Annotated in this window: 210 protein-coding genes, 3 tRNA genes, 2 pseudogenes and 1 riboswitch (2 of these 216 running past the window's edge); of the genes and pseudogenes, 115 read left to right on the top strand and 100 right to left on the bottom strand. The window is 64.3% G+C overall.

Features of this window, described 5'->3' with window-relative positions:
* The 4 genes from G566_RS0102560 to G566_RS0102545 form a co-directional block, all read left to right on the top strand.
* A protein-coding gene (locus G566_RS0102560; protein WP_022679118.1) for a hypothetical protein crosses the window boundary here: on the top strand, positions 1-782 show its 3' portion. The gene continues 454 nt to the left of window position 1, outside the view; 782 of the gene's 1236 nt are visible here — the last part of the coding sequence; its start codon lies off the left edge, out of view; it ends in the stop codon at positions 780-782.
* Positions 783-899: 117 nt separating this feature from the next.
* Positions 900-2393, top strand: coding sequence for an IMP dehydrogenase (gene guaB, locus G566_RS0102555; RefSeq protein ID WP_029131161.1), 1494 nt, complete (start codon positions 900-902; stop codon positions 2391-2393).
* Positions 2390-3535, top strand: a complete 1146-nt coding sequence (locus G566_RS0102550; RefSeq protein WP_022679116.1) for an RsmB/NOP family class I SAM-dependent RNA methyltransferase — start codon at positions 2390-2392, stop codon at positions 3533-3535. Before guaB ends, G566_RS0102550 begins: the two co-directional genes overlap by 4 nt.
* A 26-nt stretch (positions 3536-3561) precedes the next feature.
* A complete protein-coding gene (locus G566_RS0102545; protein WP_022679115.1) occupies positions 3562-4047 on the top strand; it encodes a tetratricopeptide repeat protein in 486 nt (161 codons plus the stop codon).
* Between the two features lie 10 nt (positions 4048-4057).
* Here G566_RS0102545 and G566_RS0102540 read toward each other — a convergent pair whose 3' ends face one another.
* The 5 genes from G566_RS0102540 to G566_RS0102515 all read right to left on the bottom strand — a co-directional run bounded on the left by G566_RS0102540 (position 4058) and on the right by G566_RS0102515 (position 10043).
* Complete coding sequence (locus G566_RS0102540; protein WP_022679114.1) at positions 4058-4411, bottom strand: glyoxalase superfamily protein; 354 nt, start codon at positions 4409-4411, stop codon at positions 4058-4060.
* 8 nt (positions 4412-4419) lie between these two features.
* Entirely contained in the window at positions 4420-5244 is an 825-nt protein-coding gene (rsmA, locus tag G566_RS0102535) for a 16S rRNA (adenine(1518)-N(6)/adenine(1519)-N(6))-dimethyltransferase RsmA (RefSeq protein WP_022679113.1), read from the bottom strand.
* A gap of 3 nt (positions 5245-5247) precedes the next feature.
* On the bottom strand, positions 5248-6246 hold the full coding sequence (pdxA, locus tag G566_RS0102530) for a 4-hydroxythreonine-4-phosphate dehydrogenase PdxA (RefSeq protein ID WP_022679112.1): 999 nt from the start codon (positions 6244-6246) through the stop codon (positions 5248-5250).
* Positions 6246-7592 carry a peptidylprolyl isomerase gene (locus G566_RS0102525; RefSeq protein ID WP_022679111.1) on the bottom strand — a complete coding sequence of 449 codons (1347 nt, stop codon included), beginning with the start codon at positions 7590-7592 and terminating at the stop codon, positions 6246-6248. The genes pdxA and G566_RS0102525 overlap by 1 nt, the downstream gene beginning before the upstream one ends.
* 132 nt (positions 7593-7724) lie before the next feature.
* Positions 7725-10043: an LPS-assembly protein LptD gene (locus tag G566_RS0102515; protein ID WP_169522743.1), complete on the bottom strand. Its 2319-nt coding sequence runs from the start codon at positions 10041-10043 to the stop codon at positions 7725-7727.
* 102 nt (positions 10044-10145) lie between these two features.
* On the opposite strand from G566_RS0102515, the gene G566_RS0102510 reads away from it, so the two are divergent.
* Both G566_RS0102510 and ndk read left to right on the top strand, forming a co-directional pair.
* Complete coding sequence (locus G566_RS0102510) at positions 10146-11621, top strand: leucyl aminopeptidase (protein WP_022679108.1); 1476 nt, start codon at positions 10146-10148, stop codon at positions 11619-11621.
* Between the two features lie 87 nt (positions 11622-11708).
* Positions 11709-12131: a nucleoside-diphosphate kinase gene (gene ndk, locus G566_RS0102505; RefSeq protein WP_022679107.1), complete on the top strand. Its 423-nt coding sequence runs from the start codon at positions 11709-11711 to the stop codon at positions 12129-12131.
* 57 nt (positions 12132-12188) lie between these two features.
* On the opposite strand, the gene G566_RS13290 is transcribed toward ndk, so the two are convergent.
* From G566_RS13290 to purM, 3 genes are read right to left on the bottom strand one after another with little or no spacing between them, the layout of a single operon-like run.
* Positions 12189-12677: a GNAT family N-acetyltransferase gene (locus G566_RS13290; RefSeq protein ID WP_022679106.1), complete on the bottom strand. Its 489-nt coding sequence runs from the start codon at positions 12675-12677 to the stop codon at positions 12189-12191.
* Positions 12678-12681: 4 nt separating this feature from the next.
* Positions 12682-13620 (bottom strand): phosphoribosylglycinamide formyltransferase, encoded by a 939-nt coding sequence (gene purN, locus G566_RS0102495; RefSeq protein ID WP_022679105.1) that lies wholly within the window; start codon positions 13618-13620, stop codon positions 12682-12684.
* Complete coding sequence (gene purM, locus G566_RS0102490) at positions 13613-14713, bottom strand: phosphoribosylformylglycinamidine cyclo-ligase (RefSeq protein ID WP_040605364.1); 1101 nt, start codon at positions 14711-14713, stop codon at positions 13613-13615. Before purM ends, purN begins: the two co-directional genes overlap by 8 nt.
* An 82-nt stretch (positions 14714-14795) precedes the next feature.
* Here purM and G566_RS0102485 point away from each other — a divergent pair, with 82 nt between their 5' ends.
* From G566_RS0102485 to G566_RS0102470, 4 genes are read left to right on the top strand one after another with little or no spacing between them, the layout of a single operon-like run.
* A complete protein-coding gene (locus tag G566_RS0102485; RefSeq protein ID WP_022679103.1) occupies positions 14796-16025 on the top strand; it encodes a hypothetical protein in 1230 nt (409 codons plus the stop codon).
* A complete protein-coding gene (locus G566_RS0102480; RefSeq protein ID WP_022679102.1) occupies positions 16022-16633 on the top strand; it encodes an HdaA/DnaA family protein in 612 nt (203 codons plus the stop codon). The genes G566_RS0102485 and G566_RS0102480 overlap by 4 nt, the downstream gene beginning before the upstream one ends.
* Positions 16634-16683: 50 nt before the next feature.
* Positions 16684-18870 (top strand): RNA degradosome polyphosphate kinase, encoded by a 2187-nt coding sequence (locus G566_RS0102475; protein WP_022679101.1) that lies wholly within the window; start codon positions 16684-16686, stop codon positions 18868-18870.
* Complete coding sequence (locus G566_RS0102470) at positions 18863-20395, top strand: Ppx/GppA family phosphatase (RefSeq protein ID WP_336433245.1); 1533 nt, start codon at positions 18863-18865, stop codon at positions 20393-20395. Before G566_RS0102475 ends, G566_RS0102470 begins: the two co-directional genes overlap by 8 nt.
* On the opposite strand, the gene rnd is transcribed toward G566_RS0102470, so the two are convergent.
* Positions 20392-21561 (bottom strand): ribonuclease D, encoded by a 1170-nt coding sequence (rnd, locus tag G566_RS0102465; RefSeq protein ID WP_022679099.1) that lies wholly within the window; start codon positions 21559-21561, stop codon positions 20392-20394. The two genes, G566_RS0102470 and rnd, sit on opposite strands and share 4 nt — an antisense overlap.
* Positions 21562-21652: 91 nt before the next feature.
* On the opposite strand from rnd, the gene aspS reads away from it, so the two are divergent.
* Positions 21653-23434: an aspartate--tRNA ligase gene (gene aspS, locus G566_RS0102460; RefSeq protein WP_022679098.1), complete on the top strand. Its 1782-nt coding sequence runs from the start codon at positions 21653-21655 to the stop codon at positions 23432-23434.
* A gap of 43 nt (positions 23435-23477) precedes the next feature.
* The gene (locus G566_RS0102455) at positions 23478-24266 is read left to right on the top strand and encodes a polyphosphate kinase 2 family protein (protein ID WP_022679097.1); all 789 of its coding nucleotides are present in this window, start codon (positions 23478-23480) and stop codon (positions 24264-24266) included.
* Here G566_RS0102455 and G566_RS0102450 read toward each other — a convergent pair.
* Positions 24263-26302 carry a lytic transglycosylase domain-containing protein gene (locus tag G566_RS0102450; RefSeq protein WP_022679096.1) on the bottom strand — a complete coding sequence of 680 codons (2040 nt, stop codon included), beginning with the start codon at positions 26300-26302 and terminating at the stop codon, positions 24263-24265. The two genes, G566_RS0102455 and G566_RS0102450, sit on opposite strands and share 4 nt — an antisense overlap.
* A gap of 35 nt (positions 26303-26337) precedes the next feature.
* Between G566_RS0102450 and dapA the strand changes: the two genes are divergently transcribed.
* The 5 genes from dapA to recA all read left to right on the top strand — a co-directional run bounded on the left by dapA (position 26338) and on the right by recA (position 31126).
* A complete protein-coding gene (gene dapA / locus G566_RS0102445; protein ID WP_022679095.1) occupies positions 26338-27222 on the top strand; it encodes a 4-hydroxy-tetrahydrodipicolinate synthase in 885 nt (294 codons plus the stop codon).
* Complete coding sequence (gene smpB, locus G566_RS0102440) at positions 27222-27704, top strand: SsrA-binding protein SmpB (protein WP_022679094.1); 483 nt, start codon at positions 27222-27224, stop codon at positions 27702-27704. Before dapA ends, smpB begins: the two co-directional genes overlap by 1 nt.
* A 5-nt stretch (positions 27705-27709) precedes the next feature.
* A complete protein-coding gene (locus tag G566_RS0102435) occupies positions 27710-28357 on the top strand; it encodes a sulfite oxidase-like oxidoreductase (RefSeq protein WP_022679093.1) in 648 nt (215 codons plus the stop codon).
* Positions 28358-28388: 31 nt separating this feature from the next.
* The gene (locus G566_RS13285; protein ID WP_022679092.1) at positions 28389-29942 is read left to right on the top strand and encodes an ATP-binding protein; all 1554 of its coding nucleotides are present in this window, start codon (positions 28389-28391) and stop codon (positions 29940-29942) included.
* A gap of 110 nt (positions 29943-30052) precedes the next feature.
* Positions 30053-31126 carry a recombinase RecA gene (gene recA, locus G566_RS0102425; RefSeq protein WP_029131158.1) on the top strand — a complete coding sequence of 358 codons (1074 nt, stop codon included), beginning with the start codon at positions 30053-30055 and terminating at the stop codon, positions 31124-31126.
* Positions 31127-31196: 70 nt separating this feature from the next.
* Here the strand turns inward: recA and G566_RS0102420 are convergent, their stop codons facing one another.
* A complete protein-coding gene (locus G566_RS0102420) occupies positions 31197-32108 on the bottom strand; it encodes a hypothetical protein (protein WP_156874401.1) in 912 nt (303 codons plus the stop codon).
* 106 nt (positions 32109-32214) lie between these two features.
* Between G566_RS0102420 and G566_RS0102415 the strand changes: the two genes are divergently transcribed.
* From G566_RS0102415 to G566_RS15885, 3 genes and pseudogenes are all read left to right on the top strand, one after another.
* Complete coding sequence (locus G566_RS0102415; RefSeq protein ID WP_022679089.1) at positions 32215-33048, top strand: class I SAM-dependent methyltransferase; 834 nt, start codon at positions 32215-32217, stop codon at positions 33046-33048.
* Positions 33049-33106: 58 nt separating this feature from the next.
* Entirely contained in the window at positions 33107-35752 is a 2646-nt protein-coding gene (gene alaS, locus G566_RS0102410) for an alanine--tRNA ligase (protein ID WP_022679088.1), read from the top strand.
* A gap of 83 nt (positions 35753-35835) precedes the next feature.
* Positions 35836-36393, top strand: a pseudogene (locus tag G566_RS15885) (SLC13 family permease).
* Here the strand turns inward: G566_RS15885 and G566_RS0102400 are convergent.
* Both G566_RS0102400 and G566_RS0102395 read right to left on the bottom strand, forming a co-directional pair.
* Positions 36315-37538 carry an NADP-dependent isocitrate dehydrogenase gene (locus tag G566_RS0102400; protein ID WP_022679086.1) on the bottom strand — a complete coding sequence of 408 codons (1224 nt, stop codon included), beginning with the start codon at positions 37536-37538 and terminating at the stop codon, positions 36315-36317. The pseudogene G566_RS15885 and the gene G566_RS0102400 sit on opposite strands and share 79 nt — an antisense overlap.
* Before the next feature lie 86 nt (positions 37539-37624).
* Complete coding sequence (locus G566_RS0102395) at positions 37625-38161, bottom strand: LOG family protein (protein WP_022679085.1); 537 nt, start codon at positions 38159-38161, stop codon at positions 37625-37627.
* 83 nt (positions 38162-38244) lie between these two features.
* Between G566_RS0102395 and G566_RS0102390 the strand changes: the two genes are divergently transcribed.
* The 4 genes from G566_RS0102390 (at position 38245) to G566_RS14610 (ending at position 43045) form a co-directional block, all read left to right on the top strand.
* A complete protein-coding gene (locus G566_RS0102390; RefSeq protein ID WP_022679084.1) occupies positions 38245-39114 on the top strand; it encodes a phosphatidylserine decarboxylase in 870 nt (289 codons plus the stop codon).
* 27 nt (positions 39115-39141) lie between these two features.
* Positions 39142-39966 (top strand): CDP-alcohol phosphatidyltransferase family protein, encoded by an 825-nt coding sequence (locus tag G566_RS0102385; protein ID WP_022679083.1) that lies wholly within the window; start codon positions 39142-39144, stop codon positions 39964-39966.
* A 293-nt stretch (positions 39967-40259) separates the two neighbouring features.
* Positions 40260-41879, top strand: coding sequence for a long-chain-fatty-acid--CoA ligase (locus G566_RS0102380; RefSeq protein WP_022679082.1), 1620 nt, complete (start codon positions 40260-40262; stop codon positions 41877-41879).
* Between the two features lie 53 nt (positions 41880-41932).
* Positions 41933-43045: a patatin-like phospholipase family protein gene (locus G566_RS14610; RefSeq protein WP_022679081.1), complete on the top strand. Its 1113-nt coding sequence runs from the start codon at positions 41933-41935 to the stop codon at positions 43043-43045.
* A 27-nt stretch (positions 43046-43072) separates the two neighbouring features.
* On the opposite strand, the gene G566_RS0102370 is transcribed toward G566_RS14610, so the two are convergent.
* The 4 genes from G566_RS0102370 to moaB form a co-directional block, all read right to left on the bottom strand.
* The gene (locus G566_RS0102370; protein ID WP_022679080.1) at positions 43073-44158 is read right to left on the bottom strand and encodes a PA0069 family radical SAM protein; all 1086 of its coding nucleotides are present in this window, start codon (positions 44156-44158) and stop codon (positions 43073-43075) included.
* Positions 44136-44585: a DUF3224 domain-containing protein gene (locus G566_RS0102365; RefSeq protein ID WP_243442392.1), complete on the bottom strand. Its 450-nt coding sequence runs from the start codon at positions 44583-44585 to the stop codon at positions 44136-44138. Before G566_RS0102365 ends, G566_RS0102370 begins: the two co-directional genes overlap by 23 nt.
* A 71-nt stretch (positions 44586-44656) precedes the next feature.
* Complete coding sequence (locus G566_RS0102360) at positions 44657-45109, bottom strand: hypothetical protein (RefSeq protein WP_022679078.1); 453 nt, start codon at positions 45107-45109, stop codon at positions 44657-44659.
* Positions 45110-45112: 3 nt separating this feature from the next.
* A complete protein-coding gene (moaB, locus tag G566_RS0102355) occupies positions 45113-45640 on the bottom strand; it encodes a molybdenum cofactor biosynthesis protein B (protein WP_022679077.1) in 528 nt (175 codons plus the stop codon).
* Positions 45641-45720: 80 nt separating this feature from the next.
* On the opposite strand from moaB, the gene G566_RS0102350 reads away from it, so the two are divergent.
* Positions 45721-46089, top strand: a complete 369-nt coding sequence (locus G566_RS0102350; RefSeq protein ID WP_156874400.1) for a VOC family protein — start codon at positions 45721-45723, stop codon at positions 46087-46089.
* Between the two features lie 2 nt (positions 46090-46091).
* On the opposite strand, the gene G566_RS13275 is transcribed toward G566_RS0102350, so the two are convergent.
* Together G566_RS13275 and G566_RS0102340 are read right to left on the bottom strand one after the other, a co-directional pair.
* Positions 46092-47987 (bottom strand): lytic transglycosylase domain-containing protein, encoded by a 1896-nt coding sequence (locus G566_RS13275; protein ID WP_022679075.1) that lies wholly within the window; start codon positions 47985-47987, stop codon positions 46092-46094.
* Positions 47984-48721: a uracil-DNA glycosylase family protein gene (locus G566_RS0102340; RefSeq protein WP_022679074.1), complete on the bottom strand. Its 738-nt coding sequence runs from the start codon at positions 48719-48721 to the stop codon at positions 47984-47986. Before G566_RS0102340 ends, G566_RS13275 begins: the two co-directional genes overlap by 4 nt.
* Before the next feature lie 117 nt (positions 48722-48838).
* Between G566_RS0102340 and G566_RS0102335 the strand changes: the two genes are divergently transcribed.
* The 6 genes from G566_RS0102335 to ilvD all read left to right on the top strand — a co-directional run bounded on the left by G566_RS0102335 (position 48839) and on the right by ilvD (position 56534).
* Entirely contained in the window at positions 48839-50488 is a 1650-nt protein-coding gene (locus G566_RS0102335; RefSeq protein WP_029131154.1) for an electron transfer flavoprotein-ubiquinone oxidoreductase, read from the top strand.
* A gap of 261 nt (positions 50489-50749) precedes the next feature.
* Positions 50750-52423, top strand: a complete 1674-nt coding sequence (locus tag G566_RS14605) for a tetratricopeptide repeat protein (protein WP_022679072.1) — start codon at positions 50750-50752, stop codon at positions 52421-52423.
* A gap of 45 nt (positions 52424-52468) precedes the next feature.
* A complete protein-coding gene (locus tag G566_RS0102325) occupies positions 52469-53287 on the top strand; it encodes a 4-(cytidine 5'-diphospho)-2-C-methyl-D-erythritol kinase (RefSeq protein ID WP_022679071.1) in 819 nt (272 codons plus the stop codon).
* A gap of 310 nt (positions 53288-53597) precedes the next feature.
* A complete protein-coding gene (locus G566_RS0102320) occupies positions 53598-53876 on the top strand; it encodes a hypothetical protein (RefSeq protein WP_022679070.1) in 279 nt (92 codons plus the stop codon).
* A gap of 94 nt (positions 53877-53970) precedes the next feature.
* Positions 53971-54687 carry an N-formylglutamate amidohydrolase gene (locus tag G566_RS0102315; protein WP_022679069.1) on the top strand — a complete coding sequence of 239 codons (717 nt, stop codon included), beginning with the start codon at positions 53971-53973 and terminating at the stop codon, positions 54685-54687.
* Between the two features lie 128 nt (positions 54688-54815).
* Positions 54816-56534, top strand: a complete 1719-nt coding sequence (ilvD, locus tag G566_RS0102310; protein ID WP_022679068.1) for a dihydroxy-acid dehydratase — start codon at positions 54816-54818, stop codon at positions 56532-56534.
* Here ilvD and G566_RS0102305 read toward each other — a convergent pair.
* Positions 56531-57022 carry a GNAT family N-acetyltransferase gene (locus G566_RS0102305; RefSeq protein WP_022679067.1) on the bottom strand — a complete coding sequence of 164 codons (492 nt, stop codon included), beginning with the start codon at positions 57020-57022 and terminating at the stop codon, positions 56531-56533. The genes ilvD and G566_RS0102305 overlap by 4 nt on opposite strands.
* A gap of 43 nt (positions 57023-57065) precedes the next feature.
* On the opposite strand from G566_RS0102305, the gene G566_RS0102300 reads away from it, so the two are divergent.
* Positions 57066-58448 (top strand): bifunctional ADP-dependent NAD(P)H-hydrate dehydratase/NAD(P)H-hydrate epimerase, encoded by a 1383-nt coding sequence (locus tag G566_RS0102300; RefSeq protein ID WP_022679066.1) that lies wholly within the window; start codon positions 57066-57068, stop codon positions 58446-58448.
* Positions 58445-59659, top strand: a complete 1215-nt coding sequence (locus G566_RS0102295; protein ID WP_022679065.1) for a class I SAM-dependent RNA methyltransferase — start codon at positions 58445-58447, stop codon at positions 59657-59659. The genes G566_RS0102300 and G566_RS0102295 overlap by 4 nt, the downstream gene beginning before the upstream one ends.
* On the opposite strand, the gene G566_RS0102290 is transcribed toward G566_RS0102295, so the two are convergent.
* The 3 genes from G566_RS0102290 to G566_RS13265 all read right to left on the bottom strand — a co-directional run bounded on the left by G566_RS0102290 (position 59650) and on the right by G566_RS13265 (position 62599).
* A complete protein-coding gene (locus tag G566_RS0102290) occupies positions 59650-60096 on the bottom strand; it encodes an MAPEG family protein (protein ID WP_022679064.1) in 447 nt (148 codons plus the stop codon). The two genes, G566_RS0102295 and G566_RS0102290, sit on opposite strands and share 10 nt — an antisense overlap.
* A gap of 90 nt (positions 60097-60186) precedes the next feature.
* Positions 60187-61281, bottom strand: a complete 1095-nt coding sequence (locus G566_RS0102285) for a 1,9-bis(guanidino)-5-aza-nonane synthase (RefSeq protein WP_022679063.1) — start codon at positions 61279-61281, stop codon at positions 60187-60189.
* A gap of 115 nt (positions 61282-61396) precedes the next feature.
* Positions 61397-62599 carry a type III PLP-dependent enzyme gene (locus G566_RS13265; protein ID WP_040605298.1) on the bottom strand — a complete coding sequence of 401 codons (1203 nt, stop codon included), beginning with the start codon at positions 62597-62599 and terminating at the stop codon, positions 61397-61399.
* 284 nt (positions 62600-62883) lie between these two features.
* On the opposite strand from G566_RS13265, the gene G566_RS0102275 reads away from it, so the two are divergent.
* Positions 62884-63858 carry a threonine ammonia-lyase gene (locus tag G566_RS0102275; RefSeq protein WP_022679061.1) on the top strand — a complete coding sequence of 325 codons (975 nt, stop codon included), beginning with the start codon at positions 62884-62886 and terminating at the stop codon, positions 63856-63858.
* Here G566_RS0102275 and G566_RS0102270 read toward each other — a convergent pair.
* From G566_RS0102270 to glpD, 3 genes and pseudogenes are all read right to left on the bottom strand, one after another.
* Positions 63855-64592 carry a DUF2189 domain-containing protein gene (locus tag G566_RS0102270; protein WP_243442390.1) on the bottom strand — a complete coding sequence of 246 codons (738 nt, stop codon included), beginning with the start codon at positions 64590-64592 and terminating at the stop codon, positions 63855-63857. The two genes, G566_RS0102275 and G566_RS0102270, sit on opposite strands and share 4 nt — an antisense overlap.
* Positions 64593-64821: 229 nt before the next feature.
* Positions 64822-64917: pseudogene (locus tag G566_RS15905) on the bottom strand (PEPxxWA-CTERM sorting domain-containing protein); the annotation flags it as partial.
* 805 nt (positions 64918-65722) lie between these two features.
* On the bottom strand, positions 65723-67258 hold the full coding sequence (gene glpD / locus G566_RS13255) for a glycerol-3-phosphate dehydrogenase (protein ID WP_022679058.1): 1536 nt from the start codon (positions 67256-67258) through the stop codon (positions 65723-65725).
* A 42-nt stretch (positions 67259-67300) separates the two neighbouring features.
* Here glpD and glpK point away from each other — a divergent pair, with 42 nt between their 5' ends.
* The 4 genes from glpK to G566_RS0102240 all read left to right on the top strand — a co-directional run bounded on the left by glpK (position 67301) and on the right by G566_RS0102240 (position 71607).
* Positions 67301-68776, top strand: a complete 1476-nt coding sequence (glpK, locus tag G566_RS0102255) for a glycerol kinase GlpK (RefSeq protein ID WP_022679057.1) — start codon at positions 67301-67303, stop codon at positions 68774-68776.
* Entirely contained in the window at positions 68773-68952 is a 180-nt protein-coding gene (locus G566_RS0102250; protein ID WP_022679056.1) for a hypothetical protein, read from the top strand. Before glpK ends, G566_RS0102250 begins: the two co-directional genes overlap by 4 nt.
* 172 nt (positions 68953-69124) lie before the next feature.
* Entirely contained in the window at positions 69125-69376 is a 252-nt protein-coding gene (locus tag G566_RS0102245) for a hypothetical protein (RefSeq protein ID WP_040605297.1), read from the top strand.
* Positions 69377-69474: 98 nt separating this feature from the next.
* A complete protein-coding gene (locus tag G566_RS0102240; RefSeq protein ID WP_022679054.1) occupies positions 69475-71607 on the top strand; it encodes a PQQ-dependent dehydrogenase, methanol/ethanol family in 2133 nt (710 codons plus the stop codon).
* 31 nt (positions 71608-71638) lie between these two features.
* Here G566_RS0102240 and G566_RS0102235 read toward each other — a convergent pair whose 3' ends face one another.
* The 3 genes from G566_RS0102235 to G566_RS13250 all read right to left on the bottom strand — a co-directional run bounded on the left by G566_RS0102235 (position 71639) and on the right by G566_RS13250 (position 74498).
* Positions 71639-72814, bottom strand: coding sequence for a vWA domain-containing protein (locus tag G566_RS0102235; RefSeq protein ID WP_022679053.1), 1176 nt, complete (start codon positions 72812-72814; stop codon positions 71639-71641).
* Positions 72815-72903: 89 nt separating this feature from the next.
* The gene (locus tag G566_RS0102230) at positions 72904-73548 is read right to left on the bottom strand and encodes a glutathione S-transferase family protein (protein ID WP_022679052.1); all 645 of its coding nucleotides are present in this window, start codon (positions 73546-73548) and stop codon (positions 72904-72906) included.
* On the bottom strand, positions 73545-74498 hold the full coding sequence (locus G566_RS13250) for an SDR family NAD(P)-dependent oxidoreductase (protein ID WP_022679051.1): 954 nt from the start codon (positions 74496-74498) through the stop codon (positions 73545-73547). The genes G566_RS0102230 and G566_RS13250 overlap by 4 nt, the downstream gene beginning before the upstream one ends.
* A 30-nt stretch (positions 74499-74528) precedes the next feature.
* Here G566_RS13250 and G566_RS0102220 point away from each other — a divergent pair, with 30 nt between their 5' ends.
* The 3 genes from G566_RS0102220 (at position 74529) to G566_RS0102210 (ending at position 77950) form a co-directional block, all read left to right on the top strand.
* Positions 74529-75260 (top strand): SDR family NAD(P)-dependent oxidoreductase, encoded by a 732-nt coding sequence (locus G566_RS0102220; protein ID WP_040605296.1) that lies wholly within the window; start codon positions 74529-74531, stop codon positions 75258-75260.
* Positions 75257-75988, top strand: a complete 732-nt coding sequence (locus tag G566_RS0102215; RefSeq protein WP_022679049.1) for an SDR family NAD(P)-dependent oxidoreductase — start codon at positions 75257-75259, stop codon at positions 75986-75988. Before G566_RS0102220 ends, G566_RS0102215 begins: the two co-directional genes overlap by 4 nt.
* A gap of 78 nt (positions 75989-76066) precedes the next feature.
* On the top strand, positions 76067-77950 hold the full coding sequence (locus G566_RS0102210; protein WP_022679048.1) for an amidase: 1884 nt from the start codon (positions 76067-76069) through the stop codon (positions 77948-77950).
* Between the two features lie 9 nt (positions 77951-77959).
* Here G566_RS0102210 and G566_RS0102205 read toward each other — a convergent pair whose 3' ends face one another.
* The 6 genes from G566_RS0102205 to G566_RS0102180 form a co-directional block, all read right to left on the bottom strand.
* The gene (locus G566_RS0102205) at positions 77960-78805 is read right to left on the bottom strand and encodes an AAA family ATPase (RefSeq protein WP_022679047.1); all 846 of its coding nucleotides are present in this window, start codon (positions 78803-78805) and stop codon (positions 77960-77962) included.
* 82 nt (positions 78806-78887) lie between these two features.
* A complete protein-coding gene (locus tag G566_RS0102200) occupies positions 78888-79583 on the bottom strand; it encodes a hypothetical protein (protein ID WP_156874399.1) in 696 nt (231 codons plus the stop codon).
* A 149-nt stretch (positions 79584-79732) separates the two neighbouring features.
* Positions 79733-81343 carry a tetratricopeptide repeat protein gene (locus tag G566_RS13245; RefSeq protein WP_156874398.1) on the bottom strand — a complete coding sequence of 537 codons (1611 nt, stop codon included), beginning with the start codon at positions 81341-81343 and terminating at the stop codon, positions 79733-79735.
* A gap of 67 nt (positions 81344-81410) precedes the next feature.
* Entirely contained in the window at positions 81411-83423 is a 2013-nt protein-coding gene (rpoD, locus tag G566_RS0102190) for an RNA polymerase sigma factor RpoD (protein ID WP_022679044.1), read from the bottom strand.
* Positions 83424-83553: 130 nt separating this feature from the next.
* The gene (gene dnaG, locus G566_RS0102185; protein WP_029131150.1) at positions 83554-85389 is read right to left on the bottom strand and encodes a DNA primase; all 1836 of its coding nucleotides are present in this window, start codon (positions 85387-85389) and stop codon (positions 83554-83556) included.
* Complete coding sequence (locus G566_RS0102180; RefSeq protein WP_022679042.1) at positions 85386-85838, bottom strand: GatB/YqeY domain-containing protein; 453 nt, start codon at positions 85836-85838, stop codon at positions 85386-85388. Before G566_RS0102180 ends, dnaG begins: the two co-directional genes overlap by 4 nt.
* Positions 85839-85976: 138 nt before the next feature.
* Between G566_RS0102180 and carA the strand changes: the two genes are divergently transcribed.
* From carA to G566_RS13240, 4 genes are all read left to right on the top strand, one after another.
* A complete protein-coding gene (gene carA / locus G566_RS0102175) occupies positions 85977-87155 on the top strand; it encodes a glutamine-hydrolyzing carbamoyl-phosphate synthase small subunit (RefSeq protein WP_022679041.1) in 1179 nt (392 codons plus the stop codon).
* Entirely contained in the window at positions 87155-90397 is a 3243-nt protein-coding gene (gene carB / locus G566_RS0102170; protein WP_022679040.1) for a carbamoyl-phosphate synthase large subunit, read from the top strand. The genes carA and carB overlap by 1 nt, the downstream gene beginning before the upstream one ends.
* 95 nt (positions 90398-90492) lie before the next feature.
* Positions 90493-90972 (top strand): transcription elongation factor GreA, encoded by a 480-nt coding sequence (gene greA, locus G566_RS0102165; protein WP_022679039.1) that lies wholly within the window; start codon positions 90493-90495, stop codon positions 90970-90972.
* Between the two features lie 22 nt (positions 90973-90994).
* Positions 90995-91606: a rhomboid family intramembrane serine protease gene (locus G566_RS13240; protein ID WP_022679038.1), complete on the top strand. Its 612-nt coding sequence runs from the start codon at positions 90995-90997 to the stop codon at positions 91604-91606.
* Here G566_RS13240 and G566_RS0102155 read toward each other — a convergent pair.
* Positions 91603-92097 carry an Lrp/AsnC family transcriptional regulator gene (locus G566_RS0102155; RefSeq protein ID WP_051135901.1) on the bottom strand — a complete coding sequence of 165 codons (495 nt, stop codon included), beginning with the start codon at positions 92095-92097 and terminating at the stop codon, positions 91603-91605. The genes G566_RS13240 and G566_RS0102155 overlap by 4 nt on opposite strands.
* Before the next feature lie 178 nt (positions 92098-92275).
* Here G566_RS0102155 and trxB point away from each other — a divergent pair, with 178 nt between their 5' ends.
* The 4 genes from trxB (at position 92276) to G566_RS0102130 (ending at position 95724) form a co-directional block, all read left to right on the top strand.
* On the top strand, positions 92276-93208 hold the full coding sequence (trxB, locus tag G566_RS0102150; RefSeq protein WP_022679036.1) for a thioredoxin-disulfide reductase: 933 nt from the start codon (positions 92276-92278) through the stop codon (positions 93206-93208).
* 15 nt (positions 93209-93223) lie between these two features.
* Complete coding sequence (locus G566_RS0102145) at positions 93224-94135, top strand: LysR family transcriptional regulator (RefSeq protein WP_022679035.1); 912 nt, start codon at positions 93224-93226, stop codon at positions 94133-94135.
* A 439-nt stretch (positions 94136-94574) separates the two neighbouring features.
* A tRNA-Ile gene (locus G566_RS0102135) sits at positions 94575-94650 on the top strand.
* Between the two features lie 42 nt (positions 94651-94692).
* On the top strand, positions 94693-95724 hold the full coding sequence (locus tag G566_RS0102130) for a putative bifunctional lysylphosphatidylglycerol flippase/synthetase (RefSeq protein ID WP_022679033.1): 1032 nt from the start codon (positions 94693-94695) through the stop codon (positions 95722-95724).
* Here the strand turns inward: G566_RS0102130 and G566_RS0102125 are convergent.
* The 4 genes from G566_RS0102125 to G566_RS0102110 all read right to left on the bottom strand — a co-directional run bounded on the left by G566_RS0102125 (position 95669) and on the right by G566_RS0102110 (position 99466).
* Positions 95669-96328, bottom strand: a complete 660-nt coding sequence (locus tag G566_RS0102125; RefSeq protein ID WP_051135916.1) for an MOSC domain-containing protein — start codon at positions 96326-96328, stop codon at positions 95669-95671. The genes G566_RS0102130 and G566_RS0102125 overlap by 56 nt on opposite strands.
* A 189-nt stretch (positions 96329-96517) precedes the next feature.
* A complete protein-coding gene (locus G566_RS0102120; protein ID WP_022679031.1) occupies positions 96518-98074 on the bottom strand; it encodes an OFA family MFS transporter in 1557 nt (518 codons plus the stop codon).
* A gap of 58 nt (positions 98075-98132) precedes the next feature.
* Positions 98133-98915, bottom strand: coding sequence for an enoyl-CoA hydratase-related protein (locus G566_RS0102115; protein ID WP_022679030.1), 783 nt, complete (start codon positions 98913-98915; stop codon positions 98133-98135).
* 71 nt (positions 98916-98986) lie between these two features.
* Positions 98987-99466 (bottom strand): DUF2314 domain-containing protein, encoded by a 480-nt coding sequence (locus G566_RS0102110; RefSeq protein WP_022679029.1) that lies wholly within the window; start codon positions 99464-99466, stop codon positions 98987-98989.
* 467 nt (positions 99467-99933) lie between these two features.
* On the opposite strand from G566_RS0102110, the gene proS reads away from it, so the two are divergent.
* From proS to G566_RS0102095, 3 genes are read left to right on the top strand one after another with little or no spacing between them, the layout of a single operon-like run.
* On the top strand, positions 99934-101244 hold the full coding sequence (proS, locus tag G566_RS0102105) for a proline--tRNA ligase (RefSeq protein WP_022679028.1): 1311 nt from the start codon (positions 99934-99936) through the stop codon (positions 101242-101244).
* 17 nt (positions 101245-101261) lie between these two features.
* Positions 101262-102488, top strand: coding sequence for a lipoprotein-releasing ABC transporter permease subunit (locus G566_RS0102100; RefSeq protein WP_022679027.1), 1227 nt, complete (start codon positions 101262-101264; stop codon positions 102486-102488).
* The gene (locus tag G566_RS0102095) at positions 102481-103179 is read left to right on the top strand and encodes an ABC transporter ATP-binding protein (RefSeq protein WP_022679026.1); all 699 of its coding nucleotides are present in this window, start codon (positions 102481-102483) and stop codon (positions 103177-103179) included. Before G566_RS0102100 ends, G566_RS0102095 begins: the two co-directional genes overlap by 8 nt.
* 69 nt (positions 103180-103248) lie before the next feature.
* Here G566_RS0102095 and G566_RS0102090 read toward each other — a convergent pair whose 3' ends face one another.
* A complete protein-coding gene (locus G566_RS0102090; RefSeq protein ID WP_022679025.1) occupies positions 103249-104031 on the bottom strand; it encodes a 3-hydroxybutyrate dehydrogenase in 783 nt (260 codons plus the stop codon).
* A gap of 268 nt (positions 104032-104299) precedes the next feature.
* Between G566_RS0102090 and G566_RS0102085 the strand changes: the two genes are divergently transcribed.
* The 20 genes from G566_RS0102085 to G566_RS14595 all read left to right on the top strand — a co-directional run bounded on the left by G566_RS0102085 (position 104300) and on the right by G566_RS14595 (position 125913).
* On the top strand, positions 104300-105298 hold the full coding sequence (locus G566_RS0102085; RefSeq protein WP_243442389.1) for a patatin-like phospholipase family protein: 999 nt from the start codon (positions 104300-104302) through the stop codon (positions 105296-105298).
* A gap of 24 nt (positions 105299-105322) precedes the next feature.
* A complete protein-coding gene (locus G566_RS0102080) occupies positions 105323-106078 on the top strand; it encodes an acetoacetate decarboxylase (RefSeq protein ID WP_022679023.1) in 756 nt (251 codons plus the stop codon).
* Positions 106079-106091: 13 nt separating this feature from the next.
* Positions 106092-106829: an acetoacetate decarboxylase gene (locus G566_RS0102075; protein WP_022679022.1), complete on the top strand. Its 738-nt coding sequence runs from the start codon at positions 106092-106094 to the stop codon at positions 106827-106829.
* Positions 106830-106953: 124 nt separating this feature from the next.
* Positions 106954-110469, top strand: a complete 3516-nt coding sequence (gene dnaE / locus G566_RS0102070) for a DNA polymerase III subunit alpha (RefSeq protein ID WP_022679021.1) — start codon at positions 106954-106956, stop codon at positions 110467-110469.
* Between the two features lie 212 nt (positions 110470-110681).
* Complete coding sequence (locus G566_RS0102065; protein ID WP_022679020.1) at positions 110682-112025, top strand: cytochrome P450; 1344 nt, start codon at positions 110682-110684, stop codon at positions 112023-112025.
* Positions 112026-112037: 12 nt separating this feature from the next.
* Positions 112038-112358 carry a 2Fe-2S iron-sulfur cluster-binding protein gene (locus G566_RS0102060; protein ID WP_022679019.1) on the top strand — a complete coding sequence of 107 codons (321 nt, stop codon included), beginning with the start codon at positions 112038-112040 and terminating at the stop codon, positions 112356-112358.
* Between the two features lie 128 nt (positions 112359-112486).
* Positions 112487-112996, top strand: a complete 510-nt coding sequence (locus G566_RS0102055; protein WP_022679018.1) for a DUF1993 family protein — start codon at positions 112487-112489, stop codon at positions 112994-112996.
* 77 nt (positions 112997-113073) lie between these two features.
* Positions 113074-114240, top strand: a complete 1167-nt coding sequence (locus G566_RS0102050; protein WP_022679017.1) for a PQQ-dependent sugar dehydrogenase — start codon at positions 113074-113076, stop codon at positions 114238-114240.
* Between the two features lie 144 nt (positions 114241-114384).
* Complete coding sequence (gene rpsB, locus G566_RS0102045; protein WP_029131147.1) at positions 114385-115233, top strand: 30S ribosomal protein S2; 849 nt, start codon at positions 114385-114387, stop codon at positions 115231-115233.
* 117 nt (positions 115234-115350) lie between these two features.
* Positions 115351-116277 carry a translation elongation factor Ts gene (gene tsf / locus G566_RS0102040; protein ID WP_029131146.1) on the top strand — a complete coding sequence of 309 codons (927 nt, stop codon included), beginning with the start codon at positions 115351-115353 and terminating at the stop codon, positions 116275-116277.
* 172 nt (positions 116278-116449) lie between these two features.
* Complete coding sequence (gene pyrH, locus G566_RS0102035) at positions 116450-117172, top strand: UMP kinase (protein ID WP_022679014.1); 723 nt, start codon at positions 116450-116452, stop codon at positions 117170-117172.
* Positions 117165-117734, top strand: a complete 570-nt coding sequence (gene frr / locus G566_RS0102030; protein WP_022679013.1) for a ribosome recycling factor — start codon at positions 117165-117167, stop codon at positions 117732-117734. The genes pyrH and frr overlap by 8 nt, the downstream gene beginning before the upstream one ends.
* Positions 117731-118465: an isoprenyl transferase gene (locus G566_RS0102025; RefSeq protein WP_029131145.1), complete on the top strand. Its 735-nt coding sequence runs from the start codon at positions 117731-117733 to the stop codon at positions 118463-118465. The genes frr and G566_RS0102025 overlap by 4 nt, the downstream gene beginning before the upstream one ends.
* A 2-nt stretch (positions 118466-118467) precedes the next feature.
* The gene (locus G566_RS0102020) at positions 118468-119283 is read left to right on the top strand and encodes a phosphatidate cytidylyltransferase (protein WP_022679011.1); all 816 of its coding nucleotides are present in this window, start codon (positions 118468-118470) and stop codon (positions 119281-119283) included.
* Positions 119280-120440: a 1-deoxy-D-xylulose-5-phosphate reductoisomerase gene (locus G566_RS0102015; protein WP_022679010.1), complete on the top strand. Its 1161-nt coding sequence runs from the start codon at positions 119280-119282 to the stop codon at positions 120438-120440. Before G566_RS0102020 ends, G566_RS0102015 begins: the two co-directional genes overlap by 4 nt.
* Positions 120437-121585 carry an RIP metalloprotease RseP gene (rseP, locus tag G566_RS0102010; protein WP_022679009.1) on the top strand — a complete coding sequence of 383 codons (1149 nt, stop codon included), beginning with the start codon at positions 120437-120439 and terminating at the stop codon, positions 121583-121585. Before G566_RS0102015 ends, rseP begins: the two co-directional genes overlap by 4 nt.
* A gap of 92 nt (positions 121586-121677) precedes the next feature.
* Positions 121678-124296 carry an outer membrane protein assembly factor BamA gene (gene bamA, locus G566_RS0102005; protein WP_022679008.1) on the top strand — a complete coding sequence of 873 codons (2619 nt, stop codon included), beginning with the start codon at positions 121678-121680 and terminating at the stop codon, positions 124294-124296.
* On the top strand, positions 124296-124913 hold the full coding sequence (locus G566_RS13235) for an OmpH/Skp family outer membrane protein (protein ID WP_022679007.1): 618 nt from the start codon (positions 124296-124298) through the stop codon (positions 124911-124913). The genes bamA and G566_RS13235 overlap by 1 nt, the downstream gene beginning before the upstream one ends.
* On the top strand, positions 124913-125395 hold the full coding sequence (gene fabZ / locus G566_RS0101995; RefSeq protein ID WP_022679006.1) for a 3-hydroxyacyl-ACP dehydratase FabZ: 483 nt from the start codon (positions 124913-124915) through the stop codon (positions 125393-125395). The genes G566_RS13235 and fabZ overlap by 1 nt, the downstream gene beginning before the upstream one ends.
* 47 nt (positions 125396-125442) lie before the next feature.
* Positions 125443-125913 carry a hypothetical protein gene (locus tag G566_RS14595; RefSeq protein WP_022679005.1) on the top strand — a complete coding sequence of 157 codons (471 nt, stop codon included), beginning with the start codon at positions 125443-125445 and terminating at the stop codon, positions 125911-125913.
* Here the strand turns inward: G566_RS14595 and G566_RS0101985 are convergent.
* From G566_RS0101985 to G566_RS0101970, 4 genes are read right to left on the bottom strand one after another with little or no spacing between them, the layout of a single operon-like run.
* Complete coding sequence (locus tag G566_RS0101985; RefSeq protein WP_156874397.1) at positions 125882-126793, bottom strand: DMT family transporter; 912 nt, start codon at positions 126791-126793, stop codon at positions 125882-125884. The genes G566_RS14595 and G566_RS0101985 overlap by 32 nt on opposite strands.
* 32 nt (positions 126794-126825) lie before the next feature.
* Positions 126826-128052, bottom strand: coding sequence for a glutamate carboxypeptidase (locus G566_RS0101980; protein WP_022679003.1), 1227 nt, complete (start codon positions 128050-128052; stop codon positions 126826-126828).
* 43 nt (positions 128053-128095) lie between these two features.
* The gene (gene mobA, locus G566_RS0101975) at positions 128096-128608 is read right to left on the bottom strand and encodes a molybdenum cofactor guanylyltransferase (protein WP_029131143.1); all 513 of its coding nucleotides are present in this window, start codon (positions 128606-128608) and stop codon (positions 128096-128098) included.
* Positions 128605-129768 (bottom strand): isovaleryl-CoA dehydrogenase, encoded by a 1164-nt coding sequence (locus G566_RS0101970; RefSeq protein ID WP_022679001.1) that lies wholly within the window; start codon positions 129766-129768, stop codon positions 128605-128607. Before G566_RS0101970 ends, mobA begins: the two co-directional genes overlap by 4 nt.
* A gap of 116 nt (positions 129769-129884) precedes the next feature.
* On the opposite strand from G566_RS0101970, the gene G566_RS0101965 reads away from it, so the two are divergent.
* Genes G566_RS0101965 through G566_RS0101955 form a run of 3 tightly spaced genes read left to right on the top strand, consistent with a single transcriptional unit; the run spans position 129885 to position 131082 of the window.
* On the top strand, positions 129885-130157 hold the full coding sequence (locus G566_RS0101965) for a helix-turn-helix transcriptional regulator (protein ID WP_022679000.1): 273 nt from the start codon (positions 129885-129887) through the stop codon (positions 130155-130157).
* Complete coding sequence (locus tag G566_RS0101960) at positions 130157-130609, top strand: hypothetical protein (protein ID WP_029131142.1); 453 nt, start codon at positions 130157-130159, stop codon at positions 130607-130609. Before G566_RS0101965 ends, G566_RS0101960 begins: the two co-directional genes overlap by 1 nt.
* 2 nt (positions 130610-130611) lie before the next feature.
* Positions 130612-131082 carry a hypothetical protein gene (locus tag G566_RS0101955; protein WP_156874396.1) on the top strand — a complete coding sequence of 157 codons (471 nt, stop codon included), beginning with the start codon at positions 130612-130614 and terminating at the stop codon, positions 131080-131082.
* A gap of 59 nt (positions 131083-131141) precedes the next feature.
* Here G566_RS0101955 and G566_RS0101950 read toward each other — a convergent pair whose 3' ends face one another.
* The 8 genes from G566_RS0101950 to G566_RS0101915 all read right to left on the bottom strand — a co-directional run bounded on the left by G566_RS0101950 (position 131142) and on the right by G566_RS0101915 (position 140353).
* Entirely contained in the window at positions 131142-133163 is a 2022-nt protein-coding gene (locus G566_RS0101950; RefSeq protein ID WP_336433244.1) for an acetyl/propionyl/methylcrotonyl-CoA carboxylase subunit alpha, read from the bottom strand.
* A complete protein-coding gene (locus G566_RS14590) occupies positions 133106-133570 on the bottom strand; it encodes a Cif family virulence factor (RefSeq protein WP_156874395.1) in 465 nt (154 codons plus the stop codon). The genes G566_RS0101950 and G566_RS14590 overlap by 58 nt, the downstream gene beginning before the upstream one ends.
* Entirely contained in the window at positions 133555-134340 is a 786-nt protein-coding gene (locus tag G566_RS0101940; protein WP_022678995.1) for an enoyl-CoA hydratase-related protein, read from the bottom strand. The genes G566_RS14590 and G566_RS0101940 overlap by 16 nt, the downstream gene beginning before the upstream one ends.
* Complete coding sequence (locus G566_RS0101935) at positions 134340-135860, bottom strand: carboxyl transferase domain-containing protein (RefSeq protein ID WP_243442387.1); 1521 nt, start codon at positions 135858-135860, stop codon at positions 134340-134342. The genes G566_RS0101940 and G566_RS0101935 overlap by 1 nt, the downstream gene beginning before the upstream one ends.
* Before the next feature lie 86 nt (positions 135861-135946).
* Positions 135947-136648 carry an ABC transporter ATP-binding protein gene (locus tag G566_RS13220; protein ID WP_022678993.1) on the bottom strand — a complete coding sequence of 234 codons (702 nt, stop codon included), beginning with the start codon at positions 136646-136648 and terminating at the stop codon, positions 135947-135949.
* Entirely contained in the window at positions 136648-137586 is a 939-nt protein-coding gene (locus tag G566_RS13215) for a FecCD family ABC transporter permease (protein ID WP_022678992.1), read from the bottom strand. Before G566_RS13215 ends, G566_RS13220 begins: the two co-directional genes overlap by 1 nt.
* Complete coding sequence (locus G566_RS14585; protein WP_156874394.1) at positions 137583-138308, bottom strand: substrate-binding domain-containing protein; 726 nt, start codon at positions 138306-138308, stop codon at positions 137583-137585. The genes G566_RS13215 and G566_RS14585 overlap by 4 nt, the downstream gene beginning before the upstream one ends.
* 137 nt (positions 138309-138445) lie before the next feature.
* Positions 138446-140353, bottom strand: a complete 1908-nt coding sequence (locus G566_RS0101915; RefSeq protein WP_022678990.1) for a TonB-dependent receptor plug domain-containing protein — start codon at positions 140351-140353, stop codon at positions 138446-138448.
* 146 nt (positions 140354-140499) lie between these two features.
* Positions 140500-140703: riboswitch (cobalamin riboswitch) on the bottom strand.
* Between the two features lie 89 nt (positions 140704-140792).
* On the opposite strand from G566_RS0101915, the gene rpmE reads away from it, so the two are divergent.
* Positions 140793-141023, top strand: coding sequence for a 50S ribosomal protein L31 (gene rpmE, locus G566_RS0101910; RefSeq protein ID WP_029131139.1), 231 nt, complete (start codon positions 140793-140795; stop codon positions 141021-141023).
* Positions 141024-141080: 57 nt separating this feature from the next.
* Here rpmE and G566_RS0101905 read toward each other — a convergent pair whose 3' ends face one another.
* The 7 genes from G566_RS0101905 to G566_RS0101875 all read right to left on the bottom strand — a co-directional run bounded on the left by G566_RS0101905 (position 141081) and on the right by G566_RS0101875 (position 145555).
* Positions 141081-142646, bottom strand: a complete 1566-nt coding sequence (locus G566_RS0101905) for an AMP-binding protein (RefSeq protein WP_022678988.1) — start codon at positions 142644-142646, stop codon at positions 141081-141083.
* A 79-nt stretch (positions 142647-142725) separates the two neighbouring features.
* Positions 142726-142938 carry a DUF4170 domain-containing protein gene (locus tag G566_RS0101900; RefSeq protein WP_022678987.1) on the bottom strand — a complete coding sequence of 71 codons (213 nt, stop codon included), beginning with the start codon at positions 142936-142938 and terminating at the stop codon, positions 142726-142728.
* A 25-nt stretch (positions 142939-142963) separates the two neighbouring features.
* On the bottom strand, positions 142964-143545 hold the full coding sequence (locus G566_RS13205; protein ID WP_022678986.1) for a gamma carbonic anhydrase family protein: 582 nt from the start codon (positions 143543-143545) through the stop codon (positions 142964-142966).
* A gap of 13 nt (positions 143546-143558) precedes the next feature.
* Positions 143559-144194 (bottom strand): MlaC/ttg2D family ABC transporter substrate-binding protein, encoded by a 636-nt coding sequence (locus tag G566_RS0101890; protein WP_022678985.1) that lies wholly within the window; start codon positions 144192-144194, stop codon positions 143559-143561.
* Between the two features lie 37 nt (positions 144195-144231).
* Positions 144232-144729, bottom strand: a complete 498-nt coding sequence (locus G566_RS0101885) for a hypothetical protein (RefSeq protein ID WP_022678984.1) — start codon at positions 144727-144729, stop codon at positions 144232-144234.
* Positions 144726-145142: a phage holin family protein gene (locus G566_RS0101880; RefSeq protein WP_022678983.1), complete on the bottom strand. Its 417-nt coding sequence runs from the start codon at positions 145140-145142 to the stop codon at positions 144726-144728. The genes G566_RS0101885 and G566_RS0101880 overlap by 4 nt, the downstream gene beginning before the upstream one ends.
* Positions 145142-145555: a hypothetical protein gene (locus G566_RS0101875; RefSeq protein WP_022678982.1), complete on the bottom strand. Its 414-nt coding sequence runs from the start codon at positions 145553-145555 to the stop codon at positions 145142-145144. Before G566_RS0101875 ends, G566_RS0101880 begins: the two co-directional genes overlap by 1 nt.
* A gap of 114 nt (positions 145556-145669) precedes the next feature.
* On the opposite strand from G566_RS0101875, the gene eno reads away from it, so the two are divergent.
* The 4 genes from eno (at position 145670) to prfB (ending at position 151905) form a co-directional block, all read left to right on the top strand.
* Positions 145670-146944: a phosphopyruvate hydratase gene (eno, locus tag G566_RS0101870; RefSeq protein WP_022678981.1), complete on the top strand. Its 1275-nt coding sequence runs from the start codon at positions 145670-145672 to the stop codon at positions 146942-146944.
* A 38-nt stretch (positions 146945-146982) separates the two neighbouring features.
* A complete protein-coding gene (locus G566_RS13200; RefSeq protein ID WP_022678980.1) occupies positions 146983-148275 on the top strand; it encodes an N-acetylmuramoyl-L-alanine amidase in 1293 nt (430 codons plus the stop codon).
* Between the two features lie 37 nt (positions 148276-148312).
* Entirely contained in the window at positions 148313-150709 is a 2397-nt protein-coding gene (locus G566_RS0101860) for a penicillin-binding protein 1A (protein ID WP_022678979.1), read from the top strand.
* 67 nt (positions 150710-150776) lie between these two features.
* A protein-coding gene (prfB, locus tag G566_RS0101855; protein ID WP_156874392.1) for a peptide chain release factor 2 occupies positions 150777-151905 on the top strand; the annotation gives its coding sequence in 2 pieces (ribosomal slippage) (positions 150777-150845 and positions 150847-151905; 1128 coding nt in all).
* Here the strand turns inward: prfB and metC are convergent.
* Both metC and sseA read right to left on the bottom strand, forming a co-directional pair.
* Positions 151902-153104 (bottom strand): cystathionine beta-lyase, encoded by a 1203-nt coding sequence (gene metC, locus G566_RS0101850; protein WP_051135898.1) that lies wholly within the window; start codon positions 153102-153104, stop codon positions 151902-151904. The genes prfB and metC overlap by 4 nt on opposite strands.
* A 7-nt stretch (positions 153105-153111) precedes the next feature.
* Positions 153112-153951 carry a 3-mercaptopyruvate sulfurtransferase gene (sseA, locus tag G566_RS0101845; RefSeq protein WP_022678976.1) on the bottom strand — a complete coding sequence of 280 codons (840 nt, stop codon included), beginning with the start codon at positions 153949-153951 and terminating at the stop codon, positions 153112-153114.
* A gap of 124 nt (positions 153952-154075) precedes the next feature.
* On the opposite strand from sseA, the gene queF reads away from it, so the two are divergent.
* Both queF and G566_RS0101835 read left to right on the top strand, forming a co-directional pair.
* The gene (queF, locus tag G566_RS0101840) at positions 154076-154522 is read left to right on the top strand and encodes a preQ(1) synthase (RefSeq protein WP_207789904.1); all 447 of its coding nucleotides are present in this window, start codon (positions 154076-154078) and stop codon (positions 154520-154522) included.
* 20 nt (positions 154523-154542) lie between these two features.
* On the top strand, positions 154543-156264 hold the full coding sequence (locus G566_RS0101835; RefSeq protein ID WP_022678974.1) for a DUF885 domain-containing protein: 1722 nt from the start codon (positions 154543-154545) through the stop codon (positions 156262-156264).
* Between the two features lie 4 nt (positions 156265-156268).
* Here G566_RS0101835 and queE read toward each other — a convergent pair whose 3' ends face one another.
* The 7 genes from queE to G566_RS15560 all read right to left on the bottom strand — a co-directional run bounded on the left by queE (position 156269) and on the right by G566_RS15560 (position 161451).
* Entirely contained in the window at positions 156269-156901 is a 633-nt protein-coding gene (gene queE / locus G566_RS0101830) for a 7-carboxy-7-deazaguanine synthase (RefSeq protein ID WP_022678973.1), read from the bottom strand.
* On the bottom strand, positions 156898-157563 hold the full coding sequence (queC, locus tag G566_RS0101825; protein WP_022678972.1) for a 7-cyano-7-deazaguanine synthase QueC: 666 nt from the start codon (positions 157561-157563) through the stop codon (positions 156898-156900). The genes queE and queC overlap by 4 nt, the downstream gene beginning before the upstream one ends.
* On the bottom strand, positions 157560-158450 hold the full coding sequence (gene hslO, locus G566_RS0101820) for an Hsp33 family molecular chaperone HslO (protein ID WP_022678971.1): 891 nt from the start codon (positions 158448-158450) through the stop codon (positions 157560-157562). The genes queC and hslO overlap by 4 nt, the downstream gene beginning before the upstream one ends.
* Complete coding sequence (argF, locus tag G566_RS0101815; protein ID WP_022678970.1) at positions 158450-159376, bottom strand: ornithine carbamoyltransferase; 927 nt, start codon at positions 159374-159376, stop codon at positions 158450-158452. The genes hslO and argF overlap by 1 nt, the downstream gene beginning before the upstream one ends.
* A 78-nt stretch (positions 159377-159454) precedes the next feature.
* A complete protein-coding gene (locus tag G566_RS0101810; protein ID WP_022678969.1) occupies positions 159455-160642 on the bottom strand; it encodes an aspartate aminotransferase family protein in 1188 nt (395 codons plus the stop codon).
* A gap of 120 nt (positions 160643-160762) precedes the next feature.
* On the bottom strand, positions 160763-161236 hold the full coding sequence (locus tag G566_RS0101805) for a TonB-dependent receptor (RefSeq protein ID WP_022678968.1): 474 nt from the start codon (positions 161234-161236) through the stop codon (positions 160763-160765).
* On the bottom strand, positions 161227-161451 hold the full coding sequence (locus G566_RS15560) for a hypothetical protein (protein ID WP_022678967.1): 225 nt from the start codon (positions 161449-161451) through the stop codon (positions 161227-161229). The genes G566_RS0101805 and G566_RS15560 overlap by 10 nt, the downstream gene beginning before the upstream one ends.
* On the opposite strand from G566_RS15560, the gene G566_RS0101795 reads away from it, so the two are divergent.
* Complete coding sequence (locus tag G566_RS0101795; RefSeq protein ID WP_022678966.1) at positions 161450-161923, top strand: YbaK/EbsC family protein; 474 nt, start codon at positions 161450-161452, stop codon at positions 161921-161923. The genes G566_RS15560 and G566_RS0101795 overlap by 2 nt on opposite strands.
* Here the strand turns inward: G566_RS0101795 and G566_RS13195 are convergent.
* From G566_RS13195 to G566_RS0101765, 6 genes are all read right to left on the bottom strand, one after another.
* The gene (locus tag G566_RS13195; RefSeq protein ID WP_022678965.1) at positions 161857-163224 is read right to left on the bottom strand and encodes an ABC1 kinase family protein; all 1368 of its coding nucleotides are present in this window, start codon (positions 163222-163224) and stop codon (positions 161857-161859) included. The genes G566_RS0101795 and G566_RS13195 overlap by 67 nt on opposite strands.
* 107 nt (positions 163225-163331) lie before the next feature.
* Positions 163332-163407, bottom strand: a tRNA-Glu gene (locus G566_RS0101785).
* 67 nt (positions 163408-163474) lie between these two features.
* Positions 163475-165241 (bottom strand): single-stranded-DNA-specific exonuclease RecJ, encoded by a 1767-nt coding sequence (gene recJ / locus G566_RS0101780; RefSeq protein ID WP_029131136.1) that lies wholly within the window; start codon positions 165239-165241, stop codon positions 163475-163477.
* A 45-nt stretch (positions 165242-165286) separates the two neighbouring features.
* On the bottom strand, positions 165287-166282 hold the full coding sequence (glpX, locus tag G566_RS0101775) for a class II fructose-bisphosphatase (protein ID WP_022678963.1): 996 nt from the start codon (positions 166280-166282) through the stop codon (positions 165287-165289).
* A 94-nt stretch (positions 166283-166376) separates the two neighbouring features.
* Complete coding sequence (locus G566_RS0101770) at positions 166377-167669, bottom strand: homoserine dehydrogenase (protein ID WP_022678962.1); 1293 nt, start codon at positions 167667-167669, stop codon at positions 166377-166379.
* Between the two features lie 3 nt (positions 167670-167672).
* Positions 167673-168884 (bottom strand): LL-diaminopimelate aminotransferase, encoded by a 1212-nt coding sequence (locus G566_RS0101765; protein WP_022678961.1) that lies wholly within the window; start codon positions 168882-168884, stop codon positions 167673-167675.
* A gap of 313 nt (positions 168885-169197) precedes the next feature.
* On the opposite strand from G566_RS0101765, the gene G566_RS0101760 reads away from it, so the two are divergent.
* The 3 genes from G566_RS0101760 to G566_RS0101750 all read left to right on the top strand — a co-directional run bounded on the left by G566_RS0101760 (position 169198) and on the right by G566_RS0101750 (position 172055).
* Entirely contained in the window at positions 169198-170979 is a 1782-nt protein-coding gene (locus G566_RS0101760; protein WP_022678960.1) for a PHA/PHB synthase family protein, read from the top strand.
* Between the two features lie 127 nt (positions 170980-171106).
* Complete coding sequence (locus G566_RS0101755; RefSeq protein WP_022678959.1) at positions 171107-171496, top strand: thiol-disulfide oxidoreductase DCC family protein; 390 nt, start codon at positions 171107-171109, stop codon at positions 171494-171496.
* Positions 171497-171584: 88 nt separating this feature from the next.
* Entirely contained in the window at positions 171585-172055 is a 471-nt protein-coding gene (locus G566_RS0101750) for a TspO/MBR family protein (protein ID WP_336433243.1), read from the top strand.
* A 15-nt stretch (positions 172056-172070) separates the two neighbouring features.
* On the opposite strand, the gene G566_RS0101745 is transcribed toward G566_RS0101750, so the two are convergent.
* Together G566_RS0101745 and G566_RS0101740 are read right to left on the bottom strand one after the other, a co-directional pair.
* The gene (locus tag G566_RS0101745) at positions 172071-173546 is read right to left on the bottom strand and encodes a flavin-containing monooxygenase (protein WP_022678957.1); all 1476 of its coding nucleotides are present in this window, start codon (positions 173544-173546) and stop codon (positions 172071-172073) included.
* 104 nt (positions 173547-173650) lie between these two features.
* On the bottom strand, positions 173651-174205 hold the full coding sequence (locus G566_RS0101740) for a GcrA family cell cycle regulator (protein WP_022678956.1): 555 nt from the start codon (positions 174203-174205) through the stop codon (positions 173651-173653).
* Between the two features lie 71 nt (positions 174206-174276).
* On the opposite strand from G566_RS0101740, the gene G566_RS0101735 reads away from it, so the two are divergent.
* The 5 genes from G566_RS0101735 to G566_RS0101715 all read left to right on the top strand — a co-directional run bounded on the left by G566_RS0101735 (position 174277) and on the right by G566_RS0101715 (position 180475).
* Positions 174277-175107, top strand: coding sequence for an ABC transporter permease (locus G566_RS0101735; RefSeq protein WP_022678955.1), 831 nt, complete (start codon positions 174277-174279; stop codon positions 175105-175107).
* Positions 175108-175228: 121 nt separating this feature from the next.
* Positions 175229-176446, top strand: a complete 1218-nt coding sequence (locus tag G566_RS0101730) for an efflux RND transporter periplasmic adaptor subunit (protein WP_022678954.1) — start codon at positions 175229-175231, stop codon at positions 176444-176446.
* Positions 176446-179562: an efflux RND transporter permease subunit gene (locus tag G566_RS0101725; RefSeq protein ID WP_022678953.1), complete on the top strand. Its 3117-nt coding sequence runs from the start codon at positions 176446-176448 to the stop codon at positions 179560-179562. Before G566_RS0101730 ends, G566_RS0101725 begins: the two co-directional genes overlap by 1 nt.
* A gap of 71 nt (positions 179563-179633) precedes the next feature.
* Positions 179634-180041, top strand: coding sequence for a nuclear transport factor 2 family protein (locus G566_RS0101720; protein WP_022678952.1), 408 nt, complete (start codon positions 179634-179636; stop codon positions 180039-180041).
* Between the two features lie 65 nt (positions 180042-180106).
* Positions 180107-180475 (top strand): hypothetical protein, encoded by a 369-nt coding sequence (locus tag G566_RS0101715; RefSeq protein WP_156874390.1) that lies wholly within the window; start codon positions 180107-180109, stop codon positions 180473-180475.
* On the opposite strand, the gene G566_RS0101710 is transcribed toward G566_RS0101715, so the two are convergent.
* From G566_RS0101710 to G566_RS0101645, 13 genes are all read right to left on the bottom strand, one after another.
* Positions 180472-181260, bottom strand: coding sequence for an enoyl-CoA hydratase/isomerase family protein (locus tag G566_RS0101710; protein WP_022678950.1), 789 nt, complete (start codon positions 181258-181260; stop codon positions 180472-180474). The two genes, G566_RS0101715 and G566_RS0101710, sit on opposite strands and share 4 nt — an antisense overlap.
* Positions 181261-181265: 5 nt before the next feature.
* Positions 181266-182039 carry an SDR family NAD(P)-dependent oxidoreductase gene (locus G566_RS0101705; protein WP_029131133.1) on the bottom strand — a complete coding sequence of 258 codons (774 nt, stop codon included), beginning with the start codon at positions 182037-182039 and terminating at the stop codon, positions 181266-181268.
* 167 nt (positions 182040-182206) lie between these two features.
* Positions 182207-184963, bottom strand: coding sequence for a S8 family serine peptidase (locus tag G566_RS15555; RefSeq protein ID WP_084706721.1), 2757 nt, complete (start codon positions 184961-184963; stop codon positions 182207-182209).
* Between the two features lie 405 nt (positions 184964-185368).
* Positions 185369-186745, bottom strand: coding sequence for a class II 3-deoxy-7-phosphoheptulonate synthase (locus tag G566_RS0101695; protein ID WP_029131132.1), 1377 nt, complete (start codon positions 186743-186745; stop codon positions 185369-185371).
* 39 nt (positions 186746-186784) lie between these two features.
* The gene (gene gorA, locus G566_RS0101690) at positions 186785-188125 is read right to left on the bottom strand and encodes a glutathione-disulfide reductase (protein WP_029131131.1); all 1341 of its coding nucleotides are present in this window, start codon (positions 188123-188125) and stop codon (positions 186785-186787) included.
* A 67-nt stretch (positions 188126-188192) separates the two neighbouring features.
* Positions 188193-188672: a GNAT family N-acetyltransferase gene (locus G566_RS0101685; RefSeq protein WP_022678945.1), complete on the bottom strand. Its 480-nt coding sequence runs from the start codon at positions 188670-188672 to the stop codon at positions 188193-188195.
* Entirely contained in the window at positions 188669-189466 is a 798-nt protein-coding gene (locus G566_RS15550; RefSeq protein ID WP_051135897.1) for a DUF1294 domain-containing protein, read from the bottom strand. The genes G566_RS0101685 and G566_RS15550 overlap by 4 nt, the downstream gene beginning before the upstream one ends.
* A gap of 40 nt (positions 189467-189506) precedes the next feature.
* Positions 189507-190358 carry a thermonuclease family protein gene (locus G566_RS13180; RefSeq protein WP_022678944.1) on the bottom strand — a complete coding sequence of 284 codons (852 nt, stop codon included), beginning with the start codon at positions 190356-190358 and terminating at the stop codon, positions 189507-189509.
* 472 nt (positions 190359-190830) lie between these two features.
* The gene (locus tag G566_RS0101665) at positions 190831-192120 is read right to left on the bottom strand and encodes an adenylosuccinate synthase (protein WP_022678943.1); all 1290 of its coding nucleotides are present in this window, start codon (positions 192118-192120) and stop codon (positions 190831-190833) included.
* A 14-nt stretch (positions 192121-192134) separates the two neighbouring features.
* Complete coding sequence (locus G566_RS0101660) at positions 192135-192836, bottom strand: SDR family NAD(P)-dependent oxidoreductase (protein ID WP_022678942.1); 702 nt, start codon at positions 192834-192836, stop codon at positions 192135-192137.
* Positions 192837-192844: 8 nt separating this feature from the next.
* On the bottom strand, positions 192845-193381 hold the full coding sequence (locus G566_RS13175; protein WP_022678941.1) for an AAA family ATPase: 537 nt from the start codon (positions 193379-193381) through the stop codon (positions 192845-192847).
* 3 nt (positions 193382-193384) lie between these two features.
* Entirely contained in the window at positions 193385-193939 is a 555-nt protein-coding gene (gene pnuC / locus G566_RS0101650) for a nicotinamide riboside transporter PnuC (protein ID WP_022678940.1), read from the bottom strand.
* A gap of 101 nt (positions 193940-194040) precedes the next feature.
* The gene (locus G566_RS0101645) at positions 194041-196557 is read right to left on the bottom strand and encodes a TonB-dependent receptor (protein WP_022678939.1); all 2517 of its coding nucleotides are present in this window, start codon (positions 196555-196557) and stop codon (positions 194041-194043) included.
* A 218-nt stretch (positions 196558-196775) separates the two neighbouring features.
* Here G566_RS0101645 and G566_RS13170 point away from each other — a divergent pair, with 218 nt between their 5' ends.
* From G566_RS13170 to G566_RS0101630, 3 genes are read left to right on the top strand one after another with little or no spacing between them, the layout of a single operon-like run.
* Positions 196776-197294, top strand: a complete 519-nt coding sequence (locus G566_RS13170; RefSeq protein WP_029131129.1) for a GNAT family N-acetyltransferase — start codon at positions 196776-196778, stop codon at positions 197292-197294.
* Positions 197294-198286 (top strand): phosphotransferase family protein, encoded by a 993-nt coding sequence (locus G566_RS0101635; RefSeq protein ID WP_051135896.1) that lies wholly within the window; start codon positions 197294-197296, stop codon positions 198284-198286. The genes G566_RS13170 and G566_RS0101635 overlap by 1 nt, the downstream gene beginning before the upstream one ends.
* Positions 198286-198657, top strand: a complete 372-nt coding sequence (locus G566_RS0101630; protein WP_022678937.1) for a DUF6285 domain-containing protein — start codon at positions 198286-198288, stop codon at positions 198655-198657. The genes G566_RS0101635 and G566_RS0101630 overlap by 1 nt, the downstream gene beginning before the upstream one ends.
* Here the strand turns inward: G566_RS0101630 and G566_RS0101625 are convergent.
* The 3 genes from G566_RS0101625 to G566_RS0101615 are packed head-to-tail and all read right to left on the bottom strand — an operon-like array spanning position 198626 to position 201311.
* On the bottom strand, positions 198626-199570 hold the full coding sequence (locus tag G566_RS0101625; protein ID WP_243442386.1) for a proline iminopeptidase-family hydrolase: 945 nt from the start codon (positions 199568-199570) through the stop codon (positions 198626-198628). The two genes, G566_RS0101630 and G566_RS0101625, sit on opposite strands and share 32 nt — an antisense overlap.
* A gap of 53 nt (positions 199571-199623) precedes the next feature.
* Positions 199624-200073 carry a cupin domain-containing protein gene (locus tag G566_RS0101620; RefSeq protein ID WP_022678935.1) on the bottom strand — a complete coding sequence of 150 codons (450 nt, stop codon included), beginning with the start codon at positions 200071-200073 and terminating at the stop codon, positions 199624-199626.
* The gene (locus tag G566_RS0101615) at positions 200073-201311 is read right to left on the bottom strand and encodes a cytochrome P450 (protein ID WP_029131126.1); all 1239 of its coding nucleotides are present in this window, start codon (positions 201309-201311) and stop codon (positions 200073-200075) included. The genes G566_RS0101620 and G566_RS0101615 overlap by 1 nt, the downstream gene beginning before the upstream one ends.
* Before the next feature lie 87 nt (positions 201312-201398).
* On the opposite strand from G566_RS0101615, the gene G566_RS13165 reads away from it, so the two are divergent.
* The 16 genes from G566_RS13165 to G566_RS0101535 all read left to right on the top strand — a co-directional run bounded on the left by G566_RS13165 (position 201399) and on the right by G566_RS0101535 (position 217834).
* Entirely contained in the window at positions 201399-201836 is a 438-nt protein-coding gene (locus G566_RS13165; protein ID WP_156874389.1) for a DUF1330 domain-containing protein, read from the top strand.
* Between the two features lie 121 nt (positions 201837-201957).
* Entirely contained in the window at positions 201958-202368 is a 411-nt protein-coding gene (sdhC, locus tag G566_RS0101605; protein WP_022678932.1) for a succinate dehydrogenase, cytochrome b556 subunit, read from the top strand.
* A 2-nt stretch (positions 202369-202370) separates the two neighbouring features.
* Complete coding sequence (gene sdhD / locus G566_RS0101600) at positions 202371-202754, top strand: succinate dehydrogenase, hydrophobic membrane anchor protein (protein ID WP_022678931.1); 384 nt, start codon at positions 202371-202373, stop codon at positions 202752-202754.
* Between the two features lie 12 nt (positions 202755-202766).
* Entirely contained in the window at positions 202767-204554 is a 1788-nt protein-coding gene (gene sdhA / locus G566_RS0101595) for a succinate dehydrogenase flavoprotein subunit (RefSeq protein WP_029131124.1), read from the top strand.
* Between the two features lie 15 nt (positions 204555-204569).
* The gene (locus G566_RS0101590; protein ID WP_022678929.1) at positions 204570-205355 is read left to right on the top strand and encodes a succinate dehydrogenase iron-sulfur subunit; all 786 of its coding nucleotides are present in this window, start codon (positions 204570-204572) and stop codon (positions 205353-205355) included.
* A gap of 19 nt (positions 205356-205374) precedes the next feature.
* Positions 205375-206043, top strand: a complete 669-nt coding sequence (locus G566_RS13160) for an amidase family protein (RefSeq protein ID WP_022678928.1) — start codon at positions 205375-205377, stop codon at positions 206041-206043.
* An 11-nt stretch (positions 206044-206054) separates the two neighbouring features.
* Entirely contained in the window at positions 206055-206540 is a 486-nt protein-coding gene (locus G566_RS13155) for a PaaI family thioesterase (RefSeq protein WP_022678927.1), read from the top strand.
* Positions 206533-207645 (top strand): cell division protein ZapE, encoded by a 1113-nt coding sequence (gene zapE / locus G566_RS0101575; protein WP_022678926.1) that lies wholly within the window; start codon positions 206533-206535, stop codon positions 207643-207645. The genes G566_RS13155 and zapE overlap by 8 nt, the downstream gene beginning before the upstream one ends.
* Before the next feature lie 110 nt (positions 207646-207755).
* Entirely contained in the window at positions 207756-208718 is a 963-nt protein-coding gene (gene mdh, locus G566_RS0101570; RefSeq protein WP_022678925.1) for a malate dehydrogenase, read from the top strand.
* A 39-nt stretch (positions 208719-208757) separates the two neighbouring features.
* A complete protein-coding gene (sucC, locus tag G566_RS0101565; protein ID WP_022678924.1) occupies positions 208758-209957 on the top strand; it encodes an ADP-forming succinate--CoA ligase subunit beta in 1200 nt (399 codons plus the stop codon).
* Positions 209957-210841 (top strand): succinate--CoA ligase subunit alpha, encoded by an 885-nt coding sequence (gene sucD, locus G566_RS0101560; protein WP_022678923.1) that lies wholly within the window; start codon positions 209957-209959, stop codon positions 210839-210841. The genes sucC and sucD overlap by 1 nt, the downstream gene beginning before the upstream one ends.
* A 130-nt stretch (positions 210842-210971) precedes the next feature.
* Entirely contained in the window at positions 210972-213782 is a 2811-nt protein-coding gene (locus G566_RS0101555; RefSeq protein ID WP_022678922.1) for a 2-oxoglutarate dehydrogenase E1 component, read from the top strand.
* A gap of 13 nt (positions 213783-213795) precedes the next feature.
* On the top strand, positions 213796-215043 hold the full coding sequence (gene odhB, locus G566_RS0101550; protein ID WP_022678921.1) for a 2-oxoglutarate dehydrogenase complex dihydrolipoyllysine-residue succinyltransferase: 1248 nt from the start codon (positions 213796-213798) through the stop codon (positions 215041-215043).
* A 17-nt stretch (positions 215044-215060) separates the two neighbouring features.
* Positions 215061-216458 (top strand): dihydrolipoyl dehydrogenase, encoded by a 1398-nt coding sequence (lpdA, locus tag G566_RS0101545; protein WP_022678920.1) that lies wholly within the window; start codon positions 215061-215063, stop codon positions 216456-216458.
* 96 nt (positions 216459-216554) lie between these two features.
* Complete coding sequence (locus tag G566_RS0101540) at positions 216555-217205, top strand: PepSY domain-containing protein (RefSeq protein WP_022678919.1); 651 nt, start codon at positions 216555-216557, stop codon at positions 217203-217205.
* Positions 217205-217834, top strand: a complete 630-nt coding sequence (locus tag G566_RS0101535) for a trimeric intracellular cation channel family protein (RefSeq protein WP_022678918.1) — start codon at positions 217205-217207, stop codon at positions 217832-217834. Before G566_RS0101540 ends, G566_RS0101535 begins: the two co-directional genes overlap by 1 nt.
* Here the strand turns inward: G566_RS0101535 and sppA are convergent.
* The 3 genes from sppA to G566_RS0101520 all read right to left on the bottom strand — a co-directional run bounded on the left by sppA (position 217819) and on the right by G566_RS0101520 (position 221019).
* The gene (gene sppA / locus G566_RS0101530) at positions 217819-219705 is read right to left on the bottom strand and encodes a signal peptide peptidase SppA (protein ID WP_022678917.1); all 1887 of its coding nucleotides are present in this window, start codon (positions 219703-219705) and stop codon (positions 217819-217821) included. The two genes, G566_RS0101535 and sppA, sit on opposite strands and share 16 nt — an antisense overlap.
* 98 nt (positions 219706-219803) lie before the next feature.
* A complete protein-coding gene (locus G566_RS0101525; protein WP_022678916.1) occupies positions 219804-220055 on the bottom strand; it encodes a hypothetical protein in 252 nt (83 codons plus the stop codon).
* 127 nt (positions 220056-220182) lie between these two features.
* Positions 220183-221019, bottom strand: coding sequence for a DUF815 domain-containing protein (locus G566_RS0101520; RefSeq protein WP_022678915.1), 837 nt, complete (start codon positions 221017-221019; stop codon positions 220183-220185).
* 98 nt (positions 221020-221117) lie between these two features.
* Here G566_RS0101520 and yajC point away from each other — a divergent pair, with 98 nt between their 5' ends.
* The 3 genes from yajC to secF are packed head-to-tail and all read left to right on the top strand — an operon-like array spanning position 221118 to position 224038.
* Positions 221118-221480, top strand: coding sequence for a preprotein translocase subunit YajC (gene yajC / locus G566_RS0101515; protein WP_022678914.1), 363 nt, complete (start codon positions 221118-221120; stop codon positions 221478-221480).
* A 4-nt stretch (positions 221481-221484) separates the two neighbouring features.
* Entirely contained in the window at positions 221485-223080 is a 1596-nt protein-coding gene (gene secD / locus G566_RS0101510) for a protein translocase subunit SecD (RefSeq protein WP_022678913.1), read from the top strand.
* A 10-nt stretch (positions 223081-223090) separates the two neighbouring features.
* Positions 223091-224038, top strand: a complete 948-nt coding sequence (gene secF / locus G566_RS0101505) for a protein translocase subunit SecF (protein WP_022678912.1) — start codon at positions 223091-223093, stop codon at positions 224036-224038.
* A 189-nt stretch (positions 224039-224227) separates the two neighbouring features.
* Here secF and G566_RS0101495 read toward each other — a convergent pair whose 3' ends face one another.
* From G566_RS0101495 to G566_RS15900, 4 genes are all read right to left on the bottom strand, one after another.
* Positions 224228-225190: an NAD(P)H-dependent flavin oxidoreductase gene (locus G566_RS0101495; protein ID WP_022678910.1), complete on the bottom strand. Its 963-nt coding sequence runs from the start codon at positions 225188-225190 to the stop codon at positions 224228-224230.
* A gap of 97 nt (positions 225191-225287) precedes the next feature.
* Positions 225288-225364, bottom strand: a tRNA-Met gene (locus G566_RS0101490).
* Positions 225365-225509: 145 nt separating this feature from the next.
* On the bottom strand, positions 225510-226313 hold the full coding sequence (locus G566_RS0101485; protein ID WP_029131122.1) for a DUF481 domain-containing protein: 804 nt from the start codon (positions 226311-226313) through the stop codon (positions 225510-225512).
* A gap of 62 nt (positions 226314-226375) precedes the next feature.
* On the bottom strand, positions 226376-226693 hold the full coding sequence (locus G566_RS15900) for a DUF481 domain-containing protein (RefSeq protein WP_084706718.1): 318 nt from the start codon (positions 226691-226693) through the stop codon (positions 226376-226378).
* 111 nt (positions 226694-226804) lie between these two features.
* Here G566_RS15900 and G566_RS0101475 point away from each other — a divergent pair, with 111 nt between their 5' ends.
* Positions 226805-227731: an isopenicillin N synthase family dioxygenase gene (locus tag G566_RS0101475; protein WP_022678908.1), complete on the top strand. Its 927-nt coding sequence runs from the start codon at positions 226805-226807 to the stop codon at positions 227729-227731.
* Positions 227732-227770: 39 nt separating this feature from the next.
* A protein-coding gene (locus tag G566_RS0101470) for an alkaline phosphatase (RefSeq protein ID WP_051135895.1) crosses the window boundary here: on the top strand, positions 227771-228921 show its 5' portion. The gene runs 346 nt beyond the window's last position; only the first 1151 of its 1497 coding nucleotides appear in the window; its start codon is at positions 227771-227773; the stop codon falls past the right edge of the window.

Here is a 228921-nt window from a genome sequence, read left to right as displayed (position 1 = left end):
ACGATGTGGACATGCTGGTGCAGGCCGCCAGCGTGAACGCCGCACTGAACAGCAAGCCGCGCGTGGTGGAACTGCTGAGCAAGGCCATCGATCTGCGCGAAGCCGCCGGCCAGAAGGGTGACCGCAGCTGGTATGAATTCCGCGCCCAATCGGTGATCGACGGCAAGATGGAAGCGCAGATCATGCCGGCGCTGCTGGGCTGGGTGAAGGCCTTCCCGGAGCCCAAGAGCTATAATCTGTCGATCGAGCTGGTAAAGCAGCGCGCCGGCAACATGGACAACAACATGCTGCTTGATTGGGGCCGCCTGATGTGGGCTGCCGGCGCCATGACCACCGGCAACAATTATCTGGAATATGCCGATGCCGCCATCGAACGCGGCATGCCCAACGAAGCCGACATGGTGTTGAAGGAAGCCATCACCAAGAAGCTGATCGATCCGGGCAAGCAGAATGTCGGTGAAATCGTGCGCCTCGCAGCGTCGAAGAACACCGAGACCAAGGCGGCGCTGCCCGGCCTGGAAAAGGAAGCCGGAACCAACCCGCGTATCGGGCTGGTGGTTGCCGACACGCTGGCCAATCTGGGCCAGCATGAAAAGGCTGTTGGTTTCTATCAGAAGCTGGTTGGCAATGCGGCCGTGGATCAGGACACGGTCAATCTGCGAATGGGCGCGGCCATGTTGAAGATGGGCAACAAGGACGGCGCCAAGGCCGCCTTTGCCGCCGTCAAGGCTGGTCCGCGCGCCCTGATCGCGCAATTCTATGGTGTGCTGGCCGGCGCCTGAGCCGGTCTGCCTGCATCTGAATGAGGGGAGCGCGCTGTGGCAACGCAGCGCGCTCTTTTCATGGGCGGCCTTCACCCCTATGGAAGCCAACCGCCGCAGCCACAGGAGTCGCCCATCATGTCATCCCGGATCAAGGAACCCCGCCTGGGCCTGACCTTCGATGATGTGCTGCTGGTGCCGGCCGCATCCGCCGTGTTGCCCAGCATGGCCGATACTTCGACACGGGTGACCAAGGGCATAAGGCTCAACATCCCGGTGCTTTCCGCCGCGATGGACACGGTGACTGAAGCCGACATGGCGATCACCATGGCGCAGCTGGGTGGCATCGGCGTGCTGCACCGCAATCTCACCGTGGAAGAACAGGCGCTGGCCGTGCGCCAGGTGAAGCGCTTTGAAAGCGGTATGGTGGTCAACCCGATCACGCTGACACCCGATCAGACGCTGGCTGATGCCCGCGCGCTGATGGCCAGCCACGGCGTTTCGGGCTTTCCGGTGGTGGAGAAAGTCGGCCCCGGTGGCGCCCCCGGCCGTCTTGTCGGCATCGTCACCAACCGCGATCTGCGCTTTGCTGAAAATGACGCGCAGCCGATCGCCGAGCTGATGACGAAGGAAAATCTCGTCACCGTGCGCCCCGGTGTGACCGAATCCGAATGCCGCCGCCTGCTGCACAACCGCCGCATCGAGAAACTGATCGTGGTGGATGATGATGGCCACTGCATCGGCCTGATCACCATGAAGGATATCGTGCGCGCGGTTAACCACCCTAACGCCACCAAGGATGAAGCCGGCCGCTTGCGCGTTGCCGCTGCCACCACCGTAGGCGATACCGGGTTCGAACGCACCGAGGCGCTGTTGGATGCCGAGTGCGATCTGATTATCGTTGATACCGCCCACGGCCACAGCGACCGCGTTGCCGAAGCGGTGGCGCGCATCAAGAAGCACAGCAATAGCGCCCAGGTGATTGCCGGCAACGTGGCGACCGCTGCTGCCGCCATGGCCCTGATCGATGCCGGTGCTGATGGCATCAAGGTGGGCATCGGGCCAGGTTCGATCTGCACCACGCGCGTTGTCGCCGGCGTGGGCGTGCCGCAATTGACCGCGGTGATGGACACCGCCGAAGCCGCCTGGAAACTGGGCATTCCGGTGATCGCGGATGGCGGCCTGCGCACCAGTGGCGACGTCGCCAAGGCGCTCGCCGCCGGCGCCAGCGCGGTGATGGTGGGCAGCCTGCTCGCCGGTACCGAGGAAGCGCCGGGCGAGACCTTCCTGTGGCAGGGCCGCACCTACAAGAGCTATCGCGGCATGGGCAGCGTGGGCGCCATGGCGCGCGGCAGTGCGGATCGTTATTTCCAGCAGGACATCAAGGATCAGCTGAAGCTGGTGCCGGAAGGCATTGAAGGCCAGGTGCCCTACAAGGGCCCGGCAAGCAATGTCTTGCACCAGCTGGTGGGCGGCGTGAAGGCGGCGATGGGCTACACCGGCTCTGCCACGCTGGAACAGTTCCGGGAGCGGGCGGAGTTCATCCGCATCACCAATGCCGGCCTGAAGGAAAGCCACGTGCACGACGTGACCATTACGCGCGAAGCCCCCAACTATCCGACAGGCGGATGATCCCCGCCGCACGGCTTCAGGCCGCCATCGAGATATTGGATCAGGTGATCACCGCCGCGCGCGATGGCGGGGCCGCAGCCGACACGATCATCCAGCGTTATTTTTCCACCCGGCGTTATGCGGGATCGAAGGATCGGCGCGCGGTGCGCGATCTGGTGTTCGCCGTCATCCGTTCACTGGGTGAGCGCCCGGTTTCCGGCCGCGCCGCGGTGATCGGCCATGCCCGCGCCCATGATCCCGAGTTGCTGGCGTTGTTTGGCGCGTCCGGCCATGCGCCGCCGGCACTGGTCCATGGTGAACCGGCTGCTACGCCTGGCCTGGCCCCATCCTGGCTGGAGCGCATGTTGATCGATCGGTTTGGCGATGATGCGGAACGGCAGGTGACGGCGCTGCTGGACCGGGCGCCGCTGGATGTGCGGGTGAACGCGATGCGGGCCAATCGCGATGCGGTGCTGGCCAATCATCCCGATTGGGAATTGCTGCCGAACACCGCGCACGGCGTGCGGTTGCCATCGGGCACCAACGTCGAAGCGCTGCCGGAATTTGGCGAAGGCCTCATCGAAGTGCAGGACGCCGGCAGCCAGATCGCGGCCGCCACGCTGGCGGCGCGGGCGGGCGAAACGGTGGTGGACCTGTGCGCCGGCGCGGGCGGCAAGACACTGGCGCTGGCGGCCGATATGGCCGGAGAAGGTCGGCTGATCGCCTGTGATACCGATCGCGCCCGGCTGAGCCAATTGTCGCCGCGGGCAACACGGGCCGGCGCGGCGGTGGAAACACGGCTGCTCAATCCCGGCGGCGAAGCGCAGGCGCTGGCTGATCTGATGGGCAGTTGTGATGCCGTGCTGATCGATGCACCCTGTTCGGGCAGCGGCACCTGGCGGCGCAATCCCGAAAGCCGCTGGCGGCTGAATCCGGCGCGACTGGAACGGCTGGTGGCGACGCAGGCCATGCTGATCGAACTGGCCACCTTGCTCCTCAAGCCCGGCGGGCGGATTGTCTATATCGTCTGTTCGCTGCTGCCAGCCGAGGGCGAAGCGCAGTTGGCCGCCACACCGAACTTGGGACCTTGGCAGAGCCGGGTGCTCACCCCGGCCGATGATGGGTGCGACGGCTTTTTCATCGCGCAGTCATCCCGGCTTTGATAGAAGTAGCGTCAGGGAGACATTTGATGCGTTTCACGTTCCTGCTGCCGCTGGCCCTGCTTACCACCGCCGCTGTGGCCGCGCCAGGCCGCGATGATCAATTGAAGCCGGTTTCGCTGCAGATGGCTGCCGCTGGCCATGCTGCGCTGGCTGCCGGCAAACCGCAGGACGCCATAGACAGTTTCGAAGCCGCGCTGGCCAGTGATCCGCGCAATGTCGGGGCGTTTGCCGGCATTGCCGCCGCCTATGAAAAGCTGGGCCTGCCCGGCAAGGCGGTAAAATATTATCGCGACGCGTTGGCGCTGAACCCGTCGGATATTGCCGCCCTGGAAGGCCAGGGCCGGGCGCTGGTGGCGCGCGGCGCGACGGCGCGGGCGCAGATCAACCTCGCCCGCATCAAGGCGCTGTGCAAGGCCGATTGCGGTGCCGCGACACGTCTGGAGGGCGTGATCGCCAAGGCCAGCGCGCAGGCCAGTGTGGCGCCGGTGAAGAGCAAGACCACGCAGGAGTGAGCCGGCCGGTCTAGTCTGCTTCGCCGATATCGATGCGGTTACCATCCGGATCGGCCAGCACGAAGGCGCGCATGCCATAATCCTTGTCGGCGATGGTCTTGATGATCGGAACTGCGTGCGCAACGCAATGAGCATGCAATGCATCAACGCCGGTGACGTTTAGATGGGCCACATTGAATTCCGGGCCACGCCAGCCCGGGGCGAGCAACAGGTGGAGTTCGGCAGCATCGCGTTCGAGGATGGTGAACTGTACCGGGTCGCCATTCTGCCAGACCACGGCAAAACCCAGCAGATCCTGATAGAATTCCACGGCGCGCGCCATGTCTGTCACGCCGATGCTGGCGGCCATCCGGCCAAAGCGCACCGCCGCCTTCAGCCCAGCCGCGCCGCAGCGTTGGCAAACGCCTCTACCGGCACGGTTTCGGCCCGGGCTTCGGGCTTGATGCCTTCGGCTTCCATCGCTTCCAGTGCGCCGGGCAGGCCTTTCAGGCTGGCGCGCAGCATCTTGCGGCGCTGGCCGAAGGCTGCGGCCGTCAGTGCGGCAAGGCGGGCCGGGGTGGCGGTGCTCAGCGGTGTCGTGGGCACGAGGTGGACTACCGCGCTTTCCACTTTGGGCGCGGGCACGAAGGCGCGGGCCGGCAGGGTGAGGGCGATCTTCGGCGTGGAGCGCCACTGTGCCAGCACAGCGAGCCGGCCATAGGCATCATCACCTGGGCTCGCGATGATGCGCTGGGCGACTTCCTTCTGGAACATCAGCGTGAGGCTGGCCCACCATGGTGGCCATTGTGGGCTTTCCAGCCAGCCGGTGAACAGGGCTGTGCCGATATTGTAGGGCAGGTTGGCCACAATATGGGCGCCGTCCCCGGCCAGCGCGCGCGGATCGACGGCCATGGCATCGCCGCCGATCACGGTAAGGCGGCCATCGGCGGCGGCGGCAAGTTCGGCCAGCGCGGGCAGGGCCCGGTCATCACGCTCAACCGCAAACACCTGCGCACCGGTGCGCAGCAGGGCGCGGGTAAGGCCGCCGGGGCCGGGGCCGACTTCGTAGACGCGTGACTCTGGCCCGAGTCCGGGAATGCGGGCGATGCGATCGAGCAGATTGGTATCGGTGAGGAAATTCTGGCCAAGCGATTTCTTGGCATTGAGCCCGTGCCGGGCAATGACCTCGCGCAGCGGCGGCAGGGTGGGCAAAGCCATGGCTCAGCCGGCGGCGCGGCGGGCGGCGCATTCACCGGCCATGCGGATGGCGGCGATCATGGCGCTGGGGGTGGCCAGCCCCTTGCCGGCGATATCGAAGGCGGTGCCATGATCGGGCGAGGTGCGCACGATCGGCAGGCCAAGCGTGACGTTGACACCATCATCGAAATGCAGCGCCTTCAACGGGATCAGCGCCTGATCATGATACATGCACAGCGCCACGTCGTAACGGGCGCGGGCGGACGGGTGGAACATCGTATCGGCGGGCAGGGGCCCGATCACGTCGATACCCTCGGCGCGCAGGGCCTCGATGGCCGGGCGGATGATCTCCACCTCCTCGCGGCCCAGCGTGCCCTGTTCGCCGGCATGCGGGTTGAGGCCGGCGATGGCCAGGCGCGGGTTTTCGATGCCGTAATAGCGGATCAGCGCCCGGGCGGTGATGCGGGCGCGAGTGATGATCAGATCGGCGGTGACCAGTCGGGGCACCTCGGCCAGCGGCACGTGCACGGTGAGCGGAACGGTCCGCAGGCTGGGCCCGGCCAGCATCATCACCGCATTGGCCGGCGCGATGCCGCAGCGTTCGGCAATAAATTCGGTCTGTCCCGGGTAGGTGAAGCCGATGGCGAACAATTGCGCCTTTGAGACCGGCCCGGTGACCAGCGCCGATGCCATGCCCTGGCGGGTGATGCCGGCGGCCAGTTCCAGGCTGTCGAGCGCGCAGCGGGCGCCGGCCAGATTGGGTTCGCCGGGCACAATCTCGCCGGGATCATCAACCTGAATCAGTGGCAGCGCGCCATCGAAGGCAGCGGCCGCGGAGGCCGGATCAGACAGCACGGCAATCGGCCCATCCCACACGGCGCGGATCGAACGTGCGTCACCAATGGCAAGGAATGGCGGCAGCCCGGCGGCGACCCGTTGTTCCCAGGCGCCGGCGATAATTTCCGGGCCAATGCCGGCCGGATCGCCGATCGAAACGGCCAATGGCGCCGGGATTGGTGCCATCAACGATAGTCGACGATAGCGTCGCGCCGCAGATCGCGCAGGTAACGGCGGGCGCGCATGTTCACGCGCTCATCGTTCATCTGGGCGTAGATTTCCTCGAAATTGGGTGCCTTGGCCTGCACCTGGCTGTCGTCGCGCCCGCACAGCACCAACACGCGCAGGCCTTCTTCGGCCGAACCGAAGGCCGGGGTGGCTTCGCCGATCGACATGCGGCCCAAAATGGCCTGCAACTGCGCCGGCAGATCCTTCATGCGCACCGCATCGTTGACAGCGACTTCGCCGCCCACCTTCTGCGCCAGCGCCTCGACACCGCCACAACCGCCCATGTTCTGGCTGAGCCTGCCGATTTCCTCCACCTTGGCGCGGGCCTGGGCTTCAGTGGTATCGGCCTTCAACGGGATGGTGAGCTGTTTCAGGCTGAGCTGCGCCATCAACGGATCGGCAGCCAGCACCTGGCGCTTTTCGATCAGCGCCATGATGGCGACACCGCCCGTTACCGGGATGGCATCGGTGACCTGGCCCGGCTCCAGCGCTGCCACGACGGTCGAAACGGCGCTGTTCAGCTGCTCGCCGCGCACCCAGCCCAGATCGCCGCCAAGGCCGGCCGAGGAGGCTTCGGAAAATTGGCGGGCATAGGCGACGAAGCTCGCCCCGCCGCGCACCTGGCCAACGATGCGCGAGGCATCCTGCATCACCGCATCAAGCGTTTCCGGCGTGGCCGACAGGAAGATTTCGCCAACATGAAATTCGTCTTTGCCCTTGGCGGCGTTCAGCTTGTCGATCACCTGCTGGACTTCATCGTCACCGACATTGACCATCGGTTCGACCTTGCGGCGCAGCACCCGGCTCCACGCCATTTCGGCGCGGATCTGGGCCTTCAGGCTGTTTGACGAAGAGCTGTTGCCTTTCAGGTAGATTTCGAACTGTGCCGGCGTGCGCTTGAAATTCTGGGCAATGCGCTCGAACGAACGGGTGACTTCCGCTTCATTGATGCGGATGTCGTTTTCGGCGGCTTCCTGAAGTTGCAGTTTTTCATCGATCAGGTTGCGGATGATCTGCAGGCGCAGGCGCTGCTTTTCTTCATCAGCAACGCGGCCGCCATTGGCTGCCAGCACCAGACCGAGGCGCTGATCGATATCCGTGTCGGTGATCACATCGCCATTGACGATGGCCTGGGCCTTGCGCAGCGTCGGGTCGACATCGCCCAAGACCACCATTTCGGGCAGATCATTGGCTGAAAACGTGCGGGGCGCGGCCTGGGCCAGCAGGCTGGCGTTGCCCGCGGGCACCACCATGGCCCCAGCCACGGCAAACCCCAGCAGTCCGTTCAGAAATTTGACCTTCATTCACATGCTCCGAAGCGCCGCAGCGCAACCCCGAGCTTTGCCCTTAGCGCAAGGGCAGCGATCGGGGAAAGCGCTTGTTTGGGCCAGACCGGGCCGCAATGGCGACCGCCGCCTGAACGGCCGCTGAAAACATCATTGACCCAGCGTCTTGAAGGCGATGCTGATCTGGAAATTGTTGCCGGGGCGGAAATCGCGGTCACCCACATAATCGCGGCGCCAGCCGATGCCGAAGCGGAAACATTCATCCTCATACTGGATGCCAACCAGGTGGCGGATACCGCGGAAGCCATCACCATTGGCCAACGGGTTTTCCGCCTTGGTGGTGAGATCGATGATGGCATTGCCGAACAGCGCCCAATAACGCGCGATGGCAACGCGCCCGGCGATGCGCAATTCCTGCCGGTCTTCCAGATCTTCCAGCGTGACGTTGCGGTTGAGCCGGATATACGCCGCCGACACATAGGAACGCCGGCCGCCGAGCGTGAGATCGATTTCATTGCGGCGAACAGCGAAATTATCCTTGTCGAGCCGAAAGCGGTGGGTCAGTTCCACCAGCCGGCCGATCTTCAGGCTGGTGCGGCCCACCACGTCGGAGACGCGGCCGCGAAAGCCGGTGCCATCGGCAAATTCGCTGCCATCACCGTTCAAGCGCAGCGACTGGCCGATTTCGGCGCGCAGCTGCCAGCCGGGCCGATCAAGTGTATATTCGGCGCCATAGGTGAGGCGGCTGCCGCTTTCAACGCGATCAAGGCCCGGCGTGCGGTTCAGATCGAACAGCGACACATCTTCCAGTTCAAAGGCGCGGGCATCTTCGTTGGCAAAGCCATTGTTGGCGATGCGCGGCGCCGCCACCAGTTGCACCCGCGGGCTGATCACCTGCTCGCCGCCAAAGGCCGGGCCGGCAAACGGCCAACTGACATCAACCGCCGCCAGCGCCACAGCGCGCCCGCGCCAGCCATCACGGCCGGCATATTCGGGGAAGGTGGCGAGTTCTGAATTGCGCACATCATAAAGATCACCGCGTACCAGGCCGGTGAAGCCGATGCGCTGACCCATCTGCGTGTAGAAGTTGCGATCCCAGCGGCCCCAGCTGACGGCGCGGAACATGTCTTGCCCACTGTTGCGGGTGAGCAGCAGCGAATTGGCGCCCAGCCGCACCTTGCCGCCGGCCACATTCCAATCGGGCCGCCAGTCATAATCGATCAACGGCAGCGCGAGCGGGATCTCGCCGCCGCGATCGGTGGCGCGCAGGCCCTGGAAATACCAGGCTGAAATCGACAGCCAGCTTTCATCGGTGACGCGTTCCAGCACATAGGATGATCGCAGCGTATCATCGAAACCCAGGCCATAACGGCGGTTGAACGTGTCGTCCGTCGTCAGGCGAACCGAGAACACTGATCGCCATTTACTGTCGTGCTGCAACCGGCCCTTCACGCCCAGATAGCCGCGGAAGCGTTCGCCCTGGTCCACTTCCGTCACGCCATCGGCAGCCAGATCAAAGCGGCGCGAGAAAGTGAACATGCCATCGACCTGGATTGGGCCGTCCTTCAGCAGCCGCCGCGCCTGAAAGGCCAGCGCCGGATTGGTGGCGGTATAAAGCCAGGGGGTGATGGTGAAATCCTGATCCGGCCCGGTGGCGAAGTGGATCGGCGCCGAAACGCCCAGGCCCAGCTGCCGCTGGATTTCGACTGCCGGCACCAGCACTCCGCCGGCGCGCGGGGAACCACCATCAGGATGCGACAGTGTAGGCAGGAACAGCACCGGCACCGGCACGCCGAACATTTCCAGGCTGGCATTCTTATAGGAGATACGGTGGCGATTTTCGTCATAGACGATGCGCACCGCCTTGATCTTCCACACCGGCGCCTGCGGGCAGCCTTCGCTGTCCACCACGGCGCAGGGGGAATAGACGGCGCGATCCATCGTGTAACGGCGGTCGCTGCGCGTGGCGGCCTTTGCTCCCAGCCGGCCGCCGTCGTTCAGCACCAGCAGCATGTTGGCGATGGCGCCATCCTTCAGGCTGTCGGAAAGCGTAATGCGGTCACCCAGCGCCTGGTTGCCGGACGGATCGGTGATCTGCACATTGCCGATGGCCACCACCTCGCCGGCCTTGCTGTCTGACCCGCGGGCATATTCCACGCGATCGGCCAGCAGCGCATAGCCATCGCGCGACACCTTCACCCGGCCGCTGGCAACCACCAGCTGGCGTTCTTCATCATAACTCAGCTGATCGGCTTCGAAATCCACCACATCGCCGGGTGCCGGCAGGTTGGCGCGGCGTGGCGGTGCATCAGGATCGCGGTTGACTGGATCCTTGTTGCCCAACAAGGCCGGAGACATGCGCTGGGCCAACGCCGGGGCCGGCAGCAGCGCAAGGCCAGCTGTCGCCAGCAGCAGGCTGGCGCGCACGGCAGGCCAGCAGGGGGCGGGCAGGGTGGTGGAAGCGGGCACATCCGGTCGATAGCCGGGCCATGCCGGGCCTGCAACCATCTGCTTGGCGAAGGCGTGAGGCGCGCCTAATCAGAACGCCTGTTCGAATCGAAAGGGATTTTCATGCTCGCCATTTCCTATCTGGCTAATGTGGCCGAACCGGTCGCTGCGCTCGTGGTGTTTGCCGGCCCGGATGGCGCGCTCAGCGCCGGGGCCAAGGCGGCCGATGCCGCCGCGAAGGGGGCGGTGCAGTCGGCGGTCAAGGCCGCGCGATTTGAGGGCGGGGTGGGTGAAATTGTCGAGTTGCTGGCCCCCGCCGGCCTTTCGCATGGCCGCCTGCTGCTGGTGGGCACTGGCCCCACCGACAAGATCGATGCCGGCGTCGCTGAACGCATCGGCGGTGCCATCGCCGCCCGCCTGCTGCTGAGCGGCGAGACGACGGTGAGCGTGGACGTTGCCGGCGTGCTGGATGGCGATCTGGCGGCGAACCTGGCCCACGGCGCGGTCCTGCGCTCGTGGCGCTTTGATCAATACCGTACCACGCAGAAGGACAAGCAGAAGCCGACACTGACCAGCCTGGCCATCGTGGGCGCCGGCGAGGTGACGGCGCACGATCGGCTGATGGCGATTGCCGGCGGCGTGGCGCGCACGCGCACGCTCGTCACGCTGCCGCCGAACGTGCTGTATCCGGAAAGCTTCGTCGAAAGCGCCCGTGATCTGGCCGCGCTGGGCGTTGAACTGACCATTCTTGATGATGCCGACATGAAGAAGCACGGCATGGGCGCACTGCTTGGCGTGGCGCAGGGTTCGGTGCGCCCGGCGCGCATCCTCGCCATGCGCTGGAATGGCACTGGCCGTGATGACGTGAAGCCGGTGTGCCTGGTTGGCAAGGGCGTCACCTTCGATACCGGCGGCATCAGCCTGAAGCCGCCGGCGGGCATGGAAGACATGAAGTGGGACATGGGTGGCGCAGGCGCCGTCACCGGCGCGATGCACGCGATTGCGGCGCGCAAGTCCAAGGCGCACGTGGTCGGCGTGGTTGGCCTGGTGGAGAATATGCCCGACGGCAACGCCCAGCGCCCCGGCGACGTGGTGACCACCATGAACGGCCAGACCGTTGAAGTGATCAACACCGATGCCGAAGGCCGGCTGGTGCTGTGCGATGCGATCTGGTGGGCGCAGGAAACCTTCGGGCCAGAAGTGGTGGTCGATCTCGCCACGCTCACCGGCGCGATCATCATCAGCCTGGGCAACGAACATGCCGGCATGTTCTGCAACGATGATGGCCTGGCCAAGCAGTTGAAGATGGCGGGCAATGAAGTGGGCGAGAAACTGTGGCGGATGCCGATCGGTGAGGCTTACGACAAGCTGATCGACAGCGACATTGCCGACATCAAGAACGTTGGCCCGCGCGAAGGCGGCTCGATCACCGCGGCGCAGTTCATCGGCCGCTTCATCAAGCCCGGCGTGAAGTGGGCGCACCTGGATGTGGCCGGCACCGTGTGGGCCAACAAGCCCGGCGCGCTGTTCGACAAGGGCGCCACCGGGTACGGCGTGCGCCTGCTCGATCGCTTCGTGGCGGACAATTTCGAAGGCTGAGCCACGCGCTCACGGCTTGCAATCAGGGGGCGCGGCCTGTAGGGGGCCGCGCATCCTCCATCCCGCACTGCAACACAGGAATTTTCCATGGCGATCACCCGCACCTTTTCGATCATCAAGCCCGATGCCACCCGTCGCAACATCACCGGCAAGGTGAACGCGATGATCGAAGGCGCTGGCCTGCGCATCGTGGCGCAAAAGCGCCTGCACCTGACCCAGGCCCAGGCCGAAGGCTTCTACGCCGTCCACCGCGAGCGCGGCTTCTTCGGTGAACTGGTCGCCTTCATGATCAGTGGCCCGGTCGTCGTTCAGGTGCTGGAAGGCGAAGACGCCGTTCCGGCTTATCGCGCCGTCATGGGCGCCACCAACCCGGCCAACGCCGACGCCGGCACCATCCGCAAGGAACTGGCCGAATCGATCGAAGCCAACACCGTGCACGGTTCGGACAGCGACGAAAACGCCGCGATCGAGATCGCCTATTTCTTCGCGCAGACGGAAATCGTCGGTTAAGCCTTAGTGCTCGACCGAATTGGAAGGGGCCGCGGCAATCGCCGGGGCCCCTTTTTTTCAGCCTGGCCAGTTGCTAGTTGGCCTTGAAAGGTAACGCACCAGCTTGGTGCCACCCGGCAGGGCGGCCCGGCCAACCTCTGCAAAGCCCAGGCGTTCGTGAAAGGCATCGGAGGCCGGGTTGGGCGGGTCGCTATTCACTTCGCAGCCAATCATCGGCACGCCCTCTGCCGCCGCTCTGCGAAACAGTTCGTCGTACAGCGTGCGGGCCACGCCCCGGCCACGGGCTGCGGCGGAAACGATCACGCGGTCGATATAAACGAAGCGCGTAAGCCGCGCCTTGAACCACTGAAAATTGATGCCTGGGTGATCGCTGGTGTCGTCCAGTGCAATCAGAAAACCATCCTGCCCGTCGGTGCCGGCAAGACCGAGGTGCCAACTACTAGCCAGCAGCTGTTGCAGCGTTGCCGGCATCAGCGGCGAGGTTTCGGTTTCGTGGGCGGCGTTGAGCGCCAACAGATTGGCCGTTACGGCGGGCGTGATGGTCATCGCTTCAGAACGGCAGCATCGCCAGACGCTTGGGTGCGCACAGTCGCCACGCCGCGCTCAGCATGGCCTCGATCATTGCCCAGTCCGGCCCATCGGTGAGCACGACGCCGACCCAGCCGGCGGGGCCGAAATATTTGGGGCGGAAGAAGCGATCCGGGTCCTGCTCGATCAGCATGGCGGCTTCGTCAAGGCCGGAGACTTTCAGCAGCAGCGCGGTGATGCCGTCGCCGTGGTGGTTGTCGCTGAAATAGGCGAAAAACTTGCCGCCCTCGACGAAGAAGCCGGGAGAGCCGTGGGAGAGTTTCTCGGCCGCCGCCGGCAGGTTCAGCGCCAGGCCGCGCACGCGGGTGAGCAGGGCTTCGGGGCGCTGGTCTGCCGACACGAAATCGGCGAGCACGCGCGGGTAGAGCTGGTGTTCGGCATATTGCACCCGCACGGCGAGGCTGTCGGGCGTATCGCCGGGCAGCACCTTGATGCGGGCCTGGCCCAATATGGGCCCGTCATCCAGTTCGGGGGTGACGATATGGATGGTGCAGCCGGTCTCGGCCTCGCCCGCGGCCAGCACGGCTTCGTGGGTGTGCAGGCCCTTGTGCTTGGGCAGCAGCGACGGGTGGATGTTGAGGCAGCGGCCCTGCCAGTGGGTGACGAATTCGGCGGACAGTAGCCGCATGTAACCGGCGAGCGCGATGTGGGTGACACCGGCCTGTTCCAGTTCGCGGGTGATAATTGCATCGAACTCGGCGCGTTTCAGGCCCTTGTGGCTGTGGGCGAAGGTGGGGACGCCTTCCGCTGCCGCCAGCGCAAGCCCGGCAGCATCGGGATCATTGCTGCCAACGACGACGATCTCATAGGGGCAGTCATAAAGCCGGCTGGCATAGAGCAGCGCGGCCATATTGCTGCCGCGCCCGGAGATCAGGACGCCAACGCGCGCCTTCTCAGGCATCGTGGCTGGCCGTCCAGGCGGCCGCTTCGCCCCATTGGCCGGGCGCGCCGTGGATTTCGCAGCCCTTCTGGCCGGCGATGATTTCGCCGATCACGCTGGCCTGTTCGCCGGCGTCGATCAGCGCGGCGATCACGGCGTCGGCCTCGGTGCGGTCCACCACAAGCACCATGCCGGTGCCGCAGTTGAACGTGCGCGCCATTTCAGCCGCTGCAACACCGCCTTGCTCACGCAGCCAGTCAAACAGCGGCGGCAGCGTGGGGGCGGCGACCAGCGCACGCGAACCGGCCGGCAGCACGCGCGGGATATTCTCGAGGAAGCCACCGCCGGTGATATGGGCCAGCGCCTTGATGCGACCAGCGCGGATCAATGGCAGCAGCGGCTTCACATATATGCGGGTGGGTTCAAGCAGGGCTTCGGCCAAGGTGCGGCTGGGATCGAAGGGGGCAGGGGCGTTCAGATCGGCACCCGAACGCTCAAGGATACGGCGGATGAGGGAATAGCCATTGCTGTGCGCGCCCGACGAAGCGACGCCAACGATAAGCTGGCCCGGCGCAACGCCATCGCCGGTGAGTTGCTCGCCGCGCTCGACCGCGCCGACGGAGAAGCCCGCGAGATCATAATCGCCGGCCGTATACATGCCGGGCATTTCCGCTGTCTCGCCACCGATCAGGGCGCAGCCGGCTTGTTTACAGCCATCGGCGATGCCGGCGACAACGCGGGCCGCAACGCCATTCTCCAGCTTGCCGGTGGCGAAATAATCCAGGAAAAACAGCGGTTCAGCGCCCTGCACGATGAGATCGTTCACGCACATGGCGACCAGATCGATTCCCACCGTGTCGTGGCGGCCGGTATCGATGGCCAGCTTCAGCTTGGTGCCCACACCATCATTGGCGGCGACCAGCAGCGGGTCTTTATAGCCGGCGGCCTTGGGATCGAAAAAGCCGCCAAAGCCGCCCAGTTCGGCATCTGCACCCGGCCTTGCGGTGGCGCGGGCCAGCGGGGCAATCATCTTCACCAGCGCGTTGCCAGCAGCGATATCCACGCCGGCATCAGCATAGGTAAGAGGGGGGGTGAGGGGGCGTTTTTCGCTCATGCGCGCCGCCATAGCGCCAGATGCAGCCAAGCGCCAGCATCCGCGCTTGGCAATCGGGGCGGTGCGGCCCTAAACAGCATGCGTGAAGCGCATCCTTGCCCTTGTAGCCGGCGCTGGCCTGATCGCAGCGATTGCCGTGGCCCAGCAGGCCAGCCGCAAGGCCGAACGCCCGGCGTCTGATCCATCAGGCGGGGCGGGCAGCGCCTATGCCGTGGGCGGCATTGATGTGGATGTGACGGCGAAAACCGTTGACGACGCCCGCCGCGCCGCGTGGACGCAAGCGATGCGCAAGGCCTGGCCGATCCTGTGGGCGCGGCTGGCAAACCAGCCCGAAGCCGAAGCGCCGCGGCTTTCGGATGGGCAGATCGATGGCATGGTGGCCGGCATCGAAAGCCAGGGCGAACAGTTTTCCGCCACGCGTTATATCGCCCGGCTGGGCGTGGTGTTCGATCGCAGCCGGGCCGCCGATTATGTGGGCGGTGTGGCCAGTCTGCAATCGCCGCCGATGCTGCTGCTGCCCTTGCTGGTGGATGGCGGCGCCGCGCAGGTAACGCAGTCGCGCACGGCCTGGCGCGATGCCTGGGGGCGCTGGCAGGGCAATGTCACGCCGATCGATTATGTGCTGCCCGGCGGCACCGCGGCCGACAATCTTTGGCTGAGCGCAGCGCAGGTGCGGCGCACCGATCCGGCCGGCTGGCGCAGCATCATCACCCGCTTTGATACGGTCGATGTGCTGGTGGCCGAAGCCCGGCTGACAAGGACCTATCCCGGTGGCCCGATCCGGGCGCTGTACATCGCGCGCCACGGCGCGGCTGGCACCGAATTGGGCCGGCTGGCACTGAAGGTGGGCAGCGAGGCTGGGCTGGCCCGACTGCTGGATGAAGGGGTGAAGGGCATCGATGCGCTGTATGCGCAGGCGTTGCGTGATGGTCGCTTGCGCGCCGATCCCGATCTGGCGGTGGACGTGGGAGCGATCATTGCGGCCGATGTGCAGATTGGCACGCCGCCGCCTGATTCGACCCCGGTGCTGATTGCCGCCATCACGCCGGACAATGCCAGCCTGGCAGCAACGGAACGCCTGTTGCGCGGCATTGCCGGCGATGTGTTGATGGCCCAGGTGGCGGTGGGTGGCACCAGCCGCATCGAAGTCGCGATGCCCGGCGGCGAAGCGGCCTTGCGCACGGCACTGGCTGCCCGTGGTTGGGGGCTGGAGCGGCAGGGCGCCGATCTCGTGCTCCGCCGGCTGCCGGCACCGCCGGCTGCTGCGCCAAAGCCACCGGCGGCGCCGGCTGCTACCTATCCTGCGCCATGACGCAGGCGCCCGAACCGGCGTTGCCGCTGGCCTGGCCGGCTGATCTCAGCCCGGACCGTCTTGCGATCACCGAAGCCAATCGCGCGGCGGCGGCCTGGCTGGCAGCGCCCGGCCTGTGGCCGGTGCCAGTGACGTTGGTTGTTGGCCCGGCCGGCAGCGGCAAGACCCATCTGGCGCGCTGGTTCTCTGCCCATCACCGGGCCAGCGTGATCGAAGGCGCCGAGGCCGAAGACCCGGAACGCCTGTTTCACGCATGGAACGCCGCCAGCCGCGAGACGCCGCTGTTGCTCACCAGCCCGCTGGCCCCGCGTGACTGGGGCCACGGCCTGCCCGATCTCGCCAGCCGGCTGGCCGCCACGCCGCTGGTGCGGTTGGGGGAACCGGATGATGAACTGCTGGCCGCCGTACTGGCCAAGCTGTTTGCCGAACGCGGGATAAAGGTGGGCGATGATCTGATCCGCTGGTTGGTGGTGCGCATCGAACGCAGCCTGGTGACGGCGCAGGCCGTGGTCGACGCGCTTGATGCCGCCGCGCTGGCCCGCCGGCGCGCCATCACCATCCCGTTGGCCCGCGAAGTGGTGGACGGGCAGGGCGAATTCGGGTTTTAGAACCCCTGTCCCTCTACCCAAAAGGCGCGTTGCGGGCTAAGGCTGTGGCCATGCCCACATCTGCTCCCAACCCGCTTGTTGCACCCGCCATTCCGGCCAGCGAGCGCTATTTCAACCGCGAGCTGTCGTGGCTGTCGTTCAACGAACGGGTGCTCGCCGAAGCCATGAACCGCACGCACCCGTTGCTGGAACGGCTTCGTTTTCTGTCGATTTCAGGCAACAACCTCGATGAGTTTTTCATGGTGCGCGTCGCCGGCCTGCGCGGCCAGGTGCAGGCCAGTATCGAAACGGTGAGCGCGGAGGGCATGACACCGGCGCAACAGCTGGTCGCCATTGCCGAACAGGCCGATCACCTGATGGAAGAACAGCAGCGGGTGTGGAGCCTGCTGACCAAGGAGCTGGCGCGCACCGATTTTCACGTCATCACCGCTGGCAAGCTCACCAAGGCGGAGCGGGACTGGCTGCAGACGCATTTCCTCGATCAGATTTTCCCGGTGCTCACCCCGCAGGCGATCGATCCGGCGCACCCGTTCCCGTTCATCCCCAACAAGGGCTTTTCGCTGATCCTGGAACTGCGCCGCCAGTCCGACGATGAACTGCTGCGCGCGCTGTTGATGCTGCCGGCGATGCTGCCGCGCTTCATCCGGCTGCCGGGCAAATCGGTGCGCTGGATCAGCCTGGAAAACACCATCCGGGCGTTCTTTGATCAATTGTTCCCCGGCTATGATCTGGTTGGCGATGGCGCTTTCCGGGTGATCCGCGATTCCGATATCGAAGTGGAAGAAGAAGCCGAAGATCTGGTGCGCTTTTACCAGACCGCGCTGAAGCGCCGCCGCCGCGGCGAGGTGATCCATCTCACCATGGAAGAAAACGCCCCGCCCGGCCTGCTGATGCTGGTGAAGAGCCAGTTGGGCGTCGATGATCGCGACACCATCCTGGTTTCGGGCGTGCTGGGCATCAACGATCTGGCGCTGCTGGTGGATGAAGACCGGCCAGATCTGAAGTTCGAACCGCACACGCCGCGCTTTCCGGAGCGCATCCGTGAACATGGCGGTGATTGCTTTGCAGCCATCCGCAGCAAGGATTTGGTGGTTCATCACCCCTATGAGAGCTTTGAAGTGGTGTTGGCCTTCCTGCGCCAGGCTGCGGCCGATCCCGATGTGATCGCCATCAAGCAGACGCTGTATCGCGCCGGCAAGAACAGCCCCATCGTGCGCGCCCTGATCGATGCCGCCGAAGCCGGCAAATCGGTGACAGCGGTGGTCGAACTGAAGGCCCGTTTTGACGAGGAGCAGAATATTCGCTGGGCCAGCGAATTGGAACGCGCCGGCGTGCAGGTTGTATATGGTTTTGTGGAATGGAAAACGCACGCCAAGCTGAGCATGGTGGTCCGGCGCGAAGGGGCGGCGATCCGCACCTATGTGCATTTCGGCACCGGCAATTATCACCCGATCACGGCGCGCATCTATACCGATCTGTCGTTCTTTACCGCTGATCCGCTGCTGGCGCGCGATGCGGCCCAGGTGATGAACTATATCACCGGTTACGTGCAGCCGACCAAGCTGGAGAAGCTGGCGATGGCGCCACTGGCCATGCGCAGCCGGCTTTATGGCCTGATCGACGAGGAAATTGCCCACGCCAAGCAGGGCCGACCGGCCGCCATCTGGGTGAAGCTGAACAGCCTGGTGGATGCCGGCATCATCGAGAAACTCTATGAAGCCAGCGCGGCGGGCGTGGAGATTGATCTGATCGTGCGCGGCATCTGCTGCCTGAAACCGGGCGTGCCAGGGCTTTCGGACAATATCCGGGTGAAATCGGTCATCGGCCGTTTCCTTGAACACAGCCGCATCTGCGTGTTCAGCGGCGGCCACGAACTGCCCAGCCGCCATGCCCGCGTGTTCATCTCCTCGGCCGACTGGATGCCGCGCAACCTTGATCGCCGCGTGGAGATCATGGTGCCGATCGAGAACCCGACCGTGCACGCCCAGGTGCTGAACCAGGTGATGCTGGCCAATCTGAAGGACAACCAGCAGAGTTGGGAACTGTCGGCTGACGGCCGCTACACCCGCGTGGTGGACGACCGTGAAGAACCGTTCAACCTGCACCGCTATTTCATGACCAACCCCTCGCTGTCGGGGCGCGGCCAGATGAAGGATGCGAAAGCCGTGCCGGTGCTGATGCTGCCGGATGAGGAAGAGGACCTGAGCGAGCAGAGCGATGCCGCCGGGCTTGCCTGAACCCGTGCTCAACCTGGCGCGCAAGGTTGGGCTAAGCCCGGTGCCGGCACCTGCTGGTGATGACCGCTGCGCCATCATCGACATCGGCAGTAATTCGATCCGGCTTGTCGTCTACCACGGTCGCACCCGCATGCCGGAAACGATGTTCAACGAGAAAGTCATGGCCGGGCTGGGTCGTGGGATCGCGGCCAATGGCCGGCTGAGCGACAACGCCATGAATGTGGCCGTGGCCGGACTTCACCGCTTTGCCGCGCTGGTGCGGGCGATGGGCGTCATGAACGTGCGAACCGTCGCCACCGCCGCAGTGCGCGAGGCGAAGAATGGGCAGGCGTTCATCAATCGGGTCGCTGCCGAATGCGGTCTGGCAATCGAGGTGATCGATGGCGAGGCCGAAGCGCGCGGCGCCGCAATGGGCCTGGTTTCGGGCATTCCCTTTGCCGATGGCGTGGTGGGTGATCTGGGCGGCGGCAGCCTGGAATTGATCCGCGTGTCGGGCGGCGAGATGGGCAACCGCATATCGTTGCCGATCGGTGCGCTGCGGCTGGATGCAGTGCGCAAGCGCGATCGCCGTGCGCTGGGGCCGTTCATCGCCAAGGCGCTCGACAAGGTGGAATGGTCGGGCGAAGGCAAGGGCAAGCCGTTCTACATGGTGGGCGGATCCTGGCGGGCGCTGGCGCAGATCCACATCTGGATGACGGGCCATCCGCTGCCCATCGTCCACCAGTATGAAATGCCGGCAACAGCGCCGGGCAAATTGTTTCGCAGCCTGTCGCACACCGAACTCGCCACGCTGAAGGCGGTGCCGCACCTGTCCACCTCGCGGCTGCCATCATTGCCCGGTGCGGCGATGCTGCTGGCGGCAGTGGTGAAGAAACTGGGCTCGTCCAGCGTCATCGCCTCGGGCTTCGGCCTGCGCGAAGGGTTGCTGTATGACGATCTGTCGCCGCAGGATCAGGCGCTTGATCCACTGATCACCGCCGCCCGCGCGGAAGGCGCCCGCCAGGGCCGCTTTGCCGAACATGGCGACATGCTGTTCGACTGGATGGACCCGCTGTTTGCGGATGAGCCATCCGGGGACCGCCGGCTGCGGCTGGCGGCGTGCCTGCTGTCTGACATCGCGTGGCGCGCCCACCCGGATTTCCGCCCGGAACGCGGCGTGGACGTGGCGCTGCACGGCAATTGGGTGGCTGTGACGGCCGCCGAACGGGCCGCGCTGGCATGTGCCCTGCATTATTGCTTTGGCGGCGATCCGGAAGCGCCGGTGATGTCGACCTTGATTGCGCTGGCTCCGGTGCCGCTGCTGGTGCGCGCCCGCGCCTGGGGCCTGGCGCTGCGGCTCGGTCAGCGCCTGACCGGTGGCACTGCCGTGGGCCTGGCTGCAAGCCGCCTGGAGCGCCATGGCGACACGCTGGTGCTGCGGTTGGGCCAGTCCCACGCTGATCTGGCGGGTGGTGATGCCGTGCAGCGCCGGCTGAAACTGCTGGGCGGCGCGTTGAACCTGACGCCGCGGCTGGAATACGCTTAATCGCCGCTCAGCTGGCTCATCTTGAGCTTGCCATCCGTCACGGCAAAACCCAGCCGGCCTTCAACCAGCGCCAATGCATCGGCGCCGAAAATATCGTGCCGCCAGCCCTGCAGCACATCCAGCCCATTGCGCTGGCCGGCGGCGAGCAGTTCCAGATCATCGGCGCGCACGATCAGTCGCGGCGCGACGCCGGCTTCCTTGGCGCGGATCTTCAGCAGCAGCTTGAGCAGATCGGCGATCAGCGCGCCTTCGGATGACAGGCCGGGCCGCTGCGGCTCGCGCGCCGGCATTTCGTCGGCTTCCAGTGGTGGCGCATCTTCCACCGCTGCCATCAAGCGGGCACCGATGGCATTGCCGCCCCACGCCGCCGAAAGCCCGCGCACCTTGGCCAGATCGGCTTGGCTGCGGGGCGGGGAGGAAGCAAGATCGGCCAGCGTTTCGTCTTTGACGATGCGACCGCGCGGCACATCCTTGTCTTGCGCTTCCAGTTCGCGCCAGCGCGCCAGCGCCTTCAGCCGGCCCAGCACATCGGCCTTGCGGCTGGGCAGCCGCAGCCGCAGCCAGGCGCGTTCCGGATCGTTGGCATAGGTGGCGGGATCAGACGCGCGCGCCATTTCATCGTCCAGCCACTCGCCGCGGCCGGTACGGCGCAACTTGTCCACCATCCGGGGGAACAGCTGGGCAAGATGAGTGACATCACCGATGGCATAATCGATCTGGCGATCGTTCAGCGGCCGGCGCGCCCAATCGGTGAAGCGGGCGCCCTTATCCACCTGGATATTGGCATAGGCCGCCACCAGGTTGGTGTAACCAATCTGTTCGCCCAGCCCCAGCGCCATCGCGGCGATCTGCGTATCGAACAGCGGCTGCGGCGTCTTGCCGGTGAGATTGTAGATGATTTCCAGATCCTGCCCGCCGGCGTGGAACACCTTCAGCACCGGTTCTTCCACCAGCAGCTTCAACAATGGCGCCAGATCGAGATCGGGGCTCTTCGGATCGATGGCGGCGGCTTCGTTCGGGCAGGCGACCTGCACCAGGCACAGATCGGGGTAATAGGTGCTCTCGCGCATGAACTCGGTATCAACCGCGACGAAATCAGCGGTAGCCCAGCGGGCGCAAAGTTGTTCGAGAGTCGCGGTGTCCGTCACCAGCGGATGAATCAGCATGGGGCCCGTTACTCCAATCTCGCCGCTTGACAAAGCGGTGAATGACGTGTGCTAGCCGCCCTTCAAAACAAAGTTGCCGGAACACGGAAAAATGCACGTTTATCGCACCCACAACTGCGCCGCCCTGCGCGCCGCCGATGCCGGCCAGACGGTCAAACTGTCGGGCTGGGTCCACCGCAAGCGCGATCATGGCGGCGTGCTGTTCATCGATCTGCGCGATCACCATGGCCTCACCCAGATCGTCGCCGGCCCGTCGTCGCCGGCGTTCCCGGTGCTCGACCGCATCCGGGTGGAATCGGTGGTCACCATCGTTGGTGATGTCGTGCTGCGCGAAGGCGGCGCTATCAACAGCCGGCTGCCCACCGGCGAAGTGGAAGTGCGCGCCAAGGATATCACCATCCAGTCCACCGCCGATGAACTGCCGATGCCGGTTGCCGGTGAGGCCGAATATCCCGAAGATATTCGCCTGAAGTATCGCTTCCTCGATCTGCGTCGCGACCGCTTGCATCAGAACATCATGCTGCGCAGCAATGTGATTTCGTCGCTGCGCCGCCGCATGATCGATCAGGGGTTCATGGAATTCCAGACGCCGATCCTCACCGCCAGCAGCCCGGAAGGCGCGCGCGATTATCTGGTGCCCAGCCGCGTCCACCCCGGCAAATTCTATGCGCTGCCGCAGGCGCCGCAGATGTTCAAGCAGCTGCTGATGGTGGCCGGCTTCGATCGTTATTTCCAGATCGCGCCGTGCTTCCGCGATGAAGACGCGCGGGCTGATCGCAGCCCGGGTGAATTCTACCAGCTCGATTTCGAGATGAGCTTTGTCACCCAGGAAGATGTGTTCGCCGCGATCGAACCCGTGCTGGCCGGGGTGTTTGAAGAGTTCTCCGGCTTCGGCGGCCGTGAGCCGTGGGCGGTCACCAAGGGCGCGTTCCCGCGCATTCCCTATGCGGAATCGATGCTGAAGTATGGCAACGACAAGCCCGACCTGCGCAACCCGATCGTCATCAGCGATGTTGGCAGCCATTTTGTCGGTTCGGGCTTTGGCCTGTTCGCCAAGATGGTGGAGAGCGGCAATGTCGTGCGCGCCATTCCGGCGCCCGGCACGGCCGAAAAGAGCCGCAAGTTCTTCGACGACATGAACGAATGGGCGCGCAGCGAAGGCTATGCCGGTCTCGGCTATGTCACCCGCAAGGGCGGTGAGTTCGGCGGCCCCATCGCCAAGAACCATGGCGAGGAAGGCATGCTGGCGCTCTATGAGGCGCTCGGCCTTGGCCCGGATGACGGCTGTTTCTTCGCCGCCGGCAAGGAAGCCCAGGCGGCCAGGCTGGCCGGGCTCGCCCGTACCCGCATCGGCACCGAACTGGGCCTGATCGAGCAGAACGCCTACAAATTCTGCTGGATCGTCGATTTCCCGATGTTCGAGTACGATGAAGACGCCAAGAAGATCGACTTCAGCCACAACCCGTTCTCGATGCCGCAGGGCGAACTGGAAGCGCTGGAGACCCAGGACCCGCTGACCATCAAGGCGTATCAGTACGACATCGTCTGCAATGGCGTCGAACTGTCGTCGGGCGCCATCCGCAACCACCGTCCGGACATCATGTACAAGGCGTTCGAAATCGCCGGCTATACCCAGGAACAGGTGGACGCGAACTTCTCCGGCATGATCAACGCCTTCAAGTTTGGCGCGCCGCCGCACGGCGGCTCGGCACCGGGCGTGGATCGCATGGTGATGCTGATCGCCGATGAACCGAACATCCGCGAGGTCATCGTTTTCCCGATGACGCAGAAGGCCGAAGACCTGATGATGAACGCGCCGGCGCCGGTGACGCTGAAACAGCTGCGCGAACTGCATATCCGCATCGTCGACTAAGCGGGGCTTGCCTCCATGCCGGCGGGCTGCCAGCCTGCCGGCCATGAGCCCGTACAATCTCGCCGATTTCGAAGTCGATCATGATCTGCCGCGCGGTGATTATGAAACGCAACTCGAAGCCCTGCAGCATCGGCTGGAGCTGATCCAGGCCGCCTATATCATGCAGGGCCTCAAGGGCATCGTGGCCATCGAAGGCTGGGATGCGTCGGGCAAGGGCGGGCTGGTGACGCGGATGAACGCGACGCTCGATCCGCGCTTCTGCAAGGTCTGGTCGATCGCGGCGCCCACGCGTGAGGAAGCGGCGCGCCATTATCTGTGGCGGTTCTGGCAGCGCCTGCCCGGCAATCGCGAGATCGCCGTGTTCGATCGCACCTGGTACGGCCGGGTGCTGGTGGAGCGGGTCGATGGCTTCACGCCGGAGCCGCGTTGGCGGGATGCCTTCAAGGAAATCAACGATTTCGAGGCGCTGCTGCTCGCCGATGGCGTGCGGCTGGTGAAGATTTTCCTGCACACCACGCAGGCAGAGCAGGACAAGCGGCTGGAAGAACGCATCAGGACGCCATGGAAACGCTGGAAAACCGGCACGGATGATTACCACAACCGGTCTCAGCGGGCGGCCTATGTTGAGGCCTATGAAGACATGTTCCGCTTATGCTCGCCGCCGTCCGCGCCCTGGCATGTGGTGGCGGCCAACGACAAGAAATGGGCGCGGGTGCGCAGCCTGGAACTGATCTGCGAGGCGCTGGGCGCCGGCGTGGACCTCAGCTGGCCGGCGCCGGACGCTGAACTGGTGAAGATTGCCGAGAAAGCACTGGGGAAGAAGCTGGATTAACCCGGGTTGTCCTTGCCCAGCCATTCGCTCAGCCGGTTGGGGCCTTTCGTGACCGCCCGGTCGGGATAAAGCGTTTCATAGACCACAGCATTTTCCAGCACGCGCTGCACATAGTTGCGGGTTTCCGAAAACGGGATGCTCTCGATCCAATCGAGGATGTCGCCGTTCCTGGGGTCGCCGTTCTGCGCAATGAAGCGCCGCACATTGCCCGGCCCGGCGTTATAGGCCGCCACTGCCAGCGGGGCGGAGCCACCGTAACTCGCCCGCAGCCGCTCGATGAAGCCGCTGCCAAGCGTGACATTCCACACCGGGTCCTGCGTCAGCCGGCTGGCCGGACTGGCGGGCAGGCCCATCTTCTGGGCCTGTTCGGCAGCCGTCGCCGGCACCAGCTGCATCAGGCCGAGCGCGTTGGCGCTGGAGCGTGCAGTGCGATCGAACTGGCTTTCCTGGCGCGTAATGGCGTGGATGATGGTGAAGCGTGAAGCCAGGTTTTCAGGCAGCGGCAGCACCGGGAAGGCGGCGGAAATCAGCGCCAGCTCCGCCGTGCCGCGTGCGGCCTTACCGGCGTGCACCACGGCATCGGGGCGGTTCAATGGCCCGGCCAGTCCTGCCACCAGCGCGGCGCGCTGCGGGGTTTCGGCGGTATCGGCGAGTTGCTTCAGAAATGTGGTTTGCCGGCCGCGATCGATGTCGGCCAGTGCAAACACGGCGCGCACACGGCCTTCGGCGCGGAAATTGCCGGCGGTCACTGCATCAAGAACGGGAAGCGGGCGATTGGCCAGCGACAGCGGCTGGCCCAGGCGTTCTGCGGCCAATTGCCCATAGAAATAATCCGGATGGCGGGCGGCGGCGGCGAAATACTGCCGGGCTTGTTCCCGCTGGCCGGCGGAGTCAGCGGCGCGGCCGGCCCAGTAATCGCCGCGCGCCTGGCTGATCGGCGTCTGCGCCACGGCGCGGGCATTGCGGAAATGGGTGAGCGCTTGCGCCGGCTGGTTCAGGCGGCGCAGGGCGAGCCAGCCGGCCAGCCATTCCGCATCAAGCAGCGCCGAGCGTTCCGCCACCGGCCGCGTCGCCATGCGCGCGGAATCCAACCCGTGCCCTGCGAGCACGGCGCGAGCGCTTGTCGGATTGCCGGCGCGCCACAAGGCACGGCCGATATCGAGCCGCGCCTTCAACCAGCTTTCCTGCCCGATGGTGAGCAGCCCACCGGCAATGCGCTGCGTCGCCGGTCCGGACAACAATGTATGACCTTCGGCGGCGCGGCCCTGGCGGATCAGCCATTGCGCTTCGTCCAGCACCAGGCCGGCTTCACGGCGCAGGCGATCCGGCACCACGGCCATGCGGGAAGCCACATCAGGCGCATTGCGTTTCAAGGCGATGCGAGCCAGCGCCCAAAGGCGGGTATCGGTATCGACGCGGGCCAACATGCGCCCCGCCGGCGTGATGCGATCGGCCCACAACAGCCGGTCCATGCGGCTGGCATGATCGTCCGGGCGCAGCCGATCGCCGAATTTCGCCAGCAGACGGGCCTCCTGGACGTCATCCAGCCCGGCGGAATCCCAGGCGTCGCGCGCCCAGGTGGCGGCCGTGCCTGACTGTCCGCTGGCGACCAGTGCTTCGGCGTAGCGCCATTTACCCTCGGCCGTGAGCGGAGCCACGCGCGCAAAATGGCGCACGATCTGATCGGCCGGCGTGTCGTCGCCTATGCTGCGTTCGGCCAGCCGACGGATGGTGGTGGATGCCGGCCAATCGGCATGGCCGGCCAGGAAGGCGGCATAGTCGCTGAAACTTGCCTTGTAGGCTTCGCGGCGCAGGCGGTCCCATGTCACCACCTCTTCCAGCACCGGCACCGCCTGTGCGCCGGACAGCGGCGCACCTGAAAGCTGGTTGAAGCGCCCGCTTTCATTGTCGGCCAGCCGCGCCTGATAGCGCGCGATGGTGGCGGCATCGGGCGTTTGCGCCGCGACGGGGGCGGCCAATACCACCGATATGCTGGACAGGGCGGCCCACCCGCTTCTATTGCGCTCACTATACATGCCGCCCGTGATAAGGTGCGGCAGAGGAACAGGCAATGAATGGACGTCCCTTCACAGGATCAATGCCGGCGCTGGTCACCCCGTTCAAAAATGGCGCGGTGGATCTGGATGGCTTTGCCGCGCATGTGGAATGGCAGATCGCCGAAGGCAGCCATGGTCTGGTGCCTGTAGGCACCACGGGCGAATCCCCCACGCTGGCTCATGATGAACATTATGCGGTGATCACCGCCTGCGTGGAGGTGGCGGCCAAGCGCGTGCCGGTGATCGCTGGCTGTGGAAGCAACGACACCCGCACGGCGCTGGCGCATCTGGCGCATGCGGAAAAAGTCGGCGCCGATGCCGCGTTGATCGTCGTGCCCTATTACAACAAGCCGAGCCAGGCTGGCCTGATCGCGCATTTTACCGCGTTGCATGATGCGACGTCGTTGCCGATCATCATCTACAACATCCCCGGCCGCAGCGTCGCCGACATGTCGGTGGAGACGATGGCCGCGCTGGCGAAGCTGCCGCGGATTATCGGTGTGAAGGATGCCACCGGCAACATCGCCCGCGTGGCGCAGCAACGGTTGGCGTGCGGCACTGATTTCATCCAGCTTTCCGGCAATGATGACATGGCCGTGGGCTTCAACGCGCAGGGCGGGGTGGGGGCGATTTCCGTGACCGCCAACGTGGCGCCCAAGCTGTGCGCGCAGATGCAGGAAGCGACGCTGCGTGGCGATTATGCCGCTGCGCTTGCCATCAATGATCGGCTGCAGCCACTGCACGCGGCGCTGTTCAGCGATGCCTCGCCCGGCCCGACCAAATATGCGCTCAACCGGCTTGGCCGCATGGGCGTTGAAGTGCGCCTGCCGATCGCCGAGCCTTCGGATACTGCCAAGGCTGCGGTTGACGCCGCTCTCGCCCGCGCTGGCTTGGTGTGATGGCAAGACCGAAGCCTACCGTTGGCGTGAAAGTGAAGACCGTTGCCGAGAACCGGCGCGCGCGTTTCGAATATTATATCGAGGACGTGGTGGAAGCCGGCATCATGCTGACCGGCACCGAGGTGAAGTCGCTGCGCAAGGGCCAGGCCAGCATCGCTGAAAGCTTTGCTGAGGTGCGCGATGGCCAGATGTGGCTGATCAATGCGACCATTCAGGAGTTCAGCCACGGCAATATCTTCAATCACGAGCCCAAGCGTCAGCGCAAATTGCTGTTGCATGCACGCCAGATCGAAAAGATGCACACGGCGGTCAGCCGCCAGGGCATGACGCTGGTGCCGCTCGTGATTTATTTTAATGATCGTGGCCGCGCCAAGATCGAGATCGCGCTGGGCAAGGGCAAGCAGCTCCATGACAAGCGCGAAACGTCGAAAGAGCGCGACTGGCAGCGCGACAAGGCGCGGCTGATGCGGGACAAGGGCTGACGCTCATGGCCGATGGCATCCGGAGCAAGCTTGTCGCCATCAAGCAGGCCTGGGCGCAAAGCCGCCGCCTGCTCACCGGCACCAGCGATCCCGATCACGCCAATCGCCTGCCGCCCGGCCAGCGCCTTGTCACCAACTGGCCGGTGCTCGATCTGGGGGTAAAGCCCGATATTGCCAAGGCCGATTGGCGGCTGACAGTCGATGGCGCCGTGGCCAACCCGATCACTTGGGACTGGGCCGCCTATCAGGCGCAGCCGCAGATCGAGGATGTGTCGGACATCCATTGCGTTACCCAATGGTCGCGCTTCGACAATCGCTGGACGGGCGTCGCCACCAGCCATCTGCTCAGCGTGGTGCAGCCGTTGCCGCAGGCCAATGTGGTGGTGCTGCACGGGGCCGATGGCTATACGACCAACATCATGTTGGAGCGTCTCGCGGGCGATGATTGCCTGATCGCCCACGCCCATGATGGTGTGCCGCTGTCCCGCGAACACGGTGGGCCGGTGCGGGCGATCATCCCACGCTGGTATTTCTGGAAATCCGCCAAATGGCTTACCCGCATCGAAGTGCTGGCCGTGGACAAACCCGGCTTCTGGGAGGTACGAGGGTATCACAACGAGGGCGATCCCTGGACGGAGCAGCGTTATAACTGAACCAACCGCCCCTGCAGCCGTGAACGACTGGATGCACTTCCAGCCCGTTCAAGCCGCCTGGCCAGCGCCCTATGCCGAAGGGCTGGCCGGCCCGTGGATCGGCACGCTGTTGATGAACCTGCCGATTGCGCTGGCGCTGCTCGATTCCTCGGGCCGCATCGTCACCGGCAATGATGCCATGCAGGCCACGGCAGGCACCGGCTGGCGCCCCGGCATGCGCCCGGAAGCGATGGTGGTGGGCGACAATGCCGGTATGTTGTCGCGCGCGGTTGCCGATGTGTTGGCCGGTGGTGAGCCGCATGTCCTGCGCCTTGCATTGGCCGAGCACCCCGATGAAGTGCGCGATATCAACGTGATGTCCACCCCGCCGGGCTTTGGTGCCTCGGCTCTGGTGGTGATGCGCGATATTCGCGAACAGATGCGGCTGGAAGCCCAGGTTGCCGCCGTTACGCGGCTGCAGGCGGTTGGCCAACTTGCCGGCGGGGTGGCGCATGATTTCAACAATCTGCTCACGGCCATCCTGGGCCATGCCGAACAATTGCTGGAACGCTTTCCCGATCCCGGCGCCGAACATGATGCGGTTGTGGAAATTTTACACAACGGCAAGCGCGGCGCCAATCTGGTGGCGCAGTTGCTGGCCTTTGCCCGCCAGCAACCGCAGAACCGGCAATTGCTGTGTGTGCGTGAACTGGTGCAGGGGCTGCGGCCGCTGCTAACCAAATTGCTTGGCCCAGCCATCGAGTTGGATATTGTCGCGCCGCCGGGGCTGTTCTTCGTGCGGGCCGATCCTGGACAACTGGAACAAGTGATCGTCAATCTGGCGGTCAACGCCCGCGATGCCATGGAAGGCAATGGCCGGCTGGTGATCAGCATTGCCGATATCCTGCGCCGCGATGTGGCCGGGCTGGGCCATGCCATGATGCCGGCCATCGATTTCGTTTCCATCGATGTTTCCGATACCGGCAGCGGCATTCCGCCTGAGATCGCGGCCAAGATTTTCGAACCGTTCTTCACCACCAAGCCGGTGGGGCAGGGCACTGGCCTTGGCCTGTCCACCGTTTATGGCATCATGAAGCAGTCGGACGGCTATATCTTTGCAAAGCCCGGACCAGGTGGGCGCGGCACCACCTTCTCGCTCTATCTGCCAGGCCGGCCGCAGCCAGCCAAGGTTGCGCCGGGGCAGGTGGTGGCCGACGTGGCACCCGAACCGGTTGCCGCCGGCCGCCGCGTGCTGCTGGTGGAAGATGAACCATCGGTGCGGGCGGTGTTCGCCCGTGGCCTGGAACGCAAAGGCTGCGTGGTGACCACAGCAGGCGATGCCATGGTGGCGCTGGCCATCCTGCGCGACGGGCAGACCTTCGACGTGCTGGTTTCCGATGTGATGATGCCCGGGATCGACGGCGTTGAGCTGGCCTTCGAAGCCGCGCGCATGTGGCCGGAGATGGGCATCGTGCTGATGTCGGGCTATGCCGAACTGCCGCGCCATCGCGAAGCCGATGCGCGCGGAATTCGCTTTCTGGCCAAGCCCTTTGCGCTGGCCGAGCTGGTTGCAGCGATCGCTACCGCACAACCGTTGAAGGGCTGATCGGACGAATATTTCCGCCTTCCGTTCTCTTCTTGTTCTCCCGGAACAATTGGTGTACATCAAAAGCCGTTGACGAATTTGGATCGCGGCTTCAGGGAAGGGATCGGGTCATGGCATCTGCTCTAAAAGTGGTGGAATCGGGAATGGATCGGCAAAAAGCACTCGAAGCGGCCCTGGCCCAGATTGACCGTGCGTTCGGCAAGGGCTCGGTGATGAAACTGGGCCAGCGCGACGCGATGGAGGTGGAGGCGATCTCCACCGGTTCGCTCGGCCTTGATATCGCGCTCGGCATCGGCGGCTTGCCGCGCGGCCGTGTCGTGGAAATCTATGGCCCGGAAAGCTCGGGCAAGACGACGCTGGCGCTGCATGCCATTGCTGAAGCGCAGAAGAATGGCGGCACCGCGGCCTTTGTCGATGCCGAACATGCGCTCGATCCGGTCTATGCCAAGAAGCTCGGTGTCAATATCGACGAACTGATCGTCTCGCAGCCCGATACTGGTGAACAGGCGCTGGAGATCGTCGACACGCTGGTGCGTTCCAACGCCATCGATGTGCTGGTGATCGATTCGGTTGCTGCGCTGGTGCCGCGTGCGGAAATCGAAGGTGAAATGGGGGACAGTCATGTCGGCCTGCAGGCCCGCCTGATGAGCCAGAGCTTGCGCAAGCTCACCGGTTCGATCAGCCGCTCTCGCTGCCTCGTCATCTTCATCAACCAGCTGCGCATGAAGATTGGCGTGATGTACGGCAACCCGGAGACCACGACGGGCGGCAATGCGCTGAAATTCTATGCCTCCGTCCGTCTCGACATCCGCCGCACCGGCCAGATCAAGGACCGCGACGATATCGTGGGCAATACCACCAAGGTGAAGGTGGTGAAGAACAAGGTGGCGCCGCCCTTCAAGCAGGTCGAATTCGACATCATGTATGGCGAGGGCATCTCCAAGATCGGCGAGATTCTCGATCTGGGCGTCAAGGCTGGTGTGATTGAAAAGTCCGGCGCCTGGTTCAGCCATGACAGCATTCGCATCGGTCAGGGCCGTGAGAACGCCAAGAAATATCTGAAAGAAAACCCGGAAACCACGGCCAAGATCGAGAAGATCATCCGTGACAACGCGGCCGGTATTTCCGAGGCGCTGCTGGTTGGTCCTTCGGCTGACGACGACGCCGGCGACGACGAGATGTAAGGTTTGGGCTCGGTTCCCAGAAAGAAGGGGTGGCCAGTCAAATGGCCGCCCCTTTTTCGTTATTGGCCGGTCATTGCGGCGGCGTGGCCTTGATCTTTGCAAGCTCAGCGGCGGCATCTGCCATGCGGCCCGCCATGTCTCCTCGCTGACGCCAGCCCTCAACCGTTGCAGGGCTGCCGTACATGGCCTCGATGAAACGCTCGTCCTGATCGGTCAGCCCGTTAAAGCGCGGTGCACCGGGATCGAACAGCGCCATGATGCTCCCTTCTGGCCGTTCGCGGGCATTCATCCGCAACCGCGACAACGCCACCAGCGCGACATAATCGGTGAGCGCCGCCATCGACACCGCGCCGATGCGATCAATGTCCACCACGATCACGGCTCCGGTGATCCCCACACGTGATGGCAAGTCCAGCCGCGAGGCACGGGCATTATTGTTGTAGGTGATCTCGCCTGGCAGTCCGTTGGCGCTGGCGCCCAGTCCCAGCGGGCCGGGGCTGAACGGCTTTCCATCAGCGCTTTCCGGCGCCGTGAAATGCCACCAGCGCACCGGCAGTGTCGGCGAATTCAGCAATGCTCGTTCCGGCCCGGGCAGCGCATCGAGAGCACCACTCTGCCGGCGGTTCACCGTCTTCACGAGGGTGCGCGCATCGCGGGTGAAGACCACGGCGACATTGGGATCACAATCTCCACCCGCCAGCTTCAACCCGACATGACGGGCCACATCGGCAATTCGGCTGGTGAAGAGTTGGCCCACCTTGCCATCGACACCCAGCGCGACAGGGCACAGCGGCGTGAACCAGCGGGCATTCTGGCCGTTCCGCGTGTCGGCCAGCGCTTTGCGCATGAATTTCGTCGCCTGGGCCCGCAGTGCGCCGCGGCTCAGCCGTTCGGCCGTAACGGTCATGGTGTCGGCCGGCGCGTGCTGGGCCAGTGCGGCGCTGGCCGACATGATCGAGAGAAGGCAGAGAAGTGCACGCATGACGCAACGCTAATCTGCGGCGGCATCCCGTCAAGCGCGGCCGATTGACCGCAAGCGCATCTGTCGCCACATCCGAATCACCACAGCAAGCAGGGGCCTCTCCGCCATGAGCAATGCCGAACAGATTGATTATTGGAACGGCAAGGTTGGGGACATCTGGGTGCAGATGCAGGAGCGCATGGACTTGGCGCTCACCCCTGTCACTGCCGCCCTGCTGGCCGCCGCCAGCCCGCAGCCCGGCGAGATGGTGCTCGATATCGGCTGCGGCGCCGGCGAGACCACGCTGGCGGTGGATGCCGTGGTGGGGGAGGGCGGCCATGCCATTGGCCTCGACATATCCGAGCCGTTGCTGGCCCGGGCCCGCACACGTGCCGAAGCCTTGCTTTCCGAAGCAGAGTTCATTGCCGCCGATGCGTCGGTCTGGGCGGATGAAAGCGGCTTCGATCTCATCCTGTCGCGTTTTGGCGTGATGTTCTTTGCCGATCCACAGGCCGCCTTCACCCATCTCCACGGCCTGGCCGCACCCGGCGGCCGCCTGGTGTTTGCCTGCTGGCAGCCCGCCGCGCGCAACCTGTGGGCAACACTGCCGATGACGGCGCTGGCCGATCTGCTCCCCGCCCAGCCGCCGGCCGATCCCCATGCGCCCGGCCCGTTCGCCTTCGCCGATGCCGCACGGGTGGCGACCATGCTGGAAGCCGCAGGCTGGCAGGATCTGGCTTTCCACAGCCTGCCCTTTGCCATGCTGGTTGGCGGCGGTGGTGATCCGATTGGCGATGCGGTGTCGTTCAACCTGAAAATCGGCCCGGCGGCACGCGTGGTGCGCGATGCCGGCATCGGCGAAGTTGCAAAGCCGCGTCTGGCAGCCGCGCTGCAGCCGTTTCTGGACGACGGCCTGGTCGAGCTGCCCGGCGCTGTCTGGGTGGTTACAGCTCGCGCCTGAGTGAAGCCGTGGATGCTGGCCTTTACGATGGCCGCGTCGGGCGTTAAGCGCTCATCCCATGATCTCGTCGAACGACATACGCCGCAGCTTCCTCGATCACTTTGCCAAGGCAGGCCATATGGTCGTGCCGTCGGCGCCGCTTGTGCCGCAAAATGATCCGACGCTGATGTTCGTCAACGCCGGCATGGTGCCGTTCAAGAATGTCTTCACCGGCCTCGAAACGCGCCCCTACACGCAGGCCGCCAGCAGCCAGAAATGCGTGCGCGCCGGCGGCAAGCACAATGATCTGGACAATGTGGGTTACACCGCCCGCCACCACACCTTCTTTGAAATGCTGGGCAATTTCTCGTTCGGCGATTATTTCAAGGAACAGGCAATCACCCTGGCCTGGGATCTGCTGACCCGCGAATGGGGCCTGGACAAGAACCGCCTGTGCGTCACCGTCTATCACACCGACGATGAAGCCGCCGCCTTGTGGAAGAAGATCGCCGGCCTTTCCGATGACAAGATCATCCGCATCGCCACCAACGACAATTTCTGGTCGATGGGCGATACCGGCCCGTGCGGTCCTTGCTCGGAAATCTTCTACGATCATGGCGATCATATTCCCGGTGGCCCGCCCGGCAGCCCGGATGAGGATGGCGATCGCTTCGTCGAGATCTGGAACCTGGTATTCATGCAGTATGAGCAGGTCGATCGCGACACGCGCCTGAACCTGCCGCGCCCCAGCATCGATACCGGCATGGGCTTGGAACGCATCGCCGCCGTGCTGCAGGGCGTGCACGACAATTATGATACCGATACGTTCAAGACGCTGATCGCCGCCAGCGAGGACAAGGTGGGCAAGGCGCTGACCGCCGAAGCTCGCGCCTCGCACCGGGTCATTGCCGATCATTTGCGCTCGTCGGGCTTCCTGGTGGCCGATGGCGTGCTGCCGGCCAATGAAGGCCGCGGCTATGTGTTGCGTCGTATCATGCGCCGCGCCATGCGCCACGCGCACCTGTTGGGCGCCAAGGATCCGTTGATGCACCAGCTGGTGCCGGCCCTGATGGCGACCATGGGCCAAGCCTTCCCGGAGCTCGGCCGCGCCCAGGCGCTGATCGAGGAAACGCTGAAGCTGGAAGAAACCCGTTTCCGCCAGACGCTGGAGCGCGGGCTGGGCCTGCTGGAGGACGCGACCGCCAAGCTGACGACGGGCGGCACGCTGCCCGGCGACGTTGCCTTCAAGCTTTATGACACGTTCGGTTTCCCTTATGACCTTACCGAAGATGCGCTGCGCGCCCGCGGCATCGCGGTCGATCGCGCCGGTTTCGATGCGGCGATGGCGGAGCAGCGCCGCCTCGCACGTGCCGCCTGGAGCGGTTCCGGCGAAGCCAAGGACGCCGCGGTGTGGTTCGACATTGTCGAGGCCGAGGGCGTCAGCGAATTCACCGGCTATTCCAGCCTGACCGGCGAAGCCAAGGTGGTTGCCCTGGTGAAGGACGGCAAGCAGATCGACAGCGCCAACGCCGGCGACAAGATCGTCGTCGTCACCAATCAGACGCCCTTCTATGCCGAAAGCGGCGGCCAGGCCGGCGACGGTGGCAGCATCAGCTGGGGCGACGGCCTGTCGTCGCGTGTGGCCGATACCCGCAAGGCGCTGGGCAAGCTGCATCTGCATGACGTCACGCTCACCGTCGGTCCGCTTGCCGTGGGCGACGTGGTGAAGCTGGACGTGGATGCCCCCCAGCGCGGTGCCCATCGCCGCGCTCACAGCGCCACCCACTTGCTGCACGCCGCGCTGCGTCGCCGGCTCGGCACGCACGTCTCGCAGAAGGGCAGCTATGTTGGCGAAGATTATCTGCGCTTCGACTTCTCGCACCAGAAGGCGATGACGCCGGCCGAACTGGCGCAGGTGGAAGCCGATGTGAACGCCCAGATCCTGGGCAATCGCCCGGTTTCGACCAAGCTGATGACGCCAGACGCCGCCATCGAAGCCGGCGCCATGGCGCTGTTCGGCGAGAAATATGGCGAGGAAGTGCGCGTCCTTTCGATGGGGGCCGATGACGGCGGCGACACTTATTCGGTGGAACTGTGCGGTGGCACCCACGCCGAAGCGCTGGGCGATATCGGCCTCCTGAAGATCACTAGTGAAAGCGCGGTTGCCAGCGGTGTGCGCCGCATTGAAGGCAAGACCGGCATCGCCGCGCGCGAATGGCTGAACGAGCGCGAGGCGCTGTTGCTGGAAGCCGCCGCCGCCATCAAGGCGCGGCCCGAAGAAGTGCCGGCGCGGCTCGCCACACTCATCGATGAGCGCAAGCGACTTGAGCGCGAACTGGCTGATGCCAAGAAAGCGTTGGCTCTCGCCGGCCCCGCTGGCGCCAAGGCCGGCCCCGAAATGGTCAATGGCATCGCCTTCCAGGGTCAGGTGCTGGATGGCCTTGAAGCCAAGGCCCTGCGCGGCTTGGTGGATGAAGCCAAGCAGGCGCTGGGCAGCGGCATCGTTGCCATCGTGGCGGTGAACGACGGCCGCGCCAGCGTGGCCGTGGGCGTGACCGACGATCTGGTGGGCACACGTTCGGCGGTGGATCTGGTGCGGGTTGCAGCTGCAGCGCTGGGCGGCCAGGGCGGCGGCGGCCGGCCCGACATGGCCCAGGCTGGCGGCCCGGATGCAGACAAGGCGGCGGACGCGATTGCCGCCGTAAAGGCCGCGCTCGCGGGGTGATGGTCGCAGCGGTGGGGCGCTTGGCCCTGCCGCCACCGCCTTGAAATTGCACTGGTGCGCCGAACCGGCCTAGGCTCCGTGCCGTGTCCGATGGCGCTCTTATCCTGCTGATCTTTGGCGCCGGCCTTGTCGGTTTTGCCAGTGAACGCATCCGCCACGATCTGGTGGCGCCGCTGATGCTGGCGGCCAGCGTGTTGCTGGGGCTGGTGCCGGCCGCCGAAGCCTTCGCCGGCTTGGGCGATCCGGCGGTGATCACGGTGGCAGCCGTGATGGTGCTCAGCGCGGCCGTGTCGCGTTCGGGCATGCTGGAACGCTTGTTGTGACCGCTGCAGCCGTTGCTGAGCCGGGAAGCCGGCATTGGCATCGTCTACGCGCTGCTCACCGGGGCGGCATCGAGTGTGATGAACAATGTCGGCGCGCTGGCGCTGCTGCTGCCGGCCGCATTGGGCAGTTGCCGGGCAGCGCACGTGTCGCCCAGTCGGGTGCTGATGCCGATGGCCTTTGCCTCGCTGTTGGGCGGGCTGGGCAGGGGAGGGCAAGTGCGGCTTGGAGGCCCCAGTCGTTACAAACCTTTGACGATGGCGGCATCGAGATTCGCGCGAACGGCTTCGAAGAATTTCTCCGTGGTCATCCAGGCCTGATCGGGGCCGATCAGCAGCGCCAGATCCTTGGTCATCGCACCCGATTCCACGGTTTCGACGCAGACGCGCTCCAGCGTTTCGGCGAATTTCGTCACCATCGGCGTGCCATCCAGTTTGCCGCGATGCTTCAGGCCGCCGGTCCAGGCAAAGATGCTGGCGATCGGGTTTGTGCTGGTCGGCTTGCCTTCCTGGTGCATGCGATAGTGGCGGGTCACGGTGCCGTGCGCGGCTTCGGCTTCCACCGTCTTGCCATCGGGGGTGAGCAGGATGCTGGTCATCAGGCCGAGGCTGCCATAACCCTGCGCCACCATGTCCGACTGCACGTCGCCGTCGTAATTCTTGCAGGCCCAGATGAACTTGCCCGACCATTTCAGGGCGGAGGCGACCAGATCGTCGATCAGGCGATGTTCGTAAACGATGCCAGCCTTGCGGTACTGGGCCTTGAAATCATTGGTATAAACTTCTTCGAACAGATCCTTGAAGCGGCCATCATAGGCCTTCAGGATGGTGTTCTTCGTCGAAAGATAGACCGGCCAGCCGCGATCGAGGCCATAGTTCAGGCAGGCGCGGGCGAAATCGCGGATGCTGTCGTCGAGGTTGTACATGCCCATGGCGACGCCCGACGACGGGAATTCGAATACCTCTTCCTCGATCACGCTCGAACCATCCTGCGCTTCCCAGCGCATGGTCAGCTTGCCGGGGCCGGGCACCTTGAAATCGGTGGCGCGATACTGGTCACCAAAGGCATGGCGGCCGATGACGATGGGATCGGTCCAGCCCGGCACGAGGCGCGGCACGGACTTGATGACGATGGGTTCGCGGAACACCACGCCGCCCAGGATGTTGCGGATGGTGCCGTTGGGCGATTTCCACATCCGCTTCAGTCCGAATTCCTTCACGCGGGCTTCGTCGGGCGTGATGGTGGCGCATTTCACACCAACGCCGAACTCCTTGATCGCATTGGCGGAATCAACCGTGATCTTGTCGTTGCTATCATCCCGGCTTTCCATGCCGAGGTCGTAATATTTCAGATCAATGTCGAGATAGGGCAGAATCAGCTGCTCGCGGATCCATTGCCAGATGATGCGGGTCATCTCGTCGCCGTCGAGCTCGACAACGGGGTTTTCGACCTTGATCTTCGGCATCTTGTACTTCCTGCGTTGCTGCGACGGTTTGTAGCAGTCGTTCTAGGGGGTGGCGGGCGGGCCGGTCAATGGTGTCAGCCGCTGTTTTACCCAAGCTTTTCCGACAGGGCCGCCAGATTTTCCAGCGGTTCGGCAAGCGCAGCCAAATGCGGCGGGCCAAAGCCGGCGGCACTGATATGGGCGAGCAACGCCGTAAGCGGATCCCAATAGCCGTTGCCGCCCAGCAGCCAGATCGGCTTGTCGTGAATGCCCAGTTCCCGCCAGGTCAGGCTTTCGAAGAACTCGTCGAGGGTGCCGATGCTGCCGGGCAAGGCGATGATGGCATCGGAAAGCCGGTGCATCAGCGCCTTGCGCTCGTGCAGCGTCTCCACAACGTGCAGTTCATCAAGCCCGTCCTGGGCGATTTCGGTGGTCATCAACAGGCGCGGGATGATGCCGATCACGCGGCCGCCACCTTCCTTGCAGGCCCGCGCCGCCACGCCCATCAGCCCGACGCGGCCGCCGCCGTAGACAAGTGTGACGCCGTGTTCGGCACAGAGCCGGCCAAGGCCCGCAGCCAGTTCGGCATGGGCAGGATCATGGCCGGGGCGGGAACCACAGAACAGCAGCAGGGATTGGATCATCGCCGCCCTGTGACGCATCGACGGGCGGTGCGCAATGCGCGATCAATTGCCAAGCGGCGTATGACGGGGCTAAAGCAGCAAGCATGACCGATCCTGACAAGAAACTGACGCTTGAAGAGCTTGAGGCCGAGCTGAACGCGTTGAAGGTACCGCCGGACGCGGAACCGCAACTGCCGTCTGCGCAACAGCAGCAGACTTTGGCACCACCGCCCGAGGTCCCGGCCGGGCCACTGCCGCTGGTGCCGGGTGAGAGCGCCAAGTATCGCCTGCCCGACATGCACCCAGAAGGCCGCAAATTCCTGGCAATCGCGCTGGCCGCTGTGCTGTTCAGCGGGCTGGTGCTGGAATGGACTGCGCTCAGCTTCGTGCTGCTTGGCATTGCGATCTGGGTGGCGGCCTTCTTCCGCGATCCGGTGCGGGTGACGCCGATTGGCGAGAATTTGATCGTGTCGCCGGCCGATGGCCTGGTGAGCCTGATTACCAACGTCGAGGTGCCGCGCCAGTTGCTGGGTGAAGGCGGCCTGGGCGAGGGCCTGGTGACGCGCGTGACCGTGTTCATGAACGTTTTCGATGTGCACGTGAACCGCGCGCCGATCGCGGGGCGGCTGACGCGCATCGTTTATGTGCCAGGCAAGTTCCTCAACGCCGATCTCGACAAGGCGAGTGAAGAGAATGAGCGGCAGTATTTCGTAATGGAAGATGCCAGCGGCGTGCGTGTCGCCTTCACCCAGATTGCCGGCCTGGTGGCGCGGCGGATCATGAAGTGGGTGGATGTGGGCCAGGCGCTGAAGGTGGGTGAGCGCTTTGGCCTGATCCGTTTTGGCAGCCGGGTCGATGTATTCCTGCCGGCCGGTTATGTGCCCGCCGTTGCGGTGGGCCAGCGGGCCATCGCCGGGGAAACCGTTCTGGCGGTGAAGGGTGCGCCCCTCATGCAGAGCGCGCAGGCGCAATGACGCGGCCTGCCTGCTGATGCACAATCGATGATCGACCGCGAACCACCTCGCCGCCGCGGCATTCCGTTGCGCGCTGTCGTGCCCAATGCGGTGACCGTGCTGGCCTTGTGTTGCGGGCTCACCGGGGTGCGTTTTGCCATTGGCGGGGAATGGGAAAAGGCCGTGGTCGCGGTTCTGCTGGCTGGCGTGCTTGATGGTATCGATGGCCGCATCGCGCGCTTGTTGAAGGGCAGCAGCCGCTTTGGTGCCGAACTGGATTCGCTGTCAGACGTGACGGCCTTTGGCGTGGCGCCGACGCTGATCCTGTATCTGTGGGCCTTGCAGCATCTGCCGGGACGACTGGGTTGGGTGATCGCATTGGCCAATGCCATTGCCTGTGCACTGCGGTTGGCCCGGTTCAATGCCCAGATCGATGCCGATGACCAGCCGCACAAGAAACTCGGCTATCTGACCGGGATACCGGCACCGGCAGCTGCGGGCCTGACACTGGCGCCACTGTATGTGCACTTCTGGTTGGCGCCATCAGCGCTTGATGATCTTGCGGTGCGCGCGGGCGTGGTTGCCGCCACCTCGCTCACCGTGGCGTTCCTGATGGTGTCAAACCTGCCAAGCTATGGCTGGGGGTCGCTGCGCCTGCGGCCGTCGTGGCGCTTGCCGGCGTTGGCGGCCATCGGCTTGCTGGCCGGCGCGTTGTTCACCAATCCGTGGCCAACACTCGCTATCATCACCATCGTTTATGCCGTATCGATCCCGATGGCGATCAACTCCTATGCCCGGGTCAAGGCCCGGACTGGGCGGACGATCGACGACCGCACCAACAGTGCCGACGACGGCATCCAGCCGCCGCCTTGAACCGGTTGCCCGCGCAGGGCATCGACCAACGCCAGGCGGGCGTCACCCAGCATGAGGCCAACCAGGGCCCAGGCGGCCACACAGGCCAGCAACATCAACAGCATCGTCATCATCTTATCCCCTTGCCAGCGACGAATCGCCAGAATGTTCCTTATCTGTTCCGCACCTTATGTTCCTGTAATGTTCTTTCCGTCAAGCCCCCTTTTCGCGCTTCGACGGCGGGGCTATGAACTATTGGCAAGGTGCCGCGGTCAGAAAGGCGCGCTGCATGAGAAAATTTGGGGAGGACGCGCATGTTGGGAACGATGCAGGATTGGCCGCTGCTGGTGAGCAAGCTGATCGATCACGCGGCGATTTATCATGGTCAGCGCGAGATCGTGTCGCTGAGCTGCGAAGGGGCCAAGCATCGCACCAACTGGGCCACTGTGCGCGGCCGCGCCAAGCAGGTGGCGGGCGCGCTGCGGCGGTTGGGCATGCAGCCCGGCGATCGCATCGCCACGCTGGCTTGGAACACCTGGCGCCATGTCGAAAGCTGGTATGGCATTTCCGGCATGGGCGGCGTTGCCCACACCATCAACCCGCGCCTGTTTGAAGAGCAGATCATCTACATCGCCAACCACGCTGAAGACCGGGTGCTGTTTTTCGATCTGACGTTTGTGAAGCTGGTTGAGAAACTGGCGCCAAGTCTTTCCACGATCGAGCATTTCGTGCTGCTTACGGATCGTGCCCACATGCCGGAATCCAGCCTGAACCTGCTCTGTTATGAGGATCTGCTGGCGGCCGAGAGCGTGGATGCGCCGTGGACCGACGTGCCGGAAAATGCGCCGGCGGGCCTGTGCTACACCAGCGGTACCACCGGCAATCCCAAGGGCGTGCAATACAGCCACCGTTCCAACGTGCTGCACGCCATGGCCGCCTGTGCCACCGATGTGTTTGCCATGGGTGCCCGCACCGTCGTTCTGCCGATTGCGCCGATGTATCACGCTAATGCCTGGTCCATCCCCTACACGGCGGCTGCGGCCGGCGCGAAGCTGGTGATGGGCGGCCCCAATTTCGATCCGCCAACGCTGCACAAGCTGATTGTGGAGGAAGAGGTGGATCTGGCGCTGGCCGTGCCGACCATCTGGCTGGGCATGATGCAGCACCTGGAAAAAACCGGTGAGACGATGGGCAAGCTGAACCGCACCGCCATTGGTGGTTCAGCTGTGCCGCGCGCCATGATCGAGGCCTATGACAAGCTCGGCGTGCGCGTCTTGCAGCTGTGGGGTATGACAGAAATGTCCCCGCTCGGCACTGTGGGTACGGGCGTTCCAGAAACGGATACAATGCCTTACGCCGATGAACTCAATGTTCGTATAAAGCAGGGCCGTGGGCTGTTCGGTGTCGAAATGAAGATCGTTGACGACGATGGCCAGGAATTGCCGCGAGACGGTGTGGCTTTCGGCCGCCTGCTGGTGCGGGGCCCGTGGATTGTGGGCAGCTATTTCAAGGGCGATGGCGCCAGCGCGTTCGAAGACGGATGGTTCGACACGGGCGATGTCGCCACGCTCGATCCGCTTGGCTACATGCAGATCGTCGATCGCGCCAAGGATGTGATCAAGTCCGGCGGTGAATGGGTCTCGTCCATCGATCTGGAAAATGTGGCTGTCGGTGCGCCGGGCGTGGCGGAAGCCTGCGTGATCGGTGTGCATCACCCCAAATGGGATGAGCGCCCGCTGCTGCTGGTGGTGCCGAAGGAGGGCGCGGCGGTGACCAAGGAGAGCGTGCTGGCCTATCTGGACGGCCGTATCGCCAAGTGGTGGACGCCCGATGATGTGTTGATCGTCCCCAGCCTGCCGCACACCGCCACGGGGAAGCTGCTGAAAGTGGCCCTGCGCGAACAATACAAGGACTATAAGCTGCCGACAGCGTAAGCGGGGTCATTCCCGGGCGCAGAGTTGCGCCGCGAACCACAGGGGCCCCCGTCATGAGACCTGCATTTCCAGTGTTGTGTAGTCTGTTGCTGCTGGCAGGCTGCGCCACACGGCCGACAGCACCAGCCTTCGAGGCACCAATGCTGGCCCGCACGGCGATCGTTTCGGCAGCCGATGCCGATGGCACACCGCTGGGTGATCCGCCGCCGTTGCGCCAGGTGGGCAAGCGCAATGATGTCCTGCTGCTTTCGGGCGGCGGATCTGTGGGGGCATTTGGCGCCGGTGTGCTGGTGGGCTGGAGTAAATCCGGCACTAGCCCGCAGTTCGACGTGGTGACCGGCATTTCAACCGGAGCGCTGATGGCCACTCTGGCCTTTCTGGGGCCAAAGCATGATGCCGATCTTGCCCGCGCCTATACGGAAATCACCGCTAAGGACGTGATGAAGCGCCGCGGCATCATCGGCTTTGCAAAGAAGGCTTCGGTGTATGATCGCGGGCCGCTGGAGCGGATGATCGAGACGATCGTGACCGAGCAGATGATGGATGAGGTCGCAGCTGAACATCGCAAGGGCCGGCGGCTGTACGTGGGCACCACCAATCTCGACAACGGCGTGGCCACGGTTTGGGACATGGGCCGCATCGCCAGTTCAACCGAGCCAAACCGGGTCCAGCTCTATCGCCGCGTTTTGGCGGCATCGGCGGCAATCCCGGGCGTGTTCGCGCCGGTGTACATCAGCCAGACCGATGGGCCGCCGACGATGCATGTCGACGGCGGCATCAAGCAGGCCGTGCTGTTCCGCAGCTACATGATCGATCCGCGCGGTGCCAATGAACATGTCTGGACGATTGTGAATGGCCACGTCAGCCTGGTTGGCAACACGGCGCTCAGCGGCACCAACAGCGGCAGCATCATCGGCCGCAGTGTTCTCGAGATGTTGCGATCGATTGCCTATCGTTCCATCGAGAGGGTTTACACCATGGCCCGCAACGCCCGCGCCGAATATCACCTGGCCTATCTGCCGGATGACGAGGAGGAACCGAGCCCGATCAGCTTTGAACCCGCTGCCTTGCGGCGGCTGTTCGAGGCAGGGCGCGCGATTGGTGCCAAGGGCCAATGGCAGGCGGAGCCGCCGCGGCTTGAGCGCTACCAGAAGATGGCGCGATAAGGGTGGAGTGCCCTGATTGGCGCTGCTTCACGGGAAAAGGCTGAACTGATCACCGGGTGTCTGGAACCGGGTGCAATCCAGTTGAATCCGTTCCCGGCTCAGCCCGTGGTTGGTGCAGGCCTTCCCGAAACGCTGGCGCATCAGGTCGGCATAGGGGCCTTGCGCCTGGAAGCGGGCGAAGAAGCGGGGATCATTGTCCTTTCCGCCGCGCATGGAGGTGATGTGGTGCATGACGCGGGCGGCGCGGTCGGGGAAATGTGTCGCCAGCCAGTCGCGGAACAGCGGCGCGACTTCGTGGGGCAAGCGCACGGGGATGGAGTAAGCGCCAACTGCGCCGGCTTCGGCAGCAGCGGCGACGATGGCTTCGATCTCGTGATCGTTTATCGCCGGGATCATCGGCGAGAGTGAGACGTATACGGGCACGCCGGCTTGGCTGAGCGCGCGGATGGCGGCGAGGCGGCGTGGAGGTGTGGCGGCGCGTGGTTCCATGCACCGGGCGAGGTGGGGATCGAGGGTGGTGACGCTGATCATCACCGCGGCGAGGCTGCGGGTCGCCATGGCGGTAAGGATATCGAGGTCGCGGCACACCCGGTCTGACTTGGTGGTGATGGTGACGGGGTGACGGCAGTCATTCAATATTTCAAGGATTTGCCGGGTGATCTTCCAGTCGCGCTCGATGGGCTGATAGGGATCGGTGTTGGTGCCGAGCGCGATGGGCTGGCATTCGTAGCCGCGTTTGCCCAGTTCGGCCTTCAGCAGCGCTGGCGCGTCCGGCTTGGCGAACAGCCGGCTTTCGAAATCCAGGCCGGGCGACAGATCGTGAAAGGCGTGTGTGGGGCGGGCGAAACAATAAACGCAGCCATGCTCACAGCCGCGATAGGCGTTGATCGAGCGGTCAAACGGCACATCGGGGGATTGGTTGCGGGTGATGATGCTGCGCGGGCGTTCCACCGTTACCGTCGTGCGCAAGGGCGGCGGTGCGTCGTCAACCGTTGCGGCCATGTCCAGCCAGTCACCATCGGCTTCGCGAGCGGCGAGGCCAAAGCGGGCGGGCGTGGCGTTCCCGGTCGCGCCGCGCCCGCGCACCGCCTCAGGGTGCGGCGGGGAGGCCATAGCTGAGCGTGTAGAAATGCTCCCGGCCGGCGATGCGGATGGTCATGCGGCCGCTGATGCCTGCCAATGCCCCTGTGCCGGAGCCAGGCACGATGACCACATTGAGCTGCTGACCGCCGGCATCCATCGTCCCATTGTGCTGCAGCGCAAAGCCACCGCTGCGGCCAGCCAGCGTGCCCTCCACCAACTCCATCGCGACATAGCCGGCGATGCCCTTGGCCGGATCGCCTGCGCTCATCATCACGCCAGTGCTGGTGCCGGCCAGATCACCGTTGAAGCGCTTCTCCAGCCGGTGCTGCGCGACACCGCCGGGCGCTGCGGGCAAGGCGGTGAGCGTCACGCTTAACTGGCCGCTGGCTTCGGCGCCGGCAGCCGGGTTGCCTACAGTGAAGCTGGCCATCATCAGACATGCTCCGATCAGTTTCATCACCCGACTCTCCATCGGATGTGAACGTATCAGGAACATGGCGCGTGCACCAGCGGGATTGATGACCTGTTTCAGGCGGCGACCTGGCCCAGTGCCAGGGCTTCGCGAGTCAAGACTTCGGTGCGCAGGGCGCGGGCATCGGCCAGCGCGTTGTGGGGCATGGCGCTCATGCTGGCAGTGTCGAAGCCGGGCAAGTTGATCAGATCAAAGCGCACGTGCGGGACCATGCGGCGGCCTTTGAACACCAGCAAGCCAGCGGCGTGGGCGATATCCTCTGGCCAGTCGGCGACCAGCACGGGCTCGGCATCGGTCGCAAGATAGGCGGCAAGCGCGGCCACCACGTCGGCGCGGCTCTGGGCCGGGGCGCCCAGCTTGGGCATCACATGTTCCGCCACCCAGCGCAGCGGGCGGTGGCAGGGCAGCACGGCATAGAAATCGCCGAGACCCTCGCCTTCCGGCACCAGCGCGATGGCGATGAGCGGGCCATCGAAGCCGTTGAATTCGCAATCGAGGAAATAGCGCACGGTTCAGCGTTCCCGCAGACGGGGCAAAAGCTCGACGAAGTTGCACGGCCGGTGGCGGGCATCCAATTGGCTGGCCAATATGCCGTCCCACCCGTCCTTCACGGCGCCGGTGGAGCCGGGCAGGCAGAAGATATAGGTGCCGCGGGCGAGGCCAGCACAGGCGCGGGACTGGATTGTGGAGGTGCCGATGCTCTGGAAGCTGAGCCAGCGGAACAGCTCGCCAAAGCCGGGAATCATCTTTTCCGCAACCTGATCAAGCGCTTCAGGGGTCACGTCGCGGCCGGTCACGCCGGTGCCGCCAGTGGTGATGATGACGTCGATGGCCGGGTCATCAATCCACGCGTTCAGGTGCGCCACCAGTAGCGACACCTCGTCCTTCACGATGGCGCGGGCGGCAAGAACATGGCCAGCAGCGGTGAGCCGCGCCACCAGCGTGTCGCCCGATGTGTCGGTGGCGGCCTCGCGCGTGTCGCTCACCGTCAGGGCGGCGATATGCAGAGGCACGAAGGAAATCGACTCATCAATGGGCATGAATGACGCTAAACTGTTCCTTGCCGGTTTGTCATGGTGGATGAACACCGAGGGGAAGGATTGGGACAATGGCGCGGGTGATGGCGATGATCTGCGTGAGCGACCGCGAACGGGCGCGCGGCTTTTACCGTGATGTGCTGGGGCCGGTGCTGGGCATTGGTGCGCCGGGGATTGACCATTTTGGCGATCAATTCCCGTGCGGCGATGGGTTCATCCGGCTGACCGCGTTACCGGATTTCACGCCCGGTCCCCATCCTGTGCTGGGCTGGCAGGTGGATGATGTCGGCGCCGCCGTGGCCGGGCTGGTGGCGAAGGGCGCCCGAATGCTGATCTATCCTGGCTTTGGCCAGGACGAAGCGGGCATCTGGAATTCGCCCGATGGCGGCGCCCGCATCGCCTGGTTCAACGACAGTGAGGGCAATCTGCTGAGCCTGACAGAGCAGCGCTGAGCCTATTTCCCGCCGGCCACTGCGCGATCGTCGCTGGGCCAGGCTTCGGGGGTGAAGCTGCCGGGTTCGGGGCGCGGCCGGATGGGCAGCGGATCGCGTTTTACTGCCATTTCGCCGCCGATGCCGGGCAGGCGTGGCCACAGGCCTTGCGCGATGGCGTCCATCGAAGCCGGCGAATGGCCGTCGCGCAATTCGTACATCCACAGGTTCCTGAGCACGATTTCGACATAGTGCCGGGTTTCGCGATAGGGGATGGATTCGATGAACAGCAGCGGATCGCCCTGATCATCCAGCGTGCGGTTCCAGGTCTGCACCGAACCCGGCCCGGCGTTGTAGGCGGCGATCACCTTGGGCAGCAGCCCACCGGTAAGCCCCATGCGGCCCAGCACTTCCAGATAGGTCTGCCCCAGTTCGAAATTATAGGCCGGGTCTGCCATGTCGCCCACCACGCTTGCGGCGTCGGGGGTTTCCTTCAGGATGCGGCGGTTCACCAGGTCGCGGGTGTCGGGCATCAACTGCATCAGGCCCTTGGCACCGGTGCGGCTGGTGGCGGTGGTGATGAAGGCTGATTCCTGCAGGGCGTGGGCAAAGGCCAGGCTGCGCGGCACCCGCCAGCCGCGGAACGGCACCCAATCCGGCGCGGGATAGCGGGCCGACAGCGGCGCTTCCAGGCCCAGCGGTGGCTTGGTGGCGAGGCTGTACTGCGTGGCCGGCAGATCGAGGCGTGCCGCCAGCCGCAGGATCGCCGGATAGGCATCAGCGGGCGCGGTGGCGGCGAGGTGGCGGAGTTCGCGGTCGGCCAGGCCCAATTGGCCTATTTCCACCAGCGCAGCGGCACGACGGGCGCCGGCCACATCTTTCAGGTAATTCCAGTCTGCCGTGATGAAATCGGGCTCTCGCCAATCCAGACCCTGATCCACACCCAGCGAGCGGCGGGCGAGCAGGCCATAGAAGCTGGCGACCGAGGTGGCGGCTTGGGTGAGCCGAGCCTTGCGGTTGGCGTCATTGCCGGCCAAGCCCCAACTGCGGCCGGCCCAGAAGGCAGCAGCGGCGCGGGTATCGTCGCGGCCCATTTTCACCAGATCAAAGGCTTCGGCGGCATCGCGCCAGCGGCCCAACCGGAAGGCAGCCAATCCGGCGCTCCACGCCCCGTCTGACGCGCCTTGGCCCAAGCCCGCGGCGGCTTCGAGGCCCATGCGCCAGGCGGCGAGATCGTCGCCCATGCGATAATGATTCCAGGCGATGCGGGCGGCGAGATCGGCGCGGGCGAAAGGCGACAGCGCCGGGGCCTGTGCCAGCCACAGCCGCTCCGCCTCGTCATTGCGATCGGCGGCGAGCAGCGGCTTCAGCCGGGCCGAAAGCTCACCATCGGCGGGTGCGGATTCAGTCCGAAAGCCAGTGCTACTGGCGGTACGGAACGGCCGGGCTTCCGGTAGAAGCGGCAGCGGCGCACTGTCGCCGCCGGGCAGGGCATCGGCCAGCCGGGCAATCTTTGGCGACAGCGGCAGATCGGGATTGGCCGTGAGCCAGGTGACAAGGTCAGCCCGCGTGACTTTTCCGGTGCCGCGCGCGACGATCAGGGCCGCGCGGGCGGTTTCGCTGAGCAGGCCGGCGGGCAGGGCGATGAGCGATTTTTCCGCCGCGGTGAAGCGGCCGGCATCGAGATCAAGGAAGATCTGGCGGAAGGCGGCGCGTTCTTCCTCGGTCAGCTGCGGCGGCACCATGCGTTGACGCGGGGTGATGCCGGTGCGCAGGCCGGTTACTGTCTGCATCGGTTGCGCGGCGGGAGGCAGTGTCGTGAGCGGCGGCGGTGTTGGCGGCATCAGCGCCGGCGGCACGGTGATGGCGGCGGCCGGGCCAGCCAGAACCAGGGCAATCAGAGCCGTCGCGCGCCTCATCCGATTGCGGCCCGAAACAGTTTCAGATGTTCAAACGCCTGGCGCTTCAATTCCTTGTTGCCGCCCATGGCACGCGGGTGGATCGACGGCAGCAGTTGCGCGCCGCGCCAATCGAACCAGCGCCCGCGGCTGCTGCCCAACCGGGCCTGCGTGCCAGCCAGATCGGCGGCGACCTGGCCCAGTGCCAGCACGTGCGTGGGCGAAGCCAGTTCGGCCAGCCGCTCCACCACCGGCGAGAAACGGGCCAGCGCGCTGGCGGTGGGCTCGCCATCGCCCGGCGTTGGCCAGGGCAGGCGACTGACCAGCGCGGCCCGGTTCCAATCAAGATCGATGGCGGCCAACATGCGATCGATGGTCTCACGGTGGCTGGGATCTGTGTCTGGCCGGTCGATCAGCACCCAGATGCGTGTTTCCAGCGCACCTTGAAACAACAGTGGTGGCCGCGTGCGGGCATCGGGAAAGCGGCCAAGCAGGGCAAGCAGTGCCGGCACATCGGCACAGGAGCGCGCCGGGTGATCGGCGGCCGGGGCCGGCGCGGGCGCCGCCATGCGCGGTGCAGCGGCTGGTGCGGGCGCCGGTTCGGGCCTGGGCGTTGCCTTTGGCTGCGGCGCATCGAGCCAGCGGCGCGGCTGTTCTGCAATCGCCACATCGGCCCCGGCGCTCACCAGAAAGGCCAGCGCAGCGGCAGGATCGGCAGCAACAGGGATGGCAAAGGCGTCTGGGGTAAGCGTCACAAGCGACCAAAAGCATCAGTGTGCCCCGTCTGGTCAAGCCTTTGCTGTGCCGCTATCTGGTGAATGATGGCAAGGCTGCGCCAGCCTGATGCGGCGCCGCGAGGATGGGGAAAGCACGTGAGCGAACGGGAATCGATGCCCTATGATCTGGTGATCGTGGGCGGTGGGCCAGCTGGCCTTTCCGCGGCGATCCGGGCCAAGCAGGAAGCACAGCGGCTGGGTGTCGAGCTTTCGGTGTGCATCCTGGAAAAGGGCAGCGAAATCGGCGCGCATATCCTGTCGGGTGCAGTGGTTGATCCCCGCGCGCTGGACGAGCTGCTGCCCGAGTGGCGCACCATGGATTCGCCGCTGACCGTGCCGGTGACGGAGAACCATCACTGGGTGCTGACGGAAACCAAGAAATATGAATTCCCGCACGCGCTGTTGCCGCCGTTCATGCAGAACAAGGGCTGTTATACCGTCAGCCTCGGCAATCTCACCCGCTGGCTCGCCACCCAGGCCGAAGCGGTTGGCGTGGAAATTTTCCCCGGCTTTGCCGCGGCCGAAGTGCTGTTCAACGATGATGGCAGTGTGAAGGGCGTCGCCACCGGCGACATGGGCATCGCCAAGGATGGTTCCAAGAAAGACAGCTGGACGCCCGGCCTGGAAATCCACGCCAAGTACACCTTCTTCGCCGAAGGCGCGCGCGGGCATCTTTCCAAGCAGATCATCAGCCGGTTCGATCTGCGCAAGAACAGCCAGCCGCAGATTTACGGCATCGGCCTGAAGGAGTTGTGGGACATCCCGGCCGAAAAGCATGTGCCGGGTCGGGTGATCCACAGCCAGGGCTGGCCGCTGAGCGATGCCAATGGCGGCGGCTTCCTCTATCACCAAGCCAATGGCCAGGTGGCCTTGGGCTTCTCGGTGTGGCTCAACTATGACAACCCGCACCTGTCGCCGTTCGAGGAATTCCAGCGCTGGAAAACCCACCCGGCGATCCGCGAAATTCTGGAAGGCGGCCGCCGCGTTTCCTATGGCGCACGCGCCATCAATGATGGTGGCTTGCAGGCGGTGCCGAAACTGGCCTTCCCTGGCGGCGCCTTGATTGGTTGCGCTGCAGGCTTCCTGAACGTGCCGCGCATCAAGGGCAGCCACACGGCGATGAAGAGCGGCATGATGGCCGCTGAATGCGCCGTCGCGGCCATCGCCGCCCAGCGCGGTTGGGACGAACTGAAGGATTATGACGCCGCTTACAAGAAGAGCTGGGTGCATGAAGAACTGAAGATCGTCCGCAACGTGCTGCCGGCGGTGGAAAAGTTCGGCAATGTGGTGGGCACCGCCATGGGCGGCGTGATGATGTGGATGGAGTATCTGGGCTATGAGCTGCCGTTCACCTTCAAGCTCAGCCCCGACAACACCCATATGCGCCGCAAGGATGACGCGCCGAAAATCGTCTATCCCAAGCCGGATGGCGTGATCAGTTTCGACCGTCTCTCCAGCGTGTTTCTTTCGAACACCAACCACGAGGAAGACCAACCCTGCCACCTGACGCTGAAGGATGACTCGGTGCCGGTCGAGGTCAATCTCGCGCTCTATGACGAGCCGGCGCAGCGTTATTGCCCAGCCGGCGTGTATGAGATTGTTGGCGTCGAAGAGAACGCGCCGCGGCTGCAGATCAACGCGCAGAACTGCGTGCATTGCAAGACGTGCGATATCAAGGACATGACGCAGAATATCAATTGGGTCGTGCCAGAGGGCGGTGGGGGCCCGAACTATCCGAATATGTGACGCAGCGCGGCCAGTGACCATTGCGCAGCGATGGACACGGGCTCGCGCAAGTGTCCGGACGGCGAGCGAAAAGGGCGGCCCAACAGGCCGCCCTTTTTGACTCGTCCGACGGCGTGGCTCCGCCACGCTCTTCCTTCCTTTTTCCCTATCCCCAGAAGCGGACTCGGCGGCTCTGCCGCCGGCCGCACCCAGCAGCACTCATCCCCCCGCGACTCTCACCCCCCTCGACATTCCTCCCACACCCCGCCATCTTCACCACACATGCGCACCCGCCTCACCATCGCTGCCCTGCTCGCGCTCTCTGCCACGACAGCCCAAGCCGCCAAGCCGGCAGCCCCCAGCGATTCCGCGCTGCACGCCTATGTCATTGGCCGCTACGCCGTGCTGGATAACGAGGTCGGGCTGGCCGCCCGGTTGATGGAGGAGGCGCGTGCCGCCGATCCGGCTGCGGCCAGCATCAAGCGCCGCAGCTGGGAACTAGCGCTGGCCAACGGCGATCAGGCGCGGGCGTTCCAATTGGCGCGCAGCCTGGCCGCCGATGGCGCCAGCGATCCCGATGTGATCATGACGCGCATTGCTGAAGCCGTGATCCGCAAGGATTGGGCGTTGGCCGCATCCTTGCGCCAGAAACTGGGCGGGCAAGGCTGGCCGATTGTCGTTGGGCCGGTGGTCGACGCCTGGGTGGCGCAGGCCCGTGGCGATGCCGGGGCAGCGCTCAATCTGCTCGATCCGCAGCGTCACCAAGGCTTCCTGCGCGCCTATATCGCCGAACAACGCGCCCATCTGCTGGCCAGCCTGGGCCGCTGGGATGAAGCGGCCACCGCCTATCGCCAGGCCCGCTCCGGCGGCGGCCCGGCTTTGCTGTTCCTGCGGCAAGGTCAGGCCGATGCACTGGTGATGGCCGGCCGCAAGGACGAGGCATTGGCCGTGCTCTACCCGGGCGATCGGCCGACGGCAGTGGCACGTGAACGGCTGCAGGCCGGCCAGCGGCTGGGCCCCCTGGTGGCCGAACCCCGGCAGGCGCTGGCGTGGACGGCGGCGCGGCTTGCGATTGATCTGGCGCGGGAACGTTCCGAGCCGATGGCGTTGAATTTCGCCCGGCTGGCCAGTTTCCTGGCGCCTGAATTGCCGATCACCTGGCTGACCGTGGGCGACATGCTGGGTAAGTCCGATCAGACGCAGCCGGCGCTGGCCGCGCTGGACAAGGTGCCTGCCGGGCTTGGTCTGGAAGAAGCTGTGCGCGCCCGCCGCGCCGAAGTACTTGAAGCCGCTGGCCAATCTACCGCGGCCGGGCAGTTGCTGCAACGCGCCGCCGAGGCGCCGGAGGCATCGGCCGATGATTGGGGCGGGCTGGCCGGCTGGCACAGCAGAGCCAGTCGCTTTGCCGAAGCCGCCAGCGCCTACGGCATGGCAATTGATCGTTTTGGCAGGGGGTTGGGCGCTTCGGCGTGGAACCTGTACTATCTGCGCGGCATGATGCGCGATCGCGCCGGCGATTGGCCGGGCGCGCAGTCCGATTTTCGCGCCGCGCTGGCGCTGTTCCCTGATGAACCGGGAGTGCTGAATTATCTCGGCTATGGCCTGCTCGAACGCGGTGGCGCGCCGGTCGAAGCACGCGCCCTGATCGAAAAGGCTGCCCAGTTGCGCCCCGGTGATGGCGGCATCATCGATTCCCTGGGTTGGGTGCAATTGCAGACGGGCGAGGTGGACAAGGCGGTGGCCACGCTGGAACGTGCCATCAGCCTTGAACCACAGGATCCTACCATTATCAGTCACTTGGGCGATGCGCTGTGGCAGCAGGGCCGCCGAATCGAAGCGCGCTTCCGCTGGCGCCAGGCACTGGCGCTGGAAGCCTCGGCGGAGGACAAGCGCAAGCTGCAGGCCCGGCTGGACTATGGCCTTGATGCGGCGCCAGCGATGCTTGCTCAGAAATAGAAGCACTTGCGCCGCTTGCCGGCCCGCGCCACAGCGTGCCTCGCGATGCTGACCGAACATGCCCCGGCCAAGATCAATCTGGCGCTGCACCTGCGGCGGCGGCGGCCCGATGGCTATCATGATCTGGAGAGCATCTTCGCCTTCACCGATTTCGGCGACACGCTCCACGCCGCACCGGCGGAAACGCTCACGCTCACGCTTTCGGGTCCAACGGCTGCCGCGGCGGGTCCGGATGCTGACAATCTGGTGCTGCGCGCTGGCTGGGCGCTGGCGGCGGCTGCCGGAATGGTGCCGGGCGCTGCCGTCACCCTGGAGAAGCGGATTCCGGTTGCGGCCGGTCTCGGTGGCGGCTCGGCGGATGCGGCCGCCGCGCTGCGGTTGCTGAACCGGCTGTGGGGTCTCAACTGGCCACTCGACCGGCTGGCGACATTGGCCGAGCCTTTGGGCGCCGATGTGCCGGTTTGCGTGTACAGCCAGATGCGCTTTGGTGCGGGCAAGGGGGAGGCGCTTTCGGCCTGGCCCCACGATCCGGCCGGCACGCCCGTTTTGCTGGTCAATCCACGTGTGGCGGTTGCGACCGGGCCGGTGTTCGCCGGCTGGGACCAGCGCGATCTCGGCCCCATCGATCCCGCCCTGCCGCTTGATCGGCTGCGCAACGACATGACCGCGGCGGCCATTGCCCTGCAGCCGGTGATCGCCGATGTGCTGGCGGCACTGGAGCGGGCAGGGGGAACGAGCCTTGTGCGGATGAGCGGCTCCGGCGCCACCTGCCTGGCGCTCTATCCCGATCTGGCGGCGCGCGATCGGGCGGTGACGGCGCTTGCCGATAGCGACTGGTGGCTCTGCCCCACGCACATCATCTGATTCGGGAACCGCAGTCCCGAGTCGCGCTCTAATGGCCACGCAATTTCCTGGTTGCAGCGCCACATTCTGGCTACGTCATTCATGCAACTAATTGATATTGCTATGCCGCACCGCGACATTCTGACCAACGCTCAAAATAGCTGTTGACGGTCTTCTGAGCCGCACTTAGAACGCCCTCAGTTGATTTGAGCAGCGCTCAGCCTCCGCTCAACTCCCCCCCCCTCGGTCGGGGGCGGCGTTGCTCAAATCAATCGGAATTCATGTCACGTCACGCGGACCCAGATCCTGGCGCCGCAACAGGAGAAGACCCATGTTGAACCGCATCATCGCTCTGGCCATCACTGCCGCTGCCGTGGCCGCCACCCCCGTCGCCGCTGCCGCTCCGGTCAGCTGCAAGGTGACCCCGGCCCAGATCCGCACCCTGGCCGAAGCCAAGGGCGGCGAAGACGCCACCAAGGCCCTGAAGCTGGTTTCGACCGGTGAAGCCCTGTGCGCCGCCGACGCCAAGTTCGAAGCCGGCAAGAAGTTCGCCGCCGCCGCCAAGCTGCTCGGCACCGAGCTGGCCGCCCTGCCGGCTATTGGCCAGTAATTATCGGTTTCATCCTCCCAAGGATGCCCCCTAAGGCCCGGTGGTTCGCCACCGGGCCTTTTTTCCGTGCGGCAAGGGGGCTATGCCGGCAGCAATGAGCCTGCCCGAAATCCTGCCCGGCACCGCCGATCTGCTGCTGATCGCCGATCACGCGTCGGCCGCTGTGCCGCCCGGCATTGATCTGGGCATCCCGCTCGCGCTGCTCAATGATCATATCGCGGTGGATATCGGCACCGATGCGCTCACCCGCCGTCTGGCCCGCGCGCTGTCTGCCCCGGCCATCATCGCCACCGTCTCGCGCCTGGTGGTCGATCTGAACCGCGATCCTGCCGAACTGGGCGCCGTGCCGGCCAGCAGCGACGGCCACCTGATCCCAGGCAACTGGAACCTGGCGCAAGAAGAACGCGACCTGCGGGTGGAGGCCATCCACGCCCCCTATCACGCCGCCATCGCCCACCAGATCGCCGCCACCCGCCCGGCCCTGATCATCTCCGTCCACAGCTTCACGCCGCAGCTCGCCACCCGCGCAGAAGAGCAGCGCCCGTGGCCGATCGGCATCCTCTACAATCAAGACGATCGCGCGGCCCGGCTGGGCCTTGTCGCCTTGGCCAGCCGTGGCCTGCACGTGGGCGACAACCAGCCCTATTCCGGCCGCGACCTCAACTACACCATGGACCGTCACGCCGAAGCAGCGCGTATTCCCTATCTCGGCATCGAAGTGCGCAATGACGGGTTACTCACAAAGGAAGGCGTGGCGCGCTGGACGCACATATTGGCGGACTGCATCGCAAATGTGCGGCGGGGGCTGTAGGAAGAAAAGACGAGCCTCCGGTAGGCAGGGACGGGTCCCTGCCTACCGGAGGCACGCTTTGATACTCCACCCTTGACCCCATCGCCCCTCTGCGCCAAGGCAAGATTGTTAGCCAAAGAGGCCCTAAAATGACAAGATTCGACAAGTCCAAGCTGCCCAGCCGTCATGTTTCGGTGGGGCCGGAGCGGGCGCCGCATCGCAGTTATTATTACGCCATGGGGCTGACCGAGGAGGAAATCGGGCGGCCGTTCGTGGGGATTGCCTCTGCGGGGAATGACTCGGCACCGTGCAACACCACACTGGATGCGCAGGCGGATGCGGCGCGGATTGGGGTGAACGAGGCGGGCGGGATGCCGCGGCGGTTCAACACCATCACCGTCACGGACGGGATCGCCATGGGGCACCAGGGCATGAAGGCGTCGCTGGTTTCCCGCGATTGCATTGCCGACAGTGTCGAGCTTTCGATGCGCGGCCATTGTTATGATGCGCTGATCGGCTTTGCCGGGTGCGACAAGAGCCTGCCGGGCATGATGATGGCGATGCTGCGGCTGAATGTGCCGAGCATCTTTGTTTATGGTGGGTCGATCCTGCCCGGCCGTTTTGAAGACAAGGACGTGACCGTGGTGGACGTGTTCGAGGCGGTGGGCGGCTTTGCGGCCGGCAACTGCCCGATTGCCCGGCTGACGGCGCTGGAGAAGGTGGCGTGCCCCGGCCATGGTGCGTGCGGCGGGCAATATACCGCCAACACCATGGCCTGTGTGGGCGAAGCCATTGGGCTTTCGCTGCCCAACAGCAACATGGCGCCGGCGCCCTATGGCAGCCGCGCCGACATCGCGATTGCGGCGGGCAAGCAGATCATGACTCTGCTGGAGCGCAACATCCGCCCGCGCGATATCTGCACGCGCGAAGCGTTCGAGAATGCGGCGCGGATCGTGGCCGCCACAGGCGGTTCCACCAACGGCGCGCTGCACTTGCCGGCCATGGCCAACGAGTGTGGCGTGAAGTTTGATCTGTTCGACATGGCCGAGATTTTCAAGACGACGCCGTACATTGCCGATCTGAAGCCCGGCGGCAAATATGTGGCGAAGGACATGTATGACGCGGGCGGCGTGTACATGGTGTTGAAAACGCTGTTCGATGCCGGCTTCATCCATGGCGACTGCATGACGGTGAGCGGCAAGACGCTGGCCGAGAATATTGACGAGATCAGCTGGAACCCGAACCAGAAGGTGATTTACGAGGTTTCGAACCCGATCACGCCCACCGGCGGTGTTGTGGGCCTGAAGGGCAGCCTGGCCCCTGATGGTGCCATCGTGAAGGTGGCGGGGATGAAGACGCTGCAGTTCCGTGGCCCGGCCCGCGTGTTTGACAGCGAGGAGGCCTGCTTTGCCGTCGTCGAGCAGCGCGGGATCGTGCCCGGCTGCGTGATCGTGATCCGCTATGAAGGCCCCAAGGGTGGGCCGGGCATGCGCGAGATGCTGTCCACGACGGCGGCGCTCTATGGCCAGGGCATGGGCGAGCAGGTGGCGTTGATCACCGATGGCCGGTTCTCGGGCGCGACGCGCGGGTTCTGCATCGGGCATGTGGGGCCGGAAGCGGCCGAAGGCGGGCCGATCGCGCTGATCGAGGATGGTGACATGATCAGCATCGATGCGGAGGCCGGCACCATCGAGCTGGAGGTGGACGCTGCTGTGCTGGACGCGCGGCGGGCCAACTGGGTTCCACGCGCCACCGATTACCAATCAGGCGCGATCTGGAAATTCGCGCAGACGGTGGGCCCGGCGCGGCTGGGGGCGGTGACGCATCCTGGCGCGCATGGGGAAACCCACGTGTTTGCGGATATCTAAAGCGCGAAGCGTTTGCGGATGCGGTCCACCGGCGTGCCGTCTTTCAGCGGCACGGCCGGCACGATTTCGTGATCAATGAAACCCATGCGGCTGTAGAAGGTGAGGCCGCCGGTGTTGTCGCCGCGGATGGTGGCGTTGATGGCGGTGAGGCCGATTTCGCGGGCGCGTGCCGTGGTGGCATCGAGCAGCGCGGAGCCGACGCCCGATTGCGTGCCGCCGACACGGGTGAAGGTGGCGATGTCCCCAATGTGCGCTGGCAGGAAGGGTTGCGTGCCCAGCGTCTGAAAGCCGAGCAGGCAGCCATCGGCCTCTGCCACGAAGCAGCAATGCACCGTGGGGCCGATCAGATAAGCCTCCCGCAACCTCTCGGGCGTGAACGGCGTTTCGAACGCAGTGGTGCCGCCGCGCGCGATGATGGCGTTCAGCAGTTCGGCCAGTTCGGCGGCATCTTCGGCGCGGACGGCGCGGATGTGGAGAGGTACGGTCATCACCGGCCTTGTGCCGACGCGCGTGCTTTGTGACAAGGCGCGCATGTTGAAACCCGATTCTGGCCCCACCATCGTTTCTGCCGCTGCCATGCGGGCCGCTGAAGCTGCTGCCATCGCGGCCGGCACCTCCGCGCTTACCCTGATGGAACGGGCGGCGGCAGGCGCGGCGCGGGCGATCATGGCGTTCGCGCCGGCTCGGCACGCCACCGTGCTGTGCGGGCCGGGCAATAATGGCGGCGATGGCTATGGCATTGCCTGCCGGCTGGACGAAGCCGGCGTGGCGGTCACGGTGGCCGCCGATGCGCCGCCCACGTCCGAGCCAGCAGCGACCATGGCGCGGCGCTGGACAGGCCCCGTGGTGCCGCTGAGCGAGGCGCCGGCCGCGCCGTTGATCGTGGATGCACTGCTCGGCACTGGCCTTACCCGACCGCTGCCGGAAAGCGCCCAGGCGGCGCTGGATCGTTTGCAGGGTGTCGGGCGCGTGGTGGCCATCGACATCGTCTCGGGGTTGGACGCGGATACCGGCAAGGCGCTGGGCCGGGTGCTGCCGGCGGAGCTGACGCTGAGTTTTGGAGCCGCCAAGCCCGGGCACGTGTTGGGCGAAGGCGCCTTCGTCACCGGCCGGCTGGCGGTGGTGGATATCGGCATTGCCATCGAAAGCCCGCTGGCTTTCACGGCGCGGCCGCAGTTGCTGGGGCCGGGGCGCGAGGCACACAAATATGCGCGCGGCTGGGTGATGGTGGTGGAAGGCACGCCCGGCCATGGTGGCGCGTCGGGTCTGGCCGGCTTGGCGGCGCTGCGCACGGGCGCGGGGCTGGTGACGCTGGCCGGAGAGGGCGGCCCAATGCCGGCGCTGGCGCTGATGCGGCGCAATGATGACGAGGCCGCTGCGCTGCTGACCGACAAGCGGCTGGGCGCGGTGGTGATCGGCCCGGGCATGGAGGCGGATGCACGGGCGCGTGGCTGGCTGAAGCGGCTGAGCTGGGCCGGCAAGTCACTTGTGATCGATGCGGGCGCCCTGCGCCTGCTGCCGCGCGGGCCGATTGGCGCGCCCGCCGTGCTTACCCCGCACGAAGGCGAGTTCACGCAGCTGTTTGGCCCGGTGGGGGAAGACCGGTTGGGTGCAGTGCAGGCGGCGGCGCGCACCAGTGATGCGGTGGTGCTATTGAAGGGCGCCGCCACCATCATCGCGGCACCGGATGGCCGCACGGCGATCAACGCCCATGCCAGCCCGTTTCTGGCCACGGCCGGTTCGGGCGATGTGCTGGCCGGGATGATCGCTGCACTGATCGCGCAGGGGCTGCCGCTGTTCGAAGCAGCGCAGGCGGCGGCCTGGTTGCATGGCGAGGCCGGTTTGCGGCTGGGGCCAGGCGGCATATCCGATGATCTTGTGGCCAGCCTGCCGGCCGTGCTGGCCGCGTTATGAGCGGCGTTGCCAGTTCTTGGCGCCCCATCGTGCGGCTGGCGGCGCGGGGGGATGGCGTCAGCGATGATGGCCGCTTCGTGCCGCTGGCGGCAGTAGGCGACAGCGTGGATTTCAGCAGCAATCCGCCGCGCATCATTGCCGGCCCGCACCACGCGGCCCCGGCTTGCGCCCATTATCCGGATTGTGGCGGCTGCCAGATGCAGCACATGGATGAAGCGGCTTATCGGGATTTCGTGATCGACCGGTTGAGCCGGGTGTTGGCGCTGCCGGCCGATGTGCGGCCCATTGCGCTGTCCCCACCGCGCAGCCGGCGCCGCGCGAGCCTGAAGGCGCTGAAGCGCAGCGGGAAGCTGGTGCTGGGCTTTCACAGCGAAGGCACACACGCGCTGGTTGATATCGCCGATTGCCCGGTGCTGGCGCCGGAATTGATGGCGCTGCTGGGCCCGCTCAGGGTTCTGCTGCGGGCGCGGTTGAGGGACGGGCAGGGGGCGGGAATCGCGCTCACGCTGTCGGATGCCGGGGTGGATGTGCTGCTCGCCAATGTGTCGGCCGAAGGGCTGGCGGCGATCGAGGCGCTGACAAATTTTGCCGACAAACATGATCTGGCGCGGTTGAGCGTGGAAGGGCCCGGCGGCATCGACACACTGGTGGAGCGGCGGCAACCGGTGCTCAACATGGGCGGCGTCGCTGTGCCATTGCCGGTGGCACCGTTCCTGCAGGCAACGCGCGAGGGCGAGGCGGCGCTGGTGGCGGCAGTGCTGGAGTCCGTCGGCGGGGCAGCACGGGTGGCCGATCTGTTCTGCGGGCTCGGCACATTCGCCCTGCCGCTTTCGCAAAAGGCGGCTGTGCTGGCCGTCGATGCGGCCGGGCCGGCCGTGATGGCGCTGGGCGCGACCGCCCGCAGTGCTGGCCGCCGGGTGGAGGTGCAGCACCGTGACCTGTTCCGCCGGCCGCTGGTGGACAAGGAACTGGCCGGGCTGAATGCGGTCGTGTTCGATCCGCCACGCGCCGGGGCCGAAGCGCAGGCCAAGGCGCTGGCCGCATCACCGGTGCCGGTGATCGTCGCGGTATCCTGCAATCCCAACAGCTTCGGCCGCGATGCGAAGATTTTGGTGGAAAGCGGCTATCGCCTCACCACGCTGTGGCCAGTGGCGCAGTTCCGCTGGTCATCGCATGTCGAACTGGTGGCGCGCTTCGAACGTCAGGCCTGAGCGCTGGCGATGCTGAGGGCCAGCAGGACCAGGCCAAGCAGGCAGAGCGACGCCAGCGCGAACACCAGGAAGCGCACGACGACCCGGTTCGACAGGATCTGCACGAGGCTGTGAACGATCCGCAGGCCGGCATAACCCCAGGCCAGGTTCACGGCCAGGCTGCCGCCTTCACCCATCACCGCCAGCGCCAGCGCGGTTGCGTAGAAGATCGTCGGCTGTTCCATCAGATGATTGTAATTGTCGGCCACCCAGCTGGCGCGGTGCTCGCCGGCAGCGACCAGATCATCTCGCAGACTCTTGCCGGTGGCGCCCACCATCTTGGTACCATCGATGCCCGCGCGGCCCATGGCCGGGATGCGCGTGGCGTACATCCAGATCCACACGATCATCGTCCAGCCGGCCAGCACCAGCATCGGCAGCAAGATTGCCTTGTTCATATGAAAAACCCTCCCCGTTTGTGGCGGGGAGGGTTCTTAGGTTTTCAAGCCGATGTCAAACGGAGAGGGTTACCCCTCAGCACTTCGCCGTCAGGCGAACAGCTTGCCCCACGCGCGCTTGGCGCGGACCTTCCAATGGCCGCGGTGATAGGCGTCGCTGGCGAGCAGCGGCATCACGCTGCCGGCTTCGGCGAACACCATCTGTTCGATGCCGGTGTTGACCTTGCCCCACGAGGCCGCTTCCTGCAGCGTCGAGGACGAGCAGGCGCCATCGCGCACGTCGGCCACGGTGATCTGCACGGCATATTTGTGCACTTCCACATCGTGGTGGCCGAGGATCTCGGCGCAGACCACGGTGTCCTGAATGAAGTTCTTCGGCACGCCGCCGCCGATCATTAACAGGCCGGTGGTGCCGGCCTTGATCTTGATGTCGGTCAGTTCGCGGAAATCGGCGATGGCATCCAGCATCATATAGGGCTGGCCGGCCTTGGCGCGATCAACCTGGTGCTTCACCAGGCCGAAACCGGCGCTGCTGTCGACGAAGGCCGGGCAGAAGATCGGCACGTCATGCTCATAGGCGAGCTTGACGAGGCTGTTCTCCTTCTTGCCATGCTCGGACAGATACTTGCCCATCTCCCGAATGAAGGCGCGGCTGGAATAACCGCGCGGTTCCAGCGTGTTGGCGATCTCGTAGATGGTGTGATCGCAATCCTGCAGGGCTTCTTCATCGATATAGGTATCGTAGATGCGATCGATCAGCAGCGAGCGCAGCGTGTCGTCATCCGGCACTTCCAGGGCCTGATAATGCTTGTGGCCAAGGCCTTCGAAGAAATCCATGTCAACGATGGAGGCGCCGGTGGCGACGATGCCATCGATCATGTTGTTGCGCAGCAGATCGGCATAGAGATCCATGCAGCCGCCGGCGCTGGTCGAACCGGCGATCACTAGGAAGATGGTGCAATCGGGATCGGCCAGCATCTGGTTGTAGATGGCGGTGGCGCGGGCCAGATCGCGGCTGGTGAAGCTCATCTTGGCCATGCCGTCGATGATCGGGCGGGCGTCAAAGCTCTTGATGTCGATATGTTCGACGAGCGTCGACAGCAGCTCGGCCTTGCGCTGGCGCTCGGCGGGGGTGAGCTCGGTAACGACGGCGTTTAGAGGGTTGGGGTTCAATGTATCGGTCATGGATTGCTCCCGTGTTCAGACGATGGCCCGGCGCGTGAGCGCCGCCCGCGGCCGGGGGAGTCCGGCGCCGAGCGGGGAAAGCGGCCCCCGCCGGCAAAAGCGGGGGCCTGAAGACTTACTTCGAGCGCAGCTGGATAATCTTGTCCGGCGACTCTTCCGTGACAGCATAGAGCGTGTCCATCGGTTCGTCCGACACGATCACCGTTTCGCCGGCAGTGAAGCCGTTGAAGCCGGTGCGCATGGCGGAACCATAGGCGCCGAGCATGCCGATCTCGATATAGTCACCGGCCGCGATATCGGCGGGCAGGGCGAACGGCCCGCGCATGTAATCCATGTCGTCGCAGGTCGGGCCCCAGAAGCTGAACTCCATGTCGCGCGCCCGGCTGACGGTGTCGCGCACCAGTTCGACCGGGAAACGCCAATCGATATGCGCGGCATCGAACAGGGCACCATAGGCACCATCGTTGATGTACAGCACATCGCCCTTGCGGGCTTCGACGCGGACCAGCACCGAGCTGTACTCGGCGCACAGCGCGCGGCCCGGCTCGCACCATAGTTCGGCCGAATAGGAAATCGGCAGGGCTTCGAAGGCGCGGTGGATCACTTCGAAATAGGCTTCAAGCCGGCCCGGCTCCATGCCCGGATAGATGGACGGGAAACCGCCGCCAACATCGACGATATCGACGGTGACGCCGGCGCCAACGATGGCGGCACGCACCTGCGCCATGGCATCGCCATAGGCCTGCGGGCTCATCGCCTGGCTGCCGACGTGGAAGCAGATGCCCAGCGCATCGGCCACCTGGCGGGCGGCCATCAGCACGGGGGCGGCTTCATCGGCATGCACGCCGAATTTCGACGCCAGGCTGAGTTTGGAGTGCGAGGAGGAGACGCGCAGCCGCACGCACAGCGTGAGGTCGGTCGCGGCTACGCCGTCCTTCGACGTGGCGGCCACGATCTTGTCCAGCTCGTCGATGCTGTCAAGGCTGAATACCCGCACGCCATGGCTGTGATAGGCTTCGGCAATGGCCTCCGGCGGCTTGATCGGGTGCATGAAGCACAGGACCGCATTGGGCGCCACTTCGCGCACCAGGCGCACTTCGGCGATGGAGGCGACATCATAATGCGTCAGCCCCGCATCCCACAGGGTGCGGATCAGATCAGCGGAAGGGTTGGCCTTGACCGCATACATCGACGTGCCCGGAAACATCGACAAGAAGAACCGGGCCGCGCGGCGAGCGGCATGAGGGCGGACAAGGGTAACGGGCTGCGTTGGACGCAGGAGCCGCGCTACCGACAGCGCTTCGTTTTGCTTGAGCAACTCAAGGGACCTCCGGGTGGGCAAAGTATGTCGCTGCTGCGCGCTTGACCGGTTGGCCCCCGAAAGGGCCGCCCGGGCGATCGCCGGCATTGACACCAAAGCTGCCTTGCGGTGGAAGTCCCATGGGGCAGCGGCGCGCTACCTATGGTTTAACCCCCCCCGTGTAAAGAAGATTTTTGTTACAATGCGCCGCTGAAGAAAAAGCGGGTTTTTGCTTTGGCTTTCAATAGGTTGCCTTGGGGCTTCCCAGCCTTGTGACATTTTTGTGAAAGGGCGTTTTTTCAATGACTTCCCCGGTTGTCCATGCAGATGTCCTGGCTGCGGCAAAACGCCTTGGCACCTGGCCGGTGCGCACCCCGCTTTTGAACAATCCGACGCTGGATGCGCTCTGCGGTGGCCGCGTGTGGTTCAAGCCTGAGAATCTGCAGCACACCGGCAGCTTCAAGTTCCGCGGCGCGATGAATCGCCTGCTGGCGATCCCGCCCGAAGGCCGGCGCGGCGGCGTGGTGGCCTATTCCTCGGGCAACCATGCGCAGGGCGTCGCGCGGGCGGCAAAGCTGCTGGGCATGCCGGCGGTGATCGTGATGCCATCGGACGCGCCGAAGCTGAAGGTGGAGCGCACGCGGGCTGATGGCGCAGACGTGGTGTTCTATGACCGGCTGACCGAAAGCCGCGAGACGATTGCGGCAAAACTGGCCGAAGCGCGCGGGGCCATCATTGTGCCGCCCTTTGCCGATCCGCTGATCATCGCCGGCCAAGGCACAGCCGGGCTGGAAGCGGTGCAGGATCTGGCGGCCAAGGGCGAGACGGCCGATCTGGTGCTGACCTGCTGCGGCGGTGGCGGGCTTTCGGGCGGGTTTGCGGCCGGCAGCCAGTTGCCGATCGTTGTGGTGGAACCGGAAGGCTATGATGACGTGTGCCGCAGCCTGGCGGCCGGGCGCATCCTGCCGGTGGAAAACCCCGGCCCCACCCGCTGCGACGCGCTGCAGACACTTGTGATGGCGGAGATCACCTTTGAAACCCTGCGCCACCATGGTGCTACCGGCGTATCGGTGAGCGAGGCCGAGGTGGCGCGTGCGGTGGCCTTTGCCTTCCGCGAACTGAAACTGGTGGTGGAGCCGGGGGGCTGCGTGACGCTGGCCGCGCTGCTGGCGGGAAAGGTGGACGTGCAGGGCACGACGGTGATTGCAACGCTTTCGGGCGGCAATATCGATGCGGAGGTGCTGGTTTCGTGCCTTCAGGAGGCCGGCGCGCTCTAGGCCACCAGCCGGCGATACAGGTGCCAGGTGGCGTGGCCCAACACCGGCAGCACCACCAGCAGGCCCAGAAAGGCTGGCAGCATGGCGAGGAACAGCGCGGCGGCGACCAGCACGGCCCAGCCCAGCAGGACCGCGCCATTGTCGCGCACGCTGGCGAGGCTGGCGATGACCGCCGTCATGAAATCGACGTCGCGATCAACCAGCATCGGCAGGCTGACCACGGTGACGGCATAGAAGCCCAGAGCCAACAACGCACCGATCGCACTGCCGAAGGCCAGCATTACGATGCCGGTGCTGGTGAGAAGGAAGGCCAGACTGTCGGTCCCGCTGTCGGCCTGGAAGATGGCAAAGATGGCGTGGGCGATCATCAGCCAGAAGCCGAACGCCACGAAGATGATGACGCCCATCGAAAGGATCTGATCGTCGCCGCGGCCCCTGAGCGCGCCGAGCACCCCGCCCCAGCGCAGCGGTTGCAGCGCTTCGCGGCAGCGGCTGACTTCATAGAGGCCAACGGCGCAGAAGGGCGCCAGCAGCGGAAACCCGGCGGCGGCCGGCACCAGCCACGCCACGGCGCTTTGCGTCGCCAGGGCCCAGGCCAGCGCCAGCCCGGCGGCCACGTAGATGCCGGCAAAGAACAGACCGAACAGCGGTGCGGCGCGATAATCGGCCCAGCCCGCAGCGAGCGCGGCGCTGAGATCGGACCACGCCAGCCGATTCCTGATCGTGACAGGCACGGCCTTCGCTTGCCCCGCCGACATCATCGCATCCCCCAAACTGCCGACGATAGGCGCCGGTCGTTTAAGGGGATGCTGCCCCAGCAGTGGATCAGCGGCAATTAGGGATCAATGCTGATCCCGTCGGCGTGGTCTGCAACGACAATGCAGCTGCGCCGGCAGTGGCAACAAACGTTTGCTGCCATTGCCGGCGCGGCCAGCGTGATCTGGCGTCAGAGCAGCAGCTTGCTCAGGCGGCGGTCGCCGCTGCCCGGCGGCGCATGGTGGCACCCACCAGGCCAAAGCCGGTGAGCAGCATTGCCCAGGTGGCCGGTTCCGGAATCGCCCCACCCACTGCTTGCGGGTTGAGCGCGCCAACCAGCGACGTGGACGCAATGGTTTGGTTGTTGGTGAGGAAGCCCAGCCGCAGCGAGGAGACTGTGCCGCCACTGGCAATGCCGAATGTCGACAGATCGAGCCCGCAGGCATTGAGCTGGAAGCCAACCGCACTGAAGCCGGTACCGGCCGACTGGCATTGGCTGGAAATGCCATTGATCGTCACCAGCCAGCGATCGGGCGCGCCCAGTTCGAACAGAACGATATCATTGCCGGCGCCGTTGACCGCCACATTATCGGTGAAGCCCAGGTCGAGGAAGGCGCCCTGGCTGAAGGAAAAGGCGAAGGTGCCGGGATCGGTGTCGGTCACCACGGTGGACAGCGTGCCGCCCGAAACCGAGAAACTGCCCGACGAGCTGTTGAGTACGTCGACAAAGGCGTTGTTGTCGAAAGAGAAGCCACCCACCGAAACGGCAGCACTGGCCATTTGCGGTACCGCCAAGGCAGCGGCGGCACATAGAATTCGAATCAACTTGGACATGGTCATACCCCTCGATTGCTCATCCCGCTGATGAACAATAAGTTGATATGCAATTAACATGCCATCCTGTGCAGTGAGAAAAAAAGCACGACAGATCAGGCCGATCACTTGGGCCACCTCTTTCGGCTCTTAATGAAGTGTAAAATATTCCGACAGAATAGAACGGCAATGCAATGCACCAGTCTAGCCGCATTCGCACCCGCTGCTCAGTGTGTCTGGCACATTGGAAAATGCTTGGCCGGCTGGTCGCTGCGCCAGCGCAATCCCGGTGGTTTCAGTCAACCCCGGGGCGGGCGAAACGGTGGCCAGCGGGTATTTCGCGGACATCGGCGGGGGTTTCGCCGAACCAGCGGGCAACCTCGGCTTGGGCGGCGCCATCAAGGTGCAAGCCCAGCTTGGTGCGGCGCCACAGCACGTCGGCGCTGGACTGCGCCCATTCATTGGCCTTGAAATAATCGAGTTCGGCTTCGAACACGCCGCCGAAGTTGCGGCCCAACCCGCCCGCCAGCAGATCGGTCGCTGGCGCACCGATGGTCATGGCCAGCCGCTTGACCAACTTGGGATCATAATTGGCCTCACGCGCCTGCAACTGCTCCAGCCAGCGCTTGAAGGCGGCCTGGCCATGTTCGCCCTTGGCGCGGTCGATGGCGCCGCCGGGCAGGGGGGCTTTGCCGGTCCAGCTTTCTGACTTGGGCGCGATGCGGGCCATCACGTCTTCGGCGAGCACGCGGTAGGTGGTGATCTTGCCGCCGACGATGGTCATCGCATCTAGCCCCGGATGTTCAACAAGGCGGTAATCGCGGGTGGTTTCCCGAGCGCTTTCTGGGCCGTCCTTGCCGCTTTCCAGGATCAACGGGCGTACGCCGACAAAGCGATGCACCACGTCATCGGGCGTCAGCGGCCGGGCGAGATAGCGGTTGGCGGCGGACAGGAGATACTCCACCTCCGTATCACTAACCTTAGCATCTTCGGGCCGCTGCACATCGCCTTCGGTGGTGCCGATCAGCGAATAATCCTGCTCATAGGGGATGATGAAGATGATGCGGCCATCGGGCTGCTGCAGCATGAAGGCATCGCGGCCCAGATGCACGCGGCGGGTGATGATGTGGCTGCCTTGCACCAGCCGCAGGGGCGGCGCGTCGTTCAGGCCCATCACGCGGCGGGCAACATCTTCCGCCCACGGCCCGGCGGCGTTGATCAGCCGGTGGGCGGTGATGCTGCGGCCATCGGCGAGGCTGAGCTGCCACAGGCCATCCACGCGTTCGGCCCGCGCCACCGGCGTGCGCGGCAGCACGGTTGCCCCGCGCGCGGCGGCATCCTTCAGGTTTTCGACCACCAGCCGGGCATCGTCCACCCAGCCATCCCAGTAGCGGAAGGCGGTGCGATAGCGCGTATCAAGCGCGCGGCCGGCGCGTTCGCTGCGCAGATCGATGCGCGCCGAACCCGGCACCACCTCGCGCCGGGCGAGATGATCATAAAGGAAGGTGCCCAGCCGCAGCATCCACACCGGGCGCATCCCTTCGGCATGGGGCAACACGAACGGCTGCGGCCACGTGATGTGCGGCGCGATATCGAGCAGCACTTCGCGTTCGGCCAGCGCCTTTCGCACCAGGCCAAAGGCATAATATTCAAGATAGCGCAGGCCGCCGTGGATCAGCTTGGTGGAGGCTGACGAGGTTGCGCCGCCGACATCGCTGGCATCGAGAATGGCCACGGAAAGCCCGCGCCCGGCGGCATCGCGGGCAATGCCGGCGCCGTTGATGCCGGCGCCGATGATGGCAAGATCGAAAGGCTGGGAGGGCACGTTCACAAGTGCTTCCCTAACGGCGTTTGCCGCCATAGAAAAGGCGACATGACTGATCAACTCATCCTCGTGCTCGATGCCGGCACCACCTCCACAAGGGCGATTGCCTTCACCACCACCGGCGAGATCGTCGCCAGCGCGGGGCGCCCGATGACCCAGCATTACCCGGCCAGCGGCTGGGTGGAGCATGACCCGGCCGAAATCCGCGACATGTCGCAGGCCTGCCTGGAAGAAGTGGCCGCCGCCGTGGGCGCGGAACGCATCGCTGCCATCGGCATCACCAACCAGCGCGAGACCATCTGTTTCTGGGATCGCACCACCGGCGAGCCGCTGGCCCGCGCCATCGTCTGGCAGGATCGCCGCACCGCCGATTATTGCGCCGGGCTGAAGGCGGCCGATCCGGGCCTGGAAGCCAAGGTGCAGGCCAAGACCGGGCTTTTGCTCGATCCCTATTTTTCCGGCACCAAGTTCCGCTGGGCGCTCGACAACTGGCCGATGGTGGCCGACGCCGCGCGCGATGGCCGGCTGGCCGTGGGCACGGTGGAAAGCTGGCTGATCTGGCATCTTTCGGGCGGCAGCACGCACGTGACCGACGCCACCAACGCCAGCCGCACGCTGCTGATGGATCTGGCGACCTGCGAATGGGACGATGAACTGATCGCGATGCTGGGCGTGCCCAAGGCTGCGCTGCCCGCCATTGTCGATTGCGCCGGGGCGCTTGCCGAAACCACGCTGCTGGGCCGCACGATCCCGATCACCGGTGCAGCGGGCGATCAGCAGGCGGCTGCCATTGGCCAGGCCTGTCTGTCGGCCGGCATGCTGAAGGCCACCTATGGCACCGGCTGTTTCCTGCTCGCCCATGCCGGGGCAGAGCCGCCGGTCTCCCGCAATCGCCTGCTCGCCACGGTAGCGTGGCGGCTGGACGGCAAGCCCGCCTATGCGCTGGAAGGCGCGATTTTCGTGGCGGGTTCGGCCGTGCAATGGCTGCGTGACGGGCTGGGCATCATCGCCACCAGCGCCGAGAGCGAGGCCCTGGCGCAGAGCGTGCCGGACAATGGCGGGGTGAGCTTCGTGCCGGCGCTGGCCGGGCTGGGCGCGCCCTATTGGGAACCGGATGCGCGCGGGGTGATCTGCGGGCTGTCGGGCGGCACCACCCGGGCGCACGTGGTGCGCGCCGCGCTGGAAGCGCAGGGCCAGCAGACCGCCGATCTGGTTGATGCACTCGCCGCCGATGGTGTGCCGGCCGCGATGCTGCGGGTGGACGGCGGAATGGTCGCCAACAACTGGCTGTGCCAGGATCTGGCTGACAGCCTGGGCGTGGTGGTGGAACGACCGCGCGTGATCGAAACCACGGCGATGGGCGCAGCGATGCTGGCCGGAGTGGGGGCCGGGATTTTTGCCGATCTGGCGGCCGCCGCCGCAATGGCCGCGGCGGATGTGCGCTTTCACCCGGCCACCGATGGCGCCACCCGCAGTGCGCGGCGGGCACAATGGCAGGCCGCTGTTGCCAAGGTGCTGGCGTGAATCCGCTTTCCGGTTTGGCGTTGGTGGCGGCCATGGCGTTGCTGATCGGTGGCCTGTGGCTTTTGCGGCAACCGGGCGGCAACCGCACCAAGGCGCTGCTGATGATCATCGCCGCCTTCGTGGTGGCGTTCAACGCCTTCATTGCCGCCTTTCCGCCACCGCAACTGCCGGGCTGAACAGGGACCGATAAAGCACTGATTGGCGCCATTTACCCGTTTCCTGGAGAGGAATCGGCATTTTCTGGCCCGTTTTGTGTGATTTTGGGATGGATTGCGTCCGTTTGACTTGAAAAACGCACCGGTTTGCATTAATTACGATGGCGTAATGTTAGCAACGATGGAACGAGCCATGCGTGTCTGTCTGATCGCAACCACTCTGGCTGCTGCCGCCCTGCTCGCAACTCCGGTGTTGGCGCAACGCCATGCCGATGTGGTGTATTTGCAGCAGATGAAGGCCAAGCACGCGCGCGAAATGGCGGAAAACGCCAAGCGCAAGCAGGAGGGGGAGGCTGGTGCGCCCGTTGCGCCGGTGCCGGCTGAAAAGGCCAAGCCGTCTGTGCCGGCAACCGCCCGGCCAACGCCGCCGTCGACTTCGAACTGACGCTTCCGGCCGCGACGACGGCCCTGCGAGGAAATCCAGCTTGCATCCCCTCTGGGGGCGGATAGTCTGCCGCCAAGACAGAAGATGGGGAGAATGAAATGAAGCGTGCGCTGTTGCTGATGGCTGGGGCCAGTATTTGGGCTTTGGCAGGCGCGGTCGCGGTTGTGTCTGGCGGACCGGGCAGCGGCGTGCGCGGTGTGGATGCGCAGCGGCTGATGAACGCCCGCAGCGAGCCGGGCAACTGGATGACGCACGGCGGCACCTATGCCGAACAGCGCTTTGCCGATCTGAACCAGATCAACGCCGATAACGTGAAGCAACTGGGCCTCGCCTGGTACGCCGATCTGCCCACCAATCGTGGCCAGGAAGCCACGCCGATCGTGGTGGATGGTACCATGTACACCACGACATCATGGTCGAACGTGATGGCGCTGGATGCCGTCACCGGCAAGGTGAAGTGGCGTTATGATCCCAAGGTGGACAAGGCGCGCGGGCACAGCGCCTGCTGCGATGTCGTCAATCGCGGCGTCGCGGTGTGGGGCGGGCTGGTGTATGTCGCTGCGCTCGATGGCCGGCTGATCGCGCTGGATGCCAACACCGGCAAGGTGAAATGGTCCACGCAAACCTTCACCGATAGCGCCAAGCCCTACACCATCACCGGCGCACCGCGCGTGATGAAGGGGCTGGTGGTGATCGGTAACGGCGGCGGCGAACTCGGCGTGCGCGGCTATGTGACCGCCTATGACGCGATGACCGGCAAGAAGAAGTGGCGTTTCTTCACGGTGCCCGGCAACCCGGCCAACGGCCCCGATGGCGAAGTGTCTGACAGCATCATGGCCGGCAAGGTCGCGCCCACATGGTCGGGCGAATATTGGAAGGGTGGCGGCGGCGGCACCGCCTGGGACGCCATCGTCTATGATCAGGAACTGGATCAGCTCTATATCGGTGTTGGCAACGGCTCCCCGTGGAACCACGAGATCCGGTCCGACGGCAAGGGCGACAATCTCTTCCTGTCGTCGGTGCTGGCGCTGAAGCCGGATACTGGCGAATATCTCTGGCACTATCAGGGCACGCCCGCTGAAACCTGGGATTATACCGCCACCCAGCCGATCATGCTTTCAACGCTGATGATCGAAGGCAAACCGCGCAAGGTGCTGATGCAGGCGCCGAAGAATGGCTTTTTCTACGTGATCGACCGTGCCAATGGTCAGCTGATTTCGGCCAAGGGTTTTGCCACGCAAACCTGGACCACCGGCGTTGACATGAAGACCGGCCGACCGATCGAAGTGCCGGAAGCGCGCTATCGCAAGGCCGGTGCGCTGGTGATGCCGTCGCCGCTGGGCGCCCACAACTGGCACCCGATGAGCTATAGCCCGCGCACTGGTCTGGTCTATCTGCCGGCGCAGGAAATGCCGCAATTCTATCAGAATCAGGAAGGCTTTGAACGCCGCGAAGGCGCCTGGAACCTGGGCATCGCCATCGATCCTGGTACGATACCCGATGATCGGGCCCAGTTCAAGGCGATCAAGGCATCGCTGAAGGGCAAGCTGATCGCCTGGGATCCGGTGGCGCAGAAGCCGGCGTGGGAAATCACCTATGATGGCCCGTGGAATGGCGGTACCCTGGCGACGGCGGGCAATCTGGTGTTCCAGGGCAACGGCGCCGGCGATTTCCAGGCGTTCAACGCCAGCACAGGCACCAAGCTGTGGAACTTCAAGGCGCAGACCGGCATCATCGCGCCGGCCGTGAGCTACAGCGTGAAGGGCCAGCAATATGTGGCGATCATGGTCGGCTATGGCGGCGCCTTCCCGTTGACCGCCGCCTTTGACGATCCGCGCGATGCCCGCAATGGCCGTCTGCTGGTGTTCAAGCTGGGCGGCAAGGGTGCATTGCCCAAGGCGACCGAGCCAGTGTTTGCGGCGGCCAACCCGCCCAGCGACGCCTTCACGCCGGAACAGGTGGCTGAAGGCGGTAAGATCTACAGCGCCAACTGCGCCTTCTGCCATGGCCCGGATGCCCATGCGTCCGGCATTCTGCCTGATTTGCGGCGTTCGGGCGTGCTCACCGATGCAGCGGCGTGGAAGGCCGTTGTTCACGACGGCGCACTGAAGGCCAATGGGATGATCGCCTTCAGCCGCTGGTACACGCCGGCCCAGGTGGAAGCCGTGCGTGGCTATGTTGGCCAGCAGGCCAAGAAATTGCAGGCGCTGGAAGCCGCTGGCGGCAAGTGAGATTGTAAGGGGCCGGCGCTGTGCCGGCCCCTTATTTCTTGCGGCTCAGTTCCCGCATGCCGCGATCCAGCCCTTCCAGGGTGAGAGGATACATGCGGTCGTGCATGATCTCCTTGATCATGCGGATCGACTGGCCGTTCTCCCAATGTTTCTCCGGGATCGGATTCAGCCAGATCGACGAGTGATAGACGTCGGTCATCCGGCGCAGCCAGGCCTCACCGGGTTCCTCGTTCCAATGTTCGGTGCTGCCGCCGGCATAGGTGATTTCGTACGGGCTCATCGAGGCGTCGCCAACGAACACCAGTTTGTAATCATGTGGGAATTTGTGGAGGATCTCCATCATCGGCGTCCGCTCGGTCCAGCGGCGCTTGTTGTCCTTCCACACCGCTTCGTAGGGGCAGTTGTGGAAATAGAAGAATTCCATGTGCTTGAATTCGGATTTTGCGGCCGAGAACAATTCCTCGCACAGCTTGATGTGTGGATCCATCGAGCCGCCGATATCCAGCATCAGCAGCAATTTCACCGCATTGTGCCGTTCCGGGCGCATGACGATATCGAGCCAGCCCTGCTTGGCGGTACCGCGGATGGTGGAATCCAGATCAAGTTCATCCGCCGCGCCTTCGCGGGCAAAGCGGCGCAGGCGGCGCAGCGCGACCTTGATGTTGCGGGTGCCCAGTTCAACGGTTGAATCGAGATTCTTGAACTCGCGCTTGTCCCAAACCTTCACGGCGCTTTGCTTGCGCCCGTCCTTCTGGCCGATGCGCACGCCTTCAGGATTGTCGCCCTGTGCGCCAAAGGGGGATTTGCCGGCGGTGCCGATCCACTTGTTGCCGCCTTCGTGGCGCTTTCTCTGTTCCTCAAGGCGCTTCTGGAGGGTTTCCATCAGCTTGTCCCAGCCCATTTTTTCCAGCTCGGCCCGCTCTTCCTCGCTCAGATTCATTTCGGCCAAGGCGCGCAGCCAGTCTTCCGGAATCTCGGTTTCGGATTCCAGCGTCGGCTCTATCCCCTTGAACACCTTGGCGAACACCTGATCGAACCGGTCGAGCAGGCCTTCGTCCTTCACATAGGTGGCACGGGCCAGATAATAGAAATCGATGATCGAATAATCGATGACGTCACCCTGCAGCGCCTCCAGCATCATCAGATGCTCCTTCATGGAGGCCGGGATTTTCGCGGCGCGCAATTCTTCGAGGAAGGTGAGGAACATCGGGCAGGGCCTTGGGCTTGAGTGTGGCGACTGTTGCCGGCTGCGGGCAGCAGCGCAATGCGGAATTTTGCCAGCCGCGCAGCGCCCACTCAGCCGTGTTCGGCGCCGGAACGGGCCTTCTGTTCGGCAAAGGCCATTTGAAAGGCCGGACGGGCTTCGGCGCGGGCAACATAAGCTGCCAACACTGGATAATCGCCCATCAGCAGCGCCGCCGCCGGCCGGCGCAGCACGCAGACCATCATGATGTCACCCGCGCTGAAATCGCCTTCCAGCCAGTCCTTGTCGCCCAGCCAGGTGGCCAGACCGTCCAGCCGATGCCGCAGCCGCGATTGCAGTATTGGCAGGCGCTCCGCTGTCCACGGCTTGTCACCTTCCAGCAGCACGGCCACTTCGCGTTCGACAATCACCGGTTCGATGGTGCTGACAGCGGCGAACATCCAGGCGATGGCGCGGGCGCGGGCGGCGGGTTCGACGGGCAGTAGGCCGTGCGTTTCGGCAATGTGCAGCACGATGGCGCCGGATTCAAACAGGGTCAGCCCATCGGTTTCATAGGTGGGGATCTGCCCGAAGGGCTGGCGCGCCTTGTGCTCTGGCGTCTTTAGATCGGCGAATGACAGTAGCCGCAGCTCGTGATCTTGCCCCACTTCGGCCAGCGCCCAACGCACCGCCATGTCCCGCGCCAGCCCGCGCCCACGATCGGGGGAGGCGGCGAAGACGCTGACGATGGGTGTCACCCGCGCAGGGCCTTCAGCGTGCGATTTGGCGGAATGACCGTGTCGATGCGGCCACCGGGATAGAAGGCGCGGATCGGGGCCTGTTCGGGCAGGGCGGCCAGCGCCTCCGCCAGCGCCGGCACCTCCCAATGGCCGTCGCCGCTGGCCAGCCAGTCGGCGCTCCAGGGCTGGTAAAGCGCCACGTCGGGCCCTTCGACGCCGAAGATGCGGCCGGTGAAGCGGTTGAGCGGCGAGGCGAGATAGACGACCAGCGGCGAGACATGACCGGGCAGGTGGCGATCAAAACCGTCGGATCTCGGCATCAATTCATCCACTGTAGGGCTGGCCATCACCATGCGGGTGCGGGCGGCTGGCGCAATCGCGTTGGCGCGCACGCCCAGCTTTGCCAGTTCCTGCGCCGCCACCACGGTGAGCGCGGCAATGCCAGCCTTTGCGGCGCAATAGGGCCCGCCATTGATCATCGGGTGCACGCCCACCGGCGACGTGGTGTTGATGATCGCGCGGCCCTGCTTGCGGCCTTCACCCGCCCAGAACTTGGCGGCGTGGTGGCAGACGGCGGTGGTGCCTTTCAGGTGAACGCCGGTTTCCAGGTCATAATCCGCCTCGGTCAGGTCGATCAGGCTGGCCGGGCGGTTGATCCCGGCGTTGTTGACGACGATATCCAGCCCGCCAAACGCGGCCACGGCATCGGCGATGATCGATTCTGCGCCGGCCCAATCGGCAACGCTGGCGCGATTGGCCACCGCACGCCCGCCCAGCCCTACGATTTCGGCCACCACATCGTCCGCCGCGCCCCCCTGTTTTTGATCAGGGGAGCCCCCGGTTACCGACCCACCCAGATCGTTCACCACCACCGCTGCACCGTGGGCGGCCAGCGCCAAGGCGTGGCAGCGGCCCAACCCGCGGCCGCCGCCTGTCACAATCGCGACCTTGCCCGAAAGTAGTGCCATGGCTGAAATCTCCCTGTAATTCGGGGGAGAGTGCGTGTGGGCACGTTTGCCGGCAAGACCGTGCTAGTGACAGGGGGATCGACCGGTATCGGAAATGCAGCCGCGCGTCGGTTTCTGGCCGAGGGCGCACGGGTGATCGTGACCGGCACGCGGGTGAGCGCTGCTGACTATGCCGGCACTGATGGCGATCTTGCGGGAATTGAGTATCACCAGCTCGATCAGGGCGATCTGGCCGCCGTCGCCGCCTTTGATCCGGACGTGGAGCGGCTTGATGCGCTTGTCGTTTCCGGCGCCAAGGTCGCCTACAAGCGCGCCGAATTCATCCCCGAAACCTTTGCCGATGTGCTGGCCACCAATCTCACCGGGCCGATGGCACTGGCGATGAAGTTCCGCGCCGCACTCGCGGCTGCCAGGGGCAGCATCGTGTTTGTTGGCAGCGTTGCCAGTTTCAAGGGCACCATCGGCCAGCCGGCGTACTCTGCCAGCAAGGGCGGCCTGCTCACGCTCACCCGCACGCTGGGGCAGGCGCTGGGCGGCGAGGGGATCAGGGTCAATCTCGTGGCGCCCGGCCTGGTGCGATCCAAGATGACCGCCATCACCTGGGAACATCCCGATCGGCTGGCGGCCACGGAACGGCAAGTGCCGCTGGGCCGTATTGGTGAGCCCGACGATATTGCCGGGCCAATCCTGTTTCTGGCGTCGGATGCGGCGCGGTATGTCACCGGCACGTCGCTGGTGATCGATGGGGGTTTGAGCGCATGAACGGCCTGAACAACGGCAGCTGGGCGCGCGGCAAGTCCGTGCTGGTAACGGGTGGCACGCAGGGCATCGGCAAGGCAGTGGCGGAGCAGTTTCTGGCGCTGGGTGCCAAGGTAACCATCACCGGCACCCGCACCCGGGTCGAATGCTATGACGAACCGCCCGTAGGCGTGACCTATATCCAGGCCGATCTCACCTGGCCGGAAGCCCGCGCCGAAGTGGCCGCGCACATCGACAATCTGGATGTGCTGGTGAACAATGCCGGCCGCAGTTCGGCCAACGAATATGAGCAGGAAGAGTTCGAGCATGTCATCGACACCAACCTGAATGCGGTGATGGATTTGTCGGTGCGTCTGCACCCGCTGTTGAAGGCGACCAAGGGCAGTATCGTCAACGTTGGCAGCCTGGCCAGTTTCCTCGCGCTCAAGGAAGTCCCCGCCTACACCGCGTCGAAAGCCGGGCTGCTCGGCCTCACGCGGGCGCTGGGTGACAAATGGGCGCCTGATGGCGTTCGGGTGAATTTGGTGGCACCCGGCTTCATCGCGACGCGCATGACCGAAGGCGCCCGCACCAACCCGGAGCGCGAGAAGAAACTGATGCGCGCTATACCCATGCAGCGCTGGGGCGAACCCGACGAAATCGCCAGCGCCATCCTGTTCCTCGCCAGCCCGGCCGCCAGCTATATCACCGGGCAGAGCCTGGCCATCGATGGCGGGCTGATGCTGCGCTGATCCGCGGTTGATCTCTGCCATTGACGGGGCGCCGGCGCTGGCCTTTGCTGTGTGGGTGACGGGCAAGGGGGATCAGGCATGAAGCGCAGCCGCAGTATGGCCCTGGTGATGGCAACAATGGCACCAGCCGTGCAAGCGGCGCCGCAATCGCCGGGCCGCATCGAGGTGGCGGAAGCCTCCATCCCGCAGTTGCAAGCGGCGCTGGCCAGCGGGGCGCTGACATCGCGGCAACTGGTGCTGGCTTATCTGGCCCGCATTGCCGCTTATGATCAGATCGGGCCTTCGCTGAACAGCATCGTCACGCTCAATCCCGCCGCGCTGGCGCAAGCGGATGCGCTGGACAAGGAGCGTGCCAGCAAAGGCCCACGCGGGCCGCTGCACGGCATTCCGGTGCTGGTGAAGGACAATTTCGACACCCAGGATATGCCCACCAGCGGTGGCGCGCTGGCGCTGGCGACGTTGCAACCGTCGCAGGATGCCCACCAAGTGGAAAAGCTGCGCAGCGCCGGCGCCATCATCCTCGGCAAAACCGCCATGCACGAACTGGCCGCCGGCACCACCACCATTTCCTCGCTCACCGGCCAGTCGCGCAATCCCTATGATCTGCTGCGTTCACCGGGCGGTTCCAGTGGCGGCACCGGTGCGGCAATTGCCGCCAGCTTTGCCGCGGCCGGCATGGGCAGCGACACCTGCGGTTCGATCCGCATTCCGGCGGCCTATCAGAATCTGTTTGGCCTGCGCACCACGCGCGGGCTGGCGAGCCGGACGGGCGTGATCCCGCTTTCCGATACGCAGGATGTGGCCGGGCCGCTGGCGCGCAGCGTCGCCGATCTGGCGATCATGCTGGATGCGACGGTGGGCAGCGACAAGCGCGACGCGATCACGGCGGGGGCTGATGCACATGTGCCCAAATCCTATGCCGATGCGCTGCAGCCCGGATCACTGAAAGGCGCGCGCATTGGCGTGTTGCGCAGCCTGTTCACCATCGTCCCCGACGATGGGGACGGCAAACTGGTCTATGATCAGGCCATCACCGCGATGCGCAATGCCGGGGCCGAGGTGATCGAAGTGGCGATACCGGGCCTCGACGAGATGTTGACCGAAAGCGGCAGCACGTACGAATTTGTCGAGGATCTGCGCCGCTATCTGGCAGCGCATCCGGGGGCGCCGGTTGCATCATTGGAGGAGATCGTGAAGGCCGGCTTGCATCATGACCAGCTCGACAAGCGGTTGCGTGATCCGCTGGCCGGCCCGGATCGCAGTTCCCCCGGCTATCAGGTGCTGCTGGCCAAACGCACGGTGGCGCGGGCGGCCACGGATGCACTGCTGACCAAGGAGCGGCTGGACGCGCTGCTCTATCCCACCTCACTGGGCCGGCCGCCGGTGATCGGCGCCGAGAATATCGCCAGCAACTGCCGCTTGAGCGTGGTCACCGGCCTGCCGGCGCTGGCCATCCCGGCCGGCTTCACGCCGCGCGGGCTGCCGGTGGGCCTGGAACTGCTGGGGGCCGCTTTTGCCGAACCGCGGCTGCTGGCGTTGGGGCATGGCTGGGAACAATTGGCCAAACCGCGCCAGCCGCCGTTCAGCTCGCCGCCGCTGGTGGCCGGCAAGGCGCCGGGGCCGCAACAGACGGTGGTGAGCTTGGCCGGTGGTGGCACCGCCAAGGCCACGATCCGTTTCAGCTATGATCCCACGACCGCCCGGATGCACGCCGACGTGACCGCCAACGGCAGCGGCAGAGACGCACCCATCGCCATTGCCCTGCACCGCAGCCACGAAGGCGGGCCGGGGCCGATCCTGGTGCCGATCATGCTGCGCGGGCAGAAACGCGTCAGCGCCGATCTGGTGCTCGACGCCTTGGCGCGGGCTGATCTGGTGGCTGGGCGGCTCGCAGCCGTGCTCTACACCGCCGCCGCGCCGCTGGGGACGGGGCGGACGGCGCTGGCCTTCAAGCCGGAGTGAGCGGAAGGCTCAGGCCTGACCTCTGCGGCTCATGAACGCCAGGCGTTCGAACAGCATCACGTCGGCTTCGTTCTTCAGCAGGGCGCCGTGCAGCGGCGGGATCAGGCTCTTGGTGTCGCGGTTGCGCAACACGTCGATGGGCAGATCCTCGTGCATCAGCAGCTTCAGCCAATCCAGCAGTTCGCTGGTGCTGGGCTTCTTCTTCATGCCCGGCACTTCGCGCATGTCGAAGAAGATGTTCATGGCTTCGGCAACCAGGGCACGCTGGATGTTGGGATAATGCACCCGCACGATGGCTTCCATCGTGTCGCGATCCGGGAACTTGATATAGTGGAAGAAACAACGGCGCAGGAAGGCGTCGGGCAGTTCCTTTTCGTTGTTGCTGGTGATGATCACGATCGGGCGCTGGGTGGCCTTGATGCGTTCCCCGGTTTCGTAAACGTCGAATTCCATGCGATCGAGCTCGGTGAGTAGATCGTTGGGGAACTCGATATCGGCCTTGTCGATCTCGTCGATTAGCAGCACCGGCAGTTTTTCGGATGTGAAGGCTTCCCACATTTTGCCGCGGCGGATGTAGTTGGAAATGTCGGAAACGCGCGGATCGCCCAACTGGCTGTCACGTAGGCGGGAAACGGCATCATATTCATACAGGCCCTGCTGGGCCTTGGTGGTGGATTTGACGTTCCATTCGATCAGCGGCGCATCGAAAGCATTGGCGATCTGCTGGGCCAGCACCGTCTTGCCGGTGCCGGGTTCGCCCTTCACCAGCAGTGGCCGGCGCAAGGTGACGGCGGCGTTGACCGCAACCTTCAGATCATCGGTGGCAACGTAACCGGTGGTGCCTTCGAAACGCATGCTGAAATCCCCTTTGCCCGTAAGGGTTATGCGGGCCGGCGTCCGGACGCAATCCTGTCAAACTGCGAAGGGAAGCCGCAGGTCAGCGATAAGCGTAGACGACCTCGTCGGTCTGGCCGCCGCTAAAGCCGAACATCTGGCCTTTGCTGTCGGCCGATTGGCTGGCCAGGCGCGGGCGGCCGTCGGGGCCCAGGCGATAATCGCTCATCTGTTCGAAATTGGTGACCTTGATCAGCAGGTTGAGCTTGAAATTCTCGCGGGCGCGCACCTTCAGGCGCATGACATAGGGCTTGCCATCGTTGCTGGCGATCACCGCTTCACCGGAAAGATGGCTGGAAATGTCGCCCGTGTCGGTGCGCACGGTGCCGGGCGGCAGCACCGGAATCTTCAGCACTTTGCGGCCATCGCCATCCACCATGATGTCGGACGCGGCGGCCATCAGCGTGGCCATGCGGTGATAGCCTGGCACGGGCGTTGCCGCCGTGGCCTTGCGGAATGTCTTCAAATTGCTGGCGCTGGGCGGCTTGCCGTTCACGCTCACCAGCGCCCAGCGTTTGCCATCCCAGCGTTCGACCGTGACGGTCTTTTCCTTGATGCCAGGGCCGCGACGCACGGCGGTGGTGGTGCGGTCAAAGGCGATGCTGGCCGGATCGGCGGCGCGTGCATCGGTGATGATCGCTTCTCGCAGCGGTTCCAGCCGCAGCTCGTCCGCCGGGGCAGCCGCCAGCAGCACGCTGGCCAGCACTGGCATGACAAGCAGAGTAAGGCCCCTTTTCATTGGCTCTTCCGATAGCCCATCGCGACAATCTGCCACAAGCGGCGTCTGGCCGATGCCGCTTCCACCGCGACAAATGCCGCTGCAGCGTTGCAATGCAGCATCACCTGTTACGGTTTGATGAATGAAGAAGCGGCTGCGCCTGCGTCGGATCAAGCGCCGTTGGCAGCGGCCAGCCAATCGCTGGCGAGGCGCAGACCCGGGCGCTGGGCCAGGGCGCGGCGGAAATCGGCGGCTGCACCGGCGCGATCTCCCTGCGCGGCGCGCAATTGGCCCGAGAGCACCGAGATTGGCAGCGGCCACAGCGGCGGTTCGGCATAGGGCAGGTTGGCCTCGATGGCTTCGGCAGCGGCATAGGCCCTGAGCGCGCCTGCCACGTCTCCGCGCGCGGTGGCGATGCGGCCGCGGGCCACGGCATCGGCAATGGCGGCAAATTCCAGGGCCCCGCCGCCCCGCCTGCCGCGACGCGGCGTTTCCAGGCCATCGCGGGCCTGCCGCAGCGCCTTCAGTTCACCGTCCGCGCCATCGGGGTTGCCGCTCTGGGCCAAGGCTTCGGCGCGCAGGCCATGCCAGGCGATGCCGAGCCGGCGCAGGCGCTTGTCGGGCCGGGGCAGGGCGAGGATTTCAGCCGGCGACAGGAAATGCGCCCGCGTGTGCAGGGCGGTGACCAGCCGCATTTCCAGCCACGGCGATCGGGCGACATCGGCTGAATCAATCGCAGCTTCCAGCCCCGCGGCGGCCGCCAGCGCGGTGGCCTTGTCGCCGATCTGCACCGCAGCTGACGCCAGGAAATGCGTGTGGTGGTTGAAATAGCCATAATAGCGCGGTTCGGCACCGACCGCGCGGGCATAGGCTTCGTCGGCGGCAATGGCACTCTTGTTGGCAGCTATGGCATCGTCAAAGCGGCCGATACGGTACCAGGTGTGGCTGGGCATGTGCACCATATGTGGTGCACCCGGCGCCAGGCTGCCCAGCCGCGCCGCCGGGCCAGCCGCCTTGGCCGGATTGGCGCTGGCTTCGGTGAGGTGAATGAGCAGGTGGATTGCCTGTGGCTGATCGGGCGTGCGGGCCAGTATCTTGTCCACCAGCGCCAGCGCCGTTCCGGCCCGAGCCTTCGGAACCTTGCCGCCGGCTTCCCAATAGTCCCAGGGCTGGCTGGTCATGATGGCTTCGGCGGCGAGGATGGCGACCAGATCGTCTTCCGGCCAGCGCTGGGCCAGTGCGATCATCGTATCGGCATAGAGATCGCCGTGAACGCCATCCTTGGTGCCGCCGGGGGCGTGCTGGGTGTGGACGGCTTCCATCAGGGCGCGGTCACGATCGGAAAGCCGGTTGCTGCCCAGTGCTTGCGCGGTGAGGGCGTGGGCCTTGGCGATGGTTTCCGCGTTGATGGGTCCACTGTTGATATAGGGGCCAAGCGCCAAAGCTTCACCCCAGCTGCACATGGCGCACGCGGGATCGCGCCGCCGCGCTTCGCGGAAGCTTTCCAGCGCCTCGTCGTAATCGAATCCCCAAAGCTGGCCGAGACCCTGATCGAAATAGGCCTGTGCGGTCGGCATGTCCGAAACCGGCATATGCGCCGGCGTGAGGCCGGGTACCAGCACGATAGCGCCGCGTGCCGCTTCGGCGCCGGTGCCTTCACTCTGGCCGCACATGTTGGCCGCCAGCGCGGCCGCCAGCGCCAGATTGGCCGGGGAAGGCGCGGGCGCCGCCGATGTGCAGAGCAGAAGCGCGGAGAGGGCGGCGGCAGAACGGATCATCATGGCCCAAACGTGATACAGGCGGCTGCACTTGGCAACCGCCTGTATCATACCGACCGTGAGGCTTGCCTCAAACGTCGAGGAAGCTGCGCATCTTGCGGCTGCGCGACGGGTGCTTCAGCTTGCGCAGCGCCTTGGCTTCGATCTGGCGAATACGCTCGCGCGTCACGCTGAACTGCTGGCCGACTTCTTCCAGCGTGTGATCGGTGTTCATGCCAATGCCGAAACGCATGCGCAGCACACGCTCTTCACGCGGGGTCAGGCTGGCCAGCACGCGCGTCACAGTTTCCTTCAGGTTGCTGTGGATGGCAGCATCGACCGGGATCACGGCGTTCTTGTCTTCGATGAAATCGCCGAGGTGGCTGTCTTCCTCGTCGCCGATCGGCGTTTCGAGGCTGATCGGCTCCTTGGCGATCTTCATCACCTTGCGCACTTTTTCGAGCGGCATCGAAAGCCGTTCGGCCAGTTCCTCCGGAGTCGGCTCGCGGCCGATTTCGTGCAGGATCTGCCGGCTGGTGCGCACCAGCTTGTTGATCGTCTCGATCATGTGCACCGGGATGCGGATGGTGCGGGCCTGATCGGCGATCGAACGCGTGATCGCCTGGCGGATCCACCACGTGGCGTACGTGCTGAACTTGTAGCCGCGGCGATACTCGAACTTGTCCACCGCCTTCATAAGGCCGATATTGCCTTCCTGAATGAGATCAAGGAATTGCAGGCCGCGGTTGGTGTATTTCTTGGCGATGGAGATGACGAGGCGCAGGTTGGCTTCGACCATTTCCTTCTTGGCGATGCGGGCTTCGCGTTCGCCCTTCTGTACCATGTTCACGATGCGGCGGAACTCGCCCAGGTCCACGCCGGTGGTTTCGGCAATGCCGGCCAGTTCGCGGCGGTTCTGATCGATGGACGCGATTTCAGCGGCGGCAAAGGCAGCCCACTTCTTGTCGATGGTCGCCACGCGGTCGAGCCAGCCTTCGGTCAGCTCGTTGCTAACATATTCATCGAGGAAGCTCTTGCGGACAATCTTGTGCTTGTCGGCCAGGCGCATCATGTTGCTGCCCTGCGCCATCAGCCGCTTGTTCTGGGTGTAGAGCGCTTCGACCAGCAGTTCGATCTTGTTGTTGTTGAAATGGATCGACTGCACACCGCGCGTCAGTTCCTCACGCAGCTTCTGATATTTCTTCTCGTCACCATTGGCGAACGATGGCCCGCCGTGCATCGATGAAAGCCGGGCTTCCTGCAGCTTGTGGAACTTCTTGTAGGTGCTGGTGATTTCGGCGAATTTCTCCAGCGCAGCGGGCTTCAGCTGCTCTTCCATCTGGCCCAATGAGAGCCCGCCTTCATCATCTTCTTCGGCTTCGGCGGCGCGCTGTTGGGCGCGGCGTTCGGTGAATTCGTCTTCCTCGTCGGCCGGCGGCGTTTCGACTTCCGGCTCTTCATCTTCCTTGAACTGCACGGTCGGCAGGTCGCCGCCTTCCTCGACCTCTTCGCCGTCTTCACCCGGCACCTTGGCTAGCATGGCTTCGAGATCGAGGATCTCGCGCAGCTGCATGCGGCCTTCGTTGAGGGCGTTCGACCATTCGATGATGGCCTGGAACGTCATAGGGCTTTCGCACAGGCCGGCGATCATGGTGTTGCGGCCGGCTTCGATGCGCTTGGCGATGGCGATTTCGCCTTCGCGGGACAGCAATTCCACCGCGCCCATTTCGCGCAGATACATGCGCACCGGATCGTCGGTGCGGTCCAGCGGCGCCTTGACCACGGCAACCGGCGCCGGGGACAGATCCCCATCCACCGGTTCGGCTTCGGCTTCTTCCTCTTCCGGGGTGTCGCCGTCTTCGGCCGTTTCCTCGTTCTCGACGACGTTGATGCCCATCTCGTTGATCGCGGACATCACGTCCTCGATCTGCTCGCTGGTCATCTGGTCCTGCGGCAGGGCCTCGTTGATCTCGTCATAGGTGATGTAGCCGCGCTTCTTGGCGCGGGCGATCAGCTTTTTGACTGAGGCTTCGTTGAGATCAATGAGCGGAGCATCGCCATCTGTCTTGGCATCCGCGGTGTCGTTCGCGACCGTCTTGGCCATCCGAGTCTGCGTCCTTGCCCTGGCCGGCAGCGCCGGCGTTAAACCCATGAAAAACGTATAAAAGCCCGCCCGCTTGAGGACATCCTCTGGCGGGGCAGGCTGAAGCTGCGTGCGTATTATACTGCGCTTCTTAGCCTTCCCGCCGCGATTCCGCCAGAGCCATCATCGCCGCGTCCAATGCCTCGATCTCCTGGCGCCGTTCCTGCTGTGCGGCCCAGTCCGCTTCGTCCAAGCTGGACTGGAACCTTATGGTGGCTTCAGCCAGTGCTTCGACCAATCCAGCTCGGGCCGTGGCCTGAGCCAACGTCATGGCAAAATCCGCATTGGCCACGCCCGCCGGGGTTTCGCTCCGCGTGAAACTCAGCCTGAGGCCGTTGCCGCGCCGGATGCGATCCGCCTCGGCTGCGAGGCCGATGTCTGCAAGATGGGCAAGCAGGGCAGTGCTTTCAAGACCATGGTCCGCTGCCGTCATCGCCAGCACGGCGCCGAGCACGGCGGCATCACCGGCGTCGACAGGCCGCAGCGCCGCCAGCGAATCGTGATGGGCATCGGCCAGACCGGGCCGCAACAACAGCCCGGCCAGCACAGCCTCCATCACCGGATCATGGCCGCGCGCCACCATCGCCTTCAAAGCCGGCGATACACCGGGGATCGGCGGCTGCCACTTTTCGCCTGGCTTGCGGGGTTGCCACGGCGCCCGCTGGGGACGCGCCATGAAGGCCGCTTCAAAGCGCTGGTTGAATTCGGCCTGATAGAGCGAGCGCACATCGGGATCGGCGATTCCGGCGGCGGCTTCGCGCAGCTGCAGGCGGGCCTGGGCGCGGCGTTCCGGGGTCGCCTGTTCCAGCCCGGCGGTTTCTATGGACCAGATGTGATCGATCAGCGGCACGGCACTGGACAGCACGGCTTCGAAAGCAGCAGCGCCGCCGGTGCGGCAAATATCATCCGGGTCCTGGCCTTGTGGCAGGGTGGCGATGCGCAGCGATTTGCCTGGTTTCAGCAGAGGCAAGGCGCGCATGGCCGCGCGGGTGGCTGCGCGCTGGCCGGCGGCATCGCCATCGAAGCACAACAAAGGCACATCAACCAGCCGCCACGCCAGCATGAGCTGGGTTTCGGTCATCGCGGTGCCGAGCGGGGCAACCGCCTCGATCAGGCCGGCCTGGGCGAGGCCGATCACGTCCATATAGCCTTCCACCACGATCAGCCGGTTCGATTTGCGCGCTGCCGGCCCGGCCTGATCCAGATTATAGAGCAGCCGCCCCTTGTCGAAGAGCGGGCCATCGGCGCTGTTGAGATATTTGGGCTGCACATCGCCCAGCGCGCGGCCGCCAAAGCCCACCACCCGCCCGCGCGCATCGCGGATCGGGAACATCAACCGGCCGCGGAAACGATCGTAGGTGTCGCCTTCATCGGTCTTGCCGATCAGGCCGGCTTCCAGCAGCTTGTCGGCGGTCGCATCCTTCAGGTGGCCGCGCAGCGCGGTGCGCGAATCGGGCGAATAACCCAGCGCGAACGCCTTCACCGTTGTCGGCCGCAATCCACGCCGCTCGATATAGGCACGCGCATTTGTCCCGCCGTCGCCGGCCAGTTGCGACTGGAACCAAGTGGCGGCGCGGGCCGTGAGTTCGGCCAGACTGTCCGCCACTTCCGCTTTCTGGCGCGCTTCGGGGGAAGGGGCGGGCACTTCCAGCCCGGCTTCGGCCGCCAGTTGCTTCACCGCCTCCATGAACGGCAGGCCTATATTGTCGGTCATGAAGCGGATGACATCGCCATGCGCGCCGCAGCCGAAGCAGTGATAAAAGCCCTTTTCATCGTTCACATAGAAACTGGGCGACTTCTCGTTGTGGAAGGGGCAGCACCCCTTCATCTCCCGCCCCGCCCGCGTCAGCTTCACGCGCCGGCCGACCACGCCCGAAACGGGCACGCGGGCGCGCAGCTCGTCAAGAAAGGCGGGGGAGAGGCTCAACCCAGCGCGGCCTTCACCAGCCCGCTTGCCTTGCTCATGTCGAGCTTGCCGGCAAAACGCTCCTTCACGGCGGCCATCACGCGGCCCATGTCCTTCACGTTGGTGGCGCCGATTTCGGCCACCACGGCCTTGATCGCCGCCAGCGCTTCAGAATCGTCCATCTGCTTGGGCAGGAAGCTTTCAATCACGCCCAGTTCGGCGCGTTCGGCATCGGCCAGTTCGGCGCGGTTGCCGGCCACATACATCTCGATCGATTCGCGGCGCTGCTTGGCCATTTTCATCAGCACGTCGACCACCAGCACGTCGTCGTCGGCGGGTGCGGTGCCGGTGCGCAGTTCGATATCCTTGTTCTTCAGGGCGGCATTGATCAGGCGCAGGGCGCCGAGCCGGGCGCTGTCGCGGGCTTTCATGGCCTGGGTGGTGGCGGTCTGGATGGCGTCGCGCAACATGGGAATCTCCGGTGGTGAAAAATGCCGATTGATCTTTGGGGCTCGATAGCGTCTCAGGCGGTCAATTAATAGATTGACGCCTTGGCCCTACACCCCTAGGTCCCCCGCCGTTTGCCCGCAACCTGAAGGAACCTGACCATGGCCGCCGCCCCTGCGCCCGCCCAACCCAAAGGCGCGACGGGGGTATTGGTTCTGGCCGATGGCAGCGTCATCTGGGGCCATGGTTTCGGTGCCGAAGGCGTGGCGGTGGGCGAAGTCTGCTTCAACACTGCAATGACCGGTTATCAGGAAGTGATGAGCGACCCCAGCTATGCCGGGCAGATCATCACCTTCACCTTCCCGCACATCGGCAATGTGGGCGCCAACAACGAGGATATCGAATCCGCCAACCCGCACGCTCTGGGCTGCGTGGTGCGCGAGCCCGTGACGGCGGCGGCCAATTTCCGCTCGCAGCGCCGCTTTGACGACTGGATGAAGGCGTGGGGCCGCATTGGCATTTCCGGCGTTGATACCCGCGCGCTCACCAAGCGCATCCGCGAAGGCGGCGCGCCCAACGGCGTGATCGCTCACAACAAGGCCGGCCAGTTCGACATCAAGAAACTGCTGAGCCAGGCCAAGGCATGGCCGGGGCTGGAGGGCATGGATCTCGCCAGCGTGATCAGCGCCACCCAGAATTACAGCTGGGATGATGGCCTGTGGACGCTGGCCGGCGGCTATGCGTCACACAGCGGCAACCCGAATGGCCCGCACGTCGTCGCCATCGATTATGGCATGAAGCGCAACATCCTGCGCAACCTCGTCGCCGCCGGTGCGCGCGTCACGGTTGTGCCGGCCACGGCGACCTTTGATGAAATCATGTCGCTGAAGCCGGCCGGCATCTTCCTGTCCAACGGCCCCGGCGATCCGGCCGCGACCGGCGTGCATGCGGTGCCGACCATTCAGAAGATCTTGAACGTCGGGCTTCCATTGTTCGGCATCTGCCTTGGCCACCAGTTGCTCGGCCTCGCGGTGGGCGCCAAGACGCTGAAGATGACGCAGGGCCACCGCGGCGCCAACCATCCGGTAAAGCGGCTTTCCGATGGCCGCGTCGAGATCACCTCGATGAACCATGGTTTTGCCGTGGATACCGAAACCCTGCCGGCGACGGCGCGGCCCACCCACATCTCGCTGTTCGACGGCACGCTGGCCGGCCTTGAGCTGACTGACCGCCCGGCGTTCAGCGTGCAATATCACCCCGAAGCCAGCCCCGGCCCGCAGGACAGCCAGTATCTGTTCGAGAAGTTTGTCGGCTCTCTCGCCTCGACCCGGAGCCTCTGATGCCCAAACGCACCGACATCAAATCCATCCTGATCATTGGCGCCGGCCCGATCATCATCGGCCAGGCCTGCGAGTTCGATTATTCGGGCACGCAGGCGGTGAAGGCGTTGAAGGCGGAAGGCTATCGCATCATCCTGGTCAACTCCAACCCGGCGACGATCATGACCGATCCAGATCTGGCGGACGCGACCTATGTGGAGCCGATCACGCCCGAGATCGTCGCGCGCATCATCGAGAAGGAGCGGCCCGACGCCGTGCTGCCCACGATGGGCGGCCAGACCGCGCTCAACACCGCGCTGGCGCTGGCCAAGGATGGCACGCTGGAGAAATACAATGTCCAGTTGATCGGGGCTGATGCCGAAGCCATCGACAAGGCCGAAGACCGGCTGAAGTTCCGCGACGCTATGGATAAGATCGGTCTGGAATCGCCGAAGAGCCGCATCGCGCACACGGTTGAGGAAGCGCTGGCGGCGCTGGAATTCGTTGGTCTGCCGTCGATCATCCGCCCCAGCTTCACCATGGGCGGCACCGGCGGCGGCATTGCCTATAACCGCGAGGAATTCATTCACATCGTTACCGGCGGCCTCGATGCCAGCCCGACCACCGAAGTGCTGGTGGAAGAAAGCGTGCTGGGCTGGAAGGAATATGAGATGGAGGTGGTCCGCGACAAGGCGGACAATGCCATCATCGTGTGTTCCATCGAGAATATCGATCCGATGGGCGTCCACACCGGGGATTCGATCACCATCGCCCCGGCGCTGACGCTGACCGACAAGGAATATCAGATCATGCGCAACGCCAGCATCGCGGTGCTGCGCGAGATCGGCGTCGAAACCGGCGGTTCCAACGTGCAATATGCGGTGAACCCGAAGGATGGCCGCCTGGTCGTCATCGAGATGAACCCGCGCGTGTCGCGCTCGTCGGCGCTGGCGTCGAAGGCCACCGGCTTCCCGATCGCCAAGGTCGCGGCGTTGCTGGCGGTGGGTTACACGTTGGACGAGGTGATGAACGACATCACCGGCGCCACCCCGGCGTCGTTCGAGCCGACCATCGACTATATCGTTACCAAGATCCCGCGTTTCGCCTTTGAAAAGTTCAAGGGCGCCCAGAATCTGCTCGGCACCGCCATGAAATCGGTGGGCGAAGTGATGGCCATCGGCCGCAACTGGCAGGAAAGCGTGCAGAAGGCGCTGCGCGGCCTCGAAACCGGCCTGACCGGTTTTGACGAGGTTGAGCATCTGGCTGGCGCCACCATCGAAGAAATCGAAGCCGCGCTCAGCCGCCCGACGCCTGATCGCCTGCTGGTGGCGGCGGACGCGCTGCGCGCCGGCATGAGCGTTGATCGCATCCACCAGATCGCCAAGTTCGACCCCTGGTTTCTGCGCCAGATGCAGGAACTGGTGCAGGAAGAGGCCAAGGTGAAGGCGAACGGCCTGCCCACGTCTGCAGCTGACTTCCGCCACTTGAAATCGCTGGGCTTCTCCGACGCGCGGCTGGCCAAGCTGGCCGGCACGAGCGAGGCCGAGGTGTCCCGTGCCCGCCGTGCGCTGAACGTGCGGCCGGTGTTCAAGCGCATCGATACCTGCGCCGGCGAATTCGCGGCGAAAACGCCGTACATGTACTCCAGCTATGAAGCCCCCAGCTTTGGCGAGCCAGATTGCGAGAGCCAGCCGACTGCGGCGCGCAAGATCGTCATCCTTGGCGGCGGCCCCAACCGTATCGGCCAGGGCATCGAGTTTGATTATTGCTGCTGCCACGCCTGCTTCGCGCTCGATGACGCGGGCTATGAAACCATAATGGTCAACTGCAACCCTGAAACCGTGTCCACCGACTATGACACGTCGGACCGGCTCTATTTCGAGCCGCTGACCGCCGAGGACGTGCTGGAAATCCTGCACACCGAAATGCAGAACGGCGAACTGGTGGGCGTGATTGTGCAGCTGGGCGGCCAGACCCCGCTGAAGCTGGCGCAGGCGCTGCAGGATGCCGGCATTCCGATCCTGGGCACCAGCCCGGACAGCATCGATCTGGCCGAAGATCGTGAGCGGTTTGCGGCGCTGATCACCGAACTCGGTCTGAAGCAGCCGGACAACGGCATCGCGCGGTCAGCTGAGGAAGCCGTGCGCGTGGCGGAGACCATCGGTTATCCGGTGCTCATGCGCCCGTCCTATGTGTTGGGCGGCCGCGCCATGGAGATTGTCGACACGCTGGCGCAGCTTGAAACCTATATCCGCGAAGCCGTGGTGGTTTCCGGCAGTTCGCCAGTGCTGATCGACCGCTATCTGCGTGACGCCATCGAGGTTGACGTGGATGCGGTCGCCGATGGCGAGACGGTGTTCGTGGCCGGCGTGCTGCAGCATATCGAGGAAGCCGGCGTGCACTCGGGGGACTCGGCGTGTTCGCTGCCGCCCTACAGCCTGCCCGCCGAGATCATCGCCGAGATCGAGCGCCAGACCGACGTGCTGGCCCGTGCCCTGAAGGTGAAGGGCCTGATGAACGTGCAGTTCGCCGTGAAGGATGGCGACGTATACCTGATCGAGGTCAACCCGCGCGCCAGCCGCACCGTGCCGTTCACAGCCAAGGCAACCGGCATCCCGGTGGCCAAGATCGCCGCGCGGGTGATGGCGGGGGAAAAGCTGGCCAGCTTTGATTTGTCACCGCGCAATGTCGGCAATCATATCGCCGTGAAGGAAGCCGTGTTCCCGTTCGCGCGCTTCCCCGGTGTTGATCCGGTGCTCGGCCCCGAAATGAAGTCCACCGGCGAAGTGATGGGCATCGATGCCGATTTTGCCACGGCCTTTGCCAAGAGCCAGCTGGCCGCTTCGACCGTGCTGCCGCAGACGGGCCGTGTGTTCATCAGCGTGAAGGACAGTGACAAGCCGCAGATCATCGATGCCGCGCGCGATCTGGTGTCGCTGGGTTTCGAACTGGTCGCCACCTCGGGCACCGAACTGGTGCTGAAGGCCGCTGGCATCCCGGTGACGGCGGTGAACAAGGTCGCCGAAGGCCGGCCGCACATCGTTGACCGGATCAAGGACGGTGAGATCGCCCTGATTTTCAACACCACCGAAGGGCTGCAGTCGCTGAAGGACAGCCAGTCCATCCGCGCTTCGGCGCTGTATGGCCGGGTTCCATATTATACCACGGCACCCGCCAGCCGGGCGGCGGTGGCAGCAATTGCTGCATTGCGGCGACACCGGCTTGAAGTTCGGCCACTTCAATCCTATCTTCAGCAGCCCTGATCGGCGGCAGAATATCCGCCCGCTGCCCCTGGCGACGCCGAAATGCGCCGGCAGGGGCAAATCTTTGGAACGACTTGCAGGATAGTTGAACGACCATGGCGACGATGGAAAAGGTGCCGATGCTGCCGTCAGGACATGCTGTCCTGATCAGCCAGTTGCGGCAACTGAAAGAGGTTGAGCGGCCGGCGGTGGTGGAAGCCATCGAGGAAGCGCGCGCCCACGGTGATCTGTCGGAAAACGCCGAATATCACGCAGCCAAGGAACGCCAGGGCCAGATCGAGGCCCAGGTCATCGAAATGGAAGACATGCTGGCCCGCGCCATCGTGATCGATCCCAAGACGCTTTCGGGCGACAAGGCGGTGTTTGGTGCTACCGTTCGCCTGCTTGATGAAGACGACAAGCCGGTGACCTATCAGATCGTCGGCCAGCATGAAGCCGATGTGAAAGCCAGCCGCATCAGCTTCTCCTCGCCGCTGGGCAAGGCGCTGATCGGCCGCCGCGTGGGCGACGAAGTGGAAGTTCACACGCCGTCGGGCGACAAATATTACGCCATTGAACGCGTTGAATTCATCTGACTTCCCGCCGCCCGGCGGTCCCTTGGCAGCGGCGGAGCCACCGCCGGCCAATGTGACGCGCCTGCTGGTGCTGGCCAATGCCATCGTGGCGATCCTGATGGGCTTTGCCGGCAGCAACGCGCGCGATGCGCTGTTGTTCTGGGCGGGGCTGGTGCCGGCGCGGCTCACGCTGGCGCTAGATCGTCAGTTGCCGGCGCTGGGCGCGGCGTCCACCCTGTTTGGCCACATGTTCCTTCACGGCGGCGCCGCGCACCTGTTGATGAACATGGTGATGCTGCTGGCCATTGGCCGCATCCTGGAACCGGAACTGGGCGGCCGCCGCTTTCTTGCGCTCTATCTTCTCTCTGGCCTTGCCGGTGGTTTAGCCGAATGGGCCTGGTCACCGCTGAGCACTGTCCCCGCAGTCGGTGCATCCGGTGCGATCTCCGGCCTGGTGGCCGCCCAGGCCATGTTGTTCGGCCGCAGCAAGCGCAGTCCACTGGTGCAGGCGCTGGGGCTGGGTACGGCGTGGGTGGTGTTGCAGGTGCTGGCCGGTGCCGCCCTGGCCGGGCCTGACATGCGGATCGCGATTGCCGCGCATATCGGCGGGTTTATCGCTGGGTTGGCGCTGGCACGACCGCTGGCGCGGCCTTAATCGACCGGCACGCCCGGACGCGAGAGGGCGGTGCGGATGACGAAGCTGGTCTTCACGCTTTCCACGTTCGGCGCCGGGGTGAGTTCGCTGGTCAGGAATTTCTGGAATTCCTGCAGATCGTGGGCGACGACCTTCAGGATGAAATCGATCTCGCCATTCAGCATATGGCATTCGCGGATCTGGGGCAGGGCGGCGACATGGTCTTCGAAGGCGCGCAGATCGGCTTCGGCCTGGCTCTTCAGGCTGACCATGGCAAACACGGTGATGCCATAACCGAGCGCCACCGAATCCAGATCGGCGTGATAGCCCTTGATGACGCCATTTTCCTCCAGCGCGCGCACGCGGCGCAGGCAAGGCGGGGCGGTGAGGCCAGCCCGAGTGGCAAGATCGACGTTGGTGATGCGGCCTTCGGCCTGCAGATGACGCAGGATCACGCGATCGATATCGTCGATCGGCAGTCGCGAACGATGCACCACTGAGTAACTCCCCATCCCAAAATCCCCGTTCTTGATAACATTGTTTCAAGGTCGCGCAAGATGCAGATTGGCGCAGGGCCAGTTCCGGCAAGCCTTGCCGCATCTCTGCCTGCGGGCTGGAAATGATGGCAAATTCGCTTAAGTCAGGCCGCACACGTCATCGCGCGGCTGCGCGTTCAGGAGATTCGCTTTCATGTCCCGTCATGCCAAGGTTCTGATTATCGGCTCTGGTCCGGCCGGCTATACCGCTGCCGTCTATGCCGCGCGCGCCTTGCTGGACCCGGTGCTGATCCAGGGCCTGCAACCCGGCGGCCAGCTGACCATCACCACCGAAGTGGAGAATTGGCCGGGCGAAACCATGGTGATGGGCCCCGATCTGATGGTGAAGATGGAAGCCCAGGCCCGCCATGTCGGCACCGAGATCATCACTGATATCGTGACCAAGGTTGATGTGTCGCGGCGCCCGTTTGTGCTGGAAACCGACAGCGGCCAGGGTTGGACCGCCGATACAATCGTGATCGCCACCGGCGCCCAGGCGCGCTGGCTGGGCCTGCCCAATGAGACGAAGTTCCGCGGTTTCGGCGTTTCGGCCTGTGCCACCTGCGACGGCTTCTTCTTCCGCGGCAAGGAAGTGGCCGTGGTTGGCGGCGGCAACACCGCTGTGGAGGAGGCGATGTTCCTCACCAAGTTCGCCAGCAAGGTGCACCTGATCCACCGTCGCGGCGAACTGCGGGCGGACAAGACCAACCAGGCCCGGCTGCTGGAAAACCCCAAGGTGCAGATGCACTGGCACGCCGAAGTGACCGATGTGCAGGGGCAAGACGCGCCGCTGAAGGTGCAAGGTATCACGCTGGCCGACACGCGCGATGGCAGCACCCGCCAACTGCCGGTGGATGGCCTGTTCATCGCCATCGGCCACGTGCCCGCCACCAGCCTGTTCGCTGCCCAGCTGAACATGGACGAGGAGGGCTATATCCTCACCGTGCCTGACAGCACGGCAACCAGCGTGGCCGGCGTGTTCGCCGCTGGTGACGTGAAGGACAAGCTCTACCGACAGGCTGTGACGGCGGCCGGCATGGGCTGCATGGCGGCGCTGGAAGCGGAGCGTTTTCTGGCGCACGGATAAGGGGAGGAGGGGCGCATGCAGCCTGGCATCAATCTTGATTGGGAAAAGCTGCGCCTGTTCGACACCGTGGCCGAAGCCGGCAGCTTCACCGAGGCTGCACGCCGCCTGCACATGAGCCAGCCGGCATTGTCGCGCCAGATCGCGGCGCTGGAAGACAGCCTGGGCGCCAAACTGTTCCACCGCCATGCCCGCGGGCTGGCGATGACTCACGAAGGCGAGCAGTTGCGCGCCGCCACCGCCGACATGCACGAGCGCATCGACAAGGCGGCGCAGGCCATCGATGTCAGCCGTGATCGGCCGACGGGTGCCATCAGGCTGACCACCACGGTCTCCTTCGGTTCCACTTGGCTGGCGCGGCAACTGGGCGATTTCCTTGATCTCTATCCCGATATCAGTGTCCACTTGATGCTGACCGATGCCGATCTGGATCTGGCCAAGCGTGAGGCTGATGTCGCGATCCGGTTTCACCGCCCGTTCCAGAACGAGCTGATGCAGCGCCCGCTGGCCGGTATCCGCCATCACCTGGTGGCCAGCCCGGATTATCTGGCCCGCCACGGCGAGCCGAAGACCATTGCCGATCTCGATCACCACCGGTTGATATCCTATGGCGATGCCGCACCGGAATTTCTGAAGGGCATCAACTGGATCCTGGAGCTGGGCCACGAAGGCAGCCCGCGGGCGGCAGCGCTGACCATCAACAACAGCCACGGCGTGTTGCAGGCGGTGGAAGCCGGCGCTGGCATCGCGGCGCTGCCATCCTATCTGATCCGCTTTTCCGGCAAGGTGCAGGTGGTGCTGCCGCAGGTGGAAGGCCCGGTGTTCCGCACTTTCTTCACCTATCCTTCCGAGCTCAGGCGCTCCCTGCGCATTGCCGTGCTGCGCGAATTTCTGGTGGAACGCATGACCAACGCCGCGTTGGACATGTGAGGCAGGCTGTCGCATGCATGGCTGCGCACCTCATGTCTTACTGCAATAACAAGAAGTTGCTATATTCCAGCGTCCATAGTTATGCATCCAGTGCATGGCTGTAACGCGATATTGTGCACTGCAATAGAGGCCGGCGAATCCGTAGATAGTTTGTGTCGCCGCGATAGCGGTAACGCCGGGCCCGCTGCTCTCCCCCCTGCAGCCAGCCCGGCCTGATCGGTCAGCCCCTCCTCCCCCCTGAGGCGACCGATCAGCCCGGCCGCGCCACTCCTCCCCTCCCGGTGCGAGGTTCCGGGCATGATAGAAGGGCCGGATGCTGCAAAAGCATCCGGCCCTTTTTCTTTCTCTGCGCGCCCCGGTTTTCACCGATGCCGCCTTGCGCGTGCGGCCCGGCCTTCCCAAGTGCATCTGCATCGGCTAACCGCTGTTGGCCCGGTTCGGGCCTGTAGCTCAATGGTTAGAGCAGGCCGCTCATAACGGCTTGGTTGGGGGTTCGAGTCCCTCCGGGCCTACCAGCGGTTTGAAGGAAGCGGCGTCTGGACGTGTCGGTACAGCAAGTGGAAACAGGCCCGGCAGTGGCAGAGGATCAGCGTCCCCGCGCCAATTGGAAAAGCTGGGCTGGTGCCGCGCTGGGGCTGCTCGTGCTGGCGTTGGCCGCCTGGGGCCTGAAGAAGATTTCCGGCCAGGTCACGCTGGCCGACGTTATGGCGGAAATTGAAGCCACGCCAACGCATCTGATCGCCTTTGCCGCGGTTTCCACCTTCCTCTCCTATGTCGTGCTGGTCGGCTATGATTGGTTCGCCACCCGCCACCTCGGCTATACCAAGATCGGCTGGCCCACCTTGGCCGCCGCCAGCTTCTCCAGCTTCACCATGAGCCACACGCTGGGGGTCACCATCCTCACTGGCGGCACCGTGCGCTATCGCATTTATACCCGCGCCGGCGTGAAGCCGGCTGATATCGCCATGATCATCCTGCTGTGTGGCTGGACCTTCTGGCTGGGCATCATCTTTGTTGCCGGCATCGGCCTGATCGTCTCGCCGGGTCTGGCCGAACCCATCCGCGAATGGGTGCCACAAGGCCTGGAAGAATGGACTGGCGCGCTGCTGCTGGGCGGTGTGCTGGGCTACACGCTGCTGGCCACCGTGTGGCGGCGCAGTTTCAAGCTGTTGCGCTATCGCTTCACCATCCCTGACGGCAAGCAGACCTTGCAGCAGATCGCCATCGGCACGCTCGATCTGGCACTGGCGGGCGGCGCGCTCTTCATCTTGTTGCTGCCGGTGGCGGGCGTGCCCGATCTGCTCACCTTCCTGGTCATCTACGCTGTCGCCATGGTCACCGGCGCGCTGGCCCATGCGCCGGGCGGACTTGGCGTGTTCGAACTGGTGATCGTTGGCCTGATGCCAGATGCAGACAAGGCCGGCGTGCTGGCGGCAGTGGCACTGTTCCGTATCCTTTACACCTTCGTGCCGTTCCTGCTGGGCGCAGGGCTGCTCGCGGTTATGGAAGCCTGCGCTTTCCGCGCCGCCCGCGCTATTGCTGCTGATCCAACAGCCGGCGCGCCAGCTTTGACCGCCAATAAGCACTGAGGCCGGGCAGGGCGGCAAGTTCCGCCATCTCCTCGTGACGTCCGGCCTTGCCGGCTGCAATTGGTGTGAAGCGGCTGATCGGCCAACCAGGATTAGGCCGTTCAATCACGTCATGCCCGTCTCCCAGCGCGATGGCACCGCCTTCGAGCACGCGCAAATACCAGCCGCAGCGGCCCGACCGCACCATCGCCTTGACCACGCGCGTGGTGCCCATCGCGGCGGCAAAGGTCGAGCATGGCTCACGGATCTGGGCGATCTGCAGGGTGGCCGTGCCGCAGCGGATCACATCGCCCAGGCACAGGCTGGCTTCATCGAGGCCATCGACCACCAGATTCTCGCCCATGGCGCCCGGCACGAATCGGTCAGCCAGATCGGGGAACGCGGCGCGCCAGCCGTCATAGCCGCTGAGCGGATAGGCATAGATCGCCTTTTCCGGTCCGCCGTGAACGCGCGTGTTGCCCACCTGATCGCCGTCCAGCCCCAATTCGTGCACAGTGACCGGGCCCGCGACAGGCTGACGGCGATAGGCAGAAAGCATGCGGTGGCCCGGCAGCGGCTGCGGCCGGCCGATGCGCAGCTGCGTGATTATGCCCCTTGCGATCATCAGCATTTCCTCTGACACTGCAATTCTTGTTCAACAAGCGAAAGGAGGTGATTCAGTGTCTCATTGCTTCATTCACGGCGCGAAGGCGCTGGTGGCCCCGGTCACGGTCGGGGTTCGCTGACACCAGACACCGCCCTTCGTGGACGGATGACAATGTTTTGGGGTCGTCGGGCAACCGGCGGCCCCTTTTCATTGCGCCAGCAGCACCAGCGCCTTCTGCACGGTGAACCAGCCACCCCAGGTCAGCGGGATGAGCACGGCGCTCCATGCGGCGAGGCGCAGGCCCCAAGCGGCGGCCGGCGACGCAGCTGTGGAAGCGGGAAGGGCGGCGGGCGCGTCGTCATCTTCAACCCACAGTTCACTTGCCACCGGTTTCACCAGCAGCGCCGCGATCAGCCCCAGCGCCAGCAGGCCAGCGAGCGCCAGGAAGATTGGACCATACACCGCTTCACGTGCCACCCCATCGGCCAGGCGTGCATCACGCACATAGGCGACCAATAGCGGCCCCAGCACGCCTGCGGTGGACCAGGCGGTGAGCAGTCGGCCGTGGATGGCGCCCACCTGCTTGGTGCCGAACAAATCGGCAAGCCACGCCGGCACCGCCGCGAAGCCCCCGCCATACATCGAAGCGATCAGGGCAAAGGCCGCCACGAACAGGGGCAAAGCCGCTGCGGCCGGGCCGGGAAGGGCGAGGCCATAGCAGGCCGCGCCCAACGCCAGGATGGCGGCATACATGGCTTTTCGCCCAATCCGATCTGACAGACTGGCCCAGAAAAAGCGGCCGGCGATATTGAACAGACTGATCAGGCCAACGAAACCGGCGCCGGCCGCGGCCGCGGCGGCTTTCTGATCCTCGTTGAAATCGGCAAAGCGCACGGGCTGGCCAAACAGGCCGCCGCCAAAAATTTCCTGCACCATTGGCGAGGCGAGGCCGATGATGCCGATGCTGGCCGAGACGTTGAGCAGCAGCACGCACCACACCAGCCAGAATTGCGGGGTGCGACTGGCAATGCCGAGCGGCACGAAGCGGCCGCCGGCGACCACTTCGGCCTTGCCGGGCGGGGCCCAGCCGGGGGCGGGGAGGCGAAAGCCCAACGCACCTGCCGTCATGAAGAGTGCATAGATGCCGGCCAGCACCAGCATTGCCTGCCACACGCCGGCTTCACCAGGGCTGGCGAAGACCGCCATCAACCGGTCTGCCGCCGGGCTGCCGACCATGGCGCCGCCGCCAAAGCCCATGATCGCCATGCCGGTGGCCAGGCCGCGCCGATCGGGGAACCATTTGATCAGGGTGGAAACCGGCGTGATGTAACCGATGCCAAGACCGATGCCGCCCAGCACGCCCGCACCCAGCCAGAACAGCCACAACTGGTGCAGGAACACGCCCAGTGCGCCAAGCGCAATGCCACCGCACCAGCAGGCCGCCGACACCAGCCCGGCCCGGCGCGGTCCAACCCGTTCCACCCAACTGCCGAACAGCGCCGCCGACAGGCCGAGCACGACGAAGAACAACGTGTAGACCCACACAAGATCGCTCACCCGCCAGTCGCAGCTGGTAGAGGTGAGCGCAGCAGGAAGGTTGGTGCAGGCCGGCGCGCCAAGCGCATGGCTGAGCGGCAGCCAGAACACCGAAAACCCATAAGCCATGCCGATGCACAGGTGGATGGCCAGCGCGCAGGGCGGCACCAGCCAGCGGTCAAAAGCTGGCGGTGCGGTGATGCGGTCGCGTGACAGAGAGTCCCCCATTGCCGCCCCGCTGCCCTGCAGTGATTGCGCGGTCAACGGGTGGGTTGACGCAGGGAGATCAGCGGCCCTTCCACTCTGGCTTGCGCTTCTGGGCAAAGGCCAGCGGGCCTTCGCGCAGATCCTCGCTGCGGAACAGCGCCTGCACGGCCGAATATTTGCCTTGGCCCTCATACGCCGCGCGCAAGGACGGTTCTTCCAGCCCCTTCAGCACCGCCTGCTTCGACGCGCGCAGCGAGAGCGGCGACAATTCGCACATGGCCGCCGCCAGCGCCTTGGCACGCGTGAGCAGATCGGGGGCGGGCACGACTTCGGTGACGAAGCCCAACTCTTTGCCTTCGGCCGCCGAAACGGTGCGGGCCGTGAGGATCATCGCCATGGCGCGGGACACGCCGATGGCGCGGGGCAGGCGGTGCAGGCCACCGGCCAGCGCGGCGAGGCCAACTTTGGGCTCAGGCAGGGCGAAGGTCGCATTGTCAGACGCCAGGATGATGTCAGCGGCCAGCGCCACCTCGAAACCACCGCCCATGGCGACACCGTTCACGGCGGCGATCACCGGTTTGTCGAGATCCCAGCGGCTGGTCAGCCCGCCAAAGCCCGAGGGCGGCACGGTGATGGCATTGCCTTCGGCCTGCCAACGCAGATCGTTGCCGGCGGAAAAGGCGCGTTCACCGGCGCCGGTGATGATGGCGACCCAAAGATCGGGATCGGCCGCGAAATCGTTGAACGCCGTATCCAGTTCGGCATTGGCGGGCGGATGCAGCGCGTTCATCCGCTCCGGCCGGTTGATCGTCACCACCAGGATGCGGCCGTCGCGTTCGACGCTGATATGTTCGTAAGCCATGATGTGTCCTCCTTGGCCATGGTTGTGACACGGCGGACGGAGGGCGGCGGCCTGATGAAAGGGTGGGGGCGTTACCAGCCCAGTTGCTTGCGGGCCTGTGCGGCATCCCGGGGTGGGCTGAGGTCGATCATCAGCCGGGTGATGTGATGGCCGTGGGCAATGTCGTTTCGGAAGAAGCACCAATAAACGATGGTTGCCGGATTGATCACGACCGACTGGCCGGCGCTGAAATCGCGATTGATCGGCGGGTTGGCGAGGTTGCCATGGATGGTGCCATCGGCGTCCCGGATGACTCCTGTCGCCCAGATCAGTTCACGATCGGGCAGGCCGCGGCCGTGGTTGAGATCGAACTTCAGGCCGAAATCGCTGTCGCCCGGCGCCTCTGCCGCCAAGGCGGCCCAGAATTCCGGCAGCGTGTCGCGGGCCGTTTGCTTGGCGATCTTCATGCGTGGATCGTCGAGATCGAACACCATGCCGGCCGGTGGCGACAGGCGCCGCCACAGCAACCACAAGGCGGCAAGCACCGCGACCCCGATGATCAGCATCTTCATGATGACAGAATGGCCGAAGTCAGCACAAACGAAAAGGGCCCGGCCGTTTGCCTGGCCGGGCCCTTCGTGAAGAGACTGATATATTTTCAACGCTCGGCGCCGGCCGGGGCCAATGCCCCCATCTGCCCCAGCCGGCGCGCGCAGCCTAAGCCCACTCCGGTTGACCCGATCCGGACCGGCGCGCAGCGGTGAATGACGACTGGATCCTCTCCGTGCGAGATGGACCCTGCCGCCTATCCGTCCTTGCGGGCCCCTCGCGGTACCCACTCGTTGGCATGTGATATGCCCATTCTTTGTCGCTGTCAGGGCGCAGAATGCGTGGCCTGGCAACGATTTCGCCAAGTGTGACTTCGTTGCAACAGTAGGTTAATATTAAGCAAATCATGCCCGGCTTGCCCTCACGGTCAGCCATGCTAAGGCCCAATCCACATCATCCATCCGCCGCCCTATTGCAAAGAGACAAATCCGTGCGCCTGTCCCGCTATTTCATGCCCGTTCTCAAGGAAACGCCCGGCGAGGCTCAGGTGATTTCCCATCAGCTGATGTTGCGCGCTGCGATGGTGCGGCAGACATCGTCGGGGATCTATGCCTGGCTGCCGTTGGGCAAGCGCGTGCTGGCCAATATCGAACGCATCGTGCGGGAAGAGCAAGACCGTGCCGGCGCCATCGAGGTGCTGATGCCCACCATCCAGTCCGCCGATCTGTGGAAGCAATCGGGGCGCTATGATGCTTATGGCCCGGAAATGCTGCGCATCACCGATCGCCATGATCGTGAGATGCTGTTCAGCCCCACGGCCGAAGAGCTGTTCACTGCCATCTTCCAGAACGGCGCCAAGAGCTATCGCGACCTGCCGCGCAACATTTACCAGATCCAGTGGAAGTTCCGTGACGAGGTTCGCCCGCGCTTCGGCGTGTTGCGTGGCCGGGAATTCCTGATGAAGGATGCCTACAGCTTCGATGTGGATTTCGATGCGGCCCGGCACAGCTATAACCGCATGTTCATTGCCTATATGCGCACCTTTGCGCGCATGGGGCTGAACGCCATTCCGATGCAGGCCGATACCGGGCCGATTGGCGGCGACCTGTCCCACGAATTCATCGTGCTGGCGCCAACCGGTGAAAGCGATGTGTTTTATCATGAAAACTGGCTGAAGGCGCGTGACACCAGCGCCATCAATGCCGATGACCGCGGCGCGCTGTCGTCCTTCATCGACGGCCTGAATGCCGATTATGCCGCCACCGATGAAAAGCGGGATCTGGCGGCCGAAGCCGCCTGCGGCACTGCCTTGCAGCAGTCAAAGGGCATCGAAGTGGGACAGGTGTTCTATTTCGGGGACAAGTACACCTCGCCGATGGGTGTCACCGTCCAAGGCCCGGATGGCGCACCGGTCACGCCGCTGATGGGCAGCTACGGCATTGGCGTGTCCCGCCTGGTCGGTGCGATCATCGAGGCCTGCCATGATGACGCCGGCATCGTGTGGCCGGATGCGGTGGCGCCGTTCAAGGTGGCGCTGATCAACTTGCGGGTTGATGATGCCGCCTGCCAGTCGGCTTGCGACAAGCTCTATGCCGATTTCACCGCCGCCGGTGTCGACGTGCTCTATGACGACCGCGACGAGCGCGGCGGCGCCAAGTTCGCCACGGCCGATCTGATCGGCCTGCCGTGGCAAGTCATCGTCGGGCCGAAGGGGCTCAGCGCGGGCATCGTCGAACTCAAGCGCCGCGCCACCGGCGAGCGGGTCGAGGTGCCGATCGACGCCGTGGTGAGCCGCATTTGATCACCTCCTACGAACGCATGGTCGCCCGGCGCTATTTGATGCCGGGGCAGGGGGAAGGGTTCATCTTCCTCGTCGCCGGCATCAGCCTGGTGGCCGTGGCGTTGGGCGTTGCCGCGCTGATCGCGGTGATGAGTGTGATGAACGGCTTTCGCGCCGAACTGTTCGATCGCATCCTGGGCTTGAATGGCCATGCGGTGGTGCAGGGCTATGGCGGCCGGCTGGAAAACTGGCCGCAGGTGATGGCCGATACCAAGGCGCTGCCCGAGGTTACCCAGGCGCTGCCGCTGATCGAACAGCCGTTGATGGGCAGCGTTGGCGGCCGTGTTGAAGGCGTGATCGTGCGCGGCATGCGACTGGCTGACATTCGCGCCAACCCCGAAATCTCCGGCAATATCCGCGGCGGCACGCTCGAGGCGTTGGCACCGGGTGCCAACACGGTGGCTATCGGTGCCCGCCTGGCCGAACAATTGGGCGTACGGGTGGGGGAACAGATCAGCCTGATCAACCCCGCCGGCCAGTCCACGCCGTTCGGCACGGTGCCGCGCATCGTCGCTTACACGGTGGTCGCGGTGTTCGAAGTCGGGGTCTATGATTACGACAAGGCGTTCGTGGTGATGCCGCTGGAGGACGCGCAGACGCTGCTGCGCCTCGACGACGCGGTGGGCATGATCGAGGTCGTCACCGACAATCCCGACCGCGCCAAGGCCATCCTCGAACCGCTGCGCCAGAAACTGGCCGGCATTGCCGTGGTGAACGACTGGCAGGCCAGCAATTCGGCACTGTTTTCGGCGCTGGTCGTGGAACAGACAGTGATGTTCTGGGTGCTGTCCATCATCATCATCGTGGCGGTGTTCAACATCCTCTCCTCGCTGATCATGCTGGTGCGGGCGAAAACACGGGATATCGCCATCCTGCGCACCATGGGTGCCAGCCGGGCGGCGATGATGCGCATCTTCATGACCGTGGGCACGCTGATCGGTGCGGCCGGTGTGGCGGTGGGATTGGTGCTCGGTTTCACCCTGCTCACCTTCCGCCAGTCTATTGTCGATGGCGTCTCGCGGCTCACGGGAACCGACATCTGGGACCCGTCGGTGCGCTATCTCACCTTGCTGCCGGCCAAGACCGATCCGATGGAGGTGCTCGGCATCGTCATCCTTGCCGTGCTTCTGAGCTTCCTCGCCACGCTCTATCCGGCGTGGAAGGCGGCTTCCACCGATCCGGTGACGGTGCTGCGCTATGAATGAGCCGGTGCTGCAGGTGACGGGCCTGGCCCGCAGTTTCGAACAGGGCGGCGCCCGTATCGATGTGCTGGCCGGCGTTGATTTGACCGTCGCTCCCGGCGAGATCGTCGCCCTGCTGGGGCCGTCTGGTTCCGGCAAATCAACGCTGCTGCAAGCCGTTGGCCTGCTGGAAGGCGGGTTCACCGGTGCTATCCGGATTTGCGGCGAACCCGTTGGTGCCCTTGATGATCTTGGTCGCACCCGCGTCCGCCGGGAGCGGATGGGCTTCGTTTACCAGTTCCACCACCTGTTGCCCGATTTCACCGCGCGCGAGAATGTGATGCTGGCCCAGATGGTGGCTGGCGTGCCCGAAGCCGGTGCCGCCACGCGCGCTGATGAATTGCTCACATCGCTTGGCCTTGGCGCGCGGCTCACCCACAAGCCGGCGCAATTGTCGGGCGGGGAGCAGCAGCGGGTGGCGGTGGCGCGCGCGCTGGCCAACCGCCCGGCGCTGGTGCTGGCCGATGAACCGACCGGCAATCTGGATAAAGCCACGGCGCAATTGGTGCTGGCGGCCTTTCTCGATCTGGTCCGCTCGTCGGGCGCGGCGGCGCTGGTGGCCACGCACAATATCGCGCTGGCGAAGAAGATGGATCGGGTGGTGAGCCTTTCGGGCGGGCGCCTGGTGGCTGATCAGGGCGCGATCACCAACTGAGGGGGCGACAAATAAAAACCGGCGCGGCAACCAATGACTGCCGCGCCGGCTTTTTGTATTTCAGACCTTTTACTGCGCGGTCCAGCCGCCATCGACGGGGATAGCGATCCCGGTCATCTGGGCAGCAGCTTCGCTGGACAGGAAAGCGGCGAGTTCGCCCATCTGTTCCGGCGTTGCAAATTGCTTGGACGGCTGCTTGGCGATCAGCAGGTCCTCGGTGGCCTTTTCAATGCTGATACCCTGTTCAGCCGCCTTGGCTTCGATCTGCTTCTGCACTAGCGGGGTGTGGACCCAGCCCGGGCAGATGGTGTTGCAGGTGATGCCGCTGCCGGCAGTTTCCAGCGCAACCACCTTGCTCATGCCGACAACGCCATGCTTGGCGGCGACATAAGCGACCTTGTGCGTGCTGCCAATCAGGCCGTGCACCGAGGCGATGTTGATAATGCGGCCAAAACCCTTGGCCTTCATGTGCGGCAGCGCCGCCTGGATGGCATGGAAAATGCCCGACAGGTTGATGGCGATGATGGCATCCCAGCGCTCGGCCGGGAAATTCTCGACGCTTTCGGTGTACTGGATGCCGGCGTTGTTCACGAGGATATCAACCGAACCAAAGCTGCTGACGCACAGTTCAACCATCGCCTTCACATCGGCCGGCTTCGAGATGTCGGCACCGCTGTAGACGACCTTGACGCCATATTTGGCTTCCAAGTTGGCGCGTTCTGCTTCGATGGCGGCGGCGTCGCCGAAACCGTTGATCACGAGATTGGCACCCTTCGATGCCAGCACGTTAGCGATACCAAGCCCAATCCCGCTGGTTGAGCCGGTGACGATCGCATTAAGTCCTTTAAGCATGGTAAACCCCCGTTTTTTCAGTTGTCTAGGTTGGGATGGCGGAAGCACACGGCATGGCCGAAAACATGCTGGATGTGCGCTGCCCGTGGCGTGCCTGCCAGCCCAAATGTCTCCACCACCATGGCGAATCATCATTGCTGCCTTTGACAAGGTGGTTTATGGCCACGGTACGGTGCAAAATCAACGCCGCGCTGGGGGATGAATTGTTATGGTGTCGGGAAATGGGCGCGCTGCGCCCTCTTATGTTGTGGGCGCAAACAGCAAGAAGGTGAATCTGGCTCTGCAGGGTGGCGGTGCGCACGGGGCTTTTGCCTGGGGCGTGCTTGATCGCCTGCTCGAAGATGGCCGTGTCGCCTTCGATGCCGTCAGCGCCACCAGCGCCGGGGCAATGAATGCCACCGTGCTCGGCTATGGCCTGACCATTGGCGGCGCCGAAGGTGCCCGCGAAGAGCTGGAGAAATTCTGGAAGAAGATCAGCGACGAAGGCGCTAAGGGGCCGCTGCAGCCTTCGTGGATCGACAAGGCACTGAACAATCACAATCTGGATTACAGCCCGGTGTTCATGATTATGGACATCATGTCCCGCATCATGTCGCCCTATGAACTCAACCCGAAGAACGTCAATCCGCTGCGCAAGGTGCTGGAAAGCTCGATTGATTTCAACGTGCTGCGTGAAGGTTGCCCGGTCAAATTGTTCCTTTCGGCCACAAATGTGCGCACCGGCAAGGTGCGCATGTTCGAAAACCACGAGATTGGTCCCGATCAGGTGCTGGCCTCGGGCTGTCTGCCCTTCTTGTTCCACACCGTCGAAATCGAAGGTGAGGCTTATTGGGACGGCGGCTACATGGGCAACCCGGCGATCTTCCCGCTGATCTATGGCAGCGAGACCAACGATGTGGTGATCGTTCACATCAACCCGCTTAATCGCAAAGAGATCCCCAAGTCCGCCAAGGACATCATGAACCGCATCAACGAAATCAGCTTCAACTCGAGCCTGATGCGTGAAATGCGGGCGATCGCCTTCGTCAGCCACCTGATCGACGATGGCCAGCTGAATGATGAAAAGCATCGCCGGATGCTGGTCCATTCGATCATGAACGAGGAGTACATGACAAGCCTGGGCGTCACTAGCAAGCTGAACCCGGATTGGGGTTTCTTGAAGACGCTGCGCGACGTGGGCCGCGCCAGCGCCAGCAAGTGGCTGGACGAACATTTCGATGATGTCGGCGTGCGCTCGTCCACCGACGTCAAATCCGCCTTTCTCTGATTTTAAAGTGCAACTGGGGGAACCATGACACCGGAAGAAATTTTGAAGCTGCCGTCGATGCCGGCAGTTGCACCCAGCTATCCGCTGGGGCCCTATCGCTTCATCAACCGCGAATTCATGATCATCACCTACGAAACCGACCCGGTGCTGCTGCGCGCCGCGGTACCGGAACCGTTGGTGCCGAATGCGGAAAACCATGTGTTGTACGAATGGATCCGCATGCCCGACAGCTCGGGTTTTGGCGATTACACCGAAAGCGGTATCGTGATCCCGTGCACCTTCAACGGTGAACCGATCAACTACACAGCCCAGATGTATCTGGACGATCAGCCGCCCATCGACGGTGGCCGCGAAATCTGGGGCTTCCCCAAGAAATATGCGCTGCCCAAGCTGGAGGTTGCCTCTGACACGCTGACTGGCACTCTGTCGTACGCCGGTCAGTCGGTGGCGATGGGCACCATGGCCTACAAGTGGCAGGAAGCGCCCGGCGGCTGCGAGGCCCAGGCCAAGGGCATGACCAAGACGTCGTGCAACCTCAAGATCATCCCCGATGTCGATGGCAGCCCGAAGATCTGCCAACTCGTCGCGTATAATCTTGAGAATATCACGGTGAAGGGTGTCTGGGTTAGCCCGGCCCGGCTGCAGCTGATCCCGCATGTGAATGCGCCGGTGGCCGATCTGCCGATCCTGCGCATTGTTGGCGGCAAGCATTTCGTTTCCGATCTGACGCTGCCGCACGGCCGCGTGCTGTTCGATTATATCAAAGACGCTGCGGGCTGAGGGGGTACAGGACATGAACAAGCAGGATGTGCTTAAACTCAGCTCGATGCCGCTGCAGAGCCCGACCTATCCGACGGGCCCGTATAAATTCTTCAACCGCCAGTACATGATCATCCAGTATCGCTCTGATCCGGCGATGATCCGCAAGCTGCTGCCTGAACCGCTGCAGCCCGATGGCGACATCGTGTCGGTGCAGTGGCTCGATCTGCCCGACGGCGAAGGCTTTGGCGCCTATTCGGCGGCCGCGCAGACCATTCCCTGCACGCTGAATGGCGAGAAGTGCAACTTCCTCGTCCAGATGTATGTCGACAACTGCCCGCCATTGGCTGGTGGTCGTGAGATCTGGGGTTATCCGATGAAGTTCGGCCAGCCAAAGCTGGTCACGGAGAGCGACACGCTCACCGGCGAACTGGTCTATGCCGGCCAGAAGGTGGCCAGCGGTACCATGGTCTACAAGCACAGCAGCCCGAACGACCTCAGCGAGATCGAGGCGATGCTCAAGCGCACCCAGGTGACGCTGAAGCTGATCCCCGACATCGACGGCACGCCGGCGATTGCCCAGCTGGTTGGCATCAACTTTGACAAGATTGTCGTCAAGGGTGCCTGGACCGGGCGGGCCCGGCTGGAAATGGTGCCGGCCGTCAATTGCCCGATGGCCGATCTGCCGGTGCATGAGCAACTCGGCGGGCTGCACATCGTGACCGACATGACGCTGCCCTATGGCAAGGTGCTGCACGATTATCTGGCCTGACGCCGGACGGAGTGAAAGCCTGATGGGGCGGGCGAGGGCAACCTCGCCCGCCCTTCGCTTTTAGTTGTGGACAAAATCGCCGTATCGGCTGGCAGCCACGGCGCAGCGCGCGCATAGTAAGGCTGTGTCTCACGCCGGATTCGTCCCCCTTCGCTGCCACAGCGCCTATTCGATGCTGGAAGGCGCCATTCAGCCTGAGCAGTTGGCCAAGGTGGCGCGCCAGTTGCGCTTTCCGGCGATTGGTCTGGCCGACCGCGCCAACATGTTTGCCGCGATGGATTTCGCCGCCGCCGCCAAGGACAATGGCATCCAGCCGGTCACCGGCGCGCTGTTGCCGGTGGAGCGCCCGGGTTCTGCCACGCTGCAGGGCCGGGCGCTGATCGATTGGCTGGTGCTCTATGCCCAGGATGACGTGGGCTACACCAACCTGATCGGGCTGGCGTCCGACGCGCACCTGGCTTCCGAGGTGGCCGGCGATCCGGTGCTGCGGCTGGAGCAGCTTGATGGCCGCACCGATGGCCTGATCTGCCTCACCGGTGGCGCTGATGGGGTGCTGGCGCGGCTGCTGGCCGAGGGCCAGAACATCGATGCGATGGCCGACCGGCTGGAAGGCCTGTTCCCCGGCCGGCTCTACATCGAAATTTCACGCAGCGGTGAGCTCATCGAACAGAAGAGCGAGGCCGGCCTGCTGCGCCTCGCCGAAGCGCGTGGCCTGCCGATCGTGGGCACGGCGCCGGTGAAATATCTCACGCCCGGCATGCACGAAGCCCACGACGTGCTGCTGTGCATTGCCGATTCAAGCTATGTGGAGGCCGAGGATCGCCGCCGTTCCAACCCGGAGCACTGGCTGAAATCGGCGGAGGATTGGCACCAGCTTTTTGCCGATCTGCCTGAAGCCATTGCCAACACCATGGTGGTTGGCCAGCGCTGCGCCATGATGGCGCCCAGCCGCAAGCCGATCCTGCCGCGGCTGTCGGCCGGCGGCGAGGATGAGGCGCTGCAGGCACAGGCTGCGGCGGGACTGGAAAAGCGGCTGGATGTGCTGGGCATGGATGATGCGTCGCGCCAGCCGTATCGCGAGCGGCTGGCATTCGAAATCAATGTCATCAACGGCATGGGTTTTGCCGGCTATTTCCTGATCGTGGCCGATTTCATCGTGTGGGCCAAATTGCAGGGGATTCCAGTCGGTCCGGGGCGTGGTTCGGGTGCCGGCTCGGTGGTGGCCTGGTCGCTGACCATCACCGATCTTGATCCGTTGGAACACGGCCTGCTGTTCGAACGCTTCCTCAACCCTGACCGCGTGTCGATGCCCGACTTCGATATTGATTTCTGCGAAACCCGGCGCGGCGAGGTGATCGATTATGTGCAGGCCCGCTATGGCCGTGAACAGGTCGCGCAGATCATCACCTTCGGCAAGATGAAGGCCCGCGCTGTGCTGAAGGATGTCGGCCGCGTGCTGCAGATGCCCTATGGACAGATCGACCGTCTGGCCAAGCTGGTGCCCAGCCATCCCACCGATCCGTGGACGCTGGCGCGCACCCTGGGGCGGGGCAAGGACAAGGACGGCAAAGCCTATCTGGGCGAAATGCCGTTCATGGTGGAGGTCGAACGCGATCCAAAAGTGAAGCGGCTTGTGGATATTGCCCTGCAACTGGAAGGCCTGCCGCGCCACAGCTCCACACACGCTGCCGGTGTGGTGATCGGGGATCGGCCGTTGGCGCAATTGGTGCCGCTCTATCGCGATCCGCGGTCAGACATGCCGGTGACACAGTTCGAGATGAAGGCGGCGGAAAAGGCCGGTCTGGTGAAGTTCGACTTCCTCGGCCTGAAAACGCTCTCTGTGCTCGACCGCGCTGCCACCATGCTGCGCGCCCGTGGCGTTGAGGTGGAATGGGCCACGCTGCCCATGGACGATCCGGCCGTGTACAAGCTGATCGCCGAAGGCGACACGGTGGGCGTGTTCCAGTTTGAATCGGAAGGCATGCGCCGCGCGCTCTCGCAGGTTCGCCCCGATTGCTTCGCCGATATCGTCGCGCTGGGCGCACTCTACCGCCCTGGCCCGATGGACAACATCCCCAGCTTTGCCTTGCGCAAGGCGGGTCGCGAGAAGGTGGAATTGCTGCACCCGGCGATGGAGCCGATCCTGCGGGAAACCTATGGCATCATCGTCTATCAGGAACAGGTGATGAGCCTGGCGCGGGAACTGGCCGGCTATAGTCTGGGCCAGGCCGATTTGTTGCGCCGCGCCATGGGCAAGAAGATCCACGCCGAAATGGTGGCGCAGAAGGCCGATTTCTGCGCCGGCGCCGCCGCCAACGGCATCGAGGAAGCCACCGCCGACGCCATCTTCGAATTGATCCTGAAATTCGCCAACTATGGCTTCAACAAGAGCCACGCCGCCGCCTATGCGGTGGTAAGTTACCAGACGGCCTGGCTAAAGACGCACCACCGCGCCGAATTCTACGCCGCGTCCATGGCCTATGATATCGACAACACCGATCGGCTGGCGGTGTTCGTGGATGATGCGCGCCGCGCCAGCATCACCATCCTGCCGCCGTGCATCAACCGGTCCGCCGCCGATTTCACCGTTGTGGATGGGCCGGAAAACACGCTGGACGTGCGCTATGCCCTGGCCGGGCTGAAGGGCGTTGGCCTGAAGGCGATGGAGGCGTTGGCGGCCGAACGTGACGGGAAGGGCCCGTTCAAGGATCTTGCCGATTTCGCCCGCCGCGTCGATCCGCGGGGCCTTAACAAGCGCCAGCTGGAAAGCCTGATTGCGTCGGGCGGCTTTGATGCGCTCCACCCCAACCGCGCCGGCGTGCACGCGCTGGCCGAAGCCATCATGGCTAGCGCCCAGGCTGCCACCGGGGAGCGCGAGTCCGCCCAGGTGGCGCTGTTCGGCGATGCGACCGGCGTTGCCGATCATGCCAGCCTGGCGCTGATGGTGCCCAATATCGAATGGACGCTGGCGCAGCGCATGGCGCATGAGCAGGAGGCGTTCGGCTTCTTCTTCAGCGGCCACCCCGTTGACGCCTATGCCAATGTGCTTACCGCCAATGCTGTCATCAGCTTTGCCGATGTGCAGGGCATGGCGCCGCCGCTGGGTGGCGGCAAGAAGATCGTGATGATGGCCGGGCGGCTGGAAGAGCGGCGCTGGCGCACAACCCAGACCGGCCGGCGCTATCAGTTTCTCAGCCTTTCCGATCGGTCGGGCCAGTTTGTCACCAGCTGTTTCGATGAGGAACTGCAGGAAAAGCTCGAGGCGATCGTGAGCGATGCCCCGGCGCTGCTGATCGGCATGGAACTGCAGTGGAAGGAGGGCGAAGACGTGCCGCGCCTGACCTTGCGCTCATGCCAGCCGCTGGCTGATCTTGCGCGCCGCACGCGCGGCCGGCTGGTGGTGCAGATTGCCCACCCGGCCGAAGTGGACGTGCTGCTGGCGGCGCTTGGGCCCGCGCCGGCCAAGGGCCGCGGTGAACTGGTGGCCGAAGTTGCCACCGAAGCTGGCCCGGCCAGGCTGGTGCTGGGCCGCAATTATCTGATCGACGCCGATCTGGAAGCCGCCGTGGCGCGCGCACTGGGTCTGGAACGGGTGGTGCAGGAAGTGCTCGACCCGCCACAATTGGCCTTGGTGGGCTGAACCAACAGCGTCGCAACAGGGAGACCGTTGCAGGCTGCGGGCGTTGTCTGACCCGCAGCAGGCAAACTTGTGCGCAGCGCGCCGTCATCAAGATCATGACCCGGCTATCCGTGCAAATGCGGAGGTCAAATCCGCATTTTTGGCTGGAAACCCGGCTTTGCGTAGTGTATCTCCGTAAACGAGAGCGGGCAAAATCCCATGGGGAGGACCATATGGCGACGCAACTGAAAGACACGCGGATCACCCAAACACTGCCGCAGGGCAGTGTGAGCTGGCCGCTGCCGCCGCGCGTGCGGCCGGAATTTGCCAACCACGACAAGGCCACGCTGGAATCCTATCTGGCATCCGCGCCGCTTGACGAGGTGGATATTGCCGATCCGCTGTGGTGGGAAACGGACACCAACCATGTGTATTTCCGTCGCCTGCGCGAGGAAGCGCCGATTTTCTTCACGCACGTCAACAGCAACCGTCACCGCGGTTTCTGGAACGTGACGCGCTGGAACGACGTGATGGCCGTGGACACCAACCATCAGGTGTTCAGTTCCGAAGCCATTCTGGGCGGGATCACCCTGTTCGACATGGATTCGGATTTCATCATGCCGATGTTCATCGCCATGGATCAGCCCAAGCATGATGTGCAGCGCAAGGCGGTGAACCCGATCGTTTCGGGCCAGAATCTTGCCGGTTATGAAGAACTGATCCGCAGCCGCACCTGCGAAGTCCTCGATAGCCTGCCGCGCGGCGAGGCGTTTGACTGGGTGGACAAGGTTTCCATCGAACTGACCAGCCGCATGCTGGCCACCCTGTTCGGTTGGCCGCAGGAACGCCGCCGCATGCTGACCTACTGGTCGGATGTGTCCACTTCTGATCCGGAACTGCCGGGCAGCCCGGGCAAGGAAGAGCGTCAGGGCATTTTGCTCGGTATGCTGCAGGAATTCACCATGCTCTGGAACGAGCGGGTGAATGCCGAACCGACCGGTGATCTGGTGTCGATGCTGGCGCACAACCCCGCCACCCGGAACATGCCGCCGATGGAATTCATGGGCAATCTGGTGCTGCTGATCGTGGGCGGCAACGATACGACCCGCAATTCGATCACCGGCGGCCTGTATTTCCTCAACAAGAATCCGGGCGAATATGCCAAGTTGAAGGCCAACCACGGCCTGGTGGAGAACATGGTTTCGGAGATCATCCGTTATCAGACGCCGCTGGCCCACATGCGCCGCACGGCGCTGCAGGATACGGTGCTGGGCGGCCAGCTGATCCACAAGGGTGACAAGGTGGTGATGTGGTATTCGTCGGCCAACCGTGATGACACGGTTCTCGACCGGCCGGATGAGTTCATCATTGATCGCGCCCGCGCCCGTCAGCACATGAGCTTTGGTTTCGGCATTCACCGCTGTGTGGGCAACCGCCTAGCCGAACTGCAGCTGAAGATCCTGTGGGAAGAAATCCTGAAGCGCTTTGATCATATCGAAGTGCTGGACGAGCCGGAGCGGGTGCCCAGTGCCTTCGTGCGCGGTTATAAATCGATGATGGTCCGTATTCCGGCTTGAGCAGAGGATAACATGGTCAAGATCATTTACGTCGAGCACACTGGTGCTCGTCACGAAGTCAACGTGCCGGACGGTGAAAACCTGATGGAAGGCGCCGTGCAGAACAATGTGCCGGGCATCGATGGCGATTGCGGCGGCAACGCGGCCTGCGCCACTTGCCATTGCTATATTCCATCGGAATGGCAGGCGCTTACGGGTGAGCGCAGCGAACTGGAAGATTCGATGATCGAGCTGGCAGATACCGCCCAGCCGAACAGCCGGCTGGCGTGCCAGATCAAGGCTTCGGCGGCGTTGGACGGGCTTGAGGTTCACATGCCCGCCACGCAGCACTGATCGCGCAAACATAGTGAACGGGAAGGGCGGCTCGTCGGGCCGCCCTTCTTTTTGGTAGCCGGGCCGGCGCCTTGCACCCGCCGGCAAACCGCCCCACAGTCACCCTGCATCATCATGGGGACTCACACATGCCGCTTTCACTCCACGCCGCGTTCGTGCCGTCGTGCCGCCAGATCATTGGCGGCTGTCTGAACGTGCTGGCCAAGGCCGAAGCCGCCGGCATTGGCGATCTGGCCACAGCCACGCTGGCACCCGACATGTTTCCGCTGGCGTTCCAGGTGCAGAGCGTCGCCGGGCACAGTGCCGGGGCGATTGCGGCGGTGCGCACCGGCCAGTTCAGCCCCGGCGGCGGCTTTGCCATGCCTGATGCGGATTTTGGCAGCTTCACCGCCATGCTGAAGGATGCCGATGACGCGCTGGCAACGGTGACCGAGGCCGAGATGGAGGGCTTCATCGGTGGCGACACCGCCTTCGTGTTCGGCGAACGCCGGATGCCGTTCAAGAGCGAGGATTTCCTGCTCAGCTTCAGCCAGCCCAATTTCTACTTCCATGCCTCGATGCTGTACGGGATTTTCCGCAACAAGGGGCTGCCGCTTGGCAAGAAGGACTTCCTCGGGCGGCCCAGAATGGCCGTGTGAGACACGGCTCGCGCCGTTCGTGCCGCATTGCTTGCCTTGCTGCGCGGCTGCATAAGCTGCCGCGAAGGAGATTTTTCATGTTCCGTCCGCTGATCCTTGCCGCCCTCATCGCTGCGCCTGCCTTTGCTGCGCCCGTCCAGCAAGCCGCGCCCAACGTGCCGGAAAAGCGCCCGGCCTTTGCCGGTCAGACCCGTGCCGAAGCCGTGACCGCGAAAACCACGCTGGCCGTGACCGAAATTGCCACCGGCCTCAACAAGCCGTGGGGCGTGGCGCTGCTGGACAAGAGTCGGTTCCTGGTAAGCGAGAAGGCCGCCAGCCGGCTCACGATCGTGGCCGCCAACGGCACCAAGACCCCCGTTTCCGGCACGCCTGCCACCGATACCCGCAACCAGGGCGGCATGCTGGGTGTCGCCAATCCGGGTGATGGCTGGATCTACTGGAGCTATGCCGAGCCGCGCGAAGGCGGCAACGGCACGGCAGTGGCGCGCGGGCACTTGGTCGGCAGCGAGATGCGCGATGTGCAGGTGATCTTCCGCCAGATGCCGACGCTGGATTCCGCCCAGCATTATGGCGGCCGCCTGGTGTTTCCCAAGGATGGCACGCTGATCATCACGCTCGGCGATCGTTCCATCCTGCCCGGCCGCGTGCAGGCGCAGAATCTGGACAGTCTGATTGGCAAGGTCGTGCGGGTGAACCGCGATGGTTCGATCCCGAAGAACAACCCATTCGTGAATGCGCCCGGCGCACGGCCGGAAATCTGGAGCTATGGCAATCGCAACGTGCAGGGCGCCGCGCTGGATGCCAAGGGTCGGCTGTGGGAAGTGGAGCACGGCCCGCAGGGTGGGGACGAGCTGAACCAGATCCAGATGGGCCGCGATTATGGCTGGCCGACCATCAGCTATGGCGAGGAATATTCGGGCAAGCCGATCAACGACAACGCCAGCCAGGCCCCCGAAATGGAGCAGCCGCAATATTACTGGGACCCGGTGATTGGCCCGTCGGGCATGATCTTCCATTCGGGCAAGGGTGCGCCGGAGTTCAAGGGCAATATATTCGTGGGCGGCCTGCGCGTGCAATCGCTGGTGCGGCTGGTGATGGATGGTGACAAGGTGGTGGGCGAACAGCGCCTGCTGACCGACCGCAAGGAGCGTATCCGCGACGTGATCGAAGGGCCTGCCGGCGAGATGTATCTGCTTACCGACGCGGTGGACGGCAAGTTGCTGAAGGTGACGCCCCAGAAGTGACTTTTGGGCAAATGAGCCTTGATGCTTGACCGGAGTGGCGGGCTTCGCTAAGCGCGCCACTTCCAAACCCCATGCAGGGAACATATCCGGTGCGCGGCTCCCGCCACGCTCCCCCTGCAGCGGATCAACCGGAGGAAAAATACTATGGCGGCTCCCGTCGTTTCCATGGCGAATCTGCTCGAAGCAGGCGCCCATTTCGGCCACCAGACGCATCGCTGGAACCCGAAGATGAAGCCCTACATCTTTGGTGAGCGCAACGGCGTCCACATCATCGATCTGTCGCAGACCGTTCCGCTGTTCGCGCGCGCGCTCGATTTCACCCGCGCCACCGTGCAGCACGGCGGTAAGGTTCTGTTCGTTGGCACCAAGCGCCAGGCGCAGGACCCGATCGCCGATGCCGCACGTCGTTGCGGCCAGCATTATGTCAACCACCGCTGGCTGGGCGGCATGCTCACTAACTGGAAGACCATCTCGGGCTCGATCCGCAAGTTCAAGCAGCTGGAAGAAACCCTGTCGGGCGACACCACCGGCCTGACCAAGAAGGAAGTGCTCAAGCTCACCCGTGAGCGTGACAAGTTCCAGGCCTCGCTGGGCGGCATCCGCGACATGGGCGGTCTGCCGGAAGTGATCTTCATCATCGACGTCAACAAGGAAGAACTGGCCGTCAAGGAAGCCAATGTGCTGGGTATCCCGGTCGTGGCCATCCTCGATTCCAACACCGATCCGAGCGGCATCGCCTTCCCGGTTCCGGGCAATGATGACGCCAGCCGCGCCATCCAGCTGTATGTGAATGCCATTGCCGACGCCGTGATCGACGCCAAGCAGGGCCGCGCTGCCGATATGGGCGTGGATCTGGGCGCGATGGTCGAAGCTCCGGTCGAATATATCGCCCCGGAAGCTGAGGTGGTTGCCGACATCGCTCCGGAAGCGGTGATGGACGCCCCGGTCGAGGCCGCTGTCGAAGCCGAAGCCGAAGCACAGCCGGAAGCCTGAGGCTTCCCGTTTTCGAACCAACGGGAGGCTGGGCGCGAACCGCGTCCGGCCTCTTGTCACACATATTTCATGTTGGCCGGGCATGGCCCTGCCAACACCAAAAAGAGGAGCCTCGACATGGCTGATATCACCGCCGCGATGGTGAAGGACCTGCGCGAAAAGACCGGCGCAGGCATGATGGATTGCAAGAAGGCGCTTGGTGAAACCGCTGGCGACATGGAAGCCGCCGTCGATTGGCTGCGTGCCAAGGGCCTGGCTGCTGCCGCCAAGAAGGCTGGTCGCACCGCCGCTGAAGGCCTGGTGGGCGTTGCCGTTTCGGGCACCAAGGGCGCCGCTGTCGAAGTGAACAGCGAAACCGACTTCGTTGCCAAGAACGAAATATTCCAGGCGTTCGTCACCACCGTGACCGGCCTGGCGCTGACCAGCGGTGCCGATGCCGACGCGCTGGGCGCGATGCCGTTCCCGGGCGGCGATGGCAGCGTGGCTGACAAGCTGACCGCCAACATCGCCACCATTGGTGAAAATCAGTCGCTTCGCCGCACGGCCATGCTGGAAGTGAGCCAGGGTGTCGTTGCGGCCTATGTGCACAACGCGATTGCGCCGGGCATCGGCCGTATCGGCGTGCTGGTTGGCCTGGAATCGGCCGCTGCTGCCGACGTGTTGGAGCCGCTGGCCAAGCAGATCGCCATGCACGTGGCTGCCGCCAGCCCGCTGGCGCTAGACGAAGCTGGCCTTGATCCGGCTCTGATCGAGCGCGAGCGCGCCATCGCCCGCGAAAAGGCTGCCACTTCAGGCAAGCCGGCCGAAATCATCGAAAAGATGATTGAAGGCGGCGTGCGCAAGTTTGCGCAGGAAGCCACGCTGGTGAACCAGATCTTCGTGATCGACGGCAAGTCGAAGGTGGCCGACGTTGTCGCCGCTGCTGCCAAGGCCGCCGGCACGCCGATCGCGCTGAAGGGCTTTGTCCGCATGCAGCTGGGCGAAGGCATCGAGAAGCAGCAGAGCGATTTCGCCGCTGAAGTCGCTGCTGCCGCCGGCCGTTAAGCAAGGTTGAAAACAGGAAGGGCAGGCCGATCATTGTCGGTCTGCCCTTTTTGTTGCCCGTTTCGGCAGCGCCCATCTTGGCTTGTCCACGCTTTTTCCGTGCGCGCCGCTTGGCAGCGCGATCAAGCACCGCTAGTGACCTATCGTCCTGACACAGAGTGATCGCCGCCCCATGCCCGCCTTCAAGCGCATTCTCCTGAAACTGTCCGGCGAAGTGCTGATGGGGCAGGGCGCCTATGGCATCGATCCCGATCAGGCCGCTCGCATCGCCGGCGAAGTGAAAACGGTGCATGATACCGGCATTGAAACGTGCCTGGTGGTCGGCGGCGGCAATATCTTCCGCGGGCTGGCGGCAGCCGCCAAGGGATTTGATCGCGGCAGCGCCGATTACATGGGCATGCTGGCGACCGTGATGAACGCGCTGGCCATGCAGAATGCGCTGGAAAATATCGGCGTCGTCACCCGCGTGCAGTCGGCCATCCCGATGCCGAGCGTGTGCGAGCCTTACATCCGCCGCCGCGCCGAGCGCCATCTGGAAAAGGGCCGCGTGGTGATTTTCGCCGCCGGCACCGGCAACCCGTTCTTCACGACCGACACCGGCGCCGCCTTGCGTGCCGCCGAAATGAACTGCGATGCGCTGTTCAAGGGCACCAGCGTTGATGGCGTTTATGATGCCGATCCCAAGCAGGTGCCGGGCGCCCGCCGCTATGACACGGTCAGCTATTCCAAGGTATTGGCCGACAATCTGAAGGTGATGGATGCCAGCGCGGTTTCCATGTGCCGCGACAATGATATTCCCATCATCGTGTTCAACATCCGCGAACCCGGCGCCCTGCTTGCCGTGCTGAACGGTGAGGGCATTTCGACGACAGTGACAGGAGACGCCAATGGCTGAATTCGAACCCGGCCCGTTCAAGGCCGATCTGGAACGCCGCACCGCCGGCGCCGTGGATGCGCTGAAGCATGATCTGGGTAGCTTGCGCACCGGCCGGGCCAACACCAGCCTGCTCGATACCGTGCATGTGGAAGTCTATGGCTCCGCGATGCCGCTGAGCCAGGTCGCCACCGTTACGGTGCCGGAACCACGCATGCTGAGCGTGCAGGTGTGGGATAAATCCAACGTGACCCCGGTGGAAAAGGCCATCCGCTCCGCCGGCCTGGGCCTCAATCCCATCACAGATGGTCAGACCCTGCGCCTGCCGATCCCGGACATGACCGAGGAGCGCCGCAAGGAAATGGTCAAGCTGGCCGGCTCCTATGCCGAAAAGGCCAAGATTGCCGCCCGCAACGTGCGCCGGGACGGCATGGAAGCGCTGAAGGCCGCCGAAAAGAAGGGCAAGATCAGCCAGGACGAGCAGAAGCGCCTTGAGGCCGATGTGCAGAAGATCACCGACAAGGCGATGACCGACATCGATACGACCGTGGCCGCCAAGGAAAAGGAAATCCTCGGCAAGTGACCTTAGTTGCCGCCTCGGTGGGGGATGGCGCGGCCGGCGGCTGCCGGCATCTTGCCATCATCATGGATGGCAATGGCCGTTGGGCAAAGGCCAAGCGGCTGCCGCGCATTGCTGGCCACCGCGAAGGGGTGGAAGCGGTGCGCCGCGTGGTCGAAGCCGCACCCGGCCTTGGGCTGGAAATGCTGACGCTTTACGCCTTTTCCAGCGAGAACTGGAAGCGTCCGGCTGATGAGGTGAGCGACCTGATGGGTCTGTTGCACCATTATGTGAAGAACGAGATCGACACGCTTCACAAGAACGGTGTCCGCCTCGATTTCATCGGGGACTGGCAGGCGCTGAAGCCGGATCTGGTGCGCCTGCTCGCCGCCGCACGCGATAGGACCAGCGCCAACACCGGGCTGCGGCTGATCATGGCGCTGAATTATGGCGGGCAGGGGGAGATCGTGCGGGCGGCCCGCGCGCTGGCTACCGATGCAGCAGCCGGCCTGATTGTGCCGGACGACATCACCGCCGAGATGCTGGAAGCCCGGCTTGATACAGCGGGTCTGCCGCCGCCTGATGCCGTGCTGCGTACGTCGGGCGAACTGCGCCTTTCGAACTTTCTGCTCTGGCAGACGGCCTATGCCGAATTTCTGGTGACCGAAACGCTGTGGCCTGATTTCGATGGCCCGGCGCTGGCAACGGCGCTGGACGAATTTTCCCGCCGCGAACGCCGTTTCGGGGGGCGTTGAGCATGGTTGTGCAGGGGGGCGGCAGCCAGCTTGGCCAGCGCGTGGTGACCGGTGTCGTGCTGGTGGCCGTGGCGATTGCCGCGCTATGGCTGGGCGGGCCGGCCTTTGCGGTTCTGGCCGCCGCTGCCGTGCTGGTGATGTTTACCGAATGGACGGCGATGCACCGGCTGCCGCTGCTGCTGCGCCGCCTGGGGCTGGCAGTGCTGGGCCTGGTGGTGTGGATTGTGGCCGTTATGGGCAATCCGAATGAAGCGCTGATGCTGCTGGGTGGCGGTGCCGGACTGCTCGGCCTGTTCGCGGCGCGGATGCAGAAAGGGCTGGGCCGGCCGATGATGCTGGGGCTGCTCTATTGCGGGCTGCCGGCGGTGGCGTTGATCTGGCTGCGCGCGACGCCGTGGGGCTTCTTTGCGACGCTGTTCGTGATGGCCGTGGTGTGGGGCGCTGATATCGCCGCCTATTTCACCGGCCGCGCGGTGGGTGGCCCGAAACTGGCGCCGGCGATCAGCCCCAACAAGACCTGGAGTGGCGCGGCGGGCGGCTTGGCGGGTTCCCTGCTGGTCGCCGCTGCGCTGGCGATACTGTGGCCGGGCCATGCCAATCTGGCGGGGATTGGCCGGCTCGCCGTGCTGGCGTTGCCGCTGGCGGTGCTGTCCATCCTGGGTGATCTGTATGAAAGCGGGCTGAAGCGCCGGGCTGGCGTGAAGGACAGCGGCACGCTGCTGCCCGGCCACGGCGGCGTGATGGACCGCCTCGATGGCCTTGTGCCGGCGGCCGTTGCCGGGGCTGGGGCCTTTGCCATGACCGGGTGGGCGGGATGACGCGCAGTTTGACCATCTTGGGCGCGACTGGTTCGGTGGGCAGCCAGACGCTTGATCTGGTGGCGCGCAATCCTGGCCGCTGGCAGGTGGAGGCGCTTACCGCCGGCAGCGATGTGGCCGGGCTGGTGACTGCGGCAAAGGCCTGTGGCGCACGCTTTGTGGCGATTGCCGACGGCGCGAAGGGCGCGGCGCTGAAAGACGCGCTGGCGGGCACCGGCATTGCAAGCGGTGCCGGGGAAAGCGCGCTGGTCGACGCTGCCGCCCGCGATGCCGAGATCGTTATTACCGCCATCGTGGGCGCCGCCGGCCTGCCGCCAACGATGGCCGCGGTGAAGCGCGGGGCGCAGATCGGCATTGCCAACAAGGAAACGCTGGTTTGTGCCGGCCCGGTCGTCACCGCCGCCGCCGCCGCGCACGGCGCCACGCTGCTGCCGGTGGACAGCGAGCATAATGCGATTTTCCAGGTGTTTCCGCACGACGATCCGGCACAGGTGGAACGTGTCATCCTCACCGCCAGCGGGGGGCCGTTCCGCACCAGAAGCCGTGACGAGATGCGCGGTGTTTCTGTGGCTGATGCCTGCAAGCATCCGACCTGGAGCATGGGCGCCAAGATCAGCATCGATTCGGCGACCCTGATGAACAAGGGCCTGGAACTGATCGAGGCCGCGCAACTGTTCCCGGTTGATGTGGAGCGGTTGGACGTGATCGTGCATCCGCAATCGGTCATTCATTCCATGGTCGAATATGTCGATGGCAGCGTGCTGGCGCAGCTGGGCAGCCCTGACATGCGGATTCCGATTGCCTATGCGATGGGCTGGCCGGAACGCATCGCCACCCCGGCCGCGCGGCTCGACCTTGCAGCGATTGCGAACCTGTCGTTCGAAAAGCCTGATCTGGAACGTTTTCCCTGCCTGGCGCTGGCGTGGGCGGCGATGCGTGCCGGTGGCAGTGCGCCGTGCATCCTGAACGCGGCCAACGAAATTGCTGTTGCGGCGTTCATCGCCGGGCAAGCCGGGTTCCTTGATATCGACGCCATCGTGTCAGAAACATTGAACATGGTGGCTTCGGGCCCGGTGGCGACGTTGGAAGAGGTGATGGCGATTGACGCTGCCGCCCGCCGGACCGCCCGTGCCCTGGTGGCGAAGCGCGCAGCATGAGCGAACTCGCTTTCCTGCCGCAACCCGGCCTGATTTTCACGCTGGCAAGCTTCATTGCGATGATCGCCGTGCTGGTGGTGGTGCATGAAGGCGGCCATTATCTCGCCGGCCGTCTGTTTGGCGCCAAGATTGAGGCGTTTGGCGTTGGTTTTGGCCGCGAATTGCTGGGCTGGACCGACAGGCGCGGTGTGCGCTGGAAGATCAATGCCATCCCGCTCGGCGGCTATGTGAAGTTCGTCGGCGACATGAACGAGGCCAGCCAGGTTGATCCGGCCATCCTGTCGCTACCCGAAAAGGATCGCCGCGGCCTGTTTGCCTTCCTGCCGCTGTGGCAGCGCGCCGTTATCGTGGCAGCCGGGCCGGCGATCAATTTCCTGTTTGCGATCCTGATTCTGGCCGGCTTCAATCTGGCGCTGGGCCATCAGGCCTCGCCGCCGGTGGTGGAGCGCGTGATGCCGGGCAGTGCCGCCGAGCGCGCCGGCGTGGCGGTTGGGGATCGCATCCTTTCCGTTGACGGCAAGGCCGTCGAGCGGTTCGAGGATATCACGGCCGAGATCGTCACTGGTACCGGCAACCGGGTGGAATTGCTGGTGCAGCGCGGCACGGCGCAGCGCCGCATCGTGGTGACGCCGAACATGGTCGAAACCAAGGATCGTTTCGGCAATGTCTCGCGCCATCCTCGCCTGGGCATCCTGCGGCCGGCGGAAGTGGTGCAGCAGGTTGGCGTGCCCGATGCGCTTCGCCTGGCGGTGATCGACACGTGGAGCATCACCCAGACGATCGGGCGCACCCTGCGCCAGGTGGTTGTGGGTGAGCGCGCCATCACCGAAATGGGCGGTCCGGTGAAGACTGCGCAGATCGCCGGCCAGCAGGCCAGCTTGGGTCTGCTTTCGGCGGTGGCGTTCATGGCCTTCTTCTCGATCAACCTTGGTTTCATCAATCTGCTGCCCATCCCGATGCTGGACGGCGGCCATCTTCTGCTCTACGGCATCGAGGCGGTGCGGCGGCAGCCGATGGCGGAAAAGGTGCAGCAATGGGCCTTCATGTCGGGCTTTGCCGCGCTGATGTCGCTGATGGCGGTGCTGACCTGGCACGACATGATTAGTGTCGGCCTGTTGAACCGTCTGGCGAACTTGTTGGGATGACAGGGTCCGCTCGTCTGGCTGTGAGTAGTTTCTGGCATCGCGGGATCAACCGGCGAGCCGCAGGGCTGAATGGTGGTAGGTTGGTGGGGTTGATGGAAGCCAATTTTGTTCGCGACGCTGGTGCGGCTGCAGGGTGGCGGCGCCCGCTTGCGGCGCTTCTGGTCTCGACGGCGCTGGCGGCTCCGGCAGTCGCTCAGCAGCGCCCGCGCCCGCCTGCGGCTGAACCTGCGCGTCCATCGGCTGAAGCCGAAGCGCGCGCGTCGGAATCCCGTAACCAGTCCGCGCTGCCGGCCACTGCCGCCAATGCCGGCATCGTGCGCAGCGTTGTCGTGCGCGGCACCGAGCGTCTGGAACCGGAAACGGTCCGCTCCTACCTCAACCTTGCCATTGGCGATCGCTATGATCGTGATGCGCTCGATACCGCGCTCAAGGCGCTCTATGCCTCCGAACTGTTTTCCGATGCCACCATCCGCGACGACAATGGCGCGCTCATCGTCGAGGTGAAGGAAAATCCGGTGATCAACCGGATCATCATCGAAGGCGCCAAGCGGGTGAAGGAAGAGAAGATCCGCGAGGAAATCCGCCTCGCGCCGCGCCAGATCTTCACCCGATCGAAAACCCGCGCCGATCTGGGCCGCATTCTTGAACTCTATCGCCGCGGCGGCCGCTTTGCCGCCAGTGTCGAGCCCAAGATTGTGCAGCTCGAACAGAACCGCGTCGATGTGATCTTCGAGATCAGCGAAGGCCCGAAATCCAAGATCCGCCAGATCAACATCCTGGGCAATTCCAAGTTCAAGGAAGGCGCGATCAGGAAGCAGATGGCTTCCAAACAGTCCCGCACCTGGCGCTTCTTCACCTCCAACGACACCTATGATCCCGATCGTCTGGCCTACGACCAGCAGAAATTGCGGCAATATTATCTGACCGAAGGCTATGCCGATTTCCGCGTCGCCTCTGTCGTGGCCGAGCTCACGCCCGACAAGAAGGACTTCATTGTCACCTATGTCGTGGAAGAGGGTGAGCGCTACAAGTTCGGCAAGATCGAGCTGGAAAGCCAGCTGCGCGACATCAAGCCCAAGGAATTCCGCCCGATCATCCGCATGAAGGAAGGTGATTGGTACAACGCGCAGGCCATTGAAAATACGGTCGAAAGCCTGTCGGAAACCGCCGGTCTTCTGGGCTATGCCTTTGCCGATGTGCGCCCGCAGTTCGACCGCAACAAGGAAGACCTGACGATGAACGTCACCTTCCAGATCGGGGAGGTGCCGCGCGTCTATGTCGAACGAGTGTCGATCAACGGCAACACCATCACGCACGACAATGTTATCCGCCGCGAATTCCGCCTGGCCGAAGGGGATGCCTTCAACTCGATCAAGGTGAAACGCTCCAAGGATCGCCTGCTTGGCCTTGGCTTCTTCCAGGACAAGCTGGACATCGAGCAGAAGCCCGGCACCACGCCGGATCGCATCGTGCTGGAAGCCAATATCCAGGAACGGCCCACCGGCGAACTGCAACTGTCGGCCGGCTTCTCGTCGATCGAACGCTTTATCTTCTCGGCCAGCGTGCGCCAGCGCAACTTCCGCGGCCGTGGCCAGGAACTGCGCCTGTCGGGCAATATCTCCAGCTTCGCACGTTCGGTGGAGGCCGGCTTTACCGAGCCCTATCTTGGTGGCCGCAACCTCGCCCTGGGCTTGGACGTGTTCCGCCGCGATTTCCGCTCGTTCCGCTTTACCGGCAACAACACGCGCGACACCACCTACACGCAGGTTTCGACCGGCTTCCAGGTCCGCACCGGCTTTTCGATCACCGAATTCTGGGCGGCGTCGCTGCGCTATGGGCTTTCCCGTGAAGAAATTGGCCTGGATCAAGCCATCTTCTTCTCCAACGGCGTCTGCGATCCGCTGCGTGCCGGCCGCTTCCTGTGCGAACAGTTGGGTAACCGCACGGTGTCCACGCTGGGCTATTCGATCATCTACAACAGCCTGAACAACGTGCGCCTGCCATCGGCCGGCCAGCGTTTCACCTTCAGCCAGGATGTCGCCGGCATTCCCATTGGCATCAAGTTCGTCACCACACGTGCCAATTATGATTATTTCACCCCGTTGTTCGGCACCGGATTCGTGCTGAACCTGGGCGCGGAAGGCGGCTATGCCTTCGGTTATGGCGGACAGGACGTGATCCTGACTAACCGCTTCTTCCTGGGCCAGCCGCAGTTCCGCGGCTTCAACATCCGCGGCATCGGCCCGCGCGTGCTGCGCCGTCCGCTCGGTCTGGATGGCTCCGTGGTGCAGGATCGCCGCCAGGCGCTGGACGATTCGCTGGGCGGCCGGGCTTATTATCTGGCCCGAGCTGAAATCCGCATTCCGCTGGGTTCGGCCGGCAACGAACTGGGCATCCGCCCGTCGATCTTTGCCGATGTCGGCGCGCTGTGGAGCCTGAAATCGCCCACGCTCACCTGTCAGGATGGTCCGACTGCCGCCGCGCCGCGTGTGCCCGGCCAGACGGCACCCTGTTTGCCCAACGATGGCTTCTCGGCGGGCTTTGTCGAAGAATTCCTCGGGAATACACCGAAACCGCGCGTTTCGGTGGGTATCGGGGTCAACTGGAACTCGCCGTTCGGCCCGTTCCGGTTCGACCTTGCCAAGGCCTTGGTGAAACAGCCGGGCGATGATCCGCAACTTTTCCAATTCAACGTAGGGACTGCATTCTGATGAAGAAGATTCTGATTGCACTGGCGCTGGCCAGTGTTTCCGCCCCGGTTCTGGCGCAGCAGCTGCCGGCCGCCGTGATCGTCACGGTTGACCGCCAGGAAATGATCGCCACCTCTGCCGCTGCCAAGGCCGCGCAGACCGAACTGAAGCCGAAGGCCGATGCGCTCAACGCCCGTCTGAGCCAGCTGCGCACCAGCCTGGCTGCCGAAGAAAAGACGCTGCGTGACACCCAGCCGGCTCAGGCCGCCGCTCCTGCCGCCGTCCAGGCCTGGCAGGCCAAGGTGCGGGATTTCGATACGCGTCGCGGTCAGGCCGATCAGGAACTGCAGCGCCGCCAGCAGGAAATCCAGGCGTCCGAACAATGGGTCGTCAAGCAGATCAATGATGGCGCCCAGCCGATCATCAGCCTGATCATGCGCGAACGCGGCGCCAACATCGCCGTTGACGAGCAGGTGACCATCCAGCACGCCGCTGCCATCGATATCACCGCCGATGTGGTCGCCCGTCTCGACAAGGCACTGCCGAAGGTGTCGATCACGCCGCCGGCCGCTCCGGTTGGCACTGCGCCTGCCGCTCCGGCTCCGGCTCCGGCTCCGGCGGCCCCGCCGCGCCGTTGATGAACGACACCGTTCCTCAAACTGCCAGCACGGCTGACGTGCTGGCAGTGATGGCGCTGCTGCCGCATCGGTTTCCGATGCTGCTGGTTGACCGGGTGATCGACATGATCCCCGGTCAATCCGCGACCGGCATCAAGGCCGTGACCATCAACGAGCCGTTCTTTGCCGGACATTTCCCGGCCAAGCCGATCATGCCAGGCGTGCTGATCGTCGAAGCGCTGGCGCAAACTGCCGGTGTGCTCGCCATCCACGGCGCGCGCGCCAAGGATCCGGCTGGCGGTGACAAGCTCGTCTTCTTCATGGCGATCGAGAACGCCAAGTTCCGTACCCCGGTGGAACCGGGCTGCCTGCTGCACTTGAAGGTGCAGGTGGTGCAGGATCGCGGCCGGGTGGCCAAGTTCACTGGCCGCGCCGAAGTGGACGGCAAGCTGGTGGCCGAATGCAGCTTCACCGCGATGATCGCCGATCCGCCCGCTGCCTGACGCCTGACGCCATTGCACCTAGCTGGCATCACGCCCATATTCATCACATGACTGCATTTTCCCCCCTGCTGCTGCTTGTCGGCATCCTTTCGGCCAGCCTGTTCGCGGCCGATGTTGATCGCAATGGCCCCAAGCCGGCGGTCGCCCATCTGGTGGCTGGCGGTGACTGGGGCCGCGTGATGGGGGCAATCCGCAACGGTGCCGCCGATTGGATCGCAATGGCGCCGGAACTGGCCCGCGGTGCCGAAGATACGCAGGCCGAGCAGCTCACCGCTGCAGTGGCGGCCGCGCTGCCGCGGGCGCCATCAGAAGTTCTGGCAGTGACCGATCTGCGGCGTTCCCCTGTGTTGGGTGTGCAGGCCATTTGCGGGGCGCCGGTGGGCAGCCATGCGCCAGAGGCCCGCGCGGCCTATCTGGCGGATGCGCGTGAGGCGGTTGAACTGCTGCCGGATGTTGCCGCCATTGGCCGTGCCAAGGCGGTGTGCCTCAAGGAATTGGCGCTGGCGGCAGACCGCTGACTGGCGCTGCCACGTCTGCCCTTGGCGCGCGCGATGCCCACAGGCAGGCCCCGGCGATGATCGCCGCGCCCAGTATCGTGCTGGGTGCCACCACCTCGTCAAACGCCAGCCAACCCATCAGCGCGGCCCAGGGCAGGGCGCTATACTCAAGCACCGCTGAAACCTGCGCCTGCAGGTGAACATAGCCGCGCGCCATCAGCTGCACGGCGATATTGCCGATAAGGCCCATGGCCGCCATCAGCCCCAAATCGATTGCTGACGGCATGGCAGGTAGGCTGATCAGCGCCGGTGACAGCCACAGCATAGGCACCACCGCGGCGATCAGCGTGATGACCGTGGCGCCATCGGCGGCCGCCCGCGAGCGCAGGATCACCGCCGTCCCGGCATAGAGGAATGCGGCGAGTACGGCCGCTGCCGCTGCCAGCAATTCCCCGCTCGACAGGCTGGGCATGCCGCCCACGGTTACCAGCACGCCGATGAAACCCAACACACCGGCCGCGATATAGCGGGGCTGCACCGGTTCCTTCAGATAAAGCGCCGCCATGAACGGCACCGCCAATGGTCCGACGAACGTGAGGGTGAGCACAAGGGCGAGCGGCAGCCGCGTGATCGACCAGAAAAACGCCAGCGCCATCGCCGCAATCAGCGTGCCGCGCACCAGATTGGCCTGCAGACCGCCCGGTGCCACCCAGGGCCGGCCCTGCCACTGCCACACCATCAGCGCGAAAACGGTGCCACTGGCATAGCGGGAAAAGGTGGTCAGCGGCGCGCCATGGCGCAGCGCCAGATATTTGGCGAATACATCCAGCACGCACATCGCGCCGATGCCGGCCAGCACTAGCAGGATCGCTGACAGGCGGGAAGGGTGGCTGGCCGACATGCGCCGGCCTTAGCCGCCGCTGTGCGCGGCGTCTACCGTCCCAACTTGCGGATCAGGCTTGCGGCAAGATAGAGCCGGCGGGGCACGGCTTCGAGGAACACATATTCGGCTTGCGTGGTGTGCGCGCCAAAGCCGGGCAGGCCCAGCGATTCAATCACTGGCACGCCGGCCAGCGCGGCATAGCCGGCATCAGTGCCGCCGCCGCCGCGTTCCATCACCAGCAGTTCCTTGCCCAGCGTGGCATAGATGGCGCGGGCTTCGTCGATCAGCGCGTTGCTGGCCGGGGTCGCGGTGAAGGGCGGGCGGTTCATGCGCACTTCGGCGGTGACCACGGCGCCGGGGATGGACGGTGTTTTCAGCCGATCGAGCAGTTCCGCCTTGAACTGATCAAATTGCGCCAGGTTGCTGGTGCGCAGATCGCCGATCAGTGTCACATCGTCGGGGATGATGTTGCGCACGCCGCGCTGTTGTTCGACCACCGTCCAGTTGAAGCGGCGATTGCCCTGGCCGCGATCAAGATCCTTTGTGGTCTGGATGATGTGGGCGGCCTCTACCAGTGAATTGATGCCGGCTTCCGGCGCGCCGCCGGCGTGGCTGGCCTTGCCCTTGATGGTAACGGTCACCGTGTTCGTGGCCGATGTGCCACGCGTCAGCCGTTCCGGCATGCTGGTCGGCTCAAAGCTCAGCACCGCCGTCATGCCCTTGGCCAGTTCGGTGATGGTCGTGCCGGAACCCAGCGATCCGCGTTCCTCGTCGGTGTTGATGGCGACGGTCAGCTCGGCATAATCCTTGGCCGTCAGCAGGGGCAGCGTGTGCAGGATGGTGGCAATGCCGCTCTTGTCGTCCGAAATGCCGGGGCCATAGGCCAGCGGGCCTTGCGGGCTATCCATCAGCTTGAAAGGCGCACGGGCCAGGGCGCCCCGCTGGTACACCGTGTCCATATGGGCAATCAGCAGCAGCTTGCCCTTGCCGGTGCCCTTCCAGCGCGCGACGATGATATCGCCGGCCACGCCGCCGGTGGGTTGCATCCGCGCCACCGTGGCGCCACGTGCGGTGAAGGCGCTTTCCAGATAGCGGCCCATGCTGGCCATGCCCTCGGCGTCACCCGTGCCCGTTTCGATCTCCACAAGCGATTTCAGCGTGGCGGTGATGGCGGGCGCTTCGGCGGTGGCCGCCTTCAGCAGCGTGGCATCCGGTTTTGGCGCGGCCAGTGCGGTGGTGGCCAGCAACGCGCAGGCGGCGGCGATCAGTGTTTTCATGCAAATTCTCCCCGCCGCCAGCATAGCGCGGCAAGGCGCTTTGTCACCTGTGCAGGCGATCCAGATCACCCGGATGATTGAGATTGGCGAGCGGCCCGAGATCGACCGCGCGGGCGCCGGCGTGCGCCACCCAATCCCGCACCCGCCGGCCACCGCCGGCCACGAACGCCTCCAGCCCGTCTGCCAGCGCCACCGGCCAGAGAGCGATGAGGGGCTGGCCGGCCGCATGCGCCGAGCCATCGCCCAACTTCGCCAGCCAGTCGGCGGGGAGGGTCGGGCTGTCGACGGGCAGGCTGGCAACATGGCTGAAGCCCTTCGCCACCGCGTGATGAAGCGCGGCGTTGAGGCCACCCAACGGGCCGAGATCGGGTGATGGCCGGTCGGGCAGGCTGGCAATGCCGGGCCATTCCCGCCCCGCCACCGCCAGCGCATCACAGCCAGCCAGCGCAGCCAGTGCATGATCGATCAGCGGCCGGCCATCGAGCAATGCCAGGGCCTTGTCACGGCCAAAGCGGCGCGACTGGCCGCCGGCGAGGACGACGCCCAGCAGCCTCACTTGGTCTCTTCGAACAATTCCCGGCCAATCAGGTAACGGCGAATTTCCGAGGTGCCGGCGCCGATTTCATACAGCTTGGCATCGCGCAGCAGGCGCCCGGTGGGATATTCGTTGATATAGCCGTTGCCGCCCAGGCACTGGATTGCTTCGAGCGCCATCCACGTCGCCTTTTCAGCGCTGTAGAGGATGCAGCCGGCGCTGTCTTTGCGGGTGGTCTCGCCGCGGTCACAGGCTTGCGCGACGGCATAGGTATAGGCCTGGGCGGTGGACAGCGCGACATACATGTCGGCCAGCTTGCCCTGCATCAGCTGGAACTGGCCAATGGGCTGGCCGAATTGCTGGCGATCGTGAACATAGGGCACCACCACGTCCATGCAGGCCTGCATGATGCCGAGCGGGCCACCCGAAAGCACCACACGTTCATAATCCAGGCCGGACATCAGCACGCGGGCGCCATTGCCGACGCCGCCCAGCACATTTTCGGCCGGCACGGTGCAATCCTCGAACACCAGTTCGCAGGTGTCAGACCCTCGCATGCCCAGCTTGTCGAGCTTCTGTGCGGTGGAAAAACCCTTCATGCCCTTTTCGATCAGGAACGCCGTCACCCCGCGCGGGCCGGCGGCGGGATCGGTCTTGGCATAGACGACCAACGTTTCGGCATGCGGCCCGTTGGTGATCCACATCTTGTTGCCGTTCAGCACATAATCGCCGTTGCCCTGAATATCGGCACGCAGCTTCATGCCGATCACGTCGCTGCCCGCACCCGGTTCGGACATGGCAAGGCTGCCGACATGTTCCCCGGAAATCAGGTCAGGCAGATATTTCGCTTTCTGTTCGGCCGTGCCCCAGCGGGCAATCTGGTTGATGCACAAATTGGTGTGGGCGCCATAGGAAAGGCCAACACTGGCCGAGGCGCGGGAAAGTTCCTCCACCACCACCACATGCGCCAAATAACCCAGGCCAATGCCGCCATCAGCCTCCGGCACGGTGATGCCGTGCAGGCCAAGTTCACCCATCTTCGGCCACAGATCGCGCGGGAATGTGTTGGTGGCGTCGATCTCGGCGGCGCGTGGCGCGATCTCGGCGGCCGCAAAGGCGCGCACCGTATCGCGCAGCATGTCGATGGTCTCACCTTGCGCGAAATTCAGCTGGCTCAGCATCGTGAGGGGTTCCTTTGCAGATTTCAGCCGTTCTAGGCCGTGGCGGCGGGAGCGGGAAGGGGCAAAGCGCTACTTTGTTGACACAGCAATATGTTGTTTATAGACAATGATTCGTGATGATGAACAACGAAACTTCAACACTGCACAACCGGCTTGCGCTGTTTCGGGCCGAAGCTGGCCTGTCGCGCAAGGAACTGGCCGAACAGGTTGGCGTCAACCCGCAGACCATTGGCTTTCTGGAGCGCGGGCAATATGGCCCCAGCCTCGAACTGGGCCTGAAGCTTGCCCGCGTCTTCGGCGTTTCGGTGGAGACGTTGTTCAGCCTTGAGCCCTTTGCGCCGTTGGCGGCATCCCTCGCCGCGCCGCGTCTCGTGGAAGGAGGCCGCTGATGGCCCAATCTGCACTTTTCAAGCCGCCGCGCTTTTCCACAATGCGCGTGCGCGTGTTGTCGGGCCTGGCGCTGGCGGCGCTGGTGGCCGGCACAATCGGGCCCCTGTTGCTGCCAATCGACGGCATGGGCGGCGTGATGACCATGACCCGTGTGCTTGGCTTGGCACTGGCGGCAGCCGTTGCAGTCGGCAGCCCCGGCTGGCGCTATGTGGCGGCAGGAGAACTGGATGAACGCGAGCGTGCTGAGCGCGCGCGGGCGGTGGTGATCGGCCACCGGGTGACCGGGATCTCCATCTGTCTTGCCTACATCTGGCTGCTGCTGGCCGCGCCCGGCAGGCTGTGGCTGCCAAACATGCACGAGGCTGGCTGGCTGATGGCGATGCTGTTCTGGGTCCATGTGATGGTGCCGGCCGTGATCCTGGCCTGGCGTGACCGTGCAGAGGAGGAATGATCGTGAGCAAACCCACAACTCTCAATCCGCCACTGAAACTCTCGCTGCGCGCCGCGCGCATCCTGTCGCTGCTGGTGCTGGGCGGCATCGGTATCGGCTATCTGGGCGGAGCGATCTTTGCCGCGCCTGATGGCGACACACCGATCGGTTTTGTTGGCTTGCGCCTGATCGGCCTGTTCAGTGCGGTGGCGCTGTTCATTGAAGGCCGCGGGCAGTTGACCCAGGCCAGCGACGCCATGCTGGATGAACGCGAACGGACAATGCGCGACAAATCCTATGTCGCCACCCACCAGATCATGGTGCTGGCGATGTTCGGCTTCTTCATGTGGTCGATCCTGGCCAAGTTCATCGATGGCTGGATGCCGGGGCAGGAACAGGCGCTCGATTTGCTTTCTGGTTTTGCCATCACCTCGATGGCGCTACCGGGCATCATTCTGGCCTGGCGCGAACAGCCGCAAGACGACGCCGAGTAACAAGTTCCCGGCCGGGAGGGGCCGGACCGGCAAGAGCCCCGCCGGTCCGGCCCTCACGATCAGCCGATTTCCACCAACATCATGCCATCGGCAACCTGATCACCCACCGCGACATGCACCGTCTGCACGGTGCCGGCCACGCGGGCGGTCAGGCGATGCTCCATCTTCATGGCTTCCAGCACCAGCAGGCGATCGCCTTCGGCCACGGCCTGGCCCGGCGTCACGTCAACAGCCAGCACGCGGCCGGGCATCGGGGCGATCATATGGGCATGACCGCCGCCAACATCCTTGGTGCGCGGCGGACGGGTGCCCAGCGTCCAGCTCTGGCCGGCCATGCGAACGTCCACGATACCATCGCCTGCAACCACCGTGGCCGGCATCAATTGCCCGCCCAGATCGATCGACAGGCCGTACGCGCCGGTACGGGTGACGGCGACCTCGCCCACGCCGGCCAGCCCGCCGATCCGCCAGCGCGGCCCCCCGGCAGCGCGCAGCGTCAGCGCATGGCGTTCATCGCCCCACCACAGGCGGACATGGGTTTCGGCCGCAACGTTCATGCGGAAATTCAGTGTGCCAAACAGCGTGTTGCGGAGCTCATCCTGCGGCAGTCCCAGCCCCAGCGCGGCGGCGAGTAGTACCGGCGCCGGGCACAGGCCGGGTGCGGCCAATTCTGCGGCGTGGCGGGCGATGAAACCGGTATCGACCTCGCCGGCACGGAACGCCTTGGTGTCAGCGAGGCGGGCGAGGAACGCACGGTTGCATTTCAGGCCCGTCACGATCGTGGCATCCAGCGCGCCGACCAACCGATCGATGGCCTGCTCACGTGTCGCACCATGCGCGATCACTTTGGCGATCATCGGATCATAATCCAGCCCGATGCGGCTGCCGGTTTCAACGCCAGTATCGATGCGAACACCGGGGCCAGCGCCGAATTCGAGGGTTGAAATGGTGCCGGTGGCGGGCAGGAAGCCGCTGTCCGGATCTTCGGCATAGAGCCGGGCTTCCATCGCCCAACCGTTGACGCTGAGCTCGTCCTGTTTCTTCGGCAGCGGCTCACCGCGAGCAACGCGGATCTGCCATTCGACCAGATCCTCACCGGTGATGCACTCGGTTACCGGGTGCTCCACCTGCAGGCGGGTGTTCATTTCCATGAAGTAGAAGGCCGGATCGCCGTGCAAATCGACCGTGTCGAGATCGAGGATGAACTCCACGGTACCGGCGCCCTGATAGCCGATGGCATGGGCGGCGGTAACGGCAGCGACACCCAGCGTGTGGCGCAATTGGTCGGACAGGCCCGGGGCGGGGGCTTCCTCGATCACCTTCTGGTGGCGGCGCTGCAGTGAACAATCGCGCTCGAACAGGTGGACGGCATTGCCATGGCTGTCGGCAAACAACTGCACTTCCACGTGGCGCGGGCGCTGGATCAGTTTTTCCAGCATCACGCCCGCATTGCCGAAGGCGGTCTCGCCTTCGCGCTGAGCGGCCATCAGGGCTTCCTGGAATTCGTCTGCCGAATGCACGGCGCGCATACCTTTGCCGCCACCGCCGGCCACCGCCTTGATCAGCAGCGGGAAACCGACACCTTCGGCGGTCTTCTGCAGTCGCACCAGGCTCTGGTCCGTGCCCTGATAGCCCGGCGTGATCGGCACGCCGGCTTTGTTCATCGCAGCCTTGGCGGTGTCCTTCAGCGCCATCACCCGCATGGCGCTTTCCGGCGGGCCGATGAAGATGATCCCGGCCTTTTTCAGCGCCTTGGCGAAATCGGCATTCTCGGAAAGAAAGCCATAGCCGGGGTGAATGGCATCGGCGCCCGTGCGCTTGGCCGCTGCGATGATGGCATCCATGTCGAGATAGGCGCGGTCCCCCGCCAGCGGCACGGCCTGGCCGGCTTCGCGCACGAACGGCGCATGCGCGTCAGCAGCCGAATGCACGGCAACTGTGGCAATGCCCATGCGGTGCGCTGTGCGGATGATGCGGCGGGCGATTTCCCCGCGATTGGCGATCAAGATTTTCTGCATGTCTCTCACTTCGGCGGGCAGCCCTTCGGATCGGCCGTCCAGCCGAACGTCGTCAGCAGCCATTTGCCGTCGATCTTGCTCCAGCCGAAACTGTCCACGCCGCAATGGATGCGCTTGCCGTCGATATCGAGCGTGTAAGGCGCCCAGACATGGGCATAATCGCGGGTAACGAGGATTTTCGAGCGCACGATGCGTTCGTCGAACTTGCGCTGCGGCGGCGCTGCGCGGAAATTGTCGAACAATTGCTGGCGGGTCATCACGCCGAACTTGCTGCCGCCCTCTGGCGGGAAGCGCAGCACCTGGATGGTCAGCGTCGGATGCGTCATCGCCTCGGCACCATTGGCATCGCCCTTGTTGAGCGCATCCATGAAGGCATTGGTGGCCGCGAGCACTTCGTCCTTGGGCGCAGCGGCAGCAGGTGCAGCCAGCAACATCGCGGCGGCGAACAGCGGCTTTATTCGATGACCCATGATGGTTTCCCCTTGCTTAGGAAGGCAGATATGCCTTCGCGGCCTTCTTCACTTACCCGTCGCGCGGCGATGCGGCGGGCGCTTTCCTCGCGCAGCTCTTCACTGATTGCGGCACCGGCGAAATCCAGCGCCAGAAGCTTGGCATCTGCCACGGCGCCGGGCGCGGCCTGTCCGATGTGGGCCAGCCAGTGTGCCACCACGGCTTCGGCCGCGTCTTCATCAATGGCGGTTTCGTTCACCAACCCCATGCCCAGTGCTTCGTCAGCGGTAAACGCCTCCGCAGTAAGGAACCAGCGCCGCGCCGCCGCACCGATCTTTGCCAGTACGAAGGGCGAGATGGTCGCCGGTGTCAGGCCCAACCGCACTTCGGAAAGGCGGAACTGCGCGCCCTCGATGGCCACCGCCATGTCCGCACAGGCGACAAGTCCCACACCGCCGCCGGTGACATGGCCGTGGGCAACAACGATCACCGGTTTCGCGCAATCATTGATGGCGGCCAGCATGTTGGAAAGCCCCATGGCGTCGGCCTGGTTCTCCGCTTCGTTCCAGCCGGCCGCATCGCGCATCCAGTCCAGATCGGCGCCAGCCGAAAAGCTCTTGCCGTTGCCCGCCAGCACGATGGCGCGCACCTCGTCAGCCTGGCCCAACCGGGTGAAGGCTTCTTCCAGCGCGGCAATGAGTTCGGCGTTGAAGGCGTTGTGCCGTTCCGGCCGGTTCAGCGTCAGCCGCGCCGTGCCCCAATCGTCGAGGGTTTCGTCCAGCATCGCCATCACATCCGGAACGTGCCGAACCGAGTTTCCGGCACCGGCTGCTGCAATGATGCCGCCAGGCTCAACGCCACCACGGCGCGCGTGTCTTCCGGCGCGATGATGCCATCGTCCCACAGGCGGGCGCTGGCGTAATAGGGGTTGCCCTGCGCTTCATATTGCGCGCGGATTGGCGCCTTGAACGCCTCTTCGTCGGCGGTGTTCTTGAAGCCGCCGCCCTTCACCGCCGCCAGCACGCTCGCCGCCTGTTCGCCGCCCATCACGGAAATGCGGGCGTTCGGCCACATCCACAGGAAGCGCGGGGAGTAAGCCCGGCCGCACATGCCATAATTGCCGGCGCCGAAACTGCCGCCGGTCACCACGGTGATTTTCGGCACGGCGGCGCAGGCCACGGCCGTCACCAGCTTGGCGCCATGCTTGGCGATGCCTTCATTCTCGAAGCGGCGGCCGACCATGAAGCCGCTGATATTCTGCAGGAACAACAGCGGAATACGGCGCTGGCAGGCCAGTTCGATGAAATGCGCGCCTTTCTGGGCGCTTTCGGAAAACAGGATGCCGTTGTTGGCGATGATGGCGACCGGATAGCCTTCGATATGGGCAAAGCCGGTCACCAGCGTTTCGCCGTAACGTGGCTTGAATTCCTGCAGTTCCGAACCATCCACCATTCGGGCAATGATCTCGCGCACGTCCACCGGCACGCGGGTGTCGATGGGGGCGAGCGCATTCAGTTCGCTCGCATCAAACAACGGCGGCCGCGCCGGGCCGCGCGCCACGGCGGGTGCGGCGGGCAGGGTGGCGACGATGCGCCGGGCGATGCTCAGTGCATCCTCGTCATTCTCGGCGAGGTGATCGGCGACGCCGGAAATGCGCGTGTGCACATCACCGCCGCCCAGATCCTCGGCGGTCACTTCCTCGCCGGTGGCGGCCTTCACCAGTGGCGGCCCGCCGAGGAAGATCGTGCCCTGGTTTTTCACGATGATCGATTCATCCGCCATCGCCGGCACATAGGCGCCGCCCGCGGTGCAACTGCCCAGCACGGCGGCGATCTGCGGGATGCCATTGGCGCTCATGTTGGCCTGATTGAAGAAGATGCGGCCGAAGTGATCGCGATCGGGAAACACCTCGTCCTGCCGGGGCAGGTTGGCGCCGCCGCTATCGACCAGGTAAAGGCAGGGCAGGCCATTCTGCGCCGCGATTTCCTGGGCGCGCAGATGCTTCTTCACGGTGATTGGATAGTAACTGCCGCCCTTCACGGTGGCGTCGTTCGCCACGATCACGCACAGCCTGCCTTCCACCTGGCCAACGCCTGCGATCAGGCCGGCGGCGGGCACATCTTCGCCATAAACCTCGTGAGCAGCGAACTGGCCGATTTCGAGGAAGGCGCTGTGCGGATCGAGCAGCGCTTCAACGCGCTGGCGTGGCAGCAGCTTGCCGCGCGCCACGTGTTTTTCGCGCGCCGCCGCCGGCCCACCAAGGGCAATGCGCGCGGCCTTTTCGCGGAGTTCAGTGACCAATTCGGCCATGGCAGCAGCCGTGGTGCGGGCTGACGGGGGAAGGGGTTGACCAATGCGGGGCATGTCGGCGGGTATGGCCGATGTTGGCCATGCGCTCAATGGTCAAAGCGACTGCAGCGAACCCAACCGTCAGGACCATGCTGGACCCCAAAGACACGGCCAAGCTGGTCTGTGTTCAACACCATATGCGGCGGGCCATCGGCGATCACCGCGCCGTTGGCAATCAACAGCAGCCGGTCACAGCGCCGAGCCAGATCAAGATCGTGCAGCGCCAGCACCACGCCAGCGCCCCGCGCGGCTTCGGACGCCAGCAACGCCATCACGTCCAGCCGGTGTCCAGGATCGAGATTGGCGATCGGTTCATCAAGCAGCAGCCACGCCGGCCGCGCCGCAATGGCGCGTGCCAGCAAGACCCGGGCGCGTTCGCCGGTGGAAAGCTGGGCCACCGGGCGATGCGCCAGCGCCGTGGCATCACAGGCACTGAGCGCGGCGGAGACCGCGGCCGGATCGGGCGCGGCCGCCGGGCCCAGGCCAAGCTGCACCAACGCCGCCGCCGGGATCGGCCAAACGGCATCGCGGCTTGCTGGCAGCCAGGCCAGCCGCTGCGGGTGTGGTAGGAAGGGGTGCCCGTCCAGCCGCACCGTTCCAGGCCCGCGCGAAAGCCCAGCCAGTGCCTTGAGCAGCGTGGTCTTGCCGGCGCCATTTGGGCCGATCACGCCTGTCAGCTGGCCGGGGTGCAGCGTCAGGCTGGTCGGTGCCAGCATCGGCGGGCGGGCGAGATCAATGGCTTCCAGCATCAGCGTCGCCCCATGATCAGGCACAGGAAGAAGGGGGCGCCGATCAAGGCGGTGAGCACGCCCAGCCGCAGATCGAGCCCGGCCGGCAGCAACCGCACCGCGATGTCCGCAGCGCTCAAGAGGGCCGCACCGGCCAGCGCAGAAGGCGCGATTGCCGCGCCGGGGCGGTGGCGCACAAAAGGTCGCACCAGATGCGGCACGATCAGGCCGATGAAGCCGATGCTGCCCGCCACCGCCACGCCGGCACCGGTCGCCAGCGCGATGGCGAGCACCACGCGCGCCTGCACAGCAGAGAGGCCAACGCCCAGCGACTGCGCCACCTCTTCCCCCAGCGCCAGCGTGTCCAGCGCCGGGGCCGCGCGCAGCAACAGGACGATGCCGATCAGGATGAGGGGTGCTGCCAGCGCCAGTTGCGGCAGGCTGCGATCATTCAGGCTGCCCATCAGCCAGAACATCAGATCATAAAGCGCGAAGGGCGACGGCGCGAGGCTGAGCGCCAGGTTGATGGCGACGCCAAGCATCATGGAAACGGCGACGCCGGCCAGCACCAGCCGCGTTGCACCGGCGCCACGCCCGGCCAGCGCCAGCAACAGCAGCAACGACAACCCGGCCCCGGCCAGGCCACCAATGGCCATGCCGATCACCCCGGCTCCGAGGAAATAGCCGGCCAGCACCGCGCCCAGCGCCGCACCGCTGGATGGCCCCAGCAAATCGGGCGAAGCCAGCGGATTGCGAAACAGTGCCTGTGCCGCCGCTCCCGATGCACCCAGCCCGGCCCCGATCAGCAGCGCGAGGACCGTGCGCGGCAACCGCAGCTCGATGAACAGGTTGCGCGCCAGTTCGGGATCGCGTGCCCACAGCGCCGCAAGATCGACCGGCCCCAGCGCCAGCGAGGCCAGTGCCAGCACGGCACAGAGCAGGGCGAGGCCTGTCCTCATGCGGCCAGCGCCTTTCGCAGCCGGGCAATTTCTGCCGGCATCGCGGCGCCGCCACACAGGAAGGCGCGGCCATCGGCCTCCACCTGGGTGACGCGCAACTGGCGGAGCGCGGGGTGCTGACTCCACGCCTGCGGGCCAGACAATTGCCCGCGCCGATAGACATTGCGGATCAGGATCGGCGGCGGCTGCACCAACAGACGTTCCAGGCTGATCTGCCCACTCTGTTGCTGCGCTATGCCGGCCAGCCGCAGCCAGCCGGCGGCCAACCCGTCCATTGCAGGGGCAAGTCCGCTGCCGCCAATCATCAGGCCGGGTTGCGCCTTTGGTGCAGAGGCCGTGAGCGCGGCAACACGGGCAGCAAATGTGGTACCCGCAGGCGTATTGCCCACCAAGGCGGCGACCTGCTGCACCTGTGCTACCACCGCCGCCGGGCTGGTGGGGTAGGGCAGGGCGATCAGCCTGATCCGCAGGCGTGCCGCCAGTGCGACGCCTTGCGGATCATGGCCCATGGTCAGCACCAGATCAGGCCGCTGTTCGATGACCTCGCTCAGCTGCCCCGAATTGATGGCAAGTCCACGCGCCTGCCTGGCCAGCGGGCTTTCCTGTTCGTCGGCGCCAAGCCGGCTGATGCTTGCGATCTGGCCAGGGCGCGCAGTGAGCAGCAGATATTCATCCGTGCACAGGTTGAGGCTGACGACGCGCGCAGGGGTGGTGGCACTCACTGCCCCCGTAGTCATGATGGCGCAGGCCAGCATCCACCGCGCCGCAAGCGCCCAAGCCGTGGCCAAAGGCACGCCCTGCTCAACGGTGGATGTTCGCCTGCGCCAGTATGATAGGGGAAGGGGGGCAGGCGCCTGCATCACAGCCGGAACCTGATGCCGCCGTGGGCCGTAAGGCCCGGCCCGCGATAGGCGAACACGTCAACCTGGCTGGCATCCAGCGCGTTTTCCACCCGTGCGGTCAGATCGATACGGGGGCTGATGTGCCACGCGCCGGCCAGCGTGAGCAACGTGTGGGCCGGCAAGGTGACGGGCACGAAGCGGGCGAAATCCGTGTCACCGCGTGCACCTGTGATGGCGGCGGCGGCAGACAGATCGAACGGCCGGCTGCTGTAGTTGAGCGCGATGCTGCCGCTGTGGCGCGGCCGTCGCACTTCGCGGACCAATGCGCTGCCGGCGACCTGCTGCTGGTTGGCATCAAGATAGGTGTAGCTGGTGTTGAGCGTGAGCCCCCTGGCCAGCGCCGCCCGGCCTGCCACTTCCACCCCGCGCCGCGTGCTGCGGCCGCTGGCATTTGCAACGCCGGCGATGAAGGTGGTGCTGTTGAAGGTGCCGATGATTTCGTTGGTGAGATTGGCATCGAAAAGGGTGAGATCGAAACTGTGGCCACCCGCCGCCCAGCCGATGCCGGCCTCGACGCTGCGGCTGCGTTCCGGGACCAGATTGGGGTTGCCCTGGAAGGAGCCTGGGAAGAAGCCGAACTGATCGAAGAAGGTGGGATCGGCGATGCCGGTGCCGAAAGCGGCATGCAGGCTAACGGCTCCGATCGCCGCCACCGCATCGAAACGCACCGTGGTGGCATCGGCGAAGCGGTCGTTCATGTCGTGGCGCACGGCGGCACCGGCCGAAAGACCATTGCTGCTGCTCAACCGATATTCGCCGACCAGGCTGGTCTGGCGGCGGCGCTGGCGTTGGTTGGAGTCCGCCTGGGCGTTGGCATCGCGGCTGGTGAAACGCTCGGTCTCCACGTCCAGGGCGGCGGTCAGATTGTGCGCGAGGCCGCCGGTCTTAAAACGGCCGGTGGATTGCAGGCGGAACAGGTCACGCTCGCCATCGCTGCGGTTTTCGAAGGCGCCGGCGCGGCGGTTGATGTTGTCGGCGCGCACTGCCATGAAACTGGCCCGCGTCGTCCAGTCGCCATTCAGCAGCGCCAGCGCCGCTTCGGCACGCACGGCACTCTGGCGGCTCTGCGTGGCCAACGGTTCGTCCACCGGCCCCCCGGCATCATAATCGAAACCATCGAAACGCGACGTCGAATCCTGATGCCGGCCGACCAGCAGCAGCGTCAATTGCGGGCTCGCCCGCCACTCGATGCGGCCATGGGCGGTGACATTGTCATAGCCGTCCTTGTCGCCGCCGCTGCGGGCGATATCGTAACCATCGGTGGACAGGCCGGAGAGTTGCCCGCTCACGGTCAGCGTTTCGCCGGCCCAGCCGCCGCCGATGCCGCCGCGCACCGTGCCCAGGCTGCCGCCCTGCAGTTCGCCATAAACTTCGGTGCCGCGCACTGGCGCACGGGTGGTGATGCTGATCACGCCGCCGATGGCCTGGCTGCCCCACAGCGCCGATTGCGGCCCGCGCAGCACTTCGATGCGCTCGACGCCGTGGCTCAACAGCGTGTCGATGCGAAACTCGCCCGATGAGGCGGGATCGTTCATCTCGATGCCATCGATGAAGCTGATGCTGTGATTGGCTTCGGCACCGCGGATGCGGATCTGGGTCTGTGCGCCAAGCGGCCCGGTCTGGGCGACGGCCACGCCGGGGATGAGTGTAAGATAATCCTTCACCAGCGGCAGGCTGAGTGCCTTGATCTGCGGCAGATCAATCTGGCTGATGCTGATGCCGGTCTCAGCAAGGCGGATGGTGCTGCGGCTGGCGGTAACAGTGAAGGGCGCGGCTGTTTCACGAATGAAGATGGGCTGATTGTTGGGTGGGGCCGGCGTTGCGGCAATGGCGGCCTGGCTGGCCAGCACGATGAGCGGAAGCATGGACACGGACTTTCGTTCGGCCCGGACAGACGCCGGGCACAGGTGAGCGACATGAAGTCACCTCGAACGAAAGGGCAGGCGCGCTGCTCCATCATCTCACGCACCGCTGGTCCCGGCAGGCATGGGGCGACCGCCAGCAGCCACGGGTGGCTACGGACGGAACGGCAGGTCTCCTGGCTTGCGGCTCATGGCGCTGGTGCTTCGCCTTCCCAGAAAACCGGTGGCCCGGTTGCCCAGTGGCATATGAAGCAACAGCTGGCCGCTTACAGTTGCGGGCACAGCGCCGGATTCACACCGGCTTCCCTATTCTCCCGCCGGCGAAGGCGGGCACCGTTCGGGAGCAGGGTTACGCCTGTTGCAATCGGGCGGTCAAGCCGCTATGCCGCGCGTTCAATTTTCCAGGGCCGGTCGGAACCGGTCCGCACCGAAGGAAACGATCATGAAGTCCGGCATCCATCCCGCCTACCACAGCATCACCGTCAAGATGACCGATGGCACCACCTACCAGACCCGCACGACCTGGGGGAAGGAAGGGGATACGATGAACCTGGAAATCGATCCGACCAGCCACCCGGCGTGGACCGGCGGCAGCGGCCGCATGCTCGATGCCGGCGGCCAGGTGGCGCGCTTCAACAAGCGTTTCGCCAGCTTTGGTCTGGGCAAGAAATAAGTCAGCCGATCAAGCTGATGTGAAAAGGGCGGTCCGCAGGGGCCGCCCTTTTTCGTTTCAGCCTGTTACCATCGCCTTGGCCGCGGCATAATCCGCCTTGCCGTTGGGCGCGCGGGGCACCTTTTTGACAATGTGCACCGTCTTGGGCGTCTTGTAGCCGGCCAGGTGCTGGCGCACGTGGGCGCGCAGTTCTTCCACGTCCACCGGGGCATGAGCTTCCACCACGGCGGTCACGCACTGGCCCCATTTTTCATCGGGCAGGCCGAACACCAGCGCATCATCGATGGCGGCGTGGGTTTTCAGCGTTTCTTCCACTTCTTCGGGGAACACCTTCTCGCCGCCGGTGTTGATGCACTGGCTGCCGCGACCCAAGAGGGTGAAGCTGCCGTCTTCCTCGATAATGGCGAAATCGCCGGGGATGGAATAGCGCTTGCCGTCGATTTCCGGGAAGGTCGCGGCGCTCTTCACCGGGTCCTTCCAATACCCACGCGGGATCAGGCCCCCGCGCGCGATGCGGCCCATGGTGCCGGACGGCACCGGCTTCATGTCATCACCGATGATCAGCGTGTTGCCATCGGCCATGAACTTGGTCGGTGCACCGGCATTGTCCTTGGTCTGGGCGGCGGCGCCGAGGCCGAGGCCTTCGGAAGAGCCGAGGGAATCCACGATCATCAGGTTCGGCGCATGGCCGAGCAGACCGGCCTTCACTTCGGGCGACCACATGGTGCCGGATGAGATCATGATCTCCACCGTTGCGATGCTGCCGATGCCGGCGTCCAGCGCTTTCAGGATCGGACGGGCAAAGGCATCGCCGACGATCACCACATAATCGCAGCCCTCGCATGCGCAGGTGGTGGTGGCATCGCCTGGATCGAAATTGGCGCCGGGCAGGGTGACCAGCGTGCCGCCCCGGCACAACGTCCCCAGCGCGACGATCAGCCCGGTGCCGTGCATCAGCGGCGGCAGGATGAGGGCCTTGCGGCGGCCAACCCCAGCCTTCAGATCGGCCGTGAGCGCCGCCACATCATGGATCTGAGCTGGCTCCACGCCGGGGTTCATCAGACCCCACAGCGCTGCCTGATCCCACATCACGCCCTTTGGCAGGCCCGTGGTGCCGCCGGTGTAGATGAACAGCACGTCGGTGGGTTGATGATCCTGCGGCGGCAGGCTGTGGCCGGCGCTCGCTGTGGCCTCGAAATCCTGCGCAAAGGCCTGCGTGTCGCCACCCAGCTGTATCCAGACCTTGGTCGGCAGCCGGCTCCGGATCGAATCCACCAGCGGCGCGAATTCGGCATCATAGACGCAGACGGCGGCATCGCTGTTGTCGAGGATGTACCACAGCTCTTCGCCGGTGTAGCGATAGTTGACGTTCACATGCACCAGCCGCGCCCGCAGGCAGGCGATCATGGCTTCGGCATATTCGGCGCTGTTGCGCATGAGGAGTGCACAGCGATCGCCGGCAACGGCACCACCTGCCAGCATTGCGGCGGCTAAGCTGGCGCTGCGCTGGGCCACTTCGCCCCAACTGCGCCGCGTGTCGCCATGCACCAGCGCCGGCTGTGCCGGATCCAGCGTGGTCACTACGGTTTCGAGAATGGCACCAAAGCTCAGCTCTTGCGGCATGTCTAATACTCCCCACCGTCCAGTCTAGGGCAGCAGGAGATATGCGACAGCCTCCCTTATGGAAGGGGAGTGAAGCGGCTCAGCTGTCGGGCTGCAGCAACCTGTGCAGGTGGACAACGACATATTTCATCGTCGCATCGTCCACCGTGCGTTGGGCGGCAGAGCGCCAGGCGGTCTCCGCGCTCTTGAAATCGGGAAAGACGCCGACAACGTCGAGATTGGCCGGATCGATGAAATCGACGCCCTGCGGATCGGCCACGCGGCCACCAAAAACCAGATGCAATTTGCTCATGTGCGGCGTCTAACCGCAGACTCAGCTACGCGCCAGTGGCGGCTTGTGCATACTTGCCCTGCAAGCGCTGCATGGTGGCGGCAAACCAGGCCTCGAAATCCGGCCCGGCCCAGGCACGGTGATTGCCGACGCGGTAGCATTCGGCATTGCGCATGTAGAATTCGGCGTTGATGCGGTTGGGCAGGCTGTTGTTGCGGGTGGCGATCACCTTGGCTGGGCTGCCGACAATGATGCTGTTTTCCGGCGCCTCGAACCGATCCTTCAGATAGGCATGCTGGCCCACGATGGAGCCACTGCCCACCTGCGCGCCGTTATAGACCGTGGCGTTGATGCCGATCAGGCAATGATCGCCCACCTGGCAACCGTGCAGCGTCACATGGTGGGTCACGCTGGTGTAGGCGCCCACCACCACCGGCTTGCCCGGATCGGTGTGGATCATCACGAAATCCTGGATATTGGCGCCTTCGTGGATTTCGACATGGGCGGTTTCGGCGCGGATCACCGCGTTGCACCAGATGCTGGCGTGCGGTCCGATGGAGACATGGCCATAGATCTGGGCCGATGGGTGCACGAAGGCGGTGGGATGAATGTCGATCCGGCTGGTCATGTCACCCCGCTTGCTATTTCGCGTTCACCGCCAGGCTCTTGGCATTGGCGCTCTTCATGAATGTCACCAGTGCATCAAAACCGTTCTTGCTGATGTAGCTGGCAAAGTCCGCTTCCTGGGTGAGCGACAGGTTCACACCGGCCACCACCAGATTGTTGACCATGAGCCTGCTGCCCTCCGATTTCACCTGCCAGATTGTATCAATGGGCTGGGCGCCGGGGCGGGTGACGCGGGTATAGACCTCGGTGAACGGCCCGCGGCCCAGCGTGCGCTGCACCTGAACCTTTGCATCGGCATAGTCATAAAGCCGATCCGCATAGGCATTCAGCACGAATTCCGGGAAGGCGGCGCGATAGGCGTCCAGCTGGGCCGGCGAAAGCGTCGCCTTCTGGCGGCGGATCAGGCGCATGCCAATATCATCCAGCGCGACATTCTTCGTCAGGATGGCGCGGAACTTCGCCCGCGCGGCGGCCTTGCTCAGTGATTTGTCGCGCAGCACGCCAAAGCCTTCGCCGATCATGCCGTCGATGAACGGGCGCGCGGCCGGATCACCGGGATTGGCAGCGGTGGCCGTGCCGACCTGGGCGGCGGCAGGAAAGGCGGGCAGGGCAGCGGCAAGCGCGGCCGTGATCAGGATCAATTGTTTCATGGCTGGGAGCTGTGGCCGGAGTCGCCTGAACCCAGCATCAACGGCTCGTCAGCCGCCGGGCCAATGCACCCAGGCTGCGCTTTTCGGCCGTGCTGGTCGGGAACAGCAGCGCCAGCGCCACGCCGGCGGCAATGCCGGCGAGAATCGCGATCACCGGATTGTCCTGCACCAGCGCGCGGGCTTCTTCGCCCACATCGCCGTCCGTGGCGGCCGCCGTCAGCGCGCTGTCTTCATAATCGCTATAATCGTCCAGATCATGGCCCAGATCGATCTCGGCCTTGGAAATGCGGTTCCCGGCATAAAGCGCCAGGCCGATGGCGGCGACAGTCGCGCCGGTGGCCACCGGGTGCGCCTTGACCACATTGCCGGCATCACGGGCCAGATCGGTGCCGCGCGTCCTGACCACGGTCAATGCCTCATCAACCAGCCGGCGTGGGGTGAGACGATCGGCCAGGCCATTGACCTCATCAACCAGCGATGCGCCAGCATCATCGGCCGCGCGGGCCAGGTCCTCGATGGTGGCGGTCTCGGTCATGGGCGGGGCTCCTTGGGCTCTGGCGCCTTGCGGTTGGTCTTGGCGGTGAAGCGATCAATCTGCAGCTGCAATGTGGCCATGGAACGGCGTGGCGCAAGATCAATTGCCGACAAGCGCGACAGGCCGTGCCTGGCCAGCGCCCACGCCGCCACCGCGCTCACCAGCGCCACGATTACGCAGGCCGCCACCGGGCCAACCACCTGCGCCAGCGCCAGCACGCCAGCCACCAGCGCCAGGGTAAGCGCGGTGAACAACAGGCCCGTCGCCGCCAGCAGCATCAGCAGCGGCGCCCGCAAGGCCCCGGCATTGGCGCGCAGTTCCGCCGTCGTCAGCCGCGACAGATTCTGCATTAGCAGCAGGAAGCCGCCAACGAGTTGCCGCGCCTGGGCCGCAAGGCCGGTGCCAATGCCCATCAATCGCGCGCCGCCTTCAGCATGCGGCCAGCCAGAAAGCCCACCGCAACGGCAATGCCGACCGCCGCTGCCGGCTGGGCCCGCACCAGCGCACGGCCGTCCTCCACCAGTTCTTCCACCGATTTTTCGGCCAGGGCATCGGCAATGGCATCGATATTACCCGTCGCTTCACCCACCAGCTTCGAAATAGGCGCGGCACCGTCCGGCAGATTATCCACCAGCAAATCAGCCAGGGATTTCAGCCCGCGCACCTGCCCCACCAAGCTGTCACGTGCATCTTCCACAAAGGAGATCAGCCGATCGCGCGCAAAATCCAGCAGGCCGTCAAACCCGCTGCTGCGTGGCGCAGCGACGCCAATGTTGCTGTCGTCATCATTCCAGTCGCTGGCATCGATCGGGAGTTGATCAGTCATCGGGCCATCCACATCAGGTCATGCTTGCCCGCACGGGCTCACCTCTCTATCTGGCGTGGCGGACGCCGCTGCGCAAGCATGCAGGTTCACCTATGGCAAAGGGAACGCCCGACCATGACCGCGATTATCGACATTCACGCCCGCGAAATCCTCGACAGCCGCGGCAATCCGACCGTGGAAGTGGACGTGGTGTTGGAAGATGGCAGCACCGGCCGCGCGGCCGTGCCGTCGGGCGCGTCGACGGGCGCCCATGAAGCAGTGGAGCTGCGCGATGGCGACAAGAGCCGTTACTTGGGCAAGGGCGTACTCAAGGCCGTCGCGGCCGTGAATGGCGAGATTTACGACGCGCTGGCCGGCATGGAAGCCGAAGAACAGGGCGCGGTTGATGCGGCCATGATCGAACTGGACGGCACCGCCAACAAAGGCCGGCTCGGCGCCAACGCCATTTTGGGCGTTTCCCTGGCTGTCGCCAAGGCGGCCGCTGATTCGCGCGGCCTGCCGCTGCACCGCTATGTTGGCGGCGTTTCGGCGCGGCTGCTGCCGGTGCCGATGATGAACATCATCAACGGCGGCGCCCATGCCGATAACCCGATCGACGTGCAGGAATTCATGGTGATGCCGGTGGGTGCCAGCAGCATTGCCGAAGCCGTGCGCTGGGGTGCCGAAATCTTCCACACGCTGAAGAGCGAACTCAAGGCGCAGGGCCACAACACGGCTGTGGGCGATGAAGGCGGCTTTGCGCCCAACCTGAACGGCACCCGCGCCGCGCTCGATTTCGTCATGGCCGCCGTTGAAAAGGCCGGCTTCAAGCCCGGCGACAATGTGATGCTGGCACTCGATGCCGCCGCCACCGAATTCTTCAAGGATGGTGCCTATCACCTGCACGGCGAAGGCCTGACGCTGACGCCGGCGCAGATGAGCGATTACTGGGCCAGCCTGTGCGCCGATTATCCGATCCTCTCGATCGAGGACGGGATGAGCGAAGACGATATGGACGGCTGGAAGATCCTCACCGATCAGCTTGGCGGCAGTGTGCAGCTGGTGGGCGACGATCTGTTCGTCACCAATCCGGCCCGGCTTGGGCAGGGCATCAACGATGGCCTCGCCAATGCGCTGCTGGTCAAGGTCAACCAGATCGGCACACTCACGGAAACGCTGGCGGCCGTCGATCTGGCCCATCGCAACCGCTATCGCAGCGTGATGTCGCACCGTTCGGGTGAAACTGAAGATGCCACCATCGCCGATCTGGCGGTCGCCTGTGGCTGCGGCCAGATCAAGACCGGCAGCCTCGCCCGTTCCGACCGGTTGGCGAAGTACAACCAGTTGATCCGCATCGAGGAAGAACTGGGTTCGGACGCCGTTTACGCCGGACGGTCGGTGCTGCGCTGAGGTTGCTCCGCCGCCGGGGTCGCCGTATCCAAGGCCCCGTGCGTCGCCTCTTGTTGATCCTGTGCCTGTTGTGGGCCGCTCCGCTGTGGGCGGCGCGTATCATTGCGCTGGAAAGCCAGCCGGGCCGGGTGATCATCACCGCCGATGGGCCATTGCCGGCGGCGCAGGCCTTTGCACTGAGCGATCCGTTCCGGCTGGTGGTCGATTTTGTTGGCGTCGTCCAACCCGGCCTCTCGGCGCCGGGCAGCAACAGCGTTTCTGCTTTGCGCGCTGCCATGTTTGCGCCGGGTACCGCGCGGCTGGTGATCGATCTGAAAGCGCCGGTGATCATTCGGGAGGCGCGGGCACAGGGCAACCAGGTCACGCTGGTGCTGGAACGCGCCCCTCCTGACGTGTTTGTGGCGGCTGTGGCGCGCGGGCGCCGGCCCTTGCCGTTGCTGCGCAGTGACGGCCCGCCGCCGCCGCCCACGCCGGCCACGGGCAGTTTCAGCCTGCCGACCGATTTCGGCCGATCGCGCGCCGAACCCGCAAAGACGGCAGAGGCGGCGGCCGAGAAACCGTCAGCGCCAGCCGAATTGCCCGTCGCTGCGCCGCCCATGCCGCCCGCCGAACCACCCGCCATTCGCAGCGGCGTCAAATCCCGATCAGGCGGCAAGCCGCTTGTGGTGATCGATGCTGGCCACGGCGGCAAGGATGTCGGCGCCATCGCAGTGACGGGTGGTTATGAGAAGGACATCACACTGGCCATTGCCCGCGAGGCCGCCCGCATCCTGCGGGAAGGCGGCCGGGTGCGGGTGAAGCTGACCCGCGATGAAGACCGGTTCATCCCCTTGGGCGGCCGTGTCCGCATCGCCCGTGACGCCCGCGCCGATCTGTTCATCTCTATCCATGCCGACAGCGCACCCAACGATCAGGCACGCGGCGCTTCAGTTTATACCCTGTCTGCCGTGGCCAGCGATGCCATCGCCGAGCGCCTCGCGGCCCGCGAAAACAAGGCGGATATCATCGGCGGGGTCAATCTGGGTGTGGAGGCGCCGGAAGTGGGGGAGATCATGGTCGATCTCGCCCGGCGCGCCACCAACAATGTCTCCGTGCAGTTCGCCGACACACTGCAGGACGGGCTTGAGGAACAGGAGGTGGGCTTTCGTGGTGAATTCCACCATTTCGCCGCTTTCGCCGTCTTGAAGGCGCCCGACGTGCCGTCGGTGCTGCTCGAAACCGGCTATGTCACCAACAAGTCCGATGCCGAGCGGCTGTTCTCCAGCGATGGCCGCCGCCGCATGGCCCGCGGCATCGCCCGCGCCATCGAACGCCACCTGACCGGGAAGTGACTTCCCAGCATCGCCGCCCGCCGCTATCCCTCCAGCTGTGACCCGCAATCGTCTTCTGTTGCTGATTGGCTTGCCGCTGCTGCTGGCCGGCTTCTTCTATTGGCAGGCGACCAAAGGCCTGCCCAGTGAAGCCGAACTGGCCAGCTTCACCCCGGCGCTGCCCTCCACCGTGCGCGATGTGAACGGTGTCATTGTCACCAGCTACACCCGCGAGCGCCGCATCTTCGTGCCCTATGCCGAATTGCCGCCGCGCCTGGTGCAGGCCTATATCGCCGCTGAAGACAAAACCTTCTTTGAACATGGCGGCATTGATTGGCTGGGCATTGTCTCGGCCGTCTTCACCAACATCGAATCGCTGTTTTCCGATGCGCGCCCGGTTGGCGCCTCCACCATCACGCAGCAGGTGGCCAAGAGCCTGGTCGGCAACGAAGTCAGCTTATGGCGCAAGATCAGGGAAGCGATCCTGGCTCGCCGGCTGGAAGCCGCGCTGTCGAAGCAGCAAATCCTTGAAATCTACCTTAACCAGATCTTCCTTGGCCGCAACGCCTATGGCGTGGAAGCTGCTGCCCAGGCCTATTTCGGCAAATCGGTCGATGGGCTCGATCTGGCGCAGATGGCGTTCATGGCCATATTGCCCAAGGCGCCTTCCACTTATGATCCCATTCGTCGCCGTGAACGCGCGCTGGGCCGGCGCGATTATGTGCTGCGCCAGATGGCGGCCAATGATTTCATCACCGAAGCCGAACGCGCTGCGGCGGCCGCCAGGCCGCTTGAGGCCATTCCCAATCGCGCGCTGCCGCGCCCGCGCGACGATTATTTCATCGAGGATGTGCGCCGCACCCTGATCGCGCAATTTGGCGAGGCACAGGAAAACGGAACCAACAGTGTCTATGGCGGCGGGCTCTGGATTCGCACCTCGCTCGATCCGCTGATGCAGGCCGCTGCCGAACAGGCGATGCGCGATGGCATGACCCGTTATGAAGCCGGCCGCCCATGGCGGGGGCCAGTGGCGCGTATCGAGATGGGAGATGGCTGGCCGGGGCGCTTGTCTGGCACGCCGGTGGCGTTGGGCTATCGCCAATGGGCCAAGGCGGTGGTGCTGGCCAAGCAGGGCAATGACAGCGTGATCGGCTTCACCGATGGCAGCAGTGGCACGCTGCCGGGCCGCAACGCCGCGCGTCCGTATCGCGGTTCCAACCGGTCGGCCGCGCAGGTGCTGCGCCCCGGCGATGTGATCGCCGTTGCCCGTACGCCCGCTGGTTGGGTGCTGCGGCAGCCGCCGGAGATTTCGGGCGGCTTCGTGGCCGAGGAGGTGGCGACGGGCCGCGTGCGGGCCATGGTGGGCGGCTTCGATGCCCGCGCCCAGGCCTTCAACCGCGCCACCCAGGCTAATCGCCAGCCCGGATCGACGTTCAAACCGATTGTCTATGCCACTGCGATGGACAATGGCTTCACCCCAGCCAGCATCGTGGTGGATGGTTCATACTGCGTGTTCCAGACGAAACTGCTGGGTACGAAATGCTTCAAGAATTTCAATAATATGCGCAGCGCTGGCCCGCAGACCCTGCGCTGGGGCCTGGAACAATCGCGCAACCTGATGACGGTGCGCATTGCCGATGCGACCGGCATGGATCGCATCACTGCCCAGGCCAAGGCGCTGGGCGTCGGTGATTATCAGCCGGTGCTGTCGATCGCGCTGGGGGCGGGTGAAACCACGGTGATGAAGCTCACCAACGCCTATGCCCAGATCTTCAACCAGGGCCGCAAGCTGGAGCCGGGCCTGATCGATTATGTGCAGGACCGCTCGGGCAAGGTGATCTGGCGGCGCGACAACCGCGGCTGCCCCGGCTGCAACGCGCCTGATTGGAACGGCGGGCCGATGCCGCGCCCGCAGGGCCGCATCGAACAGGTGATGGATGCGCGCACCGCTTTTCAGATCCTGCACGTGATGGAGGGTGTCATCCAGCGCGGCACCGGCACCGCGCTGCTGCCGCTGAACCGGCCGCTCGCCGGAAAGACCGGCACCACCAACGGCCCCAATGATGTGTGGTTCGTCGGCGGCACGCAGGATGTCGTGGCCGGCCTCTATCTTGGCTATGATCAGCCGCGCAGTTTGGGTGGTTATGCTCAGGGCGGCACCACGGCGGCGCCGATCTGGCGGCAATGGGGGCAGGTGGCGCTGAAGGATTGGCCAACTCTGCCGTTTGCCATTCCGCCCGGCGTACGCATGGTCCGCATTGATCGACGTTCAGGCAAGCGCGTGTTTGGCGTGTGGCCCGATCCCGGGTACCGCCCTGTGGTGATCTGGGAGGCCTTCAAGCCCGACAGCGAACCGCGCCGCATCAACCGCGCCGCCGATCTGTTCGACAGGCGGAGCGCCGGCCCGATCCGTTCGGATGCCGAATTCCTGGAATCCGAAGGCGGTATCTACTGACACGCCATCTTGCGCAGGCGCGCTTGTGCCTCTATCCCGCCGCTTCGTTGTTTCACTGGAACATGTGATGCGAGCCGAAGCCGAAAACGCTACCCTCCAGATCAAGCAGGCGCTGGACCTGCTGAGGAGGTCTCTTTGACTGGGATCGCGCCCTTCGCCGTCTCGATGAACTGAACGCGCGGGTTGAAGACCCGAAGCTGTGGGACAATCCCAAGGCCGCCCAGGCGCTGATGACCGAGCGTCGTCGGCTGGACGAATCCATCACCGCCACCCGTACGATCGAGCGTGACCTGGCCGATACGCGCGAGTTGATCGAGCTCGCCGAAATGGAAGGGGACGAGGCGCTGGCCGATGATGGCGTTGCGGCTCTGCAGGCGCTGGCCGCGAAGGCGGAGATGGACAAGGTGGCCGCCTTGCTGTCGGGCGAAGCCGACAACAACGACACTTATATCGAAATCAACAGCGGCGCTGGTGGCACCGAAAGCCAGGATTGGGCCTCGATGTTGCTGCGCATGTATCAGCGCTGGGCCGAAAAACACGGCTACAAGGTTGAGTTGATGGACTTCAACTCGGGTGAAACCGCCGGCATCAAGAACGCCACCCTTCTGGTGAAGGGCGCCCAGGCCTATGGCTGGGCCAAGACCGAGAGCGGGGTCCACCGTTTGGTGCGCATCAGCCCATACGACAGCGCGGCGCGGCGGCACACCAGCTTTGCCAGCGTGTGGGTCTATCCGCAGGTGGACGATGAAATCGACATCGACATCAAGGAATCCGATCTCAAGATCGATACCTATCGCGCCTCTGGCGCCGGCGGCCAGCACGTGAACACCACCGATTCCGCCGTGCGCATCACGCACGTGCCCACCGGCGTGATCGTCGCCTGCCAGAATGAGCGAAGCCAGCATAAGAACCGCGCCACCGCGATGAAGATGCTGAAGGCGCGCCTGTATGAACGTGAACTCGCCATCCGCGAGGCCGAAATCGCCAAGACCGAAGCCGGCAAGTCCGATATCGGCTGGGGCCACCAGATCCGTTCCTATGTGCTGCAGCCCTACCAGCTGGTGAAGGACCTGCGCACCGGCGTCACCTCCACCAGCCCCAGTGACGTGCTGGATGGCGACGTTGATCCGTTCATGGCGGCGGCGCTGTCACAGCGGGTGACCGGTGAAGCGGTCGACGTGGAGGATGTGGACTAAAACTGCGCCTGATACCGTGCCAATCCGGCATCGAGATCAGCGATCAGATCGTCCGCGTCTTCCAACCCGATCGACAGCCGAACGATCGGGCCGGGCAGGGGTGTTTGCGTGGCGGTGCGGATGCGGTCCAGCTCGACCGGCAGCGCCAGCGATTCATAGCCGCCCCAGGAAAAACCGATCCCGAAATGCTGGAGGCCGTCGATCAGCGCCGCAGTGTGCGGCCGGCTGCCCTGTTTGAGCACCATGGCAAACAACCCGGTTGAACCACTGAAATCACGACAGAATAGCGCGTGATCAGGGTGCGAGGGCAAGGCCGGATGCCACACGCGCTCCACGGCCGGGTGGGTCTCCAGCCAACGCGCGATCTTCAAGGCCGATTGCTCGTGCCGATCCAGCCGTAATTCCAGCGTGCGCAGACCACGCAGCACCAGCGCACAATCATCGGCGGAAACGAAATGGCCGAGCCGGTACGCCGCCGCCTTCAGGCCGGGCCACAGCGCCGGCGTTGCGGTGGCGCTGCCCATCATCGCGTCGCTGTGGCCGGCAACATATTTGGTGAGCGCCTGAATGCTGATGTCCACACCAAGCGCCAGCGGTTGCAGCCGCAGCGGGGTTGCCCAGGTGTTGTCGATCAGCGTGGTGATGCCGTGGGCCCGGGCAACTGCTGTAATCGCCGGCACGTCCTGGATTTCGAACGACAGGGAGCCAGGTGATTCCAGCAGGATGGCCTTGGTCTGTTCAGATATCACATCAGCGATTTCGCCGCCGCAGCGCGGATCAAAATAGCGGGTGGTGATGCCCAGCGGCCCCAGCAGATGATCAGCAAATGTCCGGCTCGGCTCATAGGCGCTGTCGGTGATCAGCAGCTCGTCACCGGCCTTCAGGCAGCTCAGCAGACTGGTGGTGATCGCCGCCACGCCCGACGGGAACAGCTTGGTGCCCGCTGCGCCCGGCTCCAGCTGGGTGAGCGCATCTTCCAGTGCCCAATGGGTCTGGGTGCCACGCCGGCCGTAATAGAGCCCGGCATCAGGGTCTTTCAGCGCCCGATCGAGATCGGCGAGATTTTCGAACAGGATGGTGGACGCCCGCGCGACCGGCGGATTGACCATGTCTACCGCATGGTCGCGGCCGGCCTGGGCGAGACGAGTCCCCAGTCCAAGTTCCGAAAGATCAGGCCGCGGCGGACGCCTCGCAGTCATCGGGCTGTCACGCGCCCGTTACCACCGGGTTATGCGGATTGGCGCCCCATTCGCTCCAGCTACCATCGTAAACGGCAACAGTGGGCTTGCCCACCAGTGCCGCGCCAAAGGCCACGACCGGCGCGGTGATGCCGGAACCACAGGTGGCCACCAGCGGCTTGCTCAGATCGATTTCGGCCGCATCAAACAGCGCCTTGATGTCGGCCGGGGCCTTGTAGGTGCCATCTTCGTTGAACAGCGCCGAATAGGGGATGTTCTTCGAACCGGGAATGTGGCCGGGTCGCACGCCGGGGCGCGGATCCGGTTCGGCACCGGTAAAGCGGCCGGCACCACGCGCATCGACCACTTGTTCGGCCTTGCTGCGCAGATTGTCGGTCATCTGGGCCATGTCGCGCACCAGCGCCTTGTCGGCCCACACGGTGAAATGGCGGTGGCGCACGATCGGTTTGCCGCTTTCCACCGGGCGGCCTTCAGCCTGCCACTTGGGAAAGCCGCCGTCCAATATGGCCACTTCATGCGCGCCGAACAGGCCAAGCATCCACCAGAGCCGTGCCGATGATTTCAGCGGGCTGTTGTCGTACACCACGATCCGGCTGCCATCGCCCAGCCCAAGCGCCTGACAACGCGAAGCGAATTTCTCCGCCGGCGGCAGCATGGTGGGCAGTGGGTTCGCGGTGTCCGACACTTCCTCGATGTCGAAGAACACCGCGCCGGGAATATGGGCTGCTTCGAATTCGGCGCGGGCGTTGCGGCCATGGGCGGGCAGGAACAACGTGGCGTCAATGATACGCAGATCGGATTTGCCCATCTCTGCGGCAAGCCAGTCAGTGGACACCAGAAGGTTCATGCGGCACTCCCTACGCGTCATCAACTTGGGCGTTATGGGGCGTGACATAATTGCGCAGGCAGCGCATGTCACCCCCATAGTCATCCATGATACGCGCTTTGTTACAGCATGGAGAGATTAAGTGGTGGACGTGTTGCATTTGGGCCAGAGCAGCGCCTTGCCGGCCAGTCCGGAAGCGGCGGTGCTGGATTATCCGCCCAACCCGCGGCCGGGTGCGATTTTCCTGGTGCGCTTTACCTGCCCGGAATTCACCTCGCTTTGCCCGGTGACCGGACAGCCGGATTTTGCCCATATCGTCATCGACTATGTGCCGGATGAAACGATTGTTGAATCAAAGGCCTTGAAGCTTTTCCTCGGCGCGTTCCGCAACCACGCCGGCTTCCATGAGGATGTCACCGTGGGCATTGGCCAGCGCCTTGTGGCCGAGATGAAGCCGAAATGGCTGCGCATCGGGGGCTATTGGTATCCGCGCGGCGGCATCCCGATCGACGTTTTCTGGCAATCCGGCCCGGTGCCGGACGGCCTGTGGCTGCCCGATCAGGGCGTGCCCACCTATCGTGGCCGCGGCTGAAATTTCTGAGGGGGAAAGACATGATTCGCACGATCATCACCGCACTGCTTCTGGCAGGCGCTGCTCAGGCCCAGACGGCGGATCAACGGCTGAAGGCCGTTTATACTGCCGAATGGCAATGGCGCCTGGCGCAGACCGGCCAGGTGGAGGATGGTCTGGATACCAGGCCCGGCCCGCGTCTGCCCTGCGTGACTCCGGCCTGCCAGGCGGAACGCCAGCGCCAATGGCAGGGCGTGCTTGATCAAATCGCGGCCATTCCCGATGCCGAACTGTCCCCTGCGGAGCGCTTGAACAAGGCGGTGCTGGCCGAATCGCTGCGGGCCGAAGTGGTGGGCATCAAGTGGCGCAGCTATGAGATGCCGATCAACAGCGACGTGAATGTGTGGAACTATCTGCCGGCTCAGGTTCCGTTCCGTTCGGTGCCGGAGTATCGCAACTATATCAGCCGGATGCGTGACATTCCGCGCTGGTTTGATGAACATGCCGCTAACATGCGCTCGGGCATGAAGCGGGGCTTTACCCCGCCGGCCGTCACCATGAAGGGCCGTGACGCGACGCTGGCCAATCAGATCAAGCCGGGCAAGGATAGCCCGTTCTACGCGCCGTTCACGCTGATGCCGGCGTCGATTCCGGCGTTCGAGCAGGACCAGCTTCGCGCCGAAGCCCGCGAGGTGATCGAGACCATCGTCAATCCGGCACAAACGCGGATGCTGGCCTTCCTGCGCACCGAATATCTGCCCGGCGCCCGCGCCAGCACTGCCGCGCGCGATCTGCCCGATGGCGTTGCCTGGTATCGCGATCAGGTGAAGGAATTCACCACCACCGATCTGACGCCCGATGCCATCCACCAGATCGGCCTCAAGGAAGTGGCGCGCATCGATGCCGATCTGCGCGCCGCCATGGTTCAATCTGGTTTTAAAGGCGAATACAAGGATTTCCTGGTCTTTCTTCGCACCGATCCGCAATTCTATGCCCGCACGCCGGATGAGCTGCTGGGCTTCTCCTCCTATGTGATCAAGCGCATGGATGGGAAGTTGAAGGACATTTTCACCACGCTGCCGCGCCACCGCTTCACGCTCCGGCCCGTGGCGGATGCGATTGCGCCCACCTACACCTCTGGTCGCGGCGGGCTCGATGCCTGCTACATGAATACCTATGATCTGAAATCGCGGCCGCTGTTCATGCTCACCGCGCTCACCCTGCACGAATGTGTGCCCGGCCACAGCCACCAGGGCGCCATGGCGCTGGAGGCACCAGCCGCGCCGCCCTTCCGCCGTCAGACCTACTTCTCCGGCTATGGCGAGGGTTGGGGACTCTACACCGAGTATCTCGGCCGTGAGCTTGGCATGTATCGCAATCCCTATGAAGAATTCGGCCGCGCCAGCTTTGAAAACTGGCGCGCCAGCCGGCTCGTGGTCGATACCGGCCTGCACCTGATGGGCTGGAGCCGCGATCAGGCGATTGCCTATCTCGAAGAGCACACCGCGCTGGCCCGCCACGATATCGAGATCGAGGTGGATCGCTACATCAGCTGGCCGGGGCAGGCACTGGCTTACAAGCTGGGCGAGATGAGCATCCGTAAACTGCGCGTCGAAGCCGAGACGACGCTGGGCGCCGGCTTTGACCTGCGCCGTTTCCACGACACGCTGCTGGGCCTGGGATCGGTGCCGTTGCCGGTGATGGAAGCAGAGATGCGGGACTGGATGGCGCGGGAGAAGGCCAAGGTGACGGTGGCGCGCTGAGGCCTCAGGGCATCCCCGTCAGCTTATGGGTCTGCAGGCTCAGCCGCCATTTCGGGTGAGCGAGGCAGTAAGCGATGGCGGCCTGGATATTCTCGGCTTGGTTCGGCCCATCCATCGGCTGCAGGAAGAAATGCTGGAAATCGAGGGCCTCGAAACGCTCCGGCATCGCCTTGGGCTGCGGATAGACCAGTTTCAGCTCGTTCCCGGTCGTCAGCGCCAGCGGCGCATCGGCCTTGGGCGAAACGCAGATCCAGTCGATGCCGGGGGGCGGCACCTGCGTGCCGTTGGTCTCGATGGCAATTTCGAACCCGCGCGCATGGAGCGCCTCGACCAGTGGCGCATCGAGTTGCAATAGCGGCTCACCGCCGGTGCAGACAACGAGGCGGTGTTCGGCCGCCTCTCCCCAACAGGCAGCGACCGCAGCGGCCAGCGCCTCTGCATCGGCAAATTTGCCGCCACCCGGCCCATCGGTGCCGACGAAATCCGTGTCGCAGAAGGTGCAAACCGCCTTGGCGCGGTCCTGCTCGCGGCCCGCCCACAGGTTGCAGCCGGCAAAGCGCAGGAACACCGCCCGCCGCCCGGTCTGCGCACCTTCACCCTGCAGGGTGAGGAACAATTCCTTGACCGCGTAACTCATAGCGCCGGATCGGCGATGCCCGCCTCGGCAAAACCCTTGGCGCGCAGGCGGCAAGAATCGCACAGGCCGCACGGGGTGCCGGCCGGTGTCGGGTCATAACAAGACCAGGTTAGGTGCAGCGGCGCGTTCACCGCTTGCGCCGCCGCGATGATGCCAGCCTTGTCCAGCGTCATCAGCGGTGTGTGGACCTTGAAGCCTTCGCCCTCCACCCCGGCCTTGGTGGCGGTGTTGGCCATGGCTTCGAAGGCGGCGATGAATTCCGGGCGGCAATCGGGATAGCCACTGAAATCCAATGCGTTGACCCCAATGAACAGGTCGCGCGCGCCAGCCGCTTCCGCCCAGCCCAGCGCGACGGACAGGAAGATGGTGTTGCGCGCCGGCACATAGGTGACCGGAATGCCGGGTTCGACGCCGCCCTTGGGCACATCGATATCCGCCGTCAGCGCCGATCCGCCAAAGCCGGTGAGATCAAGCGGCAGCACGATATGGCGCTCCGCACCCAGGGCTTCAGCCACCCGCGCGGCATGTTCCAGCTCGATGCGGTGGCGCTGGTTGTAATCGATGGTCAGCGCCAGGATGCGCCAGCCTTGCGCATGGGCCATGGCGGCCACCGTGGTGGAATCCAGTCCGCCCGACAGCAGCACGACCGCAAGCCTGTTCATGCGGAGATCCCGAATACGCGGCTGCAGAACTGACAATCCACGGAAATCGCGCCGGTTTCATCGCGCATGCTGGCGCGTTCGGCTTCCGGGAAGCGCATCAGCACATCCTTGATATGCGCGGCGGAACAGCGGCAGCCCTTCACCGGCTTGGGGCCGGGCACCACGCGCACCTGTTCTTCGTGGAACAGCCGCCACAGCAGTTGCTCGGCAGACAATTCGGCGTCGGTCAATTCCTCGGCCGATGTGGTGGCGGCCAGCGCGGCGACATGTTCCCAATCCGGGTGCTGTTCACCGGCATCCAGCCGCTCGCCGCCGATTTCGGACCGCGCCAGGTGTTGCATCAACAGGCCGCCAGCCAGCCAGCCGGTCGCCGCGCTGCCGGCCACGCCAATGCGCATCAGCGTGGGCAATTGTTCGGATTGGCTGAACCAGCCTTCCAGTGCGCCGGCCAGGCTGTGGCCTTCCAGCGGCACGATGCCCTGCCAGCGTTCTTCCGAACTCACCTGGTCAATGGTGATCGCCAGATAGCCTTTGCCGAACAACTCGGGCAGCGACATGCCTTCTAAAACAGGTATTTGATCGTCATACTTCATGTAACCGCGCAGCTCGCCGGCGCGCCAGTCACAGGCCAGCAGATCGACCACACCGCCCTTGGCCGAAGCCTGCACCGTCACCTGGCCATCGTCCTGTCGCATGGTGGCGCCAACCAGTGCGGTCAGTGTCAGTGCTTCGGCCAGCAGCCGGATCAGGGGTTCGGGATAGGTGTGCGCGGCCAATATGGCGTTCAGCGTCGCATCCAACCGCACCACCATGCCGCGGGCGTTGCGGGCCGGCACCATGAAGCTGAGCGTGCGATCGGCAGTGGGAGCAAGCCCTTCAGCAAGCATCACAATTTGCCCAAACACCAAAGCAGGATAGATTTTTGCACGTGCAGGCGGTTTTCGGCCTCGTCCCACACCGCCGAAGCTGGGCCGTCCATCACGCTGTCGGTCACTTCGTCGTTGCGGTGGGCCGGGAGGCAGTGGAGGAACAGGGCGCCCGGCGCTGCCTTGGCCATCAGCGCATCGTTCACCTGGAAAGGCTTGCACGCCGCCATTTTTTCCTTGGTATCGGCCTGGCCCATCGACACCCAGGTATCGGTGACGACGACATCGGCCTCTTCCACCGCCGCTTCGGCACTGTGCACCAGATCGATGCAGCCGCCGCGCGCGCAGGCGGTGGCCATCACGCCCGAATCCGGCTCCAGCCCGTGTGGAACGCCCACTTTCAGATCGAACTTCAGCAGAGAGCTGGCTTCGATCAGGGAATTGGTCATGTTGTTGCCATCGCCGACATAGGCCCAGGTCGAACCTGTCACCGGGCGGCCAGCACGCTCTTCAAAGGTCATGATGTCGGCCAGTACCTGGCAGGGGTGCGAAAGATCGGTGAGGCCGTTGATCACCGGGATCGTGGCATGTTCGGCGAGTTGTTCCAGCTTTTCATGGTTGTTGGTGCGCAGCATCAGCGCATCGACCATCCGGCTCAGCACGCGGGCGGTATCGGCAACGGTCTCGCCGCGGCCCAGCTGCATCTCGCCAGCGCTCGACACGATCGTGGTTGCGCCCAGTTGGCGGGCCCCCATGTCGAAGGAAAAGCGGGTGCGCGTGCTGGGCTTTTCGAAGATCATGCCCAGCACATGGCCGGCCAGCGGCGCATCGGCATCCACCTGGCCCTTGGGCCAGCCGGCGCGCGCGGCCTTGCGGGCATGGGCATCATCCAGGATGGCCCGCAGGCCGGCAGGGGTTGCAGTGGCGAGATCAAGGAAATGCGGCATTTTTCAAATATCCTCCCCGCCCCGGCAAAGGGGAAGGGTGTTGCAACAGCAGGGGCACAAGGCCCCACGGCCAATGGGTCAGGCAGCGGCAGCCGGCTGATAGGAACGCGCAGCGGCCGACAGGCGCTCCACGCATTCGCGGATATGCTTTTCCTCGATGGTGAGCGGCGGCAGCAGGCGCACCACATTGTCCCCGGCGGCGACCATCAACAGGCCGTGGCTGCGGGCGTGGCTGACGAACGCGCGGCTGTCGCTCTTCAGCTTCAGGCCCACCATCAACCCCTTGCCGCGGACGCTTTCGAACAGATCATCATGATTGGGGATCATCTGTTCCAGCGCCTGGGTCAGACGCGCGCCCATTTCAGTCACCTGCGCCAGGAAGGCCGGCTCGGCAACGATGTCCAGCACGGCTTCGCAGGCCGCCATGGCGAGCGGATTGCCGCCATAGGTGCTGCCGTGGGTGCCGATCACCATGCCGGCGGCGGCCTTCTCGGTGGCGAGGCAGGCACCGACCGGAAAGCCGCCGCCAATGCCCTTGGCGATCGCCATGATGTCGGGCGTGATGCCATACAACTCATGGGCGAACAATTTGCCGGTGCGGGCGACGCCGCACTGCACTTCGTCCAGGATCAGCAGCAGGCCATGCTTGTCGGCCAGGGCGCGCAGGCCCGTCAGGAACTCCACGCTCGCCGGGCGGATGCCGCCTTCGCCCTGGATCGGCTCCACCATGAAGGCGCCAACACTGTCGTCGATGGCCGCTTCGGCAGCAGCGAGATCATCAAACGGCACCACCTTGAACCAGTCCGGTAGCGGCTCGAAACCCTTGCGCAGCTTTTCCTGATCGGTGGCGGAAATCGCCGCCATGGTGCGGCCATGAAAAGCGTTGGAGAAGGTGATCACCCGGTGCTTGTGCGGATTGCCGGCAGCATAATGATAGGACAGCGCGGTTTTGAGAGCGCATTCAAACGCTTCGGCGCCGCTGTTGGTGAAGAACACCGTATCAGCAAAGGTCAGCTCCACCAGGCGCTGGGCCAGATGCTCCTGCGCCGGCGCCTTGTAGAGGTTGGAGGTGTGCATCAGCGTGGCGGCCTGTTTCTGGATGGCCTGCACCAGGTGCGGGTGGCCATGGCCCAGGCAATTGACCGCGATACCGCTGGCCATGTCCAGCCATTCGCGCCCTTCGGCGTCATACAGATAACAGCCTTCACCTCGCACAGGCGCAACCTCGCACCGGCCATAAACGGGCATGAGCGGGGTGATCGTCATCGTGGTTCGTCCCTGTCGTTTGAAGACTGGCGGCCTCAGGATGCGGAAACCGGCAACGCACAAAGGCGGCCCAAACAAGCCGCCTTTACATTCGCGCTATAGCGACTTGGGCCAGCGCCCTCAACCCCCGACGATAAGGCCGATCCGGATGCTGCGGCCCGGCTGCGGCAGACCCAGTTGCGGCAGGATCACCGCGTTGGTGAGGTTGTCGATGGCCGCGGTCGCACTCACTTGTGCCTTGCCCAGCCGCAGTACCGGCACACGGGCGCGCAGGTTGATTTCGGTGGCGGGCGCCAGCCGGGCCAGCGAGCCATCGGGGGCCAGATCGCGGGCCGGGCCGATGCGGCGCAGTTCGGCGCGCAGATCGAAGGCTTCGCCCAGGCCTGATTTGGGCGCCCAGTCCAGCGCCAGCATTGCTTCGTGCGCCGGGCGTTGCAGCAGGGGCTGGCCGGCGCTGCTGGCATCAAGCGCGGTACCGGTGAGTTCCAGCGTGAGGCCATCGGCCAGCGGCACCTGCATCGCTGCATCAATACCGATGCTCGTGGCGGGCGCCTGGTTGAAGCGCTGACGCAGATTCACCCCATTCACGCGCACGATGCGTCGGCGGCGGTGGGCTCGGCAGCGGGCTGGGCTTGGGCCGGCAGATAGGCAGTGCCGGCCAGCAACAACGCGGCCAACGCACGGGATGCGATTCGCATGAGCTTCCCCTTGGGATAGAATGACGATGCAGCATCGCTGCCGCAGCGCTGGTGTATTGTCAAACCAATACTCTTGTGCTGCGCCGCAATTGCAGGCAATTCCAGCGTCATGGCTCATGATGACGTTCTGCGCTGGCTTGCTGCCCATGCTCCCGATGTGCCGGTGATCGTGCCGGGCGCGTCCACCGCTACGGTGGCCGAAGCTGCCGCAGCATTGGGCGTCGAGCCGGGGCGCATCGCGAAGACGCTGGCGATGCGGGTGAACGGCGAAGTGCTGCTGCTGGTGACGCGTGGCGATGCCAGGCTGGACAACAAGAAGGCGCGAGAGTCGCTCGGGGGCAAACCGCGCATGCTGGATGCGGAAGAGACGTTGGCCGTGACCGGCCATGCGGTCGGCGGCGTCTGCCCGTTCGGCCTTGCGACGAATGTGCCGGTCTGGGTCGATCTATCCTTGCAAGGCTTCCCGACGGTGTTTCCGGCCGCCGGATGCCGGGAATCCTCCGTGGAAATCGCGCCTCAGCGCATGGCCGCCCTGGTGGCACGGGGCTGGGTCGATGCCTGCGTGCTGCCACCGCCCGTATAGGGCCGCACCAGCGCCGCCACATCCACCCGCGCCTTCAGCCGCGCCGCCAGCAGATACATGCCGGCAATCTTGCGCTGGATGAACAGGATATCGGGCGGCGGCGCGGTGAAATGTTCGCGCTGGCCGATCAGGGTCTGCGATTGGTCCTTCAGATTGCCGGCCAGGCCGCCGGTGCCGAAATCGAACGGGCCGTCGAGCCTGAGCGGCGCAAACCCGTCGCGGGCCATGGCCACGATGGTTTCGCTCATCGCCGCCGGCGCATTGGGCGGCAGGATGCCGATGCCCGCCATCGCGTCCAACAGCGCAGCATCATCACCGGCCAGCCCGGAGGCCAGCAGCGCGCGATATCCGTCGCTGATCTGATCCGGCACCACCCGCGCCGCGCCGAAGTCGAGCAGCACCAACCGGCCCGAGTTCAGATCATAGCGATAATTGGCGAAGTTGGGATCGGTCTGCATCACCCGCCAGTCGAACAATTCGGCCATGAGGATGCGCAGCATCAGCGTCATCAGCCGGTCGCGTTCGGCCTGGGGCAGGGCGGCAGCTTTGTCGATGGCGACGCCTTTCACGTGGCTCATGGCCAATATGGTCGGGCGCGACAGGTCGGCGGCGAGCTCCGGCACCACCACCTCCGGCCAATCGGCGGCAAGCGCGCCATAGCGGGCCAGCATCTCGCCTTCGCGCGCGTAGTCCGCCTCTTCGTGCAACTGGCGCTTGGCTTCGTCCAGCAGCGGTTCCACCGCAAAACCCGCCGGCAGCAGGCCCGAAAGCTTTACCAGCGTCGCCACATTGTCGACATCGGCATCAATGCTGGCCGCGACGCCGGGATATTGCACCTTGATCGCCAGATCGCGCCCATCCAGTGCCACGGCGCGGTGGACCTGGCCGATCGAGGCCGCCGCAATCGGCGCCATGTCGAACCGCTGGAACTGCGCGCGCCAGTCCGGCCCCCAGCCGGCCACCAGCACCTGCTCCAGCTGCTTTTCCGGCATCGGATCGGCTTCGGAGCGCAAGCGAGCGAGAATGTCGGACAGTTCGCGCGGCAGCACCTCGCCGCCGTCCATCGAAATCAGCTGCCCCAGCTTCATCGCCGCGCCGCGCAGCCGCGCGAGTTCGTCGGCCAGGCGCTTGGCATTGGCGGGATTGAGCAGCAGGCTGGGCAGATCAGGCCGCTGCCCCTTCAGCACTTCCCGCGCGCCGCCGCCCAGCACATTGCCGGCGATGCCGCCGGCCAGCCGGCCAAAGCCCGCCAGACGCGACAGGCGGGAGGAAGGAACAGTGCGCGGGCGGGTGGGGAGCATGGCGCGTCAATGCCTTACAGCGTGCGTCAGCGCCACTGCGGGCGATTGCCACCCCCCGAAACGCAAAACGGCAGGCTGAAAGCCTGCCGCCAATGCTCGCTGCTGAATGGTGACCCCTACGGGACTCGAACCCGTGTTTTCGCCGTGAAAGGGCGACGTCCTAGACCGCTAGACGAAGGGGCCAGCAGCGAGAGGCCGCCTGTTATTGGCCTCGGGCCTTGGCGTCAACCGCTTAAATGAAAAAAGCGTCTCAATCGGCAAATGCGGCGTCGTCCAGCTCCAGTTCCACGGCGTTGCCGCCGGTCCAATCGTCACGCTTCACCCGGCCAGCGATATGCACCGGGCGGCCGCGCGCCCCTTGCAGGGCCGCGCCATATTCACTGTCGCCCTGGCGCCAGGCCATCGCCTTGATGCGGCCGCCATCGGCGCCGGCAAGCTGCAAGCGCAGGTGATTTTCGCCCACGATGCGGCTGTCGACAATCTGGAACGGCCCGGCAGCGATGCGCGGAGCGGGCCAGCCCTGGCCATAGGGGCCGCCGGTTTCAAGCACATCCACCAGGCCGGCGTTCAGCCCGCGCGGGGCGACAGCGGCGTCGATGGAGAGCGCGCGATCGGCCGTGGCCGCCGTCACCGCATCGGTCAGCCGCTCGTTCAGGAACGCATCCAGTGCGGCAATGCCGTCGGCGGCCACGGTCAGGCCGGCCGCCATGGCATGGCCGCCACCGGCCATCAGCAGGCCATGATCCTTCGCGGCCAGCACGGCGGCGCCCAGATCGACGCCGGTGATGCTGCGGCCCGAACCCTTGGCGATGCCATCCTCGCCAATCGCGATCACGATGGCCGGGCGGTTCATCTTTTCCTTCAGGCGGCTGGCGACGATTCCGATCACGCCGGGGTGCCAGCCGGCACCAGACACCAATGTGCAGCCTGGCGAAGGCATTGCACCCGCTAGCGCCGCTTCCGTCACTGCCTGTTCGATGGCGCGGCGATCCTGGTTCAACCGGTCAAGCTCGGCAGCGATCTGGGCCGCTTCGCCGGCATCGTGGGTGGTGAGCAGCCGCACGCCCAGATCTGCCTGGCCCACGCGCCCGCCGGCATTCACCCGCGGCCCCAGCGCAAAGCCGAGGTCGCGCGACACCGGCGCCCTGCTGAGGCGCGCCGCATCGCACAGCGCCGCAATGCCGATATTGGCCCGGCGGCCCATCACTTTCAGGCCCTGTGTGACGAACGCGCGATTGAGGCCCCTGAGCGACGCCACATCGGCCACGGTGCCAAGCGCGACCAGATCGATGAGCTCCATCAAGTTCGGCTCATCGCGGTTGGCAAACAGCCCGCGCGCCCTGAGCAGGCGATTGAGCGCCACACACAGCAAAAACGCCACGCCCACCGCTGCCAGATGGCCATGCGCGGCCGCCTCGGGCACCTCGTCGAGCCGGTTGGGGTTCACCAGCGCCAGCGCCGGGGGCAGGGCCGTGCCGGCCTTGTGGTGATCCACCACGATCACATCCAGGCCAGCCGCGTTTGCCGCTTCCAGCGCCTCGAAACCTTGCGTGCCGCAATCCACCGTGACCACCAGATCTGCGCCCGCCTGTTTCAGCGCCACCAGCGCCTCTGCCGAAGGGCCATAGCCCTCCAGCAGCCGGTCCGGGATATAGTGGCCGACCTTGCCGCCGATGCCGCGCAGATAACGGATCATGACGGCGGCCGATGTCGCCCCGTCCACGTCATAATCGCCATAGACGATGACATGTTCGCCCGCCTTCACCGCATCGGCGATGCGTTCGGCGGCGCGTTCCATATCGGCAAAGATCGCCGGATCGGGCAACCAGTCGCGCAAGGTGGGGGTGGCAAGCCGGGCGAAGTCCTCTGCATCAGCACCGCGGGCACGGAACAACTGGTGCAGCAACTCGTCGTCAGCGCGGCCGGTCAGCCCTTCGCCGGGCGCAATCCCGCCGCGCCACGCCCAGCGCTGGCCGGTGAGGGACTGGGAGATGCCGAAAACAGCTTTGGTGTCCATGCACGCATCCATGCGGCGCAGCATGGATTCAGGCAAGGGCCGGCCTTACGGGTGGCGATCGGCGCGATGTTCGCCGCTCACCCGGCGCACGGTGCCGGTGGATGCCCGCATCACCACGCTTTCGGTGGTGATGATGCCATCCTTGCGGCGCTTGACGCCTTTCAGCATCGAACCATCGGTCACGCCGGTGGCGGCAAAGATGCAATCGCCCTTGGCCATGTCGGTCAGGCCATAAATGCGATCCAGATCGGTGATGCCCCAGCGGCGGGCGCGGCCACGCTCATCATCGTTGCGGAACAACAGGCGGCCCTGCATCTGCCCGCCCACGCAGCGCAGCGCGGCCGCAGCCAGCACGCCTTCCGGCGCGCCGCCCGAACCCATGTACAGATCGATGCCGGTATCGGGGTTGGTGGTGGCAATCACGCCAGCCACGTCGCCATCGGGGATCAGCATGATGCCGCAGCCAATGCCGCGCAGTTCGGCAATCAGCGCTTCATGGCGCGGCCGGTCGAGCACGCAGATGATGATGTCGCTGGGCGGCACGCCCTTGGCGGCAGCCACGGCCTTCACATTTTCGGTTGGGCTTTTGGCCAGATCGATGACGCCGTCGGGATAGCCGGGGCCAACGGCGATCTTGTCCATGTACACGTCCGGCGCGTTGAGCAGCCCGCCTTCTTCGGCAATCGCCAGCACGGCCAGCGCGTTGGGGCCGGCCTTGGCGGTGATGGTGGTGCCTTCCAGTGGATCCAGCGCGATATCGATGCGCGGGCCGGTGCCGATGGCCTTGCCCACCTTTTCGCCGATGAACAGCATCGGCGCTTCGTCGCGCTCGCCTTCACCGATCACCACGGTGCCATCGAAATCCAGCATGTTGAGCGCGCCGCGCATGGCTTCCACGGCGGCAGCATCGGCGGCCTTTTCGTCGCCGCGGCCGATCATCTTGGATGCGCCAATGGCGGCATATTCGGTGACACGCACCATTTCGAGAACGAGCACGCGATCAAGCGCCGTCGAAGGCTGTACTGGGCTTGAAGCCGTCATTTGTTTTTTCCCACAGTCGAATCAAACGTGCTTCGCTTTACGCCCCGACGGGGCAGGGCGGAAGGCGTCAAAAATCGAGCCCGACGCGGAAGCGTCAGAAATCAAGGATGTGCATCATCACCGGCTGCCCGCTCACCGCTGGCGAGGCCGCCATGCGGGCCAGACTGTCCAGCACATCGGCTTCGCGGGCTTCATGCGTGACCATCACCACCATGGCATCGCCGTCGCTGGAGGTGCCGCGCTGCAGCAGGCTTTCGATGGAAACACCGCTGTCGCGCAGGGCCGCTGTCAGCTCCGCCAGCACGCCGGCGCGATCCGCCACGGACAGGCGCAGATAATAACGCCCGCGCCGGTCTGCTGCGGGCGCGCGGGGCAGGGCAGCCAGATCAGCCACCGGCATCACGAGCGGCGGCCGCACATCACCGCGGGCGATATCGACCAGATCAGCCACCACGGCGCTGGCGGTTGGCCCTTCGCCGGCACCGCGGCCCTGGAAGAACAACCGGCCCACGAAATCGCCTTCCACCACCACGGCGTTCAGGCTGCCCATGGTGGTGGCAATCGGGTGATCGATCGGCACCAGCGCCGGATGGACGCGCTGGAACAATTCGCCATTCTCGGCTTCGGCAAGGCCGACCAGCTTGATGCGGAAGCCCAGTGCGGCGGCCTGCGCGATATCGGCGGCGGCGACATTGCGGATGCCATGGCAGGCCACGCCGGCAAAATCGATGCGCGCGCCAAAGGCCAGCGCGGCGAGGATCGAAAGTTTGTGCGCGGTATCGATGCCGTCGATATCAAAGCTGGGATCAGCCTCGGCAAAACCCAGCGCCTGCGCGTCGGCCAGCACGTCGCCAAAGCCCAGCCCTTCGGCTTCCATGCGCGACAGGATATAATTGCAGGTGCCGTTCATTAGGCCATAAACGCGGGTGATGCGGTTGGCGGCCGCGCCTTCGGCCAGGCCCTTGATCACCGGGATGCCGCCGGCCACGGCGGCTTCATAATTCAATGGCAGGCCGGCTTTCTCGGCCGCTTCGGCCAGTTCCAGGCCGTGATGGGCCAGCATCGCCTTGTTGGCCGTCACCAGCGGCTTGCCTGCGCCCAGCGTGCGCCGCGCCAGCGTGAGTGCCGGGCCGTCGCTGCCGCCGATCAATTCCACCACCACATCGACATCGTCGCGGGTGGCCAGTTCGGCCGCATCATCCACCCAGGCGATGCCGTCGAGCGACACGCCGCGATCCCGGCTGCGATCGCGCGCCGAAACGGCGGTGACCACGATCGGCCGCCCAGCGCGCTTCGCCACCAGCTCAGCGTTGGCGGTGAGGATCTTCACCAACCCAGCGCCCACATTGCCCAGGCCTGCAATCCCGATCCGCAACGGCGTCACCATGGTTCAGGATCCCGCGTTGGCGGAAGGCGTGTTGACGCCCATCGATTGCAGATATTTCCGGATATTGCGCGCGGCCTGGCGCAGGCGCTGTTCATTTTCCACCAGTGCGATGCGCACGAAACCTTCGCCATCCTCGCCATAACCCACACCCGGCGCCACGGCGACGCCGGCTTCGGTGAGCAATTGCTTGGAGAATTCCAGGCTGCCCAGATGCGCCAGTGCCGGCGGCAGCGGTGCCCAGGCAAACATGCTGGCGCGCGGCGGCGGGATATCCCACCCGGCGCGGCCAAAGGCTTCCACCATCACGTCGCGGCGGCGGTGATACAGCTCGCGGTTCTGCTGCACGATATCCTGCGGGCCATTCAGCGCCGCCACGGCCGCCGCCTGGATTGGCGTGAAGGCGCCATAATCCAGGTAAGACTTCACCCGGGTCAGCGCCGAAATCAGCGTCTTGTTGCCCACCGCAAAGCCGATGCGCCAGCCAGCCATTGAATAGGTCTTGCTCATCGAGGTAAACTCGATCGCCACGTCCTTGGCACCCGGCACCTGCAGGATGGACGGGGTGGGTTGGCCGTCGAAATAGATTTCCGAATAGGCCAGATCGGAAAGCACCCAGATATTATGCTTCTTCGCAAACGCCACGACGCGCTCATAAAAGGCCAGATCGGCGACCTCGGCAGTCGGGTTGCTCGGGTAACCCATCACCAGCACGCTCGGCCGCGGCACAGTGAACCGCACCGCCCTTTCCAGCGCCTCGAAATATTTCTCATCCGGCGTTGTCGGCACGCTGCGGATGGTCGCGCCGGCAATGATGAAGCCGAACGTGTGGATCGGATAAGACGGGTTGGGCGCCAGCACCACGTCACCGGGCGCGGTGATCGCCTGCGCCAGATTGGCCAGGCCCTCCTTGGAACCCAGCGTGACAACCACCTCGGTTTCGGGATCAACATCCACGCCGAACCGCCGCTCATAATAGGCGCTCTGCGCGCGGCGCAGCCCGGCGATGCCCTTGGATGCGCTATATCCATGCGCATCGGGCTTGGCGGCCACTTCGGCCAGCTTGGCGATCACGTGCGGCGGCGGCGGCAGATCGGGATTGCCCATGCCCAGATCGATGATGTCGTCACCCCGGGCCCGCGCTGCGGCCCGCATGGCGTTCACTTCCGCGATCACATAGGGCGGCAAACGTTTGATGCGGTAGAAATCGTCCTGCATGGCTGCGTCCTTAGGCAACAGGTGGACAAAAGAAAAGCGGCGGAGGAACCATTTTGTTCCGCCGCCGCCGGTTGGAGAGTTCGAATGTTGCGAAACTCTCAGCTCGGCGGCGCTCCTGCGGCCACAGTTGCAGCTGCGGCGGCTGCTGATGCAGCGCCGGCAATTGCCGCAATGATGGTGGCACGATTGGTCACAGGTGGAACGCCCTTGCAGCCGGCACACGCTGTGCCAGCAAATTCGCCGTTAGCTGAAATGGCCGGCTTGGCAAAGCCCCGTCACAAGGGGCAAGGTGCGATATCAGGAGATCACCCCAATGACTGCCACGCCCGTACCGTCCGAATCCCCTACCGATCTTGGCGCCCGCCAGGTGCAAGCGCAGGAAAACTTTCAGAAATTCACCGATCTGATGGGCAAGGGCCAGCAGATGATGATGGAATTCTGGACGAAGGAACATGCCGCCACGCCGATGGTCACCGATCCGATGGGCTTCATGTCCGGCTGGCAAAAGGCGATCACCGCCCTGATGTCCGATCCGGCCCGCCTGATGGAACAGCAGCAGAAGTACATGGCCGATGCCATGATGCTGTGGAAAAACTTCCTCAGCCCCGATGCCGAAAAGCCAACGATCAAAGACAAACGCTTTGCGAATGAAGCCTGGTCGCAAAACCCCGCGTTCGATTTCCTGCGCCAATCCTATCTGCTCACCGCCAGCCACTTCATGGAAGCCGCCCACCAGCTTGACGGGCTTGAACCCGCCGAAAAGGCCAAGGCGCAATTCCTGATCAAACAGTTCGTGGACGCGATGAGCCCGTCCAACTTCGCGCTCACCAACCCCGAAGTGCTGAAAACCACGGCCGAAACCGGCGGCGCCAATCTGCTCAGGGGCCTCGAACATCTGCTCGGCGATCTGCAAACCGGCCGCATGAAGATGACCGACGAAAACGCCTTCGAAGTCGGCCGCAACGTCGCCATCACGCCGGGCAAGGTCGTCTTCCAGAACCGCCTGCTGCAGCTCATCCAGTACACGCCCACCACCGAAACCGTGTACGAAGTGCCGCTGGTGATCTACCCGCCGTGGATCAACAAATTCTACATCCTCGATCTTACCGCCGAAAAAAGCTTCATCCGCTGGGCCGTCGAACAGGGCATCACCGTGTTCATCGCCAGCTGGAAAAATGCCGATGAAAGCATCGCCGATGCCACCATCGATACCTATGTCGAAGAAGGCATTTTGCAGGGCGTCCGCGTGGCGCGCGAAATCTGCAACACCGAAGGCGCCCACGTCATCGGCTATTGCGTCGCCGGCACCACACTTGCCGCCACCATGGCCGTGCTCGAATCCCGCGGGCAGGCCAGCCAGATCACCTCTGCCACCTTCTTCACCGCCCAGGTGGACTTTGCCGATGCCGGCGAACTGAAATTCTTCGTCGATGATCCCAGCGTCGAAACGCTGGACAAGCTGACGGAAGACAAACACGTGCTCGATGGCCGCTTCATGGCCACCACCTTCAACCTGCTGCGATCGAACGACCTGATCTGGAACTATGTCGTCAACAACTACATGCTGGGGAAAGACTATTTCCCCTTCGATCTGCTCTATTGGAATTCAGATGCCACCAACGTGCCGGCCAAATGGCACCAGCAGTATATCAAGGATCTGTATCGCGAAAACCTGATGGTCCAACCCGGCGCACTCACCGTGTGCGGCGTGCCCATCGATCTGAAAACCGTGAAAACCCCCACCTTCATCCAGGCCGGCAAGGAAGATCATATCGCGCCGGCAAAATCGGCCTTCAAACTCACCAAGGCCTTCAGCGGCGAAACCCGCTTCGTGCTGGCCGGCAGCGGGCACATCGCCGGCGTCGTCAACCCGCCGTCTGCCACGAAATACCAGCACTGGATCGGTGACCCAACCGTCGCCACCCTCGACGATTTCATCGCCAGCGGCACGGAAACCAAAGGCAGCTGGTGGCCCCACTGGCTCACCTGGCTCACCCCCCGCTCAGGCAAACAGGTGAAACCACGCGTGCCGGGTGAGGGGCCCTACAAGGCGATCGAGGACGCGCCGGGGGCGTATGTGAAGGAGCGGATTTGATTGGCTAAGTGAGGAGGCCTCCGGCGGGCAGGGGCTGAGCCCCTGCCCGCCGGAGGCCCTGCTGCCTTCTCCGCCCTGCGGCGAGGTGGGGTCTGGCGCCGTTTCTGCCTCCCACTATCAGAGACGCATGATTGAAAATTCCGAAACGTCGGTACTCTACAACGCCCAGTGCCCGGTGTGTCAGGTCGAGGTTGACCATTATGCGCGTTATGTGGGCGAAGCGGGGTTGCCGATCCGGTTCGATGATCTGAACACGGATGCGCTGCACCGGTGGGGGATTGATGCCGATACGGCTGCGCGCAGCCTGTATGTGCAGCGTGACGGGGTGATCGTTTCCGGTGTGCTGGCGTTCCTGGTGCTGTGGTCGCAGATGCCGCGTTATCGATGGCTGGCGCGGATCGTGGGGTTGCCGGGGATCAGGCAGATTGCCAGCGCGGCCTATGATCATGTTTTTGCCCCGGTGCTGTACCGGCGGCACCGGCGCCGGCAGGGCAGGCGCAGCGCCGCCGGCGCATAGGGTAAAAGCCGCAAGGGGGGGCGATGGGGCCGCCCTATCTTGCCGGGCGTCGATGCTGCATGGAGGCGGTTGAAAGTGAGGCTCCGCCTTGTCCGAATTCAACCTGCCACTTGCGAGTGCGATTATCTGGATGGTGGGCCTGTGCCTGGTGGGCGGGCTGATGACGCCGCGGGCCGATTGGTATGCCCGGCTGCGCAAGCCCGCATGGCAGCCGCCCGGTTGGGCGTTCGGGCCGGGGTGGACGATCATCCTTGGTCTGGCGGCATGGGCGGCGGTGCGCGCCTGGGATGCCGGCGATGCGGCGCAGCAGCGGGACGTGCTGATCCTGTTTGGCGTGAACGCCGTGTTCCACCTGGCCTGGAGCCCGCTGTTCTTCAAATTGCAGCGGCCCGATTGGGCGCTGATCGAAGTGCCGTTCCTGTGGGCCTCGGTGCTCGCGATGATGATCGGGTTGTGGCCCATCGACAGCCAGGCGGCGCTGCTCATCCTGCCCTATCTGGCATGGGTGGCATTTGCAGCGTCGCTCAACTGGAAGGTGGTTGATCTCAACCCGCGTTGACGGGAAGGCCCTTGGCTATTCCGCCGCCTCCAGCACCCGTTCTGTCGCCACAGCGCCGGCTTTTGCAAACGCCATCTCGTCCGTCACCGGGCCTTCCATCAGTTCCTTGCGGTCGTATTTGTAATTGGCCGTCACCATCCACGGCGCGCGGTTGCCGGAACGGGGCAGGGCATCGGCGCCGCGTTGGACGTAGCCGGATTGCAGATCCATCGCGAGCCGTTCCGGCACCACGTCTGCTGCGGGGGTGGGGGTGGCAATGTCCACGCCGGTTTTGCGCATGTGATTGAGCAGCCGGCAGACATAATCGGCGATGAGATCAGACCGGAGGGTCCAGCTGGCGTTGATATAGCCAAAACTCTGGGCGAGGTTGGGGATGCCGGAGAACATCATGCCCTTGTAGGCCAGGGCATCGGCGGTGCGGCGGGTTTCGCCGTCCACCGTTGCGGTCATGCCGCCCAGGGCTTCCAGTTTCAGGCCGGTGGCGGTGACAATGATGTCGGCCTCCAGCAGCGTGCCATTGTGCAAGCGGATGCCACCAGCCTCGAACTTCGCGATCTGATCGGTGACAATCTCGGCCTTGCCGGCGGTGATGGCGTTGAACAGATCGGCATCGGGCACAAGGCACAGGCGCTGATCCCAGGGGTTGTAACCCGGCGTGAAGTGGGTTTCGAGATCGTAATCGGCGGGCAACAGCTTGGCGAGGCGTTTCAGCAGCAATTCCCGGACCTTGCCGGGGTTGTTTCGCGTTTGCTTGTAGAAATATTGGCCGAGTGTGACATTCTTCCAGCGCACGATGTCGTAGGCCATTTGCGCGGGCAGGATCGCCTTCAGCGCATTGGCGATGGCATCGCTGCCGGGGCGGGACACCATCCACGTGGGGGAGCGTTGCAGCATGGTGACGTGCGCGGCGGTATCGGCCATCGCCGGCACCAGCGTGACCGCCGTGGCGCCCGATCCGATGACGACGACGCGCTTGCCTTTGTAGTCGAGCGATTCCGGCCAGAATTGCGGGTGGATGATCTGGCCCTTGAAGTCGGCCTCACCTTCCCACGTCGGGCGGTGGCCCTGGCCGTAGTTGTAGTAACCGCTGCACATGTAGAGGAAGCGGCAGGTGAGGGTGGACTGGTTTGTGGTGACCGTCCAGCGCGCGGCTTCGCTGTCCCACGCGGCGTTTGTCACCTTGTGGCCGAAGCGGATGTGCTGGTTGATGCCATGCTCGGTGGCGGTTTCGCGGATGTAGCTGCGGATCGACGGGCCGTCGGCGATGGCCTTGGCCGATTTCCACGGCTTGAAGCGATAGCCCAGCGTGTACATGTCGGAATCAGAGCGGATGCCGGGATAACGGAACAGATCCCAAGTGCCGCCGATGGCGTCGCGGCCTTCCAGGATGGCATAGGTTTCGTTCGGGCAATTCTGCTGCAGATGAACCGCCGCGCCAATGCCCGACAGGCCGGCGCCAACAATCAAAACGTCGAAATCAGTGGAACTCACGGTACTCGTCTCCCTCTACGCGAACGTAAAGCGAGGGCGGGCTGGCGGCAATGGGGCAAAACAGCGAGGGCGGCCACGAACCGGCACAGGCCGGCAGCGGCCGGCTACCGGCGGGGCGCGCCCGGCAGCGGCGGCAACTGACGCGGGCGATCCTTGCGCGGCATCTGCGCCTGATAGGCGACCAGGCAATGATCATTGCAATAAGGAAAGCCGGCGTTGGACGGGCGGCCGCAGAAATGGAAATCCGCGTCTCCCGGATGGCCGATCGGCCACTTGCACACTTTTTCATTCAGATCGAGCAGGCTGGTGCGTGTCTGCTTGCCGCCCTTGCTGACACCCGTGGACGGCTTGGCGACAGGGCGTGCGGCCGGTGCTTCCATCGGCGTGATCGCTGGCGCACTGGCGGCCACCGGGGCCGGGGCAGGCGGTGGCGCAGCGGCGGCCGGCGGTGGCGCGGCGGCCGCAGCGCGGGCAGGGGCCGGCGTGGCGTCGGTGGCCTTCACCGGTGAAGGCCGGCTTTCCAGCCCCAGCCGGTGCGCCTTGCCGATCACGGCATTGCGGGTCACGCCTTCGCCCAGCATTTCGGCAATCTGGGTCGCGGTCATGCCGCCTTCCCAGCCCTGCTTGAGCTTTGCGATGCGTTCGTCGGTCCAGGCCATGGTGCGTCTTGCCCTCAGATAATCGGTGTCACCCCTTGGCAGGGCGCGCGTGCAATCGTAAGCCCCTAGCGATGATGAACGCTGATAACAAGCTGCCAGCACACCCGGAGCCCGGGGTGCCCGTGATTGCACGGCTCAACACGGAAGGGTTGAAGACCCTTTATCTGAAAGAGGTACGGCGCTTTTTCAAGGTGCAACTGCAAACCATCTGGGCGCCGGCGGTCACCACGCTGATGTTCCTGGTGATCTTTGCCGTGGCACTGGGCCGCGGCGATATCCTGATCCTTGGGGTGCCTTATGCCGATTTCCTCGGCCCTGGCCTGATCGTGATGGGCATGATCCAGAACAGCTTTGCCAACACCTCGTCGTCCATCCTGGTGGCCAAGGTGCAGGGCTCGATCATCGATGTGTTGATGCCGCCGCTGTCGGCAGGGGAATTGATGCTGGCCTGGGTGGGCGGTGCGGTCACGCGGGCCTGGCTGGTGGGGCTGGCGGTGTGGACGGTTATGGCGGTGGCACCGGGCGTGAACGTGCCGGTGAAAGATCCGCTGCTGGTGCTCTATTTCGGCACCATGGGCGCGATCCTGCTGGCACTGCTCGGCATCCTGACGGGCGTGTGGGCCGACAAGTTCGATCATGCCGCGGCGGCCACAAACTTTGTGATCCAGCCGCTAACGCTGCTGTCGGGCACCTTCTATGCCGTTGAACGGCTTGGGCCAACGGTGGCGGGAATTGCCCATGCCAATCCCTTCTTCCATGTGATCGATGGTTTCCGGGCCGGCTTCATCGGCGTGTCGGATGGGCCCCTGGGTCAATCGGCACTGCTGCTGGCGCTGGTCAACGTCGCGCTGTGGTTCCTGTGCTATCGCGTGGTGAAATCGGGCTGGAAACTGCGCGCCTGATCCGGTGCTGTGCGGCAACGACGTATTTGCACTGAATGCCAAAGCCGCATAACGCACGGCATGCTCAAATTCGCGCGGGGGAAACCCCTGGGCAGCGCGTAAGGGTTTGGACTGCAAAACGATGATCATTGATGCCCCCTTCTTCCGCCGTGGCGGCGCGCTTGCGCTTGCAGTGCTGCTTGCCGCCTGTTCCAGCGGCGAGGGCGATAATGTCGGCGGCAAACCCGGCCGCGGCAAGCGGCCGCCGCAACTTGTGTCTGCCCAGGTCGCCGCCATGGAGGATTTTGCGCCCACCTTGCTGGCGCTCGGCACCGTCACTCCCAGCCAGAGCGTGGCCGTGCGGCCGCGCGGCGATGGTGAGATCATGTCTATTGCCTTCAGAGAGGGCGATAATGTGCGCGCCGGACAGCTGTTGTTCCGTATCGATTCGCGCCAGGCCCGGGCTGCGGTGGCCCAGGCAGAAGGCGAACTGAAGGGCGCCATCGCGGCCGAGCGCCGCGCCACGCTGGATTATGAGCGGGCCGAGAAGCTGGTAGAGAAGGGCTTCGTATCGGCCGCCGCGCGGGATCTGGCCCGGGCCAATGCCTGGTCTGCCCGCAGCCAGATCGAAACCAACCGCGCACTGCTGCAATCAGCGCAGGTGCAATTGTCGTTCCTGACCGTCACCGCGCCCATTTCCGGGCGTACCGGTGAACTTGGCTTTCGACGGGGCGCCACCGTGCGCCAGGGCGATGCCACGCCGCTGGTGACGATCAACCAGATCTCTCCCATCCACGTGCGTTTCCTGGTGCCGGCGGCCAACGTGCAACAGGCGCGCGCCGTGCAGGCCAGTGGCGGCGGCAGTGTGCTGGCACGGGATCGGCAGAGCGGTGAGGTGCTGGCCACCGGCCGCCTCGTGTTCCTTGATAATAATATCGATCCGGGCAACGGCGGCGTCGCGGCTCGCGCGGAATTCCGCAACGAAGGCGACGTGCTGTGGCCGGGCGCCATCATCGATGTTGAATTCCCACTGGAACGCGCCACGCCGCATATCACCCTGCCCGAAGGCGCGGTGCAGACCGGCCGCGACGCCCCCTTCGTGTGGGCGGTTTCCGGTACTGCCAAGGCGCCTGGCGCGAAAGGGTCCGGCGGCAAGGTGCAGATGCGCAATGTGGATATCGCTGGGCGCCTGCGTGGCAAGGTTTATCTTGCCGGAGGCGTGAAGCCTGGCGAACAGGTCGTGGTCGATGCGCTTGCCCGCCTGAAAGAGGGGGACACTGTGCGCCTGAAGGGGCCGGACAAGTCCCAGTTGGCGGCCAGCCCTGATCGTCCAGCCGCGCCGGCCGGGAGCGCTGGCTGATGGGTTTTGTCCGCCTCTGTGTCGAGCGGCCGATTGCCACCATCCTTCTGACTCTCGCGGTCGTGTTCGGCGGCCTGTTCGGTTATCGCCAACTGGCGGTGTCGGCCCTGCCAGAGGTTGATCTGCCCACCATCCAGATCGAAGCCAGCCTGCCCGGGGCCAACCCCGGCATCATGGCGGCATCGGTGGCAACGCCGATCGAACGCCAGCTGTCCACCGTTGCCGGCATCGAACAGGTGCTTTCGTCCAGCAGCACTGGCTCCACGCAGATCACCGTGCAGTTTGCACTCGATCGCAACATTGATTCCGCCGCGCTCGACGTGCAGTCCGTGCTGTCGGCGGTCACCCGCCGGTTGCCGCCGGAAATGCCCAATCCGCCCAGCTTTCGCAAGATTAACCCGGCGGATTCCCCGGTGATTATCCTGTCGGTGCGCGACAAGACGCGGGCCCTGAATGATCTGCAGACCCTGGTGGACAATCTGCTGGTGCCGCGGGTTTCCACCCTTCCGGGTGTTGGCCAGGTGCAAACCTATGGCGATCGGCGCTATGCGGTGCGTATCCAGTTCGATCCTGCGGCGCTGGCTGCCCGCAACCTGACCGTTGATGATCTGCGCACGGCGGTTTCTGCAGCCAACAGCAATATCGCGGTGGGTTCCATCACCGGCGGCGCGCGCAACTATGTTCTCGATGCCTCGGGCACGCTCGAAAAACCGTCGGAATTTGCCAATATCATCATCGCCAATCGCAACGGCCTGCCGGTGCGGGTGGCTGACGTGGCCAGTGTGATCAGCAGCTATGAACGACTGCGCGGCGGAGCGCGCTTCAATGGCGAGCCGTCGCTCACGGTTGCTGTCAGCCGCCAGCCCGGTGCCAATGTCGTGAAGTTGGTGGACTCGGTTCGCGAAGTGCTGCCGTCTGTGCGTGAAGCCATGCCGGTTTCGGTGGATATCAGCGAAATCCTCGATCGATCGGAATCGGTGCGCGAAAGCGTGTTCGACGCGCAGGTAACCCTGGTGGGCACGGCTTTCCTCGTCATCCTGGTGATCTATCTGGTGCTGGGCGATGCGCGGGCCACGTTCATTCCGGCCATCGTGCTGCCGGTGGCTGCGATCGGCACGTTTGCGGGCATGTATTTCTTTGGCTTCACGCTCAACAATCTGTCCCTGCTGGCGCTCACACTGGCCACCGGCTTCGTGGTTGATGACGCGATCGTGGTGTTGGAGAATATCGTGCGCCACACTGAAGATGGCGAGGACCCGCGCAGCGCCGCCATCATCGGTGCCAACGAGATCAGTTTCACTGTTGTCTCGATCTCGGTCAGCCTTGTCGCCGTGTTCATCCCGCTGTTGTTCATGGGTGGCATCATCGGCCGGCTGTTCAGCGAATTTGCCGTGACCATGACGATTTCGATCGCGGTGTCGGCAGTGCTGTCGCTAACCCTCATTCCGATGATGGCGGCGCGCTTGCTCAAATCCGGGCACCAGGAACCGGGTCGCGTGGCCCGCATCACCACGGCGGCCTTTGCCCGCCTGACCGAACGCTATCTGAAGGCCTTCGATTGGGCCCTGCAGCACCGCAAGGTCATCGGCGGTCTGACCGTGGCCTCCGTTGCGGTGGCGGTGTGGGGCTTCATGGCTGTGCCCAAGGGCTTCTTTCCGTCAGAAGATACCGGCGTGGTGTTCTTCGGTACGGAAGGCGCGCCCGATCTTGGTTATGACGAAATGGCCAAGAAGCACGCCATTGCCGCCCGTAAGGTGCAGGACGATCCTGCCGTCGCCCGCGTCAACGCCATCCTTGGCATGGGCGGTTCCGGCGGCGGTCGCATCTTTGCGCCGTTGAAACCGCGTGACGAACGCGACGACATCGAAACCGTGCTGGCCCGCCTGCGTAAGGCAACCGCTGGTATTCCGGGCTATTCCGCCTTCCCCAATGTGCAGCAGAATTTGCAGCTGGGTGGCCGGCCGTCCGCGACCAACTATCAATATACCATCTCGGCCGTGGACAAGGATGAACTCTACGCCTTTGCCCCCCGCCTCGAACAGCGGATGCGTACCATCCCCGGCCTTGTGGACGTGAACAGCGATTATCAGCGCGGTGCCCGCCAGGCCTTTGTCGAGGTTGATCGTGACGCCGCCGCCCGGCTTGGCGTGCCCGTGGATGCCGTGCGCCGTGTGCTGCTTGCCGCCTATGGCAACCAGCAGATCAGCCGCATTTTTACCGACGCCGAAGATTATCAGGTGATCATGGAAATCGATCCGCGTGATCAGACCAACCCAGATGCCATCGGGCGGCTGAACGTGCGCGGCAGTTCGGGTACACTTGTGCCGCTGTCGGCGGTATCACGCGTTACTGTTGGTGGCGCGCCGCTCACCATTTCGCACCAGAGCCAGCTTCCGGCGGTCACCCTCTCGTTCAACCTGCTGCCTGGCGTCGCGCTGAGCGAAGTGAAGCCACTGATTGAAGCAGCCTCCGCCGAGATCGGCCAGCCCGCCGGCGTGTCGGGCGCGCTGGGCGGCAATGCCCAGCAGTTCGAGGCCTCCACCAAGTCCATGCCGATCCTGTTTCTGGCGGCGATCGTCGTCATCTACATCGTGCTGGGCGTGCTTTATGAAAGCTTCGTTCACCCGATCACCATTCTGTCGGGTCTTCCGGCGGCCGGCATCGGTGCGGTGATGTTCCTGTGGCTGTTCGACATGCCGCTGGACGTGATTGGCATCATTGGCGTCGTGCTGCTGATCGGGATCGTGAAAAAGAACGCCATCATGATGATCGATTTCGCCCTCGCCGGTCAGCGCGCCCATGGCTGGACTCCGGCCCACGCCATCCGCGAAGCCGCTGCCAAGCGTTTCCGCCCGATCATGATGACCACCTTTGCCGCCATGGCCGGCGCTGCCCCGCTTGCGTTGGGCATCGGTGCCGGCGCCGAGCTGCGGCAGCCGCTGGGCATTGCCGTGCTGGGTGGCCTAGTGGTGAGCCAAGTGCTCACCCTGTTCATCACGCCGGTCGTCTATCTGGGCATCGAAAGCGTGATGCAGTGGGTGCGCGAAAAGCGCGGTTCGGCCCAGGTGAGGGAACTGCCCGGCGCGGCGGTGTTCCGGCCGGAGGCTGCGGAGTAGCTCCCCTCCCGCTTGCGGGAGGGGCTGGGGGTGGGTTTCCGGGTTAAGCTCCGCATCAAAGGAGCCCACCCATGCCCACCACCGCCGAGAATCTCGCCCGCTGGCATGCCCACATCAAGAATCCCGACCATCAGGTGTTGTGGGACATACTGCATCCCGATTGCGTGTTCGAAAGCCCGGTGGTGCACACCCCGCAGGAAGGCCGCGAGATCGTGTTCAAATATCTTGCCAGTGCCGACAAGGTGCTGGGTGGTGACGGTTTCACTTATCGCGGCGAGTGGATGAACGCCAACAGCGCCATCCTGGAATTCGCCAATACGATCAATGGCATCAAGGTGAATGGCATCGACATGATCACCTGGAACGATGCCGGCCAGATCACCCACTTCAAGGTGATGGTGCGCCCCCTGAAGGCCATCCAGATGGTGCACCAGATGATGGGCGAGATGCTGCAGAAAATGGCCAGCCAACCAGCCTGAAACCGCGACTCCGTGTCAGTGGGGCGGGGCGTGGCGGACTCTGCTATCGCTTCTGCATGCGCCGCTTGATCCTGCTTCTCCTGCCATTGGCAGCCTGCGCCCCGGAACCCGGGCCGGAACAACTCGCCGCCCACCGCGCCGAAGCCATGCTGCACGCCGCCGGCCATGCCAATGCCACGCTGCTGGCACCGCTCGCCGGGCTTGATGGCGAAGGCCGGCCCGGCGTTTGCGGCCTCATCGAAACCCGTGCCGGCCCAGTGCGGGTCGTGGTAGCGCTGGCCACGGGCAGTGTGCGCACCGGCGTGCCCGCGACCCAAGGCGCCCACCGGGCTGATCTGGGCGAGGGCCGCTATTGCAGCGAGGCTGCATTGAAGCGTTGGGAGGCTGTGAAGAAGGGCGATCCCATCGGCTTGATGGCGCGGATCGGCGCCTAGGCGGAATAATTCGGCGGGCGCTTCTCGAGAAACGCCGCCAGCCCTTCCTTGAAGTCATCGCTGGCCGCGCACATCAGCTGGTTGCGGTTTTCGAGTGCGATCGCCGCCTCCAGACTGGGGGCATCGATGGCAAAGCCCAGGCCTTCCTTGGTCATCCGCAAGCCAATGGGCGAAGTGGCCAGCATCTCCGCCACCAGTGCCTCGCCGGCGGCTTCCAGTTCCACGTCAGCCACCACCTGGCTCACGAGGCCGGTGGCCAGCGCGCGGTCTGCATGGATGAAGCGGCCGGTCATCATCAGTTCGGCGGCCAGGCTGGCACCCACCAGCCGCGGCAGGAAATAGGATGTGCCCATGTCGCAGCTGGAAAGCCCCAGCTTGATGAAGGCAGCATTCATGCGAGCGCTTGTCGCGGCGATACGGATGTCGCTGGCCAGCGCAAAGGCGAAACCGCCGCCACAGGCCGCGCCATGGATCAGGCTGATGATCGGCTGCGGGCAGCGCCGCATCTTCACATACACATCAGCCAGCCAGCCCTGAAAGCCGAAGCCGCCGGCAAAGGGCGCTTCCTGCGATCCTTGCGCCTTTATGTCCAACCCGGCGCAGAATGCACGGCCGGCGCCCTTCATCACCACGATGCGGGTGTGGCGGGCGTTGAACAGGCGGCCGAAATAATCCGAAAGATCGGCGACCATCTGGTTGTTGATGCTGTTCAGCGCGTCGGGGCGATTGAGTGTCAGCCAATCAACAGGCCCGCGCTGTTCGATGGAGATGGTTTCGTAGGTCATACCGCTCACCTGTTGGATTGCCCATCGTCGATCTTGATCACCGTGCCGGTCACCGCTTCACTGGCCGGGGCGACAAGGTAGAGCAGGGTGGAATCCATCATTGCCGGATCGCCCAGCCGCTTGCGGCGAAAGCTTTGCGTGATGTCGCCCATGCGGCTCAGCATGCCGTCCATCATCTCGCTGGCAAAGGCGCCCGGCGCGATGCCGTTGACGTTGATCGGATAGCGCGCCCATTCCACGGCCAGCACCTCGGTCATCCGCACCACGGCGGCCTTGGTCATGCTGTAGAGCGCGGCGCCATGGCCCTGATATTCAAACGCTGCCATCGACGCGATGTTGACGATGCGCAGCGGCTTGCCATCGGCAATGCGGCGGGCGGCAAGGCTGGTGGACAGCAGCCACGGCGCGCTCACATTCACCGCCATCACCTGATTGTAGAGTTCGGCGCTCAACTTGTGGGCGCGGGCGGCATCGGGAATGCCGGCATTGTTGATCAGGATCGACACCGGCCCCAGCGCGGCTTCCACGGATTCAGCAAGCGCTAGGCATTGTGCCTGATCCGCCACATCGATCTGGAAGGTGCGGGCGGTGCCGCCGGCCGCGGTGATCTCGGCGACAAGAGCGTCCAGCTTGTCAGTCCGGCGCGCACACAGCGCAACGCTGGCGCCGGCCGCTGCCAGCACTCGGGCAAAGCGGGCGCCCAACCCGGATGATGCACCGGTGACAATGGCGATCTGACCAGTGAGATCGTGTGACGCGTTGGGCAACGGAAAGCTCATGATCGGTTCCTGTCTGATGACAGACCATCATCACGGCCCGCAGGGACCGGCGCCATTGCCAGAAGCGAGAGGGCAGGGGGCGCAAAGGCGGCTGCCGGTCAAACGGCAAAGGTCGGCCAGGCGTCCCTGGCCGACCTCGCCCCGCACGGCGCGTGCGCCGTGACCCGTTAAGCGATCATGATATTCTGTTGCTGAAGATGGGCAAAGCCAAGCTGGGCTGAGCCAAGATCGCTGAACCATGACGGCCCGCCGCCAAAAGCAGCAAGCATGTCGCCGCCGCCAGTCGCCGTGAAGGCACTTACATCGATGGCGCTCGCTTCGAGCCCAACCGGATCGATATCGCCCACGGCATTAGAGCCGGGAGCGACGAAAACGAAATCCGCCGCCGTGATGGTCTTGCTGCCCTGAACAAGCGCGATCAGCTCGTCGAACGTTTCCAGCTTGCCGTTGTTGTTGCTGTCCCACCAGATGCGTGTGCCGGTGAAGCCGCCCACGGTGCCCTGGTTCAGGAAATAGTTCCCCGCCAGCAGCTGCACACGATCACCAGCGCTGAAATCGGTGATGCGGGCATAGTCACCGGCGCCATTCTTGTCCCAGCGACCATCATTGTAGAAAACGCCGCGCCCGTCGCCGAGCACGAAGAGATCATTACCGAGGTTGCCCGTGATGATGTCCACGGTGAAAGTGCCCAGCGCAGTGCTGTTGGTCGGAACGCCGGAGATGATGTCGTCACCGGTCGTGCCGAGGATCGCCTTGTCCGGACTGTCGGTGCCGTAAATGACATTCGTCGGCGTCGGCGTCGGCGTAGGTGTTGGGGTAGGCGTCGGGGTGGGCGTCGGTGGCGGCGACGGGGACGCTGTCGAGAACACGATATCGGCCATGGTCAGCGTCTTGCTGCCCTCCACGAAAGCGATCGCCTCGTCGGGGCTGTCGTATCTGCCGGTGCCGTTGATGTCGTGGAAGATCCGCGTGCCGTTGATCCCGTTGAGCGTGCCGGCGATCAGGAAATAGGTGCCGGGTGCCAACTGAATGCGATCGCCTTCGGAAAAATCGGTGATGCGGGCATAGTCGCCAAAACCTTGGTTGTCGGCGCGTCCATCATCGTAGAATGCACCACGCGCATCACCCAGGATGAACAGATCGTTGCCAGCACCGCCAGTCAGAATGTCCACCGAGCGGCTGCCGATTTTGGTGCTGGTGAGTGCCACGCCAGAAATGGTGTCGTTGCCAGCGCCGCCGGTCAGCGTGTCTGGATTGTCGGTGCCAAAGATCACCTGGTCTGGAGACGGCGGCGGAGTTGGGGTCGGCGTTGGAGTCGGCGTTGGAGTCGGCGTGGGGGTAGGGGTGGGCGTCGGAGTGGGCGTCGGAGTTTGGCCCAGGCCGAGCGTGATCAGATCGTTGACGTCGAGGCGGCCGTTGGAGACCGTGATGTTGGTCAGCGACGTTGTTGCTTCCGCACTGTTCAACAGCGCCGCGCGCAGCTGGGCGCCGGTCAGGCCTTCATTGGCACTGCTCAGCAGGCCGAGCGCGCCCATCACGTGCGGAGAGGCCATCGACGTCCCAGTGTAAGCGGCATAATTGCCACCAGGCGTGGTCGAAACGATCGAGCTGCCGGGTGCCCCAAGATCAACTGTGAGCTTGCCGAAGTTCGACGAGTCGGCACGGGCCCCGGTGGACGTGATGTTGGCCACCGATACCACGGCTTCCCAACCGGCAGCGGCCTGCGTGGAATAGTTGGTGGGGAAATAGGCGACGCTGTCGTTGTTGTCGCCCACCTGATGGCTGCCGCCATTGCCGGCGGCCGCCACAAACAACAGGTCCTGCTTGGCGGCGCGCACGATGGCATCCAGCATCGCCGTCGATTGGCTGCCACCGCCCCAGCTGTTGTTGGTGCCAACATAGTTGCCGGCGCCGGCATCATGGGCCTTGGCCGCGTTGGTGTAGTAATCGATGGCGCTGATGGCGGCGGCACTGGTGCCCGAACCGCTGTCGGGCAGGAATTTCAGAGCTACCATCTGCACGGCCCAGTTCACGCCGGCCACGCCCAGCGCGTTGTTGCCAATGGCGCCGATGGTGCCGGCAACGTGCGTGCCATGGCCATTGCCATCCATGGGATCATTGTCGTTGTTGACAAAATCCCAGCCAACCAGATCGTCGATGCGGCCGTTTCCGTCATTGTCGACGCCGTTTTCCCAGCGGGTGTCGTTCAACAGATCGCCGGCATCGATGCGGCCGTTGGCGTTGACGTCGCGTACGGCACCAGTATTTGCGACATTGTTGAGATCGCGGAAGGTGATCAGCGTATCGCCATCGGTATCGACCAAACCAAGATTCTTCGGAATTTCACCGGGATTGAGCCAGATATTGAGATAAAGATCAGCGTGCGTGTAATCGATGCTGGTATCGATGACGCCAATCACCGTCTTGGTGGAACCAGTAAAGCCGCGGTCCCAGGCCTCGCCGGCTTGGCTGCCGAACTGGTTGGCCGGACTGGTGGTGTCACCATACATGCCCCACAGACCACCATTGGTGTAGCGCGTGTCGTTGCTGCCCTGCACTGCGATGGCCGAACTGGCTTCAGTAAATGCCACAATGGGGTTGTTGGCCAGCGCGTCCATTACCGCTTCGGCGCTGCGTCCGCCGCCCACCTTGATCACCAGCAGGTCACCATCGGCGGCGCTGCGGATCACGCTGGCTTCGCTGCCGCCGGCATTGCTGATTGCCAGAGCCTGATCGGCCGCGCTGGCGCCGGGGCGGAACTGTACCAGCAATTCAGTGACCGGGCGGGCGGCCTGCGCTGCCACTGCCGGAGCACCATCGCGAACGCCAAGCGTACCAAAGGTCATCTGATCGTCTTGGGCTGACTCATATTGGGCGATGGCCAAGCCATCTTCAAACGCCACTCGGTGCAGCAATACAGACATCGTGGTTGAGCCTTTCAGGCATCATGCGTAACGCAAAAGTTACTGCGGTTAACGCACACAACAAAATAATGAACAAATTGTTACGCCAAGCAACTAGTAACGAAGTTTTTACATCGGCTAAGAAGTCCAAATAAAAACATTCATTAACCAAATGTTCTAAAGCGCTAGAACGTCCGGTTTCACAGGCTGCTTAGTCCGTATTGGTGATAAAAATGTAAACGACAGAGCATTGTCGTGATGAATATTCATCAACGATATTCGTTACGTACTCTCGAGGTGGAATTACTAATTTTCCCTGACCAGAGCCTGAACGGTCGTGCGGAAAATCGAGGTCAAAAAAGCAACGCCCGGCCAGCCAATCAAGGCTGGCCGGGCGTGACCGGTTCCGGGATTTCAGGGGGCAATTCAGGCGGCGGCGCTGTGCGCCAGGGCCTCGCGTTCGGCTTTCAGGGCTTCGGCAATAAGAAATGCCATCTCAAGGCTTTGGCTGGCGTTCAAGCGGGGATCGCACTGGGTCTGATACCGGGCGCCAAGGCCTTCGTCCGAAATGGCGATGGCTCCGCCCGTACATTCCGTGACGTCCTGACCAGTCATCTCCAGATGGATGCCACCGGCATGGGTATTTTCCGAGCGGTGAACCGCGAAGAATCCGGTCACTTCAGTCAGAATTCGGTCGAACGGACGGGTTTTCAGGCCCCCTCCGGCCTTGATCGTATTGCCGTGCATAGGGTCACAGCTCCACAAAACATGGTGACCTTCTCGCTTCACGGCGCGAATCAGGCGGGGCAAATGCGCCTCAACCTTGTCATGGCCGAATCGGGTGATGAGGGTGATTCGGCCCGGCTGGTTCCCCGGATTCAGCGTATCGAGCAGGCGGATCAGGTCATCCGGCTCCAAACTCGGCCCGCATTTCAGGCCCAGCGGGTTGCCCACGCCGCGAAGGAACTCCACATGCGCGCTGCCCGCAAAGCGCGTGCGGTCGCCAATCCACAGCATATGGGCCGACGTGTCGTACCAATCGCCGGTCAGGCTGTCCTGCCGGGTCATCGCTTCTTCATAGCCCAGCAGCAGCGCCTCGTGGCTGGTGAAGAAGCTGGTGCCCTTCAACTGCGGCACGGTATCGGGTGACAGGCCGATGGCTTCCATGAAGTCCAACGCCTCGCCGATCCGGTCGGCGAGTTGCGCATATTGTTCGGCCCAGGGGCTGCGCGCAGCAAAATCCAGGTTCCATTTGTGCACCTGGTGCAGATTGGCATAGCCGCCGCTGGCAAAGGCCCGCAGCAGGTTCAGGGTCGACGCCGATTGCATATAGCCGCGGATCATCCGCTGCGGGTTGGGCATGCGCGCTTCGGCGGTGAATTCGATATCGTTGACATTGTCGCCGCGATAGCTGGGCAGCGACACGCCATCGATTTCCTCGAAATCGCCCGATCGCGGCTTGGCGAACTGGCCTGCCATGCGGCCCACCTTCACGATCGGCATCTTGCTGGCAAAGGTCATCACCACCGCCATCTGCAGCAGCACGCGGAAGGTGTCGCGGATGGTGTTTGGATGGAATTCGGCAAAGCTTTCGGCGCAATCGCCACCCTGCAGCAGGAAGGCCTTGCCAGACGCCGCGTCTGCGAGCCGTGCCGTCAGGTCTCGCGCTTCGCCGGCAAAAACCAAAGGCGGATAGGAACGCAGCTCGGTTTCCACCGCCCGCAGCGCATCGGCATCGGGGTAGGTGGGCAATTGCCGGGCTTCCTGCGCGCGCCAGCTGTCGGGGGTCCAGATCTTCGTCATGATGACGGTGCTTTGCGGCAAATCACCATGGTGAGCAAGTCACCTCATCAACACCAGCTCCTCGCTCATCGTCGGGTGCAGCGCCATGGTCTCGTCGAACTGCGCCTTGGTCAGCCCGGCCTTCACCGCGATGGCCACCGCCTGCAGGATTTCCGGCGCATCCGGGCCGATCATGTGGGCGCCCACCACCCGGTCTGAGGCGGCGTCCACCACCAGCTTGTACAACGCGCGTTCATTGCGGCCGGCCAGCACGTTCTTCATCGGCCGGAAATCGGAGGTGTAGATCTTCACCTGGCCATAAGCGTTGCGGGCCTGGGCTTCGGTCATGCCCACGCTGCCCAACGGCGGATTGGAAAACACCGCCGATGGGATGGCGTTGTAATCCACATGCCAGTTCTTCTCCCCGAACTGGCGATCGGCAAAACTGTGGCCTTCGCGGATGGCCACGGGGGTGAGTTGCACCCGGTCTGTCACGTCACCGACGGCGAAGACGGTAGGCACGTTGGTGCGATTGTCCGCATCCACGGCAATCGCGCCCTTCTCGTTCAGCGCAACACCCACATCCTCCAGCCCGAGGCCTTCGACATTCGGCACCCGGCCCAGCGCCCACAGCACAACATCGGTTTCCATGGTCTTGCCATCGGCGAAATGCAGCACGAGGCCGGCTTCGGTCTTTTCCACCCGTTCCAGCCGGCAGTTCAGCTTGAAGTTCAGCCCCTTGGCCATGCTGATCTGCAACAGGCGATCGGACAGCGCCGGTTCCCAGCCGCGCAGGATCGTTTCGCTGCGGTTGATCAGTGTCACGTCCACGCCCAATTCGTGGAACACGCCGGCAAATTCGGTGGCGATATAACCGGCGCCGGCAATCACCATGCGGCGGGGCAGGGTGGGCAGGTGGAACACGTCGTTCGAGGTGATGCCATGTTCGGCGCCCGGAATATCAGGCGTGAAGGGCCGCGCGCCGCTGGCGATCAGGATGGTGCCAGCCGTATGGCGCTGGCCTTCGACCTCTACCGTGTGCGCATCGATGATGCGGGCATGGCCCAACAAGGTCGTGACCTGGTTGTTGTCGAGCGTGTTCTGATAAAGCCCGTTCAGGCGATCCACTTCGGCTGCCACATTGTCGCGCAGCACAGCCCAATCGAAGCGTTTGCCCTCGATCTGCCAGCCAAAGCGGCGGGCATCTTCCAGATCCTCGGCGAAATGCGATCCGTACACCAGCAGCTTCTTGGGCACGCAGCCGCGGATCACGCAGGTACCGCCCACACGATATTCCTCGGCCACCGCCACGCGCGCGCCATGGCCGGCGGCGATGCGACTGGCGCGCACCCCGCCGGAACCGGCACCGATTACCAACAGGTCGAAATCATGGCTGCTCATGGCTTGCGCATAGGGCAGGCGGGCAGACGGCGCCAATCGAAATCACTGGTCAGGGCAATCGACCCACTCAACCGACAGTGAGCGACCAGCACAGCAGCGGGCCATCATCCGGATCGTCGCGGCGGCCAGTGCAGGCAAAGCCATTTGCGGCCAGCACCTGCTGCGATGGCCGGTTATTCTCGCCGGTTTCGGCAAACACTTCTGCCACGCGCACATCCTGCCGGGCCCACTCACACAGAGCGCGCACCGCTGCGGTGGCGTGGCCACGCCCGCGCCGGGCCGGTGCGACGCCATAACCGATGGTGATGATGCCATCGGCCGGCGGCTTCACCAGCGACAACAGCCCGACAATCTCACCGCCGGCCAGCACGAGCCACGCTGCCGGCTCAAAATCCGGACTGATGGTGGCGGCCAGATCACGCAGCATGGCCAGGATTTCGGGCGTTTCGATACCGCCTTCGGGCAAGCCGGCTCCGGGTGGCGCAAAGCCCTGCGCCAGAAGATCGAGATCGGCAGCGCTGGCCGGATGCAACACAATCCCGCTCATCCGGAAATCTGCCAGTACAGCAAGCCGATCAAGGCCCCGATCTGCAGCCCCGAAATCAGCAGCAGCGACTGCTTGAAACTGTCCTTGGCCGATTTGTGGCGCAGCCTGTTCATGGCGAGCCATGCGGCCGGACTGCCGCCCACCAGCGCCCAGCCAAGCAGGGTGGATTCGGCAATGCGTTCGCGCAAACGGAAGGCCTGAGCGCGGCGTTTGTCGATGGCAAACAGCACCCACGTGATCAGGTTGACCAGCAGCAAGCCGAGCAGGACGAAGGGCGCCATGCCAATATCAAGGCCCGATGTGCCCGGCCGCGCCGGCAGGTTGGCGGGCACGATCACGGGTGGCGGTTCCGGTTCTGGTCGGGACTTCGGTTCAGCTGTTGATTCAACCATCACATCCGGGGCGATTTCCGGTGCTGCCGACGGTCCGCTGCAATCCAGCGGGGCATAGCGCGGCACGGCATGGCCGGATTCGATCATCGCGCAACTGATGTTCATCGTGCCGGCGTTGCAGTTCACGATGCGCCGGCCATAATTGTCCGTGTCTTCCTGCACGCATTGCAGGGTCTTGCCCTCGGTTAGACTGCGCAAATAATCGCGGGCGGCAACGGGGTCGCCATCCACGCAGCTGCGGCCCGGTCGGCAGGCGCCTGGCATTTCAGGCGCGTCAATGCCCTGCAGCCGCATCGATCCGGGTACGTTTGCGCACCGCACATTGTCACCATCATGATGGCTGGGGTTTTCGCAGACAAAACTGGCGGCAGCGGCGGCCAGGAAGATCATGGGCAGGGGCATTTAGCCTGTTTATCGGCCGCAAGCCCGTTGGCAAGTTGGCTCAGCCGGCGATCCACCACCAAAGGGCGCCGATCACCAGCCCGATCTGGATGCCGGTTATGTTCAGCAGGCGGGGCAGCAGCGCTTCCTGCTGGCGGCCGGCGTGGCGTGTCCACAGCGCCGTCCACGCCGCGGGTGAAGCACCGGCGGCGGCCAGCCCCAGGAACAGCCAGGGATCCAGACGGTCCATCGGCGCCCCCCAGCGATCGCGCGAGGGCCAGCGTTCATGGGCAATTTGCAGCAGCGCCAGATTGGCCATCGCCATCCAAAGGCCGATCATCACCAACGCGCCCGCCACTGGCAGAGACCAGGGCGTTTCACGCAGCGGTGTTGCATCCATCACTACCGGTGCAGGCGATCGCGGGCGGTTGGCAGCGTTCGAGTCGCCCAAATCGAGGGTGATCCGGGAGCCGGCCGGCAGTGGGTTTGGCAGTGATTGGGGCAGCCCAGCGGGGAGCGCGCCCGGTTCATAACGGACCGATTGCAGTAGGGCCGCACGGCGGCGAACCGGCGTGCAGTTGCAATCGCCGGCCGTCTTGCTGAGCACGGCATGATTCGTCGCCAACATGGCGCAGGAAAGATCGATGGATTCGACCCGGCAGCGAGCGAGAGTGCGGCCCTGGTTATCGATTCCTGCGGCCTCGCAGTCGAGCGGCCGGCCCATGGTAAGGCCGCGCAAGGCATCGCGGGCCGCAAAGGGATCGCCGGGGGGGCAGATTTCACTGGGCAGGCAGGTCGCCGGCATCGCTGGTGCATCATAGCCCATCAACCGGATCACCTCCGGATGATTTGCACAACGCACCGTGCTGGCGTTGTCGTGAACCGGCGCCAAACAGGTAAAACTGCCCAGCATGGCCCCCGCAATGATACCCCCCGGAAACATTCTGAACGCCAACACCCCAAGTTTGCGTAACGCAGCACGGCCTCAGGTGGCCGCATACGGCGCACAGGATGTTTCAACCCCTGCGGCTGTCCGAACCAGGAACAGCCGGCTTAGCGTATCGCGACCATCTGCGGCGCTGTGCGCCCGCACGGAGCGGTCAGAATTCCGCAGATGGTCGCGACGGGCTTAGGGATGGCCGGTCACGCAGGCCCACCCGGACCTGCAGTTGACCGGCACTTCCGGTACGTCGATGTCTTGTGGTCGCAAGGCCTGGCCAGGGTGCGAGCCGGACGATTGCCGCCATCGCGCTGGTCGGGTCCGTCTCGTCTGGCGTTGACTTTACCCTCGCGGATTAAAGCAACAACGAGTGCGGCACATGACATGCCGACACTCTGCTAGAAATTTACGATAATGCAAGAACATTTAACATAAGGTTTACAAATCAGTCCCGGAACGGGTCCTTCACCAGGATGGTGTCTTCCCGCTCAGGCGAGGTGGAGACCAAGGCCACCGGGCATTCGGTCAATTCCTCGATGCGGCGGATATATTTGATGGCCTGCGCTGGCAGCTGCGCCCAGCTGCGGGCGCCGGCGGTCGATTCGCTCCAGCCTTCAAATTCTTCGTAGATCGGCTCGACCCGCGCCTGTTCGGACGGGTGGGCAGGCAGATGGTCGAGTTCGCGGCCATCAAGGCGGTAGCCGGTGCAGATCATCACCGTGTCGAACCCGTCGAGCACGTCCAGCTTGGTGAGCGCCATGCCGGTGATGCCGCCAACGGCAATCGCTTGGCGCACCAGCACGGCATCGAACCAGCCGCAGCGGCGCTTGCGGCCGGTGACGGTCCCGAATTCATGGCCGCGCTCACCCAGGCGCTGGCCGATTGCGTTTTCCTGTTCGGTGGGGAAGGGGCCGGAACCAACGCGGGTGGTATAGGCCTTGGTGATCCCCAGCACATAACCGGTGGCATCCGGCCCCATTCCCGAACCCGCCGCGGCTTGGCCAGCAACGACATTGGAGGAGGTGACGAACGGCCAGGTGCCGTGATCGACATCGAGCAACACGCCCTGCGCACCTTCGAACAATATGCGATCGCGCCGCCAGCGCGCGTCGCGCAGGCGTTTCCACACGGGCTGGATATAGGGCAGCACGGCCGGGGCCACATCGGCCAGTTGTTGTTGCAGTTCGGCGGCATCCACCGGCGCAACGCCAAAGCCGGCGCGCAGGGCATTGTGATGGGCGAGCAGGCGTTCAAGCTGCGGGCCGATTTCATCCAGATGCGCCAGATCGATGACGCGCAGCGCCCGGCGGCCCACCTTGTCTTCATAGGCCGGGCCGATGCCGCGCCTTGTGGTGCCGATCTTGCCAGCGCCCATTGCATCTTCGCGCAAGGCATCCAGATCGCGGTGCAGCGGCAGGATCAGCGGGCAGGTTTCCGAAACGGCCAGATTGTCCGGCGTGATATCCACGCCCATGCCGGCAATGCGGGCGACCTCGTCGCGGAAATGCCAGGGATCGAACACCACGCCATTGCCGATCATCGACAGGGTGCCGCGCACGATGCCCGAAGGCAGCAGCGACAGCTTGTAGACCTTTTCGCCCACAACCAGCGTGTGGCCAGCGTTGTGGCCGCCCTGAAAGCGCACCACCACATCAGCGCGGGCAGAGAGCCAATCGACAATCTTGCCCTTGCCTTCATCGCCCCATTGGGCACCCACCACGGTCACATTCGGCATGTTCAGTCCTGTCCTCAGCGCACGTAGCTGGCGCCGTTGATGTCGAGTGTGGCGCCTGTCATCGACGCCGGCGCGTCACTCGCCAACCAGCGGATCATTTCGGCCACTTCTTCCGGCATGGCAACGCGGCCCAGCGGGATATCGGCCAGCAACTTGTCACCGCCGCGGCTGGCGAGATATTCTTCAGCCATGCCGGTCATGGTGAAGCCGGGCGTGATGGCAAACGCGAGGATATTCTGCGCGGCATAGCCCCGCGCGATGCTCTTGGTCATCGCCAGCATGCCGCCCTTGGCCGCGGCATAATGCCAATGCTGGGGCGAATCACCGCGATGGCCGGCGCGGCTGGCGACGTTGATGATGCGGCCGCCGCCGTGTTCCTGGAAATGCAGGACGGCGTGGCGGCACAGATCAGCGGCGCTTTGCAGGTTGATGGCGTGGCTGCGCGCCCAGGTGGCGGCAAAGCCATCAGCATCGGCAATCGGGGCAGCTTCGAACACGCCGGCGTTGTTGACCAGCACATCAATGCGCCCACCGGCCTGCTCCAATGCGGTGGCCCACAGCGCATCGGCAGCGCGAGGCTGTGCGAAATCGGCGGCGATCAACCCGTCGTCGCCCGCCGTGGATTGGCCGAGGACGGTGTGGCCGGACTGTTCCAGCAGGGTGCGCGCCGCTGCGCCAATGCCGCGCGATGCGCCGGTGAGAAGGATATTTGCCATGAAGGTCCCTATGACGCCGACTGGGGCAGGCTGTCCAGCCGGTGGGTGAGGGCGGCGGTGGCCTGGGCTTCGCGTTGCTGCCAATTGCCCATTATCAGCACCGGTTCGATGTTGCGCGCGGCCATCTCATCTTCAATGGCAGCCTGGAACATCAGGCGATCGCGGCCCACGAATTGCCGTGTACCATCGGCAACCCACGGCGTGTCGGGCGCAAACAGCAGATAAAGCTCGGCAACGGCCGGCATCGCCGACAACACGGGATCGCGGTGGCCGTGCAGCATGCGGAACCAGGCCGCTGTCATCACCACATCGGTATCCTCGATCAGCAGGTGAGGCCGGGCAGTCTGCAGCCGGTGGCGCCGTTCGGCATGGATGCGGGCGATGGTGCGCAGCACGTCGGGCGTGAAAACCGTGCCGGTGGTTTCGGCATACTCGCGGCCATATTCGGGCATCAGGACACCGCCCAGCCGGCGCGACAGCCGCTCTGCCAGCCTGGTCTTGCCAGTCGATTCCACACCGGTGAAACACACATGCAGGCCCAGCATGGTTCAGCCCCGCTCCGCGGCCAGCCACAGCCGCCAGCTCCAGATCGATACGGCGAGGAATGCCACATACAGCGCCGCTGTCACCCACAGCGCCTGGCTGGCATAAAGACCCACCGAAACAATGTTGATGCCAACCCATAACGGCCAGCTTTCCAGCATGCGCAGATTGATCAGCACCTGGGCCACCAGCGACCAGCCAGCCACCGCGCCATCGGTCATGGGTGCAGCAGCATCGGTTTGCGCCAACAGCAGGGCCAGCACCGCGCTGCCGATCATGCCGCTGATCAGCACCGCCGGCCAGCCCATTCGTGGCAAGCGCCGCACGGCCACCTGGCCTTCATCGGCTGGTGCCCGGAGCCACATCCACAGGCCCTGCGCTTGCGCCAGGAGGAAGAAGATCTGCAGGCCAGCCACGGCATAGAGCTTGCTGCTCCAGAAAACGCCGGCAAGGATTGCCACCATCGCCATGCCGAACGGGTAGTTCCACACCGATCGCCGGGCGAGCAGCACGATGTTGGCCAGCCCGAACGCCGACGCCGCAAGTTCCCACGGATTCACCCGGCATCTTAAGCCCGCGACCGATACGCTTTGCAAGCCGCTCAAACAAAAGGGGGCGCAGCCATTGGCCACGCCCCCCGTTGTTCACGGCAATCCGCTGATCAGAAGCGGTAACGCAGCAGGCCACCAAAGGTGCGGGGCTGGCTGCGATAGCCCGACAGCGTGCCGGCCTGTGCCACACCCGGGAAGATGGTGGTCACCCAGGCTTCGTCGGTCAGGTTGCGGCCCCACAGGGTGATGTCGAACCGGTTGTTCAGCACCAGCGTCGCAGAGGCGTTCAGATTGTCCACCGCGCGGCGCAGCGCCACCGTGCCCTGGGCGATCTGCGTCGGGCTGTTGTGTTGATAGTCAACGTGGAAGTTCAGCTTGGTGCGGTCGGACAGGCGAGCGGTATAATCGCCGCCTACCGAAACAGCGAATTCCGGCACGCCGGCCACAGGCAGGCCAGAAAGATCCTGCGGCAGGGTGGCGAAGCTGCCGGCCTGCAGGGCCGCACCGCCCACGAAGCTGTCAAACTTCATGTCGAGATAGGTGAGGTTGGCGAAGAAGCGCAGATCCTTCACCGGCGAGATGGTGGCGTCGAGTTCAAATCCGGTCACCGACTGCTGTTCGGCATTGGCCAGGATGAAGCCGGTGCCCGAGAACACGTTGCTCTGGAAACCGTTCAGGGTCTGGCGGAACGCAGCCAGGTTGACGCCAAATCCTTCCCACTGCCCCTTGATGCCCAGTTCATAAACTGTGGCATATTCCGGATCGGCAGAGCGCGAGCCGGTGGTGAGGTTCACCGGCAGGTTGGCGCCCAGCGCGGTGCGGATCGGCGAGGCCGCCGGTGCCGGCGACTGTGCCGTCGAACCCGGGATGAACAGCGCTGCCGGCGGACGGGCATCGAACGACAGGTTGATCGAGCTCGCCTTGAAGCCGGTCGCGTGGGTAGCATAGACGTTGATGTTGTCGCTGAACTTGTAGTTCAGGCGCACGGTGTAGGCGAAATCGCTGTCCGACGTGCGGCCATCTTCAACGCTATTGGGCACGTTGAGGTAGGGCGGGATGAACTGCAGACCGCGCAGGCCCAGGAAGGGGTTGAACTGCGGATTGGCCGCGACAACGGCCGGCACACCGGCGTTCACACCGGCGCGCACCAGATCAAGGCCGGAGAACACATCGGTGGTAACCACGTTGGTGGCATAGGTCTTGCTGTCGTGCGTGTAGTTGCCGCCCAGCGTCAGGGTCAGGTCCTCGACGATGTTCCAATCCACGCTACCGAAAACCGAGATGGCGCGGTTCTTGTAGTCATAGTCTTCGAACCGGCCCTGGCCGCGGCCGCCGAACTGGCCAGCCGGTGTGCCCGGCAACAGCGCGCGCAGCGTCGGTTCCAGGCTGGTATAGGCACCACCCGAAAGCGCGCTGGCATAGTTGCGGAAATCCCGACCAAAGGTCAGCGCGCCGCTGGCATCGATATTCTCGTGGAAATAGAAGGCGCCAACCAGGAAGTTGACCGGGCCATCGAACTTCGACGCGACACGGAATTCAGCGGTGTAGGTGTCGATGGCGTTACGGGCGCTGTTTTCGCCGATCAGATCGGCACTGGTGAAATCGCTGTCGGCATTGGTGGAAAGCCGCACGCCGCGATAGGCACCGATGAAGGTGAGATCGAACTGGCCGGCGTTATAGTCCGCCTGCGCCGAGAAGCCGAAATTGTCGACTAGGTTGGTGGACGGGAAGTTGGTCGCCGAACGCAGGGCCAACGGCTGGTTGGAGATGATGCGGCCGCCCAGAGCGCGCACGGCATTGCCGGTCGGGCCATCGACAAGGTTGACCACCGAGCAGCAGATTTCATCGATCTTGTCGTAATCAGCGATCAGGCGGAGCTTGAAATCTTCGGATGGCTTGAACAGCAGCTGGGCGCGCACGCCGCCACGGTTACGCTCGTTCTCGTTGATGTTCAGCGCTTCGTTATACACATAACCGTCGCGGCGGTTATAGTTGCCCGCCAGGCTGAAGGCGATGGTTTCGCTGATCGGCCCGGTGATTTCGGCACGCGCGATAAGCGCATTGTAGTTGCCGTACGAAAGTTCGGCCTGACCGCCCAGTTCGAACTTCGGTTCGGAGGTGACGACCGAAATGATCCCGGCCGACGCGTTCTTGCCGAACAGGGTCGATTGCGGGCCGCGCAGCACTTCGATGCGCTCAACGCTGGGCAGATCGCCGATCTGGGCAGCAGAACGGCTGCGATAGACGCCGTCGATGAACACGCCGACCGAAGGCTCGATACCAACGTTGTTGGCGCCGTTGCCGAAACCACGGATGATGAAATTGGTGTTGGCGGACGATTGCAGCTGCGACACGCGCAGCGACGGCACCACCGACTGCAGATCGAACGCATCGCGGATTTGGGCGTTTTCAATCAGCGCCTTCGATGTCACCGACACCGAAATCGGCGTGTCCTGCAGGGTCTTGGCCTGCTTGGAAGCAGTGACGATAATGATCTGTTCATCGCCGGCGTCTTCGGCGGCAGCGGTTTGCGCATAGGCGGGGGCGGCCAGTGCGACAGTGGTGGAAACGCCAAGCAAAAGGGCAGCGCGCACGGCAAGTGTGCCCGCGGTTTCAACGGTCGACATGAAGTTCCTTCCCAAAAAATCCGGGCTTTGGCCGTGATCCACGGTAGCCGCGAACAAGCCCGATGGCCGGGCTATGGCGCAGGTGATTACAGATGCTTCATGTTTTTTCAAGCCCGGTTGAGCCCCCCCCAACTGTCGGTTCTTGCTCGGGCGTTGCCATCGTGCAACGGAAAGACCAATCTCTGTTTGACAACGGGTTAAAGCATGCGGGTCACAGGATGAACGATTGGGAAATCGACACGGAACGACTGCTCATCCGGCCGATGCAGGTGGATGATGCTGCCGACTGGCATCGCATCCGCGCCGCCGCGCCGTTTGATCCGCTGGTACGTTCGGTGGAAGAAAGCATCGCCCTGATCGCGGCCATGCAGCGGCGCGCGGCTCCCGATTCCGATGGGTGGCAGCAATTCGCAATCACCGCCAAGGATGGCAGCATGATCGGTGACCTCGGCATCCGTTTTTCGCCGCCGTGGAATGCCACGGCCGAACTCGGCTTTGCGCTCGATCCACGCTGGCAGCGGCAGGGCCTGTGTGCCGAAGCGGTAGAAGCGATGGTGCGCCGCCTGTTCCGCAACGGCCGCCGCCGCCTGGTTGCCGTCACCGATGCCCGCAACCGTCCGGCCCAGCGCGTGCTGGAACGCTGCTGGTTCCGGGAGGAAGGCCGCTTCGTGCAAAGCTGGCGCGATGGCGACGCCTGGTTCGACGAAGTCAGCTACGCCCGCCTGGCCAGCGACTGATGGCTGTTCCCCAAAAACTTCCAACGCCTGAGATCGTTTCGGCGCTGGTTGGCGCCACCGTTACCCATGTGGAACAATTGTCGGGCGGGGCGTCCTCGGCCACCTTTGCCGTGGATGCCGTGACGGCCGATGGCGCACCTTGGCCACTGATCCTGCAATGCGCCGCCACCGGTTCCGTGCCAGAAGGCGGCCTGCCGCGTGCCGATCAGGCCCGGCTTCAACAGCGCGCCTTTGAGCGCGGCCTGCCCGTAGCCGAAGTGGTGCGGGTGCTGACACCGGAAGATGGCCTGGGAGAAGCCTATGTGATGGCCCGGCTGCCGGGCGAGGCGCTGGCGCCGAAATGGCTGAAGCTGCCCGAATATGCCCCGGCGCGCGCCGTGATGACGCGCCAGTGCGCCGAGGTGCTGGCCCGGTTGCATAGGTTGCCGATCAGCGTTGCCGACGGGCTGGCCTTGCCATCGGGCAGCACGGCGCAGTCGCTGGATCGCATGTTCACCAACTATCGCCGCTTTGGCGTCGATTCGCCGGTGTTCGATCTCGCCTTTGCCTGGTTGCGGGAACGGGTGGCGGATCGGCCGCCGACAAATATCGTCCACGGCGATTTCCGTTCCGGCAATTTCCTGGTGGCCCCCGATGGCCTGGTGGCGGTGCTGGATTGGGAACTGGCGCATCTGGGTGACGGCCACGAGGATCTGGGCTGGCTGTGCTGCAATTCGTGGCGTTTTGGCGTGCGGGACCGGCCGGTGGGCGGCTTTGGCCAGCGCGATGAACTTTATGCGGCCTATGAGGCGGCCGGTGGCGGTCCGGTCGATCGTGAGCGCGCGGCCTTCTGGGAAGTGTTCGGCACGTTGAAATGGGGCATCGCCTGCCTGCAACTGGGTGATGATCATGTCTCCGGCCGGCTGCGCAACGTGGAACGCGCCGCCATTGGCCGCCGTGTCTCCGAAGTGGAATTGGACCTGATGCACCTGTTCAAGTTCGGGAGCGTGTGATGGCGGAACAGATCGAAGCCACCACGCTGATCGAGGCGGTGCAGCTGTTCCTGGCGGAACTGGAACCGGAACTGAAAGGCCGCCGCGCCTTTCACGCCAAGGTGGCGGGCAACGCTCTGGCGATTGTGGCGCGCGAACTGGCGCAACAGCCGCAAGCCCGCGAACAGGCGCTGCTGGCGGGCGTGATGGGGCAGGATGCTCCGCTGGACACGCTGCGCACCCAAATGTGCGAACAGCTGCGCGCCGGCACGATGGGGGCAGCGACGCCCGGGCTGGTGGATGCGTTGCTTGCCGTGGCGCTGGGCAAGTGCGGCGTGGATAATCCGCGCTACGCGACTTTTAAGCGTCTTGCCGGGCCAGCCAAGGCCTGAGCAGGTCCATATAGGCGGCGGGATTGTCCAGCATGATGCTGTGCGCGGCGTCGGGGATTTCCGCGAACCGGGCGCCGGCGGCGATGGCGAAATTGGCAACCGTTGCGGGGCGGGCCTCATCATCCTGGCCGGCAACGAACAAGGTGCGCTTTGGATCAAGTTGTTCGAGCAGGGGCTGCCCATCGTAATCTTTTAGCGTTCCGGTGCAGGTGAATTCGGCGCGGCCCCACATGTGATTGTAAAGCCCTTCCGCAAACGGTGCCGGCAGTGCATCGCGATAAGCGGCAATCGCCGGCGGCGGGATCACCTGGCGGACATGGCGGGCATAAAAGGCCGCCGTGGCGGCATCGCATTCGGCCTGCGGCGCGGCACCGGGCGTGTCGCAGCGGTCGAGCAGATCGCGCACGTCGGCGGGCATGCCGGCTTTCAGTTCGGCGGCATCGCGCAGCCAGATCTCGGTGGAGATCAGTGGCGATTGCAGCACCAGGCCAGCCAGCGCGCTGGGCCGTGTGGCGCCATATTCCAGCGCCAGCGTGCCGCCCCAGCTGCCGCCCAGCACATGCCAGCGCGCGATGCCGAAGTGGACGCGGATCGCCTCGATCTCCGACAGGAACCGCGCCACTGTCCAGTTGACCGGATCACCCGGCCGATCGGAACGGCCACAATCCAGCTGATCATACAGGATCACGGCGCGATCATCGGCCAACGCCGTGGCGTTGAGCCAGCTCCAGTGCGAACTGCCCGGACCGCCGTGGATGAACAGGATCGGCGGTTTGCCGCCCAGGGCGCCGTTGACCCGGACATATATACGCCCGCCGGTAACCGGCACCATGGCTTCCTGATCAGGCGCTAGCCGCAGGCCGGAAGAGGTGGCTCCTTGCCGCAGCGCCTGCGCGGCCAATCGCGCCGGCAACAGGCCCGCTAACCCCGCCGCCAGCCCAGAGGCCAAAATCGTGCGCCGGCCCATCACGCCGTCGGCCCCGATTTGCGGCGGAAGCCGGAGGGATCGAGGTGCATGTCGATATCGGGGTAATGGCATTCGTCGATGTCTGGCTGATCGGTGCCGATGGCGAGGAACTGGCAGGGCAGAGCGGAGCGGTTCTGCAGATGATGGCCATTGGCAATACCGGCGGGGAAGCAGGCGATGTCGCCGGGGGTGAGCAGAGTCTCGGCATTTTCCTCGACCAGCACCGCCTCACCGGCCAGCATTACCAACATTTCGTCCTCATGCGTGTGCCAGTGACGCTGGCTGGACCAGGCGCCGGACTCGAGTGTCACCAGATTGGCACCGAACTGACACAGACCGCCAGCCGCCGCCACCGCGCGCCATGATCGCGCCAGCACCGGGCCATCAAACGGCGGCAGATATCCCGATCCAGAGCGGACGGGCAGGGCGGACAGATCAAGCTTCGGCATCAACGCCGTTCAAGCACAACCGGCAGCTTTCGGAAACCGTGCACGAAGCATTGCGCCACATATTCGGCGGCTCCCACCTGACGGGGGAACAATTTGCGGGCCAGAAGTTCCTCCAGCAGCACCGCGATCTGCAACTCCGCGAGCCGCGCGCCCACGCAGCGGTGCACGCCAAAGCCGAACGACAGGTGGCGGCGGGCATTTGCACGTGTGATATCAAAGGTTTCTGCATCCGGAAACACGCTCTCATCGCGGTTGCCGCTGATGTACCAGACGACGATCTTGTCGCCCTTCTTCACCGGAACCCCGGCGATATCGGCATCTTCCACCGCCGTGCGCCGCATGTGCGCCAGCGGCGTTTGCCAACGCAGAACTTCAGAAATCGTATTGGAAATCAGACTGTTGTCGGCCTCTAACTTGGCCCATTCGCCGTCAAAACGGTTGAAGGCCTCCACCAGGCCCGACATCGAATTGCGGGTGGTATCGTTGCCGCCGACGATCAAAAGGATATAGTTTCCCGTGCGTTCCTGGAACGGCATGTCGCCCATGGCATCACTGTGCGCCATGGCACTGATCAGGTCACCAGTTGGCGGCTTGGCCTTGCGCTCGGTCATCAGGGCATCGAGCGCGTTGGTCATGTCGATCAAGTGCTGCTGGCGGATATCCTTGGTCGCCGGGTTCAGCGCGGCCTCGATGTCGCCACCCCAGTCTGACCACAAGGTGAGATCACGGCGCTTTTCCCAGGGATAATCGAACAATATGGCCAGCATGCCGGTGGTCAATTCGATGGAGACGCGGTCAACCCAATCAAATTCCTCACCAATCGGTAGCCCGTCGAGCAGTTCGCTCGTGCGCTTGCGGACTTCGATGGCCATGCGGGCGATTTCAGATGGGCCAAAGGCGGGCGCCACCACCCGGCGCTGATCGCTGTGGCGTGGCCGGTCCATCGCGATGAACTGCGGCAGATTATACTCGCCAAACAGATCGACAACGGTGATGCCGCCGAATTCGTGGCTGGACGAAAAGATGTCAGGCCGGGCTTCCACCGCCATGATGTCGGCATGGCTACACACCGACCAGAACGGGCCGAAGGGGCTGTTGGCCTGGTAATGTACCGGCGCATCGGCGCGTAACCGGGCGAACACCGGCCGCCAACTGTCGTTGGCGTACAGCGTTGCGTCAGACACATCGATCACATCAAGTGGAACAGCAGCCACACTGGCCGGAGCAATCGTTGCCATCACATCCTCCCCATTTCGTGCGCCGCATCTTCACGGTCATTGGTGCGATGCTACGCTGGATCGATCCTAACTGCGAGTCCCTGTGCCATGGCCATTCCCTCTCATAATAATCATGATTCCAGCATCGATCCCACCCGAGATCAGGTTCGAAACTTGCGCGATCACGGCCGTGACGGGCCGGTGGTGATGATGAACCTGCTGAAGTTCCGCGAGACCGCGAACTATTCGCCCGATGCTGGCATGGCCTCCTGTTCGGGCAAGGCGGCCTATGACCGCTACCAGCACGCTTTCACCGTGGCGGTCGGCGCCATTTCCCAGGCGGAGGTGCTTTATGATGGTCCATGTGAGCAGGTCTTCATTGGCCAAGCCGGCACGGATGCGACCAATTGGGACAAGCTTCTGTTGGTGCGCTACCCCAGCCGGCAGCACTTCCTCGCCATGATGGCCGACGACAGCTACCGCGACGCACTGGTGCACCGATATGCCGGGCTGGAGCGCACCGTACTGATTCAGTGCGCTGGGTAAGGACCTAATCATCTTGCGCCTGTTGCACCGCAGCGCAGGCACGGTATGAAGGCCCGCATAACCATCCGCTCGTTCGGCCGCAGGGCAGGGCAGCGAAAGGGGCCAGCAAGAAGGGCAACTCATGGCATCTCGACCAATAGCGCCGCCGCCGCGCCCGCTGTCACCGCACCTCACCATCTGGAAATGGCGGGTGCACATGGCAGTCTCCATCGTGCACCGTGTGACGGGGCATGCGCTTGCTTTTGGCGCCGTGGTGATCTTTGCTTGGTGGCTTGCGGCGCTGGCCAGCGGGCCAACCTATTATCGCTTGTTCCAGGACATCGTTTTTTCGCCGCTGGGCGTGGTTGTCGGCTTTGGTCTCACCTGGTCGATGTTCCAGCACATGGGCAGCGGCATCCGCCACTTCATCATGGATTCGGGTGAAGGCTTTGATCTGGTAACCTCGCGCCGCATGGCGCTGGCGACCTTTGCCTTTTCGGCCATTGCCACGCTGGCCTTCTGGGCCTTCATCCTTCTCGGCCGGGGGTATTGATCATGGGTAACGGAACCCAACTTGGCCGCGTCCGCGGTCTTGGTGCCGGCGGCGGCGCGGTTGTCCATCACTGGTGGTTGCAGCGCGTCACGGCGGTGGCCAGCCTGTTCCTGGTGCTGTGGTTCGTCTTCAGCCTCGCTCGCTTGCCCAGCCTGGATTATGCCAGCACGGTGATGTGGATGCGCCAGCCGCTTGTGGCGGTGCCGATGTGTCTGCTGGTAGTCAGCGTTTTCTGGCACTTCCGCCTGGGTGTGCAGGTGATGCTGGAAGATTATCTGCATGGGTCAAAGCGCGTCATCGCCATGCTGGCCCTCAACTTCTACACCTTTGCCCTTGCCGCCTTGTCACTGTTCTCGGTGCTCAAGGTCGCCCTGTCTGCCGGTTGATTGGAAGCTCAAGTGCCTGAAGCCTATCAGATTATCGATCATGTTTACGACGCTGTTGTGGTGGGAGCCGGCGGCTCCGGCTTGCGTGCTGCCATGGGCATTGCCGAAGCCGGGCTGAAAACTGCCTGCATCACCAAGGTCTTCCCCACCCGCAGCCACACCGTTGCCGCGCAGGGCGGCATTGCGGCCGCGCTCGGCAACATGGGCCCGGATCACTGGACCTGGCACATGTATGACACGGTGAAGGGCAGCGATTGGCTGGGCGATCAGGACGCGATTGAGTATCTGTGCAAGGAAGCCCCGGCCGCGGTTTACGAGCTGGAGCATTTCGGCGTGCCGTTCAGCCGCACCGAGGCCGGTCGGATCTATCAGCGCCCGTTCGGCGGCATGATGCAGAACATGGGCAGCGGCCCGCCGGCTCAGCGCACCTGCGCCGCGGCAGATCGCACCGGCCATGCCATGCTGCACGCGCTCTATCAGCAGAGCCTCAAGTACAGCACGGATTTCTACATCGAATATTTCGCCATCGATCTCATCATGGTGAATGGGGAGTGTAAGGGCGTCATCGCCATCAACATGGAAGATGGCAGCATCCACCGCTTCCGCAGTCACCAGACGGTGTTGGCGACCGGTGGCTATGGCCGTTGCTATTTCTCAGCAACGTCCGCGCATACCTCCACCGGTGACGGGGGCGGCATGGCGATACGCGCCGGCGTGGCCATGCAGGACATGGAATTCGTGCAGTTCCATCCCACCGGCATCTATGGCGCCGGCGTGTTGATCACCGAAGGCGCGCGCGGGGAGGGCGGTTACCTCACCAACAGCCAGGGTGAGCGTTTCATGGAACGCTATGCTCCGTCGGCCAAGGATCTTGCCAGCCGCGACGTCGTCAGCCGTTCGATGGCGATGGAAATCCGCGAAGGCCGCGGTGTCGGCGCTGAAGGCGACCATATCCACCTGCACCTCAATCACATCGATTCCGCCGTGCTGGCCCAGCGCCTGCCCGGCATTTCGGAAACCGCCAAGGTTTTTGCCGGTGTGGACGTCACCAAGGCGCCGATCCCAGTGGTGCCAACCGTGCACTACAACATGGGTGGTATTCCGACGAACTATCATGGTGAAGTCGTGACCCTGAAAGATGGCAACCCCGACAGCGTGGTGCCCGGCCTTTTCGCGGTGGGTGAAGCCGCCTGCGTTTCGGTGCACGGTGCCAACCGGCTTGGTTCCAACAGCCTGATCGACTTGGTTGTTTTCGGCAGAGCCACGGCGCACCGCGTCGCCGCTATCCAGAAGGCAAACGCTGGCCACACTGCGCTGCCCAAGGACAACGCCGATTTCGCGCTCGGCCGCCTCGACGGCTTCCGTTATGCCAAGGGCGGCAGCTCGACTGCTGAAGTAAGATTGGCCATGCAGAAAACGATGCAGGCCAATGCCGGCGTGTTCCGCACCAGCGAAATCCTCGATGAAGGCGTGCGCAAGATTGACGCTGTCTATCAGCGGATGGCCGATATCGGGACCACCGATCGTTCGATGGTGTTCAACACCGATCTGATCGAGACGCTGGAACTCGACAACATGATCGGCCAGGCCGTGCTGACCGTGCATATGGGGCAAGCCCGTCACGAAAGCCGCGGCGCTCATATGCACGAAGATTTCCCCAACCGGGATGACGACAAGTGGATGGTACACTCTCTGGGCTGGTTCCGCGATGGCTCGGTGGAGCTTGCTGCCCGTCCGGTGCACACCTACACGCTGTCGGACGACATCGAGTATATCAAGCCCAAGGCGCGGACGTACTGATTAGAGGCATTTGTAATGGCTGAATTTTCTCTTCCGTCGAACAGCGTCATCAAGGCGACCGGCAAGACTTATCCCGCCCCCGCCGGAGCGAGCCGCACCAAGGCGTTCAAAGTCTATCGCTGGAACCCGGATGACGGGGAGAACCCGCGTTATGACACCTACAGCCTCGATCTCGATGCCACAGGCCCAATGGTTCTGGATGCGCTAATCAAGATCAAGAACGAGGTCGATCCTACGCTCACCTTCCGCCGCTCGTGTCGGGAGGGGATTTGCGGGTCGTGCTCGATGAACATCGATGGCACCAACACGCTGGCCTGCACCATGCCGATTGCCGATGTGAAGGGCGAAGTGGTGATCACGCCGCTGCCGCATATGGAGGTGATCAAGGACCTTGTCCCTGATTTCAAGCACTTCTACGCGCAATATGCCTCGATCAAGCCCTGGCTGCAGACCGTCACCCCGGCGCCGTCGGGCGAGGAACGCATCCAGTCCCCGGACGAGCGCGAGAAGCTGGATGGGTTGTATGAGTGCATTCTGTGCGCCTGCTGCTCCACCGCCTGTCCGTCTTACTGGTGGAACAGCGACAAGTTCCTGGGCCCCGCCATCCTGCTGCAAGCCTATCGCTGGCTGGCCGACAGCCGTGACGAGATGACCGGCGAGCGGCTCGATGCGCTGGAAGATCCATTCCGCGTCTATCGCTGCCACACCATCATGAACTGCTCCAACGTCTGCCCCAAGGGCCTGAACCCGGCCAAGGCGATCGCGGATATCAAGCTGATGATGCTCGAACGCGCGGGTTAAGCCGCGCAAGGAAACGGCCATGGACGACACGGTGCTGTGCGAACTTTCGGCCAGCGCCGCTGTTGCGCGTATGGCCTCTGGCGAACTTTCTGCTGAAACCTATGCCACGGCACTGTTGGCGCGCTGCGGGCAGGGCGCGCATCTCAATGCCTTCATCAATCTCGATGCAGAGCAGGTTCTGGCCCAGGCTCGCTCTGCCGATGCCTACCGCGCCGCCGGGAAGCCGCTTGGCCCGCTACATGGCCTTCCGGTGCCGGTGAAGGACAGTATCAATACGGCCGACTATCCCACCACCGGTGGGACCAACGCCCTTCGAGGTTTTCGCCCCGCTGCCGACGCCGCTGCCGTCTCGCTGCTGCGGCAGGCTGGTGCCATCGTGCTGGGCAAGACCAATCTCCACGAGCTTTCCTTTGGCTGGACGAGTTCCAACGCTGCCTTTGGCGCGGTGCGCAATCCACATGACCCGTCGCGAATCCCCGGCGGCAGTTCTGGTGGCTCAACCTGCCGCGTTGGCGCGCCATCACTATGTGATGGGATCGCAGTTGCGCACCTTGGGCCGGTTTGCCGAGGCACAGGCGCAATTTGCCGCGGTGCTGCAGGCGACGCCGCTGAACTGGCGGGCCGCCGCGCAATGGCTGCTGGCGTCCGTGCATCGCTGATGCTTTACGCGGCGCAGCAGCGGCGCTAACCGCTGTTCTCATGTCTCGCGAAACATTCACTGAAGGCCCCAACGCGGGCTGGACCTGCTGGCGCCGCGATCCCGATGGCCGCTTTGCCTCGATGCTCGGCGATTTCTTCTTCCGCGAAGGCGCGCGCGGGGTGGAATGCCGCATGGAAACGGCGCGCAAGCATTCGAATGGCCTCGGATATCTGCATGGCGGGTTCATCATGTCGTTCATCGACATGGCGATGTTTGCCTTCATCTTCCGCCAGTTGGAAAACTCTGCCGCCGTCACCTTGAGCTGCGCGACCGATTTTCTGTCGGCCGGGATCGTCGGCAAGCCGATCGAGGCGCACGGTGAAATCTTGAAGGAAACCGGCAAGATGCTGTTCGTGCGCGGCCTCGTCACTCAGGATGGCGTCAACCTCTCCAGCTTCACCGGCACCATGCGCAAGATCCCGCGCCCGGCACGGCCGACGGCTGAGGGCCATGCGACGCGCCCGGGAGAGACGCAGGTTGACTGATGTTGCTGGCCGCTATGCCGAACTGCTGGCGGCGGGCGAACTGAAGCCTGATGCCGCGCAGGCGGCGGTTGTGGCCCGGCTGGCGGTGCTGGAAACGGCGCTGAACCGTCCTGTCGAAACACCCGGCCTGATTGGCCGTCTGTTCGGCAAGGCGCCGCCCGCTGCCCCGAAGGGCCTCTACATCTGGGGCGGCGTGGGGCGTGGCAAGTCCATGGCGATGGACCTGTACTTCTCCGCTTCGGCTGTATCTCCCAAACGCCGCTCCCATTTCCATGAATTCATGGCCGAGGTGCACGGTGCCATCCACGCCCGCCGCCAAGCCGGTGATGCTGATCCGCTGATCAGCGTCGCCGATCAGATCGCCAGATCCGCACGCCTGCTGTGTTTCGACGAGATGCAGGTGAAGGATATCGCCGACGCCGCCATCCTGTCCCGATTGTTCACCGCCTTGCTGGAGCGGGGCGTGACGGTGGTGACCACCAGCAACCGCCCCCCGCGCGATCTCTATAAGGATGGACTCAACCGTCATCTGTTCCTGCCTTTCATCGCCCTGATCGAAGCCAGGCTGGACGTGGTAACGTTGGACGGGCCGACTGATTATCGCCTGGCCCGGCTTGGCGGCACCCAGACCTGGCATGTCCCCAATGGCCCCGAAGCCACCGCCGCGCTCTCCGCCGCCTTCTTCCAGATGACCGATTATCCGCCCGAAGACCGCGAGCATGTGCCCACGGCCGAACTGTCGCTGCCCGGCGGCCGTTTCCTGCACGTGCCCAAATCGCTGAAGGGCGTCGCCGTGTTCAGCTTTGGCCGGCTGTGCCGGCAGCCGCTGGGTGCGGCTGACTATCTCGCCATCGCCCGCCATTATCACACGGTGCTGATCGTCGGCATTCCCAGGCTTGGCCCTGAAAACCGAAACGAGGCGATCCGCTTTATCCACCTGATCGATGCGCTGTATGAGCAGAAGGTCAAGCTTGTCGCGGCCGCCGATGCCCAGCCTGATCAACTCTATCCGGCCGGCGATTCCAGCTTCGAATTCGAACGCACCGCCAGCCGATTGATGGAGATGCAGTCCGCCGCCTACTTGGCGCTTGGCCACGGCAGCTGAAACCGCCTCCCAGTTTTCACCGGATAGGGCTTTGCTGCGGTTGCACAGTGCGCCGCCGCGCTCTATCCAGCCTGCGACAATTTGTTCGACTCATTCAGACGGAGACCACCATGGCTCGCAAGAAAATCGCCCTGATCGGCGCCGGCAACATCGGCGGCACGCTGGCTCACCTCGCGGCGCAGCGCGCCCTGGGCGATATCGTGCTGTTCGACGTGGTGGATGGCGTGCCGCAGGGCAAGGCGCTCGATCTGGCCCAGTGCGCGCCGGTCGAAGGCTTTGATGTGAACCTCAAGGGCTCGAACGATTATGCCGATATCGCCGGCGCAGATGTGATCATCGTCACCGCTGGTGTCGCCCGCAAGCCGGGCATGAGCCGCGACGATCTGCTGGGCATCAACCTGAAGGTGATGAAGGCGGTGGGTGAGGGCATCAAGGCCCATGCACCCGGCGCCTTCGTGATCTGCATCACCAACCCGCTGGATGCCATGGTATGGGCGCTGCGCGAATTCTCGGGCCTGCCGCATCACATGGTTTGCGGCATGGCCGGCGTGCTTGATTCCGCTCGCTTCCGCCATTTCCTGGCCGATGAATTCAAAGTGAGCGTGCGCGACGTCAATGCCTTCGTGCTGGGCGGCCATGGCGACACGATGGTGCCGGTGATCGAATATTCCACCGTCGCTGGCATCCCGGTGCCCGATCTCATCAAGATGGGCTGGAGCACACAGGAGCGCATCGATGCCATCATCCAACGCACCCGTTCCGGCGGCGGCGAGATCGTCGCCCTGCTGAAGACCGGCAGCGCCTATTATGCACCGGCCACCAGCGGCATCGAAATGGCCGAGGCTTACCTGTATGATCAGAAGCGTCTGCTGCCCTGCGCCGTGAATCTGACCGGCCAGTATGGCGTTTCCGATCTTTATGTCGGCGTGCCAGTGATCATAGGCGCTGGCGGCGTCGAGCGCGTGGTGGAGATCGAATTGTCGCAGTCTGCAAAAGCCAATTTCCAGGTGAGCGTGGATGCGGTGAAAGAGCTGCTGAAGGCCTGCAAGGGCATTGACCCGTCGCTGGCGTGAATTTCGCCTGCAAGGCTGACCAAGGGATAGGGATTTCCAATGAACATCCATGAGTATCAGGCCAAGGAATTGCTGGCCAAATTCGGCGTTCCGGTGCCAGTCGGCTATGCCGCGATGAGCGTCGAGGAAGCGGTGGCCGCGTCGGCCAAGCTGCCTGGCCCGCTCTATATCGTGAAGGCGCAAATCCACGCAGGTGGCCGCGGCAAGGGCAAGTTCGTTGAACTGCCGCCCGAAGCCAAGGGCGGTGTGCGCCTGGCGCGCAGCGCTGACGACGTGCGCGCGGCGGCGACCGACATGTTGGGCAACACGCTGGTGACGATCCAGACCGGTGCCTCCGGCAAGCAGGTTAACCGGCTCTATGTCACCGACGGCGTCGATATCGCCAAGGAACTCTATCTCGCGATGCTGGTCGATCGTGCCACCGGCCGCATTGCCATCGTGGCCAGCACCGAAGGTGGCATGGACATCGAGGACGTGGCGCATCACCACCCCGAGAAAATCCACACCATCACCATCGATCCGGCCACCGGCGCCATGCCGCACCACGGCCGCGCTGTCGCCGCCGCGCTGGGCCTGACCGGTGATCTGGCCAAGCAGGCCGAGAAGGTGACGCTGAAGCTCTATGATGCCTTCATCGGCACCGATGCCAGCCAGATGGAAATCAACCCGCTCGCCGTGACGGATGATGGCAAGCTGCTGGTGCTCGATGCCAAGGTCGGTTTCGACAGCAACGCGCTCTATCGCCACCCCGATCTGGTCGAACTGCGCGACCTGACCGAGGAAGACCCGGCGGAAGTCGAAGCCTCCAAATATGACCTCGCCTTCATCAAGCTGGATGGCAACATCGGCTGCCTGGTGAACGGCGCTGGCCTCGCCATGGCCACCATGGACATCATCAAGCTGAATGGCGCTGAGCCGGCCAACTTCCTCGATGTCGGCGGCGGCGCCGACAAGGAAAAGGTGACCAACGCCTTCAAGCTGATCCTGAAGGATCCGGCGGTGCAGGGCATCCTGGTGAACATCTTCGGCGGCATCATGCGCTGCGACATCATCGCGGAAGGCATCATCGCCGCTGCGAAGGAAGTGCAGCTTTCGGTGCCGCTAGTGGTGCGCCTCGAAGGTACCAACGTCGAACTGGGCAAGGAAATCCTCGCCAACTCCGGCCTGCCGATCGTGTCGGCCGACAATCTGGGTGATGCAGCGGCCAAGATCGTTGCTGAAGTGAAGAAGGCTGCCTGATGTCCATTCTTGTCAACGCCAATACCCGCGTCATCACGCAGGGCTTCACCGGCAAGCAGGGCACGTTCCATTCGGAACAGGCCATTGCCTATGGCACCAAGGTTGTCGGCGGCACCGCGCCGGGGAAGGGCGGTTCCACCCATCTCGGCCTGCCGGTGTTCGATACCGTCGCGCAGGCGCGTGAGGCCACCGGCGCTGATGCGTCGGTCGTCTATGTGCCGCCGCCCGGCGCAGCCGATGCGATCTGCGAAGCCATTGCGGCCGAAATTCCGCTTGTTGTCTGCATCACCGAAGGCATTCCGGTGCTCGACATGGTGCGCGTGAAGCGGGCTCTGCAGGGTTCAAAGACCCGCCTGATCGGGCCGAATTGCCCAGGCGTTCTGACGCCCGGCGAATGCAAGATCGGCATCATGCCGGGCAACATCTTCCGCAAGGGTTCGGTGGGCGTAGTCTCGCGTTCCGGCACGCTCACTTATGAAGCCGTGCACCAGACCAGCGCTGTGGGACTGGGCCAGACGACGGCTGTCGGTATCGGCGGTGATCCCGTGAATGGTACCAATTTCATCGACATGCTCGAACTGTTTCTGGCCGATGAGGCTACCCAGTCGATCATAATGATCGGTGAAATCGGTGGCGATGCTGAGGAGCAGGCAGCCCAGTTCCTGATCGATGAAGCCAAGCGTGGCCGCAAGAAGCCGATGGTCGGCTTCATTGCCGGCACCACGGCGCCTCCGGGTCGCCGCATGGGCCATGCCGGCGCCATCGTTTCGGGTGGCAAGGGCGATGCGGCGTCGAAGATGGCGGCTATGGAAGCGGCCGGCATTCGCGTGTCGCCGTCACCGTCGTTGCTGGGCGAAACGCTGATCGAGGTGCTGAAGGGCTGAAGCCCTTGGCTTTGGCGCGGAAAATCATGTCGCATTTCGGCATTGCATGGCCGGCATGCGACAGTTTGTCATGACATGACCGTCATGTGCCGTTAAACAGTTCAGAATCGCGAGATTGAGGACAGTCACGATGGATATGGAAGCCCTGCTGCCCGGACCGGAAGATCGGCCGGCGCCAAGTTGGGCCCGGCCGAACTGGCCGATCCTGCCCGGCGATGATCTGACGCGCGGGCTCGATGCCGCCGGTATGTTTGCCGAAAGCACAGCCAAGACCGCCGGTCGGGCTGCTGCGGCGGCGGCTGCCGGTGCCACCCCGGAAGACATTGCCCGCGCTGCCCAGGATGCGATTAGCGCGCTTATGCTGATCCGCACCTATCGCGTGCGCGGTCACCTTGCGGCCAATCTTGATCCGCTCGGCCTTGCCATCCGCGATCTGCCTGCCGATCTCACCCCCGGCTATCACGGCTTTGGCGGCAATGATCTGGATCGCACGGTGCACATCGGCGGCGCGTTGGGCCTGCAGACGGCAACCATCCGTGAACTCGTCGGCATTCTGCAGCGCAATTACTGCGGTAACGTCGGCCTTGAGTATATGCACATCAACGATGTGGAGGAACGGCGCTTCCTGCAGGAAAAATTCGAAGGCCGTGATAAGGAAATACAGTTCACAGCCAATGGTAAGCGGGCGATTCTGAACAAGCTGGTTGAAGCCGAGCAGTTCGAGAAATTCCTGGGTCGTAAATATGTCGGCACCAAGCGCTTTGGCTTGGATGGCGCCGAAGCCATGATCCCGGCGATGGAATCGATCATCAAGGTGGGCGGCGCGCTGGGCATCACCGAAGTTGTGTTCGGCATGCCGCACCGGGGCCGGCTCAACATGCTGGCCAACGTGCTGCAAAAACCGTTCCGCACCATCTTCCATGAATTCGCTGGCGGTTCATCGAATCCGGATGATGTGGGCGGTTCGGGCGATGTGAAATATCACCTCGGCACCAGCACTGATCGCGAGTTCGATGGCAACAAGGTGCACCTGTCCCTCGTGCCCAACCCTTCCCACCTCGAAGCAGTCGATCCGGTGGTGCTGGGCAAGGTGCGCGCCATTCAGACCATCATTGGCGACAATGCCCGCAAGCAGGTGATGCCGATCCTGCTACATGGCGATGCCGCCTTTGCCGGCCAGGGTATCGTGGCGGAATGTTTCGGTTTTTCAGGGCTTAACGGCTATGGTACCGGCGGCACCATCCATTACGTGGTGAACAATCAGGTTGGCTTCACCACCAGTCCGCAGTTTGCGCGTTCGTCGCCCTATCCGTCGGACATGGCAAAGATCGTTCAGGCGCCGATCTTCCACGTGAACGGCGATGATCCGGAAGCCGTGACCTATGCCACCAAGGTCGCCACCGAGTTCCGGCAAAAGTTCGGCCGCGATGTGGTGATCGACATGTGGTGCTATCGCCGGTTTGGCCACAACGAAAGCGACGAGCCGAGCTTCACTCAGCCGCTTATGTATGCCGTGATCGGCAAGAAGAAGACGGTGAGCGAGCTGTATGCGGATCGCCTGTCGGGAGAGGGCGTGCTGACTGGCGATGGCTACAAGGCCATGATTGAGACCTATGTCTCCATGCTAGAAGACGAATTCGACGCGGCGGCCGGCTTCAAGGCCAATGCAGCCGATTGGTTCGGCGGCCGCTGGGCCGGGCTGGGCAAGCCCAAGGAAGCCATCGACAGCCGCCGCGCCGCAATGACCGGCGTGTCGATGACCGAACTGCATCAGTTGGGCAAACAGCTGACCACGGTGCCCGACGGTTTCAATATTCACAGGACCTTGGCGCGGGTTCTTGATGCCAAGGCGGAGATGTTTTCCACTGGCGCCAACATCGATTGGGCGACGGGCGAGGCGCTGGCCTTCGGGGCGTTGCTGAAAGATGGTTATGGCGTGCGCCTTTCCGGCCAGGATTGCGGCCGCGGCACGTTCAGCCAGCGCCACTCTGTCTGGACGGACCAGAAGGATGGCAGCCGCTATGTGCCGCTGAAGGCGATGGACCCGCGCTTTGAAGTGCTGGACAGCCCGCTTTCGGAATTCGGCGTGCTCGGTTTCGAATATGGCTATGCCCTGGCTGATCCGAAGAGCATTATCTTGTGGGAAGCCCAGTTCGGCGATTTCGTGAATGGCGCCCAGACCATAATCGATCAGTTTATAGTTTCGGGCGAAATCAAGTGGTTGCGCGCCAATGGTCTGGTGATGCTGCTGCCGCACGGTTACGAAGGGCAGGGGCCGGAACACAGCTCGGCGCGTGTCGAGCGTTTCTTGAGCCTGTGCGCGGAAGACAATATCCAGGTCGCCAACTGCACGACCCCAGCCAATTTCTTCCACCTGCTGCGCCGGCAGATGCTGCGGGATTTCCGCAAGCCACTGATTGTGTTCACGCCGAAATCGTTGCTGCGCCACAAGCGAGCGGTGTCCAATCTGGCCGAAATGGGCCCGGCGACGACCTTCCACCGCTGCCTGGATGATCTGAAGCCGTGTGATCCGAAAGCGGTGAAGCGGCTCGTGCTGTGCACTGGCAAGGTCTATTATGATCTGCTCGACGCCAGCGAGAAGGACAGCCGCGACGACGTCTATTTGCTTCGTGTCGAGCAGCTCTATCCGTTCCCGGGTGACGTTGTTGCTGAATATGCAGCGAAATTTCCGAATCTGGAAGCCGTGGTCTGGGCTCAGGAAGAGCCGCAGAACGGCGGCGCCTGGACCTTCGCCAATCCGCTGATCGAGGCTGCGACGGGCATGCGCCCGATCTATGCCGGGCGTGCTCCTGCGGCGGCCACGGCGACGGGCCTCCTCAAGCGCCACAATGCTGAACAGGCCAAATTGGTGGCTGAAGCCCTTGGCGCGACGACCACTGAAGTGAAGGCCGCAATCCGCGGCGGCCTCAAGAAAAAGTAAGAAAGACAAGACCATGGCAACTGATGTCATCGTGCCCGCCCTGGGCGAATCCATCACCGAAGCCAGCGTTGGCCAGTGGCTGAAACAGCCCGGCGAGGCGGTGGCGGCCGACGAGGCCATTGTGGCGCTGGAAACCGACAAGGTGGCGGTGGAAGTGCCGTCGCCGGTGGCCGGCGTGATGGGCGAGCAATTGTTCCAGACCGGCGACACGGTCACGGTCGGCGCGCTGATTGCGCGGATCGTGGAAGGCGGGGTGCCGGCCGCTGCCGTTCCGGTGCCGGCGGCTGCCGCACCTGTGGCCGCCGCTGCCGTACCGTCGCCGCCTGCTGCCGCGCCGGCGCCGGCTGCGGAATCGCCGGCCTATGACGCCATCAGCCCGGCGGTTCGCGGCCTGCTCGACACTTATAATCTCGATCCCGCCAGCATCGGCGGCTCCGGCAAGGATGGCCGACTGACCAAGGGTGATGTGCTCGCTGCGATTGAGGCCGGCACTGCCCGCCTGAAATCCGCTGCCACCCCGGCCCCTGCTGCTGTCGCGGACGCTGCCGCCGCCCCGGCCGAGCGCCGCGAAGAGCGGGTGAAGATGACCCGCCTGCGCCAGACCATCGCGCGCCGGTTGAAGGAAGCCCAGAACAGCGCCGCCATGCTGACCACGTTCAACGACGTGGACATGAGCGCGGTGATCGAGGCCCGCGCCAAGTACAAGGACATATTTGAGAAGAAGCACGGCATCCGGCTTGGCTTCATGTCGTTCTTTGCCAAAGCCGTGGTGCTGGCGCTGAAGGACGTGCCGTCGGTGGGCGCCGCCATCGAAGGCGATGAGATTATCTACAAGGATTATGCCGATCTTGGCGTCGCGGTGTCGTCACCGGGCGGGCTGGTCGTGCCGATCCTGCGCAATGCCCAGGCCAAGAGCTTTGCCCAGATCGAGAAGGACATTGCCGATTTCGGTGACCGGGCGCGCAAGGGCAGGCTCAAGATCGACGAGCTGCAGGGCGGCAACTTCACCATCTCCAACGGCGGCGTGTTCGGCTCCTTGCTGTCCACCCCCATCCTCAACCCGCCGCAATCGGGCGTGCTCGGCCTGCACAGGGTAGAGGATCGCCCGGTGGTGAAGAACGGCCAGATCGTGATCCGCCCGATGATGTATCTGGCGCTGTCCTACGATCACCGCCTCATCGATGGCCGCGAAGCCGTCACCTTCCTGGTGCGCGTCAAGGAAGCCATTGAAGATCCGGCGCGTTTGCTGATCGACCTGTAACAAGAAAGGCCCACCCCATGGCCAACCCTGAATTTGATGTCGTCATCATTGGCGGCGGCCCCGGCGGCTATGTCGGCGCTATTCGTGCAGCCCAACATGGCCTGAAGGTCGCTTGCGTAGAAAAGCGCGCGGCGCTCGGTGGCACCTGCCTCAATGTCGGTTGCATCCCGTCCAAGGCGCTGCTCAACGGCAGCCACCTCTATGAGGAACTGGCCGGCGGCCATCTGGCCAAGTTCGGCGTGAAGGCCGACAATGTCTCCTTCGATCTTTCCGCCCTGCTGGGCGAGAAGGACAAGGCGGTATCAGAGCTGACCGGCGGCATCGCCATGCTGTTCAAAAAGAACAAAGTGGAGTGGATCAAGGGCGAAGCCAGCTTCATCGACGCCAAGAGCGTGAAGGTGGGTGACCGCACCATCACCGCCAAGAATTTCGTCATCGCCACCGGTTCCGTAGTGGCACTGCTGCCCGGCATGACGCCGGATGGGGAGGTTATCGTCACCTCCACCGAAGCGCTTAACCTGCCCAAGGTTCCCGAGCATCTGGTGGTGATCGGCGGCGGCTATATCGGCCTGGAAATGGGCAGCGTGTGGCGCCGCCTGGGCGCCAAGGTGACCGTGGTGGAATATGCGCCGCGCATCGTGCCGGCGATGGATATCGAACTTGCCAACGCCTTCGCCAAGATCCTCACCAAACAGGGCCTGGTGCTGAAGACTGCCACCAAGGTGGTGAGCGTCGAACGGACCGGCGCTGGCGCTACGGTGACCGTGGAGCCGGCCGCTGGCGGTCCTGCTGAAACCATCACGGCCGATGTCGTGCTGCTCTCCATCGGTCGCCGGCCCAACACCGATGGGCTGAACCTGGCTGCCACGGGCCTCACTCTCGACGCCAAGGGCCGCATTCCCATCGGCCATGATTTCGCCACCAAGGTGCCCGGCATTTGGGCCATCGGCGATGTGGTGGAAGGCCCGATGCTGGCCCACAAGGCCGAAGACGAAGGCCTGGCCTGCGCAGACAATATCGCTGGCCTGGCCGGTTATGTGAACCATGATGTGATCCCGGCCGTGGTCTATACCCACCCGGAAGTCGGCACCGTGGGCAAGACGGAAGAGGAATTGAAGGCCGCGGGCATCGCCTACAAGGCCGGCAAATTCCTGTTTGCCGCCAACAGCCGCGCCAAGACCAACCGTGATACCGATGGCTTTGTGAAGGTGCTGGCGGATGCCAAGACTGATCGCGTGCTGGGCGTGCACATCATCGGCTCTATGGCGGGCACGATGATCGCGCAGGCTGCGCAGGCGATGGAGTTTGGCGCGTCGAGCGAAGATATCGCGCTGACCTGTCATGCGCATCCGACGCATTCGGAAGCGTTGAAGGAGGCGGCGATGGCGGTGACGGGCAAAGCCATTCACATGTGATGCGCCGCCGGCCGCACGCCAGTGCGCCAGCTTTCACGCAGCAGGGCCAGATACGCATAGGTGACGGCTCGCCCGCTCCCCGCTACAGCCAAATCCATGCTGTCGCCCCGCACCACTCGCACCGTTCGCTGGCTCCATCTGTGGACCGGGGTTTTTGTTGGCATCCAGATCATCCTGTGGGTGGTGTCGGGCCTGGTGATGGTGGCGCGGCCGCTGGAGGAGGTGCGGGGGACGACGCTGCGCAAGGAGCCGGCGGCGCTCAGCGTACCGGCCGGGTTGCCGGCGTTGCAGGGCGTCGAGAAACTGGAACTGGGCAGTCTGCTCGGTAAGCCGGTGTGGAAGCTGACCGACAAGATCGGCAAGCGGCTGCTGGATGCCAGCGGCCAGCCTATCGCCATCAGTGCCGCGCAGGCCGAAGCCATTGCGCGGGCGGGCACGACGCTTGAGGGGCCGGTGACGGTGACGGCGATCACGCCGGCCAACCCGGCCAGCGACTGGCGGGAGACGGCGGGATATCGGGTGGAATTCGCCGATGATGTGCGCGTCTATGTCAACAGCCAGGGCGATATCGGCGCGGTGCGCACGCCGTGGTGGCGGTTTTACGATCTGTTCTGGGGCCTGCACATCCTGGATTGGCAGGACCGCGAGGACACCCATGGCCCTGTCATCATAATTGCGACGCTGATCGCGCTGGGCGTGGTGCTCACCGGAGCACTGCTCACCGTGCGGCATTTCTGGCGGCGGTAATGGCCATTGCAGCGCCCATTCCGTTGGAGCCATTACTGGCCGTGCTCGACATGGCGGGCGTGGCGGTGTTCGCCGTTTCAGGCGCATTGGCGGCGGCACGGATCAAGCAGACGATCGTAACCTTCGCCTTCTTTGCCGCCATCACCGGCATCGGCGGCGGCACGCTGCGCGATCTGTTGATCGGGGCGCCGGTGTTCTGGGTGGGGCGATCGGATTATCTGGGCATCTGCCTGGTGGCGGCCGCTTCCGTGTGGCTGTTCAAGGCGGATCGCTGGCGGTTGAATGCGTTGTTGTGGTTCGATGCGTTGGGCTTGGGCGCCTATAGCGTGCTGGGCGCGGCCAAGGCGTTGAGCCTGGGCGTGCCGCCGCTGCCGGCGGTTGGCATGGGTGTGCTCACCGCCAGTTTCGGCGGCATCGTGCGCGATCTGTTGGCGGGGGAACCATCCATCCTGTTGCGGCGCGAAATCTACGTTTCGGCCGCGGCACTCGGGGCGGGAACTTATGTGGGGCTCACCCTGCTGGGTTTGTCGCTGTGGCCGGCGGCGATCATTGGCGCTGCCGCCGGCTTTGGCTTGCGCGGGATTGCCATCGCCACCGGGTTGGCGCTGCCGGGTTACCGCGACGACTGAACCAGCTTGGCCGCGAGGCCTTCCGTCTGCCGGGCCGCCGTCGGGCGCGGAGAGCCGGCCATGCTGCATTCGACGCACAGCACCTGCATGGTGGCGCCCTTGCCGGCGGCCAGCCAGCCCAGATCATGCGCGGCGGTGAGCAGACGCAGGCGCGAGGCCTGGACCAGACGCGCCCACGGATCGCGGGCGGCCTGCTCTTCGCTTTCGGTGGCGCCCAGACCTTCCAGCGCGCGTTGCCATGCCGGCACAGGCTTTTCGATATCGACCACGCGGATTTCGCCCTTCAGGCCGGCCTTGGCGGCAGCGGCGGCGACGGCGGCATCTAGGCCACCGAACTTGTCCACCAACTTCAGCTCCTTGGCCTGGGTACCGGCCCACACGCGGCCTTGCGCGATGCGGTCCACCTCCGCCAGCGGCAGTTTGCGGGAGGTGGCGACCAGGGTGAGGAAGCGGCGATAGGTGTTTTCAACGCCCATCTGCAGCACCTGGGAAACCTGCGGCGACAGGCCGGCAACCACATCGGGTTCGCCACTGTAGGGGGTGGTCTTCACGCCATCGCTGGTGATGCCCAGATCAGCAAGCGCGCGCGGGAAGCTGGGCAGGATGGCAAAGACGCCGATAGAGCCGGTGATAGTGGAAGGCTGGGCGTAGATCTCGTCTGCTGCCGTGCCGACCCAGTAACCGCCGCTGGCCGCAACCGGGCCGAAGCTGGCGATGACGGGCAGGCCATCGGCCTTGGCGGCGAGCAGCGCAGCGCGGATTTCTTCCGATGCCGTAACGGAGCCGCCGCCGGAATCGACGCGCACCACCAGTGCCTTGATGTCGTCGTTCTTAGCCAGCGCTTCTTCCAGCGCCTGGCGGATGGTGGCGCTCCCGGCGGTGCCGCGCGGGGCCTCGCCATCGACGATGTTGCCGGTGACATAGACGACACCCACGGCATCGCCGCGCTCACCCAGCGGCTTGGCTGTGGCAGACAGATAATCACCCAGCGTGACGCCGGTGTAATGGCCCCAATCGCTCAGCTCATCCTCGCCGGCGAGTTCGATCATCGCGGCGTCGAACTCATCACGGCTGCCGAGTTGATCGACGAGGCCGGCATCGAGCGCCGTCTTGGCGCTGTCTCCACCGAACTTGCCGAGGCGCTGTGGCAATTGCGCGATATAAGCCGGCACATCGGCCTTGGGCCGCAGGCGTTTCGCATCGGCGAGCCAACTGCCCCACAGGCTGCCGACCAGTGCCTGATCGGCAGCCTTGGCTTCGGGAGAGCCGGCGGTGCGGGTGAAGGGCTCCACGAACGACTTGTAGGTGCCGACGCGGAACACGTTGACATCAACCTGCAGCTTTTCGAGCGCCTTGGCGAAATAGAGGCGGCTGCCACCCGGGCCAGTGATGATCACGCCGCCCATCGGGTTGAGCCAGATCTTGCTGGCGGCGGCGGCGAGCAGCCAGCTGTCGTCGCTGTAGGCGGTGGCCCAGGCGTGAACCGGCTTGCCGGATTTGCGGAAGCGGGTGAGCGCATCATCGACGGTGGCGATATTGGCCTGACCGCCGCCCATGAAACCATCCAGTTCCAGCACGATGGCCTTGATGCGATCGTCCTTGGCGGCGTGATCGATGGCGTGCACCACATCGCGCACCTGGATTTCAGCGGCAACATTGCCGGCCGCGGCATCGAACGGTGAGGTTTCAGAGGCCTGATCAACCAGGGCGCCATCCATCGCCAGCACGAGCGCCGCGCCATTGGGAACCGTGGCGGGCTTGGCGGAGGAGAGCAGGGCCGACAGCCCGATGAAAAACAGCGCCAACACACACAGGACGAGGAAATCCTTGATGCCGACAAGGATGCGCCAGATGAGGCCAAGGGTTTTCAAGATGCTGCGCCTTCAGGAACCGGGAGAGGCCCAAGTCATAGCAGCAGGCCCACGGCGGCGGCAACCGGCCGCTACGCCGCACACCCGGTGAAGGCTGATCAGGGATTGGCCGGTTCTGGCAGGAAATCCAGTTTCTGCACCGCCGTATCGGTGGCGCTGCATTCGGCCGGGGTGGCGTGCGTGTCGTTCGGCCAGGTGCCTTCCAGTGGCAGGCGGGATTCCCAAGCACCACCCTGCATGCGGTGCTGCACTTCGCCGGTAAGGCGCAGGCTGGTACCGCCGGTGGCGCCGATCTGGCGGGCGGCTTCGTCGACGCACTGGCGGAAGGCGCGTTCGGCTGCGGGTGGCACCTGGTTCGGGCAATAAGGGCAGGGTTCATCCTGCAGTCGGACCAATTACCACAAAATCAATGCTGCCAGTGATTTTGCCGGAGTCAAGAGACATAACTGGCCGATCTTTAGACATAAGCCGCCAATTCTATAATTTTTTCCCCTGATCCCCGGCCTGTTCAACTGTGAACTGCCACGCGACCCGGCCCGATCGCGCGCCCCGCCCGGCTGCCCAGGTGAGCGCGGCCTTCGGATCAAAGGCCAACCCGTGCGCCACGGCATAGCCGGCGCAGATCGCCAGATAGGTCTCCTGATCGCAGGGGTGGAAGCCCAGCCGCAGCCCAAAGCGATCGGCCAGCGCCAGATGATCATCGGCGGCATCGCGCGGATTAATGGCATCCGCCTCATTTTCCGAGAGGCTGCGCGGCACCAGATGGCGGCGGTTGCTGGTAACGATCAGGCGCACATGATCGGGCCGCGCCTGCACTCCGCCATCGAGCAACGAGCGCAGCGCATGCACCTCGGCGGCATCGGCGCCCAGCGACACATCATCAAGGAAGATCAGAAACGCCCGCTCGACCCCGGCAAGTGTGCGGAACAATGCGGGCAGGCTGGCCAACGCCGGCAGCATCACCTGCACCAGCGCGATATCGTGGCCGCTGGCCACCAGATCGGCGACCACGCTGCGCGCCAGGCTGGATTTTCCCATGCCGCGCGCGCCCCATAACAGGACATCATGGGCAGGCAGACCCAGTGCATGACGGCGGCTGTTCTCGTGCAATTGCGCGGCTTGGGCCTCCACACCTTTGTACAGTGCCAGCGGCGTTGTGCGGGCCGGCGGCAGGGCGGTGAGGCCCCCGGTATTTTCTGCGCCATCCCAGCCAAACCAATGGCCGTGAGCCGGATCGGCGGGTGTGGCCGGCGGCGGCGCCATCCGGTCGAGCGCGGCGGCAATGCGGGCGAGCAGGGCGTCCTGAGTGTCCATGCCGCCAGCACTAGCCAAAAGCGCGGGTGTAAGGAACTGGCATCGGTTGCGCAGGCTGGCCCAAGCGGCTAGAGCCTTGCGCCAATCCGACCAATTTGATGGAAACCACGATGTTTGAAACCCCGGCCTTCGCGCAGGCAACAGGCGGCGCGGCCGCCGCAGGTGGCATTGCGGCCGTAATCGGCTTCCTGCCCTATCTGGCCATCTTTGCCATTTTCTATTTCCTGATCATCCGCCCGCAGCAGCAGCGCGTGAAGCAGCATCGCGCCATGGTTGATGCCGTGAAGAAGGGCGATGATCTGATCACCGGCGGCGGCATCCTGGGCAAGGCGGTGCGGGTGACCGATACCGAAGTGGAAGTGGAAGCCGGCGCGGGCGTGCGCTTCACTGTGCTGAAATCCACGCTGGCCGATGTAAAACCGCGTGGGCTGCCAGCGGCGGCGAACGACAAGAGCGCCTGAGCCCATGCTGGATTTCCCCAAGTGGAAAACCTGGTCGATGTGGGCCACGGTGGTGCTGTGCCTGTTGCTGGCACTGCCCAACGCCCTGGCGCCGTCCACATTGGCGCTCATCCCCGATGGCCTGCCCAAATCGCAGCTGCCGCTGGGGCTTGATCTGCGCGGCGGTTCGCATCTGATGCTGGAAGCCACGGCGCTTGATGTGGAAAAGGCCAAACTGGAATCGCTGGAAGATACGGTGCGCGGCGAACTGCGGAGCACAGAAGGCGGCGCCATCGCCATCACGGATCTGTCGCTGAACCGTGGCCGCCTAACCTTCACCGTTACCGATCTGGCGCGGCTCGATCAGGCGATCAGCCTGCTCAACAAGGCAACCGCGCCGCTGGGTGTCGGCAATGCCCGTGAAGTGGAGATCAACCGCGGCAGCGTCCCCGGCCAGGTAATCGTCACGCCAACGGCCGCCGGCATTGCGGCCGCCATCGATGGCGCCATGGCGCAGGCCGTGGAAGTGATCCGGAAGCGCATCGACGAGCTCGGCACCCGCGAACCCACGATCGTGCGCCAGGGCAAGACCCGCATCGTCGTGCAGGTGCCCGGCCTGCAGGATCCCGAAGCGTTGAAGGCTTTGTTGGGCAAGACGGCCAAGCTGGAATTCAAATTGGTCGATACCGCCGCTGATCCGGAAGAAGTGGCGCAGGGCCGCGCCCCTCCCGGCAGCCAGATCCTCACTTCGCAGGAAGGCGGCCAAGTTGTCGTCAAGCGCCGCGCCATCATCACCGGCGACCAGCTGGTCGACAGCCAGGTGACAACCGATCAAAATGGCGCACCGGCCGTTTCCTTCCGGTTTGATTCCACCGGTGGCCGGCGTTTTGCGCAGGCCACCACTGAAAATGTCGGCAAGCCCTTTGCCATCATCCTGGATGGCATGGTGATTTCTGCGCCAAACATCAATGAACCGATCCTGGGCGGCAGCGGCCAGATTTCCGGCAACTATACCGTACAGACCGCCAACGAATTGGCGATCCTGCTGCGTTCGGGCAAATTGCCGGTCGAATTGAAGGTTGTCGAGGAACGCACCGTCGGCCCCGATCTGGGCGCGGATTCGATCAAGGCCGGTATCATCGCCTCGATCGTGGCCGTGCTAGCCGTGGCCGGGCTGATGATCATGACCTATGGCCGCTTTGGCGTGTATTCGGTGATCGCGCTGGCCATCAACGTCTTGATGATCCTGGGCATCATGTCGGCGGCCGGTTTCACCCTCACGCTGCCCGGCATTGCCGGGATGGTGTTGACCATCGGTGCCGCCGTGGACGCCAACGTGCTGATCAACGAACGTATCCGCGAAGAGCAGCGCAAGGGCAGGGGCGTCATTGCCAGTGTCGAGACCGGCTTCAAGGAAGCCAGCCGCACGATCTGGGATGCCAACAGCCTCAACATCATTGTGGCCATCATCATGTTCCTGTTCGGCTCCGGCCCGATCAAGGGCTTTGCCGTCGTGCTGTCGATCGGCATTGCCACCTCGGTGTTCACCGCCGTGACGATCGTACGCTGGATGGTGGCGCGCTGGCTGACCAACGCGCGCCCCGCGACCTTGAGCATCTGAGGACCAATCGATGCCGCTGAAACTTGTTCCCGACAACACCAACATTGGCTTTGTCAAACTCCGCTTCATCGCGTTTGCATTGACGCTGGCGCTCACCATCGGGGCCGGCGCCTTGCTGGCGTTGCGCGGGCTCAACCTTGGTGTCGATTTCGTTGGCGGCCTCACCATGCAGGTGGAATTTGCCCAGCCGCCGGCGCTCGACACGCTGCGTGGCCGCGTGGACCGCGTGGGTGTGGGCGATTCTGCCCTGCAGGAATTCGGCAATGATCGCACCATCCTCATCCGGCTGCCGCTGCCGGAAGGCGAGGAGGGTGCCGTGCAGCGCGTGGTGGGCAAGGTGCGCACCGCGCTGGAGCAGAATTACAAGGGCGTGGAATTCGCCCGCGTCGAAAGCGTGTCGGGCAAGGTTTCCGATGAACTGATCACCGACGGTCTGTGGGCGGTGGGCCTGTCGATGCTGTTCGTGGCGCTGTTCACCTGGTTCCGGTTCGAGTGGTATTTCGGCGTTTCCACGGTGGTGGCACTGGTGCACGACGTGGTGGTGACGATGGGCTTTTTCGCGCTGACCCAGCTCGAATTCGATCTCAACATCGTGGCCGCCGTGCTGACCATCATCGGCTATTCGCTGAACGACAAGGTGGTGATCGACGATCGCATCCGCGAAAATCTGCGCAAATATCGCCAGATGGACATCAAGCAGATCATCGATCTTTCGGTGAACGAGACGCTGCCGCGCACGGTGATGACCTCGGTGACGCTGCTCGCCGCACTGATCGCGCTGCTGTTCCTGGGACCGGAAGTGATCTTCGGCTTCACCGCCGCCATGGTGCTGGGCATCGTCGTCGGCACCTATTCGTCGATCTTCGTGTCCTCGTCGCTGCTGATCACGCTGGGCGTGAAGCAGCGCGCGGCTGGCACCGAGGATGCGCGGGCCAAGGGCGCCGAACGCATCGGCTGAGCCCGCACAAACAAAAGGGCCGGCGCTCCCCATCGGGAACGCCGGCCCTTTTTGTTTCAGGCAGCTGCGTTCAGATCGGCGCGCCGCACGGGCCAAAGGCCATGCACCACTGGCTGAGGGTCCCCATCACCAGCGCGCCGGCAAGCCAGAGGGCGCGGGTGCGGGTGTTGAGTTCCATCTGCATGTCAATCACTCCGCTGCAACCGCGACCGGGCCCAGACCGATCCGGGCTTTGGCGGCTTCATACTCGCTGACAAGTTTGGCGACATATTCACCGGCCGACAATACGGACTTTACCGCGCCGATGCCCTGGCCGCAGCCCCAGATGTCCTTCCATGCCTTGGCATCGGTGTTGCCGCCGCTGCCGAAGTTCATCGCCGAAGGGTCGCTGGTCGGCAGATTGTCGGGGTCCATGCCGGCCTTCACGATCGACGGGCGCAGATAATTGCCGTGCACGCCGGTGAACAGGTTGGAATAGACAATGTCGGACGACTCGCTCTGCGTGATCATGTCCTTGTAATCCTGCACCGCGCGGGCTTCCTGCGTGGCGATGAAGGCGCTGCCGATATAGCCGAAATCGGCGCCCATCGCCTGGGCGGCGAGCACGGCTTCGCCCGTGGCGATCGATCCGGACAGCGCCAGCGGGCCATCGAACCATTCGCGGATTTCACGGATCAGCGCGAACGGGCTGGTGGTGCCGGCATGGCCGCCGGCACCGGCAGCAACGGCGATCAGGCCATCGGCGCCCTTTTCCACGGCCTTTTTGGCGAACTTGTTGTTGATGATGTCGTGCATGACGATGCCGCCATAGCTGTGAATGGCCTCGTTCACGTCTTCGCGCGCGCCCAGCGAGGTGATGATCATCGGCACCTTGTATTTCACGCACAGCGCCAGATCGTCCATCAGCCGATCGTTGGAACGGTGGACGATGAGGTTGACGGCATAGGGCGCATCATTCGGGCCAAGTTCGGTCGACAGGCGTTGCAGCCATTCTTCGAACTGGGCCAATGGCCGGGCGTTGAGGCTGGGGAAGCTGCCGATGATGCCGGCGCGGCACTGCGCCATGACCAGTTCCGGACCGGAGATGATGAACAGCGGCGAACCGATCACCGGGATCGACAGGCGGCCAGCGAAGGCGGCAGGAATGGACATGCAAATTCTCCCCAATATGACGGAGAGATGTTTAGCCGTGGTGGCGCTGGATTGCCACCTCATCCTCGTCGCAGGGGAGAATGTGGCAGGGGTGGGGTGGTAGCAGCGGGCAGATTTGAACTGCCGACCTCCGGGTTATGAATCCGGCGCTCTCACCAACTGAGCTACGCTGCCACAGGCCCCATCCCGGCGAGCGGGAGGCGCTGCTATAGTGGCGGTGTCCCTGTGGGTCAACCGGGTTTCAGAAACTGTAGACCAGCGTGGCGCGGGTGACGGTATCGCTGTTCAGACGGCCCGGCGGCGGGTTGCTTTCGTTGTTTTACTGGAAGGAGAAACGCGCCGAAAGCCGGCCATTCAGTTCGGCGGTGAGCTGCGACAGCGCCAGCAGCGAGTTGTTGCTGTTGTCGTAATAATAGGTCGCAGCCTGGGTGAAGTTCAGCATGTCGTTGATCTGCCACTTGGCGTTGAGGCCGGCGCGGGCGGCGACGCTGTTATCGGTAATGCCATTGATGAACCGCGTTTGCCGCAACGCCGGGCCGCCATCCACGGCGATGGTCAGGTTCGGTGTATCAACTACGCGATAGCCAAGGCCGATGGCCTGCGTGAAGCGGCTGGAAAAGCCGGTGAAGCGATCTCGCTCCCAGCTCAAGGCGAGCAGAGCATAGGCGCGGCTGCTGAACTTCCAATTGCCTTCATAGCCGGCGAAATAGCGTTCGCGCGAAGCCACGCCATTGTCTTCCTGATAGTCGACGATACCGCGCAAGGCGTGCTTCCAGCTGCGGCTTTCCTTGGTCAGGCTCACACCCACGGCCACGCCGCGGTTGCGGGTGTTGCCGGTGGAAATGAAACCGCCGGCCTCACCCTGGCCGCTCCAGCCTTCGAGGAAGCTCTGGGAGGCGAGCTTTTCTTCGCGGGCCTTGGCGGCGGCGGCGTTGATCGCGGACAGTTTGGCATCGATCTCGGCAGCGCTGGCCGGGTTGGTTTTCTTTGCGATTCCGGCCACCACGGCCCGCTCCTCTGGGCTGGCTGCCGCATCAATCATTGCTTCCACCGCCGCCGGAATTGGTTCGGCAAATGCCGGCGTGGCCAGCAAAGCGAGAGTCAGCGGCAGAACGCTTTTCATGTTGTTGTCTCCCCATGGGTAACAACAGTTTGACTATGCCGCAGTCGGCGGTCAACTGTGGGTCACGAATTATAGACCGGCTTAACGAATATAACAGTATCGTCGTTCTCGCTGCCCAGCTTCTGATTGTTTTCATTTTCGATCTGGAACCAGAAGCGGGCTGAAAGGCGGCCATTCAACCGCGTGGTCATTTGCGAGGCAGACAGAAACATACTGTTGCGCTGATCACTGTAGCAAGTCACGGCTTCCGTGAGGGTGAGCGTCGGCGAGATCTCCCAACTGCCACTTCGCCATTGGCGGTACAGGCGCCGGGCGCACCCTCTTGGGCCAAGCGTTCTTCCCGGGCTTTCGCCGCAGCCGAGTTGTTCTGCGCCACGCACACATCAACCCCGGCAATGCGCACCGGGTGGGCCTTGCGGCCATTGGTCAAACGGGACGATCCGTACTCAAGGGGACTGGCAGACGACCAGAATCCGGGGCAAAGGGCGGACATGACACTTGCTGCCGACATCAAGCCGATTCCGCTTTCGCTGGTGCACACCGATCTGGCTGCCGCCGCTGCCGGTTTTGGCGATGCGTTTGCCCGCACCGGTTTTGCGGTGGTGTCCGATCACGGCATCGATCAGGGACTGATCGACAGCGCCAATGCCGCCACCAAGGCGTTCTTTGCGCTGCCGGAAGATGTGAAGCGCCGTTACGTCGTGCCCGGCGGTGGCGGCCAGCGCGGGCTGACCCCCTTCGGCGTCGAGGCGGCCAAGGGCCACGCCAAGGCCGATCTGAAGGAATTCTGGCATGTGGGCCGCGAACTGCCGCCGGGCCATGCTTATGCTGATGTGATGCCGGCCAATCTGTGGCCCAGTGAAATCCCTGATTTCCACGATGCGGTGTGGGCATTGTTCGACGCGCTCGACAGGACGGGCGCCACCCTGCTGCGCGCCATTGCCGTGCACCTTGGGCTGGACACGGATTTCTTCGCCGATCCGGTGCGCGATGGAAACTCGATCCTGCGCCTGCTGCATTATCCGCCGGTACCGCCGGAAACCGCTGGTGCCATCCGGGCCGGCGCGCACGAGGATATAAATGTCATCACGCTATTGCTGGGTGCCGAGGAAGCCGGGCTGCAGTTGCTCGGCAAGGATGGCGAATGGCGCTTCATCGATGCGCCGGCCGGCAGCCTGGTGTGCAATGTGGGTGACATGCTGCAACGGCTGACCGGGCATCGCCTGCCGTCTACCACGCACCGTGTTGTCAATCCGGCACCGGAACGCATGGGCGTGGCGCGTTTTTCAACGCCGTTCTTCCTGCATTTCCGGCCGGATTATCAGATCACCGCGCTGCCCGGCGGGCCGCAAGAGGAGCCGCCGATAACCGCGAACGATTATCTGCTGGAACGGCTGCGCGATATCAAATTGCTGTAACATCGGTGCTGCAATGATTTTTGGGCAGGGGAAAACGACATGATGATGCGCGCAATGCTTGTGGCTGGCCTGCTGGCCACCTCTGTTTCAGCTGCCCCGGTGCTCGATACGCCGGTGAAGGACAGTTGGTGGACCGATGGCCGCGCCGCACTTGATGCCCGCCTGAAAGTGGTGAATCGGCCGAAGCGCGCGAAGAATGTCATCCTGATGGTTGGTGACGGGATGGGCATCTCCACGCTCACCGCCGCGCGTATCTTTGACGGCCAGCATCCCATCGATGGCCGCGCGCCGTCCACCGGCGAAGAGAATAACCTGGCCTGGGACAAGATGGCCAGCACCGCCCTGATCAAGACCTACAACACCAACGCCCAGGTGCCGGACAGCGCCGGCACCGCCAGCAGCTTCAACACCGGCGTGAAAACCCGCATCGGCGTGATCAACATGGGCGCCGATCAGGGAGTGGAGGCCTGCAAGACGCCGGAAAAACTGCCGCGCACGCTGGCCGAGATCGCCAAGGGGCAGGGGATGGGCGTCGGCGTTGTCACCACCACCCGCATCACCCACGCGACGCCGGCCGCGGTTTATGGCCATGTGCCGTTCCGCGATTGGGAAGGCGCAGATCGCGCCTATCCTGCCGCCGAACGCGGGTCCGGTTGTGCCGATCTCGCCACGCAGCTGGTGGGTTTCAAGGGCGGGCTGGACGTTGTGCTGGGCGGCGGCCGGGCGCGCTTCCTGCCGCTGGGCAAGGGCGGCCAACGTGATGATGGCCGCAACCTGGTGGAGGATTGGCAGAAGGCCTGGCCGCAGGGCCAGTTTGTTGCTGACTCCAAGGGCCTGCGGGCATTGAACAGCCGCAACGCTGGCCCGGTTTTGGGCTTGTTTACGCCCGATCACCTGAGCTTCGAGCATGACCGCAAGGACGAGGCCGAGCCCAGCCTGCCGGAATTGGCGCGCTTTGCGCTGGCCAAGCTGGACGCCGGCAAGGCGGCGCGCGGCGGCAAGGGCTATTATCTGATGATCGAAGGCGGCCGCATCGATCATGCCCACCACGCCAGCAACCCGTATCGCGCGCTGAAGGAAGCGCAGATGTTCAGCGCCACCGTGGCCGAGGTGCTGAAGTCCGTGAACCTGGATGAGACACTGGTGCTGGTCACCGCCGATCACAGCCATGTGTTGACCATCGCCGGCTA

This window comes from Sandarakinorhabdus limnophila DSM 17366, assembly GCF_000420765.1.
GTDB lineage: Bacteria > Pseudomonadota > Alphaproteobacteria > Sphingomonadales > Sphingomonadaceae > Sandarakinorhabdus > Sandarakinorhabdus limnophila.
Note: the sequence above shows the minus strand (reverse complement) of the source record. Positions and strands in the feature narration are given on the sequence as shown.

Excerpts from the sequence above, each read along its gene's own strand:
- G566_RS0101755 (WP_022678959.1), top strand. The coding sequence starts at position 171,107 with ATGATTGAAAATTCCGAAACGTCGGTACTCTACAACGCCCAGTGCCCG.
- G566_RS0102245 (WP_040605297.1), top strand. The coding sequence starts at position 69,125 with ATGCGTGTCTGTCTGATCGCAACCACTCTGGCTGCTGCCGCCCTGCTC.
- G566_RS0101980 (WP_022679003.1), bottom strand. The coding sequence starts at position 128,052 with ATGAAAACACTGATCGCCGCCGCCTGCGCGTTGCTGGCCACCACCGCA.
- G566_RS0102100 (WP_022679027.1), top strand. The coding sequence starts at position 101,262 with ATGGTCGCCCGGCGCTATTTGATGCCGGGGCAGGGGGAAGGGTTCATC.
- G566_RS0101960 (WP_029131142.1), top strand. The coding sequence starts at position 130,157 with ATGGCCCAATCTGCACTTTTCAAGCCGCCGCGCTTTTCCACAATGCGC.
- G566_RS0102285 (WP_022679063.1), bottom strand. The coding sequence starts at position 61,281 with ATGACCGATACATTGAACCCCAACCCTCTAAACGCCGTCGTTACCGAG.
- G566_RS14595 (WP_022679005.1), top strand. The coding sequence starts at position 125,443 with ATGACTGCATTTTCCCCCCTGCTGCTGCTTGTCGGCATCCTTTCGGCC.
- G566_RS0102395 (WP_022679085.1), bottom strand. The coding sequence starts at position 38,161 with ATGATCCAATCCCTGCTGCTGTTCTGTGGTTCCCGCCCCGGCCATGAT.
- G566_RS0102455 (WP_022679097.1), top strand. The coding sequence starts at position 23,478 with ATGAGCCCGTACAATCTCGCCGATTTCGAAGTCGATCATGATCTGCCG.
- G566_RS0101520 (WP_022678915.1), bottom strand. The coding sequence starts at position 221,019 with ATGGACACTCAGGACGCCCTGCTCGCCCGCATTGCCGCCGCGCTCGAC.
- yajC (WP_022678914.1), top strand. The coding sequence starts at position 221,118 with ATGGAAACCACGATGTTTGAAACCCCGGCCTTCGCGCAGGCAACAGGC.
- rpoD (WP_022679044.1), bottom strand. The coding sequence starts at position 83,423 with ATGGCCAAGACGGTCGCGAACGACACCGCGGATGCCAAGACAGATGGC.
- G566_RS0102350 (WP_156874400.1), top strand. The coding sequence starts at position 45,721 with ATGGCGATGATCTGCGTGAGCGACCGCGAACGGGCGCGCGGCTTTTAC.
- G566_RS0102325 (WP_022679071.1), top strand. The coding sequence starts at position 52,469 with ATGCTGACCGAACATGCCCCGGCCAAGATCAATCTGGCGCTGCACCTG.
- G566_RS0101985 (WP_156874397.1), bottom strand. The coding sequence starts at position 126,793 with ATGTCGGCCAGCCACCCTTCCCGCCTGTCAGCGATCCTGCTAGTGCTG.
- G566_RS0102295 (WP_022679065.1), top strand. The coding sequence starts at position 58,445 with ATGAGCGGCGTTGCCAGTTCTTGGCGCCCCATCGTGCGGCTGGCGGCG.
- G566_RS0101710 (WP_022678950.1), bottom strand. The coding sequence starts at position 181,260 with ATGACCTACGAAACCATCTCCATCGAACAGCGCGGGCCTGTTGATTGG.
- G566_RS13160 (WP_022678928.1), top strand. The coding sequence starts at position 205,375 with ATGGACGACACGGTGCTGTGCGAACTTTCGGCCAGCGCCGCTGTTGCG.
- bamA (WP_022679008.1), top strand. The coding sequence starts at position 121,678 with ATGGAAGCCAATTTTGTTCGCGACGCTGGTGCGGCTGCAGGGTGGCGG.
- G566_RS0101765 (WP_022678961.1), bottom strand. The coding sequence starts at position 168,884 with ATGCAGGACGATTTCTACCGCATCAAACGTTTGCCGCCCTATGTGATC.
- G566_RS13170 (WP_029131129.1), top strand. The coding sequence starts at position 196,776 with ATGAACGATTGGGAAATCGACACGGAACGACTGCTCATCCGGCCGATG.
- moaB (WP_022679077.1), bottom strand. The coding sequence starts at position 45,640 with ATGCCCATTGATGAGTCGATTTCCTTCGTGCCTCTGCATATCGCCGCC.
- G566_RS13245 (WP_156874398.1), bottom strand. The coding sequence starts at position 81,343 with ATGATGATCCGTTCTGCCGCCGCCCTCTCCGCGCTTCTGCTCTGCACA.
- G566_RS0102075 (WP_022679022.1), top strand. The coding sequence starts at position 106,092 with ATGAACAAGCAGGATGTGCTTAAACTCAGCTCGATGCCGCTGCAGAGC.
- frr (WP_022679013.1), top strand. The coding sequence starts at position 117,165 with ATGGCTGAATTCGAACCCGGCCCGTTCAAGGCCGATCTGGAACGCCGC.
- G566_RS0101905 (WP_022678988.1), bottom strand. The coding sequence starts at position 142,646 with ATGCCGCAAGAGCTGAGCTTTGGTGCCATTCTCGAAACCGTAGTGACC.
- G566_RS0101835 (WP_022678974.1), top strand. The coding sequence starts at position 154,543 with ATGATTCGCACGATCATCACCGCACTGCTTCTGGCAGGCGCTGCTCAG.
- rseP (WP_022679009.1), top strand. The coding sequence starts at position 120,437 with ATGAGCGAACTCGCTTTCCTGCCGCAACCCGGCCTGATTTTCACGCTG.
- G566_RS0102020 (WP_022679011.1), top strand. The coding sequence starts at position 118,468 with ATGGTTGTGCAGGGGGGCGGCAGCCAGCTTGGCCAGCGCGTGGTGACC.
- G566_RS0102115 (WP_022679030.1), bottom strand. The coding sequence starts at position 98,915 with ATGGCTTACGAACATATCAGCGTCGAACGCGACGGCCGCATCCTGGTG.
- sucC (WP_022678924.1), top strand. The coding sequence starts at position 208,758 with ATGAACATCCATGAGTATCAGGCCAAGGAATTGCTGGCCAAATTCGGC.
- G566_RS0101950 (WP_336433244.1), bottom strand. The coding sequence starts at position 133,163 with ATGGCTGCTGACGACGTTCGGCTGGACGGCCGATCCGAAGGGCTGCCC.
- purM (WP_040605364.1), bottom strand. The coding sequence starts at position 14,713 with ATGAGCGAAAAACGCCCCCTCACCCCCCCTCTTACCTATGCTGATGCC.
- trxB (WP_022679036.1), top strand. The coding sequence starts at position 92,276 with ATGTCCCGTCATGCCAAGGTTCTGATTATCGGCTCTGGTCCGGCCGGC.
- G566_RS0102415 (WP_022679089.1), top strand. The coding sequence starts at position 32,215 with ATGAGCAATGCCGAACAGATTGATTATTGGAACGGCAAGGTTGGGGAC.
- purN (WP_022679105.1), bottom strand. The coding sequence starts at position 13,620 with ATGCCTGAGAAGGCGCGCGTTGGCGTCCTGATCTCCGGGCGCGGCAGC.
- G566_RS0102400 (WP_022679086.1), bottom strand. The coding sequence starts at position 37,538 with ATGCCGAAGATCAAGGTCGAAAACCCCGTTGTCGAGCTCGACGGCGAC.
- G566_RS0101615 (WP_029131126.1), bottom strand. The coding sequence starts at position 201,311 with ATGGCAACGATTGCTCCGGCCAGTGTGGCTGCTGTTCCACTTGATGTG.
- G566_RS0102205 (WP_022679047.1), bottom strand. The coding sequence starts at position 78,805 with ATGCGTTTCGAAGGCACCACCGGTTACGTTGCCACCGATGATCTGAAG.
- argF (WP_022678970.1), bottom strand. The coding sequence starts at position 159,376 with ATGCCGCATTTCCTTGATCTCGCCACTGCAACCCCTGCCGGCCTGCGG.
- G566_RS0101660 (WP_022678942.1), bottom strand. The coding sequence starts at position 192,836 with ATGGCAAATATCCTTCTCACCGGCGCATCGCGCGGCATTGGCGCAGCG.
- G566_RS0102095 (WP_022679026.1), top strand. The coding sequence starts at position 102,481 with ATGAATGAGCCGGTGCTGCAGGTGACGGGCCTGGCCCGCAGTTTCGAA.
- sseA (WP_022678976.1), bottom strand. The coding sequence starts at position 153,951 with ATGAACCTTCTGGTGTCCACTGACTGGCTTGCCGCAGAGATGGGCAAA.
- G566_RS0101635 (WP_051135896.1), top strand. The coding sequence starts at position 197,294 with ATGGCTGTTCCCCAAAAACTTCCAACGCCTGAGATCGTTTCGGCGCTG.
- G566_RS13215 (WP_022678992.1), bottom strand. The coding sequence starts at position 137,586 with ATGAGGACAGGCCTCGCCCTGCTCTGTGCCGTGCTGGCACTGGCCTCG.
- G566_RS0101770 (WP_022678962.1), bottom strand. The coding sequence starts at position 167,669 with ATGGTGACGCCGTTGCGGATCGGGATTGCAGGCCTGGGCAATGTGGGC.
- G566_RS13275 (WP_022679075.1), bottom strand. The coding sequence starts at position 47,987 with ATGAGGCGCGCGACGGCTCTGATTGCCCTGGTTCTGGCTGGCCCGGCC.
- G566_RS0102550 (WP_022679116.1), top strand. The coding sequence starts at position 2,390 with ATGATCCCCGCCGCACGGCTTCAGGCCGCCATCGAGATATTGGATCAG.
- G566_RS0101475 (WP_022678908.1), top strand. The coding sequence starts at position 226,805 with ATGACACTTGCTGCCGACATCAAGCCGATTCCGCTTTCGCTGGTGCAC.
- G566_RS0102480 (WP_022679102.1), top strand. The coding sequence starts at position 16,022 with ATGACGCAGGCGCCCGAACCGGCGTTGCCGCTGGCCTGGCCGGCTGAT.
- G566_RS0102080 (WP_022679023.1), top strand. The coding sequence starts at position 105,323 with ATGACACCGGAAGAAATTTTGAAGCTGCCGTCGATGCCGGCAGTTGCA.
- G566_RS0101740 (WP_022678956.1), bottom strand. The coding sequence starts at position 174,205 with ATGGCCTGGACCGACGAACGCATCGCAAAGCTCAAGCAGGGCTGGGAA.
- sucD (WP_022678923.1), top strand. The coding sequence starts at position 209,957 with ATGTCCATTCTTGTCAACGCCAATACCCGCGTCATCACGCAGGGCTTC.
- G566_RS0101900 (WP_022678987.1), bottom strand. The coding sequence starts at position 142,938 with ATGAGCAAATTGCATCTGGTTTTTGGTGGCCGCGTGGCCGATCCGCAG.
- carA (WP_022679041.1), top strand. The coding sequence starts at position 85,977 with ATGGCCGCCGCCCCTGCGCCCGCCCAACCCAAAGGCGCGACGGGGGTA.
- G566_RS0102475 (WP_022679101.1), top strand. The coding sequence starts at position 16,684 with ATGCCCACATCTGCTCCCAACCCGCTTGTTGCACCCGCCATTCCGGCC.
- G566_RS0102180 (WP_022679042.1), bottom strand. The coding sequence starts at position 85,838 with ATGTTGCGCGACGCCATCCAGACCGCCACCACCCAGGCCATGAAAGCC.
- rsmA (WP_022679113.1), bottom strand. The coding sequence starts at position 5,244 with ATGGCTTTGCCCACCCTGCCGCCGCTGCGCGAGGTCATTGCCCGGCAC.
- G566_RS0102320 (WP_022679070.1), top strand. The coding sequence starts at position 53,598 with ATGTTGAACCGCATCATCGCTCTGGCCATCACTGCCGCTGCCGTGGCC.
- G566_RS13285 (WP_022679092.1), top strand. The coding sequence starts at position 28,389 with ATGCACTTCCAGCCCGTTCAAGCCGCCTGGCCAGCGCCCTATGCCGAA.
- G566_RS0101735 (WP_022678955.1), top strand. The coding sequence starts at position 174,277 with ATGATGAACGCTGATAACAAGCTGCCAGCACACCCGGAGCCCGGGGTG.
- G566_RS13195 (WP_022678965.1), bottom strand. The coding sequence starts at position 163,224 with ATGCTCCCCACCCGCCCGCGCACTGTTCCTTCCTCCCGCCTGTCGCGT.
- G566_RS14610 (WP_022679081.1), top strand. The coding sequence starts at position 41,933 with ATGAGACCTGCATTTCCAGTGTTGTGTAGTCTGTTGCTGCTGGCAGGC.
- G566_RS0101590 (WP_022678929.1), top strand. The coding sequence starts at position 204,570 with ATGGCTGAATTTTCTCTTCCGTCGAACAGCGTCATCAAGGCGACCGGC.
- G566_RS0102235 (WP_022679053.1), bottom strand. The coding sequence starts at position 72,814 with ATGTTCCTCACCTTCCTCGAAGAATTGCGCGCCGCGAAAATCCCGGCC.
- G566_RS13175 (WP_022678941.1), bottom strand. The coding sequence starts at position 193,381 with ATGCTGGGCCTGCATGTGTGTTTCACCGGTGTGGAATCGACTGGCAAG.
- G566_RS0101645 (WP_022678939.1), bottom strand. The coding sequence starts at position 196,557 with ATGTCGACCGTTGAAACCGCGGGCACACTTGCCGTGCGCGCTGCCCTT.
- metC (WP_051135898.1), bottom strand. The coding sequence starts at position 153,104 with ATGACTGCGAGGCGTCCGCCGCGGCCTGATCTTTCGGAACTTGGACTG.
- G566_RS0101915 (WP_022678990.1), bottom strand. The coding sequence starts at position 140,353 with ATGCTTCCGCTCATCGTGCTGGCCAGCCAGGCCGCCATTGCCGCAACG.
- G566_RS0102215 (WP_022679049.1), top strand. The coding sequence starts at position 75,257 with ATGAACGGCCTGAACAACGGCAGCTGGGCGCGCGGCAAGTCCGTGCTG.
- smpB (WP_022679094.1), top strand. The coding sequence starts at position 27,222 with ATGGCAAGACCGAAGCCTACCGTTGGCGTGAAAGTGAAGACCGTTGCC.
- G566_RS0102420 (WP_156874401.1), bottom strand. The coding sequence starts at position 32,108 with ATGCGTGCACTTCTCTGCCTTCTCTCGATCATGTCGGCCAGCGCCGCA.
- G566_RS0102210 (WP_022679048.1), top strand. The coding sequence starts at position 76,067 with ATGAAGCGCAGCCGCAGTATGGCCCTGGTGATGGCAACAATGGCACCA.
- G566_RS13235 (WP_022679007.1), top strand. The coding sequence starts at position 124,296 with ATGAAGAAGATTCTGATTGCACTGGCGCTGGCCAGTGTTTCCGCCCCG.
- rpsB (WP_029131147.1), top strand. The coding sequence starts at position 114,385 with ATGGCGGCTCCCGTCGTTTCCATGGCGAATCTGCTCGAAGCAGGCGCC.
- dapA (WP_022679095.1), top strand. The coding sequence starts at position 26,338 with ATGAATGGACGTCCCTTCACAGGATCAATGCCGGCGCTGGTCACCCCG.
- gorA (WP_029131131.1), bottom strand. The coding sequence starts at position 188,125 with ATGAGCAGCCATGATTTCGACCTGTTGGTAATCGGTGCCGGTTCCGGC.
- queC (WP_022678972.1), bottom strand. The coding sequence starts at position 157,563 with ATGAACAGGCTTGCGGTCGTGCTGCTGTCGGGCGGACTGGATTCCACC.
- G566_RS13205 (WP_022678986.1), bottom strand. The coding sequence starts at position 143,545 with ATGACCAGCCGGATCGACATTCATCCCACCGCCTTCGTGCACCCATCG.
- G566_RS13155 (WP_022678927.1), top strand. The coding sequence starts at position 206,055 with ATGTCTCGCGAAACATTCACTGAAGGCCCCAACGCGGGCTGGACCTGC.
- G566_RS15555 (WP_084706721.1), bottom strand. The coding sequence starts at position 184,963 with ATGTCTGTATTGCTGCACCGAGTGGCGTTTGAAGATGGCTTGGCCATC.
- G566_RS13180 (WP_022678944.1), bottom strand. The coding sequence starts at position 190,358 with ATGCTGGGCAGTTTTACCTGTTTGGCGCCGGTTCACGACAACGCCAGC.
- guaB (WP_029131161.1), top strand. The coding sequence starts at position 900 with ATGTCATCCCGGATCAAGGAACCCCGCCTGGGCCTGACCTTCGATGAT.
- G566_RS13250 (WP_022679051.1), bottom strand. The coding sequence starts at position 74,498 with ATGGCACTACTTTCGGGCAAGGTCGCGATTGTGACAGGCGGCGGCCGC.
- G566_RS0101685 (WP_022678945.1), bottom strand. The coding sequence starts at position 188,672 with ATGAGCGGGATTGTGTTGCATCCGGCCAGCGCTGCCGATCTCGATCTT.
- G566_RS0102125 (WP_051135916.1), bottom strand. The coding sequence starts at position 96,328 with ATGATCGCAAGGGGCATAATCACGCAGCTGCGCATCGGCCGGCCGCAG.
- G566_RS0101720 (WP_022678952.1), top strand. The coding sequence starts at position 179,634 with ATGCCCACCACCGCCGAGAATCTCGCCCGCTGGCATGCCCACATCAAG.
- lpdA (WP_022678920.1), top strand. The coding sequence starts at position 215,061 with ATGGCCAACCCTGAATTTGATGTCGTCATCATTGGCGGCGGCCCCGGC.
- ilvD (WP_022679068.1), top strand. The coding sequence starts at position 54,816 with ATGACAAGATTCGACAAGTCCAAGCTGCCCAGCCGTCATGTTTCGGTG.
- rnd (WP_022679099.1), bottom strand. The coding sequence starts at position 21,561 with ATGCTGATTCATCCGCTGGTGACGGACACCGCGACTCTCGAACAACTT.
- pdxA (WP_022679112.1), bottom strand. The coding sequence starts at position 6,246 with ATGGCACCAATCCCGGCGCCATTGGCCGTTTCGATCGGCGATCCGGCC.
- G566_RS14605 (WP_022679072.1), top strand. The coding sequence starts at position 50,750 with ATGCGCACCCGCCTCACCATCGCTGCCCTGCTCGCGCTCTCTGCCACG.
- carB (WP_022679040.1), top strand. The coding sequence starts at position 87,155 with ATGCCCAAACGCACCGACATCAAATCCATCCTGATCATTGGCGCCGGC.
- G566_RS13220 (WP_022678993.1), bottom strand. The coding sequence starts at position 136,648 with ATGCTGGAAGCCATTGATCTCGCCCGCCCGCCGATGCTGGCACCGACC.
- G566_RS0102145 (WP_022679035.1), top strand. The coding sequence starts at position 93,224 with ATGCAGCCTGGCATCAATCTTGATTGGGAAAAGCTGCGCCTGTTCGAC.
- ndk (WP_022679107.1), top strand. The coding sequence starts at position 11,709 with ATGGCGATCACCCGCACCTTTTCGATCATCAAGCCCGATGCCACCCGT.
- glpX (WP_022678963.1), bottom strand. The coding sequence starts at position 166,282 with ATGACGGCTTCAAGCCCAGTACAGCCTTCGACGGCGCTTGATCGCGTG.
- G566_RS0102065 (WP_022679020.1), top strand. The coding sequence starts at position 110,682 with ATGGCGACGCAACTGAAAGACACGCGGATCACCCAAACACTGCCGCAG.
- G566_RS15550 (WP_051135897.1), bottom strand. The coding sequence starts at position 189,466 with ATGCCCCTGCCCATGATCTTCCTGGCCGCCGCTGCCGCCAGTTTTGTC.
- G566_RS0101540 (WP_022678919.1), top strand. The coding sequence starts at position 216,555 with ATGCTGTCGCCCCGCACCACTCGCACCGTTCGCTGGCTCCATCTGTGG.
- pyrH (WP_022679014.1), top strand. The coding sequence starts at position 116,450 with ATGCCCGCCTTCAAGCGCATTCTCCTGAAACTGTCCGGCGAAGTGCTG.
- fabZ (WP_022679006.1), top strand. The coding sequence starts at position 124,913 with ATGAACGACACCGTTCCTCAAACTGCCAGCACGGCTGACGTGCTGGCA.
- G566_RS0102385 (WP_022679083.1), top strand. The coding sequence starts at position 39,142 with ATGATCGACCGCGAACCACCTCGCCGCCGCGGCATTCCGTTGCGCGCT.
- G566_RS0102015 (WP_022679010.1), top strand. The coding sequence starts at position 119,280 with ATGACGCGCAGTTTGACCATCTTGGGCGCGACTGGTTCGGTGGGCAGC.
- G566_RS0102050 (WP_022679017.1), top strand. The coding sequence starts at position 113,074 with ATGTTCCGTCCGCTGATCCTTGCCGCCCTCATCGCTGCGCCTGCCTTT.
- G566_RS0102380 (WP_022679082.1), top strand. The coding sequence starts at position 40,260 with ATGTTGGGAACGATGCAGGATTGGCCGCTGCTGGTGAGCAAGCTGATC.
- G566_RS0101665 (WP_022678943.1), bottom strand. The coding sequence starts at position 192,120 with ATGCCGAATGTGACCGTGGTGGGTGCCCAATGGGGCGATGAAGGCAAG.
- G566_RS0101795 (WP_022678966.1), top strand. The coding sequence starts at position 161,450 with ATGGCTCATGATGACGTTCTGCGCTGGCTTGCTGCCCATGCTCCCGAT.
- G566_RS0102510 (WP_022679108.1), top strand. The coding sequence starts at position 10,146 with ATGCTCGCCATTTCCTATCTGGCTAATGTGGCCGAACCGGTCGCTGCG.
- G566_RS0102240 (WP_022679054.1), top strand. The coding sequence starts at position 69,475 with ATGAAGCGTGCGCTGTTGCTGATGGCTGGGGCCAGTATTTGGGCTTTG.
- G566_RS0102450 (WP_022679096.1), bottom strand. The coding sequence starts at position 26,302 with ATGTATAGTGAGCGCAATAGAAGCGGGTGGGCCGCCCTGTCCAGCATA.
- G566_RS14590 (WP_156874395.1), bottom strand. The coding sequence starts at position 133,570 with ATGGGTCATCGAATAAAGCCGCTGTTCGCCGCCGCGATGTTGCTGGCT.
- G566_RS0101970 (WP_022679001.1), bottom strand. The coding sequence starts at position 129,768 with ATGCTGAGCCAGCTGAATTTCGCGCAAGGTGAGACCATCGACATGCTG.
- secF (WP_022678912.1), top strand. The coding sequence starts at position 223,091 with ATGCCGCTGAAACTTGTTCCCGACAACACCAACATTGGCTTTGTCAAA.
- G566_RS0102055 (WP_022679018.1), top strand. The coding sequence starts at position 112,487 with ATGCCGCTTTCACTCCACGCCGCGTTCGTGCCGTCGTGCCGCCAGATC.
- recJ (WP_029131136.1), bottom strand. The coding sequence starts at position 165,241 with ATGGACACCAAAGCTGTTTTCGGCATCTCCCAGTCCCTCACCGGCCAG.
- G566_RS0102290 (WP_022679064.1), bottom strand. The coding sequence starts at position 60,096 with ATGAACAAGGCAATCTTGCTGCCGATGCTGGTGCTGGCCGGCTGGACG.
- G566_RS0101965 (WP_022679000.1), top strand. The coding sequence starts at position 129,885 with ATGATGAACAACGAAACTTCAACACTGCACAACCGGCTTGCGCTGTTT.
- G566_RS0101630 (WP_022678937.1), top strand. The coding sequence starts at position 198,286 with ATGGCGGAACAGATCGAAGCCACCACGCTGATCGAGGCGGTGCAGCTG.
- G566_RS0101940 (WP_022678995.1), bottom strand. The coding sequence starts at position 134,340 with ATGGCGATGCTGGACGAAACCCTCGACGATTGGGGCACGGCGCGGCTG.
- sdhD (WP_022678931.1), top strand. The coding sequence starts at position 202,371 with ATGGGTAACGGAACCCAACTTGGCCGCGTCCGCGGTCTTGGTGCCGGC.
- G566_RS0101705 (WP_029131133.1), bottom strand. The coding sequence starts at position 182,039 with ATGAGCTTTCCGTTGCCCAACGCGTCACACGATCTCACTGGTCAGATC.
- G566_RS0102365 (WP_243442392.1), bottom strand. The coding sequence starts at position 44,585 with ATGAAACTGATCGGAGCATGTCTGATGATGGCCAGCTTCACTGTAGGC.
- queE (WP_022678973.1), bottom strand. The coding sequence starts at position 156,901 with ATGAGTTACGCGGTCAAGGAATTGTTCCTCACCCTGCAGGGTGAAGGT.
- tsf (WP_029131146.1), top strand. The coding sequence starts at position 115,351 with ATGGCTGATATCACCGCCGCGATGGTGAAGGACCTGCGCGAAAAGACC.
- G566_RS13290 (WP_022679106.1), bottom strand. The coding sequence starts at position 12,677 with ATGACCATCACGCCCGCCGTAACGGCCAATCTGTTGGCGCTCAACGCC.
- G566_RS0102545 (WP_022679115.1), top strand. The coding sequence starts at position 3,562 with ATGCGTTTCACGTTCCTGCTGCCGCTGGCCCTGCTTACCACCGCCGCT.
- G566_RS0102200 (WP_156874399.1), bottom strand. The coding sequence starts at position 79,583 with ATGAAAAGGGGCCTTACTCTGCTTGTCATGCCAGTGCTGGCCAGCGTG.
- alaS (WP_022679088.1), top strand. The coding sequence starts at position 33,107 with ATGATCTCGTCGAACGACATACGCCGCAGCTTCCTCGATCACTTTGCC.
- G566_RS0102435 (WP_022679093.1), top strand. The coding sequence starts at position 27,710 with ATGGCCGATGGCATCCGGAGCAAGCTTGTCGCCATCAAGCAGGCCTGG.
- G566_RS0101485 (WP_029131122.1), bottom strand. The coding sequence starts at position 226,313 with ATGAAAAGCGTTCTGCCGCTGACTCTCGCTTTGCTGGCCACGCCGGCA.
- G566_RS0101695 (WP_029131132.1), bottom strand. The coding sequence starts at position 186,745 with ATGACGAAGATCTGGACCCCCGACAGCTGGCGCGCGCAGGAAGCCCGG.
- sdhC (WP_022678932.1), top strand. The coding sequence starts at position 201,958 with ATGGCATCTCGACCAATAGCGCCGCCGCCGCGCCCGCTGTCACCGCAC.
- G566_RS0101875 (WP_022678982.1), bottom strand. The coding sequence starts at position 145,555 with ATGACTGATCAACTCCCGATCGATGCCAGCGACTGGAATGATGACGAC.
- G566_RS13165 (WP_156874389.1), top strand. The coding sequence starts at position 201,399 with ATGGCCATTCCCTCTCATAATAATCATGATTCCAGCATCGATCCCACC.
- G566_RS0102305 (WP_022679067.1), bottom strand. The coding sequence starts at position 57,022 with ATGACCGTACCTCTCCACATCCGCGCCGTCCGCGCCGAAGATGCCGCC.
- G566_RS0101495 (WP_022678910.1), bottom strand. The coding sequence starts at position 225,190 with ATGTCCATTCCTGCCGCCTTCGCTGGCCGCCTGTCGATCCCGGTGATC.
- G566_RS0102275 (WP_022679061.1), top strand. The coding sequence starts at position 62,884 with ATGACTTCCCCGGTTGTCCATGCAGATGTCCTGGCTGCGGCAAAACGC.
- G566_RS0102370 (WP_022679080.1), bottom strand. The coding sequence starts at position 44,158 with ATGGCCTCCCCGCCGCACCCTGAGGCGGTGCGCGGGCGCGGCGCGACC.
- G566_RS0101935 (WP_243442387.1), bottom strand. The coding sequence starts at position 135,860 with ATGGCCGAATTGGTCACTGAACTCCGCGAAAAGGCCGCGCGCATTGCC.
- G566_RS0101880 (WP_022678983.1), bottom strand. The coding sequence starts at position 145,142 with ATGGGCATTGGCACCGGCCTTGCGGCCCAGGCGCGGCAACTCGTTGGC.
- glpK (WP_022679057.1), top strand. The coding sequence starts at position 67,301 with ATGACTGATCAACTCATCCTCGTGCTCGATGCCGGCACCACCTCCACA.
- mdh (WP_022678925.1), top strand. The coding sequence starts at position 207,756 with ATGGCTCGCAAGAAAATCGCCCTGATCGGCGCCGGCAACATCGGCGGC.
- aspS (WP_022679098.1), top strand. The coding sequence starts at position 21,653 with ATGCACGTTTATCGCACCCACAACTGCGCCGCCCTGCGCGCCGCCGAT.
- G566_RS0101725 (WP_022678953.1), top strand. The coding sequence starts at position 176,446 with ATGGGTTTTGTCCGCCTCTGTGTCGAGCGGCCGATTGCCACCATCCTT.
- recA (WP_029131158.1), top strand. The coding sequence starts at position 30,053 with ATGGCATCTGCTCTAAAAGTGGTGGAATCGGGAATGGATCGGCAAAAA.
- G566_RS0101885 (WP_022678984.1), bottom strand. The coding sequence starts at position 144,729 with ATGACCGAGACCGCCACCATCGAGGACCTGGCCCGCGCGGCCGATGAT.
- G566_RS0102390 (WP_022679084.1), top strand. The coding sequence starts at position 38,245 with ATGACCGATCCTGACAAGAAACTGACGCTTGAAGAGCTTGAGGCCGAG.
- greA (WP_022679039.1), top strand. The coding sequence starts at position 90,493 with ATGGCGACGATGGAAAAGGTGCCGATGCTGCCGTCAGGACATGCTGTC.
- G566_RS0101760 (WP_022678960.1), top strand. The coding sequence starts at position 169,198 with ATGACTGCCACGCCCGTACCGTCCGAATCCCCTACCGATCTTGGCGCC.
- G566_RS0101555 (WP_022678922.1), top strand. The coding sequence starts at position 210,972 with ATGGATATGGAAGCCCTGCTGCCCGGACCGGAAGATCGGCCGGCGCCA.
- G566_RS0102155 (WP_051135901.1), bottom strand. The coding sequence starts at position 92,097 with ATGGGGAGTTACTCAGTGGTGCATCGTTCGCGACTGCCGATCGACGAT.
- odhB (WP_022678921.1), top strand. The coding sequence starts at position 213,796 with ATGGCAACTGATGTCATCGTGCCCGCCCTGGGCGAATCCATCACCGAA.
- G566_RS0102060 (WP_022679019.1), top strand. The coding sequence starts at position 112,038 with ATGGTCAAGATCATTTACGTCGAGCACACTGGTGCTCGTCACGAAGTC.
- G566_RS0101620 (WP_022678935.1), bottom strand. The coding sequence starts at position 200,073 with ATGCCGAAGCTTGATCTGTCCGCCCTGCCCGTCCGCTCTGGATCGGGA.
- eno (WP_022678981.1), top strand. The coding sequence starts at position 145,670 with ATGACCGCGATTATCGACATTCACGCCCGCGAAATCCTCGACAGCCGC.
- G566_RS0101890 (WP_022678985.1), bottom strand. The coding sequence starts at position 144,194 with ATGAAACAATTGATCCTGATCACGGCCGCGCTTGCCGCTGCCCTGCCC.
- G566_RS0102110 (WP_022679029.1), bottom strand. The coding sequence starts at position 99,466 with ATGAAGATGCTGATCATCGGGGTCGCGGTGCTTGCCGCCTTGTGGTTG.
- G566_RS0101810 (WP_022678969.1), bottom strand. The coding sequence starts at position 160,642 with ATGACGATCACCCCGCTCATGCCCGTTTATGGCCGGTGCGAGGTTGCG.
- G566_RS0102090 (WP_022679025.1), bottom strand. The coding sequence starts at position 104,031 with ATGCTTAAAGGACTTAATGCGATCGTCACCGGCTCAACCAGCGGGATT.
- hslO (WP_022678971.1), bottom strand. The coding sequence starts at position 158,450 with ATGCTTGCTGAAGGGCTTGCTCCCACTGCCGATCGCACGCTCAGCTTC.
- G566_RS0102120 (WP_022679031.1), bottom strand. The coding sequence starts at position 98,074 with ATGGGGGACTCTCTGTCACGCGACCGCATCACCGCACCGCCAGCTTTT.
- G566_RS0102525 (WP_022679111.1), bottom strand. The coding sequence starts at position 7,592 with ATGAAGGTCAAATTTCTGAACGGACTGCTGGGGTTTGCCGTGGCTGGG.
- G566_RS0102300 (WP_022679066.1), top strand. The coding sequence starts at position 57,066 with ATGTTGAAACCCGATTCTGGCCCCACCATCGTTTCTGCCGCTGCCATG.
- G566_RS0101535 (WP_022678918.1), top strand. The coding sequence starts at position 217,205 with ATGGCCATTGCAGCGCCCATTCCGTTGGAGCCATTACTGGCCGTGCTC.
- secD (WP_022678913.1), top strand. The coding sequence starts at position 221,485 with ATGCTGGATTTCCCCAAGTGGAAAACCTGGTCGATGTGGGCCACGGTG.
- G566_RS0102315 (WP_022679069.1), top strand. The coding sequence starts at position 53,971 with ATGAGCCTGCCCGAAATCCTGCCCGGCACCGCCGATCTGCTGCTGATC.
- rpmE (WP_029131139.1), top strand. The coding sequence starts at position 140,793 with ATGAAGTCCGGCATCCATCCCGCCTACCACAGCATCACCGTCAAGATG.
- G566_RS15560 (WP_022678967.1), bottom strand. The coding sequence starts at position 161,451 with ATGACGCTGGAATTGCCTGCAATTGCGGCGCAGCACAAGAGTATTGGT.
- G566_RS0101730 (WP_022678954.1), top strand. The coding sequence starts at position 175,229 with ATGATCATTGATGCCCCCTTCTTCCGCCGTGGCGGCGCGCTTGCGCTT.